At 66.5% G+C, this 221,936-nt stretch carries 219 protein-coding genes (2 of these 219 running past the window's edge); 99 read left to right on the top strand and 120 right to left on the bottom strand.

Annotated features, from left to right (window positions below):
• Nucleotides 1–415, bottom strand: the 5' end (the start) of a protein-coding gene (gene thyX / locus ACN0SE_RS03790) for an FAD-dependent thymidylate synthase (RefSeq protein WP_417523151.1). It extends 491 nt beyond the left edge of the window; 415 of the gene's 906 nt are visible here — the first part of the coding sequence; it begins with the start codon at nt 413–415; the stop codon falls past the left edge of the window.
• Between the two features lie 383 nt (nt 416–798).
• Between thyX and ACN0SE_RS03785 the strand changes: the two genes are divergently transcribed.
• The 5 genes from ACN0SE_RS03785 (at nt 799) to ACN0SE_RS03765 (ending at nt 5,665) form a co-directional block, all read left to right on the top strand.
• Nucleotides 799–1,644: a thymidylate synthase gene (locus tag ACN0SE_RS03785; protein WP_417523150.1), complete on the top strand. Its 846-nt coding sequence runs from the start codon at nt 799–801 to the stop codon at nt 1,642–1,644.
• Nucleotides 1,610–3,040 (top strand): hypothetical protein, encoded by a 1,431-nt coding sequence (locus ACN0SE_RS03780; protein ID WP_417523149.1) that lies wholly within the window; start codon nt 1,610–1,612, stop codon nt 3,038–3,040. The genes ACN0SE_RS03785 and ACN0SE_RS03780 overlap by 35 nt, the downstream gene beginning before the upstream one ends.
• 67 nt (nt 3,041–3,107) lie before the next feature.
• Nucleotides 3,108–3,536 carry a VOC family protein gene (locus tag ACN0SE_RS03775; protein ID WP_417523148.1) on the top strand — a complete coding sequence of 143 codons (429 nt, stop codon included), beginning with the start codon at nt 3,108–3,110 and terminating at the stop codon, nt 3,534–3,536.
• 10 nt (nt 3,537–3,546) lie between these two features.
• A complete protein-coding gene (locus ACN0SE_RS03770; RefSeq protein WP_417523147.1) occupies nt 3,547–4,248 on the top strand; it encodes a DUF1194 domain-containing protein in 702 nt (233 codons plus the stop codon).
• A gap of 37 nt (nt 4,249–4,285) precedes the next feature.
• A complete protein-coding gene (locus ACN0SE_RS03765) occupies nt 4,286–5,665 on the top strand; it encodes an MATE family efflux transporter (protein ID WP_417523146.1) in 1,380 nt (459 codons plus the stop codon).
• Between the two features lie 197 nt (nt 5,666–5,862).
• Here ACN0SE_RS03765 and ACN0SE_RS03760 read toward each other — a convergent pair whose 3' ends face one another.
• Nucleotides 5,863–6,267 (bottom strand): hypothetical protein, encoded by a 405-nt coding sequence (locus ACN0SE_RS03760; RefSeq protein ID WP_417523145.1) that lies wholly within the window; start codon nt 6,265–6,267, stop codon nt 5,863–5,865.
• Nucleotides 6,268–6,271: 4 nt separating this feature from the next.
• Nucleotides 6,272–7,474: a pyridoxal phosphate-dependent aminotransferase gene (locus ACN0SE_RS03755; protein ID WP_417523144.1), complete on the bottom strand. Its 1,203-nt coding sequence runs from the start codon at nt 7,472–7,474 to the stop codon at nt 6,272–6,274.
• Nucleotides 7,475–7,565: 91 nt separating this feature from the next.
• On the opposite strand from ACN0SE_RS03755, the gene ACN0SE_RS03750 reads away from it, so the two are divergent.
• The 3 genes from ACN0SE_RS03750 (at nt 7,566) to ACN0SE_RS03740 (ending at nt 8,841) form a co-directional block, all read left to right on the top strand.
• Nucleotides 7,566–7,964 (top strand): helix-turn-helix domain-containing protein, encoded by a 399-nt coding sequence (locus tag ACN0SE_RS03750; protein ID WP_417523143.1) that lies wholly within the window; start codon nt 7,566–7,568, stop codon nt 7,962–7,964.
• The gene (locus ACN0SE_RS03745) at nt 7,961–8,260 is read left to right on the top strand and encodes a succinate dehydrogenase assembly factor 2 (RefSeq protein ID WP_417523142.1); all 300 of its coding nucleotides are present in this window, start codon (nt 7,961–7,963) and stop codon (nt 8,258–8,260) included. The genes ACN0SE_RS03750 and ACN0SE_RS03745 overlap by 4 nt, the downstream gene beginning before the upstream one ends.
• 83 nt (nt 8,261–8,343) lie before the next feature.
• Nucleotides 8,344–8,841, top strand: coding sequence for a MarR family winged helix-turn-helix transcriptional regulator (locus ACN0SE_RS03740; protein ID WP_417523141.1), 498 nt, complete (start codon nt 8,344–8,346; stop codon nt 8,839–8,841).
• Nucleotides 8,842–8,857: 16 nt separating this feature from the next.
• Here the strand turns inward: ACN0SE_RS03740 and ACN0SE_RS03735 are convergent, their stop codons facing one another.
• Nucleotides 8,858–9,271 carry a c-type cytochrome gene (locus tag ACN0SE_RS03735; RefSeq protein WP_417523140.1) on the bottom strand — a complete coding sequence of 138 codons (414 nt, stop codon included), beginning with the start codon at nt 9,269–9,271 and terminating at the stop codon, nt 8,858–8,860.
• A gap of 122 nt (nt 9,272–9,393) precedes the next feature.
• Here ACN0SE_RS03735 and ACN0SE_RS03730 point away from each other — a divergent pair, with 122 nt between their 5' ends.
• The gene (locus tag ACN0SE_RS03730; RefSeq protein ID WP_417523139.1) at nt 9,394–9,828 is read left to right on the top strand and encodes a DMT family transporter; all 435 of its coding nucleotides are present in this window, start codon (nt 9,394–9,396) and stop codon (nt 9,826–9,828) included.
• Between the two features lie 20 nt (nt 9,829–9,848).
• On the opposite strand, the gene ACN0SE_RS03725 is transcribed toward ACN0SE_RS03730, so the two are convergent.
• The gene (locus ACN0SE_RS03725) at nt 9,849–10,688 is read right to left on the bottom strand and encodes a universal stress protein (protein ID WP_417523138.1); all 840 of its coding nucleotides are present in this window, start codon (nt 10,686–10,688) and stop codon (nt 9,849–9,851) included.
• A 194-nt stretch (nt 10,689–10,882) separates the two neighbouring features.
• Between ACN0SE_RS03725 and ccoN the strand changes: the two genes are divergently transcribed.
• The 4 genes from ccoN to ccoP are packed head-to-tail and all read left to right on the top strand — an operon-like array spanning nt 10,883 to nt 14,374.
• Nucleotides 10,883–12,496, top strand: a complete 1,614-nt coding sequence (gene ccoN, locus ACN0SE_RS03720) for a cytochrome-c oxidase, cbb3-type subunit I (protein WP_417523137.1) — start codon at nt 10,883–10,885, stop codon at nt 12,494–12,496.
• Between the two features lie 32 nt (nt 12,497–12,528).
• Entirely contained in the window at nt 12,529–13,299 is a 771-nt protein-coding gene (ccoO, locus tag ACN0SE_RS03715) for a cytochrome-c oxidase, cbb3-type subunit II (protein WP_417523255.1), read from the top strand.
• An 11-nt stretch (nt 13,300–13,310) separates the two neighbouring features.
• On the top strand, nt 13,311–13,502 hold the full coding sequence (locus tag ACN0SE_RS03710; RefSeq protein WP_417523136.1) for a cbb3-type cytochrome oxidase subunit 3: 192 nt from the start codon (nt 13,311–13,313) through the stop codon (nt 13,500–13,502).
• Nucleotides 13,499–14,374 carry a cytochrome-c oxidase, cbb3-type subunit III gene (ccoP, locus tag ACN0SE_RS03705; RefSeq protein WP_417523135.1) on the top strand — a complete coding sequence of 292 codons (876 nt, stop codon included), beginning with the start codon at nt 13,499–13,501 and terminating at the stop codon, nt 14,372–14,374. Before ACN0SE_RS03710 ends, ccoP begins: the two co-directional genes overlap by 4 nt.
• Nucleotides 14,375–14,809: 435 nt before the next feature.
• Here ccoP and ACN0SE_RS03700 read toward each other — a convergent pair whose 3' ends face one another.
• Entirely contained in the window at nt 14,810–15,265 is a 456-nt protein-coding gene (locus ACN0SE_RS03700) for a DsrE family protein (RefSeq protein WP_417523134.1), read from the bottom strand.
• 186 nt (nt 15,266–15,451) lie between these two features.
• Nucleotides 15,452–15,616 (bottom strand): hypothetical protein, encoded by a 165-nt coding sequence (locus tag ACN0SE_RS03695; protein WP_417523133.1) that lies wholly within the window; start codon nt 15,614–15,616, stop codon nt 15,452–15,454.
• Nucleotides 15,617–15,716: 100 nt separating this feature from the next.
• On the opposite strand from ACN0SE_RS03695, the gene ACN0SE_RS03690 reads away from it, so the two are divergent.
• The 6 genes from ACN0SE_RS03690 (at nt 15,717) to ACN0SE_RS03665 (ending at nt 22,193) form a co-directional block, all read left to right on the top strand.
• Nucleotides 15,717–16,610, top strand: coding sequence for a LysR family transcriptional regulator (locus ACN0SE_RS03690; RefSeq protein WP_417523132.1), 894 nt, complete (start codon nt 15,717–15,719; stop codon nt 16,608–16,610).
• Nucleotides 16,611–16,712: 102 nt separating this feature from the next.
• Nucleotides 16,713–18,260, top strand: a complete 1,548-nt coding sequence (ccoG, locus tag ACN0SE_RS03685) for a cytochrome c oxidase accessory protein CcoG (RefSeq protein ID WP_417523131.1) — start codon at nt 16,713–16,715, stop codon at nt 18,258–18,260.
• A gap of 1 nt (nt 18,261) precedes the next feature.
• Nucleotides 18,262–18,723, top strand: coding sequence for a FixH family protein (locus tag ACN0SE_RS03680; RefSeq protein ID WP_417523130.1), 462 nt, complete (start codon nt 18,262–18,264; stop codon nt 18,721–18,723).
• Nucleotides 18,724–18,726: 3 nt separating this feature from the next.
• Nucleotides 18,727–20,910: a heavy metal translocating P-type ATPase gene (locus ACN0SE_RS03675; protein WP_417523129.1), complete on the top strand. Its 2,184-nt coding sequence runs from the start codon at nt 18,727–18,729 to the stop codon at nt 20,908–20,910.
• Between the two features lie 3 nt (nt 20,911–20,913).
• Entirely contained in the window at nt 20,914–21,072 is a 159-nt protein-coding gene (ccoS, locus tag ACN0SE_RS03670) for a cbb3-type cytochrome oxidase assembly protein CcoS (RefSeq protein WP_417523128.1), read from the top strand.
• Between the two features lie 95 nt (nt 21,073–21,167).
• A complete protein-coding gene (locus ACN0SE_RS03665) occupies nt 21,168–22,193 on the top strand; it encodes a hypothetical protein (protein ID WP_417523127.1) in 1,026 nt (341 codons plus the stop codon).
• 325 nt (nt 22,194–22,518) lie between these two features.
• On the opposite strand, the gene ACN0SE_RS03660 is transcribed toward ACN0SE_RS03665, so the two are convergent.
• The 6 genes from ACN0SE_RS03660 to ACN0SE_RS03635 all read right to left on the bottom strand — a co-directional run bounded on the left by ACN0SE_RS03660 (nt 22,519) and on the right by ACN0SE_RS03635 (nt 28,436).
• The gene (locus ACN0SE_RS03660; RefSeq protein ID WP_417523126.1) at nt 22,519–23,847 is read right to left on the bottom strand and encodes an SPOR domain-containing protein; all 1,329 of its coding nucleotides are present in this window, start codon (nt 23,845–23,847) and stop codon (nt 22,519–22,521) included.
• A gap of 66 nt (nt 23,848–23,913) precedes the next feature.
• Nucleotides 23,914–24,546: a uracil phosphoribosyltransferase gene (gene upp / locus ACN0SE_RS03655; protein ID WP_417523125.1), complete on the bottom strand. Its 633-nt coding sequence runs from the start codon at nt 24,544–24,546 to the stop codon at nt 23,914–23,916.
• Nucleotides 24,543–25,529 carry an adenosine deaminase gene (locus ACN0SE_RS03650; protein WP_417523124.1) on the bottom strand — a complete coding sequence of 329 codons (987 nt, stop codon included), beginning with the start codon at nt 25,527–25,529 and terminating at the stop codon, nt 24,543–24,545. Before ACN0SE_RS03650 ends, upp begins: the two co-directional genes overlap by 4 nt.
• Entirely contained in the window at nt 25,526–26,734 is a 1,209-nt protein-coding gene (locus ACN0SE_RS03645) for a phosphopentomutase (RefSeq protein WP_417523123.1), read from the bottom strand. Before ACN0SE_RS03645 ends, ACN0SE_RS03650 begins: the two co-directional genes overlap by 4 nt.
• Entirely contained in the window at nt 26,734–28,038 is a 1,305-nt protein-coding gene (locus tag ACN0SE_RS03640; protein WP_417523122.1) for a thymidine phosphorylase, read from the bottom strand. Before ACN0SE_RS03640 ends, ACN0SE_RS03645 begins: the two co-directional genes overlap by 1 nt.
• Nucleotides 28,035–28,436 carry a cytidine deaminase gene (locus ACN0SE_RS03635; protein ID WP_417523121.1) on the bottom strand — a complete coding sequence of 134 codons (402 nt, stop codon included), beginning with the start codon at nt 28,434–28,436 and terminating at the stop codon, nt 28,035–28,037. The genes ACN0SE_RS03640 and ACN0SE_RS03635 overlap by 4 nt, the downstream gene beginning before the upstream one ends.
• Nucleotides 28,437–28,673: 237 nt before the next feature.
• Between ACN0SE_RS03635 and ACN0SE_RS03630 the strand changes: the two genes are divergently transcribed.
• A complete protein-coding gene (locus ACN0SE_RS03630; RefSeq protein ID WP_417523120.1) occupies nt 28,674–30,956 on the top strand; it encodes an NADP-dependent malic enzyme in 2,283 nt (760 codons plus the stop codon).
• Nucleotides 30,957–31,019: 63 nt separating this feature from the next.
• On the opposite strand, the gene ACN0SE_RS03625 is transcribed toward ACN0SE_RS03630, so the two are convergent.
• Nucleotides 31,020–31,181, bottom strand: coding sequence for a hypothetical protein (locus tag ACN0SE_RS03625; protein WP_417523119.1), 162 nt, complete (start codon nt 31,179–31,181; stop codon nt 31,020–31,022).
• Between the two features lie 200 nt (nt 31,182–31,381).
• Between ACN0SE_RS03625 and prpE the strand changes: the two genes are divergently transcribed.
• Both prpE and ACN0SE_RS03615 read left to right on the top strand, forming a co-directional pair.
• Complete coding sequence (gene prpE / locus ACN0SE_RS03620) at nt 31,382–33,271, top strand: propionate-CoA ligase PrpE (RefSeq protein ID WP_417523118.1); 1,890 nt, start codon at nt 31,382–31,384, stop codon at nt 33,269–33,271.
• Nucleotides 33,272–33,704: 433 nt separating this feature from the next.
• Complete coding sequence (locus ACN0SE_RS03615; protein ID WP_417523117.1) at nt 33,705–34,394, top strand: Crp/Fnr family transcriptional regulator; 690 nt, start codon at nt 33,705–33,707, stop codon at nt 34,392–34,394.
• Between the two features lie 417 nt (nt 34,395–34,811).
• On the opposite strand, the gene ACN0SE_RS03610 is transcribed toward ACN0SE_RS03615, so the two are convergent.
• Nucleotides 34,812–35,573: an NAD kinase gene (locus tag ACN0SE_RS03610; protein WP_417523116.1), complete on the bottom strand. Its 762-nt coding sequence runs from the start codon at nt 35,571–35,573 to the stop codon at nt 34,812–34,814.
• Nucleotides 35,574–35,739: 166 nt separating this feature from the next.
• On the opposite strand from ACN0SE_RS03610, the gene glyA reads away from it, so the two are divergent.
• Entirely contained in the window at nt 35,740–37,035 is a 1,296-nt protein-coding gene (glyA, locus tag ACN0SE_RS03605) for a serine hydroxymethyltransferase (RefSeq protein ID WP_417523115.1), read from the top strand.
• A 296-nt stretch (nt 37,036–37,331) separates the two neighbouring features.
• On the opposite strand, the gene ACN0SE_RS03600 is transcribed toward glyA, so the two are convergent.
• Nucleotides 37,332–37,715 carry a hypothetical protein gene (locus ACN0SE_RS03600; protein ID WP_417523114.1) on the bottom strand — a complete coding sequence of 128 codons (384 nt, stop codon included), beginning with the start codon at nt 37,713–37,715 and terminating at the stop codon, nt 37,332–37,334.
• A gap of 113 nt (nt 37,716–37,828) precedes the next feature.
• On the opposite strand from ACN0SE_RS03600, the gene ACN0SE_RS03595 reads away from it, so the two are divergent.
• Nucleotides 37,829–38,584, top strand: coding sequence for an alpha/beta fold hydrolase (locus ACN0SE_RS03595; RefSeq protein ID WP_417523113.1), 756 nt, complete (start codon nt 37,829–37,831; stop codon nt 38,582–38,584).
• Nucleotides 38,585–38,641: 57 nt separating this feature from the next.
• Here ACN0SE_RS03595 and ACN0SE_RS03590 read toward each other — a convergent pair whose 3' ends face one another.
• From ACN0SE_RS03590 to ACN0SE_RS03575, 4 genes are all read right to left on the bottom strand, one after another.
• A complete protein-coding gene (locus tag ACN0SE_RS03590; protein WP_417523112.1) occupies nt 38,642–39,598 on the bottom strand; it encodes a LysR family transcriptional regulator in 957 nt (318 codons plus the stop codon).
• 211 nt (nt 39,599–39,809) lie between these two features.
• Complete coding sequence (locus tag ACN0SE_RS03585; protein ID WP_417523111.1) at nt 39,810–40,127, bottom strand: hypothetical protein; 318 nt, start codon at nt 40,125–40,127, stop codon at nt 39,810–39,812.
• 108 nt (nt 40,128–40,235) lie between these two features.
• Nucleotides 40,236–40,997 (bottom strand): EcsC family protein, encoded by a 762-nt coding sequence (locus ACN0SE_RS03580; protein ID WP_417523110.1) that lies wholly within the window; start codon nt 40,995–40,997, stop codon nt 40,236–40,238.
• Between the two features lie 49 nt (nt 40,998–41,046).
• On the bottom strand, nt 41,047–41,553 hold the full coding sequence (locus ACN0SE_RS03575; RefSeq protein WP_417523109.1) for a GNAT family N-acetyltransferase: 507 nt from the start codon (nt 41,551–41,553) through the stop codon (nt 41,047–41,049).
• A gap of 80 nt (nt 41,554–41,633) precedes the next feature.
• Between ACN0SE_RS03575 and ACN0SE_RS03570 the strand changes: the two genes are divergently transcribed.
• Complete coding sequence (locus ACN0SE_RS03570; protein ID WP_417523108.1) at nt 41,634–42,239, top strand: flavin reductase family protein; 606 nt, start codon at nt 41,634–41,636, stop codon at nt 42,237–42,239.
• Nucleotides 42,240–42,282: 43 nt separating this feature from the next.
• Here ACN0SE_RS03570 and ACN0SE_RS03565 read toward each other — a convergent pair whose 3' ends face one another.
• Entirely contained in the window at nt 42,283–43,392 is a 1,110-nt protein-coding gene (locus tag ACN0SE_RS03565; protein WP_417523107.1) for an anhydro-N-acetylmuramic acid kinase, read from the bottom strand.
• 61 nt (nt 43,393–43,453) lie between these two features.
• Between ACN0SE_RS03565 and tyrS the strand changes: the two genes are divergently transcribed.
• On the top strand, nt 43,454–44,704 hold the full coding sequence (gene tyrS, locus ACN0SE_RS03560) for a tyrosine--tRNA ligase (RefSeq protein WP_417523106.1): 1,251 nt from the start codon (nt 43,454–43,456) through the stop codon (nt 44,702–44,704).
• A gap of 160 nt (nt 44,705–44,864) precedes the next feature.
• On the opposite strand, the gene ACN0SE_RS03555 is transcribed toward tyrS, so the two are convergent.
• Entirely contained in the window at nt 44,865–44,999 is a 135-nt protein-coding gene (locus ACN0SE_RS03555; RefSeq protein ID WP_417523105.1) for a hypothetical protein, read from the bottom strand.
• A gap of 46 nt (nt 45,000–45,045) precedes the next feature.
• On the opposite strand from ACN0SE_RS03555, the gene ACN0SE_RS03550 reads away from it, so the two are divergent.
• Nucleotides 45,046–45,882: a GNAT family N-acetyltransferase gene (locus ACN0SE_RS03550; RefSeq protein WP_417523104.1), complete on the top strand. Its 837-nt coding sequence runs from the start codon at nt 45,046–45,048 to the stop codon at nt 45,880–45,882.
• A gap of 31 nt (nt 45,883–45,913) precedes the next feature.
• Here ACN0SE_RS03550 and ACN0SE_RS03545 read toward each other — a convergent pair whose 3' ends face one another.
• Nucleotides 45,914–47,548, bottom strand: coding sequence for a SulP family inorganic anion transporter (locus tag ACN0SE_RS03545; RefSeq protein WP_417523103.1), 1,635 nt, complete (start codon nt 47,546–47,548; stop codon nt 45,914–45,916).
• Nucleotides 47,549–47,895: 347 nt separating this feature from the next.
• Between ACN0SE_RS03545 and ACN0SE_RS03540 the strand changes: the two genes are divergently transcribed.
• On the top strand, nt 47,896–48,783 hold the full coding sequence (locus tag ACN0SE_RS03540) for an S-methyl-5'-thioadenosine phosphorylase (protein WP_417523102.1): 888 nt from the start codon (nt 47,896–47,898) through the stop codon (nt 48,781–48,783).
• A 17-nt stretch (nt 48,784–48,800) separates the two neighbouring features.
• The gene (locus ACN0SE_RS03535) at nt 48,801–49,430 is read left to right on the top strand and encodes a LysE family translocator (protein ID WP_417523101.1); all 630 of its coding nucleotides are present in this window, start codon (nt 48,801–48,803) and stop codon (nt 49,428–49,430) included.
• A 2-nt stretch (nt 49,431–49,432) separates the two neighbouring features.
• Here ACN0SE_RS03535 and ACN0SE_RS03530 read toward each other — a convergent pair whose 3' ends face one another.
• Nucleotides 49,433–49,660, bottom strand: coding sequence for a hypothetical protein (locus ACN0SE_RS03530; RefSeq protein WP_417523100.1), 228 nt, complete (start codon nt 49,658–49,660; stop codon nt 49,433–49,435).
• Between the two features lie 57 nt (nt 49,661–49,717).
• On the opposite strand from ACN0SE_RS03530, the gene ACN0SE_RS03525 reads away from it, so the two are divergent.
• Nucleotides 49,718–49,861: a hypothetical protein gene (locus tag ACN0SE_RS03525; RefSeq protein ID WP_417523099.1), complete on the top strand. Its 144-nt coding sequence runs from the start codon at nt 49,718–49,720 to the stop codon at nt 49,859–49,861.
• Here the strand turns inward: ACN0SE_RS03525 and ACN0SE_RS03520 are convergent, their stop codons facing one another.
• Together ACN0SE_RS03520 and ACN0SE_RS03515 are read right to left on the bottom strand one after the other, a co-directional pair.
• On the bottom strand, nt 49,862–50,506 hold the full coding sequence (locus tag ACN0SE_RS03520; protein ID WP_417523098.1) for a sulfotransferase family 2 domain-containing protein: 645 nt from the start codon (nt 50,504–50,506) through the stop codon (nt 49,862–49,864).
• Nucleotides 50,507–50,515: 9 nt separating this feature from the next.
• On the bottom strand, nt 50,516–51,436 hold the full coding sequence (locus tag ACN0SE_RS03515; RefSeq protein WP_417523097.1) for a DMT family transporter: 921 nt from the start codon (nt 51,434–51,436) through the stop codon (nt 50,516–50,518).
• A 77-nt stretch (nt 51,437–51,513) separates the two neighbouring features.
• On the opposite strand from ACN0SE_RS03515, the gene ACN0SE_RS03510 reads away from it, so the two are divergent.
• From ACN0SE_RS03510 to ACN0SE_RS03500, 3 genes are all read left to right on the top strand, one after another.
• On the top strand, nt 51,514–53,145 hold the full coding sequence (locus ACN0SE_RS03510) for an AMP-binding protein (protein ID WP_417523096.1): 1,632 nt from the start codon (nt 51,514–51,516) through the stop codon (nt 53,143–53,145).
• Nucleotides 53,146–53,151: 6 nt separating this feature from the next.
• On the top strand, nt 53,152–54,414 hold the full coding sequence (locus tag ACN0SE_RS03505) for a 3-deoxy-D-manno-octulosonic acid transferase (RefSeq protein ID WP_417523095.1): 1,263 nt from the start codon (nt 53,152–53,154) through the stop codon (nt 54,412–54,414).
• 126 nt (nt 54,415–54,540) lie between these two features.
• Nucleotides 54,541–54,975 (top strand): DUF1178 family protein, encoded by a 435-nt coding sequence (locus ACN0SE_RS03500; RefSeq protein WP_417523094.1) that lies wholly within the window; start codon nt 54,541–54,543, stop codon nt 54,973–54,975.
• 411 nt (nt 54,976–55,386) lie between these two features.
• On the opposite strand, the gene groL is transcribed toward ACN0SE_RS03500, so the two are convergent.
• The 5 genes from groL to ACN0SE_RS03475 all read right to left on the bottom strand — a co-directional run bounded on the left by groL (nt 55,387) and on the right by ACN0SE_RS03475 (nt 59,786).
• Nucleotides 55,387–57,033 (bottom strand): chaperonin GroEL, encoded by a 1,647-nt coding sequence (gene groL / locus ACN0SE_RS03495; protein ID WP_417523093.1) that lies wholly within the window; start codon nt 57,031–57,033, stop codon nt 55,387–55,389.
• Between the two features lie 64 nt (nt 57,034–57,097).
• Complete coding sequence (gene groES / locus ACN0SE_RS03490) at nt 57,098–57,385, bottom strand: co-chaperone GroES (RefSeq protein WP_417523092.1); 288 nt, start codon at nt 57,383–57,385, stop codon at nt 57,098–57,100.
• A gap of 342 nt (nt 57,386–57,727) precedes the next feature.
• Nucleotides 57,728–58,531 carry a metal ABC transporter permease gene (locus ACN0SE_RS03485; RefSeq protein WP_417523091.1) on the bottom strand — a complete coding sequence of 268 codons (804 nt, stop codon included), beginning with the start codon at nt 58,529–58,531 and terminating at the stop codon, nt 57,728–57,730.
• On the bottom strand, nt 58,528–59,307 hold the full coding sequence (locus ACN0SE_RS03480; protein ID WP_417523090.1) for an ATP-binding cassette domain-containing protein: 780 nt from the start codon (nt 59,305–59,307) through the stop codon (nt 58,528–58,530). Before ACN0SE_RS03480 ends, ACN0SE_RS03485 begins: the two co-directional genes overlap by 4 nt.
• Nucleotides 59,304–59,786 (bottom strand): transcriptional repressor, encoded by a 483-nt coding sequence (locus ACN0SE_RS03475; RefSeq protein ID WP_417523089.1) that lies wholly within the window; start codon nt 59,784–59,786, stop codon nt 59,304–59,306. The genes ACN0SE_RS03480 and ACN0SE_RS03475 overlap by 4 nt, the downstream gene beginning before the upstream one ends.
• 82 nt (nt 59,787–59,868) lie before the next feature.
• Here ACN0SE_RS03475 and ACN0SE_RS03470 point away from each other — a divergent pair, with 82 nt between their 5' ends.
• Entirely contained in the window at nt 59,869–60,891 is a 1,023-nt protein-coding gene (locus ACN0SE_RS03470; protein ID WP_417523088.1) for a zinc ABC transporter substrate-binding protein, read from the top strand.
• Between the two features lie 67 nt (nt 60,892–60,958).
• Here ACN0SE_RS03470 and ACN0SE_RS03465 read toward each other — a convergent pair whose 3' ends face one another.
• From ACN0SE_RS03465 to ACN0SE_RS03430, 8 genes are all read right to left on the bottom strand, one after another.
• Complete coding sequence (locus ACN0SE_RS03465; RefSeq protein ID WP_417523087.1) at nt 60,959–61,744, bottom strand: inositol monophosphatase family protein; 786 nt, start codon at nt 61,742–61,744, stop codon at nt 60,959–60,961.
• 121 nt (nt 61,745–61,865) lie between these two features.
• Nucleotides 61,866–62,198, bottom strand: a complete 333-nt coding sequence (locus ACN0SE_RS03460; RefSeq protein WP_417523086.1) for a hypothetical protein — start codon at nt 62,196–62,198, stop codon at nt 61,866–61,868.
• A gap of 130 nt (nt 62,199–62,328) precedes the next feature.
• On the bottom strand, nt 62,329–62,511 hold the full coding sequence (locus ACN0SE_RS03455; protein WP_417523085.1) for a DNA gyrase inhibitor YacG: 183 nt from the start codon (nt 62,509–62,511) through the stop codon (nt 62,329–62,331).
• Entirely contained in the window at nt 62,508–63,527 is a 1,020-nt protein-coding gene (locus ACN0SE_RS03450; RefSeq protein ID WP_417523084.1) for a ribonuclease E/G, read from the bottom strand. The genes ACN0SE_RS03455 and ACN0SE_RS03450 overlap by 4 nt, the downstream gene beginning before the upstream one ends.
• On the bottom strand, nt 63,524–64,105 hold the full coding sequence (locus ACN0SE_RS03445; protein ID WP_417523083.1) for a Maf family protein: 582 nt from the start codon (nt 64,103–64,105) through the stop codon (nt 63,524–63,526). The genes ACN0SE_RS03450 and ACN0SE_RS03445 overlap by 4 nt, the downstream gene beginning before the upstream one ends.
• 11 nt (nt 64,106–64,116) lie before the next feature.
• Nucleotides 64,117–64,335: a translation initiation factor IF-1 gene (gene infA, locus ACN0SE_RS03440; protein ID WP_011455993.1), complete on the bottom strand. Its 219-nt coding sequence runs from the start codon at nt 64,333–64,335 to the stop codon at nt 64,117–64,119.
• Between the two features lie 71 nt (nt 64,336–64,406).
• Entirely contained in the window at nt 64,407–65,297 is an 891-nt protein-coding gene (locus ACN0SE_RS03435; RefSeq protein WP_417523254.1) for a carbon-nitrogen hydrolase family protein, read from the bottom strand.
• Nucleotides 65,298–65,372: 75 nt separating this feature from the next.
• Entirely contained in the window at nt 65,373–66,380 is a 1,008-nt protein-coding gene (locus ACN0SE_RS03430) for an endonuclease/exonuclease/phosphatase family protein (RefSeq protein ID WP_417523082.1), read from the bottom strand.
• A gap of 135 nt (nt 66,381–66,515) precedes the next feature.
• Between ACN0SE_RS03430 and ACN0SE_RS03425 the strand changes: the two genes are divergently transcribed.
• Nucleotides 66,516–66,755, top strand: a complete 240-nt coding sequence (locus tag ACN0SE_RS03425) for a YdcH family protein (RefSeq protein ID WP_417523081.1) — start codon at nt 66,516–66,518, stop codon at nt 66,753–66,755.
• Between the two features lie 173 nt (nt 66,756–66,928).
• Here ACN0SE_RS03425 and ACN0SE_RS03420 read toward each other — a convergent pair whose 3' ends face one another.
• The 4 genes from ACN0SE_RS03420 to ACN0SE_RS03405 all read right to left on the bottom strand — a co-directional run bounded on the left by ACN0SE_RS03420 (nt 66,929) and on the right by ACN0SE_RS03405 (nt 72,371).
• Nucleotides 66,929–68,356: a UdgX family uracil-DNA binding protein gene (locus tag ACN0SE_RS03420; RefSeq protein WP_417523080.1), complete on the bottom strand. Its 1,428-nt coding sequence runs from the start codon at nt 68,354–68,356 to the stop codon at nt 66,929–66,931.
• Nucleotides 68,356–69,588, bottom strand: coding sequence for a putative DNA modification/repair radical SAM protein (locus ACN0SE_RS03415; protein ID WP_417523079.1), 1,233 nt, complete (start codon nt 69,586–69,588; stop codon nt 68,356–68,358). The genes ACN0SE_RS03420 and ACN0SE_RS03415 overlap by 1 nt, the downstream gene beginning before the upstream one ends.
• A gap of 77 nt (nt 69,589–69,665) precedes the next feature.
• Nucleotides 69,666–71,072, bottom strand: a complete 1,407-nt coding sequence (locus ACN0SE_RS03410) for a helix-turn-helix domain-containing protein (RefSeq protein WP_417523078.1) — start codon at nt 71,070–71,072, stop codon at nt 69,666–69,668.
• An 81-nt stretch (nt 71,073–71,153) separates the two neighbouring features.
• Nucleotides 71,154–72,371, bottom strand: coding sequence for a multidrug effflux MFS transporter (locus tag ACN0SE_RS03405; RefSeq protein WP_417523077.1), 1,218 nt, complete (start codon nt 72,369–72,371; stop codon nt 71,154–71,156).
• 233 nt (nt 72,372–72,604) lie between these two features.
• Here ACN0SE_RS03405 and ACN0SE_RS03400 point away from each other — a divergent pair, with 233 nt between their 5' ends.
• The 6 genes from ACN0SE_RS03400 to ACN0SE_RS03375 all read left to right on the top strand — a co-directional run bounded on the left by ACN0SE_RS03400 (nt 72,605) and on the right by ACN0SE_RS03375 (nt 78,465).
• On the top strand, nt 72,605–74,137 hold the full coding sequence (locus tag ACN0SE_RS03400) for an acyl-CoA carboxylase subunit beta (RefSeq protein ID WP_417523076.1): 1,533 nt from the start codon (nt 72,605–72,607) through the stop codon (nt 74,135–74,137).
• Between the two features lie 64 nt (nt 74,138–74,201).
• Nucleotides 74,202–74,558, top strand: a complete 357-nt coding sequence (locus tag ACN0SE_RS03395) for a hypothetical protein (RefSeq protein ID WP_417523075.1) — start codon at nt 74,202–74,204, stop codon at nt 74,556–74,558.
• 116 nt (nt 74,559–74,674) lie between these two features.
• Entirely contained in the window at nt 74,675–75,046 is a 372-nt protein-coding gene (locus tag ACN0SE_RS03390) for a DUF6497 family protein (RefSeq protein WP_417523074.1), read from the top strand.
• A gap of 214 nt (nt 75,047–75,260) precedes the next feature.
• The gene (locus tag ACN0SE_RS03385; RefSeq protein WP_417523073.1) at nt 75,261–75,404 is read left to right on the top strand and encodes a hypothetical protein; all 144 of its coding nucleotides are present in this window, start codon (nt 75,261–75,263) and stop codon (nt 75,402–75,404) included.
• Between the two features lie 66 nt (nt 75,405–75,470).
• On the top strand, nt 75,471–75,833 hold the full coding sequence (locus ACN0SE_RS03380; protein ID WP_417523072.1) for a hypothetical protein: 363 nt from the start codon (nt 75,471–75,473) through the stop codon (nt 75,831–75,833).
• Between the two features lie 586 nt (nt 75,834–76,419).
• Nucleotides 76,420–78,465, top strand: a complete 2,046-nt coding sequence (locus tag ACN0SE_RS03375) for a biotin carboxylase N-terminal domain-containing protein (RefSeq protein ID WP_417523071.1) — start codon at nt 76,420–76,422, stop codon at nt 78,463–78,465.
• Nucleotides 78,466–78,528: 63 nt separating this feature from the next.
• On the opposite strand, the gene ACN0SE_RS03370 is transcribed toward ACN0SE_RS03375, so the two are convergent.
• Nucleotides 78,529–79,062: a DUF4174 domain-containing protein gene (locus tag ACN0SE_RS03370; RefSeq protein WP_417523253.1), complete on the bottom strand. Its 534-nt coding sequence runs from the start codon at nt 79,060–79,062 to the stop codon at nt 78,529–78,531.
• A gap of 138 nt (nt 79,063–79,200) precedes the next feature.
• Between ACN0SE_RS03370 and scpA the strand changes: the two genes are divergently transcribed.
• On the top strand, nt 79,201–81,330 hold the full coding sequence (gene scpA / locus ACN0SE_RS03365; RefSeq protein ID WP_417523070.1) for a methylmalonyl-CoA mutase: 2,130 nt from the start codon (nt 79,201–79,203) through the stop codon (nt 81,328–81,330).
• 130 nt (nt 81,331–81,460) lie between these two features.
• Here scpA and ACN0SE_RS03360 read toward each other — a convergent pair whose 3' ends face one another.
• Both ACN0SE_RS03360 and ACN0SE_RS03355 read right to left on the bottom strand, forming a co-directional pair.
• On the bottom strand, nt 81,461–82,129 hold the full coding sequence (locus tag ACN0SE_RS03360; protein WP_417523069.1) for a thermonuclease family protein: 669 nt from the start codon (nt 82,127–82,129) through the stop codon (nt 81,461–81,463).
• 73 nt (nt 82,130–82,202) lie between these two features.
• Nucleotides 82,203–83,246 carry an aldo/keto reductase gene (locus ACN0SE_RS03355; RefSeq protein WP_417523068.1) on the bottom strand — a complete coding sequence of 348 codons (1,044 nt, stop codon included), beginning with the start codon at nt 83,244–83,246 and terminating at the stop codon, nt 82,203–82,205.
• A 182-nt stretch (nt 83,247–83,428) separates the two neighbouring features.
• Here ACN0SE_RS03355 and ACN0SE_RS03350 point away from each other — a divergent pair, with 182 nt between their 5' ends.
• Complete coding sequence (locus tag ACN0SE_RS03350) at nt 83,429–84,052, top strand: ImuA family protein (RefSeq protein ID WP_417523067.1); 624 nt, start codon at nt 83,429–83,431, stop codon at nt 84,050–84,052.
• A gap of 67 nt (nt 84,053–84,119) precedes the next feature.
• The gene (locus ACN0SE_RS03345) at nt 84,120–85,271 is read left to right on the top strand and encodes a hypothetical protein (RefSeq protein WP_417523066.1); all 1,152 of its coding nucleotides are present in this window, start codon (nt 84,120–84,122) and stop codon (nt 85,269–85,271) included.
• Here the strand turns inward: ACN0SE_RS03345 and ACN0SE_RS03340 are convergent.
• Complete coding sequence (locus tag ACN0SE_RS03340; protein WP_417523065.1) at nt 85,268–85,546, bottom strand: ArsR/SmtB family transcription factor; 279 nt, start codon at nt 85,544–85,546, stop codon at nt 85,268–85,270. The two genes, ACN0SE_RS03345 and ACN0SE_RS03340, sit on opposite strands and share 4 nt — an antisense overlap.
• A 102-nt stretch (nt 85,547–85,648) precedes the next feature.
• The gene (locus tag ACN0SE_RS03335; RefSeq protein ID WP_417523064.1) at nt 85,649–86,881 is read right to left on the bottom strand and encodes a mandelate racemase/muconate lactonizing enzyme family protein; all 1,233 of its coding nucleotides are present in this window, start codon (nt 86,879–86,881) and stop codon (nt 85,649–85,651) included.
• A gap of 27 nt (nt 86,882–86,908) precedes the next feature.
• Here ACN0SE_RS03335 and ACN0SE_RS03330 point away from each other — a divergent pair, with 27 nt between their 5' ends.
• Complete coding sequence (locus tag ACN0SE_RS03330; protein WP_417523063.1) at nt 86,909–87,346, top strand: GNAT family N-acetyltransferase; 438 nt, start codon at nt 86,909–86,911, stop codon at nt 87,344–87,346.
• On the opposite strand, the gene ACN0SE_RS03325 is transcribed toward ACN0SE_RS03330, so the two are convergent.
• From ACN0SE_RS03325 to ACN0SE_RS03295, 7 genes are all read right to left on the bottom strand, one after another.
• Complete coding sequence (locus tag ACN0SE_RS03325) at nt 87,334–88,428, bottom strand: zinc-binding dehydrogenase (RefSeq protein WP_417523062.1); 1,095 nt, start codon at nt 88,426–88,428, stop codon at nt 87,334–87,336. The genes ACN0SE_RS03330 and ACN0SE_RS03325 overlap by 13 nt on opposite strands.
• 88 nt (nt 88,429–88,516) lie before the next feature.
• Complete coding sequence (locus ACN0SE_RS03320) at nt 88,517–89,239, bottom strand: alpha/beta fold hydrolase (protein WP_417523061.1); 723 nt, start codon at nt 89,237–89,239, stop codon at nt 88,517–88,519.
• Nucleotides 89,232–90,131: a 3-oxoadipate enol-lactonase gene (pcaD, locus tag ACN0SE_RS03315; protein WP_417523060.1), complete on the bottom strand. Its 900-nt coding sequence runs from the start codon at nt 90,129–90,131 to the stop codon at nt 89,232–89,234. Before pcaD ends, ACN0SE_RS03320 begins: the two co-directional genes overlap by 8 nt.
• Nucleotides 90,088–91,059, bottom strand: a complete 972-nt coding sequence (locus ACN0SE_RS03310; protein WP_417523059.1) for a threonine ammonia-lyase — start codon at nt 91,057–91,059, stop codon at nt 90,088–90,090. Before ACN0SE_RS03310 ends, pcaD begins: the two co-directional genes overlap by 44 nt.
• Nucleotides 91,056–91,880, bottom strand: a complete 825-nt coding sequence (locus tag ACN0SE_RS03305; protein WP_417523058.1) for an alpha/beta fold hydrolase — start codon at nt 91,878–91,880, stop codon at nt 91,056–91,058. The genes ACN0SE_RS03310 and ACN0SE_RS03305 overlap by 4 nt, the downstream gene beginning before the upstream one ends.
• A 1-nt stretch (nt 91,881) precedes the next feature.
• Complete coding sequence (locus ACN0SE_RS03300; RefSeq protein WP_417523057.1) at nt 91,882–92,568, bottom strand: haloacid dehalogenase type II; 687 nt, start codon at nt 92,566–92,568, stop codon at nt 91,882–91,884.
• Between the two features lie 83 nt (nt 92,569–92,651).
• Nucleotides 92,652–94,061, bottom strand: a complete 1,410-nt coding sequence (locus ACN0SE_RS03295) for a sensor histidine kinase (protein ID WP_417523056.1) — start codon at nt 94,059–94,061, stop codon at nt 92,652–92,654.
• A gap of 274 nt (nt 94,062–94,335) precedes the next feature.
• Between ACN0SE_RS03295 and ACN0SE_RS03290 the strand changes: the two genes are divergently transcribed.
• Nucleotides 94,336–94,770 (top strand): FKBP-type peptidyl-prolyl cis-trans isomerase, encoded by a 435-nt coding sequence (locus tag ACN0SE_RS03290; RefSeq protein ID WP_417523055.1) that lies wholly within the window; start codon nt 94,336–94,338, stop codon nt 94,768–94,770.
• A gap of 461 nt (nt 94,771–95,231) precedes the next feature.
• On the opposite strand, the gene ACN0SE_RS03285 is transcribed toward ACN0SE_RS03290, so the two are convergent.
• From ACN0SE_RS03285 to ACN0SE_RS03245, 9 genes are all read right to left on the bottom strand, one after another.
• Nucleotides 95,232–96,152 carry a spore coat U domain-containing protein gene (locus tag ACN0SE_RS03285; RefSeq protein ID WP_417523054.1) on the bottom strand — a complete coding sequence of 307 codons (921 nt, stop codon included), beginning with the start codon at nt 96,150–96,152 and terminating at the stop codon, nt 95,232–95,234.
• 82 nt (nt 96,153–96,234) lie between these two features.
• The gene (gene metG / locus ACN0SE_RS03280) at nt 96,235–97,953 is read right to left on the bottom strand and encodes a methionine--tRNA ligase (protein WP_417523053.1); all 1,719 of its coding nucleotides are present in this window, start codon (nt 97,951–97,953) and stop codon (nt 96,235–96,237) included.
• 742 nt (nt 97,954–98,695) lie between these two features.
• Entirely contained in the window at nt 98,696–99,928 is a 1,233-nt protein-coding gene (gene trpB / locus ACN0SE_RS03275) for a tryptophan synthase subunit beta (protein WP_417523052.1), read from the bottom strand.
• Nucleotides 99,929–100,357: 429 nt separating this feature from the next.
• Nucleotides 100,358–100,792 (bottom strand): F0F1 ATP synthase subunit epsilon, encoded by a 435-nt coding sequence (locus tag ACN0SE_RS03270; RefSeq protein ID WP_417523051.1) that lies wholly within the window; start codon nt 100,790–100,792, stop codon nt 100,358–100,360.
• Between the two features lie 72 nt (nt 100,793–100,864).
• A complete protein-coding gene (gene atpD / locus ACN0SE_RS03265) occupies nt 100,865–102,289 on the bottom strand; it encodes a F0F1 ATP synthase subunit beta (protein ID WP_417523050.1) in 1,425 nt (474 codons plus the stop codon).
• 18 nt (nt 102,290–102,307) lie between these two features.
• Nucleotides 102,308–103,192, bottom strand: a complete 885-nt coding sequence (locus ACN0SE_RS03260) for a F0F1 ATP synthase subunit gamma (protein WP_417523049.1) — start codon at nt 103,190–103,192, stop codon at nt 102,308–102,310.
• Nucleotides 103,193–103,204: 12 nt separating this feature from the next.
• Nucleotides 103,205–104,743: a F0F1 ATP synthase subunit alpha gene (gene atpA, locus ACN0SE_RS03255; RefSeq protein WP_417523048.1), complete on the bottom strand. Its 1,539-nt coding sequence runs from the start codon at nt 104,741–104,743 to the stop codon at nt 103,205–103,207.
• Entirely contained in the window at nt 104,744–105,310 is a 567-nt protein-coding gene (locus ACN0SE_RS03250; RefSeq protein ID WP_417523047.1) for a F0F1 ATP synthase subunit delta, read from the bottom strand.
• Between the two features lie 273 nt (nt 105,311–105,583).
• The gene (locus tag ACN0SE_RS03245) at nt 105,584–106,330 is read right to left on the bottom strand and encodes a methyltransferase domain-containing protein (protein WP_417523046.1); all 747 of its coding nucleotides are present in this window, start codon (nt 106,328–106,330) and stop codon (nt 105,584–105,586) included.
• Nucleotides 106,331–106,393: 63 nt separating this feature from the next.
• On the opposite strand from ACN0SE_RS03245, the gene gloB reads away from it, so the two are divergent.
• From gloB to ACN0SE_RS03230, 3 genes are all read left to right on the top strand, one after another.
• Nucleotides 106,394–107,164, top strand: coding sequence for a hydroxyacylglutathione hydrolase (gloB, locus tag ACN0SE_RS03240; protein WP_417523045.1), 771 nt, complete (start codon nt 106,394–106,396; stop codon nt 107,162–107,164).
• A gap of 175 nt (nt 107,165–107,339) precedes the next feature.
• Complete coding sequence (gene clpA, locus ACN0SE_RS03235) at nt 107,340–109,670, top strand: ATP-dependent Clp protease ATP-binding subunit ClpA (protein ID WP_417523044.1); 2,331 nt, start codon at nt 107,340–107,342, stop codon at nt 109,668–109,670.
• On the top strand, nt 109,667–110,614 hold the full coding sequence (locus tag ACN0SE_RS03230) for a M23 family metallopeptidase (protein WP_417523043.1): 948 nt from the start codon (nt 109,667–109,669) through the stop codon (nt 110,612–110,614). Before clpA ends, ACN0SE_RS03230 begins: the two co-directional genes overlap by 4 nt.
• On the opposite strand, the gene ACN0SE_RS03225 is transcribed toward ACN0SE_RS03230, so the two are convergent.
• From ACN0SE_RS03225 to lgt, 5 genes are all read right to left on the bottom strand, one after another.
• Entirely contained in the window at nt 110,611–111,408 is a 798-nt protein-coding gene (locus tag ACN0SE_RS03225; protein ID WP_417523042.1) for a Hint domain-containing protein, read from the bottom strand. The two genes, ACN0SE_RS03230 and ACN0SE_RS03225, sit on opposite strands and share 4 nt — an antisense overlap.
• A gap of 303 nt (nt 111,409–111,711) precedes the next feature.
• Complete coding sequence (locus tag ACN0SE_RS03220) at nt 111,712–111,855, bottom strand: hypothetical protein (RefSeq protein WP_417523041.1); 144 nt, start codon at nt 111,853–111,855, stop codon at nt 111,712–111,714.
• Nucleotides 111,856–112,104: 249 nt separating this feature from the next.
• Entirely contained in the window at nt 112,105–112,860 is a 756-nt protein-coding gene (gene pgeF, locus ACN0SE_RS03215; RefSeq protein WP_417523040.1) for a peptidoglycan editing factor PgeF, read from the bottom strand.
• Nucleotides 112,857–113,915, bottom strand: a complete 1,059-nt coding sequence (locus ACN0SE_RS03210; RefSeq protein WP_417523039.1) for a class I SAM-dependent methyltransferase — start codon at nt 113,913–113,915, stop codon at nt 112,857–112,859. Before ACN0SE_RS03210 ends, pgeF begins: the two co-directional genes overlap by 4 nt.
• Complete coding sequence (gene lgt / locus ACN0SE_RS03205) at nt 113,912–114,796, bottom strand: prolipoprotein diacylglyceryl transferase (RefSeq protein ID WP_417523038.1); 885 nt, start codon at nt 114,794–114,796, stop codon at nt 113,912–113,914. Before lgt ends, ACN0SE_RS03210 begins: the two co-directional genes overlap by 4 nt.
• A 93-nt stretch (nt 114,797–114,889) precedes the next feature.
• Here lgt and ACN0SE_RS03200 point away from each other — a divergent pair, with 93 nt between their 5' ends.
• On the top strand, nt 114,890–115,135 hold the full coding sequence (locus tag ACN0SE_RS03200; RefSeq protein WP_417523037.1) for an accessory factor UbiK family protein: 246 nt from the start codon (nt 114,890–114,892) through the stop codon (nt 115,133–115,135).
• Nucleotides 115,136–116,037: 902 nt separating this feature from the next.
• Nucleotides 116,038–117,690: a BCCT family transporter gene (locus ACN0SE_RS03195; RefSeq protein ID WP_417523036.1), complete on the top strand. Its 1,653-nt coding sequence runs from the start codon at nt 116,038–116,040 to the stop codon at nt 117,688–117,690.
• A 393-nt stretch (nt 117,691–118,083) separates the two neighbouring features.
• Here the strand turns inward: ACN0SE_RS03195 and ACN0SE_RS03190 are convergent, their stop codons facing one another.
• Nucleotides 118,084–119,232: a sensor histidine kinase gene (locus tag ACN0SE_RS03190; RefSeq protein ID WP_417523035.1), complete on the bottom strand. Its 1,149-nt coding sequence runs from the start codon at nt 119,230–119,232 to the stop codon at nt 118,084–118,086.
• Nucleotides 119,233–119,563: 331 nt separating this feature from the next.
• Between ACN0SE_RS03190 and ACN0SE_RS03185 the strand changes: the two genes are divergently transcribed.
• From ACN0SE_RS03185 to ACN0SE_RS03175, 3 genes are read left to right on the top strand one after another with little or no spacing between them, the layout of a single operon-like run.
• Nucleotides 119,564–120,064 (top strand): YbjN domain-containing protein, encoded by a 501-nt coding sequence (locus ACN0SE_RS03185; protein WP_417523034.1) that lies wholly within the window; start codon nt 119,564–119,566, stop codon nt 120,062–120,064.
• 34 nt (nt 120,065–120,098) lie between these two features.
• Nucleotides 120,099–120,914 carry a pyrroline-5-carboxylate reductase gene (gene proC, locus ACN0SE_RS03180; RefSeq protein WP_417523033.1) on the top strand — a complete coding sequence of 272 codons (816 nt, stop codon included), beginning with the start codon at nt 120,099–120,101 and terminating at the stop codon, nt 120,912–120,914.
• Nucleotides 120,907–121,245 (top strand): tRNA-binding protein, encoded by a 339-nt coding sequence (locus tag ACN0SE_RS03175; protein WP_417523032.1) that lies wholly within the window; start codon nt 120,907–120,909, stop codon nt 121,243–121,245. The genes proC and ACN0SE_RS03175 overlap by 8 nt, the downstream gene beginning before the upstream one ends.
• 145 nt (nt 121,246–121,390) lie before the next feature.
• On the opposite strand, the gene gltX is transcribed toward ACN0SE_RS03175, so the two are convergent.
• Both gltX and ACN0SE_RS03165 read right to left on the bottom strand, forming a co-directional pair.
• On the bottom strand, nt 121,391–122,716 hold the full coding sequence (gene gltX, locus ACN0SE_RS03170; protein ID WP_417523031.1) for a glutamate--tRNA ligase: 1,326 nt from the start codon (nt 122,714–122,716) through the stop codon (nt 121,391–121,393).
• Between the two features lie 300 nt (nt 122,717–123,016).
• The gene (locus tag ACN0SE_RS03165; protein ID WP_417523030.1) at nt 123,017–123,451 is read right to left on the bottom strand and encodes a DUF1801 domain-containing protein; all 435 of its coding nucleotides are present in this window, start codon (nt 123,449–123,451) and stop codon (nt 123,017–123,019) included.
• Nucleotides 123,452–123,571: 120 nt separating this feature from the next.
• Between ACN0SE_RS03165 and ACN0SE_RS03160 the strand changes: the two genes are divergently transcribed.
• A complete protein-coding gene (locus ACN0SE_RS03160; RefSeq protein ID WP_417523029.1) occupies nt 123,572–124,495 on the top strand; it encodes an MBL fold metallo-hydrolase in 924 nt (307 codons plus the stop codon).
• A 21-nt stretch (nt 124,496–124,516) separates the two neighbouring features.
• On the opposite strand, the gene ACN0SE_RS03155 is transcribed toward ACN0SE_RS03160, so the two are convergent.
• Nucleotides 124,517–125,068, bottom strand: a complete 552-nt coding sequence (locus ACN0SE_RS03155) for a 2OG-Fe(II) oxygenase (protein ID WP_417523028.1) — start codon at nt 125,066–125,068, stop codon at nt 124,517–124,519.
• A gap of 181 nt (nt 125,069–125,249) precedes the next feature.
• Here ACN0SE_RS03155 and ACN0SE_RS03150 point away from each other — a divergent pair, with 181 nt between their 5' ends.
• The 3 genes from ACN0SE_RS03150 to ACN0SE_RS03140 are packed head-to-tail and all read left to right on the top strand — an operon-like array spanning nt 125,250 to nt 127,271.
• The gene (locus tag ACN0SE_RS03150) at nt 125,250–126,200 is read left to right on the top strand and encodes a 1-phosphofructokinase family hexose kinase (protein ID WP_417523027.1); all 951 of its coding nucleotides are present in this window, start codon (nt 125,250–125,252) and stop codon (nt 126,198–126,200) included.
• Nucleotides 126,197–126,583 carry a metallopeptidase family protein gene (locus tag ACN0SE_RS03145; RefSeq protein WP_417523026.1) on the top strand — a complete coding sequence of 129 codons (387 nt, stop codon included), beginning with the start codon at nt 126,197–126,199 and terminating at the stop codon, nt 126,581–126,583. The genes ACN0SE_RS03150 and ACN0SE_RS03145 overlap by 4 nt, the downstream gene beginning before the upstream one ends.
• 31 nt (nt 126,584–126,614) lie before the next feature.
• On the top strand, nt 126,615–127,271 hold the full coding sequence (locus ACN0SE_RS03140) for an SGNH/GDSL hydrolase family protein (protein ID WP_417523025.1): 657 nt from the start codon (nt 126,615–126,617) through the stop codon (nt 127,269–127,271).
• Here ACN0SE_RS03140 and ACN0SE_RS03135 read toward each other — a convergent pair.
• The gene (locus ACN0SE_RS03135) at nt 127,268–128,710 is read right to left on the bottom strand and encodes a nitrilase-related carbon-nitrogen hydrolase (RefSeq protein WP_417523024.1); all 1,443 of its coding nucleotides are present in this window, start codon (nt 128,708–128,710) and stop codon (nt 127,268–127,270) included. The genes ACN0SE_RS03140 and ACN0SE_RS03135 overlap by 4 nt on opposite strands.
• A 326-nt stretch (nt 128,711–129,036) precedes the next feature.
• On the opposite strand from ACN0SE_RS03135, the gene ACN0SE_RS03130 reads away from it, so the two are divergent.
• Entirely contained in the window at nt 129,037–130,512 is a 1,476-nt protein-coding gene (locus ACN0SE_RS03130) for a 2-isopropylmalate synthase (protein ID WP_417523023.1), read from the top strand.
• Nucleotides 130,513–130,601: 89 nt separating this feature from the next.
• On the opposite strand, the gene ACN0SE_RS03125 is transcribed toward ACN0SE_RS03130, so the two are convergent.
• Nucleotides 130,602–132,128 (bottom strand): cryptochrome/photolyase family protein, encoded by a 1,527-nt coding sequence (locus ACN0SE_RS03125; RefSeq protein ID WP_417523022.1) that lies wholly within the window; start codon nt 132,126–132,128, stop codon nt 130,602–130,604.
• The gene (locus ACN0SE_RS03120; protein ID WP_417523021.1) at nt 132,125–132,805 is read right to left on the bottom strand and encodes an SDR family NAD(P)-dependent oxidoreductase; all 681 of its coding nucleotides are present in this window, start codon (nt 132,803–132,805) and stop codon (nt 132,125–132,127) included. Before ACN0SE_RS03120 ends, ACN0SE_RS03125 begins: the two co-directional genes overlap by 4 nt.
• 248 nt (nt 132,806–133,053) lie before the next feature.
• Here ACN0SE_RS03120 and ACN0SE_RS03115 point away from each other — a divergent pair, with 248 nt between their 5' ends.
• The gene (locus ACN0SE_RS03115) at nt 133,054–134,625 is read left to right on the top strand and encodes a 2-isopropylmalate synthase (protein WP_417523020.1); all 1,572 of its coding nucleotides are present in this window, start codon (nt 133,054–133,056) and stop codon (nt 134,623–134,625) included.
• Nucleotides 134,626–135,037: 412 nt separating this feature from the next.
• On the opposite strand, the gene ACN0SE_RS03110 is transcribed toward ACN0SE_RS03115, so the two are convergent.
• The 3 genes from ACN0SE_RS03110 to ACN0SE_RS03100 form a co-directional block, all read right to left on the bottom strand.
• On the bottom strand, nt 135,038–136,303 hold the full coding sequence (locus tag ACN0SE_RS03110; RefSeq protein ID WP_417523019.1) for an ABC transporter permease: 1,266 nt from the start codon (nt 136,301–136,303) through the stop codon (nt 135,038–135,040).
• Entirely contained in the window at nt 136,300–137,106 is an 807-nt protein-coding gene (locus tag ACN0SE_RS03105) for a taurine ABC transporter ATP-binding protein (protein ID WP_417523018.1), read from the bottom strand. Before ACN0SE_RS03105 ends, ACN0SE_RS03110 begins: the two co-directional genes overlap by 4 nt.
• 98 nt (nt 137,107–137,204) lie before the next feature.
• Nucleotides 137,205–138,209, bottom strand: a complete 1,005-nt coding sequence (locus ACN0SE_RS03100; protein ID WP_417523017.1) for an ABC transporter substrate-binding protein — start codon at nt 138,207–138,209, stop codon at nt 137,205–137,207.
• Nucleotides 138,210–138,590: 381 nt separating this feature from the next.
• Between ACN0SE_RS03100 and ACN0SE_RS03095 the strand changes: the two genes are divergently transcribed.
• Both ACN0SE_RS03095 and ACN0SE_RS03090 read left to right on the top strand, forming a co-directional pair.
• Nucleotides 138,591–139,985 (top strand): aspartate aminotransferase family protein, encoded by a 1,395-nt coding sequence (locus ACN0SE_RS03095; protein ID WP_417523016.1) that lies wholly within the window; start codon nt 138,591–138,593, stop codon nt 139,983–139,985.
• A gap of 138 nt (nt 139,986–140,123) precedes the next feature.
• A complete protein-coding gene (locus ACN0SE_RS03090) occupies nt 140,124–141,590 on the top strand; it encodes a PLP-dependent aminotransferase family protein (protein ID WP_417523015.1) in 1,467 nt (488 codons plus the stop codon).
• Between the two features lie 60 nt (nt 141,591–141,650).
• Here the strand turns inward: ACN0SE_RS03090 and ACN0SE_RS03085 are convergent, their stop codons facing one another.
• From ACN0SE_RS03085 to ACN0SE_RS03060, 6 genes are all read right to left on the bottom strand, one after another.
• A complete protein-coding gene (locus tag ACN0SE_RS03085) occupies nt 141,651–141,887 on the bottom strand; it encodes a hypothetical protein (protein WP_417523014.1) in 237 nt (78 codons plus the stop codon).
• Entirely contained in the window at nt 141,887–142,801 is a 915-nt protein-coding gene (gene fmt / locus ACN0SE_RS03080) for a methionyl-tRNA formyltransferase (protein ID WP_417523013.1), read from the bottom strand. Before fmt ends, ACN0SE_RS03085 begins: the two co-directional genes overlap by 1 nt.
• Entirely contained in the window at nt 142,798–143,289 is a 492-nt protein-coding gene (gene def / locus ACN0SE_RS03075; protein ID WP_417523012.1) for a peptide deformylase, read from the bottom strand. Before def (ACN0SE_RS03075) ends, fmt begins: the two co-directional genes overlap by 4 nt.
• 85 nt (nt 143,290–143,374) lie before the next feature.
• Entirely contained in the window at nt 143,375–143,896 is a 522-nt protein-coding gene (def, locus tag ACN0SE_RS03070; protein WP_417523011.1) for a peptide deformylase, read from the bottom strand.
• A gap of 40 nt (nt 143,897–143,936) precedes the next feature.
• Nucleotides 143,937–145,355 (bottom strand): FAD-binding oxidoreductase, encoded by a 1,419-nt coding sequence (locus ACN0SE_RS03065; protein WP_417523010.1) that lies wholly within the window; start codon nt 145,353–145,355, stop codon nt 143,937–143,939.
• 46 nt (nt 145,356–145,401) lie between these two features.
• A complete protein-coding gene (locus tag ACN0SE_RS03060; protein ID WP_417523009.1) occupies nt 145,402–146,232 on the bottom strand; it encodes an MBL fold metallo-hydrolase in 831 nt (276 codons plus the stop codon).
• A 162-nt stretch (nt 146,233–146,394) separates the two neighbouring features.
• Here ACN0SE_RS03060 and ACN0SE_RS03055 point away from each other — a divergent pair, with 162 nt between their 5' ends.
• Entirely contained in the window at nt 146,395–146,673 is a 279-nt protein-coding gene (locus ACN0SE_RS03055) for a DUF4242 domain-containing protein (RefSeq protein ID WP_417523008.1), read from the top strand.
• A gap of 18 nt (nt 146,674–146,691) precedes the next feature.
• Here the strand turns inward: ACN0SE_RS03055 and ACN0SE_RS03050 are convergent, their stop codons facing one another.
• The 9 genes from ACN0SE_RS03050 to coxB all read right to left on the bottom strand — a co-directional run bounded on the left by ACN0SE_RS03050 (nt 146,692) and on the right by coxB (nt 154,720).
• Complete coding sequence (locus ACN0SE_RS03050) at nt 146,692–147,279, bottom strand: GNAT family N-acetyltransferase (RefSeq protein WP_417523007.1); 588 nt, start codon at nt 147,277–147,279, stop codon at nt 146,692–146,694.
• Nucleotides 147,279–148,541, bottom strand: a complete 1,263-nt coding sequence (locus tag ACN0SE_RS03045; RefSeq protein WP_417523006.1) for a M16 family metallopeptidase — start codon at nt 148,539–148,541, stop codon at nt 147,279–147,281. Before ACN0SE_RS03045 ends, ACN0SE_RS03050 begins: the two co-directional genes overlap by 1 nt.
• Nucleotides 148,538–149,926 carry a threonine synthase gene (gene thrC, locus ACN0SE_RS03040; RefSeq protein ID WP_417523005.1) on the bottom strand — a complete coding sequence of 463 codons (1,389 nt, stop codon included), beginning with the start codon at nt 149,924–149,926 and terminating at the stop codon, nt 148,538–148,540. Before thrC ends, ACN0SE_RS03045 begins: the two co-directional genes overlap by 4 nt.
• A 3-nt stretch (nt 149,927–149,929) precedes the next feature.
• Nucleotides 149,930–150,607 (bottom strand): SURF1 family protein, encoded by a 678-nt coding sequence (locus ACN0SE_RS03035; protein ID WP_417523004.1) that lies wholly within the window; start codon nt 150,605–150,607, stop codon nt 149,930–149,932.
• A gap of 642 nt (nt 150,608–151,249) precedes the next feature.
• Nucleotides 151,250–152,056, bottom strand: coding sequence for a cytochrome c oxidase subunit 3 (locus ACN0SE_RS03030; protein ID WP_417523003.1), 807 nt, complete (start codon nt 152,054–152,056; stop codon nt 151,250–151,252).
• Nucleotides 152,057–152,083: 27 nt separating this feature from the next.
• The gene (locus ACN0SE_RS03025) at nt 152,084–152,659 is read right to left on the bottom strand and encodes a cytochrome c oxidase assembly protein (RefSeq protein ID WP_417523002.1); all 576 of its coding nucleotides are present in this window, start codon (nt 152,657–152,659) and stop codon (nt 152,084–152,086) included.
• Complete coding sequence (locus ACN0SE_RS03020) at nt 152,659–152,823, bottom strand: cytochrome C oxidase assembly protein (RefSeq protein WP_417523001.1); 165 nt, start codon at nt 152,821–152,823, stop codon at nt 152,659–152,661. The genes ACN0SE_RS03025 and ACN0SE_RS03020 overlap by 1 nt, the downstream gene beginning before the upstream one ends.
• A complete protein-coding gene (cyoE, locus tag ACN0SE_RS03015) occupies nt 152,820–153,773 on the bottom strand; it encodes a heme o synthase (protein ID WP_417523000.1) in 954 nt (317 codons plus the stop codon). Before cyoE ends, ACN0SE_RS03020 begins: the two co-directional genes overlap by 4 nt.
• Nucleotides 153,774–153,856: 83 nt before the next feature.
• Nucleotides 153,857–154,720, bottom strand: coding sequence for a cytochrome c oxidase subunit II (coxB, locus tag ACN0SE_RS03010; RefSeq protein WP_417522999.1), 864 nt, complete (start codon nt 154,718–154,720; stop codon nt 153,857–153,859).
• 196 nt (nt 154,721–154,916) lie between these two features.
• Between coxB and tldD the strand changes: the two genes are divergently transcribed.
• On the top strand, nt 154,917–156,338 hold the full coding sequence (tldD, locus tag ACN0SE_RS03005) for a metalloprotease TldD (protein WP_417522998.1): 1,422 nt from the start codon (nt 154,917–154,919) through the stop codon (nt 156,336–156,338).
• A gap of 152 nt (nt 156,339–156,490) precedes the next feature.
• The gene (gene dprA, locus ACN0SE_RS03000; RefSeq protein ID WP_417522997.1) at nt 156,491–157,636 is read left to right on the top strand and encodes a DNA-processing protein DprA; all 1,146 of its coding nucleotides are present in this window, start codon (nt 156,491–156,493) and stop codon (nt 157,634–157,636) included.
• A 61-nt stretch (nt 157,637–157,697) separates the two neighbouring features.
• Here dprA and ACN0SE_RS02995 read toward each other — a convergent pair whose 3' ends face one another.
• The gene (locus tag ACN0SE_RS02995) at nt 157,698–158,138 is read right to left on the bottom strand and encodes a hypothetical protein (RefSeq protein ID WP_417522996.1); all 441 of its coding nucleotides are present in this window, start codon (nt 158,136–158,138) and stop codon (nt 157,698–157,700) included.
• 147 nt (nt 158,139–158,285) lie between these two features.
• Between ACN0SE_RS02995 and topA the strand changes: the two genes are divergently transcribed.
• Together topA and ACN0SE_RS02985 are read left to right on the top strand one after the other, a co-directional pair.
• Nucleotides 158,286–161,006 carry a type I DNA topoisomerase gene (gene topA, locus ACN0SE_RS02990; protein ID WP_417522995.1) on the top strand — a complete coding sequence of 907 codons (2,721 nt, stop codon included), beginning with the start codon at nt 158,286–158,288 and terminating at the stop codon, nt 161,004–161,006.
• A gap of 360 nt (nt 161,007–161,366) precedes the next feature.
• Nucleotides 161,367–161,918 (top strand): L,D-transpeptidase, encoded by a 552-nt coding sequence (locus tag ACN0SE_RS02985; protein WP_417522994.1) that lies wholly within the window; start codon nt 161,367–161,369, stop codon nt 161,916–161,918.
• Between the two features lie 67 nt (nt 161,919–161,985).
• Here the strand turns inward: ACN0SE_RS02985 and ACN0SE_RS02980 are convergent, their stop codons facing one another.
• Together ACN0SE_RS02980 and ACN0SE_RS02975 are read right to left on the bottom strand one after the other, a co-directional pair.
• Complete coding sequence (locus ACN0SE_RS02980; RefSeq protein ID WP_417522993.1) at nt 161,986–162,414, bottom strand: SRPBCC family protein; 429 nt, start codon at nt 162,412–162,414, stop codon at nt 161,986–161,988.
• Nucleotides 162,407–162,712, bottom strand: a complete 306-nt coding sequence (locus ACN0SE_RS02975) for an ArsR/SmtB family transcription factor (RefSeq protein WP_417522992.1) — start codon at nt 162,710–162,712, stop codon at nt 162,407–162,409. Before ACN0SE_RS02975 ends, ACN0SE_RS02980 begins: the two co-directional genes overlap by 8 nt.
• Before the next feature lie 209 nt (nt 162,713–162,921).
• Between ACN0SE_RS02975 and ACN0SE_RS02970 the strand changes: the two genes are divergently transcribed.
• Genes ACN0SE_RS02970 through ACN0SE_RS02960 form a run of 3 tightly spaced genes read left to right on the top strand, consistent with a single transcriptional unit; the run spans nt 162,922 to nt 164,644 of the window.
• The gene (locus tag ACN0SE_RS02970; protein WP_417522991.1) at nt 162,922–163,626 is read left to right on the top strand and encodes a CoA transferase subunit A; all 705 of its coding nucleotides are present in this window, start codon (nt 162,922–162,924) and stop codon (nt 163,624–163,626) included.
• Nucleotides 163,626–164,006: a DUF1801 domain-containing protein gene (locus ACN0SE_RS02965; RefSeq protein ID WP_417522990.1), complete on the top strand. Its 381-nt coding sequence runs from the start codon at nt 163,626–163,628 to the stop codon at nt 164,004–164,006. Before ACN0SE_RS02970 ends, ACN0SE_RS02965 begins: the two co-directional genes overlap by 1 nt.
• A 14-nt stretch (nt 164,007–164,020) precedes the next feature.
• Nucleotides 164,021–164,644 carry a CoA transferase subunit B gene (locus ACN0SE_RS02960; RefSeq protein ID WP_417522989.1) on the top strand — a complete coding sequence of 208 codons (624 nt, stop codon included), beginning with the start codon at nt 164,021–164,023 and terminating at the stop codon, nt 164,642–164,644.
• 166 nt (nt 164,645–164,810) lie between these two features.
• Here ACN0SE_RS02960 and ACN0SE_RS02955 read toward each other — a convergent pair whose 3' ends face one another.
• Nucleotides 164,811–165,623, bottom strand: coding sequence for a lytic transglycosylase domain-containing protein (locus tag ACN0SE_RS02955; protein WP_417522988.1), 813 nt, complete (start codon nt 165,621–165,623; stop codon nt 164,811–164,813).
• A 363-nt stretch (nt 165,624–165,986) separates the two neighbouring features.
• Between ACN0SE_RS02955 and ACN0SE_RS02950 the strand changes: the two genes are divergently transcribed.
• The 16 genes from ACN0SE_RS02950 (at nt 165,987) to pdeM (ending at nt 182,316) form a co-directional block, all read left to right on the top strand.
• Nucleotides 165,987–166,166, top strand: coding sequence for a Flp family type IVb pilin (locus ACN0SE_RS02950; protein ID WP_048529728.1), 180 nt, complete (start codon nt 165,987–165,989; stop codon nt 166,164–166,166).
• Between the two features lie 89 nt (nt 166,167–166,255).
• A complete protein-coding gene (locus ACN0SE_RS02945) occupies nt 166,256–166,435 on the top strand; it encodes a Flp family type IVb pilin (RefSeq protein ID WP_048529728.1) in 180 nt (59 codons plus the stop codon).
• Between the two features lie 254 nt (nt 166,436–166,689).
• Nucleotides 166,690–166,869, top strand: a complete 180-nt coding sequence (locus ACN0SE_RS02940; protein ID WP_417522987.1) for a Flp family type IVb pilin — start codon at nt 166,690–166,692, stop codon at nt 166,867–166,869.
• A 312-nt stretch (nt 166,870–167,181) separates the two neighbouring features.
• Nucleotides 167,182–168,168 carry a Flp pilus assembly protein CpaB gene (gene cpaB, locus ACN0SE_RS02935; RefSeq protein WP_417522986.1) on the top strand — a complete coding sequence of 329 codons (987 nt, stop codon included), beginning with the start codon at nt 167,182–167,184 and terminating at the stop codon, nt 168,166–168,168.
• Nucleotides 168,169–168,391: 223 nt separating this feature from the next.
• Complete coding sequence (locus ACN0SE_RS02930; RefSeq protein WP_417522985.1) at nt 168,392–169,804, top strand: type II and III secretion system protein family protein; 1,413 nt, start codon at nt 168,392–168,394, stop codon at nt 169,802–169,804.
• Nucleotides 169,805–169,808: 4 nt separating this feature from the next.
• Nucleotides 169,809–170,504 carry an OmpA family protein gene (locus ACN0SE_RS02925; protein ID WP_417522984.1) on the top strand — a complete coding sequence of 232 codons (696 nt, stop codon included), beginning with the start codon at nt 169,809–169,811 and terminating at the stop codon, nt 170,502–170,504.
• 294 nt (nt 170,505–170,798) lie between these two features.
• Nucleotides 170,799–172,097 carry an AAA family ATPase gene (locus ACN0SE_RS02920; RefSeq protein WP_417522983.1) on the top strand — a complete coding sequence of 433 codons (1,299 nt, stop codon included), beginning with the start codon at nt 170,799–170,801 and terminating at the stop codon, nt 172,095–172,097.
• 11 nt (nt 172,098–172,108) lie between these two features.
• Nucleotides 172,109–173,551: a CpaF family protein gene (locus ACN0SE_RS02915; protein WP_417522982.1), complete on the top strand. Its 1,443-nt coding sequence runs from the start codon at nt 172,109–172,111 to the stop codon at nt 173,549–173,551.
• A gap of 5 nt (nt 173,552–173,556) precedes the next feature.
• Nucleotides 173,557–174,525, top strand: a complete 969-nt coding sequence (locus ACN0SE_RS02910) for a type II secretion system F family protein (protein ID WP_417522981.1) — start codon at nt 173,557–173,559, stop codon at nt 174,523–174,525.
• A gap of 9 nt (nt 174,526–174,534) precedes the next feature.
• Nucleotides 174,535–175,503: a type II secretion system F family protein gene (locus ACN0SE_RS02905; RefSeq protein ID WP_417522980.1), complete on the top strand. Its 969-nt coding sequence runs from the start codon at nt 174,535–174,537 to the stop codon at nt 175,501–175,503.
• Nucleotides 175,504–175,744: 241 nt separating this feature from the next.
• The gene (locus ACN0SE_RS02900; RefSeq protein WP_417523252.1) at nt 175,745–176,284 is read left to right on the top strand and encodes a tetratricopeptide repeat protein; all 540 of its coding nucleotides are present in this window, start codon (nt 175,745–175,747) and stop codon (nt 176,282–176,284) included.
• A 25-nt stretch (nt 176,285–176,309) separates the two neighbouring features.
• Nucleotides 176,310–177,170 (top strand): tetratricopeptide repeat protein, encoded by an 861-nt coding sequence (locus tag ACN0SE_RS02895; protein WP_417522979.1) that lies wholly within the window; start codon nt 176,310–176,312, stop codon nt 177,168–177,170.
• 3 nt (nt 177,171–177,173) lie between these two features.
• The gene (locus ACN0SE_RS02890) at nt 177,174–177,674 is read left to right on the top strand and encodes a prepilin peptidase (protein ID WP_417522978.1); all 501 of its coding nucleotides are present in this window, start codon (nt 177,174–177,176) and stop codon (nt 177,672–177,674) included.
• Nucleotides 177,675–177,745: 71 nt separating this feature from the next.
• Nucleotides 177,746–179,056, top strand: a complete 1,311-nt coding sequence (locus tag ACN0SE_RS02885) for an ATPase (RefSeq protein WP_417522977.1) — start codon at nt 177,746–177,748, stop codon at nt 179,054–179,056.
• Between the two features lie 124 nt (nt 179,057–179,180).
• The gene (locus tag ACN0SE_RS02880) at nt 179,181–181,589 is read left to right on the top strand and encodes a ligase-associated DNA damage response DEXH box helicase (RefSeq protein ID WP_417522976.1); all 2,409 of its coding nucleotides are present in this window, start codon (nt 179,181–179,183) and stop codon (nt 181,587–181,589) included.
• Between the two features lie 40 nt (nt 181,590–181,629).
• A complete protein-coding gene (gene pdeM, locus ACN0SE_RS02875) occupies nt 181,630–182,316 on the top strand; it encodes a ligase-associated DNA damage response endonuclease PdeM (protein ID WP_417522975.1) in 687 nt (228 codons plus the stop codon).
• Here pdeM and ACN0SE_RS02870 read toward each other — a convergent pair.
• On the bottom strand, nt 182,274–183,047 hold the full coding sequence (locus ACN0SE_RS02870; protein WP_417522974.1) for a LytTR family DNA-binding domain-containing protein: 774 nt from the start codon (nt 183,045–183,047) through the stop codon (nt 182,274–182,276). The genes pdeM and ACN0SE_RS02870 overlap by 43 nt on opposite strands.
• A gap of 212 nt (nt 183,048–183,259) precedes the next feature.
• Between ACN0SE_RS02870 and ACN0SE_RS02865 the strand changes: the two genes are divergently transcribed.
• Nucleotides 183,260–183,619: a PaaI family thioesterase gene (locus ACN0SE_RS02865; protein ID WP_417522973.1), complete on the top strand. Its 360-nt coding sequence runs from the start codon at nt 183,260–183,262 to the stop codon at nt 183,617–183,619.
• A 6-nt stretch (nt 183,620–183,625) separates the two neighbouring features.
• Here ACN0SE_RS02865 and folD read toward each other — a convergent pair whose 3' ends face one another.
• From folD to tilS, 5 genes are all read right to left on the bottom strand, one after another.
• The gene (gene folD / locus ACN0SE_RS02860) at nt 183,626–184,528 is read right to left on the bottom strand and encodes a bifunctional methylenetetrahydrofolate dehydrogenase/methenyltetrahydrofolate cyclohydrolase FolD (RefSeq protein WP_417522972.1); all 903 of its coding nucleotides are present in this window, start codon (nt 184,526–184,528) and stop codon (nt 183,626–183,628) included.
• Nucleotides 184,525–184,836 (bottom strand): chorismate mutase, encoded by a 312-nt coding sequence (locus ACN0SE_RS02855; RefSeq protein ID WP_417522971.1) that lies wholly within the window; start codon nt 184,834–184,836, stop codon nt 184,525–184,527. Before ACN0SE_RS02855 ends, folD begins: the two co-directional genes overlap by 4 nt.
• Before the next feature lie 93 nt (nt 184,837–184,929).
• Entirely contained in the window at nt 184,930–186,606 is a 1,677-nt protein-coding gene (locus tag ACN0SE_RS02850; RefSeq protein WP_417522970.1) for a formate--tetrahydrofolate ligase, read from the bottom strand.
• 465 nt (nt 186,607–187,071) lie between these two features.
• Nucleotides 187,072–188,985 carry an ATP-dependent zinc metalloprotease FtsH gene (gene ftsH, locus ACN0SE_RS02845; RefSeq protein WP_417522969.1) on the bottom strand — a complete coding sequence of 638 codons (1,914 nt, stop codon included), beginning with the start codon at nt 188,983–188,985 and terminating at the stop codon, nt 187,072–187,074.
• A 79-nt stretch (nt 188,986–189,064) separates the two neighbouring features.
• Nucleotides 189,065–190,333, bottom strand: coding sequence for a tRNA lysidine(34) synthetase TilS (gene tilS, locus ACN0SE_RS02840; RefSeq protein WP_417522968.1), 1,269 nt, complete (start codon nt 190,331–190,333; stop codon nt 189,065–189,067).
• A 493-nt stretch (nt 190,334–190,826) separates the two neighbouring features.
• Here tilS and ACN0SE_RS02835 point away from each other — a divergent pair, with 493 nt between their 5' ends.
• The 5 genes from ACN0SE_RS02835 (at nt 190,827) to ACN0SE_RS02815 (ending at nt 197,017) form a co-directional block, all read left to right on the top strand.
• Nucleotides 190,827–192,482 carry a tyrosinase family protein gene (locus ACN0SE_RS02835; RefSeq protein WP_417522967.1) on the top strand — a complete coding sequence of 552 codons (1,656 nt, stop codon included), beginning with the start codon at nt 190,827–190,829 and terminating at the stop codon, nt 192,480–192,482.
• A 451-nt stretch (nt 192,483–192,933) separates the two neighbouring features.
• The gene (locus tag ACN0SE_RS02830) at nt 192,934–193,755 is read left to right on the top strand and encodes an MBL fold metallo-hydrolase (RefSeq protein WP_417522966.1); all 822 of its coding nucleotides are present in this window, start codon (nt 192,934–192,936) and stop codon (nt 193,753–193,755) included.
• Nucleotides 193,756–193,866: 111 nt separating this feature from the next.
• A complete protein-coding gene (locus ACN0SE_RS02825; RefSeq protein WP_417522965.1) occupies nt 193,867–194,904 on the top strand; it encodes a GlxA family transcriptional regulator in 1,038 nt (345 codons plus the stop codon).
• A 288-nt stretch (nt 194,905–195,192) separates the two neighbouring features.
• Complete coding sequence (locus tag ACN0SE_RS02820; RefSeq protein WP_417522964.1) at nt 195,193–195,774, top strand: LysE family translocator; 582 nt, start codon at nt 195,193–195,195, stop codon at nt 195,772–195,774.
• A 175-nt stretch (nt 195,775–195,949) separates the two neighbouring features.
• Nucleotides 195,950–197,017 carry an MBL fold metallo-hydrolase gene (locus tag ACN0SE_RS02815; protein ID WP_417522963.1) on the top strand — a complete coding sequence of 356 codons (1,068 nt, stop codon included), beginning with the start codon at nt 195,950–195,952 and terminating at the stop codon, nt 197,015–197,017.
• 277 nt (nt 197,018–197,294) lie between these two features.
• Here ACN0SE_RS02815 and ACN0SE_RS02810 read toward each other — a convergent pair whose 3' ends face one another.
• The 10 genes from ACN0SE_RS02810 to ACN0SE_RS02765 form a co-directional block, all read right to left on the bottom strand.
• Nucleotides 197,295–198,119, bottom strand: a complete 825-nt coding sequence (locus ACN0SE_RS02810) for a tetratricopeptide repeat protein (protein ID WP_417522962.1) — start codon at nt 198,117–198,119, stop codon at nt 197,295–197,297.
• A gap of 86 nt (nt 198,120–198,205) precedes the next feature.
• A complete protein-coding gene (gene pal, locus ACN0SE_RS02805) occupies nt 198,206–198,745 on the bottom strand; it encodes a peptidoglycan-associated lipoprotein Pal (protein WP_417522961.1) in 540 nt (179 codons plus the stop codon).
• A gap of 83 nt (nt 198,746–198,828) precedes the next feature.
• On the bottom strand, nt 198,829–200,166 hold the full coding sequence (gene tolB / locus ACN0SE_RS02800; protein WP_417522960.1) for a Tol-Pal system beta propeller repeat protein TolB: 1,338 nt from the start codon (nt 200,164–200,166) through the stop codon (nt 198,829–198,831).
• A complete protein-coding gene (locus ACN0SE_RS02795; RefSeq protein ID WP_417522959.1) occupies nt 200,163–201,422 on the bottom strand; it encodes a hypothetical protein in 1,260 nt (419 codons plus the stop codon). The genes tolB and ACN0SE_RS02795 overlap by 4 nt, the downstream gene beginning before the upstream one ends.
• Before the next feature lie 10 nt (nt 201,423–201,432).
• Complete coding sequence (tolR, locus tag ACN0SE_RS02790) at nt 201,433–201,909, bottom strand: protein TolR (protein ID WP_417522958.1); 477 nt, start codon at nt 201,907–201,909, stop codon at nt 201,433–201,435.
• A gap of 3 nt (nt 201,910–201,912) precedes the next feature.
• The gene (tolQ, locus tag ACN0SE_RS02785) at nt 201,913–202,608 is read right to left on the bottom strand and encodes a protein TolQ (protein WP_417522957.1); all 696 of its coding nucleotides are present in this window, start codon (nt 202,606–202,608) and stop codon (nt 201,913–201,915) included.
• Nucleotides 202,609–202,793: 185 nt separating this feature from the next.
• Nucleotides 202,794–206,201 (bottom strand): efflux RND transporter permease subunit, encoded by a 3,408-nt coding sequence (locus ACN0SE_RS02780; protein WP_417522956.1) that lies wholly within the window; start codon nt 206,199–206,201, stop codon nt 202,794–202,796.
• Between the two features lie 238 nt (nt 206,202–206,439).
• Nucleotides 206,440–207,900, bottom strand: coding sequence for an efflux RND transporter periplasmic adaptor subunit (locus tag ACN0SE_RS02775; RefSeq protein WP_417522955.1), 1,461 nt, complete (start codon nt 207,898–207,900; stop codon nt 206,440–206,442).
• 92 nt (nt 207,901–207,992) lie between these two features.
• Nucleotides 207,993–208,535, bottom strand: coding sequence for a molybdenum cofactor biosynthesis protein B (gene moaB / locus ACN0SE_RS02770; RefSeq protein ID WP_417522954.1), 543 nt, complete (start codon nt 208,533–208,535; stop codon nt 207,993–207,995).
• A gap of 23 nt (nt 208,536–208,558) precedes the next feature.
• Nucleotides 208,559–209,335: a uracil-DNA glycosylase gene (locus ACN0SE_RS02765; RefSeq protein ID WP_417522953.1), complete on the bottom strand. Its 777-nt coding sequence runs from the start codon at nt 209,333–209,335 to the stop codon at nt 208,559–208,561.
• A gap of 155 nt (nt 209,336–209,490) precedes the next feature.
• Here ACN0SE_RS02765 and ACN0SE_RS02760 point away from each other — a divergent pair, with 155 nt between their 5' ends.
• From ACN0SE_RS02760 to plsY, 5 genes are all read left to right on the top strand, one after another.
• The gene (locus ACN0SE_RS02760; RefSeq protein ID WP_417522952.1) at nt 209,491–210,441 is read left to right on the top strand and encodes an aspartate carbamoyltransferase catalytic subunit; all 951 of its coding nucleotides are present in this window, start codon (nt 209,491–209,493) and stop codon (nt 210,439–210,441) included.
• Nucleotides 210,438–210,986 carry a hypothetical protein gene (locus tag ACN0SE_RS02755; RefSeq protein ID WP_417522951.1) on the top strand — a complete coding sequence of 183 codons (549 nt, stop codon included), beginning with the start codon at nt 210,438–210,440 and terminating at the stop codon, nt 210,984–210,986. The genes ACN0SE_RS02760 and ACN0SE_RS02755 overlap by 4 nt, the downstream gene beginning before the upstream one ends.
• Before the next feature lie 157 nt (nt 210,987–211,143).
• Complete coding sequence (locus tag ACN0SE_RS02750; protein WP_417522950.1) at nt 211,144–211,608, top strand: DUF4268 domain-containing protein; 465 nt, start codon at nt 211,144–211,146, stop codon at nt 211,606–211,608.
• Nucleotides 211,605–212,885 carry a dihydroorotase gene (gene pyrC, locus ACN0SE_RS02745; RefSeq protein ID WP_417522949.1) on the top strand — a complete coding sequence of 427 codons (1,281 nt, stop codon included), beginning with the start codon at nt 211,605–211,607 and terminating at the stop codon, nt 212,883–212,885. The genes ACN0SE_RS02750 and pyrC overlap by 4 nt, the downstream gene beginning before the upstream one ends.
• Nucleotides 212,885–213,493 (top strand): glycerol-3-phosphate 1-O-acyltransferase PlsY, encoded by a 609-nt coding sequence (gene plsY, locus ACN0SE_RS02740; RefSeq protein ID WP_417522948.1) that lies wholly within the window; start codon nt 212,885–212,887, stop codon nt 213,491–213,493. Before pyrC ends, plsY begins: the two co-directional genes overlap by 1 nt.
• Nucleotides 213,494–213,571: 78 nt before the next feature.
• On the opposite strand, the gene recR is transcribed toward plsY, so the two are convergent.
• The 5 genes from recR to ACN0SE_RS02715 form a co-directional block, all read right to left on the bottom strand.
• Entirely contained in the window at nt 213,572–214,165 is a 594-nt protein-coding gene (gene recR, locus ACN0SE_RS02735; protein ID WP_417522947.1) for a recombination mediator RecR, read from the bottom strand.
• The gene (locus tag ACN0SE_RS02730) at nt 214,162–215,208 is read right to left on the bottom strand and encodes a TraB/GumN family protein (protein ID WP_417522946.1); all 1,047 of its coding nucleotides are present in this window, start codon (nt 215,206–215,208) and stop codon (nt 214,162–214,164) included. Before ACN0SE_RS02730 ends, recR begins: the two co-directional genes overlap by 4 nt.
• A 4-nt stretch (nt 215,209–215,212) precedes the next feature.
• Complete coding sequence (locus ACN0SE_RS02725) at nt 215,213–215,557, bottom strand: YbaB/EbfC family nucleoid-associated protein (RefSeq protein WP_417522945.1); 345 nt, start codon at nt 215,555–215,557, stop codon at nt 215,213–215,215.
• A 180-nt stretch (nt 215,558–215,737) separates the two neighbouring features.
• A complete protein-coding gene (locus ACN0SE_RS02720; RefSeq protein WP_417522944.1) occupies nt 215,738–217,507 on the bottom strand; it encodes a DNA polymerase III subunit gamma/tau in 1,770 nt (589 codons plus the stop codon).
• A 294-nt stretch (nt 217,508–217,801) separates the two neighbouring features.
• Nucleotides 217,802–218,389 (bottom strand): GcrA family cell cycle regulator, encoded by a 588-nt coding sequence (locus ACN0SE_RS02715; RefSeq protein ID WP_417522943.1) that lies wholly within the window; start codon nt 218,387–218,389, stop codon nt 217,802–217,804.
• A 122-nt stretch (nt 218,390–218,511) separates the two neighbouring features.
• Here ACN0SE_RS02715 and ACN0SE_RS02710 point away from each other — a divergent pair, with 122 nt between their 5' ends.
• Nucleotides 218,512–219,333, top strand: coding sequence for an ABC transporter permease (locus ACN0SE_RS02710; protein ID WP_417522942.1), 822 nt, complete (start codon nt 218,512–218,514; stop codon nt 219,331–219,333).
• An 18-nt stretch (nt 219,334–219,351) separates the two neighbouring features.
• On the opposite strand, the gene ttcA is transcribed toward ACN0SE_RS02710, so the two are convergent.
• Entirely contained in the window at nt 219,352–220,236 is an 885-nt protein-coding gene (gene ttcA, locus ACN0SE_RS02705; protein ID WP_417522941.1) for a tRNA 2-thiocytidine(32) synthetase TtcA, read from the bottom strand.
• 208 nt (nt 220,237–220,444) lie between these two features.
• Between ttcA and ACN0SE_RS02700 the strand changes: the two genes are divergently transcribed.
• Nucleotides 220,445–221,936, top strand: the 5' portion of a protein-coding gene (locus tag ACN0SE_RS02700) for a putative bifunctional diguanylate cyclase/phosphodiesterase (RefSeq protein ID WP_417522940.1). The gene runs 71 nt beyond the window's last position; only the first 1,492 of its 1,563 coding nucleotides appear in the window; it begins with the start codon at nt 220,445–220,447; the stop codon falls past the right edge of the window.

Here is a 221,936-nt window from a genome sequence, read left to right as displayed (position 1 = left end):
CGTCGCGCTCGGGGATGTAGAACTCGCGGTCGAGGATCGAGTAGCGGGCGGAGTATTCATTGACGTTGGCGGTGCGGTGGCGGATCCACTGGCGGGCGACGAAAACCGGCAGTTTGACGTGCAGCTTGATCTCGCACATCTCGAAGGGGGTCGAGTGCCAGTGGCGCATCAGGTAGCGGATCAGCCCCTCGTCGTTCTGCACCGATTTGGTGCCCTTGCCATAGGACACCCGCGCGGCCTGACAGATGGCGGCATCGTCGCCCATGTAGTCGATCACCCGGATGAAGCCGTGGTCGAGCACCGGATAGGCGGTGTAGAGATGCGCCTCCATCCCGGCCGAGGTGGCACGCAGGGTGGGTGTCGTCTCGGCCCGCAGAGCTTCGATTTCGGCGGCCTGTTCGGGCGTGACGGACATGGGGCGAATCCTTTCTACAAGATGAATCAGGCCCCCACTATATCTGGTATGAGACCCAAGAAAAAAGCTGAGACTTGGTATGCCCGATTTGCCGCAGTCGCGGGAACTGTGGCCGCCAATGGGCGATAAGCGTTGACTTTCCTGTTCTGGAAAACCAGCGTGTGTCCAAAATAACGGGCAAAGACCGGGGCAGTTTCATGAATCGTTTTGTTGTGTCGCTCATCGTGGCGACGGCGCTGAGTGCGTGCACGGGCAGCACGGGAAAAGACAATCCTTTCCTGGAGGACCCCGAGGACGACACCTCCACGGGTGGCGGAACCACGGATGGGACCGACGGAACCGGCGGCGGTTCCCCCGGCAACGGTGCGTCCGCGGCGGGCAACGTGCCCGACGTTCTGGCGGATGACGTCGCCACCCTCTCGATCCCCGGCGGCAACACCATCACCGTGGCGATCCGCTCGCTTGACGGAACGCCGTCGCAAAACACCTTTACCCGAAATGCGGCGCTCGATACCGCCGGATACCTGGCCTATACCGCGCAGGAAGATGCGCTGGACCGGATGTTCGTGGCGCTTGCGGGCAGCAGTCTCGACGGCAGTGTCCATGCCGGCACCGTGGCCGATGGCGGCCAGTTCAATCGCTATTTCGGCGGCGGCTTCTACGAACGCGACGGCAGCTTCTCGCCGCCCGCGATCGGCACCGGCCCGGGTGAGGGCCAGGTGTCTTATGCCGGCAACTACGCCGCCGTGACCAATATCGGCGCCGTGGACGGCGATCACCTGATCACGGTTCCCCCGGGCCCGGGTGGCGGCGCGTCCCTGCCCGACCTGCCGCGGGAATCCCACAGGGTGTCCGGCACGATCTTCCTCAATGCCAATTTCGTCGACAATGCGGTGAATGGCGAGATCAGCGACCGTATCCTCATCAGCCCGGTGGGCGGCGCCCAGACCGCGCTCGAGGATGTCACGTTGATTGTCGCTCCGATCGACACCAACGGCGAATTCTACGGCGATGTCGAGATCAGCGATGATGCGACAGACAGCCCCGGCACCGGCATCGGGAACTATGGCGGCATCTTCGGTGGCTCAGGCGCGTCGAGCGTGGCCGGCCTTGTGCACCTCTCGGGCCACATCCCGAATGTCGACTCGGAAGTGGAACACGGCGTCTTTGTCCTGACCCAGTGCGGCCAGCCCAATGACAGCGCGATCTGCGATCTCGTCGCGCCCTGAGCCGGTGTTGCGCCGTCTTGCGATTGCCGGGCTGTGCCTGGGCCTGATCGGCCCGGCCTGGTCTGACACAACGCCAGCACCTGTCCCCTCGGCCGAGCTCAGCCTGGCCGAGGTTCGATCGTTGATCCTGCGCGCACTCGACGCCGGGCGCCCGGACATCGCCGGCGAACTGGCATTGTCCCTGCTGCGCGCCGACCCCGAGGATCCCTTTGCCCACATGGTGATGTCGACCGTGCTGATGCGCGCCGGCAACCACGTCGAGGCACGCCGCGCCGCCAAGCTGGCCTATCGCCACGCCGAAACCCCGCGCCAGAAGCACGAGGCCGCCCGCGTCGTGGCCGCCGCCGAGGCGCGCGACGAGCGGTTCGTTCTGGGCCAACTCTGGATGCGCCGCGCGCTGCAGGCCGCCCCGTCAGAGCCCACCCGCGACCGCACCAAGCGCGAATACCGCGCCCTGCGCAGCGCTGCCAAGCTCAAGTTCCAGCTGTCGGGTCAGATCGTGCCGTCGTCGAACGTCAACAACGGCGCCGCCGACCGGATCAACGTGGTCGAAGGCATCCCGGTGGTGGGCATCCTGCCCGCCACCTCTCAGGCGCTGTCGGGCACGATTGCCGAGGTCGGCGGCAGCTTCACCTATCGTCTGCACCGCGACGAGACCTCTGAAACCCGGCTGACCGGCATCGGCCAGGTCCGCCGCGTCGCGTTCAGCGACGAGGCCCGCAAGAAGGCCCCCCAAGCCGAGGAGGCCGATTACGGCTCGACATTTGCTGCCCTTGGCCTCGCCCATCACCGGTCGCTTGGCGGTGCTGGCGGGCTGGCCAGCGCACGGCTGAGCTTTGGACAGGTCTGGAACGGCGGCGAGCGCTCTTATGATCTGGCGAGCGGCGGGCTGTCGTATGGCTTCGACCTCGACCCGACCCTGCGGCTGACCGCCAGCCTCGACTACCAGCTCCGCCACAACGATGCTGCCGGGATTGCGGATGTCAGGACCACCGGCCTGCGCTTTTCCGCCATCCACCGGCTGGCCAACAACGACAGCCTCGCGCTGTCGCTCGGCAGCACCATGGCGGAGTCCGAAAACGGCCAGGCCCGCGCCGAGACCCGCTCGGCCAAGCTGTCCTATCACCGGGCCGAGCCGATCGGCCCGGTCTCGCTCTCGGCCTCGTTCGGGGTGTCAGAGACCACCTACCCCGATTACCGCTTGCTGTTCTGGGCCGTACCCGGCGGGCGCGAGGACAGCCGCCGCACCGCCGAGGTCACCTTCAGCTTCGACCAGCTCGACTATCTGGGGTTCAGCCCGACGCTCACCGTCACGTCGGAGCAGACCCACTCCAATGTCAGCCGCTTCGAGACCGAGGAACTCTCGGTCTCGCTCGGCCTGCGCTCGGTGTTCTGACCACGCGACCTCTGGACATCCGCGCCCCCGCGCCTAGGCTCCGCTGCAACAACCAAAGGAGACAGGCATGGCTTTGCGCTATCTGCACACCATGGTCCGGGTGAAGGACCTCGAGAAATCAATGGAGTTCTACAGGCTGCTCGGCCTGAAGGAGACCCGCCGCACCGACAATGACAAGGGCCGCTTCACCCTGGTCTTCATGGCGCCAGAGGGGCAGGAGGAGTGCCCGGTCGAGCTGACCTACAATTGGGACGGCGACGAGGGCCTGCCGTCTGACAGCCGCCACTTCGGCCATCTCGCCTATCGCACCGACGACATCTATGCGCTCTGCCAGAAGCTGATGGACGCCGGTGTCACCATCAACCGTCCGCCGCGCGATGGCCACATGGCCTTTGTCCGCTCGCCCGACAATATCTCGATCGAGCTGCTGCAGGAGGGCGACAACCTGCCGCCGCAAGAGCCCTGGGCCAGCATGGAAAACACCGGTCACTGGTAGGGCTTTGAAGATGCCCGGCGCCGCCCGCTTTCTGGCTGTCTGCCTGCTGGCCCTCTGGGCCGGCAGCGCTGCGGCCAATTGCCGGCTGGCGCTTGTGCTGGCGGTGGATGTCTCGGCTTCGGTCAACGCGGCCGAGCACCAGCTGCAGCGCCAGGGCCTCGCTGCCGCGCTGACCGACACGGCGGTGGCCGGCGCAATCCTCGACGGCACCGGGCCGGTGGCGCTGGCGATCTTCGAATGGAGCGGCCGGCAGCAGCAGCAGATCCTGCAGGACTGGGTGCTGCTGCAAAGCGCCGAGGACCTTGCCGCCGTGGCGCGCCGGGTCAGCACTCTGCCCCGGTCCTACAGCGAATTTCCCACCGCCATGGGCTATGCCCTGGGCTATGCTGCCGGCCTGCTGCAACGCGCACCCGCCTGCCTGCGGCAGGTGGTCGACGTCTCCGGCGACGGCATCACCAACGAAGGCTTCCGCCCGCAGCTGGCCTATCGTCACTTCCCCTTTGACGGGGTGACAGTCAACGGCCTGGTGGTCACCGGCGACGACAGCCGCGTGGTGCCCTATTACCAGCAGGAGGTGCTGCGCGGCCGCGGTGCCTTTCTCGAAGAGGCGCAAGGATTCGAGGGCTTTGAGGCGGCGATGACCCGCAAGCTCTTCCGCGAGACCCGTGAACTGGTTCTGGGCGCCGGCCCGCATCCCCAAGCCGCCCGATAGGGCTTGCCGGATCGGGCCAGAATGGTAGAGCGGTCTGATGCAGACCCCGATGACCCACAGCGAGCACATCCGTGCCATCACCCGCATCGGCCTGCCGCTGGTCGGCGGCCATCTGGCGCAATTCCTGATCGGGCTGACCGACACGGTGATGATGGGCTGGTACGGGGTCGAGGCGCTGGCGGCGCTGGTTCTGGGCTCGACGGTGTTCTTCGTCACCTTCCTTGTGGGCTCGGGCTTTGCCTTCGCGGTCATGCCACTGGTGGCCGCCGCCGCGGCCGAGGGCGACGAGATCGGGTTGCGCCGGATCACCCGCATGGGGCTCTGGCTCTCGGTGATCTACGGCGCGCTCTTCCTGCCGATGTTCTGGTTCTCCGCCCCGCTGCTTCAGGCACTGGGCCAGGACCCGGCGCTTGCCGCCGAGGCGCAGGTCTACCTGCGGATCACCGGCGCGGCTCTGATCCCGGCGCTGCTGGTGATGGTGATCAAGAGCTACCTCGCCGCGCTGGAACGCACCGCGGTGGTGTTCTGGATCACGGTGATCGCCGCCGTGGCCAATGCGCTGGCCAATTACATGCTGATCTTCGGCAACTGGGGCGCGCCGGAACTGGGCGTCGCCGGCGCCGCCTGCGCCTCGTTCTCGGTGCATGTGATCTCGCTCCTGGGGGTGGTGATCTACGCCCGGACCAGCCTGCCGCAGCATGCGCTCTTTGCCCGCCTCTGGCGGCCGGACTTCGACGTCATGGCCCGGGTGCTGCGCATGGGCGTGCCGATCGGGCTGACCAATTTCGCCGAAGTCGGGCTGTTTGCCGCCTCGTCGATCATGATGGGCTGGCTCGGCACCGTGGCGCTGGCGGCGCATGGCATCGTGCTGCAACTGGCCACCGCCGCCTTCATGGTGCATCTCGGCCTCTCCAACGCCGCCACCGTGCGCGCCGGCATCGCCCATGGCCAGAAGGACCCGCTGTCGCTCAGACGCGGCGCGCAGGCGGTGATCGCCCTCTCCGCGGTATTCGCCCTGGTCTCCTGCGCGGTCTTTCTGCTCTGGCCCGAACCGCTGATCTCGCTCTTCCTTTCGCCGGATGACCCCGACCGCGCCGCGATCCTTGCCATCGGCACCGGCCTCCTCGTCATGGCCGCGCTCTTTCAACTGGCCGACGGCATGCAGGTGCTGGGCCTCGGCCTTCTGCGCGGGGTGCAGGATACCACGGTGCCGATGATCATCGCCGCGATCAGCTACTGGGGCCTCGGCCTGACCACCGCCTATCTGCTGGGCTTCACCTGGGGCTTCGGCGGCACCGGCGTCTGGGCCGGCCTCGTCATCGGCCTTGCCGCCGCCGGCGTGATGATGATGTCCCGCTTCTGGCTCCGCAGCCCGCAGGCAACCACTGCCCAAACCGAGTTTTCCCCCAAGTCCTGATCCCCCGGCAAGTTCTTTTCACCCCACCCTCTGCTTCTTCTGTTTGAAAATACCCTCGGGGGTTTGGGGGCAGAGCCCCCATGTCAGGGGGTGTGGGGGCCCCGCCCCCACCAATACAGGGGGTTTGGGGGCAAAGCCCCCAAGGCCTGCGTGGCCCGAACGCAAACCACCCTGCGCGGCAAGGCCGCCCCTTTAAATCACTCGTCCTTCAGCAGACGATCCGCCTTTTTGCGCACCAGCACCGTGCGCAGGTCATGCATTGCCAGCAGCAGCGCATCCCCCACCAGATCGAGCTCTTCCGCCGAGGCCCGCGACTGCGCCCATTGCGCCGTCTGGTTCAGGTGATCCACCGTCCGCAGGATGTCGTCGACCTCCCGCGCCTCGAGCAGCAGGCGGCGCTCTGCCACCCAGCGGTCGATCTCGGCGCGGTCGGCGGGCGTCAGCGCCCGCCCGCCCTGCGGCTTGACCTCGCCGTTGCGGACATTGACCACGGCGATCTGCTCCATCTCGATCCGCCGGTGCCGGTTGCCGGTGTCGATGCGGAACACCAGCGCGCCATTGTCACGCACGCGAAAGTAATATTCGGGCAGAGCGCTGCTCATCGGCTCAGGCCACCCCGTCGCAGAACCGCTGGATCCGCCGGCAGGCCTCTTCCAGCTGCGCCTCGGAAGTCGCGTAGCTCACCCGGAAGTTCGGGCTCAGGCCGAAGGCCGCGCCAAAGACCACCGCGACGCCGGTCTCCTCCAGCAGCGCCGTGGCAAAGGCTTCGTCGTCCTTGATCAGCGCGCCGCCGGCGCTGGTCTTGCCGATCAGCCCGGCAATCGAGGGATAGACATAGAAGGCGCCCTCGGGGTTCGGGCAGGTCACGCCCTTGGCCTCGTTCAGCATCCGCACCACCAGGTCGCGACGGCCGGCAAAGAGCCGCACGTTGTCAGCGAGGAAGTCCTGCGGCCCGGTCAGCGCCTCGACCGCCGCCCATTGCGAGATGGTGCAGGGGTTCGAGGTGCTCTGCGACTGGATCTTGCGCATCGCCGCGATCAAGGCTTTCGGCCCCGCCGCATAGCCGATCCGCCAGCCGGTCATCGCATAGGCCTTGGAGACGCCGTTGCAGGTCAACGTGCGATCATAAAGCCCCGGCTCGACCTGCGCCGGGGTGCAGAACTCGAAATCGTCATAAGCCAGGTGTTCGTACATGTCGTCGGTCATCACATGCACATGCGGGTGGCGCATCAGCACATCGGTCAGCGCCTTGAGCGAGGCGTGGTCATAGCCCGCGCCCGTCGGGTTCGACGGCGAGTTGAAGATCAGCCACTTGGTTTTCGGCGTGATCGCCGCCTCGAGCTGCTCGGGCGTCAGGCGGAAACCGGTGTCGATCGAGGTTTCGGCCACCACCGGCGTGCCGCCGGCCAGGAGCACCATGTCGGGATAGCTCACCCAATAGGGCGCCGGGATCACCACTTCGTCGCCGGGGTTCAGCGTCGCCATCAGCGCATTGTAGAGGATCTGCTTGCCGCCAGAGGCGACGCTGACCTGGTCCGGCGTATAGCTCAGCCCGTTCTCGCGCGCGAATTTCTCGCAGATCGCGGCCTTCAGCTCGGGGATGCCGTCGGGCGCAGTGTATTTCGTCTTGCCCGCCTCGATGGCGGCGATGCCCGCCCGCTTGATGTGCTCGGGCGTGTCGAAATCCGGCTCGCCGGCGCCAAGGCCGATCACGTCGCGCCCGGCTGCGCGCAATTCGGCGGCCTTGGTGGTGACGGCAATGGTGGGCGAGGGTTTGACACGGGCGAGCGTGTCGGAAAGCAGGGACATCGGGTCGGGCCTGTGGTTTGTAAATCAATGACATCCGTCATAGATTGCGCGGGAAGGCCGTTCAAGCGCGAAGGGCCACGAGGAGCATGAGATGCAGGACGACACCACCGACTGGTATGGCCCGGAAGCGGCAACCTTCGGCGACCGGCTGGCCGCCGCCCGCGAACAGGCTGGAATGACGCAGACCGACCTGGCCAAGCGGCTGGGGGTCAAGCTGAGCACCCTGAAGAAATGGGAGGACGACCTGCTCGAGCCGCGCGCCAACCGGCTCTCGATCATGGCGGGCATTCTCAACGTCTCGCTGATGTGGCTGCTCAACGGCGAAGGCGAAGGCGTGTCGGAACCCGACGAGACCGACCTGATGACGCCGGACATCAACGAGGTGCTGATCGAGCTGCGCGAGATGAAGGCGACGATGAAGAACAATGCCGAAAAGCTCGGCCGGCTGGAAAAGAAGCTGCGGCTGCGCCTGTCCGAGGCCGGCACATGAGCGCCCCCGCGGCGGACGAGAGCCGCGAGGCCCGGGTCAAGCGGCTGCGGATGCGCTCGATGCGGCGCGGGATCAAGGAAATGGACCTGATCCTCGTGGCTTACGCCGATGCGCGTCTGGCCGACATGGACGAGGACACGCTGGCGCATTACGATGCGCTGCTGTCGGAAAACGACCAGGATCTCTACCAGTGGGTCTCGGGCCAGATGCCCCCGCCAGAGCCGCTGGCGGCGATGATCGCCGACATCCGCGCCGTGGCGCTCTCGGCCAGCGGTGGCGTCGGCCAGCGCGCCTGAGGCGACAATTCCCTCCGCCTTAACGCTTTTTTCGGGTTTGTCCGTCAGGTTGCCCCGAAAGAAGTCGTTTGGCGGAGACCGATATGAGCTTGCATTCCTCCCTGCCCGCAGCCGGAAACGCGGGCTTCATGGCGAACTACCTCGAGGCGCTGGCGCTGGTCGAGCGGCTGCACCGATTGCTGCTCGACGTGATCAAGGACGAATTCGAACGCGTCGGCGTGCTCGAGATCAACGCGGTGCAGGCGCTCTTGTTGTTCAACATCGGCGACAACGAGGTGACGGCGGGCGAGTTGAAGAGTCGCGGCTACTACCAGGGGTCGAACGTCAGCTACAATCTCAAGAAGCTGGTCGAGGCAGGCTACATGCACCACCAGCGCTGCGAGATCGACCGGAGATCGGTCCGCGTGCGGCTGACGCCCAAGGGCCGCGACATCCGCGATGTGGTGTCGCAACTCTTTGCCCGTCACGCCGAGGGGCTGCAGGCACGTGGCGTGCTTGGCCCCGAGGGGATCACCGAGATCACCTCGTCGCTGCGCCGGGTCGAGCGCTACTGGACCGACCAGATCCGCTACATCTACTGAGACCGGGGCCGGCGCCTCAGCGCTGAATGCCCTCGAGATACTGCATCAGCGCTACCAACCGGCGCGGTGTCGGTGTCAGGATGCCGTCACCCACGTCGAGCGGCACCAGATCACCCCGCAGCAGATCACCGAACTCCGGCATCCCCGGCCCGTCGAGGTCCGTGCGGGTATAGCCGTCGAGCGTTGACAGCACCTTCGCCCTTGGAAAGACCCCGCCATTGCGCGCGGCAATCCGCGTCAGGTCGGCCGGCGGCGGCGTCAGCCCGTCGGAGGCCGGCCCGTCGCCGCGGCCGGACGGGCCGTGGCAAAGCGCGCAGCTTTCGACAAAGAGCCGGCGGCCCTCTTCGGCCTGGGGCATTTCGTTCGGCTTGCAGGCCGCCAGCGCAACCAGCGCGGCAAGGCCCAGGGCAAGGGGTTGGGAGGGGGTCATGAGGGGATGTCCTGTGTTGATGAAGGCTTAGGCTGGCGGGGCCGGAAAACCCCGCGGCAAGGGGACTGGCGCCCCGGAAATTTCTGGCCATAGTGGGCGCGACCAGACCGAGGAGTTGGCCGATGCACGTCTATGCCCTGACCATGCTTGCCGCCGAGATCGGCATTCCGCTGCTGGCCGCGCTCAATGCGGCGCTCGGCACACGCATGGGCTCGCCCGCGGCGGCGGCGTCGATCCTGTTTTGCGTCGCCCTGACGGCGACGCTGGTGGTGCTGATGATCACCGGCCCCGCGGCGCTGGCGCGAGCCGCCGGCGCGCCGCGGCACCTGTTTCTGGCCGGGCTCTTCGTGGCCTTCTACGTGCTCACCGTCACCTGGATCGCGCCCAAGTTCGGCGTCGGCAACGCGGTGTTCTTTGTCCTGCTCGGCCAGTTGATCAGCGCCGCGGCGATCGATCATTTCGGTCTCTTCACCGCGCAGGTCTCGCCACTGACGATGACCCGGGCGCTTGGCATCGGCGTCATGGGCCTGGGCGTCTGGATCACGCAACAGGCCTAGCTCCGGCAGCGCCATGGTGCTCAATGCGCCATGAAGACCGGCAGCGGCGCTTCTTCCAGCATGTCGCGCGTCGCCCCGCCGAGGATCGCCTCGCGAAAGCGCGAATGGCCATAGGCCCCCATCACCAGCAGGTCGGCGGCCATGTCGGTGCAGGCCCGCGACAGCACGTCGGACACCCGCGGCATCGAGCGTGACAGAATGTCGATCTCGACCTTGACGCCGTGGCGCGAGAGGTATTGCGACAAGAGCCCGCCGGGATCGGAGCGGTTCGGCCCATGCACCGGCGGATCGATCACCACCACCGTGACCCGTTCGGCCGATTTCAGCAGCGGCAGCGCGGCGCGCACCGTGCGCAGTGCCTCGGGGCTTTCGTTCCATGCGATGGCCACCCGGCGCGGCGCGGCCTGGGCCGTCACCCCTTCGGGCAGGACCAGCACCGGCGCCTGCGCCCCGAAAAGCGCGCCTTCGATCACCGCTTCCTGGTCGATGCCGCGGTTCTTGCCATAGGGCTGTGGCAGGATCACCAGGTCGGAAAACCGCCCGTGTCCGGCGACGAAGCGACCTAGATCGCCGGCCTGCGCCATCGCGGCCTCGGTGTTCCACAGCAGATCGGTCTTGCCCAGCCAGGCCTGCGCCGCGCCTTCCAGCGCCTGCGCCTCGGCCGAGGCGCGGGTCAGCGCCTCCTGCAGGATCATCGCATTGGCGCCGGCGAAGTAATAACCGCTCTGGCTGCTGTCGATCCCGAGGCAGAGCACGTCGAGATGCGCCTCGTACTGACGGGCCAGCGCCGCCGCCTGGGGCAGCACCGAAAGGTCGAGCTCGGGGTCGGTCAACACGGTGAAGAGGGATTTGTAGGTCATGGCGTCTTCCTCCTGAAGTTGCCTCACCCTAGCCGGCCCGCTGCCCGACCCGCCTTGAGCCACGTCAAATCCGCAGCGCAAAAAGATTGACCCAGATCAAGGCAGCCTCGGCCGTGCAGGCGCAGAAACCCTCCCATCCGTATTCGCCTCCTGCGGTCAACGAATCGTGCGGAGGCCAGACGAAGGGACAAACAATGTCGAACTATATCAAGCTGGCCGCGCTTGGTGTGCTGGTGCTCTTTGCAGCGCTGGCGGCCAACTTCGCGCGGGACCTGGCCTATCAGGTGCACGCCGTGCTGATCATGCTGATCAGCGCCGGGCTGTTCCTCTGGGTGCTGCGCAACACCGACGAAGAGCAACCGCCCGCACTGCGCGAGACCGCCTACATGGACGGCGTCGTGCGCTACGGGGTGGTCGCCACCGCCTTCTGGGGCGTGGTGGGCTTTCTCGTGGGCACCTTCATCGCCTTTCAGCTGGCCTTTCCGGCGCTGAACTTCGACTGGTCCGAGGGCTATGCCAACTTTGGCCGACTGCGGCCGCTGCATACCTCGGCAGTGATCTTTGCCTTTGGCGGCAACGCGCTGATCGCCACCTCCTTCTACGTGGTCCAGCGCACCAGCGCGGCGCGGCTCTGGGGCGGCAATGCCGCCTGGTTCGTCTTCTGGGGCTATCAGCTGTTCATCGTGCTGGCCGCCACCGGCTATCTGCTGGGCTCGACCCAGTCCAAGGAATACGCCGAGCCCGAGTGGTACATCGATCTCTGGCTGACCGTGGTCTGGCTGGTCTACCTCGCGGTCTTTCTCGGCACGATCATCAAGCGCCGCGAGCCGCATATCTATGTGGCGAACTGGTTCTACCTCGCCTTCATCGTCACCGTGGCGATGCTGCACGTGGTCAACAACCTCTCGATCCCGGTGTCGATCTGGGGCTCGAAATCGGTGCAGGTCTTTTCCGGCGTGCAGGATGCCATGGTGCAATGGTGGTACGGCCACAACGCCGTGGGCTTCTTCCTGACCGCGGGATTCCTCGGCATGATGTACTACTTCATCCCGAAACAGGCCGAACGTCCGGTGTTCAGCTACAAGCTCAGCATCATCCACTTCTGGGCGCTGATCTTCCTCTATATCTGGGCCGGTCCGCACCACCTGCATTACACCGCCCTGCCCGACTGGGCCTCGACGCTGGGCATGGTTTTCTCGATCATCCTCTGGATGCCGTCCTGGGGTGGCATGATCAACGGGCTGATGACGCTGTCGGGCGCCTGGGACAAGCTGCGCACCGATCCGGTGATCCGCATGATGGTGATCTCGGTGGGCTTCTACGGCATGTCGACCTTTGAAGGGCCGATGATGTCGATCCGCGCGGTCAACTCGCTCAGCCATTACACCGACTGGACCATCGGCCACGTGCATTCCGGCGCGCTGGGCTGGAACGGCATGATCACCTTCGGCGCGCTCTACTTCCTGGTGCCGAAACTGTGGAACCGCGAGCGGCTCTATTCCCTGAGTCTGGTCAGCTGGCACTTCTGGCTCGCCACCATCGGCATCGTTCTCTACGCCGCCTCGATGTGGGTGACCGGCATCATGGAGGGCCTGATGTGGCGCGAGGTGGATGCCAACGGCTTCCTTGTGAACTCCTTCGCCGACACCGTGGCCGCCAAGCTGCCGATGTATGTGGTCCGGGGCCTCGGGGGCGTGCTGTTCCTCGGCGGTGCACTGATCATGTCTTACAACCTGTGGATGACTGTGACGCGCAGCCCGGCCGTCGAGGCCCCTGCCGCCACAGCCCATGCCACGCCGGCCGAATAAGGAGACCGGAGATGGCTACCGACAAAACCCCGATGCCCGCAACCGCTACAGGCGTGGGCGAGCGGCCCCGCCGCCGCTCGTTCCTCGACCGGCACAAGATCCTCGAAACCAATGCGACGCTGCTGCTGATCTTTTCCTTCCTCGTCGTGACCATCGGCGGGCTGGTGCAGATTGTGCCGCTGTTCTACCTCGACAACACCATTGAAAAGGTCGAGGGCATGCGCCCCTACACGCCCCTGGAGCTGGCGGGCCGCGACATCTACGTGCGCGAAGGCTGCTACGTCTGTCACAGCCAGATGATCCGGCCGATGCGCGACGAGGTCGAACGCTACGGCCACTACTCGCTGGCGGCCGAGTCGATGTATGACCACCCGTTCCAATGGGGCTCCAAGCGCACCGGGCCGGACCTCGCCCGCGTCGGCGGCCGCTATTCCGACGACTGGCACGTGGTGCACTTCCGCGACCCGCAGTCGGTGGTGCCGGAATCGGTGATGCCGAAATACGACCAGCTGGAACGGACGCTGATCGACGGGCGCTATGTCGATGACCTGATGGCGACCCATCGCCTGGTCGGCGTGCCCTACTCGGAAGAGATGATCGCGGCGGCCGAGGCGGATTTCCGCGCCCAGGCCGATCCCGACAGCGATTACGACGGTCTGCTCGAACGGTATGGCGAGGCCGTCAGCGTGCGCAACTTCGACGGCGCGCCCGGCGTGTCAGAGGCCGATGCGCTGATCGCCTATCTTCAGATGCTGGGCACGCTGGTCGATTTCTCGACCTTCACCCCCGATGCAAGCCGCTAAGGAGACTTGTCATGGAAAACTATTCTCTCCTGCGTGAACTGGCCGACAGCTGGGGCCTTCTCGTGCTCTTCACCTTCTTCATCGGCATGGTGGCCTGGGTCCTGCGGCCCGGCAGCCGCGCCACCCATCGCGACTGCGCCACCATCCCGCTGCGCCATGATGACCGCCCGGCCGCGGTCGACGACAAGGAGGCCCTGAGATGAGCCACATTCCCCCGAAACAAGAGGGCGATCCCGAAACCACCGGCCACAGCTGGGACGGCATCGAAGAGTTCAACAACCCGCTGCCGCGCTGGTGGCTCTGGGCCTTCTACGCCACCATCGTCTGGGGCATCGGCTATTCCATCGCCTATCCGGCCTGGCCGGGGATATCGAAGGCGACCGCCGGCGTGCTGGGCTATTCCACCCGCGCCGAGGTGGCCGAGGAGATCGCCGCCGTCGATCAGGCCAATGCCGCGATCAACGCCCGGCTCGAAAGCGTCGAGCTGACCGCCATCGCCGAGGACCCCGAGCTGCTGAACTATGCCGGCAATGCCGGGGCGGCGGTGTTCCGGACATGGTGCGCGCAGTGCCACGGCTCCGGTGCCGCCGGCGCCCAGGCCAGCGGCTATCCCAACCTGCTGGACGACGACTGGCTCTGGGGCGGTGACATTGCCGCGATCCACGAGACGGTGTCCTATGGCATCCGCACCGAGGATCATCCCGACACGCGCTTTTCGATGATGCCGGCCTTCGGGCGCGATGACCTGCTCGAACGCGAGCAGATCTCGCAGGTAACGAATTACGTCATGTCGCTGTCGGGCACGCCACGGGATGCCGACGAGGTGGCGGCGGGGGCCGAGGTCTTTGCCGAGAATTGCGCCGCCTGCCACGCCGAGGATGGCACCGGCGACCGGATGCAGGGCGCGCCCGATCTGACCGATGCGATCTGGCTCTACGGCGGCGATTACGAGCGGCTGGTCGAGGCGGTGCACGGCTCGCGCTACGGCGTGATGCCGGCCTGGCAGGGACGGCTGAGCGAGGCGCAGATCCGCGCGGTCTCGGCCTATGTGCACGGGCTGGGCGGCGGCGAGTAGCCCTGCGGAGGGCCGCTATCAAGCGGCCCTTTCACCGCGCCGAGCCGCGCCATCGCCGGGCCACGGTCCGGCGATCCTGCCGCGGGTCTGTGCGGTTTATTTCAGCCACTGGCGCGCTTTGAATGAACAGCGCGCTGGTGTTACCCAATCGCCGGGCCAAGGGGGTGGCCCGGCGATGGCGCGGCGGCCTGCGGCCTTGTTCCGCGCCCGATCACGTCAGACCCACTGCGGAAGACGCGCTATCGACGAGTCGCGGTGCGGCGATCCGACCTCAGGTCTGTTCAATTTATCCCCGCCACTGGCGCGCTCCAAACGAGCGGAGCGCTGGCGTCACCCAATCGCCGGGTCATAGGGGCGGGTCATGCCATAGGCATGCTTCCAGCATGGCGATGGCGCGGCGGCCTGCGGCCTTGATTCCGCGCCGGCAAGACGGACTTACGGCTTGATGTAGGTATACCCCATCTGCTGCAACCGCGAGAGCTCGGCCACGCCGGAGGGCACGATGTCCTCTTCCCAGACGTCATAGAGATCGTCGGAATAGCTGATCTTGCGCCCCTTCAGCGTGTTGTTGCAGACCTGAAAGCCCACGTTCTGCCCCTTGAGCGAGCCCACCACCGTCTGCAGCGTGCTGTCGTCCTTGGCCGCCATCAGCAGGCCCAGGCCATTGCCATGCAGCACCACCTTGACGTCGAGGTTCTCGGCCCCCACCGCGTTGATGTGGTTCTGGATGTTGCGCATTGCGCCCTTGTAGGCCTTGGACTCGGTCCCGCCATCGTAGTTGATGTGATAGACGACCTTCTGCTTGCCATAGCGCTCGGTGTCCTGGGCCGAGGCGGTGACGGCCAGAACGGCCAGCACCGCGGCGCTCACCAGTGCGATAATGTATTTCATCATGTCCTCCCTGAAAGGCTTCGTGTCTGCCGCGCCTTCCCGGCGCGCGGAGTCCCACTCTGGCCTCGACGGAAAAACGAATCAAGAAATTAAGCTATATGAATACGTGAAGACCCGCGCCGGGGGAGCATCCGGCGCGGGCCTCGGGCCGGCGGGTGGGCGCAGAGCGCCCGGCCAGCGGCAGGATCAGGCGTCCTCGCTGCCGGTCAGCCGGCGGCGGGTCTCGTAAGACCAGTGAAAGGGCGCGCGCTGGTGGATGTCGCGGCGCGGCGCCTCGTCGGCGTGAAAGCGGGTCTGGGGGTCGTCGAGATAGGTTGCGCGCTTGAAGACATCTGCAAAAATTCCGAACATGTCAGCCTCCTGGGGTCAATGGGGTGTGCAATGAATATGCGCTATTGACGGGGCCCGGGCGAGGCAGGAATAATTCAGACGTGTAAGCAAGGATTACATGATGGACTGGACCGCCCTGCCCCCTCTGGCGGCGCTGCGCGCCTTTGCCGCCTTTGCCGACACCGGCGCGGTGCAGAAGGCGGGCGATGCGCTCAACGTCAGCCACGCCGCGATCAGTCAGCAGATCCGCAATCTCGAGGCGCATCTCGGCCTCACCCTGCTCGACCGTTCCGGCCGCGCCATGGTGCTGACAACAGAGGGCCAGCGGCTGGCCGAGGCGCTGCTCGACGGGCTGGGCGGTGTGGTCCGGGTCTGTGACGAGCTGACGGGCCGCGATGCCGATCGGCCGCTGATGGTCTCGGTCACGCCCAGCTTTGCCGCCTCCTGGCTGATGCCGCGGCTGGCGGATTTCCGCGCCGCCAATCCGACGGTCAGCCTGATGATCGACCCCACTGCCGAGGTCAAGAAGATCGAGCCCGGAGGCATCGACGTCGCCCTGCGCTACGGCTCGGGCATCTGGCCGGGGCTCGAGGCGGAACTGCTGGTCAAATCGCCGATCGCCGTGGTCGCCGCCACCTCGCTGGTGGGCGACCGCGAGTTCGACGATCTCAACGACCTGCGCGCCTTTCACTGGTTGCAGGAGCTGGGCACCAATGAGGCCACCGAGTGGTTTGCCAGGCTCGGCGTCGGCCGCAACCGGGCCATGGGCATCTCGTCCCTGCCCGGCAACCTGATGATCGAGGCGGCGCGCCAGGGCCAGGGCATCGCCATCACCGCGCGGATCTTCATCGAAGAGGATGTCGCCGCCGGGCGCTTGCGCGTGCTTTTCGAGGATGTCCGCAAGAAGGGCTACTTCATCGTCACCCGCCCCGGCGTGCAGCGCCCGCCGCTGCGCCGCTTCGTCAGCTGGCTGCGCCAGCAGGGCAAGGCGCAGGCGCCGGGCCTGATCGGCTGAGCCCCGGGCGAAAGACCGGCGCCATTTGACTCAGGTCAAGGCCGCGGCGCAGCAAAGCCTCCAAGAAGGGCGCTGACACGAAGCCCCTATCGGAGATCCCCCTTGTCTGTCACCGAAGAGCAGAGCCTCTACAAATCGCGCGAACCGATCTTTCCCAAGCGCGTCTCGGGCCGGTTTCGCAATCTGAAATGGGCGATCATGATCGTCACCCTGGGCATCTATTACCTGGTGCCCTGGATCCGCTGGGACCGCGGCCCCAGCCTGCCCGACCAGGCGGTGCTGATCGACCTTGCGGGCCGGCGGTTCTATTTCTTCTGGATCGAGATCTGGCCGCATGAATTCTACTTCGTCGCCGGTCTGCTGATCATGGCGGGGCTGGGCCTTTTTCTCTTCACCTCGGCGCTGGGCCGGGTCTGGTGCGGTTATGCCTGTCCGCAAACCGTCTGGACCGACCTCTTCACTCTGGTCGAACGCAGGATCGAGGGCGACCGCAACGCCCAGCTGCGCCTGCACCGCCAGCCGATGAACCTGCGCAAGGCGCGGTTGCGGCTGACGAAATGGACGATCTGGCTGCTGATCGGCCTGGGCACCGGCGGCGCCTGGGTGTTCTATTTCGCCGATGCGCCGACGCTCCTGCGCGATCTGGTGACCGGCCAGGCGCATCCGGTGGCCTATACCACCATGGCGATCCTGACGCTGACCACCTTTGTCTTCGGCGGGTTCGCCCGCGAACAGATCTGCATCTACGCTTGCCCCTGGCCGCGCATTCAGGCGGCGATGATGGACGAGGACACGCTGACCGTCGGCTACCGGTCCTGGCGGGGCGAGCCGCGCGGCAAGGGCAAGCTGCGACGGCAGCCGAAGAAAAAGGCGCTGTCGCTCGAGATTGCTGCCGAAGAGGCCGCCACCGGCCGCGCCGCGCCGGCCTATCCCTCGACGCCGATGCCCTTTGCCCTGCCGCGCGCCGCGACGCCGGCCAAGGACCAGCCGCCGGGTGATTGCATCGACTGCATGGCCTGCGTCAACGTCTGCCCGATGGGCATCGACATCCGCAACGGGCAGCAGATGGAGTGCATCACCTGCGCGCTCTGCATCGATGCCTGCGACGAGGTGATGTCCAAAATCGGCAAGCCACGCGGGCTGATCGACTACATGGCGCTCACCGACGAAACCGCCGAGCGCGCCGGCACGCCGCCCAAGCCGGTCTGGAAACACGTCCTGCGCCCGCGCACCCTGCTCTACACGGCACTCTGGGCCGGGGTCGGCCTCGGGCTGCTCTTTGCGCTTTTCGTCAGGCCCGACATCGACATGACGGTGGCCCCGGTGCGCAACCCGACCTTTGTCACCCTGTCCGACGGCGCGATCCGCAACACCTACGAGGTGCGTCTGCGCAACAAGCACGGCAGTGCCCAGCCCTTCCTGCTGTCCGTCGTGGGCGACACGGCGCTGCGGCTCGAGGTCGAGGGCGCGACCGGCGCAAACGTCGTGGTGCCCGCCGACAGCACGCAACTGCACAAGGTCTACGTGATCGCGCCGGCGGCCTCTGGCCCGGCGACACGTGACCGCACCGACATCAGGCTCTGGGTCGAGGATACCGAGAGCGGCGAACGCAGCTTTGAAGACACCGTCTTCAACGGCAAGGAGCAATGACATGACCACCGCAGACCGCAAGCTTACCGGCTGGCACGTGCTGGCGATCTTCACCGGCGCCTTTGGCGTCATCATCGCCGTCAACCTGGCGCTGGCCTTCAACGCGGTCAGCACCTTTCCGGGGCTGGAGGTCAGGAACTCCTATGTTGCGAGCCAGAGCTTCGACGCCCGCCGCGACGCCCAGCAGGCGCTGGGCTGGCAGGTGCGGGCCGAGGCCGGCGGCGGCCAGGTGACCCTGTGGATCGAGGATGCAGGGGGCCGCCCGGTGCAGGTCACCGAACTGCACGCCGTTCTGGGCCGCGCCACGCATGTGAAGGACGATCTCGAGCCCGCCTTCACCTTCACCGGCCGCAACTATGTCGCCGCCGCGCAGATCGGGCCGGGCAACTGGAACGTGCGGATGACCGCGCGGGCGCTGGATGGCACGCCCTTTGCCCAGCGCGTCATCCTGCGGGTGGAGTAAGCAATGACCGCCGCCCTGCGCCCCGCGCTCTCGGCCTGCCCGGCCTGCGCCGCCGCCCCCGCCGCCCAAGCGCTGGCGGCGCGCGACCTGCCCGGAGAGCTCGCCCTGTCGCTGCCCTCGATCCATTGCGCCGGCTGCATCACCGCGGTCGAGGATCTGCTCTCCGCCCTGCCCGGCGTGCGCGCGGCCCGGGTGAACCTGACGCTGAAGCGGGTGAGTGTCGCCGCTGCGCCCGACGTCACCGCCGCCGACCTGATCGCCGCGCTGGCCCGTGCCGGATACGAGGCGCATGAGCTCGACGCCGGCCTCATCCGCGCCACTGCCACCGACAAGGCCGGGCGCGACCTGTTGATGCGGCTCGCCGTGGCGGGCTTTGCGATGATGAACGTCATGCTGCTGTCGGTCGCGGTCTGGTCCGGCGCCGAGGGCGCCACCCGCGACCTCTTTCACTGGATATCCGCCGCCATCACCCTGCCCACCATCGGCTTTGCCGCGCAGCCGTTCTTTCGCAGCGCCTGGGGCGCGCTCAGCGCCCGGCGGCTCAACATGGATGTGCCGATCTCGCTGGCCATTGCCCTGGCGCTGGTCACCTCGCTTTGGGAGACCTGGCTCTCGGGCCATCACGCCTATTTCGACGCCGCCATCGCGCTGACCTTCTTCCTGCTGGCCGGCCGCTATCTCGATCACCGCACCCGCGCCATCGCCCGCTCTGCCGCCGAGGAGTTGGCCGCGCTGGAAGTGCCTCGTGCCATCCGCCTGCGCGACGGCGTCGAGGAACAGGTGCCGCTCGGTGATCTGGCCATCGGCGAGGTGGTGCTGGTGCGCCCCGGCGGGCGGCTGCCGGTCGACGGGGTGATCCTGGGTGGCACGTCGGAGATCGACCGCTCGCTGCTCACCGGAGAGACCCTGCCGGTCTTTGCCACCGCCGGCATGCGGGTCAGCGCCGGCGAGGTGAACCTGACCGGACCGCTGCAGGTCGAGGTGACGGCGGTGGGCAAGGACAGCACCCTGCACCAGCTGGCCCAGCTGGTGGCCGTGGCTGAATCCGGCCGCTCGCGCTATACCTCGCTGGCCGACAGCGCCGCGAAACTCTATGCGCCGGGCGTGCATATCCTCTCGGCGCTGGCCTTTGTCGGCTGGTATTTCTGGTCAGGCGACCTGCGCATCGCGCTCAACATCGCCGCCGCGGTGCTGATCATCACCTGCCCCTGCGCCCTCGGCCTCGCCGTTCCCGCCGTGACCACCGCCGCCTCCGGGCGCTTGTTCAAACGCGGATTGCTGATCAAGCACGAGACCGCGCTGGAGCGGTTGGCGGGGGTCGACACGGTGGTGTTCGACAAGACCGGCACGCTCACCGAGGGCCAACCGGCGCTGACCGACCCCGAGAGCCACCCCGACGACGTTCTGCGCCTCGCGCTGGCGCTGGCCGAGGCCTCCTCGCATCCGCTGAGCCGCGCGCTGGCACAGGCCGCCCGTGACCGTGGCCTGCAGCCGGCGCGCATGACGCAGATCCGCGAGGTGCCGGGCTTTGGCACCGAGGGCGTGCACGAGGGACAGACGCTGCGGCTTGGCCGCGCGGGCTGGATCGGTGCGCAGGACGGGGGCGGCGAGACCGCCGCCTGGCTCACGCTCCCCGATGGCAGAACCCACCGCTTTGCCTTTGCCGATGCGCTGCGCCCCGGCGCCGAACAGGCCGTCGCCACCCTGCAGGCCGCCGGTCACCGGGTTATCCTGCTTTCCGGCGATGCCCCCGGCCCGGTCGCTGCCCTCGCCCGCCGCCTCGACATCACCGACTGGCAGGCCGAGGCCCGCCCCAAGGACAAGGCGGCGCGGATCGCGGCGCTGAAGGACAAGGGCGCGCAGGTGCTGATGGTGGGCGACGGGCTCAACGACACCGCGGCGCTGACCATGGCCGATGTCTCGGTCTCGCCGGCCAGCGCGCTTGATGCCGCGCGGGTGGCCAGTGACATCGTGCTGCTCGGCCGTGATCTCGCCCCGCTGCCCGAGGCGTTGACCACCGCCCGTGCCGCCACCCGCCGCATCCGCGAGAACTTTCGCATCGCCACGCTTTACAATATCCTCGCCGTGCCGCTGGCCATTGCCGGGCTGGCGACACCGCTGATTGCCGCGCTGGCGATGTCGACCTCGTCGATCACCGTCTCGCTCAACGCCCTGCGCCTGAGGTAAGCCATGACCGTGCTGATCTATCTCATTCCGATTGCCCTGCTGCTTGGCGGGCTGGGGCTTGCGGGTTTTGTCTTTACCGTCCGGAGCCGGCAATACGATGATCCCCAGGGCAACGCCCGGCGCATCCTCAGCGACCGCTGGGACGATCATCCGAAACCCTGAGGTCGCAAAGCCTCCGAACCGGTTGCGGCGCTCATGGACGCCGCCTTAGGGATCATGTTAGGGTCCGCGCCGATGAGGCGGAGCAGGCCCTGCAGATGACAGCGTTGAAGGAATTCCAGCGGTTGGAGGCCCAGGGCCTCTGGCGGGCCACCGAGGGCGCGCAGCGCCGGCATGTGGTGGTGTCGCTGGGCGAGGCAACGCTGGTTCTGAGCGACATGAATGATCAGGCGCTGGCGCATTGGTCGCTGGCCGCGATCGAGCGCGCCAACCCCGGCGAGCGCCCCGCCCGCTACTTCCCCGACGGCGATCCCGGCGAAGAGCTGGAGCTGGATGACGACGCCAGCGACATGATCGACGCCATCGAGCGGCTGCGGCGCGAGATTTCCCGCCGCCGACCGAAACAGGGCCGGTTGCGCTGGGGCCTCGGGGCTTCGGCGCTGGCGGCCTTTCTGGCGATTGCGGTCTTCTGGCTGCCCGATGCGCTGGTGGCGCATACCATGCGGGTGGTGCCAGACGTCAAACGCGATGCCATCGGCCGCGCCTTGCTCAGCGAGATTTCCCGCGTCGCCGGCCCGGCCTGCCGCGCCGAGACCGGCACCCCGCCGCTGCGCATGCTGGCGCGGCGGGTGCTGGGGCCGGAGCGCGGCGGCGATCTGGTGGTTCTGCGCGCTTCGTCGCGGGCCACGGCGCATCTGCCGGGCGGCTTCATCCTGCTCGACCGCCGCGTGCTGGAAGACACCGAAGACCCCGAGGCCGCCGCCGGTTACGTGCTGGTCGAAGAGCTGCGCGCCCGGCGCGACGACCCGCTCGAGGCGCTGCTGCGGCAATCCGGCGTGATGGCCACCGCGCGGCTGCTGACCACCGGGCAGCTGCCCGACGACGCGCTGGAACGCTTTGCGCTGGCACTGATGGCCGGCACGCCGGAACGCCTGCCCGACGAGGCGGTGATCGACGCCTTCCGCGAGGCACGGCTGCACACCGCGCCTTATGCCTATGCGATGGATTTCACCGGAGAAAAGACTCTGAGCCTGATCGAGGGCGATCCGCTGGCCGGTGCCGATGCCGACCCGGTGATGTCGGACAACGACTGGCTCCGGCTGCAGGCGATCTGCGGGGAATAGCCTCACTCGGCTGCACGCCGCAGCATCCCCGATGCATGTACAATTGCCCCGTCCATCGGCCCGACGCGAAACCGGCGCGGAATCGAGGCCGCAGGCCGCCGCGCCATCGCCATGCTGAAAGCATGCCTGTGGCATGACCCGCCCCCCGGACCGGCGATTGGGTGACGCAAGCGCGTCGCGCATTCAAAGCGCGCCAGTGGCCGGGATAAACCGCACAGACCTCAGGCAGGATCGCCGATCCACGGCCCGTCGACTGCGCGGCTCAGGGCCAGACGTGCAAAAGGCGGGCACATGGCCCGCCTTTCAAATTCAACCCAGATAACCCTCAGTCGCGCAGCTGCGCCGAGCGATAGCCGACCCGGTTGCGCACCACGTTCAGCGCCGAGGACAGCGCGTCCTGCCGAGCGAAAGGCCCGACCAGCACCGTGCGATAAGCCGCGCCGTTGCGGGCGAAATCCTTGACCCGCACCGACAGCCCCGCCGCCTGCAACCGCCCGATCGCCGCCTGCGCCTTGGCCATGGTCGAGAAGGTGCCGACCTGAATGTAGCGATGGCTGGCGGGCGCGGCCGCCACCTGCTTGCGCACCACCTTGGGCGTGCTCTTGCGCAGCTGCTGCGGCGCGGCCTTGGGCGCTTCGCCGCGCGAGCTGACGAAACCGGCGGCCTGCTGCTCCTTCATCGAGCGATAAGGATAGCGCAGATCGGGGAAATAATGGCTGACCTCCTCGCCGGTGTACTGATCGACCAACCGCTGCGGCACGGTGTTGGTCCAGGTCAGCAGCATCTTGCGCCGCCCGTCCAGCGTCTGATGCGCCCGGGTGGTGCTCAGCCGGCCATCGTCAAAAGCGCGTTCATAGCCGTGCGGCACCGGCACCTTGACCGAGGCGCCGCCGACGTAGGCCGCCTTGGGCGCGATGCGGGTCTGGTCGGTCACATGCAGGACGCCGCTGGTGCCGGTGAAGACCTTGACCGGCGGTTGCCCCACGCGCACCGCCTGACCGGTGCCACGCACCACGACGGTCGGGCCTTTTTTCAGCCCGTCAGGCGTGCGCAGCACGGTGTTGGGCGGCAGCTGACCGGCGCGGCGGACGATGACCTTGGGCGCCGGCGCGCTGTTGACCGCGGCAGCGGGGGCACGTCGCGCGATCTTGGCGCCTTTCGGAATGCGGATCAGCCTGGGCATCGGTGCGGCGGCAGGCTTGGGGGCCACGGCGACAGCGCGGCGCTGTGCCGGGGCAGCGGCGCGGCGCGGTGTCGGGGCAGCAGCCACCCGGGCCGGGGCCGGCGCGGGCCGCGCGGCGACAACCGGCCGCGGTGCGGGGCGTGTCGCGACGGTGGCGGGGGCCGGTGCGGGCTCTGCCACCGGCGCAGGCGCTTCGACGACCCTTGCGGGTGCGGCAGCGGGGGCAGAAACGGTCTGACCGCAGATCACCTGCCGGTCGCGGTCGACCCGCGGCACCCAGGTGACATTGCCGTCGATGCCGGCGCGGATGTACATGCAGCCGCGGCTGTCGACATATTGTCGCCCGGTGAACGAGGCCGGTGGCAGCTCGGCCGGGGTGGCGAGATCAGCGCTGATCTGCGCCGCCACCGGTGCCACATTTGCGGAAAAGCCAATTGCCACGGCCAACGCCGTACAGATACTCTTTTTCATCACCAGTCCCCACAGGTTTGGGGTCAGCATGGCAAAAGATTTCTGTTTAGTAAAGCGGTCTTGAGCCTATTTTGTGCCGAACATCCTGTCACCCGCATCACCTAGCCCCGGAATGATATATCCTTGGTCGTTCAGGCAACGGTCGAGCGAGGCCGTCACAATCGGCACATCAGGGTGTGCCTCTTTCATTCGAGCCACGCCCTCGGGGGCGGCGAGCAGGCAGAGGAAGCGGATATTGGTGGCGCCCGCCTGCTTGAGCAGGTCGATCGCCGCGGCCGAGGAATTGCCGGTCGCCAGCATCGGATCGACGGCAATCACCAGCCGGTCATCGAGGCCGTCAGGCACCTTGAAGTAATATTGCACCGGCTGCAGTGTCTCTTCATCGCGGTAAAGCCCGACAAAGCCGACCCGCGCCGAGGGCACCAGCTCGAGCACCCCGTCAAGCAGGCCATTGCCGGCACGCAGGATCGAGATCAGCGCCAGCTTCTTGCCGTCGAGCATCGGCGCGTCCATCACCTCCATCGGGGTTTCCACCTGCTGCGTTGTCATCGGCAGCTCGCGGGTGATCTCATAAGCCAGAAGCTGGCTGATCTCGCGCAGAAGGCGGCGGAACTCGGCGGTCGAGGTCGCCTTGTCGCGCATCAGGCTGAGCTTGTGCTGAACGAGAGGGTGGTCGACGATGGTCAGGTGATCGGTCATGCGGTTTCCAGTTTCTTCGCGATCCGTTTGCGGGTCGCGTCATCACAGAAGGCCGCCGCGAGGGCGGTCTGGTTGAGGGCCATGAAGTCGTCTTCGTTCCATTCGAAGACGCGCGCAAGCCCTTCGTATTCCTTGGTCATGTCGGTGTGAAAGAACGGCGGGTCATCGGTCGAGACGGTAACCTGAAGGCCCCTTTCGCGCAGCTTTTCAATCGGATGCGCGGCGAGCTTAGGGTAGACACCCAGCACCACGTTCGATCCGGGGCAGACCTCGAGCACCACGCCCGCCTCGGCCAGTTCCTCGCAGAGCGCCGGGTCCTCGATCACCCGCACGCCGTGGCCGATGCGCTCGACCTTGAGGTCGCGCACGGCGGCGCGCACCTCTTCGGGCCCGCGCCATTCGCCGGCATGGGTGGTCAGCCGCAGGCCGGCCTCGCGCGCCATGTCGAAGGCATAGGCGAAATCGCCCTGCTCGCCGGCGTTTTCGTCACCGCCCATGCCAAAGCCGCAGAGCCAGTCGTCGGCGGTCTCGGCGGCGCAGCGCGCCGAACGCTTGGCCTGCTCGGGCCCGAAGTGGCGCACGCAGGTGACGATGCCGCGCAGGGTGATGCCTATGTCGCGCTCGGCCTGATCGGCGGCCTCACGCATGGCATGCAGGTACTCGCGCCAGGCGCTCACATCGCCGCCGCCGCAGAAATCCGGGCTGAGGAAGGCCTCGGTATAGACCACCCCGTGCGAGGCGCTCTCTTCGAGCACGGCAAGCGTCAGGCGGCGATAGTCCTCCGGCGTCTGCAGCACCTGAGTTGCGGCCTCGTAGACCTTGAGAAAATGCAGGAAATCGCGAAAGGCGTAGTTGCCGCGCTCGTCGAAGACGCCGGCGATATCGACCGATTTCTGCTTGGCGAGATCGGCAATCAGCCGCGGCGGCGCGGCGCCTTCGATGTGGAGATGCAGCTCCACCTTGGGCAATGTTCGAAAGGTCACAGGAAACTCCGCAAGTCTGAGGGGTGGTCGACGCCGAGATGGCTGGCAACGCTGGCAGCTACGGCGGTGAAATCGACGATGCCGATCTCGCCTGTGCCCTGCCCGGCCACCAGCACCGGCACCCGTTCGCGGGTGTGGTCAGTGCCGGTCCAGGTCGGGTCGTTGCCATGGTCGGCGGTGAGGATCATCAGGTCACCGTCGCGCAGCCGCGCGAGGATCGGGCCCAGTGCGGCGTCGAACCATTCCAGCGCCCGGGCATAGCCCGAAACGTCGCGGCGGTGGCCGTAAAGGCTGTCGAACTCGACGAAATTGGCAAAGACCAGACCGCCGTCTGGGGCGTGGTCGACCTTGTGCGCCAGCGCCTCCATCAGTTCGGCATCGGTGCCCTTGGACACCGCATCGATGCCCTGCATCGAGAAGATATCGCCGATCTTGCCGATGGCATGCACCGGCAGGCCGGCCTCCTGCACCCAGTTGCTCAGCACCTTGCCCGGCGGCGTCAGCGCATAGTCGCGGCGGTTCTTGGTGCGCTGGAAGTTGCCCGGTTCGCCACCGAATGGCCGCGCGATCACCCGGCCGATGCGCATGGCATGCAGATGCGGCGCGAGGTCCTCGCAGAGCTTGAGCAGCCGGTCGAGGCCGAAATGCTCTTCATGCGCGGCGATCTGGAACACGCTGTCGACCGAGGTGTAGCAGATCGGCCAGCCGGTCTTTACATGCTGTTCGCCAAGGTCCTTGAGGATTTCCGTGCCCGAGGCGTGGCAATTGCCGAGGATGCCTTCGGTTCCGGCAAGATCGGCCGCCAACTGACTGATTTCTTTGGGGAAGGCCGGGATGGTCTTGGGAAAAACAGTCCAGTCCCAGGGCACCGGCAGCCCGGCCAGCTCCCAATGGCCAGAGGGCGTGTCCTTGCCGCGGGAATGCTCGGTCGCGGCCCCCCAAAGGCCCGTCGGGTCAGCCTCCAATCCCGGCACGTCGTCGCCAGAGGCCAGACGGCAGGCCGCGCCCAGCCCCAGCCCATCGAGATGCGGCAGATGCAGCGGGCCGGAGCGCCCCTCCTCGGCCTCGCCGGCGGCGCAGGCCTGGGCGATATGGGCCAGGGTGTTGGCGCCGGTGTCGGGGGTGTCGCCGTTGAAATACTCGTCGGCATCCGGCGCGCCGCCGATGCCGACCGAATCCATCACCACCAGAAATGCCCGCGCCATCAGCCGATCCTCTCATGTATCAGCGGCGTCTCCGGCGCCGTCTCGCCAAAGGTGATCGCCGCGCGCACCGCCCGTTCCGCCGCATCCGCCTGGCTCTCGCGCGCCGCATGCACCCGCGCCAGCGGCTGGCCCTTGCTCACCCGGTCGCCCAGCGAGACCACGTCGGACAGGCCCACCGCCGGGTCGACCTGATCGCTCTCGACCTGCCGGCCGCCGCCCAGATGCACCACCGCGAGGCCCAGCGCCTCGCCATCCATCGCGGTGATCACGCCATCCTGCGGCGCGGCAATCTCGCGGATCACCGGCGCCTCTGGCAGGAAGCGCTGCCAATCCTCGATGAAATGCACCGGGCCGCCCATCGCCGCGACCATGCGGCCAAAGACCTCGGCGGCCCGGCCAGAGGTGATCGCCTCGCGGATCGCCGCCTCGCCCGCCGTCGTGTCAGCGGCCAGCCCGCCAGAAGCCAGCAGCGCGCCGCCCAGCGCGCATGTGATCTCCAGCAGACGCCCACCGGCGGCACCGGTCAGCACCTGCATCGAGACGTCGACCTCGAGCGCATTGCCGAGCGCCGGCGCCAGAGGCTGCGACATGTCGGTGATCAGCGCCTGTGTCGGGCAGCCGGCGGCGTTGGCGGTGGACACCAGCGCTTCGGCCAGCGCCCGCGCATCCTCGTGGCGCTTCATGAAGGCGCCGGAGCCGAGCTTGACGTCAAGCACCAGCCCCTCGAGCCCCGCCGCCAGCTTCTTGGACAGGATCGAGGCACAGATCAGGTCGAGGCTCTCGACCGTGGCGGTCACGTCGCGCACCGCATAAAGCCGCTTGTCCGCCGGCGCGATTTCGGCGCTGGCCGAGACGATGGCGCAGCCCGCCTGCCGCACCACCTCGGCAAAGCGCGCCTCGTCGAGCGCGGTGGTCAACCCGGGGATCGCCTCCATCTTGTCGAGCGTGCCGCCGGTGTGGCCGAGGCCGCGCCCCGAGATCATCGGCACGAAGGCGCCGCAGGCCGCCAGCGCCGGCGCCAGCACCAGGCTGACGCAATCGCCCACCCCGCCGGTGGAATGCTTGTCGAGCACCGGGCCCGGCAAGTCCCAGTGCAGGATGTTGCCGCTGTCGCGCATCGCCCGGGTCAGCGCCACGCGGCCGGGCTCTTCCAGCCCCCGCAGGCAGACCGCCATGGCAAAGGCCCCGGCCTGGGCATCGGTTACCCCGCCATCGGCAAGGCCCTGCACGAACCAGGCCAGATCGTCGTCAGAGGGCTGTTCGCCCCGGCGCAGAGCGCCCAAGATCGCCCTGGCGTCGCTCATGATTTGGCGATGTCCATCTGTGCGGCGTCAAAGGCGCCCGGCAACAGCTCGGCGATGGTCAGCGACATTTCCTCGCCGCCGATGGTCGCCATGGTCACCACCACGTCCGGCCCGCGGGCAAATTCCGCCAGCTTCTGCCGGCAGCCACCGCAGGGGGTCACCGGCGTCGGGCTGTCGGCCACCACGTAGGCCGCCTCGAACCGGGTCTGGCCGGCGGCGACCATGGCGGCGATGGCGCCGGCCTCGGCGCAGGTGCCTTCCGGGTAAGCCACGTTTTCGACATTGCAGCCGGCAAAAAGCGTGCCGTCGGCCCCCTGCAGGGCCGCCCCCACCTTGAAGCCGGAATAGGGCGCATAGGCATTGTCGCGCACCGCGCGCGCGGTTTCGGCCAGATCCATCACAGACCCCCTCGTTAAAAGACTACCGGTCATGATCGGGCCGCGCGCCGCGCGATGCAAGCGTGACGTGGTGCGGCCCAAGGCGGAAAAATGACGAAAGCCGCGACAGCACGCCCCTGTTATCGCTAAGCTGATTTACAGGATTGACCGATAGCTGTTATCGGCGGGCCGGGGATTAACCTCCGCCACGAGATAGTTTAATGCTAAACTAAACCAAACACGCATGGGGACATCGAGATGACCGACAGCAAAGCCCAGGAGACGCTGCGCGAGGCGGCCCTTTTCTATCACGAGCACCCCAAGCCGGGCAAACTCGAGGTGCGCGCCACCAAGCCGCTCGCCAATGGCCGCGACCTGGCCCGCGCCTATTCGCCCGGCGTGGCCGAGGCCTGTCTCGAAATCAAGGCCGAGGCCAGCAATGCTGCGCGCTACACCGCACGGGGCAACCTGGTGGCGGTGGTGTCGAACGGCACCGCGGTGCTGGGGCTTGGCAACATCGGCGCGCTGGCCTCGAAACCAGTGATGGAGGGCAAGGCGGTGCTCTTCAAGAAGTTCGCCGGCATCGACTGCTTCGACATCGAGGTCAACGAGACCGATCCCGAGAAGCTGGCCGATATCGTCTGCGCGCTGGAGCCGACCTTCGGCGCCATCAACCTCGAGGACATCAAGGCGCCGGAATGCTTTGTCGTCGAAAAGCTCTGCCGCGAGCGGATGAACATCCCGGTCTTCCACGACGACCAGCACGGCACCGCCATCGTGGTGGGGGCCGCCGCGACCAACGCGCTGCGCGTCGCCGGCAAGACATTCGAGGACATCAAGATCGTCTCGACCGGTGGCGGCGCGGCGGGCATCGCCTGCCTCAACATGCTGCTGAAACTGGGGGTCAAGCGCGAGAACGTCTGGCTCTGCGACATCAAGGGCGTGGTCTACGAGGGCCGCACCGAAGAGATGACCGATCAGAAGGCGGAATACGCCCAGAAGACCGACAAGCGGACGCTCGACGAGGTGATCGAAGGCGCCGATATGTTCCTCGGCCTCTCCGGCCCCGGCGTGCTCACGCCCGAGATGGCCGCGAAAATGGCCAAGGCGCCGATCATCTTTGCGCTGGCCAACCCGACGCCGGAAATCATGCCGGATGCCGCCCGCGCGGTGCAGCCCGAGGCGATCATCGCCACCGGGCGCAGCGATTTCCCCAACCAGGTCAACAACGTCCTGTGTTTCCCCTTCATCTTCCGCGGGGCATTGGACGTCGGCGCGACCGAGATCAACGACGAGATGCAGATCGCCTGCATCGAGGGGATCGCGGCGCTGGCCCGGGCCACCACCAGCGCCGAGGCGGCCGCCGCCTATCAGGGCGAGGACCTGACATTCGGGGCCGACTACCTGATCCCCAAGCCGTTCGACCCGCGCCTGTCGGCCGTGGTGTCCAGCGCCGTGGCCAAGGCCGCGATGGAGACCGGCGTCGCCACCCGCCCGATCGAGGACATGCAGGCCTACAAGCACAAGCTCAACGCCAGCGTCTTCAAGTCTGCGCTGCTGATGCGGCCGATCTTCCATGCCGCCGCCACCGCCAGCCGCCGCATCGTCTTTGCCGAGGGCGAGGATGAAAGGGTGCTGCGTGCCGCCCAGGCGATCCTCGAAGAGACCACCGAAAAGCCGATCCTGATCGGCCGTCCCGAGGTGATCGAGACCCGTTGCGAGCGTCACGGGCTCAACATCCGCCCCGGCCGCGAGTTCGACATCGTGAACCCGGAAAACGACCCGCGGTATCGCGATTACTGGGGCACCTATCACCAGATCATGGCGCGGCGCGGCGTCACGCCAGATGTGGCCCGCGCGGTGATGCGCACCAATTCCACCGCCATCGGCGCGGTCATGGTGCATCGCGGCGAGGCCGACAGCCTGATCTGCGGCACCATCGGCGAGTTTCGCTGGCATCTGAACTATGTCACCCAGGTGCTGGGCAACGAGACCTATCGCCCGCATGGCGCGCTGTCGATGATGATCCTCGAGGACGGGCCGCTGTTCCTGGCCGACACCCATGTCTGGTCCCTGCCCTCGCCCAAGGAGCTGGCCGAGGTGGCAATCGGCGCTGCCCGTCACGCCCGCCGCTTCGGGGTCGAGCCGCGCATCGCCTTCTGCTCGCAATCGCAGTTCGGCAACCAGGCCGAGGGGTCCGGCAAGCGCCTGCGCGAGGCGATTGGCATTCTCGACGCGATGGACACCGATTTCCAGTACGAGGGCGAGATGAACGTCGACGCCGCCCTGGACCCGGAGCTGCGCGAGCGTCTGCTGCCCGGCGCGCGGCTGGATGGCGCGGCCAACGTGCTGATCTTCGGCCATGCCGATGCGGCCTCGGGCGTGCGCAACATCCTCAAGATGAAGGCCGGCGGGCTGGAAGTGGGCCCGATCCTGATGGGCATGGGCAACCGGGCGCATGTGGTCTCGCCCGGGATCACCGCGCGCGGGCTGTTGAACATGGCGGCCATCGCCGGCACGCCGGTGGCGCAATACGGTTGAGCGCTGCGCCACGCGTAAAACGCCGTGCCGCCCACGGGGGCGGCACGGACAAGCTTGCTGAAATTACTTCTTGGTTGTCTTGTCGCCAGCCTTCACCGGCTTTTGCTTCTTGTCGCCCATGGCAACACGACCTTCTCTCAATACAGGCCCGGCACCGCGCCGTGCCGTTTCCCCTCTATGCCAGCGAGTCGCCCGCGCCGCGCGGCTGGATTCGACATCCGGCATGTCGAAATTCTTCCAGACTTTGCAAACCCGTCAGGATCGGCGGAAATCCCCGCAAAGATAATGGAGTTTGCAAAAATTTGCAGGCTACGAGCGCCGCTTCTGCAAAGAAAGCGCGATAATCTGACGCTGATAGCGCCAAGCGTCTTGCCCGGAGGGCGGGCGCTCTCGTATCCCCGAAGCAATCGCCGGAGGAGGATACCATGGCATACAAGGATGTTTACGCGAGCTGGCAGGCCGATCCCGAAGCTTTCTGGATGCAGGCCGCCCAGGCCATCGACTGGGACACCCCGCCGAGCAAGGCGCTGTTCGACAAGGGTGGCGATCTTTACGAATGGTTTGCCGATGGCCGGGTCAACACCTGCTGGAACGCCGTCGACCGCCATGTCGCGGCCGGGCGCGGCGACCAGGTGGCGATCATCCATGACAGCCCGATCACCGACAGCCAGCAGAAGATTACCTTTTCCGAGCTGCAGGAGCGGGTCGCGCGGCTGGCCGGCGCGCTGCGCGCCAAGGGAATCGAAAAGGGCGACCGGGTGATCATCTACATGCCGATGGTGCCCGAAGCGCTGGAGGCGATGCTGGCCTGCGCCCGGCTTGGCGCGATCCACTCGGTGGTCTTTGGCGGCTTCGCGGCCAACGAGCTTGCGGTGCGGATCGACGATGCCACGCCAAAGGCGATCATCGCCGCCTCCTGCGGGCTCGAGCCCGGCCGGGTGGTGAAATACAAACCCCTGCTCGACGGTGCCATCGAACTGGCCCGCCACAAGCCCGACTTCTGCGTGATTCTGCAGCGCGAGCAAGAGGTTGCGCCGCTGACCGAAGGCCGCGACCACGACTGGCAGGCCTGCCAGGAGGGCGTCACCCCGGCGGACTGTGTGCCGGTCGAAGGCAATCACCCGGCTTATATCCTCTACACCTCCGGCACCACCGGCGCGCCCAAGGGCGTGGTGCGCCACACCGGCGGCCATCTGGTGGCGCTGAACTGGACGATGAAGAACATCTACAACGTCGATCCCGGCGATGTCTTCTGGGCGGCCTCGGATGTCGGCTGGGTCGTGGGCCACAGCTACATCTGCTACGGGCCGCTGATCCACGGCAACACCACCATCGTCTTCGAGGGCAAGCCGGTCGGCACGCCCGATGCCGGCACCTTCTGGCGGGTGATCCAGGACCACGGGGTCAAGAGCTTCTTCACCGCGCCGACAGCATTCCGGGCGGTCAAACGCGAGGATCCGCAGGGCGACCTGATCAAGGACTACGATCTGTCCTCGCTCAAGACCGTCTACCTTGCCGGCGAGCGCGCCGATCCCGACACCATCATCTGGGCGCAGGACAAGCTGGGCGTGCCGGTGATCGACCACTGGTGGCAGACCGAGACCGGCTTTGCCATTGCCGCCAACCCGATGGGGATCGAGCCGCTGCCGGTCAAGATCGGCTCGCCCTCGGTCGCCATGCCCGGCTATGACGTGCAGATCCTCGACGAGGGCGGCCGCGAGATGCCGCGCGGCGAGCTGGGCGCCATCGCCGTCAAGCTGCCGCTGCCGCCGGGCACCCTGCCGACGCTGTGGAACGCCGAGGATCGTTACCGCAAGAGCTATCTCACCACCTACCCCGGCTATTACGAGACCGGCGACGCCGGAATGATCGACGAGGACGGCTATCTCTACATCATGGCGCGCACCGATGACGTGATCAACGTCGCCGGTCACCGGCTCTCGACCGGCGGCATGGAAGAGGTTCTGGCCGGCCACCCCGACGTCGCCGAATGCGCGGTGATCGGCGTGACCGATCAGCTCAAGGGGCAGCTGCCGGTGGGCTTTCTCTGCCTGAACGCCGGCTGCAGCCGCACGCCCGAGGAGATCTGCGCCGAGGTGGTCAAGCTGGTGCGCGAAAAGATCGGGCCTGTGGCGGCCTTCAAGCTGGCGGTGGTGGTCGACCGGCTGCCCAAGACCCGCTCCGGCAAGATCCTGCGCGGCATCATGGTCAAGATCGCCGATGGCGCCGACTACAAGATGCCCGCCACGATCGACGATCCCGCTATCCTCGACGAGATCAAGGCGGCGCTGCAGACGCTGGGCTATGCGAAGTAGGCCCCTCGGCACAAATAGAAAGCCGCCCGGTAATCCGGGCGGCTTTGTGCAGTCCAACGACTTGTGAGCGCGCGAAGAGGTACCAGACCTGCGCCAAATGGGCGCCAGACCTCCTTGTGCGGGTGATCGGCGGAAGGACGGACGTCACTCACTCGTCCGTCCCCCGCGCGATCGGGCCCTCCCGGAAATGACGAGAGGGATAGGGGTGCGCGCCGCCAAGCTCAGGAAGGAAAAGGCTTTGGTAACTATGGTGAGACACCGACCCTGACGAACACCCGACGAAGATTCACTTTTTGCGCCGCAAAATCTGTGATTCAGATCACATCCATGCCAATATAGTGTTTCCCTGCGGGGATTTGTTAACGCAAAGTTCAGAAGTAGGAAGTGATGAAGTCCGGATCATTGAGGTTCGGACAGGTTTAACTCAGTTTATATGACGTTGAAATTTCGCGATATCGCCAGCAGGGAAAGCCTGATTCTCGGCGCGCTCACTCAAAAGGAGCGCGGCACGCTGCTCAGCATGTCCAAGCCCTGCCATTATCACAGCGGCAAGGTGATCTTTTCCAAGGACAGCCCCGGCGAGACCATGATGCTGATCGAGACCGGCCGGGTCGAGATCAGCCTGACCTCGGCGGCGGGCAACCGCTCGATCGTCGCGCATCTCGGCCCCGGTGATTCGGTGGGCGAGATGGCTGTGCTGCTGGGCAGTGACCGGACCGCGGATGCGGTGGCCACCAATGACGTGACCGGGCGGATGCTGCATCGCACGGTGCTGATGTCCTTTCTCACCCAGCATCCGCGCACCACGCTGGGCCTGATCGCCGATCTCTGCCGCAAGCTGCAGGCCACGACCGAGGCGCTGGCCGATCTGTCGACCGCCGATGGCGGCACGCGGCTGGCCAAGGTGCTGATCGGGCTGTTCGATCGCTGGGGGGTGGAAGAGCCCGGCGGCTATCGTCTGACGCCCTCGGTGTCGCAATCCGATCTGGGCGACATGGCCGGCCTGACCCGCGAGACGGTCAACCGCCAGATCCGCGCTTGGGAATCGGAAGGCATGCTGCGACGCGACGGGCGCGAGCTGATCCTGATCGCGCCGGATATGCTGGCGGAGCGGGCGCAGTAGCGCTTGCCTGTGCCTTAGTGTGCGTCGCGCGCCGGACCTGATCCGGGGCCTCAACTCGGTTTGTACAGGCAAGAGGTCCCGGATCACGTCCGGGACTGCGGTGCGCCATGCCAGCCCGGCCGGCAACACGCCACACTGCAAAAACTCCGAAGCGCGGAATCAAGGCCGCAGGCCGCCGCGCCATCGCCGACCCGCCCCCCGGGGCGGCGATTTGTTGGACCGGGGAGCGTCGCTCCGATCATCTTCGGAATTGTCAGGGATAAAGCGCTACAGAACGACTGGTAGATCGCCACCCCGCGGGTCGGCGATGGCGCGGCTAAGGCTCCTGTGGCTGAGGGGGAGGTCCCGGATCAAGTCCGGGACGTGAGCGCTTCTTATCAGGTGGCGCGCCAGAGGTCCGGGACGCGCGCCCCCCGGTCAGACGAACTGCTCGCGGATCAGCCGCTCTTCCAGCCCGTGGCCGGGATCGAACAGAATGCGGTGGGCAATCGCCGGCTCCGAGCGGATCTCGACCTTGATCACGTCCTGCACCGCGCGGGCATCAGCCTCGGCCATCACCGGGCGCTTGGCGGGATCGAGCACCTCGAAGACGACCTCGGCGGTCTTGGGCAGAAGCGCCCCGCGCCAGCGCCGGGGGCGGAAGGCCGCCATCGCCGTCAGCGCCAACACGTCAGAACCGATCGGCAGGATCGGGCCATGGGCAGAGAAATTGTAGGCCGTCGAGCCCGCCGGCGTCGCCAGGAGCGCCCCGTCGCAGACCAGCTCGGGCATCCGCACCTTGCCGTCGACGGAAATCCGCAGCCGCGCCGCCTGCGGGCCGGCGCGCAGAAGCGAGACCTCGTTGATCGCCAGAGCGTGGTGCAGCGTGCCGTCGAGACAGGTGGCCTGCATCGACAGCGGATTGATCACCTCTTCCTGCGCCGCGGTCAGCCGTTCGATCAGCCCCTGCTCGCCGTAGGCGTTCATCAGAAAGCCGACGGTGCCGCGGTTCATCCCGTAGACCGGCGCCGGGTTGGTCTCGGTCCGGTGCAGGGTCTGCAGCATGAAACCGTCGCCGCCCAGCGCCACGATCACGTCCGCCCCCTGCTCGGCATGATCGCCGTAGCGCGCGCTCAGCGCCGCCTTGGCCGATTGCGCAATCGGCGCGTTCGAGGCGCAAAAGGCGATTCTGAGCGTCATGTCGGGTTTCCTTGCCTGTCGCACCGTTTCCGAAAGAACCACAAGTTCCCCGACAAGGCCAGCGGTGCCGCACCTACGGGCCTTGGCGTCGCTTTCCCGGCTTTTCGTCGCCACCGCTTTGCATTAGGAAACGCGCCAAGACTTTGCTTGCCCAAGGAGCCAGCCCATGGATGCCACCGTCAAAGACCAGGGATTCTTTTCCCAACCCCTCGCCGAGCGCGACCCCGAGCTGTTCGGCGCGATCACCGGCGAGCTGGGTCGCCAGCGCAACGAGATCGAGCTGATCGCCAGCGAGAACATCGTCAGCCGCGCGGTGACGGAGGCCCAGGGTTCGGTGCTCACCAACAAATACGCCGAGGGCTACCCGGGCCGGCGCTACTACGGTGGCTGTGACTGGGTCGACGTCGCCGAGAACCTGGCCATCGAACGCGCGAAGCAGCTCTTTGGCTGCGAGTACGTCAACGTTCAGCCGAACTCCGGTTCGCAGGCCAACCAGGGTGTGTTCCAGGCGCTGATCCAGCCCGGCGACACCATCCTCGGCATGAGCCTCGACGCCGGTGGTCACCTGACCCATGGCGCCCGGCCCAACCAGTCGGGCAAATGGTTCAACGCGGTGCAATACGGCGTGCGCAAGCAGGACAACATGCTCGACTACGACCAGGTCGAAGCCCTGGCCAAGGAGCACCAGCCCAAGCTGATCATCGCTGGCGGCTCGGCCATTCCGCGCCAGATCGACTTCAAGCGGATGCGCGAGATCGCCGACATGGTGGGCGCGCTGCTGCATGTCGACATGGCGCATTTCGCCGGTCTGGTAGCTGCGGGCGAGCATCCCTCGCCCTTCCCGCATGCCCATGTGGCCACCACCACCACCCACAAGACCCTGCGCGGCCCGCGCGGCGGCATGATCCTGACCAATGACGAGGCGATCGCCAAGAAAGTCAACTCGGCGATCTTCCCCGGCATCCAGGGCGGCCCGCTGATGCATGTCATCGCCGGCAAGGCCGTGGCCTTTGGCGAGGCGCTGCGCCCCGAGTTCAAGACCTATGCCCAGCAGGTGATCAAGAACGCCCAGGCGCTGTCGGACCAGCTGATCAAGGGCGGTCTGGATACCGTGACCCATGGTACCGACACCCACGTCGTGCTGGTCGATCTGCGCCCGAAGGGTGTGAAGGGCAATGCCACCGAAAAGGCGCTGGGCCGCGCGCATATCACCTGCAACAAGAACGGCGTGCCGTTCGACCCGGAAAAGCCCACCGTGACCTCGGGCATCCGCCTGGGCTCGCCCGCCGGCACCACCCGCGGCTTCGGCGAGGCCGAGTTCCGCCAGATCGCCGACTGGATCATCGAGGTGGTCGACGGGCTGGCCGCCAATGGTGAAGAAGGCAACAGCGAGGTCGAGGCCAAGGTCAAGGCCGAGGTCGAGGCGCTCTGCCAACGCTTCCCGATCTACCCGGACCTCTGAGTTTCCGGGATTGATTGACGATAAGGCCCGGAGCGATCCGGGCCTTTCTGCTTTTGTGGACGCTTCCACGCCACGAAGACCCGCCAGCCCCAATCACAAGCCGCGCAATGCCGGCGCGCGCGGTGGCGATGCAACAGACGTTCGGCAGCGCTTTATCCTAGCCAAATCCGGACGAAATCAGAGCGAGTCGCCTAACCTCAGCCCAATCGCCGCCGTGTGGGAGCGCGTCATGCCGGAGGCATGCCTTTGGCATGACAATGCGCGGCGGCCTGCGGCCTTGAGTCCGCGCAGGGGGCTCAAACCAACCCCTGCCACCGCAGCACCGCGAGAAACACCCCGCCCACGATCAGCACCTTCAGGACAATCCCCCCAACCAGGTGCAACAGCGCCGTCTTGCGCCGCTCGTCCGGGTCGATCTGCTCGAGGTAGCGCTTCAGCCGCGCCTCCGCCTTGTCCAGCGCCGCCACGTCGATCTGCCGCGCCAGCCGCGGATGCGCGGCCAGCTGCCCGGCGTGCACGAACAAGCCCGCATCCCGCCGCGCCCAGCGCGGCAGCAGCCGGCCGGCGCGCTTCAGCTTCTGCTCCAGCGTCACGCCGCCGACCCGCAACTGCGTGCCGATCAGCTCTGCCAGCTCCGCCTTGCGGCGCTCTACGTCCTTTGCCTCGATCACAGGGGCCACCTCCGGCGCATTGCATAGGCCGACAGGGATCAAGGAGCAAGGTGGCGCTTCTTCTCTTTGCAAATACGCATTTCCCGGTTTCCCCCCGCGCCCCGGCGCGGTAATTCTGCGCCATGTTGAACCAGATCCACCACGGTACCCCCGGCGACACCCCGCTTGTCATCGTCCACGGCCTCTACGGCTCGGCCCGCAACTGGGGCGTGATCGCCAAGCGGCTCTCGGACGAACGTCCCGTCATCACCGTCGACCAGCGCAACCACGGCGACAGCCCCTGGCACGACAGCCATTCCTACGAGGACATGGCCGCCGACCTGGCCGAGGTGATCGCCGAAAACGGCGGGCGCGCCGACGTGGTGGGCCATTCGATGGGCGGCAAGGCGGCAATGGTGCTGGCGCTGGCGCATCCCGAAAAGGTGCGCAAACTGGTGGTCGCCGATATCGCGCCGGTGGGCTACAGCCACGACCAGACGCAATATATCGACGCCATGCAGGCGGTCGACCTCGACCGGATCGCCAAGCGCGCCGATGCCACCGAACAGCTCGCCCGACAGATCGACGACCCGGTGCTGCAGAGCTTCTTCACCCAGTCGCTCGACATCGCCGGCAAGCGCTGGAAGCTCAACCTCGAGGTGCTCAAGCGCGAGATGGACAAGGTCATCGGCTTCCCGCAGGTCTCAGGCCAGTTCGAGGGCCCTACGCTCTTTCTCTCCGGCGCGCTGTCCGACTACGTGCTGCCAGACCATCGCCCGGCGATCCGACAGTTCTTTCCCAAGGCGCGGTTTGCCAAGCTGGCCGAGGCCGGCCATTGGCTGCATGCCGAGAAGCCGCGCGAGTTCGAGGCCTCGGTCCGGGCTTTCCTGAACGCCTGAAGCCCGCCCTGCCCCTCCGGGCCGCAGTTTCGGCTTTCCGAAATCTGCAGCCCTGACTCACCCCTCCAGCAGCCGCAGCTCGTCCTTCAGCCAGGGCAGCTGCACCAGCGCCGGCGCGATCACCTGGTCGCTGATCAGCCGGCGCATGGTGGCCGCAATGTCGCGCGGCACCTGATCGGCCCAGTCGGGGCTGGCAAAGAGCGAGATGGTCCGGGCAAAGGGCGCAAAGGGCAGCGGATGCGCCACGAGGTCGCCGTGGATGCGCGCGGCCCGCATGTAGCCCAGCGGCGTCGTCAGCGCCCAGCCCATGCCGCGCGCCACCAGCGTCATCAGCGCCAGGTGTGAGCCGATCTCGAACCGCCCCGGACAGTCGAGCCCGAGCCGCGCCAGATGGGTCTCGATCTGCCGGCCGATCATCTGGTCGCGGTCGTAGCGCAGCAGCGGCAGCTGCGCCATTGCCGCCTCGGCCCCGCCGCTAAACCCTTGTGGTGTCAACAGAATGAAAGGATCGCGCACCAGCGGATATTCGGTGATCTCGTCCAGGACCTCACCGGTCGAGGCCGCCACCGCCACGTGCAGCCGCTTGTCGCGCAGCGCCTCGCTGATCTCGTGGCTGGGGGCCGAGACCAGCTTGAAGCGGCAGCGGCTCAGGCTTTCGCCCAGGATCGTGGCCAGCCGCGGCGTCAGATCGTTGTCGAAATCGTCGATCATTCCGAGGGTGAGCGTCGAGAGATGCGCGAGGTCCATCACCGTCAGCTCGCTCTGCGCCAGCCGCAACTGGCCGAGCATCACTTGCGTGCGGGCGAGAAAGGCGCGCCCGGCCGGGGTCAGCTGCATCGGCCGACGGGCGTGATCGACCAGCGCGGTGCCAAGCGCGGTTTCGAGGTTCTTCATCTGCTGGCTGACGGCCGGCTGGCTCAGCCCGGTGGCGCGCGACGCCTGGGCCACCGATCCGCTCTGCGCCAGCGCCTCGAACACTTCGAGCCCCCGCAATGTCACGCCCTTGGCCAGCATCGCTCCCCTTCCCCGGAGTTTTGCCTTTTGTGAATGTCTCACCGAGGGAATTCAAGCGCGCCCGCAGGGTTTCACAGTTAAAGGCACAGACCAACAACGCGAAAGCCCCACCCGCCGGCGGCGTGCAGGGCATCAATCGGATATGAAAAATTGAACGAGGCCCGGCCAGTGGTGCGCCAGCCGTAAGCGTGTCAGCCCGCGCGCGGTAGCCTCAGCGACCCTGGCAGCTGCGTTCCGCCTGGGTGCCGAAGGCCTTGTAGCGCAGCCAGAAGGCCTCATCGCTGGCCCGGTCGGACTGGCGGATTTCCTGCGCCTTGTGCGGATCCTTGAAGAATTTCGCCGCGACCCGCTGGTCACGCCATGTCAGCGAGGCATCCGCCACCGCCTGGATACAGCCGCAGAGGCTGGTATTCGCCGCCTTGCGCCCGGATGTCATGCAGGCCCGGCTGATCGGGCCGGCCGAGGCAAGGCTGGCAAGAACCGGCGTCAATGCGGCGGCCATGGCAAGGGAATAGATCACCTGTTTCATTCAACTGCCCTCTTGTGGAGCGGCGCGATTGTTGCTCGATGCGCCGCAATTGTTTCCAAGCAGTCTGCCGCATGTCTGGTTAAAATTCAATTCACGGCGATGTCAGGCTCAGCCTTTCTGGCCAGGCAAGGCAAGTCTCCGCCGAAGGTCATCGACCAGCGCCTCGCGCGGGACGCCTTCGTCGATCGCCAGCCGGCGCAGGCCGAAATGCACATGCGCCATCTCCTGATAATAGCTGGTATAGGCGAAATTCGTTGCAGCCCCGGCCACCGCGCCCACCACTGGCACCGCCTGCGCCGCCAGCTTCTGGCCCAGCACCGTGGCCAGCCGCGGCACCACGCGGGCGATGACGCCATGCACCGTCGCCCCGGTCAGCGTCACCCGGGCGGAAAGAAAGGCCATGTTGGTGCCGTCGTCATGTTCAAGCGGCCCGGCGGCGGCAAAGACCTGCAGGCACTCGGCGCGAATCTCGGGATCGTCGGGGTCGAAGCCATGTTCGGCGGCAATCCCCTGAATGGCGCGCAACAGCACCGTGGTGGTCACCGGCAGTTCGGCCAGCGCCGAGGGCAGCCCACCAAAGCCGCCTGCCGCGCCCATGGCGGTGGTGGCGGCGCGGTTGAGCCAGCCCGGCGCATCGCCCACCCGCGCGCGGCTCTGACCTGCGGCCTCGAGCGCGATGCTCAGCGCGCGTTCGGTGGCAGCCTCCAGCCGTTGCTTGACGCCGTCGGGCAGCCGTTCGAGCAGGTTCTCGGCCTGATTACCGACGAGGTTGAGAACCTGCAGACCGACACCCCCGGCCTTGCGATAGCGCAGCGCCAGGGCGTCGAGCCGCGTGGCGGCGGATTGCGAGATCAGATCTGTTCCGGTCATGACGGCCCCCGATGTTACCCTTCTTGACATCGGTCGCCTCGGCCGGATTTCAAGGCTGCGAAGCTGGCCCGTCGATCCAGCGGATGACCTCGCCGGTCACACCTTGCCAGGCGCCCTCGGTCAACTCGTGGCCCAGCACCCGGTCGGGGTTGGTGGGCGGCGGCATCTCGACACCTTCGAGTTTGTCAAAGCCGAAGCGGGCGTAATACGGCGCATCGCCCACCAGCATCACCCGGTGCCAGCCCAGATCGGCCGCCCGCGCCAGCGAATCGCGGATCAGCGCCGCCCCCAGCCCCTCGCCCTGCCGGGTCGGGTGCACGGCAATCGGCCCGAGCAGCAGCGCCGGATGCGTGCCCACATGCACCGGCCAATACCGGATGGCGCCACCGATGATGCCGCCCTCGTCCACCGCCACGGTCGACAGCTCGGCCACCGGCGGCACATCCTCGCGCAGGCGGTAGGAGCTGAGCGCGGTGCGGCCGGGCGCAAAACAGAGGTCATAGAGGGCCTCGACGGCCCAGAGGTCGCCCGGATTTTCTTTGCGCAAGTGGATCACAGGCGGGCGTCCTTGGCTCGTGATGGTGGAAAGCCGGTTAACATGGGGCTAGGTCAGGGGTAAAGCCAAAGGATTCCCGCATGTTCTATCGTCCCGAAGACGGCCACGGCCTGCCGCACAACCCCTTCAGCGCGATTGTCAGCCCGCGCCCGATCGGCTGGATCTCCAGCCGCGGGGGCGACGGGCAGGACAATCTGGCGCCCTATTCCTTCTTCAACGCGGTGGCTTACACGCCGCCCCAGGTGATGTTCTCCTCGACCTCGAGCAAGGAAGACCGCGGCGACACCAAGGACAGCGTCGCAAATATCCGCGAGACCGGGGTGTTCTGCGTCAATATCGTCGCCTCGGCGCAGCGCGACGGGATGAACATGAGTTCCGGCCCCTGGCCGCGCGAGGTGGACGAGTTCGACAAGGCCGGGATCGCCAGGGCCGAATGCGCAGAGATCGCCTGTTCGCGGGTGGCCGACAGCCCGGCGGCGCTGGAATGCCGGATGACGCAGATCATCCCGCTGGCAGGCAAGTCGAACTTCATGGTGCTGGGCGAGGTCGTGGGCGTGCATATCGACGACGCCTGCCTCGTCGACGGCCAGCTCGACGTGACACGTTATGCGCCGCTGGCCCGTCTGGGCTATCGCGACTACGCCGATGTGCGCGAGGTCTTTTCGCTGAAACGCCCGGGCGAATGAGCCGCTCCTTGGCCCTCGCGGGCCGCCTCGCGAGGACGGTCCGTCAGGACCGGAGAAGCGCCTCGGGGCGGGAAATTTCGCCGCCACCGACCAGCGCCCTTACCCCGGTGGTGCTGGGCGACGAGGTCGGCAACCCGCGCGCCACCCGCACCGCGAGATAGGCAAAGGCCTGCGCTTCCAGCATGTCACCGTCGAGGCCCACCGCCTCGACCGGCAGCACCGGACAATCGAGCGAGACCCCGAGCATCTGCATCATCACCGGGTTGTGGCGCCCGCCGCCGGTGACATAAAGCGCCTCCGGCGGGGCCGGGCAATGCTCCATCCCCCGCATCACCGCGCTGGCCGCCATGGCGCACATGGTGGCCGCGGCATCGGCATCCCCGAGCTCGCGCACCAGGTCGAGCATCAGCGAGAAATCGTTGCGGTCCAGCGACTTGGGCGGCATCTTCAGGAAATATCCCTCGTCGAGGAAAAGCTCCAGCGCACCGTCCACCACCTCGCCCTGCCGCGACAGCGCGCCGTCCTTGTCATAGGGCAGCCCACGGCGTTCCTGCATCAGGTCGTTGAGCGGCGCATTGGCGGGCCCGGTGTCAAAGGCCAGCAGCGCGCCCTCGGCCTCGGGGCCCGGTTTGCGCGGATCGACCCAGGTGATGTTGCCGACGCCGCCGAGGTTGAGAAAGGCGACAGGCCGTTCGGCGCCGATCCAGCGCGCGCAGGCAAAGTGGAAAAACGGCGCCAGCGGCGCGCCCTGCCCGCCCAGTCGCACGTCGGACGAGCGAAAATCCCAGACCACCGGCACGCCCAGCGCCTCGGCCAGCGCCGCGCCGTCGCCCAGCTGATGCGTGCCGCGCCCGCCGGGCTCATGCGCCAGGGTCTGGCCGTGGAAGCCGGCCAGCGCCACATTCTCGAACCCCGACATCGCCTCGACATGCGCCCGTTGCACCACCTCGAGCGCCGCATCCAGATCGGCGCCGGGCCAGAGCCCCAGAGCCTCGCGCAGCACCGCGCGCTCACCTTCGGAATAGGGCCTGTAGTGGCTGGCCCCGAAGCGCTCGATCACCTGCCCGTCGGTGCGGATCACCGCAGCGTCGACGCCGTCAAGCGACGTTCCCGACATCGCGCCCAGTGCATTGACCATGCCTGCCTGCAACATGCTCTTTTCCTCGTGGCCTGCGGCCTTTATAGCCTTGTTCCGACCATATCGGAGAGACCTCATGACCTACCATCCCAAATCGGACTTCATGCATGTCATGATGGAGCGCGGCTATCTGGCCGATTGCACCGATTATCAGGGGCTGGACGAGGCCTTGTCCAGCGGCGTGGTCACCGCCTACATCGGCTATGACGCCACGGCGAAATCGCTGCATGTGGGGCATCTCCTCAACATCATGATGCTGCGCTGGCTGCAGAAGACCGGTCACAAGCCGATCACCCTGATGGGCGGCGGCACCACCAAGGTGGGCGATCCGTCGTTCCGATCCGACGAGCGGCCGCTGCTTGGGCCCGAGCAGATCGACGCCAATATCGCCGGCATGCAGCAAGTCTTTGCAAAGTATCTCGACTATGGCGACGATGCGACCGGGGCGCTGATGCTGAACAATGCCGAATGGCTCGACGGGCTGAACTACCTCGAGTTCCTGCGCGACATCGGCCGGCATTTCTCGGTCAACCGGATGCTGAGCTTCGAGAGCGTCAAGTCGCGGCTCGACCGCGAGCAATCGCTGTCCTTCCTCGAGTTCAACTACATGATTTTGCAGGCCTATGACTTCCTCGAGCTGAACCGCCGCTACGACTGCGTGCTGCAGATGGGCGGGTCGGATCAATGGGGCAATATCGTCAACGGTATCGACCTGACGCGCCGGGTGCTCGACCACGAGATCTTTGGTCTGACCTCGCCGCTGCTGACCACCTCTGACGGTCGCAAGATGGGCAAATCGCAGGGCGGCGCGATGTGGCTCAACGCTGACATGCTCTCGCCTTACGAGTTCTGGCAGTTCTGGCGCAATTCCACCGATGCCGATGTCGGCCGGTTCCTCAAGCTCTACACCGAGATCGACGTCGCCGAATGCGACCGTCTGGGGGCGCTGGCGGGATCCGAGATCAACGAGGCCAAGATCGTGCTGGCAAATGCGGTGACCACGCTCTGCCATGGCGCCGAGGCGGCCGCCGCTGCCGAGGCGACGGCGCGCGAGGTCTTCGAGAAAGGCGGCGTGGGTGACGACCTGCCGACCCTGACGCTCACCTCCGACGAGGTGGCCGAAGGCATCTCGATCGTGCAGGTGATCGTGCGGGCCGGTCTGGCGAAATCCGGCAAGGAGGCCAAGCGGCTGATCGCCGAGAACGGGGCTCGGCTCGATGATGCGCCGCTGACCGACGCCGGGCTGATGCTCGACGCGGGCGCGCTGGCTTCGCCGATCAAGCTGTCGGCGGGCAAGAAGCGGCACGCGCTGGTGCAGCTGGGCTGAAGCGGAAGCGAGGGGCCAGCCCCTCGCGCTCGGCAGGTCTATCCGAGGGGCCAGCCCCTCGCGCTCAGCACAGTCATGCGAGGGGCCAGCCCCTCGCGCTCCCCGAGGTATTTCCGAACAAGAGAAGCCAGGGGCGCCGCGCTTTTGGAGGGCGCCGCGCCTAGAGCAACAACCACTCCGTCAGCCAGAGCAGCAGCCCGGCCGGCAGGGCCAGGCCGGCAGAGAACAGCGCGAGCCCGGCGAGGGCGAGGCGCGGCGGCGGGGCGTGGACGCCCATGACTAAGTGTTTTTTCATGTGGCCATTAATGACTGATTCACCTGAATCAGATGTTAATGGCCACATGACCTTTCACGCCTCTCACTTCGCAGCGGTGCAGAACGCGCCGTTTCAGCAGCATCCGGCCTATGGCGCCGCGCTCACGCATCTGGGCCGCCCGCCCCTGCGCATCGGTCTCGGCCTGTCGGGCGGCGAGGTGCAGGTGGTTCGGCGGCGCTTTGGCCCGCTGGGCACCGTCGCGCTGATCTCGCGCGCCGATGTCACCCGGCGCGATCTCGGGCGATTGCGCAGCGCCTGTGCCTGCCGGACCTTCCTGATCAACGCCGAGACACCGGGCGCGGCGCCGGGCCTGCAGCTCAGGACCGGGGCGCATGTGGCCGATCTGTCTCTGGAAGGGACGGCCAGCGCGCTTCGGGCACGGATGGCGCAGAAGTGGCGCAACCGGCTTAACCGCGCGGCTGACAGCGGGCTGAAGGTGGCGACGCTGGCACTGCCACCCGACCCCGGGCACTGGCTGTTGCGGATCGACCAGGCGCAGCAGGTGGTGAAGCGGTATCGCGGCTATCCGCCGCTCTTCACCGCCGCCTTTGCCGCCGCCAACCGCGGCCAGGCGCGGATCTTCGAGGCGCGGCGGCGGGGCGAGCCGGTGGCGGCCCTGCTGTTTCTCTGCCACGGCGCGGTCGCCACCTATCATATCGGCTGGTCGGGGCCCGAGGGCCGGGAAAGCTCGGCGCATCACCTGCTGCTCTGGCGGGCGATGCTGGGGCTGGCGTCGCGCGGGGTCACGCGGCTCGATCTGGGGATGGTGGATACCGTCACCGCGCCGGGGCTGGCGCGGTTCAAGCTGGGCTCCGGCGCGCAGTGCCGGGCCCTGGGCGGGACCTGGCTGGCGCGGGCATGACCCCCCGCGCGCCGCCAGGTCCCTGCCCCTGTCAGTGGCCGCCGAGGATGCCGGTGCGGACGTGGTAATCGACCGCCAGCTCGTAATCGGGGTCGTCGTCGCTGTCGACCATCAGGTGGCCGGCCTTGGTCAGCAGGCTGTGGCAATCGCGGCTCAGGTGACGGAGCTTGATTACCTTGCCGGCGGCCTCGTACTTGATGGCGATCGCCTCGATCGCCTGCAGCGCCGACTGGTCGACCACCCGGCTCTCGGCAAAGTCGACGATCACGGTGTCGGGGTCATTGGCGATGTCGAAGAGCTCGATGAAGCCGTCGGCGGAGCCGAAGAACAGCGGGCCCTGAATCTCGTAGACCTTGGCACCCTTGTCGGTGATCGACTCGCGGGTGCGGGCGTGGATGCGCCGGGCGTTGTTCCAGGAATAGGCCAGCGCCGAGACGATCACGCCCACGACCACGGCCACCGCGAGGTCTTCGTAGACGGTGACGGCGGTGACCAGCAGGATGACGAAGGCATCCATCTTCGGCACCTTGCGCAGGATGGTCAGCGAGTTCCAGGCGAAGGTGCCGATCACCACCATGAACATCACGCCGACCAGCGCCGCCAGCGGGATCACCTCGATGATTGGCGAGGCAAAGAGGATGAAGATCAGCAGGAAGACCGCCGCCGCGATGCCGGCGATGCGGGTGCGGCCGCCGGATTTGACGTTGATCATCGACTGGCCGATCATCGCACAGCCTCCCATGCCGCCGAAAAAGCCGGTGACGGTATTGGCCACGCCCTGGGCGATGCATTCCTGGCTGGCGCCGCCGCGCTTGCCGGTGATCTCGCCCACCAGGTTCAGCGTCAGCAGCGATTCGATCAACCCGATCGCGGCAAGGATCACCGCATAGGGCAGGATGATCTGGAAGGTTTCCCAGGTCAGCGGCACCATCGGGATGTGGAACTGCGGCAGCCCGCCCTGGATCGAGGCCATGTCGCCCACCCGCGGCACGTCGATGCCGAAGGCGATGACCAGCGCCGCCACAACGCCGATGCCGGCGAGCGGCGCCGGGATCACCTTGGTGATCTTGGGCGTCGCCCAGATGATGACCATGGTCAGCGCCACCAGCCCCAGCATTGTCGCCAGCGGCAGGCCGGTCAGCCATTCGCCGCCGCCCATGCCGTGGCCCGAGGCCTCGGCCGAGCCCGGCACCTTGAACTGGGTCAGCTGGGCGAGGAAAATCACGATCGCCAGCCCGTTGACGAAGCCCAGCATCACCGGGTGTGGCACCAGCCGGATGAACTTGCCCCATTGCATGGCGCCGGCGAATATCTGCAACAGCCCCATCAGGACGACGGTGGCAAAGAGGTATTCGACCCCGTGCTCGGCCACCAGCGCCACCATGACAACCGCCAGGGCGCCGGTCGCGCCCGAGATCATGCCGGGCCGGCCGCCGATCAGGGCGGTGATCAGACCGACGAGGAAGGCGGCGTAGAGGCCCACCAGCGGGTGGACACCGGCGACGAAGGCAAAGGCCACCGCCTCTGGGACAAGCGCCAGCGCCACGGTGAGGCCGGAGAGCAATTCGATCCGCAGCCGCCCCATGGTAAAGCCCTCGTCGGGCATCCAGCGGAGGTCGGGCATGGCAGAGCCCTTGGCGAATGAGGCCAGCAAGGCGCGTTTCATCTGGGGATCCTGATTTCGTGATTGGTTGCGCTAGCGCTATAAGGCGCTGGCGCGCGGAATGCTACCCCGCGGGGCACTGGGGATGGCGGCTCTGCAACGGGGGCAAGGCAAGTTCTCGTGCCACGGCCCGAAGTCAAGGCCGCAGGCCGCCGGGCCAGCGGCTGCCCGCCGGGCCGGGCTGCCGCTTTGGCTGGGCTGGACGCATCGCTCGGAAGTCTCTCTGACTCGGCTGAGATAAAGCGCGGCTGAACGTCCGACAGTGCGGCACCCCACGGGCAGCCGCTGGCCCGGCTTGCGCTCGATGCACCGCTGTCTAAGGTGGCGCCGACAACAGACGGAGCGTGCAGATGGCGGAGACGATGATCGGGGTGATCGGCGGATCGGGGATTTACGAGATCGCCGGGCTGAGCGGGGCCGAGTGGGTCTCGGTCGACACCCCCTGGGGCACCCCTTCGGACCAACTGCTGACCGGTACGCTGGACGGGGTGAAGATGGCTTTCCTGCCACGCCATGGCCGCGGCCATGTGCATGCCCCCGCGACCGTGCCCTACCGCGCCAATGTCGACGCGCTCAAGCGGATCGGCGTCACCGACGTGATCTCGGTCTCGGCCTGTGGCTCGTTCCGCGAAGACATGGCGCCTGGCGATTTCGTCATTGTCGACCAGTTCATCGACCGCACGATTGCGCGCGAGAAAAGCTTCTTCGGCACCGGGTGCGTCGCCCATGTGAGCGTGGCCCATCCCACCTGCCCGCGCCTGTCCGACGCCTGCGAGGTGGCGGCACGGGACGCTGGTATCAAGGTGCATCGCGGCGGCACCTACCTCGCGATGGAGGGCCCGCAGTTCTCGACCCTGGCGGAGTCGAAGATGTATCGCGAAAGCTGGGGCGCCGACGTGATCGGCATGACCAACATGCCAGAGGCCAAGCTCGCCCGCGAGGCCGAGCTCTGCTATGCGAGCGTCGCGATGATCACCGATTACGACAGCTGGCACCCCGATCATGGCGAGGTCGACGTGACGCAGATCATCGCCACGCTGATGGGCAACGCCGAGAAGGGGCGCGACCTGGTGGGCCGGCTGCCGGCGCTTCTGGGGGCCGAGCGGGCGCCCTGCCTGCATGGCTGCGACCGGGCGCTGGAACATGCCATCCTGACCGCGCCCGACAAACGCGATCCGGAGGTGATGGCGCGGCTCGACGCGGTGACGGGGCGGGTTCTGAACCGGGCGCCGGGCTGACATAGGGGACACACAGGATGAACTTCGACCTCTGGCTGACCTTCGTGGCGGCCTCGACCGCGCTCTTGCTGATCCCGGGCCCTACGGTGCTGCTGGTGCTGAGCTATGCACTGTCCAAGGGCCGCAGCGTCGCTGTGGCCTCGGCGGCGGGGGTGGCGACCGGGGATTTCATTGCCATGACGGCCTCGCTGGCGGGGCTCGGGGCGCTGGTGCTGGCCTCGGCCACGCTCTTTACCCTGCTGAAATGGCTGGGCGCCGCCTACCTCGTCTGGCTGGGGATCAAGCTGCTCCGCTCGGCGCCCTCCGACGGGCTGGCGGCCGAGCGTATCCGCGCCGATGTCACCCCGCGCGGGGTCTTTGGCCATGCGGCGGCGGTGACGGCGCTGAACCCGAAATCCATCGCCTTTTTCATCGCCTTCGTGCCGCAGTTCCTTGACCCCGCCGCGCCGCTGGTGCCGCAGTTCGCGGTGCTGATCGCCACCTTCGTGGGCCTCGCGGCGCTGAACGCGCTGGCATTCGCGCTGCTGGCCGACCGGCTGCGGCGGATGATCTCGCGCCCCGGAGTGATCACCTGGATCACCCGCGCCGGCGGCGGCGCACTGATCGCCATGGGGGTGATGACCGCCAGCCTGCGGCGCGCCGCCTGAGATCAGCGCTTGCCGGCGTTCTTCTTCATGAACTTGCGGATGAAATGCCGGATCTCTCGCGCCGCGGTGGTGTCGAGCTCGCGGCAGAGCGCGACAAAGTCATCGCGTTCCTGCTTGTCGAGCCGCAGGATCAGCTGCGCATCCTTGTTGGCGGTCCTGGTCTTTTCCGGCTTGTCGCTCACGTCACTGATCCGGCCCTTGAAAATCCTGGCGCCGAAGTGTATATACATTGCATAGGTGACGCCGCGCGATGCTATGTCGCCACAGGTCAAAAGGAAAGGGTTAATATGTTACCGACAAGTATCGCCAGAGCCCTCCTGGTGCGTGACCGGATGGACTGGAACCGCCCGCATGCCACCTGGCTGACCCGCAAATTCTATGCGCTGCGCTTTCCGAAAAAGCACGACGGCCACCCGAAGTGGCGGGGCTGATCAGAAGCTGTAGCCAAAGCGCGCGATATCCGCGGCGCAGACCCTGGCGATGATCGCGGCGCCCGCATCGTCGTAATACGCCCGATAATCTGCTGTCCGATCCGACCGGTTGGCATGCGGCATCTCGAGTTGAAAACCGAGATGCGCCTCGAGCGGTGCCTTGTCGGCCTCGAGATGTTCGAGCCGCAGGAAGAGCGCCTCGCGCTCCCGGCCCTGCGCGTCGGTTACATAGCGAGCGGCGGGGCTGTGCTGCAGGCTGGCCTGGACATGCTCGGCCCGTAGGAAATCGGCGAAGCTCAGGCTCTGCGCCAGCGTCACGGCGGGATGGTCAAAGCTCTGGGTCCGCAGCCAGTGGTAATAGCTCACCACCCGGTCCCAAGGGTTGCGCACAAGGGTGAAGATCAGGAAATCATTCAACTCTTCCGGCCCGACCACCCCGTCGATATCGGCCAGCATCGCGTGTTTCCAGAGCCGCCCGCGCGCGGTCAGCGCCTTGAGGCGCTTCCTGCGCCGCTGCGCCTTGGGGGTGTCACCGATCAGGATGTCATCGGCCTTGGCGCGGTCTTCCAGCGCCAGCGCCATGGCGGTGCCACCGGTCTTTGGGATGTGGACAAAAATGTAGCGCCGGCCGCGAGAGATGATCATCGCACCTTGCTACCCGTCCCGCAGCCGCCAGACAATCACCAGTCCGGCGGCGGCGATCAGCGCGATGCCCGCCACCTCGTTCCAGCCGACCCGGTGACCATAGAGCGCAAAGCCCGCCAGCGGCCCGAAGATGAAGACCGAATATTCGAAGACCGCCACATAGGACGCATCGCCCAGCGCATAGGCCCGGGTCAGAAGCCCCACCCCCAGCACCGAGAACACTGACTGGATCAGCAGGAGCCAGAGCGCCAGAGGCGACAGCGGCCAGACCCAGCCTCGGGCGACAAAGCCTGCCGCGCCCTCGGCCACCTCGGGCTGCAGCACCGCCAGCGCGGTCAGCCCGGTCACGCCGATCACGCCTTGGGCCAGGAACATCGCCAGCAGCATGGCCAGTATGTCCTCGCCGGCGCAGACCGTGCGGGTGGCAATCGCCCCCAGCGCATAGAACAGCCCGCCCAGCACCGGCAGGAAGGTGGCGATGCTCAGGCTGGTCGGATCGGGGCTCAGCACCACGAGGATGCCGGTAAAGCCCATGCTCACCGCCAGGATGCGCCAGGGCCCGATCGGCTGGCGCAGGGCCAACGCGGTGATCACCAGCACGAAAACCGGCGAAGTGAAGAGGCCCGAGAGCGCCTGGGCAATCGGCATCAGCGACAACGCGCCGAAGTAGAACATCATCGAGACCGCCAGCAGCGCCCCGCGCAGCGCCACGGCCCAAGGCCGCCGCGGCACCACCGTGCCAAAACCCAGCCGCGCCGCCAGCACCACCAGCGGCAGCGCCAGCACCAGCCGGGCGAGGTAGAATTGCCAGAGGCCGATCTCTTCGGCCAGCGTCGGCACGAAATTGTCGATCACGCCGATCACGGCCATGGCGCCTAACATCGAGGCCGCGGCGGCCAGCGGACGGGTTTGGGGAAGTGCACTGCTCATGGGGGGCAACGGGCCTGCTTGCGGGAGGTCTGTCTTGCCTTATAACGACATGAACTGGCGCAAAAGGGGAGATGACCATGGGCTGGCTGGCGGACGAGACCGGGTTGGACCGAAACCCCGCAAACTACGTGCCGCTGACGCCGCTTTCGATGCTGCAGCGCGCCCTGCGGATCTTTCCTGAACGCCTGGCCGTGGCCTATGGCAGTCACCGCAAGACCTATGCCGAGTACCACGCCCGCTGCACCCGGCTGGCCGCGGCGCTGGCCGGCGCCGGCATCAAGCCCGGCGACGTGGTGGCGACGGTCCTGCCTAACATCCCCGCCCAGGCCGAGGCGCATTTCGGCGTGCCGGCCTGCGGCGCGGTGCTCAACACCATCAACACCCGGCTCGAGCCCGAGACCATCGCCTATATCCTCGACCATGGCGGCGCGCGGCTGGTGCTGGTCGACAGCCAGGTGTTGCCGGTGGTGACCGAGGCGCTGGCGCTGATGAAAAGCGTGGCACCGGGGATCGTCGAGGTGCCCGACGCCGAGGCCGGTCACCCGGCCAGCGGCGATCACCTGGAATACGAGGACTTTCTCGCCACCGGCGATGACGGCTTTACCTGGATCCTGCCGCAGGACGAATGGGAGAGCATTGCGCTCAGCTACACCTCCGGCACCACCGGCCGGCCCAAGGGCGTGGTGACCCATCACCGCGGCGCCTATCTCAGCGCGATGGCGCAGCCGATCTCCTGGCGCATGGTGCTTTATCCGCGCTATCTGACCATCGTGCCCCTGTTTCACTGCAACGGCTGGTGCCACACCTGGATGATGCCGCTTCTGGGCGGGACGCTGGTCTGCTGCCGCGACATCACTGCGCGGGCGATATTCGACGCCATTGCCGACGAGGGCGTGACCCATTTCGGCGGCGCGCCGATCGTGCTCAACATGCTGGTCAATGCCCCCGAGGCCGAGCGGCGCCGCTTCGATCACCGGGTCGAGGTGTTTACCGCCGGCGCGCCCCCTGCCCCGGCAACCCTGGCCAAGATCGAGCCGATGGGCTTCAACATCACCCAGGTCTACGGGCTGACCGAAACCTATGGCCCCGGCACCGAATGCACCTGGCGCGACGAGGACTGGCAGGCGCTGACGCCCGAGGATCGCGCCGCGGTCAAGGCGCGGCAAGGCGTGGCGATGCCGATGATGGACGAGATCACCGTGCTCGACCCCGACAGCCTGAAGCAGGTGCCGATGGACGGCACCACCCAGGGCGAGATCATGTTCCGCGGCAATGCGGTGATGAAGGGCTATTACAAGAACCCCGAGGCCACCGCCCAGGCCTTCAAGGGCGGCTATTTCCACTCCGGCGACATCGCCATCCAGCATCCAGACAGCTACATCCAGATCGCCGACCGCGCCAAGGACATCATCATCTCTGGCGGCGAGAACATCTCGTCGGTCGAGGTCGAAGCGGCGCTGATGGACCATGATGCGGTGTCGCTGGCGGCGGTGGTGGCCCGGCCGGACGAAAAATGGGGCGAGGTGCCCTGCGCCTTTATCGAGCTGAAGGATGGCCACGAGGCCAGCGAGGACGAGCTCATTGCCTTTGTCCGGTCCCGACTTGCGGGTTTCAAGACGCCGAAAAAGGTCGTATTCCGTGAACTGCCGAAAACATCGACCGGCAAGATCCAGAAATTCGAACTGCGCACGATTGCCAAGGACCTTTGATCCTAAATGACTTTACCGGCCCTGCCGCTGTATCGCCTTGCCGTATCCGTCGCCTGGCCGCTTGTCGCGCTGGTGCTGCTGGCGCGGGTGATCTCGGGGCGCGAGCGGCTGCGCGACTGGGCGGAGCGCACCGGGCTGTCGCTGGGCCGGGCCGAGGGCGCGCATCTCTGGGTGCATGCGGCCTCGAACGGCGAGTTGACCTCGGCGCGGCCGGTGATCCTGGCGCTGCACGATCTTCGCCCCGACCTGAAGTTCCTGATCACCAGCAATTCGCTCACCGCCCGCGACCTGGCACAGGCTTGGGACCTGCCGGGCCTGACGGCGCGGCTGGCGCCCTTTGACACCCGGTGGTCGGCGGCCGCCCTCTGCCGGCGCTACGGCGTCATCGGTCACGTGCTGCTCGAGGCGGAGTTCTGGCCCAACCGGGTGACCACCCTCTCCGACCGCGGTCTGCCGGTGATGGCCATCGGCGCGCGGCTGTCGATGCGCACGGCGCAATCCTGGCGCAAGCTGGGCACCCTGCCCCGGCAGATGCTGGCGCGGCTGAGCTTCGTCTCGGCGCAGGACGATGGTTCGCGCCGCCGGTTGCGCGACTTCGGGCTGACGCCGGATCAGAACGCGCCGGTGCTCGACCTCAAGGCCTTCTACGTGCCGCCCGCCGGGCTGACCATCGACCCGAAGCTGCGGGCCGCCTTTGACCGCGAAGCCACCTGGCTGGCCGCCTCGACCCACGAGGGCGAGGACGAGATCGTCATCGCCGCCCATGCACGGCTCTTGCGCAGGCGCCCCGAGACCCAGCTGATCATCGCCCCCCGCCACCCCCGCCGCGGCGACGAGATCGCCGCCATGGTGCGCGACGCAGGCCTCGCGGTGACCCAACGCTCGAAACGCCAGGCGCCACAGCCCGGCGCGGTCTATGTCGCGGATACGCTTGGGGAAATGCCGCTCTGGTACCAGCTGGCCGGCACCACCTTCATCGGTGGCTCGCTGGTCGAAAAAGGCGGTCACACGCCGTTTGAACCGGCGGTGTTCGACAGCACCCTGCTGCACGGCCCCGACACCAGCAACTTTACCCGCATCTTCCGCATGCTCGACGTGGCCGGCGCCGCGATCCAGGTCGATACAGCCGAGGAGTTGTCCCGCGCGTTGCTTCAGGTGCGCGACCCCGACCGCCGCGACGCGATGCGCCGCAAGGCGCATGAGCAGCTCGACGAGCCCGCCGATCTGGCCGAGGTTCTGACCCGGATTCTTGCGCTTTTGCCGAGCTGAGAGCGGCGGTTTTACTGGAAATTTCAGCAAGAAACGCCTGCGGCAGGAATGTCACATCCGCGCGTGACGAGTTGAACTTGCCCGGCAAATGGCTATGTCTTTTTCAATCAAGGATCGGTCAAGACGATGATTCATTATGCGTTGAAATGCAGCGCGGACCACAGGTTCGAGAGCTGGTTCCAATCCGCCGCCGCCTTTGACAAGTTGCAGGCGGCCGGCATGGTGGCCTGCGCCGTCTGCGGCATCAGCGAGGTTGACCGTGACCTGATGGCACCGCGGGTGTCGCATGGCAGCGCGCGCAAGCCCGAGAGCGAGGAAAAGCCGCTCTCGACCCCGGCCTCGCCCGCCGAGCAGGCGCTGGCCGAACTGAAAAAGCACATCGAAAAGACCTCCGAGGACGTGGGCCGCAACTTTGCCCGCGAGGCCCGCGCCATTCATCTGGGCGAGGCCCCGAGCCGCGCGATCCGCGGCGAGGCCAAGCCGGAAGAGGCCCGACAGCTGGTCGAGGAAGGCGTGCCGATTGCCCCCCTGCCGTTCCGAGTGGGTCGGAAGTCGAACTGAGGCCTCTTTAAGGCCGCCCCCTCCTCAAGCGCGACAGGTGCGGAATCAAGGCCGCAGGCCGCCGCGCCATCGCCATGCTGGAAGCATGCCTATGGCATGACCCACCCCCTCGGCCCGGCGATTGGGTGACGTGCGCGCATCGCTTTTCCAAAGCGCGCCAATGGCTTGAAAAAATAGCACAGACCTCAGGTCGCATCGCCACGCCGCGGCCCGTCGATGGCGCGGCTTTCGCAGTGGGGCGGCTGACGCGAGATGCTGGTGCTGGCTGGGAGGCCCCGGATCAGGTCCGGGGCGCGGAGCACCAGGCAGGATCGTCACGCCGCAGCCGTCGTTGACGCGGTTCACCTCGTCCCCAAAAACAAAAAGGGGTCGCCCGAAGGCGACCCCGATCATCCGTCTGGATGGCGTGACTTACATCATGCCGCCCATGCCGCCCATGCCGCCCATGTCGGGCATGCCGCCACCGGCACCGGGCTTCTCGGGCTTGTCTGCCACCATCGCTTCGGTGGTGATCAGCAGACCGGCGATCGATGCTGCGTCCTGCAGGGCAGTGCGCACCACTTTCGCGGGGTCGATCACGCCGAATTTGAACATGTCGCCATATTCTTCGGTCTGGGCGTTGAAGCCGAACTTGACGTCGTCGCTTTCGCGGACCTTGCCAGCCACCACGGAACCGTCGACACCGGCGTTCTCTGCGATCTGGCGCAGCGGCGCTTCCAGCGCCTTGCGGACGATCGAGATACCGACGTTCTGGTCGTTGTTGTCGCCGGTCAGACCTTCGAGGGTCTTGGCCGCCTGCACCAGGGCCACACCGCCGCCGACGACGATGCCTTCCTGCACAGCTGCGCGGGTCGCGTTCAGGGCGTCGTCGACGCGGTCCTTGCGCTCTTTCACTTCGACCTCGGTCATGCCGCCAACGCGGATGACAGCCACACCGCCGGCCAGTTTGGCGACGCGTTCCTGCAGCTTCTCACGGTCGTAGTCCGAGGTGGTTTCCTCGATCTGGTTGCGGATCTGGGCGACGCGCGCTTCGATTTCCGCTTTCTCGCCAGCACCGTCGACGATGGTGGTCTCGTCCTTGGTGATCGAGATTTTCTTGGCGGTGCCGAGCATGTCCATGGTGACCGACTCGAGCTTCATGCCGAGGTCTTCCGAGATCACCTGGCCGCCGGTCAGGATCGCGATGTCCTGCAGCATGGCCTTGCGGCGATCGCCGAAGCCCGGTGCCTTGACGGCTGCGATTTTCAGGCCGCCGCGCAGCTTGTTGACCACGAGGGTCGCCAGCGCTTCGCCTTCCACGTCTTCCGCGATGATCAGCAGCGGCTTCTGCGACTGGATCACCTGCTCGAGCAGCGGAACCATCGGCTGCAGCGAGGAGAGTTTCTTCTCGTGCAGCAGCACCATGCAGTCTTCCAGCTCGGCAATCATCTTGTCCGAGTTGGTGACGAAGTAGGGGCTCAGGTAGCCGCGGTCGAACTGCATGCCTTCGACGACATCGGTCTCGGTCTCGAGGCCTTTGTTCTCTTCGACGGTGATCACGCCTTCGTTGCCGACTTTCTGCATCGCGTCAGCAATCTGCTGGCCGATTTCGGCTTCGCCGTTGGCCGAGATGGTGCCGACCTGTGCGACTTCGTGGCTGTCGGAGACTTCGCGGGCCGCCGCCTTGATCGCTGCGACGACTTTCGAGGTCGCGAGGTCGATGCCGCGCTTGAGGTCCATCGGGTTCATGCCCGCTGCGACCGACTTCATGCCTTCCTTGACGATGGCTTGCGCCAGCACGGTTGCGGTGGTGGTCCCGTCACCGGCTTCGTCGTTGGTGCGGGAAGCGACTTCCTTCACCATCTGTGCGCCCATGTTCTCGAACTTGTCTTCCAGTTCGATTTCCTTGGCAACCGACACACCGTCTTTGGTGATGCGCGGTGCGCCGAAGGATTTGTCGAGCACGACGTTACGGCCTTTCGGGCCGAGGGTCACCTTCACCGCATCGGCGAGGATGTTGACGCCCTTGAGCATCTTGTTGCGGGCATCGGTATCGAATTTGACGTCCTTGGCAGCCATTTGAGACTCTCCTTGACTTGAAATTTCGGTGGATCAGGTGGGTGGCGGGGCCACCCGGCAACTATCAGGCGATAACGCCCATGATGTCGCTTTCCTTCATGATCAGCAGCTCTTCGCCGTCCAGCGTGATCTCGGTGCCCGACCATTTGCCGAACAGGATCTTGTCGCCGGCCTTGACGTCCATGTCGAGGCGCTTGCCGCTGTCGTCGCGCGCGCCGGCGCCCACAGCCACAACTTCACCTTCCTGCGGCTTTTCCTTAGCGCTGTCAGGAATGATCAACCCGCCCTTGGTTTTCTCTTCGCTCTCGGTGCGACGCACCAGCACGCGGTCATGCAGCGGTGTAAATGCCATCTTTGCAGCTCCTTGGCTCAAAGTTCTGTTCCAGTCTGGCCCCTCTCGAGGAGCCGTTAGCACTCACCCTGTTTGAGTGCTAACGGCGCATAGCTAGGCAGTTTGCCGGCCTCTGTCAACAAGTGGGTTGGGAAAAATTATGCGCGTTTCCGGCGGCGGGACTTGCCGCGAAAGGGTTCCGCTCTAGGTGTGTTGCCCGGCTTCGGCTTGCAACCCCGGGAGGGCGAAAAACCCCGGCGTTGCGCCGGATTTCACGGGTGGAGGGGGGCTTTGCCCCCCGGCCAGAGGCCTCCCCCCAAGGGTATTTTAGAACAGAAGAAGCAGGGGGCCGGGGGAGCAGGGTCAGGCCCGGCGACCCCGGATCAGCGAGAAGGTGACGCTGGCGGCAAAGAGCAGCGCCGCGGCACAGACGATGGTCGGGCCGGTGGGCGAATCGAGCAGCAGCGCCAGTTGCACCCCGCCCAGCACCGCGCCCGCGCCCACCAGCGCGGCAATGGCGGCCATGGTCTCTGGCGTCGAGGACAGCGGGCGGGCAGCGGCCGAGGGGATGATCAGCATGGCGGCGATCAGCAGCACGCCCACCACCTTGATCGCCACGGCGACCACCAGCGCCAGCGCCAGGGTCAGCACCATCTGTTCGCGCCGGGGGTCGATGCCGGCGGCCCAGGCGAGCTCGTCGCTGAGCGTCGCGGTGAGCAGCGCCTGCCAGCGCCAGAGCATCAACCCGATCACCGAGGCCGCCCCGCCCCAGATCACCAGAAGGTCGGACCGGCCGACAGCGAGGATGTCGCCGAAGAGATAGGACATCAGGTCGATCCGCACGCCATCGAGCAGCGACACCGCCACCAGCCCGAAGGCCAGCGAGGAATGCGCCAGCACGCCCAGCATGGTGTCGACCGCAAATCCGCGGCCCGACAGCACCGAGACCGTCGTCGCCATCGCTAGCGCCACGATCAGCGCACCGAGCAGCGGCGAGGCCGAGAAGGCCAGCGCCAGCGCCACGCCGAGGATCGAGGCATGCGCTGTGGCATCGCCGAAATAGGCCATCCGCCGCCAGACCACGAAACAACCCAGCGGGGCCGCCGCCAAGGCCACGCCGAGGCCCGCCAGCACCGCGCGGACAATGAAATCGTCGAGCAGGGTCATTCCGCCGCCTCGTGCTTGTGTTTGTGGTCATGCGCGTGATCGGAACCGTGATCGTGATCGCAGCCGGCGTCGTGCTCGTGGTCGTGCTCATGCCGATAGAGCGCCAGCGCGCCGCCGGTACCGGAGCCAAAGAGCGCGCGGTATTCCGGGGCGGAGGCCACGATCTCGGGGTGGCCCTCGCAGCAGACATGGCCGTTGAGGCAGATCACCCGGTCGGAGGCGCTCATCACCACGTGCAGATCATGGCTGACCATCAGCACCGCGCAGCCCAGTTCGCCGCGCAGGTCCTCGATCCGGCGATAGAAGGCCGCGGCGCCGGGCTGGTCGAGCCCCTGGGTCGGTTCGTCGAGCAGCAGCAGATGCGGCTCGTGCAGGATCGCCCGGGCCAGCAACACGCGCTGCAACTGGCCACCGGACAGCGCCGCCATCTGGCGACCGGCGAGGTCGGGCACCCCTGCCCGCTCAAGCGCCGTGGCGCGGCGGGCGGGTGAGACGCGGGTCGGCAGCGACAGGAAACGGTCGACGGGCATCGGCAGGGTCGGGTCGATATGCAGCTTCTGCGGCACGTAGCCGACGCGCATGCCCCTGGGCCGGTCGATCCGCCCGGCGTAGGGTTTGACCGCACCGATCAGCGCCCGCAGCAGCGTCGACTTGCCAGAGCCGTTGGGGCCGACGACGGTGACGATCTCGCCCTTGGTGATGGCGAAATCCACGTTGCTCAGGGCCGGGAAGCTGCCGTGGCGAATGCTCACGCCCTGCATTGACATCAGGGTCATTCGGCGGCCGCCTCGCGGCAATTGGGGCAGAGCCCCTCGGCCTCGATCACCGCGCGTTCGACGGCAAAGCCGGCCTCTTCTGCCAGATCGCGCAAGAGCGTCATGGCCGGGCGCGCACGGGTCTCGGCCACCGCATCGCAGGCGCGGCAGATCAGGAAGGCCGGGGTGTGATCGGCACCGGGATGGACGCAGCCAACAAAGGCGTTGAGCCGCTCGATCTTGTGGGCAAAGCCGTTCTTCACCAGGAATTCCAGCGCCCGGTAGACCACCGGCGGTTGCGAGCCGAAGCCCTCGGCCCCCAGCACCTGCAAGAGGTCATAGGCGCCCATGGCGCGGTGTTCCGACAGCAGGATTTCCAGCGTGCGGCGGCGCACCGGGGTGAACTGCAGCCCCTTGGCCGCACAATGTTCGTCGGCGGCGGCCACGCCGCCGGTCATGCAGGTCTGATGGTCGTGCTGGTCAAAGCCGATCGGGTCCATGCGCCGCCCTTTCACGTTTTTCGACTTGATACGTAATAACCTGCCGGCTATCAAGCGCCAAACGTTATAAGGTAACATCTCCATGTTGAAATCTCTTTCGCTTCCCTTGGCGCTTGCCGCTGCCCCTGCCCTTGCCGAGGTGCCCAGCGTCGCGGTCGATATCGCGCCGCTGCACGGGCTGGTGGCCCGGGTGATGGACGGTGTCGGCACGCCCGAGCTGATCGTGCCCGCCGGCGCCTCGCCGCATGATTTCGCCCTGCGGCCCTCGCAGGCGCGGGCGCTGCAGAGCGCCGATCTGGTGGTCTGGGCCGGGCCGGCGCTGGCGCCCTGGCTGGACCGGACGCTGGACACGCTGTCCTCGGAGGCAGTGATTGATGTCAACGCCTACCCCGAGACCCGCCTGCTGAAGTGGCGCGAGAGTTTCGGAGATGGGCATGACCACGGGCATGCGGACGAAATGGCCCATGCGGACCATGACCATGGTGAGGACGACCACGCCGAGCATGACGGTCACGCCAATCACGACGACCACGCCGAAGAAGACGCGCATACCGGCCACGGCCACGCCGGACATGATCACGGCGACAGCGCGTATGATCCCCACAGCTGGCTCGACCCGGCCAACGCCAAGGCCTGGAGCCGGCTGATCGCCGAGACCCTGGCCGAGCGCGACCCGGAGAATGCCGAGCGCTACCGCGCCAATGCCTCCGAAGCCCTGGCCGAGATCGACGCCGCGAGCGCGGCGGCAGAGGCGCTGCTGGCGCCGGTGCGCGACCACAAGTTCCTCGTCTTCCACGACGCCTATCACTACTTCGAAGAGCATTTCGACCTGCATGCCGCAGGCGCTGTGTCTCTGGGCGATGCCGCGGCCCCCGGCCCGGCACGGGTGCGGGCGCTGCAGGCGCAGGTCGCGGCCGAGGGGATCACCTGCCTCTTTGCCGAACCGCAATTCGACAGCGGGCTGATCGACACCTTGGCCGAAGGCACAGGTGCGCGGATTGCCACGCTCGATCCGCTGGGCAGCGGGCTGGAGACAGGGCCAGGCTTCTACCCGGCACTGATCACCGGGATGGCCAAGGCGATGGCGGACTGCCTGAAAGGCTGACCCCAGAACGCAAAAGGCCCCGGCAGCACCGCCGGGGCCTTTGCAATTTTGTCGGACAGAGCCGGGGTCAGCCCCGGATCACCTTGGCGAACTGATTGAAAAGACGCTCGTTGGCGCAGATCACCGAGCGATCGTCAAACGGATCGGCGTCGGGTGTGATCGCCTCGGCCAAAGCGCCAGCCTCGCGGGCAATCAGCAGGCCGCCGGCAACATCCCAGGCCTGAATGTCGCGTTCCCAGTAGCCGTCAAAGCGACCGGCCGCCACATAAGCCAGATCGAGCGCCGCGGCGCCCCAGCGCCGCACACCGGCACAGACCGGCATCAGCCGGGCAAGGTCGGTCAGCGTCTCGGGCAGGCCACGACGGGTGCCGAAGGGCACGCCGGTGGCAAACAGCGCCTCGTTCATGCCGCGACGGTCAGACACCCGCACGCGGGTGTCGTTCATCCAGGCGCCGCCGCCCTTCTCGGCAAAGAACATCTCGTCCTTGGCGGGGTCGAAAACCACCGCCGAGACGATCTGGCCCTTGTGTTCCAGCGCGATCGACACCGCCCAATGCGGCAGACCGTGCAGAAAGTTCGAGGTGCCGTCGAGCGGATCCACGATCCAGCGGCGGGTTGGGTCCTGGCCTGCGGTCTCGCCACCCTCTTCACCGAGGAAGCCATAGGTGGGCCGCGCGCCCATCAGCTCTTCCTTGATGATCTTCTCGGCGGCAATGTCGGCCTTGGTCACGAAGTCGCCCGCTGCCTTGGACGAGCTCTGCAGGTTCTCGACCTCGCGGAAATCCTTGACCAGAGACCGGCCCGCCTTGCGGGCGGTCTTGAGCATGATGTTGAGATTGGCGCTGCCCTGCATATCGGCTCCTTCGGGGTCGTCGCCCGGGGGATGGGCGCGAAAAGCATCAGGCCGCGCATATACGCGGCCCGGCAGGACTTGCCAAGGCCGGATCGGCCCCGGCGGACGGGACGTGGCGGGATTACTTGTAGATCACGCCCTTGTAGCCCTCTGGCGCATAGACCCTGGGGGCGTGGGATTTCGCCAGATGGCGCCGCTTGACCACGTGCCGCGGCTTGCCGGGCGCGTTGTAGAAGCTGGCGGTGGTGTTGGGCTTGCCGCAGCAGATCTCGCCATTGGCCAGCACCGGCTGCAGACCGGCGGGGCAGGTATTGGCGACGCCGGGATAGGGAAAGACCAGGTTCTGGCCCGCCCGGGTGGTGCCGTCACCGGTATAGATGTCGCTTGCGGCCAGCGCAGGTGCTGCGCCCAGCGCCAGCAGACCGGCAATAAAGGTGGCTTTGGCAAATTTCATGGTATCCCCCGTGTCAGGATGCAATCTCTGGGTCGGAACTTGACCCAAGGCTACTTCCTTGCCGGCACAAGTCAACGAAAGCCTGCGCAAACTCCTGATCTTTTGCGGGTTTTTACCGCGGCACGCGGGGTCAGTGGGTCCGGCGCGGCGGCCCGTCCACCGGGGGCTGGCTGTCGCTGAATTCGTCCTCTTCCTCGAGCGGCACGGCATAGGCGCCGCTCAGCCACTTGCCCAGGTCGAGATCAGCGCAGCGTTTCGAGCAGAACGGCCGGTACTTGTCATCGGTGGGTTTTGCACAGATCGGACAGCTCATGGTACCTCCGGCAAGGGCGTGCGCACCCGCGCGCGGTGCAGCTCGTAGTGGCCGAGGTTGGTCCAGCCGACCATGGTGGTCTCGACCTGGCAGGTCTTGAGCGCGCGGCGCAACTCGGTCTCGGCCGGGCGCCGGTCCTTCTTGGCCATCGGCGCCAGATCGACGACAATCTGCCCGCCAAGACCGCGCAGCCGCAGCTGCCGCGGCAAATCGCGCAGCGCCGCCATGTTGGCCTTGAGCCCCGCCGCGGGCGAGGTATCGCCGCCGGTGTTCACATCGACCGCCACCAGCGCGCGGGTCGGTTCGATATACATATGACCGGCGCCTTTCAGCGGCACCAGCGGGCTCTGCAGCTCTTCGATCAGGTCGAGAACGCCCATCTCTTCGAAGGCACCTTCCTGGGTTTCGACCTGCGCCGGCTCGACCCATTCGCGCCAGGCCAGCACATGCGGCCCGTCACCTTCGGTCAGCTTTTCCGGCTCGCCGGTGGCATCGGCCAGCACCTGCCGCGCCAGCGACAGCATTGCGAGAATGTCCTCGGCAATGTCCTCGGGGTCGGCCTCAGCGCAGGACGAGCGCAGGATCAGCCCCATGTCCCGTTCCGGCATCGCCTCGTGCGCGATCTCGAGCAGCGCGTCGCGCAGGTCCTCGTCACGAATCTGCCGCGAGATGTTCAGCCCGGGCGCGCCCGGCGTGACGATGGCATGGCGGCTCTTTAACAGAAGCTTCTGCGTCACCGGCACCGCCTTGCCGGGCTCGGCACTGCCGGTGACCTGCACCAGCAGCGGCTCGCCGGGCTTCAGCCCCTTGACCTGGCGCAGGAAGACCGGGCCGTCGGGGGTGGTGAGGAACATGCCCCCCTGCCCCTTCATCGGCCGGTCGGCCTTGGCGCGATAGATCGCGCCGACGCGCACGCCCTCGCCATCGATCAGCAGGTCTTCGAGCCTGCCATCGACCAGCAACGCCGCCGCCTCGCGGCCGGCATAGTGGTCAAGAACGATCTGGCGACCCTTCATGCGGCCTCCTCCTGGTAAAGCGGATAGCCCGCGGCCTGCAACAGACCTGCGGTTTCTGCGAGGGGCAGCCCCATGATTGCCGGATAGGAGCCCTGGATCCACGGAATGAAGGCCCCGGCCATGCCCTGGATGCCATAGCCGCCGGCCTTGCCCTGCCAATCGCCCGATTGCAGATAGGCGTTGAGCTCGAGATCGCTCAACCGCTTCATCTTGACGGCGCTGACAACGTCGCGCTGCCACAGGCCCTTGGCGGTCTTCACCGCCACGGCGGTGATCACCTGATGGCGCCGCCCGCCGAGCTTGGTCAGAAACTCCGCCGCCTCGCCGATATCCGCGGGCTTGCCCAGGATACGCCGGCCCAGCGCCACGGTGGTGTCGGCGCAGAGCACGACCTCGCCCTCGCCCACCTCCAGCGCCTCGGCCTTGGCCCGCGCGATGCGAATGCAATAGGCCCGCGGCTGCTCGCCCTTCAGGGGTGTCTCGTCAATGTCCGGCGCTCGGATCTCGTCCGGCCGAACGCCCAAAAGCCCCAGCAGCTCGCGCCGTCTGGGGCTCCCCGATCCCAGGATGAACCTCACTGGAACCCCGGTTACTTGAAGCGGTAGTTGATCCGACCCTTGGTCAGATCGTAAGGTGTCATTTCCACCTGAACCTTGTCGCCAGCCAGAACGCGGATGCGGTTCTTGCGCATCTTGCCTGCCGTGTGCGCGATGATCTCATGGCCGTTTTCCAGCTCGACCCGAAACGTCGCATTCGGCAGGAGTTCCTTCACGACACCGGGAAATTCGAGCATCTCTTCCTTGGCCATGGTCTCTCCTTTGTTACACTCCCGGGCACAAAGGCCGGGCGCGCTTTAAATGATCGCTTGCGGCACGTTTTTCAAGAGGTATGTGCACGAAGATCACGCAATATGACTGACGCAGTGTCGCGGGGCTGTTCAGCCCAGTGGGCGCGGTTGGCCACCACCCCCTCGCGGCGCACCCGGGCCACGGCCCCATGCGGCACCTCGGCATAGGTCCAGCCCGGCGCGTTCAGCTTGCCCTCGGCCAGCACGCCGGTCGGCGGAAAGCCCAGGTCCGGCGGGCCAAAGACACCGCCCGCCCCGGTGTTGGTGTCCACCGCCTCGGACCAGGGTGCCGCGCCAACGGTGCTCGACATCACCGCCACGCATTGCGCCTCGAGCGCCCGCGCCATCGCGCCGATCCGCACCCGCCAATAGCCCGCCAGCGCCTCGGTGCAGGAGGGCACCAGCAGGATGTCCGCCTCTGACAGCGCCCGCCCCAGCAGGGGAAATTCGCTGTCATAACAGATCAATATGCCGATCCGCCCCAGGTCCGTCTCGATCAGACACAGCGGATCGCCGCCCACCACGCCCCAGGGATCGCGCTCGAAGCGGGTCATGATCTGCTTGTCCTGGTGCACCATGTTGCCCGAGGGGGCAAAGAGCCGCGCCCGGTTCACCGGCCGCACCCCGCCGGCAAAGACCGGCGCCGAGGCGGCGCAGATATGCACCCCTTGCTCTGCCGCCAAGCGCGCATGCAATGCATCCGCCTCGCCCAACCGCTCCGACACCGCATGCAAGGACCGCTCGAGGTCCCCCGCCACCTCCAGCCCCGCCAGCGTCGCCAGTTCCATCGCGCCATATTCCGGAAACAGCAGCAGCTCGGCCCCCTGCCCCGCGGCCTCTTCCACCCATGAGGCGATCTTGTCCTCATAGGCCGCCCAGCTCTCCAACACCGCCATCGGATAGGCCGCCGTTGCAATCTTCACCATCGTCCACTCTTCCTCTTGCCCAAAATACCCTCGGGGGAGTCGCCAAAGGCGACGGGGGCAGCGCCCCCAAATTCAGATCTCCACATCCAGCGTCACCGGAAAATGGTCGGACCCCACCACAAGGGCCTCGCGCAATTCCGGCGTTCGCCAGCAGGCCGGATCGTTGAACGGATGCCAGATCCGCCATTCCGGCCGCTTGGCGCAGAGGTCCGGCGAGACAAAGATGTAGTCCAGCAGCGCCTGAAGGTAGCGATCCTGCGGCGCGATGTAAAACCGCGCCGAGGTCGGCTGCGCCCCTAGCCGCCGCTGCAGGGCGATGCTGGCGTTGGGGTCATAGAGCCTTGGCCCGTCGCGCCCCTCACCGCGCACGATCTCGACCGAGGAGCGCCCGAAGAGCTCCTCGTATTCGTCGAGCCCCGGCCCGTCGTTGAGATCACCCAGCACCATCAGGCTCTCGCCCGCCTTCAGATGTTCCGCCACCCGCAGCCGCAGCCAGATCGCCTGGGCCAGCTGCTTGCGGCGGTTGGCGATCGACAGCCGCATGATCTGGTCGCGGGTTACCGCGCCATGCGGCGCCTTGGATTTCAGATGCGCACCGATCATCCGGAACCGCGTGCCGCTTCGGGTCTCCATCGCCAGTTCCAGCGGCGGCTTGGAAAACTGCACCCGGTCGCGATGGGCGTCGAAATCGAGGTCGATCTCGAAGATGCCGTCGAAGCGCGGCGCCAGGGCGCTTTCGCCGGGGTCGTGCCGCGCGCTCAGCACGTCCGGGTCATAGAGCAGCGCGATCTCCTGCTGGGTGGTGTTGGTAAACCCGATCACCGCCTTGCGCGCCCGCAGCCCGAAGGTCGCGGCAAAGGTCTCGAGCGCGCGCGCCCCGTCGCGGCCGCGATGGCTGTCGGGCGCCTCGATCACCATGACCGCATCGGCGTCCATGGCGGTGAAGACCACGCCCAGCGCCTCGGCCTGGTCGCGCCGCGTGACCCCGTGACGGGCCGAGGGCGCGTCGTCCGCCAGCAACTGCCCGGCATCATCGAAGAGCGCGTCGAACCATTCCACGTTGTAGGTCGCAATCCGCATTCCGCGCCTCCGGCTGCCCCGGCGCATAATGGCAGCCTCGCGCGCCGCCGCAACCCGCGCCGGTTTGATCCCGATCAAGGCGGCGCGCGGCCGGCCCGCTACGGTGGCGAGACCTACACTGCAAAGGAGCCCCTCATGAGCCACACCCCGCACGAGCTGACCGAGGATTTCCTGGAATACGCCGCCCGGATCCACGACCTCAAAACCAGCGACAGTCACTTTGCCCGGCTGGCCGAGAGCTATCACGCCATCAATCGCGCGGTGCACCGCGCCGAAACCAACGTCGAACCGGTGACCGAGAGCCTCGAGACCGAGATGCGTCGCCAGCGGGCCGCGCTCAAGGACCAGATTTACGACATTCTCTGCGCGCCATAGGCCCCTGCGACCGGATGCACGGTTGAAAATTCCGCGCCGCAGCGCATATCCGAACGAAATCATCAGGATATCGGGAGGATTCGATGCTTCTACGGGCCATCGACCGTTTTTTCAGCCACGAAGCATCAGGCGGCATCCTCTTGATCGAGACCGCCGAGCCGGCCTGAGCCACCTCAGGCCGCCACCAGCCGCGCCACCTCGGCCAGGTCGGCGCGGAACGCGGCCTCTTCGTCGGCCCGCTGCTGCGGGTCGCGCAGGCGCAGCAGATAGCTGGGGTGCACGGTGACAAAGACCGCCTGCTCCCCCGCCATTTCCAGCTTGCCGCGTCGCTTCAGCAGCCCGGTGCCATTGCCGGTCAGCCCGCGCAGCGCGCTGGCGCCCAGCGCCACCGTCAGCTTGGGGCGCACCCGCTCACGCTCGAGATCGAGCCACCAGCGGCAGTGGTCGATCTCGTGATTGTTGGGCGCCTGGTGCAGGCGGCGCTTGCCCTGCGGGCGGAATTTGAAGTGCTTGACGGCGTTGGTCACATAGACCTCGTCGCGCGCGATCCCGACCTCCTGCAGCACCCGGTCGAACACCTGCCCTGCCGGCCCGACAAAAGGCCGGCCTTCGAGGTCCTCGCGGTCGCCGGGCTGCTCGCCCACGAACATCAGCTGCGCATCGAGCGGCCCCTCACCCGGCACAGCCTGGGTCGCATTTTCCCACAGCGGGCAGCGGCGGCAGCCGGCCAGCGCCTCGGCCATCTTGCCCTCGCCCGGCATCTCGGCGCGGGTCTCGGCAAAGCGCGCGGTGATCCGCTCGGCGCGCAGCGGCGGCAGGCTGGGGGCTGCGGCCTGCATCTCGGCCGCCCGTGCCCGCGCGCCGGCAATCATCCCGGGGATATGCGCGGCCTCGGGCATGTTCTTCCAGTATTTCTTTGGCATCTCCGCCTGCATCGCCTTCAGCTTCACCCGCGCCGGATTGAAGATATTGCGAAAATACGTGCCCCAAAGCTCTTCGGTGGCATCCTCGGGCAGCGGCGGCTTGGCCTGACCGGGGGCAAAGCTCAGCTTGCCGGCCTCGAACTGCGCGGTGAGATCGGGCGTCACGATGGTCCAGTCCATGTCGCCGAAGCGCTTGGCAAAGAATGGCGCCGTGGGCTCCATGATGTAATGCGAGGGCTCGAACCAGGCGGCAAAGCGGCGGCGGGCGTCGCCGGACGCGCCGATGTCGCGGAAGCGCACGAAGGCGGTCATCTTGTGCTTGTCGCGGCCGACCTCCTTGGCCAGCGCGTTGAGCTTGGCGACACGGGCATCGCCGCGATCCTCGAACAGCCGCGGCTGCGCCTGCAGCGCCCAGAGCATGGCATAGGCGCGGGCAAAACGCTCGGGATCGCGGTGCCAGAGCGCCAGACGCACGGTCTGCAGAAAGCTCTTCGGCACGGTGAACCGCGCGCCCTCTGGCGCCGGCGGCACCGGTGCCTCCTCGCCAAAGAGATCGGCACCGCTCTGGCCGCGCTGCCAGACGATCTCTTCCGGCGGCATGTCAGCGGCCAGCGCGCCGCGCGCGGCCTCGCGCCAGGCATCGAAAGTGCCGACCTCGGGCAGGGTCACTCGCTGCATCAGAACAGCGCGAGCTGTTCCGGCGGCGGCGCAAAGCGCGCGCGCAGGTCGGCGGCATCAAGGTCCTTGGCCCGCCAGCCCGGCAGGGTGATGAAGCTGCGCGCCGATTTCAGGTTGGCGCCCATCCTCTGCAGATCCTCCCAGCGGACCGAGCGATGCCGGCGCGAGGCAAGGATGCGCCCCACCGTCTTGGTGCCAAAGCCCGGGACCCGTAGCAGCACCTCCTTGCTCGCGCGGTTGACGTCGACCGGGAAAAGTTCGCGATGCTCCAGCGCCCAGGCGAGCTTGGGGTCGATCGCCAGATCGAGGTTGCCATCCGCCCGCGCCGAGGTGATCTCGGCGGCGTCGAAGCCGTAGAACCGCATCAGCCAATCCGCCTGATAGAGCCGATGTTCGCGCATCAACGGCGGCTGGATCAGCGGCAGCGTGGCCGAGGCGTCAGGGATCGGCGAGAAGGCCGAGTAATAGACCCGGCCCAGCCGATAGCTGGAATAAAGCCGCGTCGAGGTCTTGAGGATAGTGGCGTCACTCGCCCCGTCAGCGCCGACGATCATCTGCGTCGACTGTCCGGCGGGGGCAAACTTCGTCGCCCTTCTGCCGCGGTAGGTCTTTTCCCGACCGGCCTCACGCAGCACCCGCACATCGGCCATCGCCTTGCGGATCTGGTCGGGGTTCTTCTCGGGGGCGTAATCCTTGACCGCCGCATCGGTCGGCAGTTCGACATTGATCGACAACCGGTCGGCATGGCGCCCGGCCTCTTCGATCAGATGCGGCGCGGCGTCGGGAATGGTTTTCAGGTGAATGTAGCCGCGAAAGCCGTGCTCTTCGCGCAGCGTCTTCACGATGCGCACCATGTCGGCCATGGTGTCATCCGGCGAGCGGATGATGCCCGACGACAGGAACAGCCCTTCAATGTAATTGCGGCGATAGAACTCCAGCGTCAGCTCGATCACCTCTTCCGGGCTGAACCTCGCCCGCTCGACATTCGATGACACCCGGTTGATGCAATAGGCGCAATCATAGATGCAGAAGTTGGTCATCAGGATCTTGAGCAGGCTGATGCACCGTCCGTCCGGCGCGTAGGCGTGGCAGATGCCCGACCCAGTGGTCGAGCCGATGCCGATGCCGTCGCGCGAATCCCGCTTCTCCCCGCCGCTCGAGGCGCAGGAGGCGTCGTACTTGGCCGCGTCAGAGAGAATCGCGAGCTTTTCTTGCAAGGTTCTTTTGGGCATGATGTTCACAATATGTTCTCAAGACGTGAACCGCAACATGCCCGTGGCTCACATCCCTGTCATCCGCCCCTCGCGGGTCATTCGATCTCGTAGGGCAGCACATCGCGGCTGTCGGGCTGGATGTGCAGCTTCTGCTCGAGCGGCGGGATGGCGCGCTGGTGGCAATGGGTTCGCTCACAGATACGGCAGGAGATGCCGATCGGTTCAAAAATCGCATCCTGCGTAACGTCGAGCCCATCGGCGTAGACCAGCTGCCCGGCATGCTCGACCTCGCAGCCCAGCGACATGGCATAGCGCCGGACCGGCGCGCCGTAGCGCCCGCCGCTTTTCGAGATGTCCCGCGCGATGGAGATATAGCGCACCCCGTCCGGCGTCTCGGCCAGCTGCCGCAGGAAGCGGCCCGGCGTTTCAAAGGCGCGGTGCACGTTCCACAGCGGACAGGCGCCGCCGAAACGGGCGAATTGCAGACGGGTGGCCGAGTGGCGCTTGGTGATCGTCCCGGCCTGATCGACGCGGACAAAGAAGAACGGCACACCCTTGGCCCCCGGCCGCTGCAGGGTCGAGAGCCGGTGCGCCACCTGCTCGATCGAGGCGCCAAAGCGGGTGGCAAGCCGTTCGAGGTCATGGCGCGTCTCGCGCGCGGCGGCAAGGAAGGGGCCGTAGGGCATCAGCGCCGCCCCGGCGAAGTAGTTGGCCAGCCCGATATGGGCGATGGCGCGGGCGGTGTCGGACTGGAACCGCGCCAGATCGAGCGTCGCCTGCAGCAGCTTGTCCTGCTGCAACAGCGCCATCTGCAACAGCAGCTGGAAATTGCGCGTCTCCGGCGCGGCACGGTCCGACAGGGTGACGGTGCCGGTGGTGCGATCGTATTGCCGCAGCGTGTCGGTGGCGGCGATCCGCAGGGTGATCCCCTGCCCGTTCAGCCAGGCTTCGGCGGCGGCGGGCACGTCGCCGCGCCGCGCGGTGGCGGCGAAATTCTCGGCGGCGCGGTCGACCGCGTCGATGTAGTTGTCGCAGTAATGGAAGAAGTCGCGCACCTCTTCCCAGGGTGACAGCTGCAGCCCGCCGCCTTCGTGCCCCAGCGCCGCATCGAGCGAGGCGAGCCGCTCGTGGGTCTGCCGATAGGCGCGGTGCAGCTCGAGAAAGGCGCGCGCCAGCGCCGGCGCGTTGGACGCGGTGAGCCGCAGGTCGGCCAGGGGCGGCGCCCCGGCCTCGTCCTGGTTGAACACCGGATCGGCCAGCGCCTCGCGCATGTCCGACACCAGCCGCTCGGCGTCGCCCGAGCTCAACTCGGTCACGTCAAAGCCGAACTCCTGCGCCAGCGCCAGCACCACGGTGGTGCTGACCGGCCGGTTGTTGTTTTCCATCTGGTTGAGATAGGGCAGCGAGACGCCGAGCTTGCCGGCGAAATCCTTCTGGGTCAGCCCCAGCCGAGTGCGCGTTTCGCGCAGCTTGGCGCCGGCATAAAGTTTCTGGGTGGCCATGGAGGTGCCTTTGCGGGTTTGCTTCGGGCGCAGGCTAGCTTTGCAAATCCTTCGGGGCAAGATGCGCCGAGGCGCACCGCCTCAGGCCAGGCCCAGCTTCCGCTCGCGCCGGATCACCAGGGTGATCGCGGTGATGCCCAGCAGGCCGGTCGCCACCATCAGCCAGAGCAGCGGCCAGGCGCCCCGCCCCGGCTGCAGCAGGATACCCGCCAGCGCCGAGAGCCCCGCCCCGCCACCGATCATGATCGCCCCGCCAAGGCCGCTGGCAGTGCCGGCGAGATGCGGCCTGACCGAGAGCGTTCCGGCGGTGGCGTTGGGGATGGTCATGCCGTTGCCGAGGCCCACGAAGGTCATGAAGCCGAAAAAGCTCAACGCCGAGCCGTAGCCCGCGGCAAAGACCAGCATCGACAGCACGACGCCCAGAGTGTTGATCCAGCAGCCCCAGAGCACCATACGGTTGACCCCGACCTTGGCCGAATACCGACCAGACAGGCCGTTGCCGATGAAATAACCCACCGCTGGTGCGCCGAACATCAGGCCCAGCACCGCCGGATCGAGGTTGAAGACCTCTGTCCCCACGAAAGGCGCGCCGCCGAGATAGGCAAAGAACGCGCCCGAGGAGAAGCCCGCCGCCAGCGCATAGCCCCAGAACCGCGGCGCGCGCAGCAGCTCGGGGTAGTCCTGGAACTGCCGCAGCAGGGTCTGGCCAGAGCGCATCTTGGTCTCGCCCAGGTCCCGCCAGGCCAGCCAGAACGTCGCCACGCCGGCCACGAACAACAGCCAGAATGACGCCTTCCAGCCCCAGATCTCGTCCAGCACACCGCCGACCATCGGGCCGATCATCGGCACCACCGCCATGCCCATGGTGACATAGCCGATCATCGAGGCCGCCTGGTCCTGCGGCACGATATCGCGCACCACGGCGCGGCTCAGCACCATGGCCACCACCACCGAGGCCTGCGCCATGCGGCAGATCAGGAAGATCGTGACATTGGGCGCCAGAATGCAGCCCAGCGTCGCCACCAGGTAGATCATCAGCCCGCCCAGGATCACCGGCCGCCGGCCCATGTAGTCCGACATCGGCCCCACCACGAGCTGCAGACAGGCGTTGACCCCGAGGTAGATCGCAACAGACAGCTGCATCAGCCGGTAGTCGGTCTCGAAATAGGCGGTCATCCCCGGCAGCGAGGGCAGAAAGATGTTCATCGCCAGCGCCGCCAGACCGGCGAGCAGGATCAACGTCAGGACATGCGGCGGGGTGCTCCGGTCAAGAAATCTGACCGCGGGAATATCTGGCATGTCAGACACCTACGCCCGGCGCGTCACCATGTCCATTATCCCGCCCCCGCAAACAGGCCCGGAACAGCGCACAATGACCTGTGCATTTTTGCGAAGGTGACCCGACAGGAACGCGGAATTGAGTTTGCAAATATTCCGATTCCTTTGCAAGCTTATTTGCAAATATTCCACCTTTACCTTGCCTCGTCGCTGCATCGCAGTATGGTCTCGCGGAAACAGTCAAGGGGCCGATGATGACCGCAATCCTTCAGGAACTCGAAGACCGCCGCCACGATGCCCGCATGGGAGGCGGACAAAAGCGCATCGACGCACAGCACGCCAAGGGCAAGCTGACCGCGCGCGAGCGGATCGAGCTCTTGCTCGATGAAGACAGTTTCGAGGAATACGACACCTTCGTCACCCACCGCTGCACCGATTTCGGCATGGAAGACAACCGCCCCGCCGGCGACGGCGTGGTCACTGGCTGGGGCACGATCAACGGCCGCATGGTCTATGTCTTCAGCCAGGATTTCACCGTGCTTGGCGGCTCGGTCAGCGCCACCCATGCGCAGAAAATCTGCAAGATCATGGACATGGCGATCCGCAACGGCGCGCCGGTGATCGGGTTGAACGACTCCGGCGGTGCCCGCATCCAGGAAGGTGTCGACGCGCTGGCCGGCTATGCCGAGATCTTCCAGCGCAACATCATGGCCTCTGGCGTGGTGCCGCAGATCAGTGTGATCATGGGCCCCTGCGCCGGTGGCGCGGTCTATTCCCCGGCGATGACCGATTTCATCTTCATGGTGAAGGACAGCTCGTACATGTTCGTCACCGGCCCCGACGTGGTGAAGACCGTGACCAACGAACAGGTCACCGCCGAGGAACTGGGCGGCGCTTCGACCCACACCAGGAAGAGCTCGGTCGCCGACGGCGCCTTCGAGAATGATGTCGAGGCCCTGGCCGAGGTCCGCCGCCTGGTCGACTTCCTGCCGCTCAACAACCGCGAGAAGCCGCCCGTCCGGCCGTTCTTCGACGATGTGAACCGGCTCGAGGACAGCCTCGACACGCTGATCCCGGAAAACGCCAACACGCCCTACGACATGAAGGAGCTGATCCTGAAGGTCGCGGACGAAGGTGATTTCTACGAGATCCAGGAAGATTTCGCCAAAAACATCATCACCGGCTTCATCCGCCTCGAAGGCCAGACCGTGGGCGTCGTCGCCAACCAGCCGATGGTGCTGGCCGGTTGTCTCGACATCGACAGCTCGCGCAAGGCGGCGCGATTCGTCCGGTTCTGCGATGCTTTCGAGATCCCGATCCTGACCTTCGTCGACGTGCCCGGCTTCCTGCCCGGCACCACGCAGGAATACGGCGGTGTCATCAAGCACGGCGCCAAGCTGCTGTTTGCCTATGGCGAGGCGACGGTGCCCAAGGTCACGGTGATCACCCGCAAGGCCTATGGCGGCGCCTATGACGTGATGGCCTCCAAGCACCTGCGCGGCGACATGAACTATGCCTGGCCCACCGCCGAGATCGCGGTGATGGGGGCGAAGGGCGCGACCGAGATCCTCTATCGCTCGGAGCTGGGCGACAAGGAGAAGATCGCGGCGCGCACGGCCGAGTACGAAGATCGCTTCGCCAATCCCTTCGTTGCGGCCGAGCGGGGCTTCATCGACGAGGTGATCATGCCGCATTCGACCCGCAAGCGGGTCAGCCGCGCCTTCGCCGCACTGCGCAACAAGAAGCTCAGCAACCCGTGGAAGAAGCACGACAATATCCCGCTGTGATCGCCCCGGCGGCGCGGCAGATTTCATCCGAAGAGGGCCTGCAAGGGTCCGAGGAGGCGCTCTCTTGAGCACGACCTGGCATATCCGGCGCGACGCGACGGGGCTCACCCTGTCGCGGCGGCCCGAGGCGCGGTTCGACGTCTCCGCCAGCGCGGCGTTCCCGCCGCTGCGGATGCTACCGCTGGCGCAGATGATCCGTCAGGACATGTGGCGCCGCTTGCAGCGCCTGCGCGGCTTTGCGCCGGTGGTGCGGATCGAAAGGGCCGCCGAGGGTCTGAGCGTCACCGCCGGTGGCACCGTTGCCGGCCCCTGCCCCAGGTCGCGGACCGAGGCGCTGATCGGCGAAATGCTGCACGATCCCGACCTGCGCGCCCGCTGGCAGCGATGCGCCCGGTTGACCAAGGGGAAAGTTCTGATATGACCTTGTATCACATCGAGTTTACTGCGGCGCGAGGGGGAACCACACGCCGCGCAGCCCCGCCGGGAGGAGCCCGGCAACGGGGGCGGGGCTGCCACTTGATTTTACCAGCGATTGCAATGCTCTGGGCCAGCGCGGCGCCCGCCGCCGCGACCGATCCGGCCTGGCTCGAGGTGCCCTCGGGCCTTCAGGTCAGCCTGCAGGAATACCGTGACGAGACCGAAACACCGCTGGCGATCTTCCGGGCGCGATTCGTTGCGCCGGCGCTGGCGCATGCCGCGCTGGACATGGAAGCGGTGTTCGCCGACATGGAACACCTCTGCAATACCGTTGCCCTGCCCGAGCTTGGCATTCGCGGCCTTCCTGCCGAACGCATTGTCATCTCGATAAGTTCCGAGCCGCTCGATTTCGGCACAATCGCACCCGACGTGGCACAGTTCTTCGAGAGCTATACCATCGAGGAAGCCACCTGCATCTGGGAGCTGTTCTGATGCGGACACTATATCTTGCGGCGGTTTCGCCGATGTCGCCGCAGAATGCGGCTTTCGCGCCACATGCCTTCGACCACGTGGAAAAGCCATATATTTCCGGGCAGTTATCGACTAAAGTTAAGGCGGGTTACACCCAAGTGACCTTACCTTTGTATCGGTATGGTCCGTCGCTGCATGCGCGGATCCATGCCGTTGTGACTGACAGGAGAACTATATGTCCAAGAGCCTCAAGCTCATCGCAGCCCTTGGCCTCTTCACAGCTGTCGCGGCATGTTCGCAGCAGCAGGAAGAGGAATATATCGTTGTTGATCCGGAGCCGATTTCGGTCGAGCCCGTCTACACCGGCAAGTACAAGTAAGACACGACCGGGACAGGCCCCCGGGCCTGTCCTGCCACTGCCCGCCTCCTTCCGGGAGGGCGCGGCATGATCAAGCATCGCGGTTTCCCCGGCCGCCTTCCCGGCACCGATTTCCAGTTCACCGTCCGCCGCCCCAACCCCAAGGGGGCCACGCCGATCATCCGGCGCGAGCGCTATCGTGACCGCCGCGCGCCCGACCGGCGCGCCGACCTGTGGTTCATCGCGGCGCTCTGGCAGCATTTCGGCACCGAGCCCTTCGAGCGTGGCAATCTCGACGCCGGCCGGCTCAGCTGGCTGTTCGGCCGCGAGGTGCTGCCTTATGACGATCCCTTCAACCCCGAGGATTACGAGGCCCGGCTGATCCTCGACGAGGCCGCCGCCCGGCAGGCCTTTCCCGAGGCCTTCGAAGAGAACGGCCCCTGGGGATGAGCATCTTTCTGCGCATTCCCGCCGCAAACACGCGGAGCCTTGCCGATCGCCCCGGCGGCCTCTGTCTGCCCTTGGCAGCGGATCGCCGCCGCCGCACAGTCAACGGCATAACCGTGTGGTCGGGCTGCCAATCGTTCCCGATCGATCACCGTTACCCTTTGACCTGCGGGCGGCGCTGCGTGTCCCCTTCGCATCCGCCCGCGTCTTTTTCCCCGGCCCGCATGCCAGCGCTCCCGCATCCCCGCACGGCCTGTCCCCCTTCGGCATCACTGCGCCGGAATTCGCGCTCCCCCAGGGTTACGCGCGACCGGAACCACGTTACCCTCTGCTGCCACAAGCTTCTGGCAAAAGGGGCAGGACATGAGAGCAGTCAGACAGATCAGCGTGCGTATGGTAGTGATGTTGGCTTTGGCCGCACTGTCGGCATGCAGCCCGGCCGAGGTCACCTCGCGCTCGGGTCATTCGATGGTCGGGCCCTTGCACCGGTAACGCCGTCTCCTCTCTCAACAACCTTGAAACGGTCTCCGGCGCCTGAGGCGCCGCGGGGCCGTTCTGTCGTGTTCAGCCAGACCAAGAAGGACCACCCATGTTCGACAAGATCCTGATCGCCAACCGTGGCGAGATTGCCTGCCGTGTCATCAAATCGGCCCGCAAGATGGGCATCAAGACGGTGGCCGTCTATTCCGACGCCGACAAGCACGCGCTGCATGTCAAGATGGCGGACGAGGCCGTTCACATAGGCCCGCCGCAGGCCAACCAGTCCTATATCGTGATCGACAAGATCATGGAGGCGATCAAGCAGACGGGCGCTCAGGCGGTGCATCCGGGCTATGGCTTCCTGTCCGAGAATCCCAAGTTCGCCCAGGCGCTCGAAGCCGCCGGCGTGGCCTTCATCGGGCCGCCGGTCGGCGCGATCGAGGCAATGGGCGACAAGATCACCTCCAAGAAGCTGGCGCAGGAGGCCAATGTCTCGACCGTGCCGGGCTACATGGGGCTGATCGAGGATGCCGAGGAGGCGGTGAAGATCTCCGGCGAGATCGGCTACCCGGTGATGATCAAGGCCAGCGCGGGCGGCGGCGGCAAGGGCATGCGTATTGCCTGGAACGACGCCGAGGCGCGCGAGGGCTTCCAGTCGTCCAAGAACGAGGCGGCCAGCAGCTTTGGCGATGACCGTATCTTCATCGAGAAATTCGTCACCCAGCCGCGCCACATCGAGATCCAGGTCCTGGCCGACCAGCACGGCAATGCAGTCTATCTGGGCGAGCGGGAATGCTCGATCCAGCGCCGCAACCAGAAGGTCATCGAAGAGGCCCCCTCGCCCTTCCTCGACGAGGCCACCCGCCGCGCCATGGGCGAACAGGCGGTGGCGCTCGCCAAGGCGGTGGACTACGCCAGCGCCGGCACCGTGGAATTCATCGTCGACGGCGACAAGAACTTCTTCTTCCTCGAGATGAACACCCGTCTGCAGGTGGAACATCCGGTGACCGAGCTGATCACCGGTGTCGACCTTGTCGAGCAGATGATCCGCGTCGCCGCCGGCGAGAAGCTGTCGATCACCCAGGACGACGTCAAACTCACCGGCTGGGCGGTGGAAAGCCGGCTCTATGCCGAGGACCCCTACCGCAACTTCCTGCCCTCGATCGGCCGTCTGACCCGCTACCGCCCGCCGGTAGAGGTGGCCGCCGGCCCGCTACTGGAGAACGACAAATGGCAGGGGGATGCGCCGGCAGGTGACACCGCTGTGCGCAATGACACCGGCGTCTTCGAGGGCGGCGAGATCAGCATGTACTACGACCCGATGATCGCCAAGCTCTGCACCTGGGCGCCGACCCGGGGCGCGGCGATCGAAGCGATGCGCGTCGCGCTCGACAGTTTCGAGGTCGAGGGCATCGGTCACAACATCCCGTTCCTGTCGGCGGTGATGGACCATCCCAAGTTCGTCTCGGGCGAGATGACCACCGCCTTCATCGCAGAGGAATACCCCGAAGGCTTTGACGGTGTGACTCTGGACGACACGGCGCTGCGCGAGATCGCGGCCTGCACCGCGGCGATGAACCGCGTGGCCGAGATCCGCCGCACCCGCGTTTCGGGGCGGCTGGATAACCACGAGCGCCGGGTCGACAACAAGGCGACGGTGACGCTGCAGGGGGTGACCTATCACCTCGAGATCGACGCCGATCCGTCGGGCGCCACCGTGCGCTTCGAGGATGGCGCCAGCCTGCGGGTCGACGGCGCCTGGACCCCGGGGCAGACGCTGGCCAAGATGACGGTCGACGGCGCGCCGCTGGTGCTCAAGGTCGACAAGATCACCCATGGCTTCCGCATCCGCTCGCGCGGGGCCGATCTCAAGGTGCATGTCCGCTCGCGCCGCCAGGCAGAGCTGGCGTCCCTGATGCCCGAGAAACTGCCGCCGGACACCTCGAAGATGCTGCTCTGCCCGATGCCCGGCCTGATCGTGAAGGTCGATGTCGAGGTCGGTCAGGAGGTCCAGGAGGGCCAGGCGCTCTGCACCGTGGAGGCGATGAAGATGGAGAACATCCTGCGCGCCGAACGCACCGGCGTGGTGTCCAAGATCAACGCCGGCGCCGGCGACAGCCTTGCGGTGGACGACGTGATCATGGAATTCGAATGATCGCCCCATGGCGGCGCAGGAGGCCATAGGCGGGGCGCCCGGCGGCGCGGCGCGGCGGCAGTGTCAGCCGCTGTTGCGCCGGTCGCGGATTTCCTGCTGGCGCAGCGGCAGCTTGTCGATCGAGCGGGTGATCTCGCGCACCGACCAGGGGAAGGGCTTGCGCAGGTACACCGAGCCGTCCTTGCCGATCAGCACCAGCATGAAGCCGCGCGGCCGCAGCTTTTCGCGCAAGGGGGTCAGCACGGAGGCATCGGTATCGGTGAGCACCACGACGTCACGCTCGGCCAGCTCCTCGAGCCGCTCCTGCAGCAGGTCCATCTGCTGCTGGAACCGCGGATCGGCGGGGCTGTCGGCAAAGACCACCACCGGACGCTTGAGCCAGAGGTATTCCTCGAGCTCGTGCAGCCCGGCCGGCTGGATCACCGGCTCGGCTTCGATGGCCTCGGTCGCGGCGGCCGCCTCTTCGGTCCCTTGCGGGACTTCCTCGGCCGCCACGGGCGCGGCCTCCGGGGCCGGCGAGCCCTGGGCCACGGCCAGTTCCTGCGCCGCGACACCGGTCGCGGCAGCGGCAAAGATCATCGTCAGAACGCGGTACATCTGGGCCATGTGTCCTCCTCGTACCCAGCATATAGGCATTTGCCACCCGATTACGACTGAGAATGGCGTGAGCCCGCGCCATTGCAACCGATTTCGCAGGCGCGCGAGCCGCCCTGCCGCAGAGGAAAGGATCACCTGATGAGCCCGACAAAGGACGACTGGAAGGCGCTGGCGGAAAAGGAGCTGCGCGGCCGACCGCTCGAGGATCTGACGTGGAAGACGCTGGAAGGCATCGAGGTGCAGCCGCTCTACACCGAGGAAGACACCGCCGAATTGCCGCACATGGGGTCCCTGCCCGGCTTTGCGCCCTTTACCCGCGGGCCCAAGGCCACGATGTATGCCGGCCGGCCCTGGACGATCCGCCAGTACGCCGGGTTCTCGACCGCCGAGGAATCCAACGCCTTCTACCGCCGCAACCTGGCCGCCGGACAGCAGGGCGTCTCCGTCGCCTTCGACCTGGCCACCCACCGCGGTTATGACAGCGATCATCCTCGGGTGGTGGGCGATGTCGGCAAGGCGGGTGTCGCCATCGACAGCGTTGAAGACATGAAGATCCTGTTCGACGGCATCCCGCTGGACAAGGTCTCGGTCTCGATGACGATGAACGGCGCGGTGATCCCGATCCTCGCTTCCTTTATCGTGACCGGCGAGGAACAGGGCCACGACCGCTCGGTGCTGTCTGGCACGATCCAGAACGACATCCTCAAGGAGTTCATGGTCCGCAACACCTATATCTATCCGCCGGAACCCTCGATGCGGATCATCTCGGACATCATCGAATACACCTCGAACGAGATGCCAAAATTCAACTCGATCTCGATCTCCGGCTACCACATGCAGGAGGCCGGGGCGAACCTGGTGCAGGAGCTGGCCTATACCCTGGCCGACGGCCGCGAATACGTGCGCGCCGCGATCGAGGCCGGCATGGATGTCGACAAGTTTGCCGGCCGACTGTCTTTCTTCTTTGCCATTGGCATGAACTTCTTCATGGAAGCCGCCAAGCTGCGCGCCGCGCGCCTGCTCTGGCACCGCATCATGACCGAGTTCGGCGCCAAGAACGACCGCTCCAAGATGCTGCGCACCCATTGTCAGACCTCGGGCGTGTCTCTGCAGGAGCAGGACCCCTACAACAACGTCATCCGCACCGCATACGAGGCGATGTCGGCGGTGCTGGGCGGCACGCAGTCGCTGCACACCAACGCGCTGGACGAGGCGATCGCCCTGCCGACGGACTTCTCGGCCCGGATCGCCCGCAACACCCAGCTGATCCTGCAGGAAGAGACCGGCGTGACCAATGTGGTCGATCCGCTGGCGGGGTCGTACTATGTCGAAAGCCTGACGGCGGAACTGGCCGAGAAGGCTTGGGCGCTGATCGAGGAGGTCGAGGAGATGGGCGGCATGACCAAGGCCGTGGCCTCGGGCATGCCCAAGCTGCGCATCGAGGAAAGCGCCGCCACCCGCCAGGCGATGATCGACAAGGGCGACGAGGTGATCGTCGGCGTCAACAAGTACCGCAAGGACCGCGAAGACCCGATCGACATCCTCGATGTCGACAACGTCAAGGTGCGCGACAGCCAGATTGCCCGGCTCGAACGCATTCGCGGCGAACGTGATCAGGCCGCCTGTGATGCGGCACTGGCGGAACTGAGCCGCCGCGCCAGCGAGGGCGGCAACCTTCTGGAAGCGGCGGTCGAAGCCGCCCGGGCCCGAGCCAGCGTGGGAGAGATCAGCATGGCAATGGAAAAAGTATTCGGACGGCACCGCGCCGAGGTGAAGACCCTGGCCGGCGTCTATGGCGCGGCCTACGAGGGCGACGAAGGCTTTGCCGCGATCCAGAAATCGGTCGAGGATTTCGCCGCAGAGGAAGGCCGCCGGCCACGGATGCTGGTGGTCAAGATGGGCCAGGACGGGCATGACCGCGGCGCCAAGGTGATTGCCACCGCATTCGCCGACATCGGCTTCGACGTCGACGTCGGCCCGCTGTTCCAGACCCCGGAAGAGGCGGCGCAGGACGCGGTCGACAACGATGTGCACGTGGTGGGCATCTCGTCACAGGCGGCCGGCCACAAGACCCTGGCGCCGCAGCTGATCGAGGCGCTCAAGGCCAATGACGCCGGCGACATCATCGTGATCTGCGGCGGGGTCATCCCGCAGCAGGACTACGAATTCCTGAAAAAGGCCGGGGTGAAGGCGATCTTCGGGCCGGGGACCAACATTCCCACGGCGGCTCAGGACATCCTGCGGCTGATCCGCGAAGCCCGCGGCTGAGGCGCCCGGGGGCGGGCCGGGCTTGGGGGCTCTGCCCCCCGGCCTGTGGCCGCCCCCCGAGGGTATTTTCGGCAAGAGGAAGGGGGGAGGCGGGGCGAAGAAAGCCCCGTCGGGCTTGAGGAGCCGTGGCTCAGCGTCTGGCCTTGCGCCAGCCGGCGCGGCGGGCCTCTGCCTCCGAGCAGAACCAGCGCTCGCCATTTTCCGGCGAGATCCGGGTTCTGTTGTACCATTCCTGGCCCGGCAGGTGGTAGATCCTGGTGCCTTTGGAGGAAATATTGCCCTTGATCCGGCATTCCGCCTGGGCCGGCACCACCGGGTCGGTCCCGCGACGGAAGCGTTCGGGCTGCACCACCACCGAAGTCCAGAGCCCCCGCCCCGCCGCCAGCGCCCGGGCCTGCAGGGTCTCGTAGCGGTCGGAATACTTGCTGTAGGCAAAGGCCAGGCCGGCCTCGACCAGCACCGCGCCGACATCGGCCTCGCGCAGGTAGCAGGTGGCCACCACCCGGCCATAGCGGTCGCGGTCCTCGGGCCGGCAGCTCAGACGCTCGCCATTGAGCCAGAAGGCCACCTCCTGCGCCACGTCCCGGCCACAGGGCCAGTCGCCGCGGGTGGGGTGGCGGCAGGTCTGGTCGCGCTCGACCGCATCGATGCCGAAGAGCCTGACGCGGGTGTCGCCGACGTCCAGCGTGTCACCGTCGATCACCCGGGCCACGCCGGTGATCTCGCCGGGCGCGGCCTGTGCCGGGGTCAGGAACAGGGCGCTCAGGCAGAGCGCAAAAGGTAAACAAAGTCTTAACATGCCGGGAATGTGCGGCGGAAACCCCGCCCGCACAAGCCGGTTTGTTAAGAAAGGTTAACCCTCGTGGACGCCCTCAGTAGGGCATCGGCTTGGCGCGGTGCAGCGCGTCGATCTCTTCCAGCAGTTCGTCAGAGAGCGTGACCTCGGCCGCATCCAGCGCATGGTTCAGCTGCTCCAGGGTCGTCGCGCCGAGGATCGAGGAGGCCACGAAAGGCCGCTGCACCGTCCAGGCCAGCGCCATGTGCACCGGGTCCACCCCGTGCTTGCGCGCCAGCGCCACGTAATCCTCGGCGGTGGCAAGCGTCCGGTCGCTGTGCCGCGCGCCCATGTCGGGATTGATCGACATGCGCGAGCCTTCCGGCACCCGGCCGCCGCTGTACTTGCCGGTCAGGTAGCCGCAGGCCAGCGGCGAAAACGGCAGGAGCCCCACGTCTTCGTTGCAGCACATCTCGGCCACATCGGTGTCGGCCAGCCGACACATCAGCGAATATTCGTTCTGCAGAGAGGCGACGCGCGGCCCGCCCACCCGCTTGGCGGCTTCGATCCACTGGGTGGTGCCCCAGGCGCTCTCGTTCGAAACGCCGAAGGCGCGGATGGTGCCGCGCTCGACCTCCTGCTGCAGCGCGCCGAGACACTCCTCCATGTTTGCAATCACCTCGGCCCGGTTCTGACCGGAGGGATCGAAGGTCCAGTTCTTGCGGAACATGTAGGACCCGCGGTTGGGCCAGTGAAACTGGTAGAGATCGATCACGTCGGTCCGGAGCCGCTTGAGCGAGCCTTCGATGCTGCGCGCAATGGTCTTGGCGGTGATCGGCCCGCCGTCGGGCGACTGGTCGGAACCGTTGCCCAGGTGCTTGGTGGCCAGAACCACCTCGTTGCGCCGGCCGCTGGCCGCGATCCAGTCGCCGATGATCGCCTCGGTGCCGCCCACGGTTTCGCGCGACTTCGGGTTCACCGGGTACATCTCGGCGGTGTCGATGAAATTCACCCCGCGCTCCAGCGCGCGGTCGATCTGGGCATGGGCCTCTTCGGGCGACGTCTGGGTGCCGAAGGTCATCGTGCCGAGGCAGAGTTCGGACACCTCGAGGCCGCTCTGGCCCAGCTTGGTCATCTTCATGGTTCAGGTCCCCTTGTCAGTTGCGGCGGAACCTAACGCGCGAAGCAGAAAGTTAAACCCCGGAAGCGACGGCTTTTCATTGCCCCTCCCCCCTGCTTCTTCTCTTGCAAAAATACGCCATCCCCCGGTCTGCCCTGCGCGGCACCTCTTGAGAACAGAGCACGAACATCTACACTGTCCGCATGAGTCGTCACCACACCCTCCTCACGCGCGCGCCGCAGGCCGCGCGCCCCGCCCTGTCGGTGACGGGCGAGCTGTCGCTGACGCAGATGCGGGTGCACGAGTTCTGCGGCCTGGCGCGGCGCACCCTGGCGGCCTGGGTGGCAGGCGCGGTGCAGGCGGCGGGGCCCGGCCCGGTGATCTGGGTGGCGCCGGCCTGGGAGAAGGATGCGCTCTTTGCCCCCGGCCTCGCCAGGCTCTGCGCGCCCGAGCGTTTCGTCTTCGTGCACCCCACCCGCCCCGAGGACATCCTCTGGACCCTGGAAGAGGTGTTGCGCTCCGGCGCGGCGCCGCTGGTGGTCGGCGATCTGCCGGGCCTGCCGGGGCTGACCCAGGTGCGGCGGCTGCACCTCGCGGCCGAGACCGGGGCCGAGGTGCTGGGCGGCCGGCCGCTGGGGCTCCTGCTGACACCGGGGCGCGAGGGCGGTGCCCCCGGCGTCGAGAGCCGCTGGCGGCTCGATCCCGCGCATGCGCCGGAGGTACCGGGCTGGCGGCTCACCCGGCTCAGGGCGCGCACCGCGCCGCGGCGCGACTGGCAGGTGCGGCTGGGCCAGGCCGGGCCGGAGCTGGCGCCCCTGCCCGCCTGATTGCCCTGTGAGCGCCGCAATTCCTCCGCAATCGGCTGGTTAACCAGAGGGTCAGAAGGAGACCCACATGGAACAGCAGGCGCGCGCGCTCGCGGACGAGATCATCTGGCTGCACCCGGTGTCGGGCACGCCTGCCGACAGCGTCGGCTGGGTCCGCGCCCAACCTGCGGCCAACGCCGAGGCCGCACCGCGGCTCTCGGCCGAGATCGACCTCAGCGCCCTGCCCGAAACGATCTGGCGCGGCTACGGCCCGCGCCGCGGCTGGCTGCGCCTGTCGCTCGATGCAAGGGGCGAGCCGCTGGTGTTCTACAGCGCCGCCGCCCGGGGCCCGATGCAGTCGCCGGCGCCGCTCTGGCGGCTGACGCCCTCGCCGCTGGCCGCCGAGGTGATCACCGCGGTCCAGGCCTATGACCTGACCAAGCCCGCCTCGCAGCCCATCGACCTGCCGACGGCGCTCGAACTGCTGGGACGTATCTGCGGCGTGCTGGCCGAGTCCGCCGCGGTGCTCGACCGGCTGGAGGCCGAGAGCAGGCCCAGCGCGCCGGAGCCTGCCGGCAGCAACGGCATCTGGGGCCGCATGCTGCGCAGCCGCCCCGCGCCCACCCCGGCGCCGCGCGCGATTGCCAACCCCGGCATCTTCATCACCGGCCGCAGGGACATCGCCACCGCGCAATCGGTGCTCGACCGGCTGTTCGAATCGCTTGAACGGCTGCAGGGTGATCTGCCGCCCGAGGCGATGCCGCTGATCGCCGCGGCGCTGTCGCATGTCGATCTGCCGTTCTTCCTGACCGAACCGGCTCCGGATATTCCCGCCGCCCCCGGCGCGCCAGAGCCGCTGCGCATCTACCAGCGCAACGTGCCGGCCGACCGGTCCGCCCGCGCCGCCGAGGGCACGCCGGGCAGCACCTGGGCCGAGGACTGGCAGGGCACCCTGACCCGCCGCGCCTGCAGCCTGATGCAGAGCGCGCCGGAAACCCTTCCCGCCGCCGCGCGCGCCCATTGGGCGGCGCACCTCGAACGGCAGAAGGCCCCCGCCCCGGTGGCCATCGGCGACATCCGCCGCACCGGCAACGGCCCGATCGCGGTGCTTCTGCGCCTGCCGAGCCTGCCGCAGGCGGGCTGGGACTGGGGCGCCGATGCATTGGAAATCTGCCTGCCGCTGGCCGCATTGGCCGAGGGCGATTTCAGCCCGGCCTTCGGCCTCTGGCGCGAAGACTAGCTGCAGTAATATTCGTAGAGCAGGCCGATCATCCGCTGGGTCCGCTCGTCCGCCAGCGAGTAATAGACCGTCTTGCCCTCGCGCCGGGTGACCACCAGCCCCTCGTCGCGCAGCCGCGCCAGCATCTGGCTGACCGCCGCCTGGCGCATGCCCAGCGACTCTTCCAGCGCACCGACCGACATTTCCCCCTGGCCGAGATGGCAGAGGATCATCAGCCGTCCTTCATGCGCCAGGGTCTTGAGATACCCTGCGGCGGCCTTGGCGCTGTCGGCCATGTCTGTCGGGGTCGGGTCTAGCAAAGGGTCACTCTTGCGATCGTGCAGTGGCAAAACAATATGGGCGGTTTCAGGCTATCACGCCAATTGACCTTGCGGCAATCAGCTTTGCCGCGGCGGCGCGCCGCCGGCAAAGACATTGCCCGCCACATAGTCGCAGGGCGCCTCCTGCATCTCCAGGTGCAGCCCGTCGCCCTCGTAGGGATGCGCCCGCGCCAGCGCCTCGTCGACCTCGATGCCGAGGCCGGGGGTCGTGGGTGGCGTGACAAAGCCCCCCTCCACCGTCAGCGCACCGCCGATCAGGTCGTTGTGGAAAGGCGTCTCGATGGTCTCGATCATCAGCAGGTTGGGGATCGTCGCGGCAAGATGGATGTTGGCCGCCCATTCCACCGGCCCGGCATAGAGATGCGGCGCCACCTGGGCGTTGAAATGCTCGGCCAGTGCGGCGATCTTGCGCGTCTCCCAGAGCCCGCCGGAGCGGCCCAGCGCCGGCTGCAGGATCGCGGCCCCGCCGGTCTGCAGGACCGTGCCGAACTCGGCCCGGGTGGTCAGCCGTTCGCCGGTGGCCAGCGGGATGCGCACCGCCTCGGCCACCTTGCGGAACTCCAGCAGGTTGTCCGGCGGGATCGGCTCTTCGTACCACAGCGGCTGGTAGGCCTCGATTGCCTGCCCCAGCCGGATCGCGCCGCCGGTGCTGAACTGGCCATGGGTGCCGAACAGCAGGTCGGCGCGGTCGCCCACCGCCTCTCGGATCGCCTCGCAGAAGCTCATCGACATCGAGATGTCGCTCAGCGCCGGCTGATGCCCGCCGCGCATGGTGTAGGGCCCGGCCGGGTCGAACTTGACCGCCGTGTAGCCCCGCGCCACCAGATCGAGCGCGCTTTCCGCCGCCATCTCGGGCGAGACCCAGAAGTCCGGTAGAGGGTGCCTGTCCAGCGGATAGAGGTAGGAATAGGCCCGCAGCCGTTCGTTCATCATCCCGCCCAGCAGCGCCCAGACCGGCCGCTCCCGCGCCTTGCCGAGGATGTCCCAGCAGGCGATCTCGAGGCCCGAGAAGGCCCCCATCACCGTCAGGTCGGGCCGCTGGGTGAAGCCCGAGGAATAGGCCCGGCGGAACATCCGCTCGACATTCTCGGGGCTGTCGCCGGCCATGTGCCGCTCGAAGACATCGCGGATCACCGATTCCATTGCCTTGGGTCCGACCGAGGCGGCGTAGCATTCGCCCCAGCCGGTGATCCCGCAGGCGGTCGTCACCTTGACGAGAATCCAGTAGCGCCCGCCCCAGCCCGGCGCCGGCGGGGCGGTGACAATCACGTCGAGATCGGCGAGTTTCATGGCAGGCTCTCAATTGGGGGAAGGTTGATGCAGCTTCGTGTTCTTGGCGCGCAAGATATCGCGCTCTTGCGGAATGTCACCCCGGGGCTGTTCGATCATCCGATCCGCCCCGATCAGGCGCTGGCCTTTCTGCAGGACCCCGGCCACGTTATCGTGGCGGCGATCGCTGGCGGTGACATCCTGAGTTTCGCCTCCGGCACCGTGCTTCTGCACCCCGACAAGCCCCCCGCCTTCTTCGTCAACGAAGTGGGCACCCGAGAGAGCCATCGCCGACAGGGGCTGGCGCGGATGGTGACCCGGACGCTGATTGCCCATGTGCGCGGCATCGGCTGCCGGGGCGTCTGGCTCGGCACCGAGCCCGACAATGCGCCGGCACTGGCGCTCTACCGGAAGCTCAGGGGCGAGGAGCAGGTGTTTGTCGGGTTCGCGTGGGATGGCGCTTTCGACCTCGATCAGGGGTCTTGATTGAACAGGATGACGTTGCGCCGCGCCGCGCCGGACTTGGTGTCGGCGATGGCCTCGTTGATCTGGTCGAGCCGCCAGCGGCCCGAAACCAGTTCGTCGAGCTTGAGCCGTCCCTGCCGATAGAGATCGGCCATCCAGGGAATATCGCGGCTGATCACCACGTCGCCCATCTTGGACCCGACCATCGACGAGCCCATGAAGGCATTCACCACCGGTTCGTATTGCGCCATGGCGCCGGTGTGCGGCATGCCGACCATGATCATCCGCCCGCCCCAGCCGAGATAGCGCTGCGCATCGTCATAGGCCCGGATCGCCCCGACGGTCACCGCCACCACGTCGGCGCCGCGTCCGTCCAAAGCCTTCATCGCGTCCTTCCAGGGCGCCTCCGAGGTGGCCAGAACGCCATGGGTGGCGCCGAAGTCGCACGCCATTGCGAGCTTTTGCTCGCTCATGTCGACGGCCACGATCCGCCGCGCCCCGGCAATGCGCGCGCCCTGAATGGCATTGAGCCCGACACCGCCGGCGCCGATCACCACCACGTCCTCGCCGGCGCGCAGACGCCCGGCGTTGATCACCGCGCCGACACCGGTGATGACGCCGCAGGCCAGCAGTGCCGCGCTCTCGGCCGGGAGGTCATCGGGCAGCCGCACCACCTGCGAGGCGCTGACCACCACCCGCTCGGCAAAGGCGCCACAGTTCATCGCCGCCGTCAGCGCCGTGCCCTCGGAATCGGTGAGTTTGGGCGGCTCGATAGTCGGCGTCTCGCAGATCGTCGGCTTGCCGGAGCCGCAGCTCGGACAGGTGCCGCAGGGCTTGATCAGGGTGACGACGACGAAGTCGCCCTCGGCCAGCCCGGTGACACCGGCGCCGAGCTTCGACACCCGGCCCGCCGCCTCGTGGCCATAGACCGCCGGCAGCGCCCCGCCCCAGCCGCCCTCGGCAAAGGAGATGTCGGAATGGCAGATCGCCACGGCGTCGAGCGTGACCTCGATCTCGCCGGCCTCGGGGGCGCGCAGGGTGACCTCTTCGATCGCCAGCGGCGCCCCGAAGGCCCGCAGCACGGCGGCTTTGATTTGCGGCATGTCCCACCTCCTTGGTTGCCCTCACCCAAGCAAACCGGGGCGGCGGTGGAAAGCCGGAAATTCCGTCTCGCCCCGCCGTGACGTCAGGTCATTGCCGCGCCAGCCGGTCGATCAGGGCGGCCAGTTCCGCCGGCATCGACAGGAAAGGCGAATGGCCGCTGGCGAGCTCGTGCACATCGGCGCGGGGCCAGCCGGCCGTCATCGCCGCCTGATGCTCCGGCGGAATGGTCCGGTCGTCCCGGCAGAGGATGTAGCTGCGCGGCAGGGATTGCGAGACTTTGCTCAGGTTTACGACTTCCGCTTGCGGCGCGATCGGTTGCGGAGAGAGTCGCGGGATCGCAAAGGCGCGCTGCGCCTCGGTGCAATCGTGGTAGAAGCACTCCTCCGCCACCTCCGCCGGGGCGCTGTAGCACAGCCCGTCGTCGCTCTTGGTCAGCCTGCCGTGCAGCGGCCGGCGCGGCGCATCGCGCATCAGGTCAAGCATGCTGCGGCCGGGCTCTGGCACATAGGCGCAGAGATAGACCAGCCGCGCGATCCGCTCCGGCGCGCGCTCGGCGGCAGCGGTGATGGCATAGCCGGCGGCGGAATGGCCGAGCAGCAGGGTGTTGCGCCCGAGGGCGGCGCAGATCGCCTCGGCATAGCGTGCCAGCGTCACCTCGGCAGGCGGCGTCGGATCGTCGCCCGCCCCCGGCAAATCGATGGCGCGGGCGCTATGCCCCAAAGCCTGCAACTTACCGATCAGCGGCTCGAAACACCAGGCGCCGTGGCCAGAGCCGTGGATCAACAGGATGTCCGACACCGGCTCAGACATGGCCGATGTCGCGCAGGAACTCGCTCAGCAGCGCGGCAAAGGCCTCGGGCTGTTCCACCGGCGCCATGTGACCGGCGCGGCGCATCAACTCGAAGCGCGCGCCGGGGATCAGGTCGATGGTCTCGCGCACCAGGTCCGGCGGGGTCGAGCCATCCTCGCTGGCGGCAATGCCCAGACAGGGCAGCCGCAGTCCCGAGGTCGGCGTGTAGAAATCGGTGCCCGAGATCGCGGCGCAGCAGCCGGCGTAGCCCTCGGCGGGCTGGCGAGCGACCATGTTGCGGGCCATCCGCGCCTCGGGACCATCGCGAAAGCCTTTGGTGAACCAACGCGGCATCAGCCCGTCCAGAAGCGCCCCCGGCCCGCCGGATTTCACCATCTCGATCCGCTCCTGCCAGAGCGCGGGCGTGCCGATCTTGGCGGCGGTGCAGGACAGCACGATGGCGCGCAGAAGGTCGAGCCGCTTGACCGCCAGCCCCTGCGCCACCAGCCCGCCGATCGACAGGCCGACGAACACCGCGTCGCGCAGCTCCAGCGCGTCGAGCAGCGCCTCGGCATCGCGCACCAGCGCGCCCATGGCATAGGGCCCGGCCGGACAATCCGAGAGACCGTGGCCGCGGCTGTCATAGCGGATCAGCCGCAGGCCCGGCGGCAGATGCGGCAGCACGCCGTCCCAGATCCGCAGGTCGCAGCCCAGGGCATGGGCAAAGACCACCGGCGGCCCGTCGCGCGGGCCGTCGTCGGCGACATGCAGTCCAATGCCGTTGGCGTCAATCAGGCGGCGCGTGGGGGTCTCCTTGGTCTGGCGTTTGTGGTTCGCGGCGGAGGTTGGCCCCCGCCGCGCGTGGCGTTCAGGCGTGGGCCAGAGCCTTGGCGAAAACCCCGGCGTCGACATTGCCGCCGGAGATCGTGGCGATTACCGTGTCGCCTTCCAACTCCGCACCGTGGAACAGTGCCGCCGCCAGGGCCACCGCACCGCCCGGCTCGGCGACCAGCTTCAGATGGGAGAAGGCCAGCGCCATGGCGCGCAGCACCTCGTCGTCGCTGACCACGAGGCCGGGACCGCAGAGCCGCTGCATGATCGGAAAGGTGATCTCGCCCGGGCTGGGGGTGAGGATGGCATCGCAGAGCCCGCCGGCCTCGGTGGCATTGCGCTCGCGCCGGCCCGAGACCAGCGAGCGGGCCGCATCGTCATAACCCTCGGGCTCGACCGAGCGGGCGCGCATTCCGGGCGCGTGAGCCTCGAGCGCCAAAGCGATGCCAGAGGTCAGCCCGCCGCCGCCGCAGCAGGCCAGCACATCACCCTCGGTCACGCCCAGTTCTGCCGCCTGCTGGGCGATCTCGAGCCCGCAGGTCCCCTGCCCGGCGATCACCTGCGGCTCGTCGAAGGGGCGCACCAGCGTCAGGCCGCGTTCCTCCGCGATGCCGGCGCCCAGCTCCTCGCGGTCGACACCGGCGGCGCGGTCGTACAGCACTACCTCGGCGCCATAGGCCCGCGTGTTGGCAATCTTCATCTCGGGGGCATCGGCGGGCATGATGATTACCGCCGGCACGCCGAAGCGCTGCGCCGCCAGCGCCACGCCCTGGGCGTGGTTGCCCGAGGAAAATGCGATGACGCCGCGCGCCCGTGCCTCCGGCTCCAGCGCCGAGAGCGCCGACATGCCGCCCCGGAACTTGAAGCTGCCGGTGAGCTGCAGACATTCGGGCTTCACCAGCACCCGGCGGCCGGCGATCTCGTCCAGCAGCGGCGCGTTCAGCAGCGGCGTGCGGCGAACCACGCCGGAAATCCGCCCGTAGGCTGCCTCGATCATCTCGATATTCATTGCATGTCCTTCAGCCAGGCGCCCAGCGCCGCCAGCGCCTCGGGCTCGTCGAGAAAGGGGACGTGGCCCCGGTCGGGCACCACCGCCACATGGGCGTCGGGGCGGCGGGCCTGCATCTCGGCCAGGGTCTCGGTCGAGAGCAGGTCGGAATTGGCGCCACGGATGATCGCCATGGGCTTGCCCGCCAGCGCGTCGAACATCGGCCAGAGATCGGGCACCGGCTGGGCGCCGGCGGCGATCACCGCGTCGCGCAGCCGTGGGTCATAGGTCAGCGCCAGACCGTCCTCGGTCTGGTCAAAGAACTTCTCGACCTCGGCGCGCCAGCGGCTGTCGGGCACATTGGCAAAGCCCTTCATCACCGCCGGCCGCGCCGCCGCAGCCTCGTCATAAGTCTTCCAGCGCGGCGGCAGGCCGAGATAGCCCATGATCACCTCGAGCCCTTCTGGCGCGATGACCGGACCGATATCGTTGAATGCCACGCCGATCAGCTTGTCAGGCACGCCCATCGCCAGCGCCATGGCTACCAGCCCGCCGCGCGAGGTGCCCAGCACCGCGGCACGCTCCAGCCCGAGATGCGCCATCAGCTCGACCACGTCCAGCGCCTCGCGCGGGACGTTGTAGGTCAGCGGATCCTCGGCGAACTCGGACTTGCCGCGACCGCGATAGTCGAGGCGGATCACCCGGCAGCCTGCGAGATGCGGCAGCATGTAGTCGAAGTCGCGGCTGTCACGGGTCAGGCCCGAGAGGCAGAGCAGCGCCAGCCCCTCGCCCTGGTCGTCATAGTACAGCGACAGCCCGTCGGACGTTTTGAAATAAGGCACCTCAGGCTCCTGCCAGCTCGGGAATGCGGGTCAGATCGCTCAGCACCTCGCCGGGGCGGCCCGGCAGGCGGTCCATCGGCTCGCCGGCGCGGTTGACCCAGACGGTGCGGAAACCATAAGCGGCCGCCCCCGCTGCATCCCAGCCGTTCGACGAGACAAAGAGCACCTGTTCGGGCGTGCAGTCAAACCGCGCGCCGACCATGTCGTAGACCTGTTTCGCCGGCTTGAAGATGCCGACGCTTTCGACCGAGAGCACATCGTCGAGCAGCTCTTCCAGCCCGGCACTGCCCACCGCGCCATTCAGCATGTCGGGCGAGCCGTTCGACAGGATCGCGGTGTTCAGCCCGGCGGATTTCAGCGCCGCCAGCATCTGCGGCACTTCAGGGTAGGCCTGAAGCTCCCAGTAGAGCGCCAGCAGCCGTTCGCGCAGCTCGGCGTCGCCCTCCAGCCCCTGCTTTTCCAGGGCCCAGTCGAGCCCGTTCTGCGTGACCTGCCAGAAATCGCAGTGATCGCCGGTGATGGCGCGGAGCCAAGTGTATTGCAGCTGCTTGGCCCGCCAGTCGGCGGCCAGCGCCGGCCATTTGTCCGCCCAATGGCCCTGGCCCGGTTCTTCGGCGGCCAGCCGTGCGGCGGCGGCCACGTCGAAGAGCGTGCCATAGGCGTCAAAGATGCAGGTGGTGATGGTCATGAGAGCGCCTTTGATGAGGGTGATTTGCCGCCATCATGCCGATGGACGCGGCAATTGCCACCCCCTTGCCCGCAGGCCGGAGCCTAGCTGGCCAGGCTGAAATGCTCTGGCGGCACCCGGATCGACCAGTTCACGCCCTCGGTACCGATATTGTATTCGCTGCGCGCCGCCAGCATCGAGGGCGCCAGCGAGGTCAGCACCGTGCTGCCAAAGCCCTTGGTGCCGCGCGTTGGCGGGCCGGTGACATCGACTCCGGTTTCCGCCCAGGACAGGTGCAGGTCCTTGCCATCGCTCTTTTCCAGCGACCAGCGGATGCCGACCCGGCCGGAGCCATCGCGCAGGGCACCGTGCTTGACCGAATTGGTCGCCAGTTCGTGCAGCGCCATGCCGATGGTCTGGACACATTGCGGCTGCAGCTGGATATCGGGGCCTAGGCGCTCGATCCGGCCGTCCGAGAGATCGACGAAGGGTTCGAGATGGCGATCGATCAGCTGGCTCAGCGACACCGTGGTCCAGGCGCTCTGCACCAGCAGGTCGGTCGACTGCGACAGCGACCGCAACCGCGCCTCGAAGGCGGCGTTGAACTCCTCGAGCGAGGTCGCCCGCCGCGCGGTCTGGCGCTGGATGGCCATGACGATGCTCAGCATGTTCTTGGCGCGGTGGATCACCTCCTTGGCGATCAGGTCGCGGGCCTTCTCGGCACGGCGGATCTCGGTCACGTCACGGTGGATGTTCGAAATCGCCACCACCTCGCCCTCGGGGCTGCGGATCGGGGCGCAGGCGACCCAGACGTCGCGCACGGTGCCGTCCTTGGCCACCCGCGGCGCCTCGAACCGTTGCAGGCGGCCGGCGATGATCTCGTCGCGGTATTCGGTCACCCGTTTGGGCCAGCCCTCGGGGTAGAGCAGTTCCAGCGACTGTCCGATCGCCTCGTCGGCGGTATAGCCATAGAGCCGTTGCGCGGCGGGGTTCCAGGTGGTGATGCGACCGTCGAGATCGTAGCTGAGGATCGCGTCGTTCGAGGTGGCGATCAGCGCCGTCATGGCGCTGGCCTTGATGAAGGCGGCCTCGACCTCGCGCCGCTCGGTCTTGCGGCTGGTGATGTTGCGGTGCTGGACGATCAGAAAGGCAGCCTCGTCGCGCATCATCCGGTTGGCGGTCAGCTCGAACCAGCGTTTCACGGTCGGGCTGTCGCAGGGATATTCGCAGCGGAACGGCTGGCCGGTGGCCAGCACCCGCTCGAGCGCATCCGAGATCAGCGCCGCCTCGGCCGACGAGCTGCCAGCGGCGCCGCGACAGATGCCGAAGTAGTCGGTGCCGAGGTAACAGGTCTCGGCATCGCCGCCGTTTTCGATGCAGAACCGGCGCCAGGCCTCGTTGACGGCGACGATCCGGCCCCGGGCGTCAAGGAGCACGACCTCGTCGTGCATCGCCTCGAGAAAGGTTTCGGCATCCAGCCCGGCCAATGCCTCGGCGTCGTAATTCAGTGCCACAAACCGATCTCCGTTCCAATGCCAGCCTCCTCCGCTTGCCGGCACGGCGGCCTTGGTGACTCGGGGAATTGCTCAATTACTATACCAAAGCGATTAAATGCGCCATGTTCGCGTATTGCAAGCGCGGGAACCGGCCGATTGCGGCGGTTGGTGCGCTTTGGCAGGCGCGATTTGCCATTCGGGGCGCTTGTCGTTACCATGGCGCGCCATGAACCCGGAGCACCCGTCAGAGCGGCGGCCTCCCCTTCCCATTCCCCCACATCTCGGAGCTTTCATGACCCAGGTCAAATCGGGCGACACCGTTGCCATTCACTATACCGGAACTCTTGCCGACGGTGCCACCTTCGACAGCTCGCAAGGCCGCGACCCGCTGGAATTCACCGTCGGCTCCGGCCAGATCATCCCGGGCCTCGACAAGGCGCTGCCGGGCATGGCGGTGGGCGAGAAAAAGGTCGTCGACGTGCCCGCGGACGAAGCCTATGGCCAGGCCGATCCCAATGCCCGCCAGGCGGTGCCGCGCGCCGACATCCCGGCTGACATCCCGCTCGACCTCGGCACCCAGCTGCAGGTGCAGACGCCCACGGGCCAGGCCATGCCGGTGACCGTGGTCGAAGTGACCGACGAGCAGGTGACGCTGGACGCCAACCACCCGCTGGCCGGCAAGGACCTGACCTTTGCCATCGAGCTGGTCGAGATCAAGGCGGCCTGAGGTCTTTCAGGCTGACGTTTGAGCGCCCTCGCAGGTCACTGCGGGGGCGTTTTTCGTTCGGGGGCATGGCTTGGCTGTCAAGCGCAAGACGCGGCATCACCGGGCCACGGCGCGGCGAAGCAACGGTCGGTCTGTACGATTTATCCGCGTCACTGGCGCGCTTTGAATGAACGGTTCGCTGAGGTCTGACCAATCGCCGGGCCAAGGGGGTGGCCCGGCGATGGCGCGGCGGCCTGCGGCCTTGTTCCGCGCCAGAGAGCGTCAGACACACCGCGAAAGGCGTGTCATCGCCGGGCCGCGGTGCGGCGATGCAACCTGAGGTCTGTTCGATTTATCCCAGCCACTGGCGCGCTTTGAATGAGCAATGCGCTGACGTCTAACCAATCGCCGTGCCGGGGGGCGGCCCGGCGATGGCGCGGCGGCCTGCGGCCTTGTTCCGCGCCCGAGAGCGGCAGCCCATCTCAGTAATGCACCGTCACCACGACGTTGTCGCTGTAGGCGCCAACCTGCGCCTGCTGACCCTGGTGCACCCGGCCGTAGACCATGAAGCGCTGGCCGTAACCGGTGCCGGTGGCGCGGGCCTGGTCGTTGGTCGCCTCGCCCCAGATCAGGCTGCGGCCGGGGTCGCGGTAGAGCCCGTAGGCCAGCGTCCCGGTCAGCCCGCGCATCCGGCGCTGCGCCGGGTGGCTGACGCCGGGGCCGTCGCCCAGCCCCATGGCAACCGAATAGCCGGTGCCAGAGGTGCAGCGGATGTCGACCGCGGCGCTGGCATCGGCGGGGCCGCTGGCCAGGCTGGTGATCTGGCCGAAGTCCAGCGATCCGACGTCGAGCTCGCAGCTCGCCACCGTCTGTGCCCGAACGGTGAACTCGGCCACCGGGGTGCTCTGACCGAAAAGCTCACAGCTCACCACGCCGTGGCTCATCTCCACATGCGCCTGACCGGCAAAACGGGAACTGTAGAGCCCGGTGTCGAACTCGGTGCCATTGGCCAGAAGCTCGGCGTAGATCGGGATCGTGACCTCGCCCACCGAGCCCACAACGGGGATGAACACATGCACCTGATTGAGCGTGCCATGCAGCGTGCCGTGGCCGCCCTGGCGCAGCTGATAGGCCAGCGACTGGCCGGTCGGGCCGGTCAGGAAGCGCTGCGTATTGCCGGGCCCCGCCCCGCCGGTGCCGGCGCCAAAGCGCGCGCAGACGCCCACCGGCTCGGCCAGCGGGCTCGAGCAGGAGACGGTCAGCGTCCCCGAGGTGCGGTTGACCTCGCCCGAGCGCAGGCTGACCGCGCCGAAATCGATGTCGCTCACCGTGGCCTGACAGGTCGCGGCCCGCACCGGGGCGGCGATCATCAGGCCCAGCGCCATGGCCAGTGTTATGAGCAAATTCCTGTGGATAAAAACTCCGGCAGGCCTCCGATTTTTTTGGTTTAATTTCAGAATATTATACGTCAGTCTCGCACGCACATCAATCGCGGGTGCCGGCGAACTTTTCCTGCCACTCCGCCCGTTCCTCGTCGGCGATCTTGCGGAAGGTGACATCCGGCACGGTAAAGGCGTGACCGGCGCCAAGGCTTTCCAGCGCAGCCGTCACATCTTCGGGCCAGGCGGTGTCGTCGCTCTGCATCGCCTGCATCAGCTGCTCGGACGCATCGGGGATGAAGGGGCTGGAGATCACCGCGTAGAAGCGGATCAGGTTCAACGCCAGCCGGATCTGTGCCGCCGCCTGATCGGGGTCCGTCTTGAAGGTCGACCAGGGCGCGGCTTCCTGCAGGTATTCGTTGCCGGTCACCCAGATGGCGCGCAGCTCCTGCGCCGCCTTGCGCACCTCGATGGCCTCCATGTGGCCCTCGTAGGCGTGCAGCCGCGCTGTCAGATCGGCGATCACCGCCTGTTCCTGCGGCCCCCAGGTGCCGCCCGCCGGCACCTCTTCGCCGAATTTCGAGCGGCAGAACTTGGTCACCCGGCTGACAAAGTTGCCCAGCACGTCGGCCAGGTCCTTGTTGACCGAGGCCTGGAAGTTCTCCCAGGTGAATTCGCTGTCGGAGCTCTCGGGCGCATGGCTCAGCAGCCACCAGCGCCAGTAGTCCGAGGGCAGGATCGCCAGCGCCTGATCCATGAAGACGCCCCTGCCCTGCGAGGTCGAGAACTGGCCGCCGTCGTAGTTGAGGTAGTTGAACGACTTGATGTAATCGACCAGCTTCCACGGCTCGCCAGAGCCCAGGATCGTCGCCGGGAAGCTGAGGGTGTGGAAAGGCACGTTGTCCTTGCCCATGAACTGAGTGTAGCGCACGTCGTCTGCGCCCTTGTCAGTGCGCCACCAGCGCTCCCACTCGGCCTCGGGCTTGCCATTGGCCTCGGCCCATTCGGCGCTGCAGGCGATGTATTCGATCGGCGCGTCGAACCAGACGTAGAAGACCTTGCCCTCCATGCCGGGCCAGTCCTGATCGCCCTTCTTCACCGGGATACCCCAGTCGAGGTCGCGGGTGATGCCGCGGTCCTGCAGACCGTCACCGTCGTTCAGCCATTTCTTGGCGATCGAGGTGGTGAGGATCGGCCAGTCGCCCTTGCTGTCGATCCAGTCGTTCAGCTTGTCGCGCATGTCGGACTGGCGCAGGTAGAGGTGCTTGGTCTCGCGCACCTCGAGATCCGTCGAGCCGGAAATGGCGCTGCGCGGTTCGATCAGGTCGGTGGGGTCGAGCTGCTTGGTGCAATTCTCGCACTGGTCGCCCCGGGCCCGGTCATAGCCGCAGTTCGGGCAGGTGCCCTCGATGTAGCGATCGGGCAGGAAGCGGCCGTCGGCGTGGGAATAGACCTGCTTCTCGCTGACTTCCTTGATCAGCCCGGCCTCGGCCAGCCGGCCGGCGAAATGCTGGGTCAGCGCGTGGTTCTGCGGGCTCGACGAACGGCCGAAGTGATCGAAGCTGAGGCGGAAACCGCGGGCGATCTCGGCCTGAACGGCGTGCATCTCGGCGCAGTATTCGGCGACCGGCTTGCCGGCCTTGGCGGCCGCCAGTTCCGCCGGGGTGCCGTGTTCGTCGGTGGCGCAGAGAAACATCACCTCCTGCCCCCGCGCCCGCTGGTAGCGCGCAAAGAGATCGGCCGGCAGCTGCGACCCGATCAGGTTGCCGAGGTGCTTGATCCCGTTGATATAGGGAATGGCAGAGGTGATGAGGTGGCGTGTCATTGGCGTCCCCGCAAGTCGTTTGGCCCCCTTTACCCCAGCCCGCGCGCGGGAGCCAGAGCCTCGACCACACTGATGCGATGGTTCGGGACCAGAGCGGGGTCTTGAAGCCCCACCACCCGCTCAAGCCGTGCCATCGCCGGGCCGCGGAACGGCGAACCAAGGCAAGTTCTGCGCGATTTATCTCCGTCACTGGCGCGCTGGGATTGAGCGGCACGCGCACGTCGACCAATCGCCGTGCCGGGGGGGCGGGTCATGCCACAGGCATGCTTTCAGCATGGCGATGGCGCGGCGGCCTGCGGCCTTGTTCCGCGCCCTGCAGCGTCGGTCCAACCGGACAAGCCGTGCCATCGTCGGGCCGCGGTGCGGCGAACCAACTGCCGTTCTGTTCGATTTATCCGCGTCACTGGCGCGCTGGGAATGAGCGGCGCGCTGACGTCGACCAATCGCCGTGCCGGGGGACGGCCCGGCGATGGCGCGGCGGCCTGCGGCCTTGATTCCGCGCCTGAGCCTCATCAGACCGACCGGACAAAACCGTGCCATCGCGGGGCGGCGGTGCGGTGTTCCAACATCAGTTCCGCGCATTATCCCCCGTCACTGGCGCGCTAAGAATGAGCGGCGCGCGCACGTCACCCAGTCGCCGTGCCGGGGAGCGGGTCACGCCACAGGCATGCTTTCAGCATGGCGGTGGCGCGGCGGCCTGCGGCATTGATTCCGCGCCAGGGACAGGCTCGGGCGCAACGCCTCAGTCCGCCTCATCCATGTCGAAGCCCAAGTGTTTGGCCACGGCGAAGATGTCCTTGTCGCCCCGACCGCACATATTCATGATGATCACGTGGTCCTTGGGCAGTTCCGGCGCGATCTTCATGACATGCGCCAGCGCGTGACAGGGTTCGAGCGCCGGGATGATGCCCTCGGCCTCGCAGCAGAGCTGGAAGGCCTCGAGCGCCTCCTTGTCGGTGATCGCCACGTATTCGGCCCGCTTGGTGTCATGCAGCCAGGAATGCTCCGGGCCGATGCCGGGATAATCCAGCCCGGCCGAGATCGAGTAACCTTCGAGGATCTGCCCGTCATCATCCTGCAGCAGGTAGGTGCGGTTGCCGTGCAGCACGCCGGGGCGTCCGCCGGTGAGCGAGGCGCAATGCTCCATCTTCTGGTTCACGCCCTTGCCGCCGGCTTCGACGCCGATGATGCGCACGTCCTTGTCGTCGAGGAAGGGGTAGAACAGGCCCATGGCGTTCGAGCCACCGCCGATGGCGGCGATGATCGTGTCGGGCAGACGGCCCTCGGCCTCCATGATCTGCTCTTTCGCTTCCTTGCCGATGATCGATTGGAAGTCGCGCACCATCGCCGGATAGGGGTGCGGGCCGGCGACGGTGCCGATGCAGTAGAAGGTGTCGCGCACGTTGGTCACCCAGTCGCGCAGCGCGTCGTTCATCGCGTCCTTGAGCGTGCCGCGACCGGAGGTCACCGGCACCACCTCGGCGCCCAGCAGGCGCATGCGGAAGACGTTGGGCTTCTGCCGCTCGACGTCATGCGCGCCCATGTAGACCACGCATTTCAGACCGAACTTGGCGCAGACGGTGGCGGTGGCGACGCCGTGCTGGCCGGCGCCGGTCTCGGCGATGATCCGGGTCTTGCCCATGCGCCGCGCCAGCAGGATCTGGCCCAGCACGTTGTTGATCTTGTGCGCGCCGGTGTGGTTCAGCTCGTCACGTTTGAGATAGACCTTGGCGCCGCCCAGACGCTCGGTCAGGCCTTCGGCGAAATAGAGCGGGCTGGGCCGTCCGACGTAATGTTTCCAGAGATAATCCATCTCGTCCCAGAAGCTCTGGTCGGTCTTGGCCTTTTCGTATTCCTCTTCCAGCGACAGGATCAGCGGCATCAGCGTTTCCGAGACGAACCGGCCGCCGTAATTGCCGAAACGGCCCTTCTCGTCGGGGCCGGTCATGAAGGAATTGAAAAGGTCGTTGGACATGTTGCACCTGTGTCGGTTTCGCCGCCCTGAATACCGCCGCGGGCCGGGGAAGGAAAGCCCGGCTGCGCATGACATCTGTCCGGGCTTCTGGGGATTGCGGTTCTATTGGAGCTCGTGGCTTGGCGGCGTCAACCGGGAGGCCCCGGCGCGGAGGCCGGGGCGCGTGACCCTCTTGAGAACCGGTGGACGCTATTGACCGCCCCGGGCTTGACCCGAGGCCTCACCCTCTGCCCTGCCCCGCCAGACAATCCCGCAAGCCCGGCCGACGTCAGCGCCCACCTGCCCCGGACCTGATCCGGGGCCTCGCCGCCTGCCCTACCCAGCCAAGCAAAATGGTAACGCTGGGCGACGTCGTGACCCTCCTTCCCCCCAAAGCAAAACGGCGCGCCCCGGGGGGCGCTCCGTTTCGAATTGAGTGGCCGGAAGGGCTCAGAGGTTCGGCTGTTGCGAGGACAGGCCGATCTCGCCGCCCATGGCGACCATGTCCGCCACCAGCTTCACCGCCTCGTCGACGGCATTGGTGTCGGGCTCTTTCGCGTCCCTGGCCGAAGTGTGCACGGCCCGGGCCTCGGCGACCATCTCGTCGAAAAGCTCCTGGGTCATGTCGGCGCGCGGGATGGCGCGTTCGGCCAGAACCGTCACGCCGTCGGCCTTGATCTGGGCAAAGCCGCCGGTGACGACATATTCCGCCGTCTCGGCACCTTCGATCCGCAGAACGCCGGGGCGCAGGGTGGTGATGGTGGGCGCGTGATCGGCCATCGCCGTCATGTCACCATCCGCACCGGGGATCTGGACCGCGGTCACCTTTTGCGAAGCAAGGCTCCGCTCGGGGCTGACCAGGTCGAATTGAAGTTCGTCTGCCATGTTCTTCTCCTTGGGAGAGGTCGCCCCTCTGCGGGCCCTTGCGGGCCCTCATCGGGACGACCGGCCGTTTCCTCAGGCCGCGTCGGCAGCCATCTTCTCGGCTTTGGCTTTCACCTCGTCGATGCCGCCAACCATGTAGAAGGCGCCCTCGGGCAGGTGATCGTATTCGCCGGCGACAACCGCCTTGAACGAGGAGATCGTGTCCTCGAGCGGCACCTGCACACCGTCGGAGCCGGTGAAGACCTTCGCCACGTCGAACGGCTGGGACAGGAAACGCTGGATTTTCCGGGCACGGGCCACGGTCAGCTTGTCCTCTTCCGACAGTTCGTCCATGCCGAGGATGGCGATGATGTCCTGCAGCGACTTGTAGCGCTGGAGGATGTTCTGCACATCCATCGCCACCTTGTAGTGCTCTTCACCCACGATTGCCGGGTCCATCAGGCGCGACGAGCTGTCGAGCGGGTCAACGGCCGGGTAGATGCCCAGCTCGGAGATGGCACGCGACAGAACGGTGGTTGCGTCGAGGTGAGCAAAGGTTGTGGCCGGGGCCGGGTCGGTCAGGTCGTCCGCGGGAACGTAAACGGCCTGGATCGAGGTGATCGAGCCCTGCTTGGTCGAGGTGATCCGTTCCTGCATCGCACCCATGTCGGTGGCCAGCGTCGGCTGGTAGCCCACGGCGGAGGGGATACGGCCGAGAAGTGCGGACACCTCGGAACCGGCCTGCGTGAAGCGGAAGATGTTGTCGACGAAGAACAGAACGTCGGTACCGGACTGGTCGCGGAACTGCTCGGCCAGGGTCAGGCCGGTCAGGGCAACACGGGCACGCGCGCCCGGAGGCTCGTTCATCTGGCCGTAGACCAGAGCCACCTGGGACTCTTCGAGGTTGTCGGGCTTGATAACGTTGGATTCGATCATCTCGTGGTAGAGGTCGTTGCCCTCACGGGTCCGCTCACCAACACCCGCGAACACGGAGTAGCCCGAGTGCACCTTGGCGATGTTGTTGATCAGTTCCATGATGAGAACGGTCTTGCCCACGCCGGCGCCGCCGAACAGGCCGATCTTGCCGCCCTTGGCGTAGGGCGCCAGCAGGTCGACGACCTTGATGCCGGTGACGAGGATTTCCGACTCGGTCGACTGCTCGGAGAACTCCGGCGCCGGCTGGTGGATCGAGCGGGTCTCGGTGGCCGCGACGGGGCCGCCTTCGTCCACGGGCTCGCCCACGACGTTCAGGATGCGGCCGAGGGTGGCGTTGCCGACCGGCACCGAGATCGGGCCGCCGGTGTCGAGCACTTCCTGACCCCGGACGAGACCTTCGGTCGCGTCCATCGCGATGGTGCGGACGGTGTTTTCGCCGAGGTGCTGTGCAACTTCCAGAACCAGACGGTTGCCGTTGTTGTCGGTGGTCAGCGCGTTCAGGATCGCCGGCAGCTCATCGTCGAACTGTACGTCGACAACGGCGCCGATGACCTGAGTCACTTTGCCTTGTGCGTTTGCCATTTACTAGGTCTCCGGTTCTTAGAGCGCTTCCGCGCCCGAGATAATTTCGATCAGTTCATTGGTGATGACGGCCTGACGCGAGCGGTTGTACTCGATGGTCAGCTTGTCGATCATGTCGCCGGCGTTGCGCGTCGCGTTGTCCATGGCGGACATGCGTGCGCCCTGTTCCGACGCGGCGTTTTCCAGCAGACCGGCAAAGATCTGTGTGGCCACGCCACGCGGCAGCAGATCGGCCAGAATGGCCTCTTCGCTGGGCTCGTAATCGTAGAGCGTATTGGTGCCCGTCTCTTCACCGTCCTCGTCAGCTTCGAAGCTGGCGGGGATGATCTGTTGCGCCGTGGGGATCTGCGTCACCACGTTCTGGAACTTCGAGTAGAACAGCGTCGCCACGTCGAACTCGCCCGCGTCGAAGCGGCCCAGCACGTCCTTGGCGATCTCCTGCGCGTTGGCATAGCCCACGCGCTTGACCTCGCTCAGGTCGACGTGACCGACGAGATGCTTGCTGTACTCGCGTTTCAGCACGTCACGGCCCTTCTTGCCGACGGTCAGGATTTTGACCGTCTTGCCCTTGGCGAGCAGCTCTTGCGCATGGTTGCGCGCGAGCTTGGCAATGTTGCCGTTGAAGCCACCGCAGAGGCCGCGCTCGGCAGTCATGACGACGAGCAGATGCACGTCGTCACTGCCGGTGCCCGACAGAAGCCTGGGCGCGCTGTCGCTCTCGCCCACCGATTGCGCCAGCCCTGCCATCACGGCATTGAACCGCTCCGTGTAAGGCCGCGCCATTTCGGCAGCTTCCTGTGCCCGCCGCAGTTTTGCGGCGGCCACCATCTGCATGGCCTTGGTGATCTTGCGGGTCGACTTGACCGACTCGATCCTGTTTTTCAGGTCCTTGAGATTTGGCATAGCCTTATCTCCTTATGCGAAGTCGGCGGCGAATTCGTCCAGTGCGGCGCGGATCTTGTCCTCGGCTTCACCTTTGATCTTCGGGTCTTCTTCGGTGATGTAATCGAGAAGATCGGCATGCTTGGAGCGCAGGTGCTGCAGCAGGCCCTTCTCGAAACGGCCCACTTCGGACACCTTGATCTTGTCGAGGTAGCCCTTGGTGCCGGCGAAGATGACGCAGACGATTTCCGCGTTGGTCAGCGGCGAATACTGCGGCTGTTTCATCAGCTCGGTCAGGCGCGCACCACGGTTCAGCAGCTGCTGGGTGGCGGCGTCGAGGTCGGAGCCGAACTGCGCAAAGGCCGCCATTTCGCGGTACTGAGCGAGTTCCAGTTTCACCGGACCGGCGACCGACTTCATCGCGTTGGTCTGAGCGGACGAACCCACCCGCGACACCGACAGACCGGTGTTCACGGCGGGGCGGATGCCCTGATAGAACAGCTCGGTTTCGAGGAAGATCTGGCCGTCGGTGATCGAGATCACGTTGGTCGGGATGAAGGCCGACACGTCACCACCCTGGGTTTCGATGATCGGCAGAGCCGTCAGCGAGCCCGAGCCGTTGTCTTCGTTCAGCTTGGCCGAACGCTCGAGCAGGCGGGAGTGGAGGTAGAAAACGTCGCCCGGGTAAGCTTCGCGGCCCGGCGGACGGCGCAGCAGCAGGGACATCTGGCGGTAGGACACGGCCTGTTTGGACAGGTCATCGTACACGATCAGGGCGTGCTTGCCGTTGTCGCGGAAGTACTCGGCCATGGCGGTCGCGGCATAGGGGGCCAGGAACTGCATCGGCGCCGGGTCGGACGCGGTGGCGGCGACGACGATCGAATAATCGATGGCGCCGGTCTCTTCGAGACGCTTCACCAGCTGCGCCACGGTCGAACGCTTCTGGCCGATGGCGACGTAGACGCAGTAGAGCTTCTTGCTCTCGTCTTCGCCGGCTTCGTCGTTGTAGGACTTCTGGTTCAGGATGGTGTCAAGCGCCACGGCGGTCTTGCCGGTCTGACGGTCACCGATGATCAGCTCGCGCTGGCCGCGGCCGATCGGGATCATCGAGTCGATCGCCTTGAGGCCGGTCGCCATCGGTTCGTGCACCGATTTACGCGGGATGATGCCCGGTGCCTTGACGTCGGCGATGCGACGCTCGGAGGCGTTGATCGGGCCCTTGCCGTCCAGCGGGTTGCCGAGACCGTCGACCACGCGGCCGAGCAGTTCGGGGCCGGCAGGCACGTCCACGATCGAGTTGGTGCGCTTGACGGTGTCGCCTTCCTTGATGTCCCGGTCGGAGCCGAAGATCACGACACCGACGTTGTCGGTTTCAAGGTTCAGCGCCATGCCCATGATGCCACCGGGGAATTCGACCATCTCACCGGCCTGGACGCTGTCGAGGCCATAGACCCGCGCGATACCGTCACCGACGCTGAGCACGCGGCCCACTTCGGCGACTTCGGCTTCTTGCCCGAAGTTCTTGATCTGCTCCTTTAGGATCGCAGAAATCTCGGCTGCTTGGATACCCATTTATCCGACCTCTTTCATTGCATTCTGGAGGGAATTGAGCTTCGAGCGGATCGAGGTATCGATCATCTTCGAGCCCACCTTGACAACAAGACCGCCGATGAGGCTCTCATCGACGGCCGTTTTCACTTTGACATCCTTGCCCACGGACTTCTTCAGCGACGCGGCCAGCGCATCGGCCTGGGCCGGGGTCAGCGCCGTGGCACTGGTCACTTCGGCGGTCACTTCGCCCTTGTGGGCGGCAATCTTGCTGCGCAGCTGGGCAATCAGCTGCGGCAGGACGAACAGGCGCCGCTTGGCCGCCATCAGACCCATGGTCTTGACGAGCACCGGGCGGAGCTTCATCGACTTGCCGACGGCAGTGATGGCGTTTTCCTGGTCAGCACGGGAATACAGCGGGTTGCTGATCAGATCGCGCAGGTCCTCGCTGCTGTCCAGAGCGGCGGACAGATCGTCGAGGCTGGTTTCAAGTTCGGCGAGCTTGCCGTTCTCGTTGGCAATCTCGAACACGGCCGTCGCATAGCGATCGGCAATACCCGAGGAAATCGAAGCTGGTTCGGACACGTCCACCCTTCCGACTATCTGGCCCCGGTTTGCCGCAGGCTGCGACGTCCGGGGGCGTTTCCCGGCCCCGAACAATGCTCAGGGCGCTAAATCACGCCGGATGTAGCAGAGCCTTCCCCACCCCGCAACATACTTGAGGTTTTTTAAGGCGGGTGGATAAACGTGCAATTTCAAAAACTTGTCGCATGTGCGACCGAATGCGCACCTGCAAGCGCTTCAAAAACCTTTCATTTTCGTGAACTCCGACGATTCCCGACCCTTGAAATCCGCTGTTAGCGCCTAAACAGGCTTGGCCTCTTTTGCCGGTTTCGGGCTGAGCACGTCAAGCGGGCTGGGCACGTGCACCCGCAGCCCCGGGTCGTGCGGCGCCTGCACCCGTTTGCTGGCCTCGACCATCAGAACGCCGGCCGGAAGCGGCAGGCCGAAGCGCTGGCCAGAGCTTTCCCAGAGCCGCCCGGTCTTCATCCAGAACCGCCGCGGCGAGGGCGGCTGGTAGAGCGCGGTGGCGTGTTTCTCGGGCATGAAGCCATGGGTGCGCAGCTGGGTCTCGAGCTGGCTCTGGGTATAGGGCCGTCCAAACCCGAAAGGCGTGGCATCGCTGCGCGACCAGAGCCCGGCACGGTTCGGCACCACGAAAAGCACCTTGCCCCCCGGCCCCAGCACCCGGTGGCATTCCTCGAGCAGCGCCGAGGGCCGTTCCGAGGTTTCCAGCCCGTGCATCACCACCAGCTTGTCGATCCGCCCGGTCTCGACCGGCCAGAGGGTCTCTTCGGTCAGGACCGAGACATTGGGCATGCCGGCAGGCCAGCGCATCACGCCCTGGGGCCCGGGCATCAGCGCCATCACCCGGCGCGCCTCGGCGAGGTAGGGCCGCAGGAGCGGCACCGCAAAGCCGAAGCCCGCCACGGTCTGTCCCTTGGCCTCTGGCCAGAGCCGCAGCATGCGGTTGGTGACCGCCCGCTGCGCCGCCCGGCCAAGCGCGCTGCGGTAATAGAAATTCCTGAGGTCCTGTACGTCCAGGTGCATTGCGGTCCGCGTCGGCTTGGGTCAGAGTTGAGGGCCACTCTAGCAACGGAGCCGCGAATTGCCATGCCCCTTGAGCTCGTGACCATTCCCTGTCTGACAGACAATTACGCCTATCTCGTGCATGACGATCAAAGCGGCGAAACGGCGGTCTTCGACGTGCCGGAGGCCGGGCCGATCCTCGACGCCCTCTCCTCTCGCGGCTGGACCCTGAGCCATGTCTTCCTGACCCACCACCATGCCGATCACGTGCAGGGCACCGCCGAGTTGCTGGCCGGCGCCCCGGCACAGGTGATCGGCGCCAAGGCCGACGCGCACCGCCTGCCGCCGCTCGATGTCGAGGTGGCCGAGGGCGACGAGGTGGACTTTGGCGGCGAGAGCGTGCATGTGATGGAGGTGCCGGGCCATACCATCGGCCATGTTGCCTATCACCTGCCTGGGTCGGCAATCCTGGTCACCATGGACAGCCTGATGCACCTGGGCTGCGGGCGTCTGTTCGAAGGCACGCCGGCGCAGATGCTGGACAGCCTGCAGAAGATGGCCGCCCTGCCCCCGGAAACCACCGTCTGTTCGGGCCATGAGTATGCCCAGACCAACGTGCGCTTCGCCCTGACCATTGAACCGGAGAATTCCCGGCTTATCTCTCGGAGAGACGAAATTGCGGCGGCGCGCGCAGCGGGGCGCGCCACCGTCCCCACAACCCTTGCACTCGAGCTGGACACCAACCCGTTCCTGCGCTGCCACCTGCCGGCAGTGCAGTCATCGGTTGGGCTGGCAGACGGCGACCCCCTGGCCGTCTTCACCGAGGTTCGGAAACGCCGTGACAGCTTCTCCTAGCCTTCGCTGCGTTGCCGCATATCACGGCGCTGTGCACACAGTGTTTGGAAATGTGAGCGGGTACGCAAAGAAAAAACTTGAAGCGGCCCCGGGATCGACCAAACTTTAACCTTATGAGGCCACGGTTGGTTTGGCCCTTCCCGCCGCCGACCCAGATCAGAAGGAGCACGGACCAGTGCCTTCATTCTCGAATACGCTTGAACAGGCGATCCACGCGGCCCTGGCCCTGGCCAACAGCCGCTCCCATGAATTCGCAACGCTGGAGCATCTGCTGCTGGCGTTGATCGACGAGCCCGATGCGGCGCGGGTGATGAAAGCCTGCTCGGTCGACACCGAAGAGCTGCGCACCAAGCTGGTAGAATATGTCGACACCGACCTGTCGAACCTCGTGACCGATATCGAAGGGTCCGAGGCGGTGCCGACCGCTGCCTTCCAGCGGGTGATCCAGCGCGCGGCGATCCACGTGCAATCGTCCGGCCGCACCGAGGTGACCGGCGCCAACGTGCTGGTCGCGATCTTTGCCGAACGCGAGTCGAATGCCGCCTATTTCCTGCAGGAGCAGGACATGACGCGCTACGACGCGGTGAACTTCATCGCCCATGGTGTCGCCAAGGACCCCGCCTATGGCGAGGCCCGCCCGGTGACCGGCGCCCAGGACATGGACGATGAACAGCAAAGCACCGACAGCACGCCGGAGGCCGACCAGAAGGAAAGCGCCCTCGGCAAATACTGCGTCGACCTGAACGAAAAGGCGCGTCTTGGCGATGTCGATCCGCTGATCGGCCGCGAAAGCGAGGTCGAGCGCTGCATTCAGGTTCTCTGCCGCCGGCGCAAGAACAACCCGCTCTTGGTGGGTGACCCCGGTGTCGGCAAGACCGCCATCGCCGAAGGCCTCGCGCGCAAGATCGAGTCCGGCGAGACCCCCGAGGTCCTGTCGAACACCACGATCTATTCGCTCGACATGGGCGCGCTCTTGGCCGGTACCCGCTATCGCGGTGACTTCGAGGAACGGCTCAAGGCCGTTGTCAACGAGCTCGAGGAACATCCCGACGCGGTGCTCTTCATCGACGAGATTCATACGGTGATCGGTGCCGGTGCCACCTCCGGCGGCGCGATGGATGCGTCGAACCTGCTGAAACCTGCCCTGCAGGGCGGCAAGCTGCGCACCATGGGCTCGACCACCTACAAGGAATTCCGCCAGCACTTCGAGAAGGACCGCGCGCTGGCGCGGCGCTTCCAGAAGATCGACGTGGTGGAGCCCTCGGTTGAGGATTCGGTCAAGATCCTCAAGGGTCTGAAGCCCTATTTCGAGGATCACCACCACATCAAGTACACCGCTGACGCGATCAAGACCGCGGTCGAGCTTTCGGCGCGCTACATCACCGACCGGAAACTGCCCGACAAGGCGATCGACGTGATCGACGAGGCCGGCGCGGCGCAACATCTGGTGGTTGAAAGCCGCCGGCGCAAGACCATCGGCACCAAGGAGATCGAGGATGTCGTGGCCAAGATCGCCCGCATCCCGCCGAAGAACGTCTCCAAGGACGATGCCGAGGTGCTCAAGGACCTCGAGGCCAGCCTGAAACGCGTGGTCTTTGGCCAGGACGATGCCATCGTGGCGCTGTCCTCGGCGATCAAGCTGGCCCGTGCCGGGTTGCGCGAGCCCGAAAAGCCCATCGGCAACTACCTGTTCGCCGGGCCCACGGGTGTCGGCAAGACCGAGGTGGCCAAGCAGCTGGCGGATACGCTCGGGGTCGAGCTTCTGCGCTTCGACATGTCGGAATACATGGAGAAACACGCGGTGTCGCGGCTGATCGGCGCGCCTCCGGGTTATGTCGGCTTTGACCAGGGCGGCCAGCTCACCGACGGCGTCGACCAGCATCCGCACTGCGTGCTGCTGCTCGACGAGATGGAAAAGGCGCATCCGGATGTCTACAACATCCTGCTGCAGGTGATGGACCACGGGACCCTGACCGACCACAACGGCCGGACGGTGGATTTCCGCAACGTGATCCTGATCATGACCTCGAACGCCGGCGCCCAGGAACAGGCGAAGGCCGCCATCGGCTTTGGCCGCGACCGCCGCGAGGGCGAGGATACAGCCGCCATCGAGCGCACCTTCACGCCCGAGTTCCGCAACCGGCTCGATGCTGTCATCAGCTTCAAGCCGCTGCCGAAATCGGTGATCGCGCAGGTGGTCGAGAAGTTCGTGCTGCAACTCGAAGCGCAGCTGATGGACCGCAATGTCACCATCGAGCTGACCAAACCGGCGGCCGAATGGCTGGGCGACAAGGGCTATGACGACAAGATGGGCGCACGCCCCCTCGCCCGCGTCATCCAGGAGCACATCAAGAAGCCGCTCGCCGAGGAGCTTCTGTTCGGCAAGCTGGCCAAGGGCGGCGTGGTCAAGGTGACCGTCAAGGACGGCAAGATCGATCTCGAGATGAGCGGCCCTGACAATCCGCGCCTGACCGGGAAAAAGCCGCCGCTCCTGACGGCGGAATGATCGGCAGGCTCTGCGCCTGTCTTCTGGGCTCGGCCACCTTCGCGGCGGCCGAGCCCTTGTCTTTGGCCTTCCCGGTGGACTGCACCCTGGGCGAGACCTGCTACATCCAGCAATATGTCGACCATGACCCCGGCCCCGGCGCGCGGGATTTCACCTGTCAGGGTCTCAGCTACGATGGCCACAAGGGCACCGACTTCGGCCTGCCCAGTCACGAAGCCATGGCTGCTGGTGTCACTGTCAGGGCCGCCGCGCCCGGCGAGGTTCGCGGCATGCGCGATGGGGTGGCGGATCGGGTCTATGCCGGTCAGGATCTCGGCGGGCAGGACTGTGGCAATGGCGTTGCGATCACCCATGCGGATGGCTGGGAGACGCAGTATTGCCACATGAAACAGGGCTCTATCGCGGTGACCCCGGGCCAGCAGGTCGCGGCCGGCACGCCTTTGGGACAGATCGGGCTGAGTGGCCGCACGCAGTTTCCGCATCTTCACCTGACCCTGCGCCACGAGGGCGTGGTGGTCGATCCCTTTGCACCCGAGGGCGCCGAGAGCTGCGGCAGTGAGCAGACCCTGTGGGAGACACCGATCGCCTATCGCCCCGGCGGCATCCTCTCGCTGGGCTTTGCCACCCGGGTGCCCAGCCTTGACGCGGTGGCCGAAGGCTCGGCCGATGACCTGCCGCCGCGCCGCGATACGGCGCTGGTGGGCTATGGCTACGGCTTCGGCGCGCGCGCCGGTGATATCCTGCGGATCGTGATCGACGGGCCCGAGGGCCAGGTCATCGCCCACGACGCCCGGATCGAGAAGGCGCAGACGACGCTATTTCGCGCCGCCGGTCGAAAGGCGCAGGCCAGGGGCTGGCCTGCGGGCGCGTATCGCTTGAGCGTCACGCTGCTGCGCGGCGCCGAGGTGATCGACAGCCGCGGCACCGCGATTACCCTGCCCTAGCCAAAGCGCAGACCCTCGAGCATTTCCAGCTCGACCCGCGGAAAGCCCAGCGGGCCGAAATCGCGCGGGTGCATCATGAAGGGAAAGAGCGACATGTAGAGACGCTGGGCATTCTCGCCCATCCGGCCGACGGCGCCGTTGCCGGGATGGTAGCTCTCGACCTCCAACCCGCCGGCCTGCACCGCCGCATGGCGCGGCAGCATCAGGTGAAACACCTTGACCGCGCTCGGCGGCGTCACCTTGAAGACGCTGACCCCGTCGATGAAATCCTGCACCGGCGTCAGAACATGGCCTTCGCCGCTGGCGGCGCGGAACTGCGGCGGGTTGTGCAACAGGGCCGCCCCCGGCCCCAGCACCACGTCGCTGACCGGCCGACTGCGGCCAAAGGCCTCGGCGGTCACCCGGATCAAGCCGTCGAGCATGCTGCCGGGCTGGGCCTGGTCGGGCATGATCGCCGCCGAGCCGATCCAGAGCACGCGCTGCGGCCCGTCGGTGGTGTTGACCAGATCGCCGGGCAGCAGGTCCTCGATCGCCACCGGCCCGTCCGGGGTGGCCAGCACCGTGCCGCGGGCAAAGCCCGAGACGGCGCGCTCGAAGACCTCGGTCTGTGGCACCACGAAGGTCTGCTGGTCGACGGAATAATCGGCGTTGAGCGTGGCCACTTCCATGCGGCGCATCATCTGCGCGCCGGGGCGGGGCCGTTCGCCGGCGCGGGCAAAGCGCTCGACAGCCGACATTGGCAGGCTGGTGCCGTCGGGCTTGCGCCGCTGGTGCGGCAAAAGGGGACTCGTCATGATATGCTCCCAAGAGTTTGGGTCACATCCGCGTCGGCCCCCACCGACAACGACAGATTGACAGTTAACGTCGCATCTTGTCCGGATAATGAAGCAGATTTCCGGTGATCCGTCAAAAAACCGCGCCGATTGCAGGGCGCGGATGGATCAATCGTCACAGGGTCGGCGGGATTGTCGATCAGATGAAAACCGGGGTGCCTTAATTCGTCACAGCGTCGAATCGGGCGGTCTCTGGCGGGTCTGGCAGACAAAAGCCGCGCCCCGGGCGGGAACGCGGCTTTTCATCGGTGGGCCGTCGGTCGATCAGGCGCTCTTGCGCATCTCGACCTGGGCCTCGGCCTTGCGGCGTGCGATCATCGCGGCGCGGCGTTGGCCACGGGCGAAGGGCATGTCAATCTTGGTCGCTTGCGCACGCTCAACGGCGGATTGGATAAACCGGGTTTTCATGTCGCTGTCCTCAATCTGGTCTGCGGCAGGGTGCGCCGCGATACCCAATCAATATGCAGGGAGTTTCCGGCAGGCTTGGGGCAATTGGCTAAAATTTGCGATAAATCTGCGCCGGAGTTCCGGTGAAAAAAGGCGTTTATAAAAGCGCAATTTTCGTCAAATTTTCAGACAGTTGCGCCAGATCACCCCCGTCGCCGCCCCTGAACTGTGGCACCCAGAAGGCAGACCCCTGCCCCGGTTGCGCCGCAATCAGAGCCGGATCGCCGAAATCAGCCGGCCATAATCGGCCTCGCCGGCATGAACCGAGCGTCTGTAGGAATAGAACCGCTCGGCATCGGCATAGGTGCAATGGCGAATCCACTCGGCCGCGCCCACCCCGGCCCGACGCAGCCGGTAGAGCCCGAAACCCGGCAGGTCGAAGAGATAGCGGTCGCCCTTGCCCTGGGCAAAGAAGCGGCTGCTGTCGTGATCCTCGGCGAGGAAATCCTCGACGAATTCCGGCCCGACCTCATAGGCGTTCTGCGAAATCGCCGGGCCGATCACCGCATGCACGTTCTCGCGCGCGGCCCCCAGCCCCTCCATCGCATCGAGCGTCGCCTCGAGCACTCCGTCGAGCGCGCCGCGCCAGCCAGCATGGGCGGCGCCGATCACGCCGGCACGGGCATCGGCGAAGAGCACCGGCTGACAATCGGCGCTCAGCACGCCCAGGGCCAGCCCCAGCGTGGCGGTCACCAACGCATCGGCGCGCGGCGGCGTGTCGAAGGGCTCGGTCACCGGCACGGCCGTGGCCGAATGCACCTGATGCACGGTGACCAGCCGGTCGGGCGCCACATCGAGGCTGCCGGCCACGCGGCTGCGGTTGATCGCCACGATCTCGGATTGATCGGACGAGCCCTGGCCGCAGTTGAGCCCGTGAAACACCCCGGAAGAGGCCCCGCCCCGCCGGGTGAAGAACCCGTGCTTCAGCGGCGCCAGCAGATCGGAGGTGAGGATTTCCAGAGTCATGTTTCCAGTCCGGCTATGGGTGGGGCGCCGTGCGGCATCAGCCCCAGCACTTTGAAGAGCGTCCCCATTTCCTCGGGGTGCGTCAACCGCCGATGTGCCGCCACATGGGTCTCGAGCGCCGCGCCCTGCAGACCGGCGGCAAGTTGCTGCGCCCGCGGGGTGATGCCCAGCCGTTCGAGAAAGACGCCTTGGGTGGTCAGGCGGCTGTGGGCGCAGGGGGCGGCGGTGGCGATGGCCTCGAAATCCACGTGGGTGGTGAGGTCGGCCGCGCCCGGGTGGGCCAGCGGATCGACGCGTTGATGGCGGTGCAGCGCCTGCAGCGTGTCGCCCAGCGAGCGCCAGTCGCCATAGTCGATGATCAGCGCCGCGCCGCCGTGATCGGCAATGCGCTGGCCGATCGCCTCGGCGATCGGCGGCAGGCTCGGGGCGATCTCGACGATATCGCCGTCGCGGGTGTCGCCCAGCCGGTGCGCCAGCGCCGCCACGGCGGTGGGCTCTGTGCGGCCAAGCGTCAGGGCGCCGTCGCGGGCACCGACCCGGCGTTCGCACCAGCCGTCGCCCTGACGTTCGAACTGGCGGACCGGAAGGGCATCGAAAAACTCGTTCGCCACCAGCCAGAGCGGCGCCTGCGGCAGGTCGGTGACGTGATCGACCCAGGTGACGTCGAAGCCCGCCAGCGTCTCTTCCTGACGGGTGCGCAGCAGCGGCGAGGCCTCGACCAGCACCACCTCTGCCGCCTCGACAAAGCCCGGCACCTTGCGTCCGACGCGCAGGATATCTGCCATCAGCGTGCCCCGCCCCGGCCCCAGCTCGGCCAGGGTGAACCCCGGCTGGCCCTGGTCCATCCAGGCCCGCGCCAGCGCAAGACCGACAAGCTCGCCGAACATCTGGCTGATCTCGGGCGCGGTGGTGAAATCGCCCGCCGATCCCAGCGGATCGCGGGCGGTATAGACGCCATGCTCCGGGTGCAGCAGGCAGGTGGCCATGTAATCGGCCAGCGACATCGGCCCCTCGGCGGCGATGCGTTCCATCAGGAGGCTCGCCAGCGGCGTCATGCCGGGCGGTTCCTGACCACCAGCCAGAGCCCGATCACGATCATCGGCAGCGACAGGATCTGCCCCATGGTCAGCCCCCAGCCGCCGATCTGCCAGGCCAGGCCCAGCGGGTTGCCGGGCGAGACGAATTGCGCATCGGGCTGGCGAAAGAACTCGACCAAGAAGCGCGCCGCGCCGTAGCCGGCAAAGAACAGCGCCGCGATCCGCCCCGGCGTTTTCAACCAGCCGCGCGCCAGCGCCAGCCAGAGCAGCAGCGCGCCGAGCAGCAGGCCTTCGAGACCGGCTTCATACAGCTGGCTCGGGTGGCGCCCGCAAAGCGCGCCCACCGGCTGGCCGCAATCCTGCGCCGCCTCACCCGGGAAGGCCACCGCCCAAGGCAGATCGGTCGGCCGCCCCCAAAGCTCGGCGTTGACGAAATTGGCCAGCCGGCCGAACAGCAGCCCCGGCCAGGCGCCCAGCGCCATGACATCGGCCAGGGGCAGACGCTCGACCTTGTTGCGCGCGCTCCAGATCCAGGCCGCGAGCACCACGCCCAGCAGACCGCCGTGAAAGGCCATGCCGCCCTGCCAGATCATCAGGATCTCGCCCGGGTTGGCCAGGTAATAGCCCGGCTGATAGAACAGCACGAAGCCCAGCCGCCCGCCGAGGATGATGCCGAGGATGATCCAGGTCATCAGGTCCTCGAGCTGTGCCGGCGTCATCGGCGGGTTGTCACCGCGCCAGAGCGTCGGACGTTTCAGCAGCCGCACGGCCAGCATCCAGCCGGCGAGGATGCCGGCGATATAGGCCAGCGCATACCAGCGCAGCGCGAAGCTCATGCCGAAGAGGTCGATCGAGAAGATCTCGGGGCTGAGCGGGGGGAATGGGATCACGGATGACATGTGCGCTCCTTTGCCTTTCGCTTTTGCCGAGGTCAACCTTGTCGCCCCGCCCCTGCAGGGCCATATAGGTTGGAAATGTAACGGAGAGACCCCATGCAGACCCGGAACAAGGTATTCGACGACCTGTCGCAGTTGATGACAAACGCGATGGGCGTGGCCCAGGGCGCCAAGACCGAGGCGGAAACCGCGATGAAATCGATGATGGACCGCTGGCTGGCGGATCGCGATTTCGTGACCCGAGAAGAGTTCGACGCGGTGCGCGGGATGGCCCAGAAGGCCCGCGAAGAGAACGAGATGCTGAAAGCGCGCCTCGATGCGCTGGAGCGCAAGGACGGCTGAGGTTTCTGTCGTGTGAGATTCGGAGAGGCCGGGGGTGACCCGGCCTTTTTTCTTGCGGGCTGGGATCGGTGGAAGCGCCATGCGCGCTAACAGCGACGAAGTCGCCATGCGGCTAGTGCGAGAGCCACGAGACCAGGTTACGCCCGTCTGCATTTCCTGTTCCCCGAGAGCAAAGCTCCAAGCGCGTTAACAGCGGCCATAGGCCGCCGCGCATCATGCCGGAGGCATGCCTTCGGCATGACGGGCCGCCTCCACGGCGCGGCGATTTGGCTGACACAGGCGCGTCGATCCGATCTTCCTCGGACTTGGCTGAGATAAAGCGCTGCCGAACCACCCGCGGATCGCCGCACCGCGGCCCGTCGCTGCTCAGCTCGTGTGAGAGCCAAGGGACCAGATTGCGCCCGTCTGCATGTCCTCTTTCCCGTGAGCAAAGCCCCAAGCGCGTTAACAGCGGCCACAGGCCGCCGCGCATCGCCGGGCCGCCCCCCGGCACGGCGATTTGGTGGCCGTGAGCGCATCGCTCCAATCTTGTCCGGATTTGGCTGGGATAAAGCACTGCCGAACCACCCTGGGATCGCCGCACCGCGGCCCGTCGCTGCCCGGCTCGTGCGCCAAACACTCCGAGCGCCCCCCAGGACGTGCGCGAAAAACTGGCACCATCCGTTTGCATTCCGCCCGGCCGTTCAGGTAACACCGCGCCGCGGCGGGTGGCCTCGCGTCCCTCCTAGGGCCCCGCATACCATGGCGCTTCGTTGGCCTGGCTTGCGGTCACGGCCAGGACACACCCGGCCGCCTCTGCCTGCGCCGTTTGGACATGGCGCCCCGGTGCCCTAGACTCACAGGCACGCACGGCTAGCGCCGCAAACAGATAACAGACCCAGAAAGGGCAAGGACATCCCACCATGACAGATGCAAATGCAGACCAGGGCATTCCCCCGCCGGAGGGTGCGGCGAATGTCATCGACACCGACTACGAGATCGGACAGGACAATATCGAGACCAGCGTCGGCCCGATTGGCCTCGATATCCACAACCCGGTCTTCCTGATCTCGGGTCTCTCCATCGTGGCCTTCGTGGCCTATGCGCTGCTGGCCCCCGGCCAGGCCGAAGAATTCTTCGGCTGGCTGCGCCCGGCGCTCACTTCGAACTTCGACTGGTTCTTCCTCTGGTCGGCCAATATCTTCGTGCTCTTCTGCCTGTTCCTGATCGTCTCGCCCTGGGGCTCGGTCCGGCTGGGCGGGCGTGATGCGACGCCGGATTATGGCTATGCCGGCTGGTTCGCCATGCTCTTTGCCGCCGGCATGGGCATCGGGCTGATGTTCTTCGGCGTGCTGGAACCGGTCTATTACTTCGGCACCCCATGGGGCGACGAGCCACTGGGCGTGGTGCGCCCCTTCACCGAGGACGGCGCCCTGATCGAGGAGAACGTCGCCGAGGCGCGCCGCATGGCGCTGGCCGCGACCTCCTATCACTGGGCGCTGCACCCCTGGGCGATCTACGCCGTGGTAGCGCTGGCTCTGGCGCTCTTCACCTACAACAAGGGCCTGCCGCTGACGATCCGCTCGGCTTTCTACCCGATCTTCGGCGAGAGGGTCTGGGGCTGGACCGGCCATGTCATCGACATCCTGGCGGTCTTTGCCACGCTCTTCGGCCTGGCAACTTCGCTGGGCTTCGGGGCACAGCAGGCCAATGCCGGGCTGGAGTACGTCTACGGCGTGCCGATGAGCGTGACGGTGCAGGTGGTGCTGATCGTGGCGATCACCGCGGTGGCGCTGATCTCGGTGCTGCGCGGGCTCGATGGCGGCGTCAAGCTGCTGTCCGAGATCAACATGGTCATCGCCCTGCTGCTGCTGCTCTTCGTGCTGGTGGCCGCCGGTGCCGGCACGATCCTGACCGAGTTCGGCCGCGGCATCGTCGCCTACTTCCAGGAGGTCATCCCGCTGTCGAACCCGCATGGCCGTGAAGACACCGGCTATATGCAGGGCTGGACCGCCTTCTACTGGGCCTGGTGGATTTCCTGGTCACCCTTCGTCGGCATGTTCATCGCCCGGGTCAGCCGCGGCCGCACGGTGCGCGAGTTCCTGATCTGCGTGCTGATCATCCCCTCCTTCGTCTGCCTGTTGTGGATGGCGGTCTTTGGCGGTGCGGCGATCGAACAGCTCATCGCCGATCCCGCCGGTAGCGCCGTCAAGGCGCAGGTGATCGACAGCTACAACCCGCCGCTGTCGCTCTTCGCGATGCTCGAAGGGCTGCCCTTTGCCGCGATCACCTCGACTATCGGCATCGTGCTGGTGATCGTGTTCTTCGTCACCTCGTCGGACAGCGGTTCGCTGGTGATCGACACGATCACCGCCGGCGGCAAGGTCGACGCGCCGCTGCCGCAACGGGTGTTCTGGTGCACCTTCGAAGGGCTGGTGGCGATTGCGCTGCTGATCGGTGGCGGGCTGGCCTCGCTGCAGGCGATGGTGATCTCGACCGGCTTGCCGTTCACGGTGATCCTGCTGGCGATCTGCGTGGCGATTGTCAAAGGCCTGATGTCCGAACCGCGGAAGTAAGGTTAAGACCCCGGAAACGCCCCTGCAGGCAACTGCGGGGCGTTTTTCATGGACCGCGCCATCGCCGGGCCAGGGGGCGGGTCATGCCATAGGCATGCTTCCAGCATGGCGATGGCGCGGCGGCCTGTTGTAGTGCATCAGTTGACGTCAGCACCTCACGGACCGTCCACCAGAAATATGCGAAACCCGCGCCATCGTCGGGCCGCGGCACGGCGAAACACCCTCCGGTCTGTGCACTTTATCTCTACCACTGGCGCGCTTTGGATGAACGGCGCGCTCACGGCAACCCAATCGCCGGGCCAGGGGGCGGGTCATGCCATAGGCATGCTTGCAGCATGGCGATGGCGCGGCGGCCTGCGGCCTTGTTCCGCGCCTGAAGTGCATCACCCCACCCTACCGCAGCAACTCCGCCATAGGGATCGCGATCTCATGCTCCGGGCCCTCGGGCAGCCAGTCGCTCTTCAAGGTCCCGCGCAGCTGTCCGGTCACCGTCATCGCGATCAGCTTGCTGCCAAACCCCTGCCGCTGCGGCGGCCCCTCGACCGCCGGCCCGCCGGTTTCCTTCCAGTTCAATCGGAAGGTCCCCTCGTCGTCGCTCCAGACAATCGTCAGCCGCCCCTCGGACTCCGACAGAGCCCCGTATTTCGCCGCATTGGTCGCCAGCTCATGTACCACCAGCGCCAGCTGCGTGGCGCAGGAGGCGCCGATCGTCACGTTCGGCCCGTCCAGCGTCATATGCGTCCGGCCAGAAACCACATGCGGCTCGATCAGCGTCGCCAGCAGGGTCGAGACCACGGCATCGCCGCTGCTCACCGCCTCGCCGGTGATCGCCGGACGGATGATGTCATGCGCCTGCGACAGCGCCGCCAGCCGGCCCTGCAGCGCGGCGGTCATCTCTTCCTTGGTCTCCGACATCCGGGCCGTCATGGTGATCATGCCGCCGGTGATGGTGAAGAGGTTCTTGACCCGGTGATGCAGCTCCTCGGCCAGCAGCTGGCGCAGCTGCACCTCGCTGCGCAGGCGGATCTCGGCCTCGAGCAGCTCCGACAACCCGGTCAGAATGCGCAGCTCGCGATCGGACCACTCGCGCGGTTGGTTGTCGATGGCGCAGAACGACCCCAGCGTCTCGCCGTCCGGCGCATGCACCGGCACCCCGGCATAGGCGAGCACGTCGAGATCCTCGATCGCCATGTTCTCGCGCAGCAACTCGTGCTCGCGCGCGTCCGTCACCGTCAGCGGCCGGTCGAGGCTCACCACATACTGGCAGAAGGAATGTGACAGCGGCGTCTGCTGCGCCTGTGCCACGTCGCCCTTCAGGCCGACCTGCGCCTTGAAGAACTGTCGCTGCCCGTCGACCAGCGACAACAGCCCCACCGGCACGCCCAGCGCCTCGGTGGCGATCCGCACCGTCCGGTCAAAGAGCGCCTCGGTGGCACTGTCCATCAGCTCGGTCCGGGCCAGCGCCGCCAGACGATTGGGGTCCACCAGCCTGGCGCGATGCGCCTCGGTCTCTTCCGACGGAAAGTCTCTGTCAGCCCGCATGCGTTCGGCGGCTCCTTCAATGATGATCACGCCGGGATGGCACCGCCCCGGGGCTCGGGCCAAGGTAGCTGCTCCAAACCGCTTGCGCATCCATAAGTTGGCGCAAAATGCCTCAAACAGCCGAAATCCGCGACCTGTGCATGGTTTTAGTATCTTTCGTCATTCCATCCACAACTTATTGCGGAGGTCACGGAATTATCGCTTTACTTGGCCAAGCCCTCACGTCACCATATCAGGTAGGGGCAGCGGGTACGCCCACCTCCCCTAGAGCAGGCACCTAGCGCTTGGGGCGCTGCCACCCCCTCGCGCTACCAAAACAAAGAGGTGGCGCATGGCACTTTCCGAGCAGTACCTGGAGGACGATCTCCACCCGATCGACATCGTCGAGCATATCGCCGACCACAACGACTGGGACTTCGACCGCATCCACGACGACCAGATCGCCATGGCCGTCGAGGGCCAGTGGCGCACCTATTCGATCACCCTGGCCTGGTCGGCCTATGACGAGACGCTGCGGCTGATCTGCAGCTTCGAGATGGGGCCGCCCGAAGACAAGACCCCGCAGCTCTGCGAGGCGATCAACGCGATCAACGATCAATGCTGGGCCGGCGCCTTCACCTGGTGGGGCGAAAACCAGTTGATGGTCTATCGCTACGGCCTGGTCCTGGCCGGTGGACAGGTGGCCAGCCCCGAGCAGATCGACACGATGATCAATGCCGCGGTGATGAGCGCCGAGCGCTACTACCCGGCGCTGCAGCTGGTGGTCTGGGGCGATCGCACCCCGAAAGAGGCGCTGCAAGTCGCCATTGCAGAGGCCTACGGCCGCGCGTAACACTCGCCCCCGAATGCAAGGACAGGAGGGGGCAATGGGCTCACAGGAACTGGCGGACCGCGGCCTCGTGCTGCTGGGCTGCGGCAAGATGGGATCGGCCATGCTGCAAGGCTGGCTCAAGGACGGTCTGCCCGCCGCATCGGTGCATGTGATCGACCCCCATCCCTCCGACTGGCTGCAGGCCCAGGGCGTGAACATCAACGCCGCCCTGCCCGCCTCGCCCGCCATCGTGCTGATCGCGGTCAAGCCGCAGATGATGGGCGAAGCCCTGCCGGCGATTCGTTCCATGGCCGGCGGCCAGACGCTCTTTGTCTCGGTTGCCGCTGGCGTCACCCTGGCCAATTTCGAAGCGGTGCTGGGCGCCGACCAGCCTATCATCCGCGCCATGCCCAACACCCCGGCCGCCGTCGGCCGCGGCATCACCGCGCTGATCGGCAATGCCCATGTCACCGAAGCCCACATGACGCTGGCCGAGGGCCTCTTGCAGGCCGTGGGCCAGACCGTGCGGCTCGACGACGAGGCGCAGATGGATGCGGTCACCGGCGTCTCGGGCTCCGGCCCGGCCTATGTCTTCCACCTGATCGAAACCCTGGCCGCTGCCGGCGAGGCCCAGGGCCTGCCCGCCGATCTGGCGCTGAAACTGGCGCGCGCCACCGTCGGCGGCGCCGGCGTACTGGCCGAGGAAGCCGCCGAGAGCCCGTCGCAACTGCGCAGGAACGTGACCTCGCCCAACGGCACCACCCAGGCCGCGCTCGAGGTGCTGATGGATGAAGAAACCGGCTTCCCGCCGCTCTTGAAACGGGCCGTCAAGGCCGCGACAGATCGTTCCAAGGAACTCAGCAATGGCTGAGATCGGCTTCGACGATTTCCTCAAGGTCGACATCCGCGTCGGCACCGTGGTGCGCGCCGAGCCTTTCCCCGAGGCGCGCAAACCGGCGCTCAAGCTCTGGATCGATTTCGGCCCCGAGATCGGCGAGAAGAAGACCTCCGCCCAGATCACCGACCACTACACCCCCGAGAGCCTGGTGGGCCGCCAGGTCCTCGCCGTGGTCAACTTCCCCCCGCGCCAGATCGGCCCGGTAAAGTCGGAGGTGCTGACCCTCGGCCTCTCCGACCCCTCCGGCGGCATCGTCCTGATCGCCCCCGACCAACAGGTCCCCAACGGCGCCCGGATGCACTGAGCCCAGCGTTTCCCCCGAAACGCCCTCGGTGACAACGCGCCAACCACCCCGGTCTTTCCTCTTGCTCCAAATACCCTCGGGGGAGTCGCCCATGGCGACGGGGGCAGCGCCCCCCATCCCTGCTCAGACGTAAAGACGCAACAGATCAGCTGCGTGCCTTGACCACCTGCAACAGCGGCATCACGTCGGACATGTCCGGTCCGCGTTCCATGCCGGTCAGCGCCTTGCGCAGCGGCATGAAAAGCCCCCGCCCCTTGCGCCCGGTGGCCGCCTTGACGGCGCCGGTCCAGGTGCCCCAGGTCTCGCTGTCAAACGGACCTTCCGGCAGCAGCGCCATGGCCTGCTCAACGAAGTCGGCGTCTTCCTCGGCGATTACCGGCTCGGCACCGTCGCGGAACATCTCCCACCAGCCCTTGAGCTCGGCGCGGGTGGTGATGTTCTCGCGGGTCACGGTCCAGAAGCGCTCGCGCTGGTCTTCGGGCACGCCCAGCGCCGCGATGTCGTCGGCGACCTCGGCAAAGCTCAGGGTCTGCAGGTAGCGGCCGGTCAGCGGGAAAAGGTCCTGCTCATCGAACTTGGTCGGCGCCGAGCCGAATTTCGACAGGTCGAAGCCCTCGATCAGTTCCGCCATGTCGGTGCGCAACTCGACCGGGTCGGAAGAGCCCAGCCGCGCCATCAGGCTCAGCAGCGCCATCGGCTCCACGCCCTGCGCCCGCAGGTCACGCAGGCTCAGGGTGCCAAGACGTTTCGACAGCGCCTCGCCCTGCGGCCCGGTGAGCAGCGAATGGTGGGCAAACTCCGGCGCGGTGCCGCCCAGCGCCTCGATGATCTGGATCTGCGTCGCGGTATTGGTCACGTGGTCCGAGCCGCGCACCACGTGGGTCACGCCCATCTCTGTGTCGTCGACCACCGAGGCCAGGGTGTAGAGCATCTGCCCGTCCTGACGGATCAGCACCGGGTCCGACACCGAGGCCGCGTCGATCGAGATCGGCCCGAGGATGCCGTCGGTCCATTCGATCCGCTGCTGGTCGAGCTTGAAACGCCAGACGCCCTGGCCACGCTCGGCCCGCAGTTTGGCCTTGTCCTCGTCGGACAGCGCCAGCGCGGCGCGGTCATAGACCGGCGGCTTGCCCATGTTGAGCTGTTTCTTGCGCTTGAGGTCGAGCTCGGTCGGGGTCTCGAAGGCCTCGTAGAAGCGGCCGTTGGCGCGCAGCGTCTCGGCGGCGGCCTCGTAGCGGTCGAGCCGCTCGGACTGGCGCTCGACCCGGTCCCATGTCAGGCCCAGCCATTCCAGATCCTGCTTGATGGCGTCGACATATTCCTGCTTCGAGCGCTCGGGATCGGTGTCGTCGATGCGCAGGATGAAGGTGCCGCCAGCCTTGCGCGCGATCAGCCAGTTGAACAGCGCGGTGCGCAGGTTGCCGATGTGGATATAGCCGGTGGGCGACGGGGCAAAACGGGTGGTGGTCATGGAGGTCTCCTGTTGGCCCGAGCCTATCCCATGAGCGGCCGCTCTTGTCCAGCACCCCGCCATGTGTGCGGCACCGCCCCGGACCCCGATCCGGGGACTCGCCGGTCGACCAGGAGGCCCCGGATCGGGGTCCGGGGCGCGACGGCCCTGTGTCGGGGCGGGGTCGGCACTCGGCGACAGGAAATGACCAGGCCTAGCAGGATCGGGGCCATCGGCCAGGGGGCAGAGGTCGGGAGGGAGGGGCCAGCCCCTCGCGCTCCCCGAGGGTATTTTCGGCAAGAGGAAGGGGACGGGCCGCTCTCAGGTCGGCTGCACCGGCCAATGGGTTGCAAGGTCGCGCAGGCCGGCGCGGATCAGTTCGGCCAGTACGTCCAGATCGATATCTGCGAGCTTGTTGACATAGAGGCAGGAGACGCCGGTGCTGTGCTTGCCGAGCCGGGCGAGGATGTCTCCGAAATCGGCGTAGCCCGGCATGATGTAGATCGAGAGCCTTGCCTTGCGCGGCGAGAAGCCGGTGGCCAGGGCATCGCCTTCGCGGCCCGTTGCATAGCGATAGTGATACTGCCCGTAGCCCACCATCGACGGCCCCCACATCCGCGGCTGGAACCCCGTGACCTCGCGGAAGAGTTGGTCGAGCGCTTGCGCCTCTTCGCGCCGCCGATCCGGCGACACGGCAGCGAGGAATTCGGCCACCGGCTGGTCGGTGATCCGGGTCTTGTTGTCTGATGAAGCCATGGCGCCCTCCTCTGGCCATCCTGCCCCGGACAGGCGCTGTCCCGCTCTCACGAAACTGTGAGCGACGGGATCGCCGTGGACACACGTATAAGGGTCGGGAACCAATGCAGGGAGACACCCATGTCCTACAGACTTTCACGTCGCGGCCTTCTGGCCTCTGCCGCCGCCGCGCCGCTGGCCGGTCTTGCCGCCCGCCCCGCCTTGGCGCAGGCCGCGCAGCAGGGCATCAACACCACCGATTTCCGCCGGGTCAAACTCGGCGACTTCGAGGTGACCACGTTGCTGGCCGGCACCCGGACGGTGCCCGATCCGCAGACCATCTTCGGCCTCAATGTCAGCGAGGAGGACTTTGCCGAGGCCTCCGAGCAGGCGCATATCCCCACCGACAAGGCGCAGTTCTTCTTCACGCCGACGCTGGTCAACACCGGCGCGGAACTGGTGCTGTTTGACACCGGGTTGAACGCCGCCGGCATCACCGCAGCGCTCGAGGCCGCGGGCCATGCGCCCGGCGATATCGACGTGGTGGTGCTGACCCACATGCACGGCGACCATATCGGCGGGTTGGCCGATGACAGCGGTGCGGCGACCTTTGCCAATGCGCGCTATGTCACCGGATCGACCGAGTTCGACAATTGGGCGCAGGCCGGCAATGACGGCTTCGAGGCCAAGGTCCGGCCGCTGGCCGAGCAGATGGAGATGATCGCTGGCGGCGACAGCGTCACCTCGGGGATCGAGGCGGTCGAGGCCTTTGGCCATACCCCCGGCCACATGGCCTTTCGTCTGGAAAGCGGCGGTCAGAACCTGCTGATCGGCGCCGATTTCGCCAACCACTACGTCTGGTCACTGGCCCATCCCGACTGGGAGGTGAAGTTCGACATGGACAAATCCGCCGCCGCCGCCACCCGCCGCGAGTTGCTGGGAATGATGGCGGCCGAGAAGATGCCCTTCATCGGCTACCACATGCCCTTTCCGGCGATCGGCTATGTCGATGAACACGATGGCGGCTTCCACTACACACCAATGAGCTATCAGCTCATGATGTGAGCCTGAACGGTATGGGTCGGCTTAGCGAAAGGCCGGCCCATGCGCCCAGATCGTCAGCGACTGCCGCGCGCCGCGGGTGACCGGCGTGACCCGGTGCAGCAGGAAGGACGGAAAGATCACCGCCGCGCCATGCGCGCGGTTGGCCACCACCACATTGGCCGAGGGCATGACCTCGAGCGAACCGCCGTCGTAATCGTCGCGTTCCGCCAGCTGCACCACCATGGTCAGCTTGCGCCGCGCCGCCAGTGGCCCGTCGCCGATATCGGCGTGCCAGTCGAAATGGCCCTCACGCTCGGCGCCGTAGCGCGCCACCTGGGCGCTTTCCGAGAAATCCTGCAGATCGAAGCCAAAGACATCGCGGTTTGCCACCCGCACCAGGTCGATGATCCGGTCCATCACCCAATCGGCGCCGGACACATCGTCGAGCCAGACCAGATCGGCGCGGCGCAGGTTGTGGTCGCGGGTCTGCCGCACCAGCCGCGCATCGCGCGCTTCGCCAGAGGCGGCAAGCCGGGTGATTTCGTTGCATTCGGCAGGCGAAAAGGCGCCCGCCATCTGATGGACTGCGATCATGAGCTCTTCCAGAACGGAAACAAGCGCCGGGCTTGCGGCAAAACTTTCCGCCCTGCGCCACGGTTTGCGACCCCGACGGCGGAAAACGACAGGAATTTGCCTCACGCGGACTGGAAACCGCCGCCAGAGAGTGAGACTGTGAGCGCTAACTGCGGTTTCCGCGATCAACCTGGACCTTGCGATGCAAACCAATATCCTGACCATAACCCTCAACCCGGCGGTCGATTTCGCCACCTCGGCGCCGCGCGTCTATCCCGAGCACAAGCTGCGCTGCACCGATCCCAGCATCGACCCCGGCGGCGGCGGCATCAACGTCGCCCGCGCGGTGCAGATGCTGGGCGGCCATGCCACGGCGCTGATCGCGATCGGCGGTGCCACCGGCGCGCAGCTCTTGCAACTGCTGGCGCTCGAAGGTGTGCCGACGGTGGCCTTTCAGGGCCCGGGCGAGACCCGCACCAGCTTCTCGGTCACCGACCAGTCCGACAACCAGCAGTACCGCTTTGTGCTGCCGGGCGATCCCTGGGGCGAGGAAGACGTGGCGCGGGGCCTGCGCAGCATCGACCAGGCGGCGGCCGACAACACCCTTGTGGTGCTTTCGGGCTCGCAGCCGCCGGGCGTGGCCAAGGAGTTCCCTTCGATCCTCGCCGCCCACATCAAGGGCCGCGGCGCGCAGATCATCGTCGACACCTCCGGTCCCGCGCTGTTTCAGCTGGCGCGCGAGCCGCATGAGACGATCTTTGCCCTGCGCATGGACGGCCCCGAGGCCGAGGAACTGGCCGACCGCCCCCTGCCCACCCGCGAGGACAGCGCCGAATTTGCTCGAACCCTGGTCGAACGTGGCGTGGCGAGGAACGTCATCGTGGCGCGCGGGGCCGATGGCTCGGTGTTGTCGAATGCCGAAGGGTCGTGGCATGCGGTCGGGCCGAAGATCGAGGTCGTCAGCAAGGTCGGCGCCGGTGACAGCTTTGTCGGCGCCTTTGCCCTGGCACTGGCGCGGGGCGAGCCGGTGGGCGAATGCCTCAAGGTCGGCGTGGTCGCCGCCGGCGCCGCCTGCATGACTCTGGGCACGCGGCTCTGCGAAAAGGCCACGGTAGAGGCGCTCCTGCCCGGTGCGCAGCTGACCCGCCTGTGACCCCCGACATCCGGACCTTCGAGCGGCTCGCGGCAGAGGCGATCGACGCCCTGCCCGAGCCCTTTGCCACCGCCTCGCAGACCGTGGTGGTGCAGGTCGCCGATCTGCCGACGGACGAGATGCTCGATGCGCTCGGCATCGACGATCCGCTCGAGTTGACCGGGCTCTACGAGGGGATTCCGCTGACCGAGAAGTCGAGCTTCGACCAGCCGATGACGCCGGATGTGATCTGGCTGTTCCGCGAGCCGATCCTCGTGGAATGGCGCGACCGGGGCGATGTCAAGCTGTCCGATCTGGTGCGCCACGTATTGGTTCACGAACTTGCGCACCATTTCGGCTGGTCCGACGACGACATCGCCTTAATTGACAGATGGTGGGAGTGAGCGGCACTTCCCTGGCGGAAGGGTCGACGAAATGCGCGTACTGGCTGTGATGATCGCTCTGCTGTTGCCGGTAATGGCACAGGGGCAGGACCGGATGATGGTGATCGGCGATTCGATCCTCGCCTGGAACCGGTTGGGCGGCAATTCCATTCCCCAGATCCTCGACCGCATGGCGCAATACGAGGTGTCGAGCCGCGCCGTGCCGGGGGCGGCGTTTTCGCATTCCGGCAACCTGCGCAACATGCTTCAGCGTGAGATCCGCGGTCAGCTGCCGGCCGGGCAATGGGACGTGATCCTGCTGAATGGCGGGGCGAACGATCTGGCGCGGGAATGCGGCTGCAACCGCTGTGCCGCCACGCTCGACCGGATGATCAGCGCCGATGGCGCGCGGGGCGAGGTGCCGGCGTTTCTCGATGTCTTGCGGGCGCGGGCCAGCCGGGTGGTCTGGATGGATTACTACCCCGGGTCGGTGCGCGGCGGGCCCTTTGCTGCCTGCACCGACGAGTTGGCGGAATATCAGCTGCGGCTGGAGCGGGCGGCGCAGCGACGCCCTTGGGTGACGTTCGTGGACGCCGGCGACGTCTATGACCCGCGCGACATGTCGCTCTATGCGCGGGATCTTGTGCACCCGACGCCCAAGGGCGGCGCGCGGATCGCCGGGCTGATCGCCCGCGCGCTGGCCCGCTAGGCGCCGCGCCAGCCGCTGGCGAGGGGGTAGCGGGTCTGCCAGAGGCTCTTCGGGCTGATGACAGGCCCCGGCGGCCAGCGGCGGCGGGCGGCTTCGCCTTTTACGATGCGCTCGGCCAGTTCGGCGGCCTTGGCCGGGTCATGGCCCGCAGCCTGGCAGTCGGCGAGACTGCCGTCGAGGTCGATCAGCAGGGAGAGGATGGCGTCACGCTCGGTGTCCGGCGTCTGCAGCATGTCCTCTGAAACGACCTCCCCCGCCAGTCCCTGCATCCAGTCCTGGTAGGTGTTGTTGCGCCAGCGCAGGAGCTCGACCACCCGGCTGTCCGAGATATCCTTGAGCGGCGCATAGTCGCCAGAGCGCCCATCCGCGCCCAGCGCCGCCTCGGTACGGGTGCCATTGAAAAGGAGCAGATCGCCGTCTCCCTCGGGCAGGGCTTCCCCAGCATCGCCCTGCCCGGTCTTTGAAGAAACACTCAGACGCGCGGCAAAGGTCTCCATATCGTCGCAAACCGGGAAACAGCACAGGCTCCCAGCCCCCAGCGCATCCGCCGCAAGACAGGCCACCAATGCCGCCGCCGGTGTCTCGGACAGTTCCACCGCCGCCACCCCTGCCCCGCTGCGCCGCATGAAATCGTGCAAAGCCAAAGCCAGACAGCGGTATTCCTGCGCCAGTTCTTCCGGATGCCGCACCACCTCGCCGGGCAGGATCTCCCAACCATCGGCGCCGCGCAGCAGGTCCACATGCGCCAGCCCTTCCTCGAACAGCGACCGCTGAAACGCCAGCGCCCCGCGCAGGTTCAACCCGAAGCTGCCGCCATCGCAGACCGCCTCGCCCTGACCGCCAACCGCATTGAGATAGATCACCGGCAGCCCGGTCTCGATCCCCCGCGCCACCATATGCGCCAGCCGCGCGTCGCCGTGACCGCGCCGATAGGCCGCCATGTCCGGCACCAGCAGCAACTCGGCGCCGGTTTCGACCAGGGTCTCGGCTACCTCGGCGCTGCGGGCGTCTTCGCCCAGCGGGCTGCCGATGCGCAGCGGACCGACGGAATAGGGCCCGCCCAAAGGCCCGGAATCAAACAACGATCCGCGCGGCGGGGCGTGTTGCAGCTGCGTCGCCGCGATCTCGCCCCGCTTGCAGATCAAGTAGCCATTGCAGAGCGCATTGCCGACCTCCCAGGGCGCGCCAATCGCCAGAGCCGGCCCCTCGGCGCAGTCGCGCGCCAGGGCCTTTGCCGCCTCCAATGCGGCGCGCAGGAACGCAGGCTTGCGCAACAGCCCCTCGGCCTCGCCGGTCAGGAAGCGCTCGGGAAAGGCGATGAGATCGGCCCCGGCGTCCCGCGCCTCGGCCCAGGCCGACCGCGCCACGGCGGCATTGCCGGCGATATCGCCAGCGCATGGGTTCAGCTGTGCCAGCGTGATGCGAAATCTCTCGGTCAAAGCCTGCCCCCTCCTGCGCGTCTTCGCCAAACCTCTAGCAGATCACCCCGCGAGGGAAAGCACCCCGCCGCTCCAAACCCAGGTCAGCCCACTCGACCGCATCGTCGCGCCCGCCCACAGCGCGACATTCGTCTCGGCGGGCAGCGCCCACTGACACCGCCCCGCCCGGCACTGCGGCGGCAGGAACCCGCCGCAGCACCGCCTGCAGCATGACGCCAAGTGAAGAAACCCGTCAGATCAAGCGCCTGAGGTCAAAAGGCATTGTCTGCGCTGGCCGGCTCCATTACCTTTCCCGCAAAGCACACTCCGGGGGCATATTGGGGCAAATGAAGCAGACCATCCGCATCGCAGGCGTGACACTGGCACTTTTGGCGGCCTTGCCGGCCCTGTCCCAGAATGGCGAAGTGCTCACCAAGCAATATGACGATGGTGGCGTCTACGAGGGCACCTTTCAGGACGGGTTGCAGCATGGCGAGGGCAGCTACCGGCTGCCCAACGGCTATGAATACCGCGGCCAATGGGTCGAGGGCGAGATCAAGGGCAAGGGCGTGGCGCGCTTTCCCAACGGCTCGATCTATGAAGGCGAATTCGCCAAGGGCAAGCCGCACGGCATCGGCAAGATCACATTTACCGACGGCGGCACCTACGAGGGCAGCTGGGCCGATGGCGAGATCACCGGCCAGGGCGTCGCGATCTACGCCAATGGCGTGCGCTACGAAGGCAGCTTCCGCAACGCCATGCACCACGGCCGCGGCATCATGACCAGCCCCGGCGGCTACGTCTATGACGGCGACTGGGTGAACGGCGTCAAGGAAGGCAATGCCACGATCTCCTACCCCGACGGCTCGACCTACGAGGGCCGGGTGTCGGACGGGCTGCGCGATGGCCAGGGCAAGCTGGTGATGGTCGACGGGCTGATCTACGAAGGGCTCTGGCGCAGCGGGCAGATTTCCGGCACCGGCAAACTGATGCAGCCCAACGGCGACGTCTACGAAGGCGAGCTGGTCGATGGCCGCCGCGAAGGCCAGGGCCGGGTGACCTATGCCAACGGCGACGTCTACGACGGCCAGTTCCGCGACGACCAGCGCAATGGCAAGGGCGTCTTCACCGGCGAGGACGGCTACCGCTACGAGGGCGACTGGGAAAACGGCAAGATCCAGGGCGTGGGCACCGTGACCTACCCCGACGGCTCGATCTACGTCGGCGAATTCCGCAACGACTTGGCGCATGGTGTGGGCAACATCACCTATCCCGACGGCTCCACCTACGAGGGCGACTGGGTCGACGGAGTGATCGAAGGCGAAGGCAAGGCCACCTACCCCAACGGTCTGGTCTACGAAGGCGGTTTCTCCAACGCCCGCAACCACGGCTTCGGCGTGATGACCTATGCCGACGGCTACCGCTACGAAGGCGAATGGGAACGCGGCCGCCGCCACGGCAAGGGCACCGCCACCTACCCCGACGGCACGGTCTACATCGGCCAGTTCGCCGACGGGCAGCGCCACGGCGAGGGCGAGATCTCGATGCCCGACGGCTTCAAGTACATTGGCGAGTGGAAGAATGGCGAGATCTCCGGCCAGGGGGTCGCGACCTATGCCAATGGCGACGTCTACGAAGGCACCTTCGTCGCCGGCAAACGCCAGGGCGAAGGCACCATGCGCTATGCCGCCGGCCAGGAAACCAGCGGCGACTGGAAGAACGGGGCTCTGGTGCGGGCCGACGAGCCCGAGGCCCCGGCCGAAGACCCCGAAGCGCCCGCCGAGGAAAGCGACGCCGGCACCGAAGAGGCCCCGGCCGAGTAACGTAGGGTGGGTTTGCAACCCACCGTGCCCGGAAAGGCGAATGCGCCCCCGGTCAATATCCAACGGTGGCGGTGGGTTGCAAACCCACCCTACACGACTTCGCCTGCGCTCATCCGCTCGAGGAACGCCTCCGCCTCGCGCAATATCTGCGCCCGCTTGTCGTCGTCCATCCGGTCCCAGGTGCGGTACATGTTGCCCATACGCGCCACCCCTTCCAGCCGCTCGCGCTGCCGGTCGAGGAAGTGCCAGTAGAGCAGGTTGAACGGACAGGCCCCCTCGCCCACCTTGGTCTTCACGTCATAGGCGCAGCCGGCGCAATAGTCCGACATCCGGTCGATATAGGCCCCTGACGAGACATAGGGCTTGGACGCGAACAGCCCGCCATCGGCGAACTGGCTCATGCCGACGGTGTTGGGTGCCTCGACCCATTCATAGGCATCGGCATAAACGGCGAGGTACCATTCATGCACCACCGCCGGGTCCACCCCGGCCAGCAAGGCGAAATTGCCGGTCACCATCAGCCGCTGGATATGATGCGCATAGGCCTCTTCGCGGGTCTGCTCGACCGTCTTGGCCAGACAGGCCATCTTCGTCTCGCCGCCCCAATAAAACCAGGGCAGCTTGCGCTGCTGGTTGAGCTTGTTCTGCCGCGGATACTCCGGCCCTTCGAGGAAATAGACCCCGCGCACAAACTCGCGCCAGCCGATGATCTGGCGGATGAAGCCCTCGACCGCGTTGAGTGGCGCCTCGCCTGCCTCATAGGCCGCCTGCGCCGCGTCACAGACCTCGCGCACGTCGAGCAGACCGATGTTGATGTAGGGCGAGAGCACCGCGTGATAGAGAAAGCGCTCGCCGGTCATCATCGCGTCCTGATAATCACCGAACTTCGGCAGCGCGCCCTTGATGAAATGCGCCAGCGCGCGCCGCGCCTGACCCCGGGTGGTGGCAAAGGCGAACGGGCGCAGGTCACCGAAATTCTCGCCAAAGCGCGCCTCGACCAAGGTCAGCACCTCCTCGACCGTCTCGTCGGGGGTGAACTGCATCGGGCCGCCGAAATCGATCTCGTCGGGGGCGGGCTTGCGGTTCTCCTTGTCGTAGTTCCAGTCGCCACCAGCAGGATCGTCACCCTCCATCAGGTAGCCGGTCCTGCGCCGCATCTCGCGGTAGAAATACTCCATCCGCAAGGACTTGCGCCCCTCGGCCCAGGTTTCGAACATCTCGTGCGAGGCGAGGAACCGGTCGTCTGGCAGTTGGCGCAGCGGGATCGGTGCGGCGCTCAGGGCCTCGATCAACCGCCATTCTCCGGGTTCGGTGGCCAGCACCTCCGAAGCGCCGGTTTCCTCGGCCCGGCGCAGCAGTTCGCCGACAATCGAGCCCGAGTTCTCGGTATCGTCGAGCTGGCTGTAGCGCACGTCCCAGCCGTCATCGCGGAGCGCCTCGGCGAACTTGCGCATCGCCGCCAGCACCAGCGCGATCTTCTTGGGGTGATGCGGCACATAGTCGGTCTCGCCCGCAACCTCGGCCATGACCACCACGTCGCTGGCCTTGTCAGCCGCCTTGAGCGCGGCGATCTCGGGCGAGAGCTGGTCGCCGAGGATCAGGACCAGCCGGCTCACCACGGCACCGCCTTGCCGGCCCAGTCGAAAAAGCCGCCGGTCTGGTCGGGCGTCAGCCCGTCGATCACCGAGAGCAGGTTCTCCGCCGACTGCGCCGGCGTCACGGTCGCATGCCGATCCTGATAGTTGCGGGTGAACTCGGTGGACACGGTGCCGGGATGCAGCGCGACGCAGATCGCCTGGGCATGGCTGCGCGCCAGTTCGATGGCAAAGCCATGCACCAGCTGGTTCGCCCCGGCCTTGGCGACGCGGTAGGAATACCAGCCGCCCAGCCGGTTGTCGCCGATCGAGCCGACCCGCGCCGAGAGCACCGCCAGCACCGCGCGCTGCCGCCTTGGCAGCAGCTTCGGCGCCTGTTGCAAAACCAGCGCCGGCCCGATGGTGTTGAGTGCGAATTGCGCCGCCATCGCCGCGGGCGTCACATCGCGGATGGTCTTTTCCGGCCGCGCGCCGTCGATCTCCAGCGCGCCGGTGGCCACGAGGATCAGGTCGAACTCACCCTCCAGCGCTCCGAGGTGCCGCGCCACCGAGCCCGCATCGGTCACGTCGAGCCCCTCGCCCGAGCGCGACAGCCCGGTGACCGCCCAGCCGCGCGCCTCCAGCGCCGCGCAGACCGCGCCGCCGATGCCGCCAGAGGCGCCGATCACCAGCGCGCGTTTTCCGTCATTCCGTTCCATTCCGGCCAAAATAGCGCATCCTTGCGACAAATCCCGGCAAAAGGCACTTTTCATTCGGGGACACCCGCGTATAGTCGCCCCCATGTTGACCAATGGCCATATCCCGACCCTGTCCCGCGCCCCCGGCGCGGCGCTGGCGCTTGGCCTGCTTCTCCTAATCCGCCTCTGAGCGTGCCGTCAGGCGCGACCGCTCAGAGGAGGCTTGTTCGCGCCCGAACCCCGGAGAAGATTTTTCAAGAGACATCATCATGACCCACACAGACAAGAACCGCGTGTTGATCTTTGACACGACCCTTCGCGATGGCGAGCAGAGCCCCGGCGCGACCATGACCCATTCGGAAAAGCTCGAGATTGCCGAGCTGCTCGACGACATGGGCGTCGACATCATCGAAGCGGGCTTTCCGATTGCCTCGGAGGGTGATTTCCGCGCGGTGTCCGAGATTGCGCAACGCTCGAAGAACGCGGTGATCTGCGGGTTGGCGCGGGCGCAATTGCCGGACATCGACCGCTGTTACGAGGCGGTGAAGAACTCGGACCGGCCGCGCATTCACACCTTCATCGGCACCTCGCCGCTGCACCGCGCCATTCCGAACCTGACAATGGATGAGATGGCCGAGCGGATCGAGCAGACCGTGACCCATGCCCGCAACCTCTGTGACAACGTGCAATGGTCGCCGATGGATGCAACGCGGACCGAGTGGGATTACCTCTGCCGGGTGATCGAGATCGCCATCAAGAGCGGCGCCACCACGATCAACATCCCCGACACCGTGGGCTATACCGCCCCGCGCGAGAGCTCCGACCTGATCCGTCGGCTGATCGAGACGGTGCCGGGCGCCGACGAGGTGGTCTTTGCCACGCATTGCCACAATGACCTCGGCATGGCGACGGCGAACAGCCTCGCGGCAGTCGAAGCGGGCGCGCGGCAGATCGAATGCACGATCAACGGCCTTGGCGAACGCGCCGGCAACACCGCGCTGGAAGAGGTGGTCATGGCGATGAAGGTGCGCCACGACATCATGCCGTTTTCCACCGGCATCGACACCCGCAAGATCATGCATATCTCGCGCCGCGTCGCCACGGTCTCGGGCTTCAACGTGCAGTTCAACAAGGCCATCGTCGGCAAGAACGCCTTTGCGCATGAAAGCGGCATCCACCAGGACGGCATGCTGAAAAACGCCGAGACCTTCGAGATCATGCGCCCCGAGGACGTGGGCCTTTCCGGCACCTCGCTGCCGCTCGGCAAGCACTCGGGCCGCGCGGCGCTGCGCGCCAAGCTCAAGGAATTGGGCGTCGAGGTCGGTGACAACCAGCTCAAGGACATCTTCGTGCGCTTCAAGGAGCTGGCCGACCGCAAGAAGGAGGTCTTCGACGACGACATCCTCGCGCTGGTCTCGGCCACCACCGAAGGCGACGCCGACCAGTTGCAGCTGGTGAACCTCAAGGTGATCTGCGGCACCGGCGGCCCGGCGGAAGCGGCACTTGAGATGGAGATCGGCGGCAGCGAACACTCCGCCACCTGCCAGGGTGACGGGCCGGTCGATGCGGCCTTCAAGGCCGTGCGCGAGCTCCACCCCAACGAGGCACGGCTGCAGCTCTATCAGGTGCATGCGGTGACCGAAGGCACGGATGCCCAGGCCACGGTCTCGGTGCGGCTGGAAGAGGACGGGATGATCGCCACCGGGCAATCGGCGGATACCGATACGGTGGTGGCCTCGGTCAAAGCCTACATCCTGGCGCTCAACCGGCTGCTGGTGCGCCGCGAGAAGCTCGGGCCCGGGGCGGATGCGCGGGAGATCAGCTACAAGGAGCTTGGCTGAAGACCGGACGGGTGACGGGGTGAACCGGCCTGACTGGGCGGGCTTGGGCTCCTTGGCCTGAGGACAGGACTGGGGGGCCAGCCCCCCAGACCCCCCGAGGGTATTTTTAAACAGAAGAAGCAGGGGGGTGGGGCTTTTGAGCCCTGGCGGGGTTCAGGGTGTAGCCCTTCGAGATATTCGGGGGCGAGGGCGGGCGTATCGCGCACGACGCCGTACCGGACTTAATCCGGGACCTCGCCACAGTTGCGTCTCCAGGTCACGGCAGCGCGGCGTTGTTTGTCACGTGCAGCCTAGCGGAACGGGGTGTCCCCGCGCAGCGCCGTCCCGGGCTTGACCCGGGACCTCATGGTTTGTCGCCGAGGCCTCGGATCAGGTCCGGGGCAGCGGCGAGGCGAAGCGTCCTGCCGTCAGCTCACGACCGGCCTTTCCACGGCACCAGCACGCGCTCGGCCTTGCGCATCAGCATGTCGATGCCGAAACCGATCACGCCGATCAGGATGATGCCCATCAGCACGATGTCGGTCAGCTGGAACTTGGAGGCGACCATGATCATCATCCCGGCGCCCTTTTCGGCCGCGACCAGTTCGGCGGCCACCACCGTGCCCCAGCAGACCCCCATCGCCACCCGCGCGCCGGTGAAGATTTCCGGCAGCGAGTTGGGCACGATCACATGCCGCATGATCTGCGCCTTGGAGGCGCCCAGCGAATAGGCGGCGTGGACCTTGGTGATGTTCACCCCAGACACCCCCGAGCGCGCGGCGATCGCCATGATCCAGAGCGCCGCCAGGAACAGCAGGATGATCTTGCCGGTCTCGCCGATGCCGGCCCAGATGATCACCAGCGGGATCAGCGCCAGTGGCGGCACCGGGCGCATGAACTCGACGATCGGGTCGAACCAGCCGCGGAACCAGGCCGAGAGCCCCATGGCATAGCCCAGCGGGATGCCCACCAGCGCGCCGGCGACAAAGCCCACCACGACGCGGAACAGCGAATAGCCCAGATGCTCCCAGAGCGTGCTGCCGCGGTAGCCCTCGCTGGCGATCCCGCCCAGCCGCGCCACCACCGCTTCGGGCGGCGGCAGCCAGATCGGCTCCATCTGCCAGCCCTTGGAAGGCTCGAAGTTGAGTGTGCCCTTCTGGCTCATGCCGACCCGGCCAAAGCCTGTCTCGACCTCGCCCCCGGGGGCGATCTCCATGCCGTCGACCGCCACCACGCGGTGGCCCTCGTCGCGGCCTTTCTCGTCATTGGCGTCGACCCGCATCAAGCCGGAGCGCCAGGCGCCGATGGTATAGGCGTCGTTCTTGGCCCAGCCCTCGCCGGGCTCGACCTCGGGCACCTGCGCGTCTTCGCCCACCGGATGCACCAGCACGGTGATCGTGGCGTCGTCGCGGCTGCCGTCGTCGGCCTCGGCGGTATAGGTCATCGTCGCCACGCCCTCGAAGGGGCCCGGCGCATGCAGGAAGCCCGGCAGCAGCGACGATCCGGTGAAGGCGCCCCAGATCAGGAAGATCGTCAGCACCGAGATCACGCTGGCGATGCGGTTCGAGGTCACGGCGCTCTCGTCCCCGAAGGTCACCGTCTTGCGCGCGGCATAGCCCTTGGCGGTCTGGTCGACGATCAGCCGCACCAGAAAGAAGGAGCCCACGAAAATCGCGATGTAGATCAGCAGGATGGTCATGATGCGTCCTCGGTGCGGCCCATGATTTCCTCTTCCATGTCCCAGATCATGCCAAGGATCTCCTCGCGCCTCTCGGCGAATTCAGGGTGTTTCTTGACCTCGCGCAGGTCATGACCGACGCCGAGATCGGCAAAGGGCAGCCGGTACTCACGGTGAATGCGGCCGGGGCGCGGCGCCATGACCAGCAGACGTTCGCCCAGCAGCAGCGCCTCCTCGACCGAGTGGGTGATCAGGATGATGGTCTTGCCGGTCTCCTTCCAGAGCTTGAGCACCAGCGACTGCATCTTCTCGCGGGTCAGCGCATCAAGCGCGCCCAGCGGTTCGTCCATCAGGATCACGTCGGGGTCATTGGCGAGACACCGCGCCAGCGCCACCCGCTGCTGCATGCCGCCGGACAGCTCGTAGATCGCCTTTTCCTTGAAGTCCCTGAGACCGACGATATCAAGCAGGTGATCGACCTCGGCGCCGTAGTCCTTTTCGCCCTGCCCCTTCATCCGCGGCCCGAAGCTGACATTCTCGCGCACCGACATCCATTCAAACAGCGCGCCCTGCTGGAACACCATGCCGCGTTCGGCATCGGGGCCAGTGACCGCATGGCCGTTCAGCTCGATCCGCCCCGAGGTCGGCGCCAGAAAGCCCGCCACGATGTTGAGAAGTGTGGTCTTGCCGCAGCCCGAAGGCCCCAGCACCGACATCAGCTCGCCCTCGGCAAGGTCGAGCGACACGTCCTGAAGTGCCTGCACGTGACTGCCGTTCGGCAAGTCGAACCGCATCGACAGATTTTCTATCCTGAGTCCCGACATGGCCTGCCCTGTTGCCCCTGTTGGTGGGGCCGCCCCTCTGCCTGGAACGGCAGGGGACGGCCCGGTGTCAAAGCCTGAAAGCCTTCAGGCCTTGCGCATTACATGCCGTTGGCAGAGGACAGCGGCCCGGTGTTGACCGCGTCTTCGTAGCTGTCGAGCGCGGCATCGATCGAGCCGGCCTCGACAAAGACATCGGCCACGCCCTTCATGAACTCCTGCGCGCCGCCGCCGAGCCATTTCTCGCCCAGCTGTTCGTCGACCGGCGGGAAGATGAAGGTCGAGATCGTCGACTTGGTCGCCTCTTCGTCCATGCCGGCGTCCTTGGCGATCACAGGCAGCATCTTTTCGTGGTTGGTCTCATCCGCCCACATGGCATTGGCATCCGCCGTCACCTTGAGGAATTTCGCCACGGTGTCCGAGTTCTCGGCCACCCACGACGCAGGGCCGGAGGTCACGTCGAAGACCAGGATGCCCAGCTCTTCCTTCTCGGCGCCGGTCAGCAGCGAATTGCCGTGCTCGAGCATCCGGCGGAGCGATCCGCCCCAGCCGCAGGCCATGTCGACCGAGCCCTGTGCCAGCGCAGCCGCGCCATCCGGCGGCGCCATGTCGACCACGTCGAGCGAGCCGACGTCGACGCCGAAGTGGCCCATCTGCTTGAGGAAGCCGTAGTGGGCGGCGGTGCCCAGCGGCACGGCAACCTTCTTGCCGGCCAGTTCGCCGGCGCTTGCCTTGTCGATCTCGAGCTCTTCGCGCACCACGCAGTTGTCATTCTCGGAATAGCTCACCGCCACGTCGAGGATCTGCAGGTCCTGCCCCGCCGAGGTCGCCACCACGAAGGGCGGCACGCCCTGGCTGACCGACAGCTGCACGTCGCCCGAGGCCATCGCCGCCGACATCGCCGTGCCGGTGTCGAAGCTGACCCAGTTGACCGGCATGCCCAGCGCCTCGTCATACATGCCTTCGACCTTGGCGTATTGGAACGGCATCGGCCATTCGAGGAAGTAGCCCACCGTGATGCCGCCGCTGTGGCTGGCGGCAAAGCCCGCCTGCGCCGAGGCCAGCAGTGCCGCGGCCGCAACCGTCCCCATAACCCGTCGTGTCATTTTCATATGTTCAGCTCCCGTGTTGGTCCCGCCCGTTTCGGGCTTGTGTTCGCCGGTTGTCCGGCCACGCCGCGGGTTGACCCGGGCGTTGTATCAATCCGAGCGGAAAACCCCGCGCCGATCAACGAAAAACTTTGCGCGCCGAAAGAACCGCGTCATCACCGAATGACCGGCTTGGCGGTATTTTCTTGCCAATTCAGCGCCTTGCCCGTGGGGCACCTGCATCTGGTGCCAAAGGCGTTATCTCTGGACTTAAAGTCTGACCCAATGTGGACCTATCCTTGACCGCCATTCGCCGCTTTTTTTGACAGAGACGACAGCCCGCCCTCAGCGGGCCTGTTGCCGCGTAGTTTCCGAACCCCCAAAACTGAAGGTGACGCCATGGATGGCACTCTGAGCGCAAATGATATCAGCCGTGTTGTCGAGGCCGACAAGGCGCATATCTGGCACCATCTGACCCAGCACAAACCCTTCGAGACCTCCGATCCGCGGGTCATCATCGAGGGCAAGGGCATGCACGTCTGGGACCAGCACGGCACCCGCCTGCTCGACGCGGTGTCGGGCGGTGTCTGGACGGTGAACGTCGGCTACGGCCGCGAACGCATCGCCAACGCCGTGCGCGACCAGCTCTTGAAGCTGAACTATTTCGCCGGTTCCGCCGGCTCGGTACCGGGATCGCAGTTCGCCGAGGCGCTGCTCGACAAGATGCCGGGCATGAGCCGGGTTTATTACTGCAACTCCGGGTCCGAGGCCAACGAGAAGGCCTTCAAGATGATCCGCCAGATCGCGCACAAGCGCTACGGCGGCAAGAAGCACAAGATCCTCTACCGCGACCGCGATTACCACGGCACCACGATCTCCTGCCTCTCGGCCGGCGGTCAGGACGAGCGCGGCGCGCAATACGGGCCCTACACCCCGGGCTTTGTCCGGGTGCCGCATTGCCTCGAATACCGCCGCCACCAGCAAGAGGGCGCGCCCGAGGAGAACTACGGCGAATGGGCCGCCGAGCAGATCGAAAAGATCATCCTGGCCGAGGGTCCGGACACCGTCGGCGGCCTCTGCCTCGAGCCGGTGACCGCCGGCGGCGGCGTCATCACCCCGCCCGAGGGCTACTGGCAGAAGGTCCAGGAGATCTGCGACAAGTACGACATCCTGCTGCACATCGACGAGGTGGTCTGTGGTCTGGGCCGCACCGGCGAATGGTTCGGCTATCAGCACTACGGCATCCAGCCCGACATGGTGACCATGGCCAAGGGCGTGGCCTCTGGCTATGCCGCGATTGCCTGTCTGGTGACCACCGAGGCGGTGTTCGACCAGTTCAAGTCCGACGCTTCGGACCCGATGGATTACTTCCGCGACATCTCGACCTTCGGCGGCTGCACCGCCGGCCCGGCGGCAGCGCTGGAGAACATGGCGATCATCGAGGAAGAGGGCCTGCTGGCCAACACCCGCGCCATGGGCGAGCACATGTTCGCGGCGCTGTCGGAGCTGGCCGAGCGGCACCCGGTGATCGGCCAGGTGCGCGGCAAGGGTCTGTTCCTCGGGGCCGAGCTGGTCACCGACCGCGAGACCCGCGACCCGATGCCCGAAGCGCGCGTCGGCGCGGTGGTGGCTGATTGCGCCCGTCAGGGCGTGATCATCGGGGCCACCAACCGCTCGGTGCCGGGCTACAACAACACGCTCTGCTTCAGCCCCGCGCTGATCGCCAGCAAGGACAACATCGACGAGATCGTCAGCGCCGTCGATGGCGCGCTGGGGCGGGTCTTCTCCGCCTGACGCGGAACGCACAGGTGACGGCAAAGGGGGCTTCGGCCCCCTTTGCTGCATCTGGAGCAGTGTAAAGCGACTTTGGCCCGGCAGTCGCGCCGATAAGTCCAGATTGCACCCGCCATAAAGCCAGCGTACGCTCGCGCCATGGCCGTTCCCGTCGAAGCCTTCTTCCTTGATCCCCATGCCCAGGGCACGCTGCAGGTGCGCATCCAGCAGATGATCGCCCAGAGCATCCTGTCGGGCCGCATCCGGCATGGCGAAAAGCTGCCCTCGACCCGCAAGCTGGCGCATCACCTCGGCGTCAGCCGGATCACCGTGACGCTGGCCTATACCGAGCTGGTGGCCAATGACTATCTCGCGGCGCGCGGCCGGTCGGGTTATTTCGTCTCGGACAACGCCCCTGCCCCGCCGCCGGTCTTTGCCGATGCCGCGCCGGCGGGCAACCGGGTGGATTGGTCACGGGCGCTTGGGCAGCGGTTTGCCCAGACCTCCGAGGTGACCAAGCCGCTGGACTGGAACCGCTACAAGTACCCCTTTGTCTACGGCCAGGCCGATGCGAGCCTCTTCGATCACGCCAACTGGCGGCTCTGTGCCTTGCGCGCGCTCGGCGGGGCGGATTTCCATGCGCTGACCTCGGATTACTACGATCAGGACGACCCCGAGCTCATTGCCTTCATCGCGCGCCACACCCTGCCCCGCCGCGGCATCCAGGCCCGGCCGCAGGAGATCCTCGTCACCCTCGGGGCGCAGAACGCGCTCTGGCTGGCGGTGCAGGTGCTGCTGACGCGGAGCCGCGTCGCGGCCTTCGAGAACCCCGGCTACCCGGCGCTGCGCGACATGCTGCTGCAGGCCCGCTGCCGGTTGGCGCCGGTGGAAATCGACGCCGACGGGCTCCCGCCCGATGCGCTGCCGGACGCTGCCGACGTGATCTTTGTCACGCCCAGCCACCAGGCGCCGACCTCGGCCACCATGCCGATCGCCCGCCGGCGCGCCCTGCTCGACAAGGCCCGGGCGCTGGATGCGCTGATCGTCGAGGATGACTACGAGTTCGAGATGGCCTATCCGGCGGCGCCGCAACCGGCGCTGAAATCGCTCGACCGCGAGGGCCGGGTGATCTACGTCGGCTCCTTCTCGAAATCGCTGTTTCCGGGCCTGCGGCTCGGTTACCTGGTGGGCGACGAGGCCTTCATCCGCGAGGTCCGCAGCCTCCGCGCCAGCGTGCTGCGCCATCCGCCGGGCCATGTGCAGCGCACCACCGCGCATTTCCTGGCGTTGGGGCACTACGATGCGCTGATGCGCCGCCAGGCCCGCGCGCTGCACGACCGGCGCGAGACGATGGAGGCGGCGATCAAATCCGAAGGGCTGGAAATTGCCGGTCTGCCGGGCGTTGGCGGCTCGTCCTTCTGGATGCGCGCGCCCGAGGGGATGGACACGATCCGGCTGTTCGAACGGTTGCAGGCGCTCTCGGTGCTGATCGAGCCGGGGCACAACTTCTTTGCCGGCGAAGACGTGCCGCGCAACTACTACCGCTTGGGCTATTCCTCGATCCCGAAGTCGAAGATCGCCGAGGGCATGGCGATCCTCGCGCAGGCGCTGCGCGACGAAACCTGAGCTTACCCTCGGGTAAGGTATTGATTTTACGTTAAACTTTATGAATGCGGCGGTAAGGGTCTAGCGCCACCAATGGGTCGGCACGATGATCAGCGCGCCGATCGACGAGACGATGGCGTTGAGACCGGGAGAGGCAAACCCCAGCCCGAACATGATCCGCACGAAGTAGAACAGAAAGGCGCCGCCGACGCAGATGATGATGCTCTGCAGGTAGCCGTTGTGGGTAAAGCCCGACTTTTCGGATACATAGCCCACGATGCCGGCAATCACCACGGTGCCGATCAGAACCGGAAACATCAGCTTTCCCCCAGGATAAGCCCGCGCGGCAGTGACATGCCGCGCAGAAAGGTCTCGGCATCCTGCGCCGCCTTGCCCGCCCGTTGCAAGCTCAAGAGCCGCACGGCGCCGTCACCGCAGGCGACGGTGATCCGGTCGTCGAGCAGCGTGCCGGGGGTGCCCTGTCCCGCGGCCAGTTCCGACATCAAGAGCTTGATGCGGGTGCCTTCAGCTGTGGTCCAGGCGCCGGGAAAGGGCGAAAGGCCGCGGATCTGCCGGTCGATCTCTTCCGCCGGGCGGGTCCAGTCGATGGCGGCCTCGGCCTTGTCGATCTTGCTGGCATAGGTCACGCCCTCGTCGGGCTGCGGCTCTGGCGTGAGGTCTCCGAGCCGGTCCAGCGCCTCAACAATCAGCCGCGCGCCCATGGCGCTCAGCCGGTCATGCAGGATGGCGGTGGTGTCCCGGGCCGTGATCTCCGTTGCCTCGCGCAGCAGCACCGGGCCGGTGTCGAGACCGGCCTCCATCTGCATGATGCAGACGCCGGTTTCGGCGTCACCGGCCATGATTGCCCGGTGGATCGGTGCCGCCCCGCGCCAGCGCGGCAGGAGCGAGGCGTGGATGTTGAGGCAGCCGTGTTTCGGCGCATCGAGCACCGCTTGCGGCAGGATCAGCCCGTAGGCCACCACAACCGCCACATCGGCGTTCAGGGCGGCAAACTCGGCCTGCGCCTCGGCACCTTTCAGCGACACCGGGTGGCGCACCACGAGGCCCAGCGCCTCGGCGCGGGCATGGACCGGCGTCGGACGGTCCTTCTTGCCGCGACCGGCGGGGCGCGGCGGCTGGCAATAGACGGCGGCGATCTCGTAACCTGCGTCGACCAGCGCGTCGAGCACCGGAACCGAGAAATCCGGCGTGCCCATGAAGATCACTCTCATGACAGTTTCCTCGCGCGGCGCAGCAGCATGTCGCGTTTGACCTTGCTCAGCCGGTCGAAATACATCCGGCCGTTCAGGTGATCGATCTGGTGTTGCACCGAGGTGGCCCAGAGGCTGACGAAGTCGCGCTCTTCGATCTCGCCATGTTCGTTCTGGAAGCGGACGGTCACCGCGCGCGGGCGTTTGACCTTGGCCGAGACGCCGGGCAGGTTCGGGCTGGCCTCTTCGTGTTCGCGCAGCTGCACCGAGGCGTGCAGCACCTCGGGGTTGGCCATGCGCACGACGCGGCCGCGCTCTTCCGAGGCATCGACCACGGCAAGGCGCACCATCTCGCCCAGCTGCGGGGCGGCGAGGCCGACGCCGGGCATCGCCTCCATCACCTCGATCATCTGTTCCCAGAGGATACGGTGGGCATCGGTGAGCTCGGTCACCGGCTGGGCGGGGGTACGCAGGCGCTTGTCGGGCCAGGGGATCACTGTGCGGGTCATGGCGGTGGGGTAAGCCAGCGCGCGGATTGCCGCAAGGGGGATGGTGGGGGTGTTGTGCCGGGCCGCGACCCGGCCCTTGCGCCGGTCAGGCGGTGCGCGACATCTCGCGCTTCATCTTGATCATCTTGCGGGTGATGATCTGGCGCTTGAGCGGCTTGAGGTAGTCGATGAAGAGCTTGCCGTCCAGGTGGTCGATCTCGTGCTGCACGCAGGTCGCCCAGAGCCCGTCCATGTCCTGCTCCTGCAGGTTGCCGTCGCGGTCGAGCCAGCGCACGCGCACCTCGGCCGGGCGGGTGACCTCGGCGAACTGCTCGGGGATCGACAGGCAGCCTTCCTCGTAGGTGTTGAGGTCGTCGGAGCTGTCGATGATCTCGGGATTGAACATCACCACCGGTTTCGGCGGCTGGGTGTCGTCCTTTTCGCAATCCATCACGATCAGCCGGTCGAGCACGCCGATCTGCGGCGCGGCGAGGCCGATGCCGGGAGCGGCATACATGGTTTCCAGCATGTCGTCGGCCAGCGCGCGCAGATCGTCCGAAAGATCGGCGACAGGCGTGCAGAGCTTCTTGAGCCGCGGGTCGGGGTGGATGAGAATGGGCCGTTTCATGCGGGTGATCTAAGCGAGCTTTGGCAAAAGCGCAACGGGGCTAGCGGCGAAGAACCGCGCCCGGGTTCATGATGCCGTTGGGATCGAGCGCGGCCTTGATCGCGCGCATGGCAGAGAGCTTGACCGGATCGCCGTAGCGCTCGAGATCGCTCACCTTGAGCCGGCCGATGCCATGCTCGGCACTGAAAGAGCCGCCCATTTCGACGCAGAGCCCGTGCACCGCGTTCTGGATGGCATCGCGCGCACCGGCGTAGTCGGACTTGCTGCGGCCGGGGGCCGGGAAGACGTTATAATGCAGGTTGCCGTCGCCCAGATGCCCGAAGCAGTTGATGCGGATGTCGGGGAAGTCGGCCAGCGCCGCGGGGGCGCGTTCGATGAAGTCGGGCACCTGCCCCAACGGCAGGGCGATGTCATGCGAGGAGATCGCGCCTATCATCCGGTTGGCGGTGGGAATTTCCTCGCGCACCGCCCAGAGACCGGCGCGCTGCGCCTCGCTCTGGGCGATCACCCCGTCGCTGGCCAGACCCTCTTCCAGCGCCCCGGCAAAGATCGCCTCGAGCGCTGTCATCGGGTCTTGACCGGCGCTCATCCCCAGTTCGATCAGCACCGACCAGGCGGGGCGCTCGGCAAAGGGCTGGCGGACCTGCGGCAGCTTCTCGGCAAGGAAGTCGAGCCCGGTGCGGCCGATCAGTTCGAAGGCCGAGACCGTCTCGCCGGCGATGTCGCGGGCAATGGCCAGCAGCCTGAGCGCGGCGGCGGGGCTCTCGACCACCAGCATTGCGGTGCCGGTGGCGGCGGGCCGCGGCGAGAGCCTGAGACTGGCGGCGGTGATCACGCCGAGGCTGCCCTCGGCGCCCATCAGCAGGTGCTTGAGGTCATAGCCGGTGTTGTCCTTGTAGAGCCGCCCGAGGCCGTTCCAGATGCGCCCGTCGGGCAGCACCGCCTCGAGCCCGAGGCAGAGCGCGCGGGCATTGCCATAACGCAGCACGTTGACGCCGCCGGCATTGGTCGACAGGCAGCCGCCAATCCGGGCGCTGCCTTCGGAGGCCAGCGACAGCGGGAACAGACGGTCGGCCTCGGCCGCGGCGGTCTGGATGTCGGCGAGGATGGCACCGGCTTCGGCCACCAGCACGTTCTCCTCGGCATGGACCGCGCGGATGGCCGTCATCCGCTCGAGCGAGAGGATCAGCGCCGGCGGGCCTTCGGGCTGCACCTGCCCGCCCACCAGCCCGGTGCCGCCGCCGTAGGGCAGCACGCCGACGCGGGCGACGTTGCAGGCGGCGAGGATGCGCGACACGTCGCCCGCCGTGCGCGGCAGGGCGACAAAGCCCGCCTGCCCCTGCCAATGGCCGCGCGGCTCCTCGAGGTGGCGCGGCTCGGCGGGACGCAGGGTGCCCTCTGGCAGGTCTTGCGCAAGGCGCGCGGCAAAATCGGCATCCGCCGGGATCAGATCGGTCATCGAAGGTCTCCTTGGCCCCGGTCTTACGACACTCTTGCGGCGACTGCTATTCGTCGTCGCGCAGCCAGGCCGGGCGCAGGATCACCACGGTCGGACGCGAAGGCAAGGTGGCGAGGCTGACCTCGATCTCGGAGGTGCCGGGGCGGAGGATCTCGAAGTCGTCGGCCATGCCCGAGGCGAAGTATTCGACGCCGTAATCGGAAAACCAGTGCATCGGGATGACGATCGAGGATTTCAGCCGCTTGAGGATGCGGATCATCGTGCCGAGATCGACGGTCATGCCGCCATCGACCGGCGCCATCACCACATCGAGCCGTCCCAGCGCGGCATATTGCCGATCATCCGGCTCGTGGTGCAGGTGGCCGAGATGACCGATGCAGAGGCCCTCGACCTCGAAGACGAAGATCGAATTGCCCTTGGGCTCGATCCCCGCCGCGCCGGAGCGGATGTCGGTCGAGACATTGCGCACCACCATTTCGCCAAGGTCGAGGTAGTGCTCGATGCCGGCACCGAAGGGCTCGCCCCAGCCGCGCAGGGCATGGGGGATCGCGGGATCGGGGGCGTGGGTGAAATGCGAGCTGTGGGCGTGGTTCATCGTCACCACGTCGGGGATCATGCGGGTGGTGCCGATGAAGCCGGTGAAATCGGTGACGGCATTGAGCCCGCCGGCGGTGCGGATCAGAAAGGCCGCATGCTGGATGTAGCGGATGCGCACGGTGTAATCGGGCAGTGGCGCCTGCCAGGAGGCCTTGTGCACATAGCTGATGCCGGGCGCGGCATCGGCGATGGCAATGCAATGCGAGGGGCGACGCTCCTGCGCGGTGGCGGCGGTGGATAGGATAACCAGTGCCGCAAACGCGGCGAACACCCTGAACATGGGACACCTCCTGAGGCTGTGGCCCATCCTAGCCCCGGCGTGGCCGCGAAACGAAGTCAAAAATCGGGTGGCGCCCCCGGCGCTGTCCGGAAATGGCGGTAGGCGTCGCCCCCTGCCTCACTTATGTTCGACCATCGGCCCATTTTCACATGAGGTAGACAGATGAAGAAGTTCATTATCGAACGCGAGATCCCCGGTATCGGCGGCATGAGCGGCGACGAGCTCTGCGGCGCGTCGCAGACGTCGAACGCCGCGCTGGCCAAGCTGGCGCCGCGGGTGCAATGGCAGCATTCCTATGTCGCCAATGACAAGTCCTTCTGCGTCTATCTGGCCGAGGATGAAAAGGCGGTGAAGGACCATGCCGAGCTGAGCGGCTTTCCCGCCAACACCATCACCGAGGTGCGGACGGTGATCGATCCGACCACGGGAAATCCCGCCTGAAACCGGGCCGCGCCGGGCCTAGAGCCCGGCGTCGGACTTGCCGCGCCGGTCGATGCGCAGCGCGGCATAAAGCACGTGGGTGCGCCAGCGGCCGTTGATCTGCAGGTAGCTCTGCGCCACGCCTTCGTATTTGAAGCCGGCGCTTTCCAGCAGGCCGCGAGAGGCCTGGTTCTCCGGCAGGCAGGCGGCCTCGATCCGGCTCAGGTCCATCTTGGTGAAGGCATGGTGCACCAGCGCGAGGATCGCCTCGCGCATGTAGCCGTGGCGGGCATAAGGCGCGCCGATCCAGTACCCCAGCGTGCCGGCCTGCGCCGGGCCGCGGCGGATATTGTCGAGGGTGATCGCGCCCAAGAGCGCCTGATCTTCGCGCCGCACCAGAAACAGCGGCATGGCGGTGCCGTTGGTGATGGCGCGCTGCGACCAGTAGACCCGGTTGGTAAAGCTCTTGCGGCTCAGGTGATCCGACGACCAGGTCGGCTCCCACCGTGTCAGGAAATCACGCGAGCTGTCGCGCAGCGACGACCAGTCACGGAAATCCGAATGCAGCGGTGCGCGCAGGGTAAGACGCGTGGTCTCGAGCCGTATCCTGCGACGGACCAGAAGCATCAGGCGGCGCGCCGCGCGTTCAGCCCCGCGAGATCCGGGGCGGCCTCGACCGGACCGTAAAGCGCCATGGCGACCGGCGCCGAGGCGGCCAGATGGCCGCCGAATTCGCGCACCCCGGCCACGGTGACGGCATCGATCCGGCCGATGGTCTCGGCCAGCGAGGGCACGCGGCCCCAGATCTGCACCATGCGGGCCAGCCGCTCGGCGCGGCTCGACGGGCTTTCCAGCCCCATCAGCAGACCGGCCTTCATCTGCGCCCTGGCGCGGGCGACCTCGGCCTCGGTCATGTCGTCGGCGGCGCGCTTCATCTCGTCGATGGTCAGTCCCACGAGATCCGAGATCTGCTCGGCCGAGGTGCCGGCGTAGATCGTCATCATCCCGGTGTCGGCATAGGCGCCGGCCTGGGCAAAGATCGTGTAGCAGAGACCGCGGTTCTCGCGGATCTCCTGAAACAGCCGCGAGGACATGCCGCCGCCAAGCGCCACGGAATGGACCTGGGCGGTGTAGATGCCTTCGTCGCGGTAGCCGGGGCTTTCCAGCGCCAGGGCGAAATGCGCCTGCTCCAGCGACTTGACGGTGCGGCTCTCGCCGCCGCCGAAGCGCGCCGGGCTGTCGGCCTCGGCCTTGCGCGAGGGCAGATGGCCGAACAGCTCTTCGGCCTGACGCACCAGCGCCGCGTGATCGACCGCACCGGCGGCCGAGAGGATCATCTGGTCGGGCCCGTAGTGCTCGGTGACAAACCGCGCGAGGTCTTCGCGGGAGAAGGATTGCACCCGCTCGGGCGGGCCGAGGATGGTGCGTCCCAGCGCCTGACCGGGATAGGAGGCCTCTTGCAGCCAGTCGAAGATCACGTCGTCGGGGGTGTCGTTGGCCTGACCGATTTCCTGCAGGATGACGCCACGCTCGACCTCGATCTCCTTGGGGTCGAACACCGGGTTAAGCAGGATGTCGGCCACCACGTCCACCGCCAGCGGCACATCGGCCTTGAGCACGCGGGCGTAATAGGCAGTCACCTCACGCGAGGTATAGGCGTTGATGTAGCCGCCCACGTCCTCGATCGCCTCGGCGATCTGCAAGGCGCTGCGCCGGTTGGTGCCCTTGAAGGCCATATGCTCGAGGAAATGCGCGATGCCGTTCTGGTCTTCGCGCTCGGCGCGACCGCCGGCCCCGACCCAGATGCCGACCGAGGCCGATTCCAGCCCCGGCATGTGTTCCGTGACCACGCGGAGCCCGTTGGCGAGCGTATGCAATTCTACCGTCAAGAGGCGATCTTCTCCCGGATGTGGGTTTCGAGGGCGTCGAGGTCGTTCGGCACTCGGGTCACCCGTTCCGGACGCTCATACAGATCCGCCATGCGTTGGGGAAGCCCCGGCCGCACACCTGACGCTTTTTCAACCGCGTCGGGGAATTTCGCCGGATGGGCGGTGGCCAGCGTGATCATCGGGGTGGCGGGATCGCGTTGCTCCTCGGCCACCTTCACGCCGACGGCGGAATGCGGGCAGAGCAGTTCGCCCATGCTCGCGCGCGCCTGCTGAATGGTGGCCAGGGTCTCGTCTTCGCTGGCACGGCCGCTGTCGAAATGCTCGCGCAGACGCTCGAGCGCGCCCTGGCTGACGGTGAACCCGCCCTGCCCCAGTTCCTCCATCAACAGGCCGATGGCATTGCCGTCGCGGTCATAGGCGTCGAACAGCGCCCGCTCGAAGTTCGAGCTGACCTCGATGTCCATCGAGGGCGAGATCGAGGCATGGACCGAATCCTTGGCATAGGCGCCGGTCGAGAGGCAGCGGTGCAGGATGTCGTTCTGGTTGGTGGCGATCACCAGCCGGTCGATCGGCAGGCCCATGCGCTTGGCGATATAGCCGGCGAAGACATCGCCGAAGTTGCCGGTGGGCACGGTGAACGACACCTTGCGATGCGGCGCGCCGAGCGAGACGGCGGAGGAGAAGTAGTAGACCACCTGCGCCAGCACCCGCGCCCAGTTGATCGAGTTGACCCCCGCAAGGCGGACCTCGTCGCGGAAGTCGAAATGGTTGAACATGTCCTTGAGCCGGGCCTGACAATCGTCGAAATTGCCGTTCACCGCGAGCGCATGGACATTGGCCTCTGACGGCGTGGTCATCTGCCGGCGCTGCACCTCGGACACCCGGCCATGCGGGAAGAGGATGAAGACATCGACGGCATCGAGCCCGCGGAACGCCTCGATCGCGGCCGAGCCGGTGTCGCCCGAGGTGGCGCCGACGATGGTCACCCGCTCGCCGCGGCGCTTGAGCGCATCCTCGAACAGCTGGCCGATCAGCTGCATCGCGAAGTCCTTGAAGGCCAGGGTCGGCCCGTGGAACAGCTCGAGCAGGAAGTGGTTGGGGGCCAGCTGTACCAGCGGCGCCCGGGCGCCATGGCCGAAACCGGCATAGGCGCGCGCGATGATGTCGCCGAAGCTCTCGTCGGTGAAGCTGTCGCCGACGAAGGGGCGCATCACCCGAAAGGCGGTTTCCTCGTAGCTGAGGCCCGCCAGCGCGGCGATGTCTTCCTGGCTCATCTGCGGGATGGTGGCCGGGACATAGAGGCCGCCGTCACGGGCGAGACCGCTGAGCATCGCCTCTTCGAAGGAAAGTTCCGGGGCGCGGCCCCGTGTCGAGATGTATTTCATCGCTCAAGCGTCCTTGGTCTGGCGTGCGCGGAAGATGTAGAACCCGGTCATCCCCAGCCAGATCGCGGCGAGGGAGAACCAGGTGATGGCGTAATTCAGGTGATCGTTCGGAATCGCCGAACTGTCGACCGGCAGCGGGGTGAGGCCGGGGGCCGGCGGGTCTTCGCTGCGGACGATGACCAGCAGCGGCTCGGTCTTGAGCGCCCTGGCCATGTCGGCGACGTCGCGGGCGAACCAGATGTTGCCGGTCACGTCGTTATCCGGGGTCGAGGAGGTGCGGTCGTCGGGCCAGTGGATGTTGCCGGTGATCTCGGTCGCGCCGATGCGCCGTTGGGCGTCGCGGGCCTCGGTCGGGATGAAGCCGCGGTCGACCAGGATATGCCGGCCGTCGTCGGTCACGAAGGGCGCGATGACGCGGTAGCCGGCGCCGGATTGCTTGCGGGACACCAGAACGAAGAGCTCGTCCAAGCCGAACTGGCCGGTGAGGGACACCGGGGCATAGGTGTCGCTGGCGATATCGGGCACCTCGGGCAGCGGGATCGGGTCGGCGGCGATGCGGCTGTCGATGGCGGCGAGGATGTCCTGCTTCCAGGCCAGCCGCTGCACCTGCCAGAGCCCGAGCGCGACCAGAACGGCCGCGCCGGCCAGACCGATGATCAAGGCAAAGAGGATGCGCCGCATGTGGCCTCGTTGAATGAAGGGGCGCGCCCGGAGGCTCCGCACGCGCGCGCCCCGTGTTTTCCATGGTTCCGGCGGGTTATGCAACCGCAAAGCAGGGTGGGGTTCGTGGAAGGGGGAGGCGCGCATCGGCAGGTCGAGATGTGGGTGCCGAGCCGCGGATCGTCGGGCCGCGGTGCGGCGAACCTGCGGTAGGTCGGCAGCGCTTTATCTCAGCCAAGTCCGGAAAGATCAGAGCGATGCGCCTGTGTTAGCCAAATCGCCGTGCCGGGGGGCGGCCCGTCATGCCGAAGGCATGCCTCTGGCATGACGCGCGGCGGCCTTTGGCCGCTGTTAACGCGCTGGTGACAAAAGCCGGACGGTGGTGCCGAGCCGTGCATCGTCGGGCCGCGGTGCGGCGATCCGGAGGTTGTTCGGAAGTGCTTTATCTCCGCCAGGTCCGAGGAAGATCGGATCGGCGCGCTTGTGGCAGACAAATCGCCGTGCCGGAGAGGCGGCCCGTCATGCCGAAGGCATGCCTCTGGCATGATGCGCGGCGGCTTGCAGCCGCTGTTAACGCGCTGGGGGAAGAGACCTACCGGAGCCCCCCAAACAGAAAACGCCCACCAAGTGGCGGGCGTTTCCGAACTCAACCAGTCAGAGGCCTCAGCCGCCCCAGATGTAGACCGCGGCGAAGAGGAAGAGCCAGACCACGTCGACGAAGTGCCAGTACCAGGCCGCCGCCTCGAAGCCGATGTGCTTCTCGGGGGTGAAGTGACCCCGCATCAGCCGCAGCAGGCAGACGAAGAGGAAGATCGTCCCGATGATCACGTGCGCGCCGTGGAAACCGGTCGCCATGAAGAAGTTGGCGCCGTAGATGTTGCCGGAGAAGCCGAAAGCCGCGTGGCTGTACTCGTAAGCCTGGAAGATCGTGAAGATCACACCCAGAACGATGGCGATGATCAGGCCCCACTTGGTGTCTTCGCGGTTGTTCTCGTGCACCAGGGCGTGGTGCGCCCAGGTGGCGGCAGCGCCCGAGCAGAGCAGGATCAGCGTGTTGATCAGCGGCAGGTGGAAAGGATCGAAGGTCTCGATGCCCGCCGGCGGCCAGACGCCCTCGACCGCGGGGCTGTAGCCGTTCGGATCCATCGGGTAGAGCGCGTGCTTGAAGAAGCTCCAGAACCAGGCGGCAAAGAACATCACTTCCGACATGATGAACAGGATGAAGCCGTATTTCAGGCCGATCCGTACCACCGGTGTGTGATCGCCGACGCGGCTCTCGGCCACGACCTCGGACCACCAGCCGAACATGACGTAGAGCACGCCGACAAAGCCGATCAGGAACATCCAGGGACCGTTGTCGTGGAACCAGAGCACCGCGCCGAACAGCATGATGAACCCGGAAACCGACCCAAGCAACGGCCAGATCGAGGGGCTCAGAATGTGATAATCGTGGTTTTTAACATGGGCCATTGTCGTGTCTTCCCTCGTGCAAAAGGCTCAGTTCGTGTGGGTATCTGCCGGCGCCGCCTCTGCCTGGGCGGTCTCCGGCATGTCGATCTCGTAGAAGGTATAGGACAGCGTGATATGCTTTGTGTACTTCGCATCGCGGTCTTCGACAATCTCGGGATCGACGTAGAAGGTCACCGGCATTTCCACCCGCTCGCCCGGCATCAGCACCTGTTCGGTGAAGCAGAAGCAGTCGATCTTGGTGAAGAACGCGCCGGCGTCATAGGGCGCGACGTTGTAGCTGGCCTGCCCGGCAATCGGACGGTCGGTCGGGTTGTAGGCCTCGTAGAAGGCGAGGCCGGTCTCGCCGATGCGGATCGTCATCTCGGACTGCAGCGCGCGGAATTCCCAGGCCATGTTGCGGTCGAGCGAGGCATCGAAGCGGACCTTGATGGTCTTGTCGAGGATCACGTCGCTGCCCGCGGTGGCGGTCTGGGTGACACCGCCAAAGCCGGTCACCCGGCAGAACCAGTCGTAGAACGGCACCGAGGCCCAGGCCAGCGCGCCCATCACCACGACGACCGAGACGGTCTGCAGAACGGTTTTGGTCGGACCCGAAAGCGCCATCACTGCGTCTCCACGGATGTGGCCGAGTCGCGGAAGCCCTGGCTGGTGACCTTGACGTAGGTCAGGCCGAAGATGATCGCGATCAGCGCCGCCAGCACCAGGCCGACACCGAGGTTTCGGCCCTTGCGGCGCTGGTGCAGTTCATGTTCGGGTTGAAAGCTCACAGCAGACCTCCGAGCGACAGGGCAAAGCCCGCGCGGTCGAGCCCGGCCTCGACGAGGATCGCGCCGAAATGGGCAAAGAGATAGACCAGCGACAGCTTGAAGAAGCTCCGCTCGACGGCGAAATTGTCGGCCTCGGCATCGTCTTCATTGCGGCGCCAGATGCGGATCGCCCCCTTGATGAAGAGCGCGTTGAGCACCAGTGCCACCACCAGGTAGAACGCGCCCCCTGCCCCGGTAAAGGCGATGGCCACGGCCAGCGCCGCCAGCAGCAGGGTATAGGCCAGAATGTGCACGCGGGTCGCCTTGCGGCCGTGGGTCACGGTCAGCATCGGCACGCCGGCATTGTCGTAATCGCCGCGCATGAAGAGCGCCAGCGCCCAGAAGTGCGGCGGCGTCCACATGAAGGTCAGGCAGAACATCAGCACCGACTCGACCGAGATGCCACCGGTCGCGGCGGCCCAGCCGATCATCGGGGGGAAGGCGCCGGCGGCACCACCGATGACGATGTTCTGCGGCGTCCAGCGCTTGAGCCACATGGTGTAGATCACCACGTAGAAGAAGATCGTGAAGGCCAGCAGACCGGCGGCGACCCAGTTAGTCGCAAGCCCGAGTAGCACCACGGCAAAGCCCGAAAGCGCCAGGCCGATGGCCAGCGCCTCTTCGGGCGTGACCTTGCCGGCGGGGATCGGCCGGCGGGCGGTGCGCTTCATCACCGCGTCGATATCGGCGTCCCACCACATGTTGAGCGCGCCGGAGGCGCCGCCGCCCACCGCGATGAAGAGCACGGCGCAGAAGCCGACAAAGGGATGCACCGCCACCGGCGCGGCCAGCAGGCCGACAAAGGCGGTGAACACCACCAGCGTCATGACGCGCGGCTTCAGCAGGGCGAAATAATCGCCGAACTGGGCTTCGCTGTCGCGGCTGGCGCTATGGAGGCTGGCGTCGGTCATATCGGTCTCCGGTGTGGTGGGCAGCAGCTGCCCACCCTACGGGGCGGGGTGTAGGGTGGGCAGTGACTGCCCACCTTGGGGCATTACTTGGCCAGGGCCACGTCGTAGGGCTGCGGCAGGCCGGCGTATTCCTCGACCGCACCGGCGAGCCAGGCTTCATAGGCCTCTTCGCTCACCACCTTGACGGTGATCGGCATGTAGGCGTGGTCCTTGCCGCAAAGCTCGGAGCACTGGCCGAAGTAGACGCCTTCACGGTCGGCATTGAACCAGAGTTCGGCGATCCGGCCGGGCACGCCGTCCTGTTTCACGCCGAAGGCCGGGATGGTCCAGGAGTGGATCACGTCGGCACCGGTGACCTGCATCACCACGGTCTTGCCCACGGGCACGACAACGGCGGTGTCGGTGGCCAGCAGGTAGAGATCGTCGCTGTAGCCGGCATCGGCCAGACCGTCGCGGCCCAGCATGAAGCTGTCGAAGGCAACGACGCCCGGCTCGACACCTTCGATGCCGGCGTCGACATATTCATAGCCCCAGTACCACTGGTAGCCGGTCGCCTTGATGACAATGTCACCTTCCGGGATTTCCTGCTGCTTGAACAGCACCGGCAGCGAGAAGGCGCCGATCAGCACCAGGATGGCGATCGGGCCGATGGTCCATGCCACCTCGATCGGGGTGTTGTGGGTAAAGGTCCTGGGGGTCGGGTTTGCCTTGCGGTTGAAGCGGGCAAAGCAATAGACCATCAGGCCGGCGACGAAGATGCAGATGATGGTGATGATCACCAGCAGCATGCCGTCGAGCCATTGCAGATCGCGCGCCAGCTCGGTGGCTGCCGGCTGAAAGCCGACCCCGTTCGGCACCGGCTTGCCGATGACCTCGAGGTCCTGCGCCATGACAGGCGCCGCGGCGAGCGAGGCCGCAAGGCCGGTGAGCAGAGATTTAAGTTGCATCATATACACCCTGGTCGGTTCATGCTGTTCGTCTTCGGGGGGCGGACGCGAAAAATTCGCGCATACGAATCCGTTGCCGCGCCGCCCATTGTAACGCAGGCGTTTAAAATCATATTCTGTGAACGAGATAAAGCGCCACGCCCGCGTCAAAGGGCCGCTTTTTTTGATTTGGATCAAACTTCCCGAGGCACATCCCATGGCAGAGACCGCGTTTCGCCCGTTTCAGACATCGCTCGACAAGGATCGGGCGCTGGCGCTCGTGCAGGAGGCCACGGCCGGGGCCGACGACGGCGAGCTGTTTCTCGAACGGCGCCGGTCCGAGGTGCTGCATTTCGACGATGGCCGCGTGAAAACAGCCAGTTACGATGCGTCGGAGGGGTTTGGCCTGCGCGCCGTGCGCGGCGAGGTGGCGGGCTATGCCCATGCCACCGAGATCAGCGAGCCGGCCCTGAAACGCGCGGTCGAGACCGCCCGTCTGGCGGTGGGCGACGGTGGCGGCGTCATGGCGCCCGGCCCCAAGCCCACCAATCGCAGGCTTTATACCGATGCCGATCCGATCACCGGGGCGGAATTTCCGGTCAAGATCGAGACCCTGCGCGAGATCGACGCCTTCTCGCGCGATCTCGATGCCCGGGTGGTGCAGGTCTCGGCCACCATCATGGCCTCGTTCCAGGAGGTCGAGATCCTGCGGCCCGATGGTCTGCATGTCACCGATGTGCGGCCGATGACCCGGGTCAATGTCTCGGTGATCGTCGAACAGAACGGCCGGCGCGAAAGCGGCGTGGCCGGTGGCGGCGGGCGCGTGGGCCTTGACGGTCTGCTCGATCCCGCCGACTGGCAGGCCAAGGCGCGCGAGGCGCTGCGCATTGCGCTGGTCAACCTCGAGGCCGAGCCGGCGCCGGCCGGCGTGATGGACATCGTGCTTGGCCCCGGCTGGCCCGGCATCCTGCTGCACGAGGCGATCGGCCACGGGCTGGAGGGCGATTTCAACCGCAAGGGCTCGTCCGCCTTTGCCGGACTGATGGGCAAGCAGGTGGCGGCGAAGGGCGTGACCGTGCTGGATGACGGCACCCTGCCGGACCGGCGCGGCTCGCTCTCGGTCGATGACGAGGGCACGCCCTCGGGGCGCAACGTGCTGATCGAGGACGGCATCCTGACCGGCTTCATGCAGGACCGTCAGAACGCCCGGTTGATGGGCGTCGATCCCACCGGCAACGGCCGCCGCGAGAGCTTTCAGCACATCCCGATGCCGCGGATGACCAATACCTACATGCTGGGCGGCGATGCCGAGCCGTCGGATATCGTGGCGGGGCTCGAGGATGGCATCTGGGCGGTGGGCTTCGGCGGCGGTCAGGTCGACATCACCAACGGCAAGTTCGTGTTTTCCTGCACCGAGGCCTACCGGGTCAGGAACGGCAAGGTCGGGGCCCCGGTCAAGGGCGCGACGCTGATCGGCGATGGCCCCTCGGCGTTGATGCGCATCCAGGCGTTGGGCAATGACATGGCGCTTGATCCCGGCATGGGCAATTGCGGCAAGGCCGGTCAATGGGTGCCGGTGGGCGTGGGTCAGCCGACGGTGCGGATCGGCGGTCTGACCGTGGGCGGCGCCGCGGCCTGAGGCTTCGGGGCCTGCCGGGACACCGGCGGGCCCCTCGAAACCGACAAGTTTCCACAAACATCGAAATCTTTCATTCCACTCAAACTGTTGCAGTTTACCGCCTGTTAACCAGCCACATTGTAGACATGATTCTGCAAGCAGGCGGGACCGGAATGACCGACACAGTTTATTCTTCCTCTCACCCCCTACTCCCACCCACCTCGGAAGATGACCGGTTGGGCTGGCTCCGCCTCTTGCGCTCTCATCGGGTCGGTGTCTCGACCTTCTATCGGCTGATGGCGGAACATGGCAGTTCCAGCGCCGCCCTGTCAGCCCTGCCAGAGGTCGCACGCTCCGCCGGGATCGAGAAATATTCCCCCTGTTCAATGTCGGAGGCCGAAGGCGAATACCGCCGCGGCTGCGCCTTTGGCGCGCGGCTGATCTGCCGGGGCGAGGCGGAATATCCGCCGGGCCTGGCCGAGCTTGGCGATGCGCCGCCGCTGTTCTGGGCGCGCGGCCGGATCGAGCTTCTGCACAAGCCGCTGATTGCCCTGGTCGGGGCGCGCAATGCCTCGTCGCTGGGCACCCGCATGGCGCGGGCGCTGGCGGGCGAGCTGGGCGAGGCCGGTTTTGTCGTGGTCTCGGGGCTGGCGCGGGGGGTCGATACCGCCGCGCATCTCGCCGCGCTCGAGACCGGGACCATCGCGGTCTTTGGCGGCGGGATCGACGTGATCTATCCGTCGGAAAACACCAAGCTGGCCGAGGATATCCAGGCGCGCGGGCTGACCCTGTCGGAACAGCGGCCGGGGCTGGCACCGCAGGCCCGGCATTTCCCGCAGCGCAACCGGATCATCTCGGGCCTGTCGCGAGGGGTGGTCGTGGTTGAAGCGGCGGCGAAATCCGGCAGTCTTATCACTGCGCGGAATGCGCTCGACCAGGGGCGCGAGGTTCTGGCGGTGCCGGGCCATCCCTTCGACGCCCGGGCCAGCGGCTGCAACATGCTGATCCGCGACGGCGCGCGGCTGGTGCGCAACGCCGCCGATGTGATCGAGGCGCTGGGGCCGATTGCCTCGGCTCCCGAGGTGCAGCCGGAGCTGCCGCTGCTGCCCGAGGCGCCCCCGGAGCGGCGCGATCTGCGCGAGACCGCGGCCCTGCACAACGAGATCCTGTCGCGGCTGGGGCCCTCGCCCCTTGCGGAAGACCAGTTGATCCGCGACCTGCGCGGCGCCTCGCCTTCGGTGGCGGCGGAATTGACGGACCTGGAGTTGTCGGGCCGGATCACACGGCATCCGGGAGGATTGATTTCGCTGGCGTCGTGAGGGGCATCTGGCGCCGGGCGGAAGGTGGGCAGAACCGCCCACCCTGCGACGCGGGGCAGACTCAGAAACAATAGTCCGAGATGACGGCGCGGTATTCCTCGCAGAGCGGGTCCCAGGCGAACCAGACGTCAGTGGCACCGATGGCGTGATGCACGGCGACCCAGGTCTCGCCGCTCTTGCGGTAAAGCGCCTGAATGGCGGTGCCGTCCATCGTCTCGGGGTCGAGCGTGCCGCGCTGGTAGCCGGGCGTTGCGGTCAGATCGATCGCGGCTCCTCCGGGGCGCTGCGCGGTCACGGCGGCAAAGCCCAGGTCGCCGGCCACCCGCATTTCGGCGACCACAAATTCCACCGGCGCGCCGAGTTCCCATTCCGCGTGCGGGCGCAGCGCATCCATCAGCGCCGTGCGCAGGGCGCTGCCGCGCGGCGGCTCCTGCCAGTCCTGGGCGGCGGCGGGCCCGGCGTAGAGCGCCAGAACGGCGAGGCAGGTCACAAGGCGCGTCATGGATCCTCCGGCGATCCTCCGGTTGCAGCCCTCACGGTAGTGACACGCAGGGATTTTACAACGCCGATTTGCCTGCATTGACTTTCCAACCCTCCCGCCCCCATGTTCCGCCGCCAGAGCAGGCGGTTTGAGTCGAAAGGAAATTTCATGCCAGTTGTTGTTGTCGAATCTCCGGCCAAGGCCAAGACAATCAACAAGTATCTCGGCTCGGACTACACCGTTCTGGCGTCTTATGGCCACGTGCGTGACCTTCCCGCCAAGAACGGTTCGGTCGATCCCGAGCAGGATTTCGAGATGAAATGGGAGATCGGCGCCGACAGCCGCAAGCACGTCAAGGCCATCGCCGACGCGCTCAAGGATGACAATGCGCTGATCCTCGCCACCGACCCCGACCGCGAGGGTGAGGCGATTTCCTGGCACCTCGAAGAGGCCCTGCGCAAGCGTCGGGCGATCAAGAAGGACACGCCGGTCAGCCGCGTTGTGTTCAACGCGATCACCAAGAGCGCCGTCACCGAGGCGATGAAGAACCCCCGGCAGGTCGATGCGCCGCTGGTCGAGGCCTACCTCGCCCGCCGGGCGCTGGATTACCTCGTCGGTTTCAACCTCAGCCCGGTTCTGTGGCGCAAGCTGCCCGGCGCGCGCAGCGCCGGTCGGGTGCAATCGGTCTGCCTGCGGCTGATCGTCGAGCGCGAGATGGAGATCGAGGCCTTCAAGCCGCGGGAATACTGGTCGGTCAAGGCGCTGCTCACCACCCCGCGCGGCCAGGAATACGAGGCCCGGCTGACCCTGCACGCCGGCAAGAAGCTCGACAAATACGACCTTGCGAACGAGACCGCCGCCGAGCTGGCGGTGCAGGCCGTGACCTCTCGCGAGCTCTTCGTGGACTCGGTCGAGGCCAAGCCCGCCACCCGCAACCCCTCGCCGCCCTTCATGACATCGACCCTGCAGCAGGAGGCCAGCCGCAAGTTCGGCATGGGCGCACGGCAGGCGATGAACGCGGCGCAGCGGCTCTACGAAGCCGGCCATATCACCTACATGCGGACCGACGGCATCGACATGGCGCCCGAGGCGGTCGAGGCCACCCGCGCGGCGATCAAGGATCGCTACGGCGCTGAATTCGTGCCCGGCAAGGCGCGGATCTACAAGAACAAGGCCAAGAACGCCCAGGAAGCGCACGAATGTATCCGTCCGACGGATATGACCAAGGACGCCATGGCGCTTAAACTGCGCGAAAGCGACCAGGCCAGGCTCTATGACCTGATCTGGAAGCGCACCATGGCCTGCCAGATGGAAAGCGCCCGGCTGGAACGCACGGTGGTCGAGATCGCCAGCCGCGACGGTCAGGTCGGCCTGCGCGCCAATGGCCAACGCATTGCCTTCGAAGGCTTTCTCAAGGTCTACGAAGAAGGACGCGACGACGTCGCCGAGAGTGATGACGACCGCATCCTGCCGCAGATCATGGAAGGCGAGCCTGCGAAATTCGCCAGATCCGGGCTGGAAAGCGATTATTCCAAGGCCGGCGACAGCGCCCCCGAGGTGATCGAAACCCAAGGCATTCGCCGCAATGGCAAGGCGCTTCTGTCTGAAAACACCGCCGTTCTGGCGCTACAGCACCACACCCAGCCGCCGCCGCGCTATACCGAGGCGACGCTGGTCAAGAAGATGGAAGAGCTCGGCATCGGCCGGCCCTCGACCTATGCCAGCATCGTCACCACGATCCAGGAACGCGGCTATGTCGCCAAGGAAAAGAACCGGCTGATCCCCGAGGACAAGGGCCGGATCGTCACCATCTTCCTGCTGAATTTCTTCCGCAAATACGTGGGCTACGAGTTCACCGCCAACCTCGAGGAAGACCTCGACAAGGTGTCGGCGGGCGAAGGCGACTACAAGGAGGTGCTCAAGCGCTTCTGGCAGGATTTCTCGGCGGCGATTGCCGAAACCTCCGATCTGCGGATCTCCGAGGTGCTCGACGTGCTCGACGAGGCACTGTCTGACCAGCTCTACCCGCCGCGCGAGGATGGCACCGATCCGCGGATCTGCCCGAAATGTGGCGCCGGCAAGCTGCACCTCAAGACATCGCAGACCGGCGGTTTCGTCGGCTGCGGAAATTACCCCGAATGCACCTACACCCGGCCGATCGCCGGCGAAGGCGCCGATGGCGAGGAAAAGCTGCTGGGCGAGGATGCCGGCGACGAGATCTGGCTCAAGGCCGGCCGCTTCGGCCCCTATGTGCAGCGCGGTGAACCCACGCCCGAGAACAAGAAACCGCCGCGCGCCTCGCTGCCCAAGGCCAAGGGGCAATATGTCCCCGGTTGGGGCCCCGAGGACCTGACGCTGGACAAGGCGGTGACCCTGCTCAGCCTGCCGCGAGAGATCGGCGAACATTCCGAAGGCGGCATGATCAAGTCGAACTTCGGCCGTTTCGGCCCCTACATCATGCACCAGAAGCCTGACGAGGAGAAACCGGTCTACGTCAACCTCAAGGACCCGATCGAGGTCTTCGAGATCGGCATGAACCACGCCGTCGAACTGCTCGACCACAAGCGCGCCAACCCCGGCCGCGGTCGCGGACGCACCGCCGTCAAGCCGCTCAAGGAGCTGGGCGATCACCCCGACGGCGGCGCGGTCAACGTGATGGAGGGGCGCTACGGGCCTTACGTCAAATGGGAAAAGGTGAACGCCACCCTGCCCAAGGACACCGAGCCGGCGGATGTGACCATGGAGATGGCGCTGAAGCTGATCGAGGAGAAGGCCGGCAAGAGCAAGAAGAAGGCCCCGGCCAAGAAGGCAGCCGCCAAGAAACCGGCCGCGAAAAAGGCCACGGCCAAGAAAGCCGCGCCGAAAAAGGCCGCCGCCAAGGACGAGTGACCCCGCGTCCCGGCCCCCGCGCCGGGCCCTCACCGTCTGTATAAGGCGCCCAAGAAGGGTCACCGCCCTCCCCCTCAGCCACAGTGCCGTCCCGGCCCCCCGCGCCGGGACCTCACCGCCTGACCAAATCACTCAGGCGGGATCACCGCCCTATCCCCAGCAATACCGCCGTCCCGGCCCCCGAGCCGGGACCTCACCGCCAGCCCAAGGCCTTCCCGGTTGGACACTGCCCTGCCCCCGCCACGGCCCCCCTGTGACCTTTCCGCACTCACATTCACGCTCGCGAATACGTGAGTGGAAACCCGGCCCACTTTCGGTCTTTGTCCCGCTTGCACGGAACGACAATCGAAAGGTCCTGACATGCACAAGACATATACCCGCCGCCACCTGCTCGCCGCCTCCGGCGCCGCGCTGCTGCTGCCCGCCGTGGCCCGTGCCGCCGAACCGGTGCGGCACAATATCTCCGCCTTCACCCATCAGGACTGGCGCGATCATTTCAGCGATCTGGGCAAGGGCGCCATCGTCTGCGACACCAACTCCCGCGCGCTGCATTACTGGTCCGCCGACGGCAGTGATTACCGCGTCTACCCGACCTCCGTGCCCAAGACCGACGAGCTGACGAAACGCGGCTACACCAGGATTGTGCGCAAGAAGGTCGGCCCCTCCTGGACCCCGACCGCCAGCCAGATGGAGCGGTTCCCCGACTGGAAACCGGTCGCCGGCGGCGCGCCCGACAACCCGCTGGGCACCCATGCGCTGTATCTAGACTGGCCCGCCTACCTGATCCACGGCACCCATGACACCCGCAAGATCGGCCGCCGGTCGTCCGACGGCTGCATCGGGCTCTACAACGAAAAGATCGCGGAACTGTTCGAGATCACCCCGATCGGCACCCAGGTCCGCCTGATCTGACGATTCCTCTGACGCAAAAGGGCGACCCCGCAAGGGATCGCCCATCTCAATTAACTGCCGCTTGCGCCTAGGCCGCGACCTTGGCCGCCTCCAGCGACGCCAGGATCGCCGCCCAACCCCTCTCGTGATTGTCGCGGCTCTCCTCGCTGGCAAAGCGCACATGGGTCAGGGTCAGCCTTGTGCCGGCGCCCTCGGGCACGAAGTCCAGCGTCACCTCGCTGCCGTCTTCGGAATAGGGGCTCTCCCAGGTAAAGACGATGCGCTCATGCGGGCGGATCTCGCGGTAGGTGCCGGCATGCGGCAGCTCCTGGTCGCCGGCCTTCATTAGGATCTCGAAGCGCCCGCCCTCCTTGGGGTCGGTGCTGACATGCCCCACCGAGACGTTCTCGCCCGGCAGCATGAAGCGTTTCAGCATCTCCGGATCGAGCCAGGCCTTGAACAGCGCCTCCTGCGGCGCGGCGATGGTGCGGTGAACTTGCAGTCTGAGGTCAGTCATCGTGGTCTCCTTTGGTCATGAGATGATCCAGGGCCTCGAGCCGCAGATCCCAGATCGAGCGCAATTCGCCGAACCAGCGGTCGACCTGCGCCAGCGGCGCCATGTCAACGTCGATCAGGTGGTCGCGCCATTCGGTGCGTCGCTGCACCAGCCCGGCCCGCTCCAGCACCTTGATGTGCTTGGACACGGCATTGAGGCTGAGGTCGAAACGGGCGTGGATCTCGGTCACCTTCAGCGGCCCGTGCTGCGTCAGCAGCGTCAGGATGGCGCGCCGCGTCGGATCGCTTGCCGCCTTCAAGACGTTTGAGAGGTCCGGTCCCGTTTCTCGTTTAGCCATAAGGTGGAATAACACGCCTTGCGGCAATCAGTCAACCCTTTGGGTGAATGACTGACCGGCCCCTCACCGCCTTGCTAACGCTAACGCCCCGCTGCACTGCGGCAATCCAATTGACTTCGGGTCCGCCCTCGCCCACAAATGCCGCAATCACAGAGAATGGGGGATTTTTCATGAAGAAAGTCTATGGATCGGCGTCAGAGGCGCTCGACGGGCTGCTCTTTGACGGCATGCTGATCGCCGCCGGCGGCTTCGGCCTCTGCGGCATTCCCGAACTGCTGATCGACGCGCTGGTCGAGAGCGGCGTCAAGGATCTCACCGTGGCTTCGAACAATGCCGGCGTCGACGGATTCGGCCTGGGCAAGCTGCTCGAGACCAAGCAGATCAAGAAGATGATGTCGTCCTACGTCGGCGAAAACGCTGAATTCATGCGCCAGTATCTGTCGGGCGAGCTCGAGCTCGAGTTCAACCCGCAGGGCACCCTGGCCGAGCGCATGCGCGCCGGCGGCTGCGGTATCCCTGGCTTCTACACCAAGACCGGTGTCGGCACCCAGATCGCCGAGGGCAAAGAGGTCAAGCAGTTCCGCGGCGAGGATTACATCCTCGAGGAAGGCATCTTCGCCGACCTGTCGATCGTCAAGGCCTGGAAGGCCGACGACACCGGCAACCTGGTGTTCCGCAAGACCGCGCGCAACTTCAACCCGCCGGCGGCAATGTGCGGCAAGGTCTGCATCGTCGAGGTCGAGGAAATCGTCGAACGCGGTTCGATCGACCCCGATCACATCCACCTGCCGGGCATCTACGTGCACCGGATCATCCAAGGTGAGCACGAAAAGCGCATCGAACAGCGCACCGTGCGCAAGCGCGAAGAGGCCTGATGGCCGTCACGGGCACCTTCGACGAGATCGTCGCGCTGGAGCCGCAGCACGAAAAGCTGCTGCGCGCGATCCGGTCGCTGGTGCACGCGATCCATCCCGACGCCTGCGAGGTCTGCCGTCCCGGCGACCGCGCGGCGAGCTGGGGATGGGGCCCGAAGAAGATGAGCGAGGCCTATGTCTACGCGCTGCCCTATACGCACCATGTCAACCTGGGCTTCTACCGGGGGGCCAGCCTGGCCGATCCGGCGGGGCTCCTGACCGGTACTGGCAAGGCAATGCGGCACATTCGCCTCACTGACAGCAAGCAACTGGAAAACCCGGCGCTGCGCGCGCTGATGGCGCAGGCCCGCGACGAGCGGCGCGCGGCGCTGAACACTTAGAGGAGACGAGGCTTATGCCCTGGGACCGCAATCAAATGGCCGCACGCGCGGCGGAAGAGCTCGAAGACGGCATGTATGTCAACCTCGGCATCGGCATCCCGACGCTGGTGGCGAACTACGTGGGCGACAAGGACATCACCCTGCAGTCCGAAAACGGCATGCTGGGCATGGGTCCCTTCCCCGTCGAGGGCGAGGAAGACCCCGACCTGATCAACGCCGGCAAGCAGACGATCACCGAACTGGCGCGGACCTCCTACTTCGACAGCGCCACCTCCTTCGGCATGATCCGCGGCGGCAAGATCGCGGCAGCGATCCTCGGCGCCATGGAAGTGGCGGAAAACGGTGACCTCGCCAACTGGATGATCCCCGGCAAGCTGGTCAAGGGCATGGGCGGCGCCATGGACCTCGTGGCCGGCGTCGGCCGCGTGATCGTGGTGATGGATCACACCAACAAGCACGGTGACAGCAAGCTCCTGAAGGAATGCACCCTGCCGCTGACCGGCAAGGGCGTGGTCGACCGCATCATCACCAACCTCGGCGTGCTGGACGTGGTCGAGGGCGGCCTCAAGATCGTCGAATGCGCCGATGGCGTCACCGAAGACGAGCTGCGCGCCGCCACCGAGGCCACCATCGTCTAAGACCCGACCGGGGCGGCCCAGCGCTGCCCCGCTTCGCTCTTCCTCTTGCTTCAAATACCCTCGGGGGAGGCCACAGGCCGGGGGCAGAGCCCCCACCCGGCCCCGCAGGGGCTCAAACCTGTCGCCCCCTCGGGGGCGCCCGTGTGACAGCCCCCTCGCGCGGGCTTCAGTTCATGGTGACAAAGACACAGCCGTCGGAAATGAACATCGGCGGCGTCTTGCAGAGCCCCTGCGCCACCTTCCAGGCCGCCAGCACCTTGGGCACATAGTCCCGCGTCTCGGCATAGGGCGGCACGCCGTCATGCTTGCCGATCGAGTTCTCGCCGGCGTTGTAGCCTGCCAGCACCAGGATCGGATCGCCTTCGAACTTGCGGATCAGGAAGTCGAGGAAGCGCACGCCGCCCTTGATGTTCTCGGCCGCGACGCCGGTGTCATCGACGCCGAAGCGCGCGGCAGTGGCCGGCATCAGCTGCATCAGCCCCTGCGCCCCCGCCGAAGACACCGCATCGACCCGCCCGCCGCTTTCGACCGACATCACCGCCAGCGCCAGCGCCGGCGAGACCTGGGTGCCCACCGTGGCCTTGAGGATCTCGACCCCCTGCACCGCGGCGATCTTCTGCAGGTCCTTCAGTCGCGGCGCACGCACCCCCTGCCCCGCCGGCGCCTTGTCGAGCGCCGCCAGCGCCTCTTCCAGCCGTCCGGGATTGCGGGCCTCGTATTTCGCCGAGACCGTCGTCCAGAACCAGCCATGGGTCGGCGCGCCGCTGTCGCCGCTGTCTCCGGTCGCCGGTGCCACCTTGGCCGGGGCCAGCTTGCGCGGTGCGGGCGCGGTGATCTGCACGAGAATGCGTTTCTTGGTGCCGGGCTTGGGCGGCTTGACGCGGCGCGCCTCGAAATCGGGAAAGGCCGGCGGATCGGCGGCGGCTGGCACGGCCGCGGCCACAAGCGCGCAGAGCGCAAGGGTTGCGAAATGTCTCATCGGGATACCTGCTCTACCTCGTTGGGAGGTCTTATTGTCGCGAATTTCGCAAATAACCCCGGTCAAAGCCAGTTTTGTCGGCGCGAAAAAGGGCAGACGCGCCATATTTGCCATCCGGAAATCGGCCGCCCCTGCCCCGAAAGATTTTCCTCAAGTTTTATTTCCAAGAAATTTCAGCGGCTTGACGAAAAAATCACAATCCTTACCCGGGTGGCTGCAAAACGCGCCATTGCTGCCCAACTGCCGCCCCATTCCGCTGGCTTATTAGCGTCATACCAAGTCGGACAGACCTGAGGTGAGAGGCAGTTCTGAGACCCCCGACAAGGTTAGAGAAACGCAAATCGACCTACGGAGACCAAACCAATGATCAAGTTCATCAAAAACTTCCGCAAAGACGAAGACGGCGCTGTCACTGTTGACTGGGTTGTCCTGACCGCAGCCATCGTCGGGCTCGCCATCGCAGCCTACGGCGCGATCGAAACCAACGCCACCACGCTGTTCAACGCCACTGCCGGCGCAATCGGCGGCCAGAACGACTTCTGATCCGCATGATCGTCTGACCTGAGGGGCGCTTGCCGCGGCAAGGCCCTCCCCCAACATCCCCGGCCCGAGGGCCAACCTGGAGAGACCCCATGATCAAGTTCATCAAAAACTTCCGCAAAGACGAAGACGGCGCCGTTACTGTTGACTGGGTCGTTCTGACCGCAGCCATCGTCGGCCTGGCCATCGCAGCCTACGGCGCGATCGAAACCAACGCCACCACGCTGTTCAACGCCACTGCCGGCGCAATCGGCGGCCAGAACGACTTCTGATCGGTCTTATGACTGACTGGCGACAGGTACCCAGAATTCGCGCTTGGGTACCTGTCAGACCAACCTCGCCGTCCGGCACACGCCGCCCTCGGGGCGGTTGCCTGCTTCCGGACGCGTAGCTGCCAGATATCGACACGACCAAGACAGCATGACCCGGCGCATCCCCGAAAGCCCGGATCCGCATGATCCCGACGCGATCAGTCCGACGATCCCGACGGTGTCCCTGGGGGTATCATTTGTTAGGAGAGACGGCTATGAAGAGGCTTCTCAAACAGTTTTACATATCTGACGACGGTGCTGTGACCGTTGACTGGGTCGTTTTGACCGCCGCGATCGTCGGGCTTGCCTCGGTGGCCTATGTCACGATCGAGAGCAACACCAACACATTGTCCTCCGCGATCGGCGGAGCGATCGGTGGCCAGAACGATTTCTAGAGCCTGACAGGCTCACCGCAACAGGCGAGACGGCCGGCCCGAAGCAAGGGCCGGCTCTCGCACGTGGCCAGCTGCCACGCGACACCCCCGGCCCAGGCAGGCCTCGGCCGACCCGATGGCGGGGCGCGCTGGCCCGAGGCGTGGCCGACCCCGGCCGCCAGAAGGCCCGGTAAACCCTCCCCCAGACCGCCCCAGACCGCCAAGGTGACAGGGCCGAGGCCCCCGCGCCCCGTGAGGGCCCGCTTGGGGGCATAGTTTTACCACATTCATCCGGCAGGATAGTCGGAGCAGTTTCAAAGAAAGGGCAGGACAATGCGAGTGGTATTCGGAATGGTGCTGATTCTCGGCATCGCGCTGGCCGGCTTCGCGGTTTACCTGGCCAACGGCTATGTGAATTCCTATCGCGTGGCTCTGGCCAAGGCCAAGAACTCGGAAGGAATCGCGACGGTCGACGTCTATGTCGCGACCAAGCGAATGAATTACGGCGACAAGCTGGAAAAGGACGCCGTGCGCGTCGTCAAGTTCCCGCGCGCCTCGGTGCCGGAAGGCACCTTTCTTCAGGCCGGCGGCGCCGCGCCTTATCACAAGCCGTGGGACGAGCTCGACGAAGCCACCCAGGACAAGCTGCGGGAAAACCCGCAACCGGGCGTGCACCCGCGCCGCGACGGCATGAAGATCACCGAGATCCGCGATCTCTTTCCCGAGAACGGCGAAGAGCGCTATGTCCTTCGCGCCATCGAGAAAGGCGAGGCCATCCTCGCCACCAAGGTGACCGAGCCCGGCCAGGACGCCGGCATCACCTCGCGGCTTGATCGTGGCCAGCGGGCCTTTGCGATCAAGGTCGACGTGGCCTCGGGTGTCTCGGGTTTCCTGCGCCCCGGTGACCGCGTGGATGTCTACTGGACCGGTCGTGTCGCCTCTTATGGCGAGGAAGGCGGGCGCAATTCGACCGATGTAACCAAGCTGATCGAGACCGGCGTCAAGCTGATCGCTGTCGACCAGTCGGCCTATGGCGACAAGACCGCCAACACGATTGCCCGCACGGTGACCGTCTCGGCCAAGCCGCAGCAGGTCGCGGCCCTGGCTCAGGCGCAATCGACCGGTCGACTGTCCCTAGCGCTTGTCGGTTCCGGCGACACCAGCGTGGTGGGTCCGGTCGAGGTCGACCAGATGAGCCTTCTGGGGCTCGAGGCCCCGGTCGCCGAGAAGATCGTCGAAGTGGAGAAGGCACAGGTCTGCACCATCCGCACCCGCAAGGGCGCCGAGATGGTCGAGATCGCCATTCCCTGCACCAACTGACACCCGCTAGATCCGGTATGTCAAAAAGCCCAAAACGCCGCATCCTGTGATGCGGCGTTTTGATTTTTCTCTACCTGTTGCGAGATACCCACATAAAAACCGGGTCGGAAGCCATTGATTCTTGCAAAAAATCCAATGTTCCCGCAAGGTACGCTCAAATGCAGGCATCAAGACCTGCGATTTGAGGCGTGATCGGAAAGGCAGGTCACAGATGACAGTGAAGATGTTACTCGGAGCCGCCCTTGTGGGTGCCGCTCTGGCAAGTGGACCATTTGCGCCCAGCGCACAGGCCGAGACCCTGCGCGTCGTACGCCAGGGCACCTCGTCCAAGCTCTCGGTGCCGATCAACCGGGCGGTCGTGGTCGAAAGCGATGTGCCCTTTGCCGAGCTCTCCATCGCCAACCCCGCCATCGCAGACATTTCCTCGCTCTCGGATCGCACCATCTACGTGCTGGGCAAGGGCACCGGCACCACGACGCTAACCCTGCTCGATGCCTCGGGCCGGCTCATTACCAATGTCGACGTGCATGTCACCTTCGACCTGACCGAATTCAAGGAACGCCTGCGCCAGATCATGCCGGGCGAAAAGATCGAGGTGCGCAGCGCCGATGACGGGATCGTCCTGTCCGGTGTCGCCTCTTCGACTCAGAAGATGATGCGGGCGCTGGACCTGGCCGAGCGCTATGCCCCCGACCGCGTGTCCAACCTGATGAGCGTCGGTGGCGTCCAGCAGGTCATGCTCAAGGTCCGCTTTGCCGAGATGTCGCGCAACGTGTCGAAATCGCTGGCCTCGTCGCTGGCACTGGGCGGCAATGTCGCCAACAACAATGTCGGCGTGCGCTTCGGCGCGGGCCAGGCGGCGCGGAACTCGGCGCTTCAGGGCATCCTGAACGGCGTGATCCCCGGGTCGACCCAGAACGAGATGTCCTCTTCCATCGGTTTCAACCTCGGCGCGGTCGAAGTGGCCCTGCTGCTGGAAGCGCTGGAGAGCAAGGGCATGGTCCGCATGCTGGCCGAGCCCAACCTGACCGCCCTGTCGGGCCAGGAGGCGACCTTCCTTGCCGGTGGCGAATATCCGGTGCCGGTCTCGGCCGAAGCCGACCTGATCCGCATCGAGTTCAAGCCCTTCGGCATCGAGCTCAGCTTTACCCCGCGGGTTGTCGACAACGACATCATCAACCTCGAGCTCAAGACCGCGGTCTCGGCGATCGACCCGACCAACGGCTTTGTCAGCAACGATTTCCAGATCGACGCCTTCACCCGCCGCGAAGCGACCACCACGGTCGAGATGCGCGACGGCGAGAGCTTTGCCATCGCCGGCCTGCTGAAGGACGACTTCCGCGATCTCAACGGCCAGGTGCCCTGGCTGGGCGACGTGCCGGTGCTGGGCGCGCTCTTCCGTTCGGCTGAATACAGCCGCGAACAATCGGAACTGGTGATCATCGTGACGCCGCACCTGGTGACCCCCACCCGTGGCGAAGCGCTGGCCCTGCCCACCGACAAGGTGCGGCCGCCGTCCGAAAAAGACCTCTTCCTGTATGGCCGGGTGGCCAGCGACACGGCATACAAAAAAGGACCCGTTGCCGAGGTTGCGAAGCAGGACTTCTCCGGGTCCTATGGCTATGTGATGGATTGATCGGATGCAGCAGCCGCGCTTGACATATCTTGTGGCTTCGGTCGCCGCCCTGGGCATCCTTGCCGGATGCTCCCCGCACAAGGGTCCGGTTCAAAGCTCTTTCTACCGAGAATCCGGCGCGCTGATCGATACCGGCAATTTCGGCACCGCCACGATGAACAACCAGGCCTATCAGACCGGCGAGAAGCAGTGGGTCTACAACATGGCCCAGCGGTTCGCCGACGAGGTGCTGACCACGGTCAACTTTGCCTTCAACTCGGCCGCCCTGGACGCCGGTGCGCGTGACACGCTGCGCGAACAGGCCGCCTGGATCCGCCGCTTCCCCGAAGTGCGCTTCCGGGTCTATGGCCATACCGACAAGGTCGGCTCGAATGGCTACAACCGGCAGCTCGGCCAGCGCCGCGCCGATGCGGTGGTGAATTTCCTGGTGTCGCAAGGCATCTCGCGCTCGCGCCTCGAAGCGGTGGTGAGCTTTGGCGAGACCCAGCCGCTGATCGTGACCGAGGGCCGCGAGCGCCGCAACCGCCGCACGGTGACCGAGGTCACGGGCTTCGTGGCGGGCCATCCGATGCTGCTCGACGGCAATTACGCCGCCGTCGTCTACCGCGAGTACCTGACCTCCGGCGAACCCGGCTCGACCTTCTCGACCGGCGTGTCGACCGGCACCCAGGCGGATACCGGAGACAGCTCTGCCAACTAGACTACCTCGTAAAATGGCAGACAAAAGGAGGCGGAAGTTCCGCCTCCTTTTTGTTTTTGGACCGGATAAACAATCCGACGTGATCCCGACCGATTGGCCCGAATTCGCGAAATAACGATCTTTTGGCCGCAATCTCGCCCGAATTTTCCAGCACCTTCGACCCAGTGAAATGTGCCACGCGGGACCATCAACCCGCGGGACGGCCCCAGATCCTCGCCGCGGCACCGGGCACATGGTGCGCTCGCGGACGGCAAGGACAGAGGGCGTGTAGAGCTTGGTAAAGGATATGAGGCCATGACTGACGAAACAGCGCTTGAGATGGACATTCCCCCCATCGTCGCCTGCACTATCAGCCGGAATGTGCAGGAATTCGAGCTCCTGATCGAAGACATGGAAAACGCCCTTGGCGAACAATGGGGCGACCTCGGCTTCGAAGAGGCGATCCCCTTCTTCGCCCAGGAAGACGCCTCTTCGCTGGAATTCATCGCCATTGCGCTGGATGCCGAGGACGAGGCCGACCTGCCGGTGCTGGCCGAGATCATCACCGCCGCCAAGGCGCGCGACATCAAGGTGATCCTGATCACCGAGGATGTCTCGCCTGCCGCACTGCATCACCTGATGCGCAAGGGCGCCGATGAGTTTGTCCCCTACCCGCTGCCCGAGACCGAGCTGCAGTTTGCCATCGACCGGATCCGAGCCGCCGCCCCTGCCCCGCAGGAACAGGCCGCCGCGGTGGCCCTGGCCGAGATCGAGGACGAGGCCGAAGCGCCCGCCGCCCCCGAGCAGAAGAAGGTCAAGCTGAAGAAAGGCGAATCGCGCAACGGCGTGCTGATCGCCGTGCACGGCCTTGTCGGCGGTGTCGGGTCCACGACCTTTGCCACCAACCTCGCCTGGGAACTGGCCACCATCTCCAAGCAGGATGCGCCCAAGGTCTGCCTGATCGACCTCGACCTGCAGTTCGGCTCGGTTGCGACCTACCTCGACCTGCCGCGCCGCGAATCGGTCTACGAGCTGCTGTCGGACATCGAGAACATGGACGAGGACAGCTTCAGCCAGGCGCTGATGGACTATGAAGACAAGATGCAGGTTCTGACCGCGCCGGCCGACATGCTGCCGCTCGACCTGCTGCCGCCGCAGGACGTGGAAAAGCTGCTCTCGACCGCCTGCGCGCATTTCGACTATGTCATCGTCGACATGCCCAAGACGCTGGTGCAATGGTCCGAGACAGTGCTCAACATGGCGCATGTCTACTTCTCGATCCTCGAGATCGACATGCGCTCGGCGCAGAACGCCCTGCGGCTGAAGCGGGCGCTGCAATCGGAGGATCTTCCCTTCGAGAAGCTGCGGTTCCTGCTCAACCGCGCGCCGAAATTCACCGACCTGACCGGCAAGAGCCGGGTCAAGCGCATGGCCGAGAGCCTGGGCATCTCGATCGACGTTCAATTCCCCGACGGCGGCAAACCCGTGGTGCAGGCCTGTGACCACGGCTTGCCGCTGGCCACCGCCGCCGCCAAGAACCCGCTGCGCCGTGAAATCGCCAAGCTTGCCAAATCGCTGCACGAAATCGGTGCAGACGCGGCAGAAGCAGCCTGAGGACAGAGCAGATGTTTTCCAAATACCGCAAAGCCGACGCCCCCAAGCCCGCCGCCAAGGCCGACAATGTCGCCAAGCTGCCCACCCGGGATGATGCGCCCGCCAAGCCGGTCTCGATGCGCCGCCCGGTGGTCAAGACCATGGCCGCGCGCCCGGTGGCGACCGACAAGGAACAGAAGCGCAAGGAACGCATGGGCGAGCTCAAGCTCGAACTGCACCGCGCCCTGCTCGACAACCTCAACCTCGGCGCGCTGGAACACGCCACCGAGGCCGACCTGAAGGCCGAGATCGGCGACATCGGGCAGGAACTGCTGAACGAAAAGGGCGTGGTGCTGAACCGCGAGGATCGCGCGACGCTGATCCAGGAGCTCTACAACGAGGTCAAGGGCCTCGGCCCGCTCGAGCCGCTGCTGCAGGACGACACGGTCAACGATATTCTGGTGAACGGCCCGCAACAGGTCTTTGTCGAGCGCAACGGCAAGCTCACCCTGTCGGACGTGACCTTCAAGGATGAAAAGCACCTGCTGCGGATCATCGACAAGATCGTTTCCGCCGTCGGCCGCCGCGTCGACGAGAGCAACCCTTACGTCGACGCCCGTCTTGCCGACGGCTCGCGCTTCAACGCCATGGTGCCGCCGATTGCGGTCGACGGCTCGCTCGTCTCGATCCGGAAGTTCAAGAAAGAGAAGCTGGCGATCGACGACCTGGTCAAGTTCGGCGCCTTCACCGAGGAGATGGCCGCCTATCTTCAGGCCGCCGTCGCCTGCCGGCTGAACGTCATCGTCTCGGGCGGGACCGGTTCCGGTAAAACCACCACGCTCAACGCCCTGTCCTCCTTCATCGACGACAGCGAACGGATCCTGACGATCGAGGACACCGCGGAACTCCAGCTGCAGCAGACCCACGTCGGCCGGATGGAAAGCCGCCCCGCCAATGTCGAAGGCAAGGGCGCTGTCAGCCAGCGCGACTGTCTGCGCAACGCCCTGCGGATGCGTCCCGACCGCATCATCGTCGGCGAGACGCGCGGCGAGGAAGTCATCGACATGCTGCAGGCGATGAACACCGGCCACGACGGCTCGATGACCACGATCCACGCCAACTCGGCCCGCGACGGTGTCAGCCGTCTGGAGAACATGGTCGCCATGGCCGGCATCGAGATGCCGATCAAGGCAGTGCGCTCGCAGATCGCCTCGGCCGTCAACCTGATCGTCCAGGCTTCGCGCCTGCAGGACGGCTCGCGCCGCATGGTCTCGATCACCGAGGTGACCGGCATGGAAGGCGAGGTGATCTCGATGCAGGAGGTCTTCCGCTACCAGCGCGTCGGTCTCACGCCCGACAACAAGATCATCGGCCATTTCACCGCCACCGGCGTCCGCAGCCACTATTCCGAGCGCTTCAAGCTCTGGGGCTACGACCTGCCGCCCGCCATCTTTGAACCCTTCGCCGCGGAATAGATCTCATGGAACTCTCAGCAGAACCGATTATCTACGGATTGATCTTCGTCGGCGTCCTCGCGCTGGTCGAAGGGGTCTATCTGACCGTCTTCGGCAAATCGATCAGCCTCAACAGCCGGGTCAACCGCCGGCTCGAGATGATGGACAAGGGCGTGCGCCGCGACGAGGTGCTGGAAAAGCTCCGCAAGGAGATGACCCAGCACGTCAAGTCGCGCAAGATCCCGCTCTATTCCCTGCTCGCCACCAAGGCGCAGAAGGCCGCGATTGCCTTCACCCCCGGTCAGCTGATCCTGATCATGGTGGTGGTCTGTTTCCTGGCCTTTGTCGGCCTGACGCTGGGCACCGAGACGGGGCTGGCCGTGCGCGCCGCCGCCGCTGTCGCCATGGGCGTCGGCGGGGTCTACACCTGGATCAACCACAAGGCCGGCAAGCGAATGTCGATGCTCGAAGAGCAGCTGCCCGACGCCATCGAACTGATCGTGCGCAGCCTGCGCGTCGGCCACCCCTTCTCTTCCGCGCTGACCATCGTGTCGAAAGAGGTCAAGGACCCTCTGGCATCGGAACTGGGCATCATCGCCGACGAGGCCGCCTATGGCCGCGACGTGGGCGAGGCGCTGCGCGAGATGTCGGACCGGCTCGACATGCAGGATCTGCGCTTTCTCGCGGTCGCGGTGACCATCCAGCAGCAATCGGGCGGCAACCTCGCCGAGGTTCTGGCCGGTCTCTCCAAGGTGATCCGGGCGCGCTTCCGTCTGTTCCGCAGGGTCAAGGCGATCACCGCCGAGGCCAAATGGTCTGGCAAGTTCCTCTCGGGCTTTCCGATCATGTGCCTGATCTTCATCCAGCTCACCGACCCGCATTACTATGACGAAGTGATCGATCATCCCTTCTTCATCCCGGCCTGTTTCGTGGTCTTCGGCTTCCTCGCGGCGAACCTTGTCGTCATGCGGATGCTCGTGAACATCAAAGTGTGAGGAACCATCATGTTTGAACCCGGTGGAGTGTTCTACGAGATGCTGGGGCCGATGGCCCCGGTCATCATCGTCGGTGGTCTTGGCGCGGTGCTCCTGCTCCTGGCGGTGTCCATGCTGTTCCGGCAGCGGCCCGACCCGATGGACAAGCTGGTGGCGCAGACCCGCCAGCAGAAGACGATGAAGAGCGAGACCCTGCGCTCTGGCGGCACGACGAACAAGAAGCTGGAGAAATACGGCAGCTTCCTCGAGCCGCAGGACCAGGAAAGCTATTCCGAGATCCAGAAGAAACTGATGCAGGCCGGCTATCGCGGCCGCGACGCGGTGCGGATGTTCCATGCCGCGCAGGTGATCCTCGGCGTGCTGGCACTTGGCCTGGGCCTTGCCTATTTCTACCTGATCCTCGGCCCCGAGAATGCCACCACCCAGCAGATGGTGATGTATATCCTGGGCCCCGGTGCCGCCGGGTATTTCCTGCCGAAATACTGGGTCAACCGCCGCGCCGGCAAACGCCACGAAGAGATCGAGGACGGCTTTCCCGACGCGCTCGACATGATGCTGGTCTGCGTCGAGGCCGGTCAGTCGCTCGACCAGTCGATCCTGCGGGTCTCCAAGGAAATCCAGTCGTCCTATCAAGAGCTTGCCTATGAGTTTCAGGTCGTCAGCCACGAGATCAAGGCCGGCAAGGACAAGGCCACCGTGCTCAACGACATGGGTGACCGCTGCGGCGTTCAGGACATCTCGTCCTTCGTCACGGTGCTGATCCAGGCCCAGGTCTTCGGTACCTCGATCGCCGAGGCGCTCCGGGTCTATGCCGGCGAGATGCGCGACAAGCGGGTGATGCGGGCCGAGGAAAAGGCCAACCAGCTGCCCACCAAGATGACGCTGGTGACCATGGGCCTGACCGTGCCGCCGCTTCTGATCATCCTCGTCGGCCCTTCGGCCATGGGCATCATGAAGCTGGGCTCGCTGGCCGGCTGAGGGTGCGGTGGGTTGCAAACCCACCCTACGGGCGCCGGGGGTTTCCTTCGGCGCCATCGGCAAAATCGCAACGTGGCCACGGTTTCTGCGCCTCAGGGCAACAAACCTGTCCCCACCGGCGCGGCCCCTGGGTTAGGCTTCATGCCAAGCCGGGCCGCCCCCAGGGTGAGACACCGGCACGAACCGAGGCAGTCAACAACAAGCAGGAAAGACGGTGGCCCTTTCCAGAACAGCCGGCCTTCTGGCCGTGATCCTCCTGACAACCGCCTGCTCGCAGGGCGGTTTTTCGCGTGACAGCGACTCTCCCTACGCGCCGCAGGTCAATCGCCGCGCCGATGCGGTCGACCAGCTTCTCGTGGGGCACAGGTTGCTGGCCGCCAAGGAATACGAACTGGCGCTCACCGCCTTCAACCGCGCCGCGCTGGAGCGGGGCATCGGCGATGCCGAGGTGCTCTCGGCGCTGGGCACCGCCAACCTGGCGCTGGGGCGGCTTGGCCAGTCCGAGACCCTGCTGCGCCGCGCGGTGAAGAAGGAAGAGAGCTGGCCCGAGGTCTGGAACAACCTGGGCGTCGTTCTGATGGAGCGTGGCAAGCATGCCGAGGCCGCCCAGGTCTTTCGCAAGGCCTATGCGCTGGACAACGGACAGGACGATGCGATCCGGGACAACCTGCGGTTAGCCCTCGCAAAACTGGACAATATCCAGTACGGTATCGAGCAAGAACAAGACTATAAATTGGTGCGGCGGGGCAGCTCAGATTACCTGATCCGAACCGCACTTTAGAGGCAAGAGCAGAAAAGGACGCAAAATGCGCCACCCCACATTTGTGTTCGCCGGTCTGGTCGCCGTGCTGGCGCTGGCCGCCTGTGAGAAAGAGATCGACAAGGATGCCGTCGATCGCAAGCTGCAAGACATCAACGTGATCGACGAAAGCAACCTCAACGAGGTGATGCTGACGAATTCCGATCCGAACGAGGCGGTGAGCTATTTCCAGCGCGCCGTCGCCGGTCAGCCCGACCGTCTCGACCTGCAGCGCGGCCTGGCCGAGTCGCTGATCCGCGCCAAGCGCCCGACCGAGGCGGTCTCGGTCTGGAAGAAGATCCTCAAGCACGAAGACAGCACCCCCGACGACAAGGTGCAGCTGGCCGACGCGCTGATCCGCGACAACCAGTGGAAGGCCGCCGAAGAGGTGCTCGACAGCGTGCCGCCGACGCATGAGACATTCAAGCGCTACCGGCTCGAGGCGATGATCGCCGACAGCAACAAGGAATGGAAACGCGCCGACAGCTTCTACGAGACCGCCGTCGGCCTGACCACGACGCCCTCGGGCGTGATGAACAACTGGGGCTATTCCAAGCTCAGCCGTGGCGATTACCCCGGTGCCGAGCGGCTGTTTGTCCAGGCGATCCGCCAGGACACCTCGCTCTTTACCGCCAAGAACAACCTGGTTCTGGCCCGCGGCGCGCAGGGCAACTACACCCTGCCCGTGGTGCCGATGAGCCAGCAGGAGCGCGCCGAGCTGCTTTACACGCTGGGCCTGTCGGCGGTGAAACGCGGCGATGTCGAGACCGGCAAGGGCCTGTTCCGCGACGCCATCGAAACCCACCCGCAATACTTCGAGGCGGCGGTCCGCTCGTTGGGTGCGCTGGAAAACAACACGGCGAACTGAGCGATGAACCTGCATGTCACCGCCTGGTCAGCCCTCTGGTTTCTGCCCTTCGCGGTGCCTGTGTGCATCTATGTCTGCTGGTCGGACATGCGGATGATGAAGATCCCCAACAAGGCCGTTCTGGCGCTGACCGCGGTGTTCCTGGTGGTGGGGCTGATCGCCCTGCCCCTGGCGGAGTATCCCTGGCGGCTGGTGCAGCTGGTCATCGTGCTGCTACTGGGCATCGTGATGAATGCCACCGGTCTGGTGGGTGCCGGCGACGCCAAGTTCGCCGCCGCCGCCGCGCCCTTCATCCACCCCGGCGATTTCGTTTTCCTGATGATGCTGCTGGCGGCGACCCTGCTGGGCGCCTTTGCCGCGCATCGTCTGGCCAAATACACCCCGCTGCGCCGCATGGCGCCGGCCTGGGAAAGCTGGGACACCGGCAGCGATTTTCCCATGGGCCTGGCGCTTGGCGGCACGCTCACGCTCTATCTCGCGCTTGGCGCGGTGTTCGGGAGCTGAGGGATGGCACGCTTCACCATTTATGAACCCCTCGCCGCCACCATGGCCCCAATGTGAGAGAGGATCCCGCGATGAACATGGCCGTCGGAAACGTCACCGCCCCGCCCGCGCCCAAGCGGATCGAGGAGATGGCCCTGCCCGTCGTGATGATGCGGGACATCCTGCTCAAGACGATGTTCCGCTCGAACCTCGACGTGGTGACCGAGATCGCCCGCAATGTCTGCCTGCCGATCCCGGTCACGCAGGAGCTGGTCGACATGGCGCGCACGCAGAAGCTGCTGCAGGCCACCGGCACGCTGAACGCCAATTCCGGCAACGAGATGGGCTACGAGCTGACCGATGCCGGCAAGGCGCGGGCGCTCGATGCGCTGGCGCAGTCGGAATATTATGGCGCCATGCCGGTGCCGCTGGCGGTCTACCAGGAGCAGGTCAAGCGCCAGTCGATCCGCAACATCCAGATCACCCGCGATCAGCTGACCGCCGCCATGGGCGAGCTGATCCTGCCCGACACGCTGATGGACCAGCTGGGCCCGGCGGTCTCGGCCGGTCGCTCGATCCTGATGTACGGCCCGCCGGGCAACGGCAAATCCTCGATCTCCAACGGTATCCGCAAGGCGATGGGCGACAAGATCTATGTCCCGCGCGCGATCGAATATGCCGGCCAGGTGATCACAGTCTACGACCCGATCGTGCATTCCGCCGCCGAGGAGCAGGAAGACGACCCGAACCAGCTGCGCCGCGCGTCCAACCGCTATGACACCCGCTACGTGCGTTGCGAGCGCCCCACCGTGGTGACCGGCGGCGAGCTCTCGCTGAAGATGCTCGACCTGGTCTACAACCCGACAGCGCGGACCTACCAGGCGCCGCTGCAGCTCAAGTCCTCGGGCGGCATCTTCATCGTCGACGACCTTGGCCGCCAGGAAGAGCCGCCGCAGTCGCTGGTCAACCGCTGGATCGTGCCGCTCGAGGAGAGCCGCGACATCCTTGCCCTGCAATCGGGCGAGAAGTTCGAGGTGCCGTTCGACACGCTGGTGGTGTTCTCGACCAACTTCCACCCGAACGAGATCTTCGACCAGGCGGCGTTGCGGCGGATCTTCTTCAAGATCAAGATCGACGGGCCGGGACAGAAGGATTTCCTGAAGATCTTTGCGCTGGTGGCGAAGAAGAAGAAGCTGCCGCTGGACGAGGCCAGCCTGATCCACCTGCTGCAGAAGAAATATCCCACCATCGACAACGTCTATGCCAACTATCAGCCGGTGTTCCTGATCGACCAGATCCTGTCGATCTGTGCCTTCGAGGGGGTCTCGCCCCGGATGACGCCGGAATATGTCGACCGCGCCTGGGCCAACATGTTCGTCAAGGACGAGAAGATCGTGAAGTGAGACCGGCGGCGGATTTGGGGGCTCTGCCCCCGTCCGCCAGGGCGGACTCCCCCGAGGGTATTTTCGAACAGAAGAAGACCTGGATCGGGTTTTGATATCCGGCCGGGCGCACTAGGTTTGGGGAATGAGCGCCCTGCCCCCCGTCATCACCGATTGGTTTTCCGCCCGCGGCTGGCAGGTGCACCCGCACCAGCAGGCGATGGTGGACCGGCGGGCCGAGCCTGCGGTGCTGCTGATCGCGCCCACCGGGGGCGGCAAGACCATGGCGGGGTTTCTGCCCACGCTCTCCGAGCTGGCCGAGGGCGGGCACACGGGTCTGCATACGCTCTACGTCTCGCCGCTCAAGGCGCTGGCGGCGGATATCAAGCGCAACCTGACCGGGCCCGTGGCGGAGATGGGCCTGCCGATCCGCATCGAGGACCGCACCGGCGACACGTCTTATACCCAGAAGCGGCGACAGCGCGCCGATCCGCCACATATCCTGATGACCACGCCGGAAAGCCTGGCGCTGATGTGCTCCTACGAGGATGCCCCGCGGATATTCAGGGGCTTGCAGCGGGTGATCGTCGACGAGATCCATGCCCTGACCGAAAGCAAACGCGGCGACCAGCTGATGCTGGCGCTGGCGCGGTTGCAAGTGCTCTGCCCGGGGCTGCGGCGGGTCGGGCTGTCCGCGACGGTGGAGGACCCTGAGGCGATTGCCCGGCTGCTGGCGCGGCACCCGGATCCTTGCGCCATCGTCGAGGCCGATCCGGGGCCAGACCCCGACATCGCCATGCTCGAGCTGCCGGATGCACCGCCCTGGGCCGGCGGTGGCGCGACCTATGCCATTCCGCAGGTGATGGCGGCGGTCAAGGCGCACCGCACCACGCTGATCTTTCACAACACCCGCGCCCAGGCCGAGATCTTCTTTCACAATCTGTGGCTGGCCAATGACGACAGCCTGCCGATCGGCATCCACCACGGCAGCCTTGACCGGGTGCAGCGCGAGCGGGTCGAGGCGGCGATGGTCAGGGGCGAGCTGCGGGCGATTGTCTGCACCGGCTCTCTCGATCTGGGGATCGACTGGGGCGATGTCGACCTGGTGATCCAGGTCGGTGCGCCGAAGAACGTCAAGCGGCTGATCCAGCGCATCGGCCGGGCCAACCACCGCTACAATGCGCCGTCGAAGGCGCGGCTTGTGCCGGCCAACCGCTTCGAGGTGGTCGAATGCCATGCGGCGCTGCAGGCCGCCCGCGCCCATGCTCTGGATGGCGATCCCCGCGGCCCCGGGCCGCTCGACGTGCTCTGCCAGCACATCCTGATCGCCGCCTGTTCGGCGCCGTTCGACGCAGCCGCGCTGTATGCCGAAATGAAGACCGCCGGGCCTTATGCCGGGCTGACGCGGGCGCAATTCGACGATTGCCTCGAATTCTGCGCCACCGGCGGTTATGCGCTGCGCGCCTATGACCAGTGGCAGCGGCTCAAGCAGCGCGACGACGGGCTCTGGCAGCTGCGCGATCCGCGGTCTGCGCGGATCATAAGGATGAACATCGGCACCATTCAGGACACCGATCTCTTGAAGGTTCGGTTCAAGGGCCGGGGCGGCAAGCCGCTGGGCGAGATCGAGGAGGGCTTTGCCGCGACGCTGACGCCGGGCGATACCTTTCTGATCGGCGGCCAGATCGTGCGCTATGACGGGCTGCGCGAGACGGTGGTCGAGGTGACCCGCGACGCGGCGAAGAAGCCCAAGATCGCCACCTTCGGCGGCACCAAGTTCGCCACCTCGACCCAGCTCAGCCAGCGCATCCTCGACATGCTGCAGGCGCGCGACTGGCCCTATCTGCCAGACCACACCCGCGACTGGCTGCACCTGCACCGCCGCGTCAGCCAGTTGCCCGAGGTCGGGCGGCTGCTGATCGAGAGCTTTCCGCATGACGGGCGCGAACACGCCTGCATCTACGGGTTTGCCGGGCGCAATGCGCAGCAGACCCTGGGGCTCTTGGTGACCAAGCGGATGGAGGAGCTGCGGCTCGATCCGCTGGGCTTTGTCGCCACGGATTACGCGACGCTGATCTGGGGGCTGAAGCCGCTGACCGACCCGGCGCCGCTGTTTGACATCGAGGCGCTGGAGGCCGGGCTGGACGGTTGGCTGGCGGGCAATGCGGTGATGAAGCGGACCTTTCGCGCCAGCGCCACCATCGCCATGCTGATCAACCGCAACATGCCCGGCGGCAAGAAGAGCGGGCGGCAGGCGACGTTTTCCAGCGACATCCTCTATGACACGCTGCTGAAGTACGACCCCGATCACCTGTTGATGCGGATCACCCGGGCCGAGGCAATGCGGGGCCTGGTGGATTTCGCCCGCATCCGCGAAATGGCCGAACGGGTGCAGGGACGGATCGACCTGCACCGCCTCGACCGGGTGACGCCGCTGGCGGCGCCGATGCTGCTCGAGGTGGGCAAGGTGCCGGTGATGGGCGCCGGGCGCGAGCGGCTGTTGGAGCAGGAGGCCGAGGCGCTGATGGCCGAGGCCGGGCTCGACACGCTCTGACCGCTTGCGCTCGGGCGCGGCTTGCGGCAATGAACAGAGCATGAACACCTACGCTTTCTCCTTTGCCGGCGCGGCGCTGGTGGCGCGGCCCTCCGGCGCGCTGCACTGGCCCGAGGCCGGGCTGCTCTGCGTCTCTGACCTGCATCTCGGCAAATCGGCGCGGCAGGCGCGGCGCAATGGCGCGCAGCTGCCGCCGTATGACGTCGAGGACACGCTTTCGCGGCTCGAGGCCGAGGTGGAGGCGACCGGGGCCACGACGGTGATCTGCCTTGGCGACAGTTTCGACGATCTGCAGGCCTTCGAGGCGCTGCCCGAGGCGGCGCTGGACTGGATCACCCGGCTACAGGCCGGGCGGCGCTGGATCTGGATCGAGGGCAACCATGATCCGGGGCCGGTGGCGCTGGCTGGCGATCATCTGGCGCAGTTCCGGCTTGAGGGCCTGACCTTCCGGCATATCGCCAGCGACGACGCGCCGGGCGAGGTCTCGGGGCATTATCACCCCAAGCTGCGGCTGCGCGCGGCGTCTCGGGCCTGTTTCCTGGTGGATGCGACGCGACTGATCCTGCCGGCCTTCGGCACCTATACCGGGGGGTTGCGCTGCGACGATCCGGCGCTCGACCGGCTGATGGCGCCGAATGCGCTGGCGATCCTGACCGGCGCGCGGGCGCTGGCGGTGCCGATGCGTCAGAACAGGTCCGGCCGGGCCTCTTCCAGGCGCGGGCGATAGGTCCGGCTGACCGGCAGCTCGTCGCCATTGACCAGCTGCACCATCAGCTTGCCGCTGCGGCGCTGCACAGCGTCCACTGCCTCGAGCGGGACCCAATGCGAACGGTGGACGTGACAGCCCGGCACCGGGTCCATTTCCTCGACCGCATCGGCAAAACGCATGCGGATCTGCTCGACCCCGCGATCTGTCGCCACTTCGGTCAGGTGATCATTGGCCGAGAGCCGGTAGACCTTGGCCTCGGACCAAGCCAGCCGGTTGAAGAGCCGCGGCTGCGGTTCGGTCTCTTCGGCCTCTTCTTCGGTCACCGGCGCATCGCTCAGGTAGGGGCGCAGCAGGTGGATCACCGAATAGACCGTCAGCGTCGGCACGAAGGTGTTGATCATGATCGACCAGAGCTTCGGGTCGAGCCCGGCGCCCAGAAGCGCCATCACCCCGGACCAGAGATAGACCAGCGGCGCAAAGGTCAGCGTCATCAGGACCGAGGCCACCAGCGCCGCGCGCCAAGGCACCAGCGGTTTGACGATACGATAGGAAATCTCGTCGAAAACCGCGCCGCAGACGATCGAAATGCCGATCAGCACCGACCAGAAGACGACCCGCATGCCGAATTCGAGTTGGCCATAGGTTCCAAAGGGTTGCGCGGTCACGGCCACGGCCGACAGGCCAAAGAAAACCGCCAGCGCAATGCGCGAGTCGCGCAGGCCTTGTACCCGTTGGATTATCGCCGCCATTACAGTCTGATCACCGTGATTATCGGAATGGTCAGGGTCTTCTTTCAACATCGTTGAATAATGCGTGGTCCGACTGTTTACAAATTACTTGCTGGTCCGGCATCCTCGGGCTCTCTCCGGGATGCGCAATAACGATGGGCTAAGGTATAACGATGGATTTGTCCCGCCAAAAGTTGGCTGACCTAAGGGAAAGTTTTGCCCGCCAGAGCCTGATGACGACCTTCGGCGCCAAGCTGTCCGCGATCGCCCCGGGGCGGGTCGAGATCACTGCGCCGATCGGTCCGGGGGTACTGCAGCAGCACGGCTTCGGCCATGCCGGGCTGACCTTTGCGCTGGGGGATACCGCCGCTGGCTATGCCGCGCTATCGCTGATGGCCGAGGGGGCCGAGGTGCTGACGGCGGAGATCAAGATCAACCTGCTGGCCCCGGCGCGCGGCCAGAGCCTGCGGGCGGTGGGCGAGGTGCTCAAGCCCGGCCGCAGGCTGGTGGTGGTGCGCGCCACGGTGCTGGCGCTGGACGGCGACCGCGAGACCGAGATCGCCGCCCTGCAGGGCACCATGGTGCCTGTGTAGCGCCGCTCAGGCGGTCAGACCCTCCGGCGCGGCGATGCCGTTGGCACGGCAGCAGGCGGTCAGCGTGTTGGCCAGCAGGCAGGCGATGGTCATCGGACCGACGCCGCCCGGTACCGGGGTAATCGCACCCGCCACCTCGGCACAGCTGTCGTAATGGCAATCGCCGACCAGCCGGGTCTTTCCTTCGCCCTTCTCGGGCGCATCGATGCGGTTGATGCCGACGTCGATCACCGTCGCGCCGGGCTTGATCCAGTCGCCGGTGACCATTTCGGGCCGGCCGACGGCGGCGACGACGATATCGGCCCGCCGGGTGACCTCCTGGATGTCCCTGGTGCGGCTGTGCGCGATGGTCACGGTGCAGCTGTCGCCCAGCAGCAACTGCGCCATCGGCTTGCCGACGATATTGGAGCGGCCCACCACCACGGCGTTGAGCCCCGAGAGCGAGCCGTGATGGTCCCGCAGCATCATCAGGCAGCCCAGCGGCGTGCAGGGCACCATGCTCTCCTGCCCCGTGCCCAGCAGCCCGACGTTGGAGATGTGGAAGCCGTCGACATCCTTGGCCGGGTCGATGGCATTGATCACCAGATCCTCGTCCAGATGATCGGGCAGCGGCAGCTGCACCAAGATGCCATGCACCGCCGGGTCGGTGTTGAGCTGTTCGACCAGCGCCAGAAGCTCTTCCTGAGAGATCGAGGCATCGCGCTTGTGCTCCCAGGAGTTCATGCCGACCTCGACGGTCTGCTTGCCTTTGGAGCGGACGTAGACCTGGCTCGCCGGGTCCTCGCCCACCAGCACCACCGCAAGGCCGGGGGTGATGCCGTGATCGGCCTTCAGCCGCGCCACATGCCCGGCCACCTCGCCCCTGATCCTGGCGGCAAAGCCCTTGCCGTCGATTACCTGCGCCGTCATCCGTCTGCTCCTTCGGTGCCCATCACCTGTTCTTCGCGGGCGATCATCGCGTCGATCAACAGTGCCCACATCGCCTCGGCGAGATCGCCGTCGAACCCCTTGGCCTCGGCCTCGCCCCGCACCTTGGCCAGCACATCCGCCACTCTGGATGGCGCGCGGGCGGCAATCCCCACCTGGGCCTTCAGCGCCGGCGCGCGGTCGATGTAGCGCACCCGCTCGGTATGGAGCGCGATGAGCTCGCGGTCGATCTCGTCGATCGTCGCGCGCAGCTCTGCCATTGTGTCGATCTTGTCGGGGGTCCTGCGCATGCCTGTCCTTCTCCGGTTGTGAAATATCCCCGCCGGAGGCAGGCGACGACCGGGCCGAGGTGGGCGCAAGGCCCGCCCCGGCCCGCCCCCCTTTTAGAACAATCCTTCGATCTGGCCACCCTCGTTCAGACGGATATTTTCCGAGGCCGGTTTCGACGGCAGGCCCGGCATGGTCATGATCTCGCCGCAGATTACCACGACGAACCCTGCCCCCGCCGCAAGCCGCACTTCGCGCACCGGAACCGAGTGGCCGGTGGGCGCGCCGCGCAGGTTCGGGTCGGTCGAGAAGCTGTATTGCGTCTTGGCCATGCAGACCGGCAGATCGCCGTAGCCCGCATCTTCCCACTCGCGCAGCTGGTTGCGGATCTTGGCGTCGGCCAGCACCTCGTCGGCGCGGTAGATCGACTTGGCGATGGTCTCAATCTTCTCGAACAGCGGCATTTCGTCGCGATAGAGCGGCGCAAATTGCGACATACCGGCATCGGCGATCTGCGCCACCCGGGTGGCCAGCGCCTCGGTGCCTTCAGACCCCTTGGCCCAGTGCTGGCAGAGGATCGCCTCGGAGCCCTGGCTGACCACGTAGTCCTTGACCGCCTGCACCTCGGCCTCGGTGTCGGTGACGAAATGGTTGATCGCCACCACCACCGGCACGCCGAAGCTCTTCACGTTCTGGATGTGGCGGCCGAGGTTGGGGCAGCCCTTCTTGATCGCCGCCACGTTTTCCTGGCCCAGATCGGCCTTGGCCACACCGCCGTTCATCTTCATCGCCCGGCAGGTCGCCACCAGCACCACGCAATCGGGCGCGAGGCCGGCCTTGCGGCACTTGATGTTCATGAACTTCTCGGCGCCCAGATCGGCGCCAAAGCCCGCTTCGGTCACCACGTAATCCGCCACCTTGAGCGCGGTCGAGGTCGCCATGACCGAGTTGCAGCCATGGGCGATGTTGGCAAAGGGGCCGCCGTGGACAAAGGCCGGGTTGTTTTCCAGCGTCTGCACCAGGTTGGGCTGCATCGCGTCCTTCAAGAGCACGGTCATCGCGCCGTCGGCCTTGATGTCGCGGCAGGTGATCGGCTGACGGTCGCGGGTATAGGCCACGATGATATCGCCCAGCCGCCGCTCGAGGTCCTGCAGCGAGGTGGCAAGGCAGAGGATCGCCATCACTTCGGAGGCCACGGTGATGTCGAACCCGGTCTGGCGCGGAAAGCCGTTGGCGACGCCGCCGAGCGAGGTCACCACATCGCGCAGCGCCCGGTCGTTCATGTCCATCACCCGGCGCCAGACCACCCGGCGCGGGTCGATTTCCAGCTCGTTGCCCCAGTAGATGTGGTTGTCAATCATCGCTGACAGCAGGTTGTGGGCGGTGGTGATGGCGTGGAAATCGCCGGTGAAATGCAGGTTCATGTCCTCCATCGGCACCACCTGGGCATAGCCGCCACCGGCCGCCCCGCCCTTCATCCCGAAGTTCGGCCCGAGCGAGGCCTCGCGTATGCAGATCGCCGCCTTCTTGCCGATCCGGTTGAGCCCGTCGCCGAGGCCCACGGTGGTCGTCGTCTTGCCCTCGCCGGCCGGGGTCGGGTTGATCGCAGTGACGAGGATCAGCTTGCCGGTCTTGTTGCCCTGAACGCTGTCGATGAACTCCTGGCTGACCTTGGCCTTGTCATGGCCGAAGGGCAGCAGGTGCTCCGAGCCGATGCCGAGCCTGGCACCGATCTCCTGGATCGGCTTCTTGTTGGCCTCGCGGGCGATTTCGATGTCGGATTTGTAGGACATGGACGCACTCCAGATGGGTTTGGCCCTGCATAGCGCGACATAGCGCCGCTGCCCGAGGTGAATCCGACATTTTGGCTGCGGGTTGCGGCGGGGGCGTGTGGGCTAGCGGCGAATAGGCGTAGCACCGGACGCCCAGCGCTCGCCGTCCCGGACCTGATCCGGGACCTCCCAGCCAACGCCAGCGCGCCCTGCGAGGCTCGCACCGAACCCAACCCCCCGCCCCATGCCGTCCCGGACTTGATCCGGGACCTCCCGGCCAACACCCGCACTCCCGCCAAATATCGCGCCACACCCAACCCCAAGCCCCGACGTCGCGGACCTCTCGGCCAGCCACTGGCCCGGACGCAAACCATGAGGCCCCGGATCAAGTCCGGGGCGCGACGGCGCACACACCCCTCAACGCAAAGAAAAACCCCCGAGGCCAACAGCCCCGGGGGTTCCCCATTCCTCATACCATCCGCCAGATCAGGCCGAAGGCTCGGGCTCCATGTCGCCCGAGGGCTTGGCCTTGGGCTTGGTCTTCGGGATCGCGGTGACCGAAGGCGCGTTGCCCTGGTCCGGCGTATCGTCCTCGTCCTCGCTGGCCTGCGGCGGCTCGCCCTTCATGACCCGCCGGATCTCTTCGCCAGTCAGCGTCTCGTATTCCAGCAGACCCTGCGCCAGCCGCTCCCATTCGTCCTTCTTCTCGATCAGGATCTCGTAGGCGCGGTCATAGGCGTTCTGGATGAAGCGCTTCACCTCGTCCTCGATCAGCTCCTTGGTATGGGCCGACACCGAGAGACCGGCGGTATTGCCGCTGTAGCCCTCATGCGCCTCGGAATAGTCGATGTTGCCGACCTTGTCGGACATCCCCCAGCGCAGCACCATGGCACGTGCCAGGGCAGACGCCTGCTGGATGTCGCCGGCCGGGCCGTTGGAGACGTTGTCGGGGCCGTACTTGATGATCTCGGCCGCCTTGCCCGCCATGGTCATGGCCAGCTTTTCCTCGCACTCGCTGCGGTGCCAGTTCAGCCGGTCGATTTCGGGCAGGCTCACCACCATGCCCAGCGCGCCACCGCGCGGGATGATCGTCGCCTTGTAGACCGGATCGCACTGCGGCAGCGACAGGCCGACGACGGCGTGACCGGCCTCGTGATAGGCGGTCTTTTCCTTCTGGTCGTCGGTCAGCACCATCGAGCGGCGCTCGGCGCCCATCATCACCTTGTCCTTGGCGTTCTCGAAGTCTTCCATCGTCACGAAACGCCGGCCGACACGGGCTGCCATCAGTGCCGCCTCGTTCACCAGGTTGGCGAGGTCCGCACCGGAGAATCCGGGGGTGCCGCGGGCAATGATCCGCATGTCGGCATCCGGGCCCAGCGGGATCTTGCGGGCGTGCACGTTGAGGATCTTCTCGCGGCCCTTGATGTCGGGGTTGGGCACGGTGACCTGACGGTCGAAGCGGCCGGGGCGCAGCAGCGCCGGGTCCAGCACGTCCTTGCGGTTGGTCGCGGCGATGATGATCACGCCTTCGTTGGCCTCGAAACCGTCCATCTCGACCAGCAGCTGGTTGAGGGTCTGTTCGCGCTCGTCGTTGCCGCCGCCGTAGCCGGCGCCACGATGGCGACCGACGGCGTCGATCTCGTCGATGAAGACGATGCAGGGCGCGTTCTTCTTGGCCTGTTCGAACATGTCGCGCACGCGGCTGGCACCGACACCCACGAACATCTCGACGAAGTCGGAGCCCGAGATGGTAAAGAACGGCACGCCCGCCTCACCCGCAATCGCACGCGCCAGCAGCGTCTTGCCGGTGCCCGGAGGGCCCACCAGCAGCGCGCCTTTCGGGATCTTGCCGCCGAGGCGCGAGAATTTCTGCGGGTTGCGCAGGAACTCGACGATCTCTTCCAGCTCTTCCTTGGCCTCGTCGATGCCTGCCACGTCGTCAAAGGTCACGCGGCCATGCTTTTCAGTCAGCATCTTGGCCTTGGACTTGCCAAAGCCCATCGCGCCGCCTTTGCCGCCGCCCTGCATCCGGTTCATGAAATAGATCCAGACACCGATCAGCAGCAGGAAGGGCAAGAGGCTCAGGATGAAGCTCTGGAACCCGGATTGTTCCTGGGATTCGGCATTCACCGCAACGCCATTGTCGATCAGCAGGCGGGTGACCTCGGCATCCTCGGGCTTGATGGTGACGTAATCGCGCCCATCCTTGCCGCGGAAGCGGATCGATTCCCCGTCGATCACGGCCGAAGAGACCTTGTCCTCTTCCACCAGCTGAACGAAGTCGGAATAGGGTGTGCTCTGGCTTTGCAGCGTGGTGCCACCGCCGGAAAAGAGATTGAAGAGCGTCAGGATCAGTACAAACAGCACGACCCAGAAGGCGATGTTACGCAGGTTGCCCAAGAAAGTTCTCCCGAAGGTTGGGTTTGGCCCGCTCTATAGCGCGCCCTTGTGGTGAAAAATAGGGGTTTGTGCGTCACATTCAATGTGTCGCGAGGAATGCGGCAAAGCCCCGGCGCCCCGCCACCGGCCGGATGTCGTGGTCCGGCCCGAAACCCGCCGGTGCAAAAGCCACCAGCCGGGCACCGTCAAACACCGCCGGCTGGGCGATCAGGCTCTGGTAGGGCAGGCCCTCGGGCCGCTCCGGCAGCTGCGCCGCCCCCTTCGGCCCCAGCGCCCTGACCGCCAGCCCGGTGATCCCGTCGCCACACAGCCGCAGCCGTCCGTCCCAGACTGCGCCCGCCGTCACGCGGGCCTCGGCCACCGCCGCATGCTCCCGAAAAATCCGGATCTCCGCCCGCTCGGCCCGCATCAGGCAGCCGTGCAGGCTGGCCTTGCCGCCGGACAGCACCTGCTCCGCCGCCGCCTCCAGCGCGCGCGCCCGCGGACGATAAGCCTGGCCAGAGACATATTGCAGCCCCGCCGCCAGCAGCCGCAGCCGGGTCTCCTCCTCGAGCCCGCCCAGCATATCCCGGTCAAACAGCAGATCGCCCCAGACCTCCCGCACGCCCCGTTCTGCCGCCGCGACAGCCCTTGCCCGCAAGGCCTGTTGCGCCCGCCCCATCCGCTGCGCGGTCTGCGCCAGCGCCGGCGCATCCAGCCCCAGCGGCGCCAACAGCGCCAGCGCCTGCCGCATCTTCACCCGGTCAAACCGTTGATCAAAATTCGACGGGTCCTCGACCCAACTGCCCTTGAGCACCCGCAAATAGTGCCGCAGTTCCTCCCGCCGCACCTCGAGCAACGGCCGCACCACCCAGAAGCCGCCACCGGCGCCCTCGCCTGGCACGAACCGCCTCGCCGCCATCCCCGCCAGCCCGTCGACCCCCGAGCCGCGCGCCAGCCGCATCAGCACGGTCTCGGCCTGGTCCTCCAGGGTATGCGCCATCAGCACATGGCCCAGCTCGCCGCGCCACGCATCAATGAGCCGCAGCCGCGCCGCCCTCGCCGCCTCCTGCAGGTTGCCGCCCCCGTCCCAGCCCTGCCACGTCAGAATGTCATGATCATGCCCCAGCGCCGCGCATTCCTGCGCCACCATCCGGGCCTCACCCCCGCTTTCGGGCCGCAGCCCATGGTCCACCGTCACCACCCGCAGCTGCACCCCGAAGCGATGCGTCCAGTTGTGCGCCAGGGTGAGCAGCGCCATGCTGTCGCCACCGCCGGACACCGCCAGCCCGATCTCCTCGGGAAACTCCGGCCCCAACAGGCGACCCATCATCCCGGCAAAATGGCTTTCAAGATCGACAGACGTCATCCCGGCGCCGCCTCCTTCATTCCTCTTGCCGAAAATACCCTCGGGGGAGTCGCCCATGGCGACGGGGGCAGCGCCCCCTTGCCCAGCCGTGAATTGCACTCTTGGCGTACTGTTCGTCAACTGTGACGCGCTTGCAAGGCACCGCTTGATCAAATGGCATGCAATCGCACTCGAAAGCCTGCCTGCTGCTAGGCGTGCAACACGTAGCCCATCCCGCCCCTCCAAGGCAGCGCAGCGTAAAGCTCGTGAGTTTTGAGCCTGAATCCGCTACAAAGCACCATTGTAGGTGGTGCAGGCAAAAAACGGCGCAATCAGCCGATGAATTCAGATGCCCGGAAAGCTGGGCATCGCCGGATCGCCAACCTGACGGATTACTGGCGAACACCGAAGGATAGTTACGGTTTCACGCGCCTATACCGATCTGTTTCTAAACGTTTTTTTACCGCCCCATGCACAGGGCTTCCTCTCGTTCACATTTGAAGAAGGACCAACAATGACCAGACATCAGGCACAAAGCATTTCACGCCGCACACTTCTGCAATCCGGGGCCGCGTCCGCGGCGGCGTTGACGTTTGCGCCGACCGTGCTGCGGGCTCAGGGCGCCCGCGTCCGCAAGAACATGACGAGCCAAGGCGGTCTTGTCGATCTGCAGACCTACGGCGAAGGCGTGACCGAGATGCTGAAGCTGCCTTTGAGCGACGGGCGCAACTGGTATCGCCAGGGCTTCGTTCATTTCATCGACTGCCCTCATGGAAACTGGTGGTTCACCAGCTGGCACCGCGGATATCTTGGCCATTTCGAAGAGATCATTCGCGAGTTGACCGGCAAGGAAGACTTCATGCTGCCCTATTGGGATTGGACAGAGCCTGCCCACTCTGTGCCCGCGTCGATGTTCGGCAGTGACAATCCGCTCGACCCGGTCAATTTCAGGTCGCCCGCGGCCAGTTTCATCGCCACCAAGGAGGAGTTCCAGAAAACGGTGCGCCCGGTGATGGAAGACTTCTGGAACCATATGACGCCGGCGCAGAAAGCCGAGCAGGACAAGCGATCCAATACCGACTTCGATGTCATGTGGGCCCAGAAGCACCTCGACAACGCCACCTATGCCTTCCAGGAACGGAAGTTCGCGCGTTTTCTGACCGAAGCGAACCCGAAGCTGGACGCGCGCACGCGAAAGATGGTCGCGCTTGACGGGATTCTCGGCAACCTCGCGCCGACGGAATTTGCCGGTCCGTTCAAGGGCAAGGATGATCCGTTCTTCGAGAATTCGGTGACCGACAGTCACCAGATCACAGGCAAATTCAGCGGTTTGTCGGCGACCCATAACCTGGTTCACAACAGTACCGGCGGCTTCGAGGATGAAAAAGAAAACTACGTTGAACCCTCCGGCAACATGACAAACAATCTGTCGCCGTTGGATCCGATCTTTTTCCTGCATCATTGCAACATAGACCGGTTGTGGGACGTCTGGACTCGCAAACAACAAGCCCTCGGATTGCCGATTGCCCCGACGGGGGACCTGCTCGAGCCCTACAAGAAAGAGCCATACCTGTTCTTCTTCGACCGCGCCGGTGACCGCGTCAGCGGCACGCCCACATCATGGGACTACTTCGAGACAGGCGCCTTCGAGTACAGCTATCAGCCAGGCTCTGGTGAGCAAGCCGTCCCCCCGACGACCAGGCTTGCGAAAAGCGAGAATGTCGCCGGCGCCATGGCGGTGGCATCCGCCGGTCGCCTTGCCCCAGCCGTGGACGCGGTCGTCTCAGGCGCATTGGCGCGGTCCATCGCGCAACCCAAGGACAGCACGGTCCACCTGGCAACCGTTACCTTCGTGCCACCTGCCGACAGCCGTGGGAAGGTTTTCGATCTTTATATCTCGCCCAAGGGACAGCCGCCGGTCCTTGGCCTGAACAGCCCCGAATTTGCCGGCAGCTTTGCGTTCTTTGGACACGGGCACAACACGGAGACCGGGTTTACCGTGCCGATCGATGCGGTGCTGGATCGCATGGCAGAAGACGGACTTCTGACCGAAGGCGCGGAACTGTCGTTCTCGCTGGTCGTTGCAGGACGTGACACCGCCGAGGCAGTCAGCCTGGAGGACAATGGTGTGCTGCAGTCGGTGAGCGTTCACGTCATTTCCGAGGGGTAAGTGATCGCGTTCGCCAGTCTCTGCGACGGGAGGTGCGACGCCATCAGTCGCGTTGAGGCGATCCGAGTACGGCCCGTCCGGCAGGCTGAGACAGCTTGCCGGGCGGGCTGGCTTGGTGGCAAAATGCAGCATGGCAGCGGTCACGCGAGGCCCGCCTGACCCCCTCTGCTGGAACTTCGGTTTCGGCCGCCAAGCCCAGGGCGACAGCAGATTTGCGTTGGAAATCATGGACAGAGTGGACTTGCGGGCCTACGCTGGGCACGCAGGACGGCTCTTTTGCGTCGTGACGGATCGAGAGTGTCCGGAAGAGCGCGCCGCCCCTTGCCTATTCTGCCAACATCAACGGAACCTGCGATCGTCCATCTGCCTGCCACACCATTGAACCCTTGTGGAGTGAGAAAAATTGACCCCACCAGCAGGCGTGTTCAGATCGCGCATCGGCAAATATCAGGTGACCGCGCTTTACGACGGCGCGATCCAGGTTCCGAATGACGTCTTTCTCGGAGAGGATCGCCGGAAGATCGAGGATGCCCTTCAGAACGGCGGCATGGGGCTGGGGCCTGACCTGGTGCCGATCCCGGTTCTGGCCTTCTGCCTGCAGTCGGAGGATGCGACGATCCTGATCGACGCCGGGCTCGGCGCGGTTGACGCGTTTGGCCCCGGAACCGGGCATGTGGCTAACGCGCTTGCCGTAGCGGGAATCCAGCCATCAGACGTTTCGCTTGTGGTGGTGACCCACGCGCATCCCGACCACATCGGCGGACTGCTGACAGGCAAAGAGCCGAGCTTTCCCAATGCCCGCGTGGTGATGGCCGAAGCCGAGCACGGGTTCTGGTCTGACGCCGGGATCACGGCGCAAGCGCCGGAGGAAATGCGCGGGTTCTTTCACCTCGCGCAGGGGATGTTCGGCGCTTACAGAGATTGTCTGGACCTGGTGTCGCCTGACACCGAAATTCACAGCGGCATCCGACTTGAGGCTGCGCCGGGGCACACCCCGGGTCATTCGATTCTGCATATCGATGGCGGGGACCAGCAATTCGCTATGATGGCCGACATCGTGCACAACGCGGTTCTGCAGACATGCCATCCGGAGATCGGATTTGCCTTTGACGTCGATCCGGGACAGGCGGCTGCGACACGATCCGGCCTGCTGGATCGCTGCGCTGCGGACAATGTGCTGATTGCAGCTTCACATGTGCCCTTTCCCGGGCTTGGGCGGTTCCTGCGGGACGGCGCCGGGTATCGGTATCTGCCGGCGACGCTGGCCGGATGAGCGATCTTTGCCCTGCAGCTCGGTGGTGCTGTCCCGGCCCGCGACACCGGCGAATGACATGACGGGGCGTGCGGCACACGGAATACTTGCGACTGGTAGGGGCAGACTACGATGACACGACGTATCATGATCCTCGTCTATCCGGGCTGCATGGCGCTTGATATCGTCGGCCCCTCGGACACGTTTTTGATGGCCAATACTGTCGTCCGCGAACATTCCGGCCAGTCGGCCGAAGCCGCCTATGACGTTTCGCTGGTTGCGCCGACGCTCGGAAGCCTCAAGACCGCCGGTTCCATCATCACGATAAACGTCGATCGCAGGTGCGAAGACGTCACCGATGCCGAGCTGGACGACACCGATCTGGTGCTTGTCAGCGGCGGCGTCTCGGCAATCGATATCCGCACCGATCCGGGGATGCTGGACTTCATCAACCGCGCCTACGGCCGCGCCAACCGGATCGGTTCGATCTGCACGGGGGCCTTTCTGCTGGCCGAGGCGGGCATTATCGGCGGCCGCAAGGCAGCAACCCATTGGCGCAAGGCCAAGGTGCTGCAGGAGGCCTATCCGGATGTCGAGGTCGAGCCGGCCAGCATTGTCTGCAAGGATGGCAACGTCTGGACCTCCGGCGGCATCACGTCCGGCATCGATCTGGCGCTGTCGATCGTCGAAGAAGACCTCGGGCCGGAAATTGCCCGCTCGGTCGCCCGCCTGATGGTGACGCACATGGCGCGGCGCGGCGGTCAGAACCAGTATGAGGATATCGATCTCGACGCCCCGACGCGCGTCGGAGCGGCGGATGTGGTGATGCAGGAAATACTCATCTACATCCGCGTCCACCCGACCAGGGACCTCAGGCTCGAGACGCTGGCCGAGCAGTTCAACCTGACGGAAAAGACACTTGCCCGGCACTTCAAGTCGTTCTCGGGACGGACGATCGGGAAGTATGTCGAAGAGGTCCGCCTTGTCCATGCGCAGGCGCGGCTGGAAAACTCGGGCGAATCCTTGAGCGAAATCGCCCGCAGTTCGGGGTTTCCGTCGAACGAGGCGTTGCGCAGGGCCTTTTCCAAACGCTTCTCGATTACGCCGGCAGAGTTCCGTGCGCGGTTTCGGACCGCCGCAGAGCAGGTGCAGCGGCCCGCCGCCGAATGAGCAGGCGCATGTTCGCCAGTGCCCTGACCGCTCATGTGCGCCGCCTGTTCCGGGCCCTGTCCTGCCGCCGTTCAAGCCGCGCGAAAAACCGGGACCACGCCGGCGGTTTGCCACGTCAGACGATCCCACAGGCAGCAAACCAGAGCATTGAAGCAGTCTGGCTCGTGCCACTTTGTCCGAATTTGCGTGTCTTCTGTCCTGTGTCCGACATCGCGGAATCCGTAGTCTTGTTTGATCAACAAGACAGGAACCTTTGCAATGTCTTACTCAGATTTAGCTACATATTTCATGACCTTGGTGGCAATTTCCCTCGCGCCCGGCCCGGTTTTCCTGATGTTGCTGGTGCGGTCGGCCAGCAACGACGTCTCGGGCGCGATCGGCTTTGCCATCGGTTACGCGATCGGCGGGATCGCGATCATTTCGGTGGTCTGCTTCGGGCTCGGCACGTGGCTCACGGCGGTTCCCGAGGTTCTCGAATACAGCAAGTACGTCATGATGGCTTACATGACCTGGCTGGCCTACGGCATCTGGAACGGCGACTTCGACCTGAACAAATCCTGCGACGCGCCGCGCCGCCCGATCCTTTCCTCGATCTTCGCCGGGGTGTTCACCTGCTTCATCTCGCCCTACATGTTGGTTTTGTTCCCGCTGGTGCTGCCCGAGATGATGGACATCACCCTGATCCGGATGCCCGAATTCCTGATCATTGCGGTCACGACCTTCCTTTCCCTGTTCGGAAGCGCGTCCCTGATCGTGGGCTTTGCCGCCCCGCTGCGCCGCCTGGCCAAATCGCCGCTCTCGATGCGCATCATGAACCGTTCGCTGGCGACGATCCTGGTCTCGGTCGGCGGCTGGATGGCCCTGACCTGACCCGCGGGCACCCAGTTACGATGCATGCAGATGACCAATGTCAGCGAGCTTCGGCTCGCTGACTTCCCGCGACGGGCCACCCTCTGGCGAAGGTGAGGTTGCGGCCCGGATCACCAACCTTGTTAGCCCGTCACGCGCCCCCGAGACTCGGCCGTGACACAATCAGGAGAGCGCCATGCCGAAATTCATGAGCAAGAGAACCCGCATAGCAGTGGCGACAGCGCTTTTGATCGGGGGGGCGCCGCAGGCCTTTGCGGCCAACTGTCTTGAGGTCACCCTAACCGGCACACAGGGCGGACCGGCCGTATTCAACGGGCTGGCCGGGGCCGGTACCCTGGTGCGATATGGCCCCGAGGAGAATGGCTGCTCCGACATCCTGCTGCAATTCGATGCCGGCCGTGGCACGCTGCAGCGCCTGTCGCAGATCGATGTGACGGTCCTTCAAATCCAGACGATCTTTTTGACGCATGTCCATTCCGACCACGTCGATGGTCTGGCCGATCTGATGCAGTTGCGCTGGCACCTGGGGTCGCAGATGCCAAAGGTCGATCTGGTGTGCAGCCAGGACGCGCCCTCGCCCACCGGACATGCGATGAGCTGCACGGAACTGGCCGAACATATCGGCGATCCCTACCTCCGGTCCGGCGAAATCGCCCAGCGATTGGCCGAGAACCCTGATCGGCGGCCCGGCGGCCCGGCGGACCTTCTGAACATCGAGGCGTTCACCCCCGGCAACGAGCCCGCCGAAGTCTGGCGTCACGACGACGTGGTCGTCAGCGCCATCGCGTCACGCCATGTCCCGGGGCACGTCTCCTACAGGGTCGATACGCCGGCCGGGAGCGTCGTGATTGCCGGCGACGCCTCCAACGATACGCCTCAGCCGCCGCGCGACAGCTCCGTGTCGGCAAATGTCGAGACCCTGACGCAAGGCGCCGACATCCTGGTCCACAGCGTGATCCATCGCATCATGGGTCCGGACGGCGCCAGCGGATTTCCACCCTCGGTCTACCACCGCCAAAGCACCGCCGAAGACCTCGGCGCGATGGCAGAACGGGCCGGCGTCGCCAGCCTGATCTACACGCATCTCATCCCACCTTTGGGCGCTGCGGCGATGGGGCCTTACCCCGTGCAGCCCGGCGGGCTGAGCGCGGCCGATTACGAAGCCTCCGCGCGCGAGGGCGGATATTCCGGCAACGTGATCGTCGGAACCGATCTGGCGACGCTCAGGATCCCCGCGGAATAACGCTTCGCGGATCAAGCGAAGGGTCTCTTGAGCGCGGGCACTTTCGGGAAACAATCAAGCTCCCGTTCAGGCGCACAGCTGAAATCCATGGTTCAACCTGAACTTCACCACGGGAAGGTCCGATTGATCGCCGAAAACTCGCAAGGCAAATGCGCTACGGGTGCCTGGCCCCTTCGATGCGCTTGATATTGCGCAAGTCTCAGGGCACAGCACCACCCGAATTCAGGCCCGATCAAAGGCCGGGAAGTGCCCCCATCCCCGGGCAACAGCGTCCCGCTCAGGAACAGCCGAGCCGCGCCTGCTCTGCCTTGGCGTCCGCCAGCTGGGGCGCCATGGGGAAACGCGGTTCGATCTCGGCCAGCATCTGGCAGGCCGCATCGGTCTGTCCCAGCGTGCCCAGCGCGCGACCCAGGCTCAGAAGCGCCGGGGCCGCGGTGGCTTCGGCGTCGCGGGCCAGGGAATAGGCGTCAAGATAGGCGCGCGCGGCTTCCTTGGTGTTGCCCAGCTTTTCCAGCGCGGTGCCGCGCCCCAGGAGCGCCTTCGGCCCCAGAGGACCGCCGGGATAGGTCTCGTTGAAGTTGGTGAAAAGCTCGGCCGCACGCTCGTAGTCGCCGGCGGCCAGCGCCTCTTCGGCGCGGCGGAAGTCCTGCTCCTCGCTCATCGCCAGCGCCGGGCCTTCGCCTTCCGGCGGCGCCACGGGAACGGGGGCTGCCGGCGAGGTCACTTCCTCGCCGCCAAGGGTCGAGGTCTCGCCCAGCGCGCTCAGGTCGCCGCCTTCCAGCTCGACCAGCCGGAACTCCAGATCGCCGATCCGGTTGGTGCCGTCGGTGACGATGCGGTCGATGCGGTGCTCGAGTTCCTCGGTCTTGCCGGTGAGCCGCGACAGCTCCGCCTCGATCACCTGCACCCGGTCGAGAAGCGTCCCGGACCCGGCCGAGACATCGCTGCCGCCGGTGGTCGACAGCTCGCGCCGCAGCCGCTGCACCTCGATGTTGAGGAGCGTCAGGTCCTGGCGGATGTCCGCCAGGGTCTCTGCCCCCTGCTGCGCCGCCGCCGTCAGCGGCAGCCCCAGCACCAGTCCGAAGATCACAAGAATTCGCATTGCCGTCTCCCGCCCTTCCGGGGCCTCTAGTCCGCTCCGCCGTCCGCGACAGCCGGTGCAGGCGCGGGGCCTGCACCGGCCCCGGCTCAGCTCAGCGCGCTGCCGGCGATCACGGTGACCGCGCGGCGGTTCTTGGCGTAACAGGATTCGTCCGAGCAGATCTTGATCGGGCGTTCCTTGCCATAGGTGACAAAGCGCAGCCGGCTCGCCGGCACACCCTTGGACACCAGATATTCCCGCACCGCGTTGGCCCGACGGCCGCCCAGCGCGAGGTTGTATTCACGGGTGCCCTGCTCGTCCGCATGGCCTTCGATCACCGCCTGGTAATCGGCGTTGACCAGCAGCCATTCCGCCTGTGCGTCGAGCGTCGCCCGCGCCTCGGCGGTCAGGGTCGACTGGTCGACGAGAAACAGCACGCGGTCGCCGATCGCCTGCTGGAAATAAGCCGGGCTGCTGGGATCGCCCGCGCCGCCGGGCGTATAGCTTGCACCGCCGCCGCCAGCGCCGGCACCGGCCCCCGCACTGCCGTCGAGGCGCGGGTCATCCTGGCCGAAGCGGCCGGCATTGGTACAGGCCGAAAGGGCCAGAGCGCCCACGAGAAGCGCGATCTTGCTGTAATGTGTCATGGTTCCTGTCCTGCTCCGTGGCATTTCGCCATTGTTGTCCGCGAGCCTAGCACAGGCTGGCTCGCCTTTACATCCTTGTTGTCCTACTGCAGCGGGCCCCAGCTCGGGTCAGAGGCCGCGTCGGGCGTGCGCACCCGCTGCAGGCTGCGCCCGGAGACATCCACCGAATAGAGGCTGGCCTGGCCGGCGGCACCTTGGGTTTCGCGGGTGAACATGATCACCCGGCCGTTCGGTGCCCAGGTCGGGCCTTCGTCGAGGAAGGAGGCGGTGAGCAACCGTTCCTCCGAGCCATCGGTGCGCATCACGCCGATGTGGAACCGGCCCTTGTGCTGCTTGGTAAAGGCGATCAGATCGCCGCGCGGCGACCAGACCGGCGTGCCGTAGCGCCCGGGACCGAACGAGATCCGCTCGGCCTCGCCGCCATTGGCCGACATGATATAAAGCTGCTGGCTGCCCGAACGGTCGCTCTCGAACACGATGCGGCTGCCGTCGGGGCTGTACGACGGCGCAGTCTCGATCGCCGGGGTATTGGTCAGACGGGTGGTGCCGCCGGTGGCCAGATCCATGGTGAAGATGTCGGTGTTCGAGCCTTCCGAGATCGAAAACACCGCCGTGCGCCCGTTCGGCGCAAAGCGCGGTGCAAAGGACATCACCCCGGTCTGGGTCTCGAGAATGCGGCTCTGGGTGTTGCCGACGTCAAGCACGTGGATACGCGGAAAGCCGGTGGCATAGGAGGTATAGAGCACCCGGTCGCCGGTCGGCGAGAACCGCGGCGCCAGCACGATCGACGAGCTGTCGGTCAGGTACTGCACGTTGGCGCCGTCGTAATCCATGATTGCCAGCCGCTTCTTGCGTTCGTTCTTCGGGCCGGTCTCGCTGACATAGACGACGCGGCTGTCGAAATAGCCCGATTCACCGGTGATCCGGGAATAGACCGCATCCGCCACCTTGTGCGCCATACGCCGCCAGCCCTCGGTGGTGCCCTGAAACTGCAGCCCCTTGCCCAGCTCCTGGCCGGAAAAGACGTCGTAGACCCGGAATTTCACGGTCAGCTGGCCGCCCTCGCCGCCGGTGACCGCGCCCATGATCAGCGCCTGCACGTTGATCGCCTTCCAGTCGTTGTACTGTACCGGCGCGGCAAAGCTGGTGGGCCGCGAGATGAAGGCATCCTGCGGCGTCTGGATGAACAGCCCGGTGCCGTTGAGGTCATCGGCCACCACCTGCGCCAGCTTGGCGCCCCATTCGGCGGCGGCGGGGTTCTCGGGAATGAAATCCGGGACCGCAAAGGGCAAGGGTTCGACGACACCCTCGGTGATCTCGATCCTGAGCGGCGCGGCAGAGGCCGGCAGCGCCAGCACCAGCAGGGCCAGGGCGGCGGTCAGGGCAGAGAGCACCTGGGTCACTCGGTGTGTCACACTCATCTTGTTACCTTCTCGGGATTAAAGGTCATCTCGATTTGCCGCCATTGGTCGAATTTGTCGACCGGCAGTTCGTAGCCGTCCTTCTGACAGCGGATAATCGCGCGTCTGGCCGATTGAAAGGCCACTTCTGTTGCACGGGCGTCACCCCCGGTGCTGCCGGCAAGACGGATCGAGCTCGGGATCACCCGGCCGGATTGCTCCATTTCCATGGTCACCACCACGGTCACCCGGGCGGCGGCAGAGCCGACATCGACCACCCAGCAGTCCTGCACCGCGAGGCGCAAGTTCTCGCGCTCGCCCGCGGTCAGCGGCGGGCCGCTGGGCGCGGCGGGGGTGGCGGGCGCCGGATCGCTGGCGCCGCCCAGCGCTTCGGCCAGGGCATCGGCCACGGCGCCGGCGGTGTCGTCGGGGGCGGGCGTCGGCTTGGGCTTGGCCGGGGTTTCAGTTTTGGCCGGCGTTTCCGGTTTCGCCGGGGTCTCCGGCGTCTCGCGCGGCGCTTCGGCCACGGCGGGCGGTACCGGAGGACGCCCGCGCGGGCGCACCGAGCGTTCCGGGGCGCCAGAGGGGGCCTCGTCGGCCTCGGTGACGATCTCGCTGGTGGCCTCCTGCTCGGCGGTGGCCTCCTGCTCTTCGCGCGGGTCGGGCGTCGGCGCTTCTTCCTCGGCCACCACAGCATCCTGCGTCGTGTCCTCGATCACCACCTCGGGTTCCGGCGGGGCCACGGGTTCGGGCGCCACGCGCGGCGCCGGCCGCGGCTGCGGCCGGGGCGAGACCTCTGGCAGCACCACGGCCACGTCTTCGTTGGCGGGCGGCGCCGGGTCCGGCGGCGGGATGTCGTCGGCCTCGGTCACCACCGGGGCCGGCGGTTCCGGCACCTGCGGCAGCGCCTCCGGCGCGGGTTGCTCGGGTTCCTCGATTGGCTCCGGCGGCGGCGTGGGGGCCGGCGGTTCCTCGACCGGGGCCGGCGGCGGGCTGTCCTCTTCGGCGGGCGGCGCGGGCTCTTCCGGCGCCTGCGGAACCTCTGGCGCCTCTTCCGGCACCGGTTCGCTCACCTGCGGCGCCTGGCCCACGAGGGCGGCGTATTCCTCTTCGCTGATGGTGGTCACGCTGGTCACGTCAAACGGCAGCGGCTCCACCTCGAACAGCGGACCGATCAGAAGCCAGCCGATCAACCCCAGATGCGCCGCACCCGACACATAGAAGCCGAAATGGAGCCTGCGGCGGCCGTCTTCGTGGATATCGCGATCTTCGCTCACCGGCGCTGGCCTAGCCTTCGTCGCGGCCGTCGAGCCGCGGCCCGCCGGTGTCCGTCACCAGACCGATGTTCGAGAAGCCGCCGGCATTGAGCGCGCCCATGACGCGCATCACCTCGGCATAGGGCACGGCGCCATCGGCGCGCAGGAAGATGCGGTCGCTGGAGCGTTCGGCGGCGATGGCGCGCAGCTTGCCCACCAGCTCGCCCGCCGGGGTCTCGGTGGTCTGGATCATCACCGCGCCTTCGGCAGTCAGCGTCACGGTCAGCGGCTCTTCGCTGTCGGCCGAGAGCGCCGAGGCGGCGGTCTTGGGCAGTTCCACCGGCACGCCGACGGTCAAGAGCGGCGCCGAGACCATGAAGATGATCAGCAGCACCAGCATCACGTCCACGAAGGGCGTGACGTTGATCTCCGCCATCGGCTTGGCCCCGCCCCTGCGGCGCCTGCGGCCCGATCCGCCACCGCCCGGTTTGACGATATGTGCGCCCATGGCCTAGCTGTCCAGCTGACGGCTGAGGATGGTGGCGAACTCGTCGGCAAAGCTCTCGTAGCCCGACAGGATCCGGTCCGCATCCGCGCTCAGCTTGTTGTAGAAGATCACCGCCGGGATCGCAGCCAGCAGGCCCAGGCCCGTGGCCAGCAGCGCCTCGGCGATGCCGGGTGCCACGACGGCGAGCGAGGTGTTCTGCTGCTCGGCGATCTCGACAAAGGCGTTCATGATGCCCCAGACCGTGCCGAAGAGCCCGACGAAGGGCGCGGTGGAGCCCACCGTGGCCAGCACCGACAGGCCGTTCTGCAGCTCGTCCGAGACCTGGGCGATGGCCACGTTCATCGACCGGTCGATCCGCGCCTGTGCGCCGGGGATCAGCCCGCCATCCTCGCGGTGCGAGCGGCGCCATTCCAGCATGCCGGCGGCAAAGACCCGCTGCGCGCGGCCCTTGGGTTCCGGTCCCATCTGCTCGAACAGCTCGTCCAGCGGCTCGCCCGACCAGAAGGCCCGGTCGAAGCGGCGCGCCTCGCGCTTGGCACGGCGATAGGCGACCAGATTGTGAACGATGATTGCCCAGGACCAGATGCTTGCTGCAATCAGCGCGATCATCACCAGTTTGACGGTCAGTGTGGCACGGGCGAAAAGGCCCCACATGGAGAAATCGATCTCCTGTGCGAGCGCAAGGGTCTCTGTTTCCATCAGCCTGCTCTTTGTTGTGGCCGGTTCTGTTGCGGCCTGATTGCCGGGGAGCGTAGCGGAAGAAAAGGGGGAAAGCCAACACGAAGGCGTCAACTGACCGGGTTTGTCACGCGAATTTGCCAACCTGTGGCGGATAATTGCCAAGGCCGTGTAACAACCCTCAAGCGGGCGTGATCACCCCCCGCCTAGGCCGTCCTCTGCCGCCTCCGGGCGAGGCCCAGCGACAGCGCGGCGATGACGAAAATGGCGATCACCAGCACCGCCGCGCCGGCGATGTAGAGCGCAAATCCGGTGGCCAGCCCCGGCTCGGCGGCCAGTGACGCCGGCAGAAGCGCCGTTAGGGCCGACGGCAGGCTGCCGGTCACCGCCACCGCGCCCAGCGTCGCCGCCAGCCAGCCCAGCATCACCACCGTCGCCACCAGCATCAGCGCCCGCACCCGCGGCGCACGGAAGCGCCAGCCGCGGCGCAGGGTGGCATACATCCGCCCCATGTCCTGCTGGATGGCAATCAGCGCCGGCACCACCAGCAGCACCAGCACCATGCCGAAGCCAAGGCCATAGACCAGCGTGATCACCGTGGGCTTGAGGAACTGCGCCTGCGACGAGCGCTCGAAGAGCAAGGGCGCAAGACCCAGCACCGTGGTCGCCGTGGTCAGGAACACCGGCCGCAAGCGGTCCGCCGCCCCTTCGATGATTGAGGGGATCAAGCCCCGCTCCTTGGCGTATTCGTCGATGGTCGAGACCAGAACAATGGAATCGTTGATGATGATTCCGGTCATTCCCAGCATCCCCACCACCGTGAACATGCTAAGCGGCACCTCCCAGTAGTGATGACCGAAGATCGTGCCGACCAGACCGAAGGGAATGATCGACATCACCACCAGCGGCCGGGTCCAGCTGGCAAAGACCCAGGACAGCACGAGGTAAATGCCCAGCAGCACGAGGATCAGCCCGTTGCGCGCGTCGGAGAGAAACTCGTTCTCCTGCTCGGACAGGCCGGCGAGGCGGTAGTCCACCTGCCGCTCTTCGGCGATCTTCGGCAGGATCTCGTCCTGCAGCACCTCCTGGATTTCCTGCGCGCGGGCCGGGTCATCCTCGGAGATGTCGCCCGTCACCGAGATCAGCCTGATGCCGTTCTCGCGCCGCACGGTGGAAAACCCGGTGCGCCGCTCGACGCTGACGATATCGGCCAGCGGCACGTAAGACCCCGAAGCCGCGCGCAGCTGGGTGCGTTCGAGGAAATCCGCGGTCAGCTCGCCCTCGGGCAGTTCGACGCGGATCGCGGCGCTGCGCGGGCCGTCGGGATAGGTCGCCGCCTCGATCCCGCCCAGCCGGTGGCGTAGCACCGTGCCCAGACCGTCGATGGTAAAGCCCAACGCCTGCCCCTGTGGCGTGAGTTCAAGGATCAGCTCTTCCTTGTCGTAGGCCAGGTTGTCCTCGACCGCCGAGACCTCGGGGAAGCGCGCCAACGTCGCCTTGAGGTCCTCTGACGCGCCCTTGAGCACCTCTGACGAGGCGCCATAGAACTGCACGTCAAGCGCATCGCCGCCGGGGCCGGAGCGCCAGCCGCGGAAGCTCACGGTTTCCAGCATCGGGTGGCGGCCCACCGCGTCCTGCAGCGCGGCGACGAACTGAAAGCTCGAATAGGGGCGCAGGTCGGGGTCGATCAGCTCGATCGAGATGGCGCCCAGCTGGTAGCTTTCCTTGGTGTCGGTGCCGGCAAGGCCGCGCCCGGCGTTGCCGCCGATCTCGGCGATCGCATAGTCGATCGGGTTGCGGCCGTGTTCGGCCTCGTATTCCGCGCCCAGCCGCTCGGCCGCGGCCTGCATTTCGCGCATCATTTCCAGCGTGTCTTCGCGGGTGGCGCCGGGGGCCATGGCGAAGTTGCCGGTGACCGAGCTCTGCTCGGGCGCGTTGAAGAAGCGCCATTGCACATCGCCCCGGATGAAGAGCGCCACCTGGCTGGCCAAGAGCACCACCGCGCCCGCCAGCACTGCGTAGCGCGCCCAGACCACGACGGCCATGATCCGGCGGAAGATCACGTCGCGCACCCAGCGGAAGCCGCGATTGACCACCCGCGAGGGCCAGTCGTACCAATGGTCCTTCGACTGGTGCACCAGCGCATGGGCCATGTGGTTGGGCAGGATCAGGAAGCATTCCACGAGCGAGGCCAGCAGCACCACGATCACGGTAAAGGGGATGTCCGAGATCAGGTCGCCGAAACGCCCCGATATGGCGGTGAGCCCGAAGAAGGCGATCACCGTGGTCAGCGTCGAGGCAAAGACCGGCAGCGCCATGCGGCGGGCGGCGTTTTCGGCGGCTTCGACCGGGCTTTCGCGCAGCCGGCGGTGGCGGAAATCGGCATGTTCGCCCACCACGATGGCATCGTCGACCACGATGCCGAGGGTGATGATCAGCGCAAAGAGCGAGATCATGTTGAGCGTCAGCCCGGCCACGAACATCAGCGCGATGGTCGCCGCCATCGCCACCGGAATGCCCGCCGCCACCCAGAAGGCGATGCGGGCGTTGAGGAACAGGAACAAGAGCGCCAGCACCAGCGCCAGCCCCATCGCGCCATTGTCGAGCAGCAGGTCGAGCCGGCCGGTGATCGCCTCGGCGCGGGTGCGGATCAGGTCGATCTGGGTGCCCTGCGGCAGTGTCGCCTCGAGCCGCTCGGCCACTTCTTCGACGGTGCGCTGGATCTCGATGGCGTCGCCTTGATTGGAGCGGTCGACGCGCACGGAAATCGCCGGGTTCTCGCCCACGAAATAGCTGCGGTCGCGGTCGATGCCCTCGACCCTGACGCTGGCAACATCGCCGATGGTCAGCTTGGAGCCGTCGGAGTTGGAGCGGAGCGCAATCGCCTCGATCTCGCCGGCCGAGCGCTTCTCGACCCCGGTGCGGACGCGGGTGTTGGCGCTGGTGACATCACCCGCCGGATCGGCGTCGACCTCGGCGGCGATGGCATTGGCGATCTGCAGCATGGTGATGTCATGCTGGATCAGCGCCACCGAGGGCACTTCGACGATGGTCCGCGGCGCGGCGAGGCCGCGGATCGTGGTGCGGGTGACGCCTTCGGCAAAGAGCCTGACCACCAGCTCGTCGGCAAAGCGCGCCAGCTGGTCGACGCCCACCGGCCCGGTGATCACCACGTCGGTCACCCGGTCCCGCCAGCCGCCGCGGCGCACCTCGGGATCGTCGGCCTCTTCCGGCAGGTTAGAGATCGCGTCGACCGCCGCCTGCACGTCATCGCCGGCGCGGGCCATGTCCCAGCCCGGCTCGAACTCGAGGTCGATGCTGGCGCGGCCCTCGCGGGAGGTGGACGAGGCGCTCTCGACACCTTCGACGGCCAGTAGCGCGGGTTCGAGGATCTGGACGATGGCGGCGTCGACATCCTCGGCGCCGGCCCCGTCCCAGCCGACCGAGACCGAGACCTCGTCGACGATCACGTCGGGGAAGAACTGCGCCCGCATGTTGGGCGCGGCCATGAGGCCGGCGGCGACCAGCAGGACGAGCAGCAGGTTGGCGAGGGTGCGGTGGCGGGTGAAGTAGCTGAGCAGCCCGCCGGGACCGGGAGGAAGATCGCGGGTCATGAGGGCCTCCTGTGGGGAGCAAGAAAGAGCCTGGAACCTTGCGCGGAATCAAGGCCGCAGGCCGCCGCGCGATCGCCGACCCGCCCCCCGGGGCGGCGATTTGTTTGTCGTGGGCGCGCCGCTCCGGTCTCTTGCGGACTTGGCTGGGATAAAGTGCTGCAGAACATTGGTCGGATCGCCACCCCGCGGGTCGGCGATCGCACGGCTTGCGCCAGGACCACAGGTATCATCATCGCGCTTACCCCCCCATCCGCTCCTCGATCCGCCGCACCACCTGCGCCGGCACCTTCTCCTGTTCGAGCTGCGTCAGGATCCGCGCCTTGGCCTCGTCCGGCATCCGCGCATTGCCCTCGACAAAGGCGCGGATCTTCGCCCGTCGCTCGGCGCTCAGCTCCAGCATCTCGGGTTCCTCGGGCGCCGCCTCGGCGCCACCGGGCCGCAACGCCCGCACCTTGATCCCGGCGCCCAGCAGCGGCGTGCGTTCCGCCACGACCTCGCGCCCGGCAAGCCCCTGCGCCCGCACCAGCACGTCGTCGCCCTGCCGGCGCAGCAGCGTCACATCCATCACCTCGAGCCGCTCTTCGGCATCCAGCACCAGCACCGTGTTGTCGGCATCGAGCGCCGAGGACGGCAGCCGCACCACCCGCTCCAGCGGCGGTTCCTCGATCTCCACCGTGACGAAATCGCCGGGCTTGAGCCCGCGGGCCTCGTCGAGCCGGGCAAAGAGCAGCCGACCGGTCTGGCCCTCGCCCACCGCCGCGCTGTCGCGCACCAGCACGCCGGTGCTCACCAGCCCGGTGCCCAGCACGTCCAGCGTCACCGTCACCGGCGCCTTGGCCAGGGCGCCATCCCCGTCCAGCAGCCGCGCGTATTGCGCCGTCGACACCCGGAACGACACCTCGAGCGCCTGCGGATCGACCAGCCGCGCAAGTTGTTCGTTGTTCGACACCAGCCGGCCCATGGTGGCGTTCACATCCGCCAGCGTCCCGGTGAACCGCGCGGTGATGCGGGTGTCATCCAGCCGCCGCTGCGCCTCGGCCAGAGCAATCTCGGCCCGTTGCAGCGCTGTGGCAGCCTGGCTGACCCGGCTCTCGGCCTGGGCCACGGCCTGCCGGCGGGTCAGCACCGCCTGCCGCGCCGACGACGCCGCCAGTTCAGCGGTCTCGACATTGGCGGCAGAGCCCACGCCCCGGCTCAGCAGATCGCGCTGGCGGTCATAGGCCTTTTCGCGCAGGGCTGCCTGTTCCTCGGCCGATTGCAGCTCGTCACGCGCCAGAAGCAGCGCCGCCTCGGCCTCGGCGCCCTCGGCGCGGGCATCGAGAATGTCCGACTGCACCCGGTTCAGCGCCAGTTCGGCATCGCCGGGATCGATCTGCACCAGCAGCGCGCCCTCGGACACATGGCCGCCTTCCTCGAAGCTCTCTGACAGGTCGACGATCTTGCCGGCGACAGCGGCGCGCACCTCGAGTTCGCGGCGGCTGCGTACCTCGCCAAAGGCGGTGAGCACCGGCGTCACGGTCTGCGGCTCGGCCCTGACCACGTTCACGGCAAAGACCCGCTCGCGCGCCTGCGGCACCCTGCGATCCTGGCTGATCCGTGCCTCGACGGCCTCGCGCACCAAAGCGCCGGCATAGACCAGCAGCCCCAGCGTCAGAGACAGGAGAAACAGGCCGGTCAGGCTCTGGCGTAGGAACCGCATGCACGACATCCCTTGGTCGTTGAACACAAATCCCCGGCGCCCCTTGGCCAGGCGCCAGACGCGCCGGTTCTGCAATGATACGAACTTATCGGCTATTTCCGTCGCTGATGCTCGGTCAATCGCGGAAAAATCTCGACAAAGTTACAAGGGCGGTGCCGGTAATCGAGCTGAAAGCCCAGAATTTCATCCCAAGCGTCCTTGCAGGCCCCCGGAGAGCCGGGCAACGCGAACATGTAAGTGCCATTGGCCACCCCGCCGGTGGCGCGGCTCTGAACGGCAGAGGTGCCGATCTTGGCCATCGAGACATGGGTGAAGACCGTGCCGAAAGCCTCGATCTCCTTTTCATAGACGTCGCGATGCGCCTCGACCGTCACGTCGCGCCCGGTCAGACCGGTGCCGCCGGTGGTGATCACCACGTCGATCTGCGGGTCTTCGCTCCATTCGCGAAGTTGCGCGGCGATCTCGGCCCGCTCGTCGGCGAGGATCCGGCGATCCGCCAGCAGGTGCCCGGCGGCCTCGATCCGGCCGGCCAGGACATCGCCAGAGCGGTCCTCGGCCAGCGAGCGGCTGTCGCTCACCGTCAGGACGGCGATGCGCACGGGGATGAAGTCACGGCTTTCGTCGATGCGGCTCATGGGTCCTCTTGCAATGCTGGGGGTCAGGGCTGGCCGAGGCGCGCCCTGAGGCTCAGAAGATCGGCCCAGGCCTCGCGCTTGAGATGCGGCTGGCGCAGCAGGTAGGCCGGGTGAAACATCGGCAGGGCGGGTTTGCCATAGGCCTCGGCCCAGGTGCCGCGCAGCCGGGTGATGCCGCGTTTGCCGAGGCCCGCGTCGCAGGAGATATTGCCCATCAGCACCAGCACCTCGGGCTTTGCCAGCGCCACGTGCCGCGCCACGAAGGGCCGCATCATGGCAATCTCGGCCGGCAGCGGATCGCGATTCTGCGGCGGCCGCCAGGGCAGCACGTTGGTGATATAGACACTCTCGCCGCGGTCGAGCCCGATGGCCGCCAGCATCCGGTCGAGGAACTGCCCGGCCTGGCCGACGAAGGGCTTGCCCTGCCGGTCCTCCTCGCGGCCCGGGGCCTCGCCGATGATCATCACCCGGGCGCCCGGCGTGCCATCGGCAAAGACCAGATTGCGCGCCCCGCGCTTGAGATCGCAGTGCTCGAACGCCGCCAGCGCCGCCTTGAGCCCGGGCAGATCCTGCGCCGCCGTCGCCATCTGCTGCGCCTCGTCCACCGGATCGGCCTTGGCAGGCTCCACCGGCGCGCCGGGCCGCGCCTGTGCCGGGGCCTTGGTCTGCTCCTTGGCCGCTGCCGCAGCGGCGGCCAGCGCATAGCGGTCGACAGGCGTCTCGCTCAGGGTGTCCACCACCCCGGCCTCGATCTGCCAGACCAGCGCCGCGCGCAGGCTCATGTGTTCGGTGTATTCCATCGCCGCGATCCTACTCCGCCCGGGCCCCGAAAGGAAACGCCCCCTGCTTCTTCTCTTTGACAAATACGCATTTCCGGCGCCAGCCCCCGGGCGCCCCCATTGAACGCATCCGCCCCCGCCCATATAAGCGGTCCCAACCCGAACCGGAGCAGGTCATGACCTTTACCCAGCGCCACCTTCTCGGCATCGAGCCGCTTGCGCCCTCAGAGATCACCACCCTGCTCGATCTGGCCGATGATTACGTGCGGCTCAACCGTGGCAAGCGCCACGGCGACGCGCTGGCCGGGCGCACCCAGATCAACATGTTCTTCGAGAATTCCACCCGCACCCAGGCCTCTTTCGAACTGGCCGGCCAAAGGCTTGGCGCGGATGTGATGAACATGGCGATGCAGGCCAGCTCGATCAAGAAAGGCGAAACGCTGATCGACACCGCGCTGACGCTGAACGCCATGCACCCCGATCTGCTGGTGGTGCGCCACCCGCATTCCGGCGCAGTCGATCTCCTGGCGCAGAAGGTCAATTGCGCGGTGCTGAACGCCGGCGACGGGCGGCACGAACATCCGACCCAGGCGCTGCTTGATGCGCTGACCATCCGCCGCGCCAAGGGCCGGCTGCACCGTCTCAATATCGCGATCTGCGGCGACATCGCCCATTCCCGCGTGGCGCGGTCGAACATCCTGCTTCTGGGCAAGATGGAGAACCGCGTTCGCCTCGTCGGCCCGCCGACGCTTTTGCCCGCCGGCATCGATGCCTTCGGCGTCGAGGTCTATGACGACATGCGCGAAGGCCTCAGGGACGTCGACGTGGTGATGATGCTGCGGCTTCAGAAGGAACGGATGGACGGCGGCTTCATCCCGTCGGAACGCGAATATTACCACCGCTACGGGCTCGACGCCGAAAAGCTGAGCCACGCCAAGCCCGACGCCATCGTCATGCACCCCGGCCCGATGAACCGCGGGGTCGAGATCGATGGCGAGATTGCCGATGACATCAACCGCTCGGTCATCCAGGAACAGGTCGAAATGGGCGTGGCCGTGCGCATGGCGGCGATGGACCTGCTGGTCCGCAACCGGACGGCCACCACCGCAGAAGGGATCATGGCATGAGCGACATTCTCGAAATACCCTCGGACGAACACGGGCTGGTGCGGATCTTCACCGTCGATCTGTCGCTCGACGAGGCGCAGCTGCTGCTCGACGATGACGCCCGCGCGCTGCAGAAGATGACCGGCGCCACCGCGCTCGACCCCGATCACATCGACCTGTTCGACATGAACGATCTGTCCGGCATGCCGCTGGCCGACTACCTGGCCGAGGGTCATGGCATCTCGGACGAGGAACTGGCGCCGATCCGCGCCCAGCTCGAACGGGTCAAGGGGCGGGTGATGGTGATGCGCTCGGCCGCCTTCGAGCGGATCGGCCAGCAGTTGCGCGTCACCCATCCGCTGCGCTGGATCGCCACCTTCGGCGAGGCGCGCGATCCGGTGCCGCTGGAAAAACCCCGCGCCGAGAGCGCCCTGCCGCCGGAACCCGTCGAGGCCCCCGCCCCGCCGCCGCCGGACCCCAAGGCCAAACCGATGAAGCCCGGGTTGATCATCGGCGTGGTGGTCGCCGTGGCGGTGCTGGGCGTGGTGCTCTGGGCGCTGGCATGACCGGCGATCTGACAGCACCCTGGCAGAATGCAGGCAAGCAAGGGACGGTCGATGCAGGAACCCAATGACCCCAGGATGTCCGGCCGCGTGGCCACGGTGGCGCTTCTGGTGATATTCGCCCTCGTGGCGGTAATGGTGTGGATCGCGGGATAGAATGATGTCTGACACAGATAGCCAACGTCTTGCCTATTGGCACGCGTTAGGGACGTTGATTTCGTCGACTTCAGGCTCGATCAAGCCGGCTCCGCCCACCGAGAACACTTGGATTTCCCATGATATTGGCTTCACTGAAGCTTCGCTGAACGTGGCGCTCGTTCCCAGCACCGGCGTGGTACGGGTCGAGATTTTCATGGACGGCGACCGGCCGCACGACCTTTTTGATGCACTCAGGCAACGTCGCTCGGAAATTGAAGATGAAGTCGGGCGTGACATGGTCTGGGAAGAGAAAGCCAACGTAAGACGCCGCAAGATTTATGTAATGAACGATGGATTCGACCTGCGAGCACGTTCAACCTGGGATCGGCAGCATAGTTGGATCAGGGACATGGTGGTTCGCTTCTACGAGGTCTTTGTTCCCCTGCTTCGCAACCTCCCGGACAGCATAACGGGGCGCAGAATATGACCACACTTCTCCTCGAAAACGCCCGGCTGATCGACCCCGAAGCCGGCACTGTCTCTCCCGGCTGGCTCCACATCCGCGATGGCCGGATCGCCGCCATCGGCACCGATGAGGCGCCGCAAGGGGCCGATGAGGTGCTGGACTGCCGCGGCAAATGCCTGGCGCCCGGCATCGTCGACATCGGCGTCAAGGTCTGCGAACCGGGCGAGCGCCACAAGGAGAGCTATGCCTCTGCCGGTCGCGCCGCCGCCGCGGGCGGCGTCACCACCATGGTCACCCGCCCCGACACCACGCCGGTGATCGACAGCCCCGAGGGGCTCGAGTTCGTCGCCCGCAGGGCGCAGGCCGATGCGCCGGTGCATGTGCACCACATGGCAGCGCTCACCAAGGGTCGCGATGGCCGCGAGATGGCCGAGATCGGCTTTCTGCTCGACGCCGGTGCCGTGGCCTTTACCGATTGCGACCGGGTCACCCGCAACACCAAGGTTCTGAGCCGCGCACTCACCTATGCCCGGTCGCTGGGCGCGCTGGTGATGCTGCACCCGCAGGAGCCGGTGCTGTCCGACGGGGCCGTCGCCACATCCGGCAAGTTCGCCTCGCTGCGCGGCCTGCCGGCGGTCTCGGCCATGGCCGAGCGCATGGGCCTCGACCGCGATATCGCGCTGGTCGAGATGACCGGCGTGCGGGCGCATTTCGACCAGATCACCACCGCGCGCGCCCTGCCCGCGCTGGCGCGGGCCAAGGCCAACGGGCTCGACGTCACCGCCGGGGTCTCGATCCATCACCTGACGCTGAACGAGATGGACGTGGCCGACTATCGCACCTTCTTCAAGGTCAAGCCGCCGCTGCGCGCCGAAGACGACCGTCAGGCGGTGATCGAGGCGCTGCGCAACGGGGTGATCGACATGATCTCCTCGATGCACACGCCGCAGGACGAGGAAAGCAAACGCCTGCCTTTCGAAGAGGCCGCCTCGGGCGCCGTGGCGCTGGAGACGCTGCTGCCGGCCGCGCTCAGGCTCTATCATTCCGAGGACCTCAGCCTGCCGCAGCTCTTTCGCGCGCTCAGCCTCGCCCCGGCCCGCCGGCTCGGGCTCGACGCCGGACGGCTGGCCACAGGCGCGCCGGCCGACCTGGTGCTCTTCGACCCGGATGCGCCCTTCGTGCTCGACCGCTTCAAGCTGCAGTCGAAGTCCAAGAACACCCCCTTTGACGGCGCCCGGATGCAGGGGCGCGTGCTGGCGACCTTCGTCGCCGGCCGCCGCGTTTTCGGAGAAAGCTGATGCCCGTCATCGAGACCGCCTTTGCCGGCCTGATCCTCTGGGCGCTGATCGGCTACCTGCTGGGCTCGATCCCCTTCGGCTTGGTGATCGCCCGTCTGCTGGGGCTGGGCGACCTGCGCCAGATCGGCTCCGGCAATATCGGCGCCACCAATGTGCTGCGCACCGGCAACAAGCCGGCGGCACTGGCGACGCTGATCCTCGATTCGTTCAAGGGCGCCATTGCGGTGCTGGTGGCCCGCTGGCTGGCGGCGGAAGACGCGGCGCAGCTGGCCGGGTTGATGGCCTTTCTCGGCCATTGCTTCCCCGTCTGGCTGGGGTTCAAGGGCGGCAAGGGCGTGGCGACCTTCCTCGGATTGCTGCTCGGCCTGGCCTTCCCGCTGGGGCTCGCCGCCTGCGCCACCTGGGTGGCCGGCGCGGCGCTGACCCGGATATCCTCGGCCTCGGCCCTGCTCGCCGCCGCGCTGTCGCCCCTCTGGGCCTATCTGCTGGGCTATCCCTCGATGGTCGTGCTCTGCGCGCTGCTGGCGGTGATCGTCTGGGGGCGGCACCATGCGAATATCCGGCGGATAGCGCGCGGCGAGGAGCCTCGGATCGGCAAGAAGGGCTGAACCCGGGACCATGAGGCGTGAGCCATGAGGCCCCGGATCGGGGTCCGGGGCGCGATGTGCGTGAGGCGTAGGTGCAGCCTAGAGCGATTTCCGCGCGTTCAGAGCCGCGGTGATCGTCCCGTCATCGAGGTAATCCAGCTCGCCACCGATCGGCACGCCCTGGGCCAACGAGGTCAGGGCCACCCGGCCTTCCAGCTGGTCGGCGATGTAATGCGCGGTGGTCTGGCCGTCGATGGTGGCATTGAGGGCGAGGATCACCTCGGTGACCGCTTCCGCCGAAATGCGGTCGACGAGGCGGGGGATCGACAGGTCCTCGGGGCCGACGCCGTCGAGCGCCGAGAGCGTGCCACCCAGCACGTGGTAGCGGCCCTTGAAGACGCCGGAGCGTTCCAGCGCCCAGAGATCGGCCACGTCCTCAACCACGCAGATCATGCCGTTGGCGCGTTTCTCGCTGTCGCAGATGTCGCAGATGTCGCCAGTGCCGATATTGCCGCAGTTCAGGCATTCCCGGGCCGAGGCCGCCACGTCGCTCATCAGGTCGGCCAGGGGCGTCATCAGCAAGCCGCGCTTGCGGATCAGGTGCAGCACCGCGCGCCGCGCCGAGCGCGGCCCGAGGCCCGGCAGCTTGGCCATCAGTTCGATCAGGGCGTCGATGTCGCGGGTGGCGCTCATGTCGGGGCCTCGCCGGGCAGGGGAATGCGGGTGACACTGAAGCCCTGGGCGCGCAGCCGCGCGATCATTCCGGCCTTGCCCGGCAGGTGAAAGGCGCCGACGGCGAGGAACACGCCGCCCTCGGCCAGCGCCGGGCGGGCGACGTCGATGAAGGCCTGGTTGCGGGCGTCGAGCAGGTGGCGGTTGACCCGGTCGACGGTGGCGCCGTCGTCGCCCAGCCGCGAAGAGAGCGCCGCGCGGTCCCAGGCCAGCATCAGGCCGATCTCGCCCGAGAGGTAGAGCGCGCGCTGGGTGGCGATCTCCTCGGGGGTCGTCTCGGGATCGAGATAGGCGCCGTAGACATTGAGGAAATGCACCGCGAATGCGGCATTGCCGGGGCTGTCGAGGTGGTGGCGGATGCGCTCTGGCGGCTCCAGCGGCAGCACCTCGGCACCGCCGATCAGGCCGAGCATCTGGATGCGGCCGTCCTGCACCGGCAGGACACCGGCGGAGAAATCATTGCAGGGATCGGCCAGCAGCAGCTCGGCCAGCGCGCCGGGGGTCAGCCGCTCGGGCGCGCCACGGCCCCAGCCCAACCCCTTGGTGCGCAGGCGAATCCACTCGAGCACATCGGGGTGCACCCCCGCTGGCACTGTCTCGGCCGGGCTGGCGCGGTACCAGTCTGCGCTGTCGAACTGGGCGTCAAAGGCGGCGCGGGAGGGCAGGATCGGGTCGATCTCGAGCGCCAGCAGACGGGCGTCGGCGATGCGCTGTTCGACGAGGCCCGGCAGTGCCAGGATCGCGGGATCGGCGGAATGCATCGTGCCCCAGAGATGCGAGACCGCGCCGGAGGGCGCCACCACCCGCCAGAAGCGGCCGGTGGCATGGGGGATCTCTGCCGCCTCGGCGCGCAGGGCCTCGAGGCTGGCAGGCGCAAAGGCGTCCTCGTGCAGCGCCGGCGCCACGTCGCAGAGCGCGCGGCTGGCCCAGTCCTGCGCCTGAGCGGCCCCCCCGCCAAGGAGCTGCGCTGCCGCCAGGGCCACGATGACGCCCGCGCCCTGCATCCGCCTAGAACGGCAGCTTCATGTCTTTGGGCAGGCCCATTTCCTCGGTCAGGCGGGACATCTCCTGCTCGGCCTTCTGGGTGGCGCGCTGCTGGGCGTCCTTGATCGCGGCGAGGATCAGGTCCTCGACCACTTCCTTGTCGTCGCCGTTGAAGATCGACGGGTCGATGTCGAGCCCCTTGAGCTCGCCCTTGGCCGAGGCGGTGGCCTTGACCAGGCCGGCGCCGCTTTCGCCGGTGACGGTCATGTTGTGAAGATTGTCCTGCAGCTCGGCCATCCGGGTCTGCATCTGCTGGGCTTTCTTCATCATCCCGGCCATGTCGCCGAGATTTCCAAGTCCTTTGAACATCGGGTGCTCCTCATGTGTTGCTTGAGGGTTAGATACGGGGGGCGAGGTCTGGCGACAAGGGGCGTGGGCCAGTGCGTGCTGCCGGGGCGGGATTTGGGGGGCCCTGCCCCCCGGCCTGCGGCCTCCCCCCGAGGGTATTTTCGGCAAGAGGAAGATCAGGGTGGGGCGGTTTGGTCTGCGTCAGTCTTCTTCGAAGGGGTCCCATTCGTCCTCGACCTCCTGCAGGGCGTCGGTCCGGGCCTGGGCGGCGGCCTCTTGTGCGGTGTGAATCGCGGTGATGCGGGCCTTTGGGAAGGTGGCGAGGGCGGCCTGCACCAGCGGGTGTTCGGTGGCTTGTGCCTCGAGCGCAAGGCGGTCGGCGTCGCGGGTCTCGACGATGGTGGGGGTCTCGGCGCCGTTGACCAGGGTCACCGCCCAGCGGTTGCCGGTCCAGCGTTGCAGCGCGGTGCCGAGGCGCTGGGCCAGATCCGGGGCGGCGTTTTCCGCCGGGGTGAATTCGATCCGGCCGGGCTGGTAGGCGGCGAGGCGGACGCCGGCCTCGACCTCGACCAGCAGCTTGACGTCGCGGTTGGAGCGGATCAACTCGATCACATGCTCGAAGCTGGGGTAGCGCGCCAAGGCCTGGTCGGCGGCCAGGGCCACGACGGCGTTGCCACCGGAGGCCGAGGGGCCCGAGGGGCCGCTGTGGGTGGCACGGGGCAGGCCTTGTGCGGTATGGGCCTGGGTCTGGGCAGTGCGCGCGGTATGCACCCCGCCGCCGCCGGAGGGGGGCGGTGGCACCGGGGCGTCGCCGAGCTTGCGCACCAGTTCCTCGGGGCTGGGCAGATCGGCCACATGGGTCAGGCGGATCAGCGCCATTTCGGCGGCCATCATCGCGTTGGGGGCGAGCGCCACCTCTTCGATCGCCTTGAGCAGCATCTGCCACATGCGGCTGAGCGCGCGCATCGGCAGGTCGGCGGCCATCTGCTGGCCGCGGGCGCGTTCGTCCGGCGCGATGGTCGGGTCTTCGGCGGCATCCGGCGTGATCTTGACCACCGAGATCCAGTGGGTGACCTCGGCGAGATCGCGCAGCACCGCCATCGGATCGGCACCATCGGCATATTGCGCCGAGAGCTCGGTCAGCGCGCCGGCGGCATCGCCGCGCATCACCAGATCGAAGAGGTCCATCACCCGTCCGCGGTCGGCCAGGCCCAGCATGGCGCGGACCTGCTCTGCGGTGGTCTCTCCTGCCCCGTGGCTGATCGCCTGGTCGAGCAGCGAGGTGGCATCGCGGGCCGAGCCTTCGGCGGCGCGGGTGATCAGCGCCAAGGCATCCTCGGCGATCTCGGCACCCTCTGAGGTGGCGATGCGGCGCAGCAGGCCGATCATGTCCTCGGGCTCGATCCGGCGCAGGTCGAAGCGCTGGCAGCGCGAGAGCACTGTGACCGGGACCTTGCGGATCTCGGTGGTGGCGAAGATGAATTTCACATGAGCCGGCGGCTCTTCCAGCGTCTTCAAGAGCGCGTTGAAGGCCGATTTCGACAGCATGTGCACTTCGTCGATGATGTAGACCTTGTAGCGCGCGGCCGAGGGGGCGTAGGCCACCGAGTCGATCACCGTGGTGCGGATGTCGTCGACGCCGGTGTTCGAGGCTGCGTCCATTTCCAGCACGTCGACATGGCGGCCTTCGGAGATTGCCACGCAATGTTCGCAAGCGCCGCAGGGTTCGGTCGTGGGCTGGCCTTGCCCGTCGGGGCCGATGCAGTTCATCCCCTTGGCGATAATCCGCGCCGTCGTGGTTTTGCCGGTGCCGCGGATGCCGGTCATCATGAAGGCCTGGGCGATGCGGCCGGTTTCAAAGGCGTTCTTGAGAGTGCGCACCATCGCGCCCTGGCCGACCAGGTCGGCAAAGGTCTCGGGGCGGTACTTGCGGGCCAGGACCTGATAGGCGGGCTGCTGCGGATCGCTCATGGTCGCGGTTCTTCCTGTCCTGTGCGGAGGTCGATGCTCAGGCTATTGCCTCGGGGCGCCGAGGTCCAGCGGATGTGGCTGCAGGTGTGGCGTTTGCTGGCGCTGCCCCGGACGTTGATCCGGGGGCTCCTGGTGAAAGGCGAAACGCCGGGGGGCGTGGCGCCTGCTGGCTGGTGTGGAGGTCCCGGAGCGGGGTCCGGGACGCGGTGCGCCTTTGTCCGGCGAAGCGGCGTGAGGCGGGGAGGTCCCGGAGCGGGGTCCGGGACGGCGATGGGCCTGCTGCGACGGGAGCGATTAACGCCGGCGGTCGCGGCGCGAGGACATCGGCTGGAAGGCCACGCCGACATGCGCTTCGCAATAGGGTTTGCCCTGCTGCACCGGCAGGCCGCAGAACCAGAAGTGATCGGTGGCGGGATCGCCCACCGGCCATTTGCAGGTCCGCTCGGTCAATTCCATCAGCGTCAGCTTCTTGGCCTTCTTCTCGATCTCGTTGACCCGGGCCAGGGCCTCGGGGCTGATCTCGTTGGCCGAGGGCTGCGGCGGCAGCGGCTGGCCGGCCGGGATGATCTGACGGCGCGCCGGGTTGGCGGGCTTGGTCACGGCGGGCTCTTCCTCGGCGGCGGCGACCGGCTCGGGCTTGGGCTTGGCGTCGGCCTTGGGGGCGGGCTTGGGCTTGGCTTCCGGCTTCGCCGCCTTGGCAGGCTCGGGCTTGGCCGCGGGGCCTGCGCCGGCACCGGCGCGGTTGGACAGGCCCAGGCGGTGCACCTTGCCGATCACCGCATTGCGTGTCACGCCACCCAGTTCCTTGGCGATCTGGCTTGCGGATTGCCCCTCGCCCCACATTTTCTTGAGCAATTCGACACGTTCATCGGTCCAGGCCATGGATCATCCTTACGAGAAAAAGCGGCCTCGACAGCGGGCCGCTCTGGGAATTTCTGTGTTGTCCCTATTTTAATCACTGGTGGCTGAGTTACAAGGCCGCGAATCGCAAGCAGGAGGCCGCCATGAGCATGACATCGCAGACCGGGACGACCGCGGAAATGGGCATGCGCCGCTTTGGACGCGTCAACTGGCTGGGACTGGCGACCCTGTGCCAGCGCGAGGTGCAGCGCTTTCTCGCGGTCTGGACCCAGACGCTGCTGGCGCCACTGGTGACGGCGGGGCTGTTCCTGATGATCTTTTCCATTGCCATCGGGCCGCGTCGGGGTGACGTGATGGGCGTGCCTTTCACCCATTTCATCGCGCCGGGCATCCTGATGATGACCGTGATCCAGAACGCATTCGCCAATACCTCGTCGTCGATCGTGATCTCCAAGGTGCAGGGCAATATCGTCGACACGCTGATGCCGCCGCTGTCACCGCTCGAGCTGGTGCTGGGCTATCTGGCCGGTGGCGTGGCGCGTGGGCTGGTGGTGGCGGTGGTGATCGCTGCCGGGCTCTGGCTGGTGCTGGGGCTGGGGGTGGCGCATCCGCTGCTGGCGCTCTGCTTCGTGGTGCTGGGCGCGGCATTTCTGTCGGGCTTGGGCATCATCTCGGGGATCGTGGCGCAGAAGTTCGACCAGATGGCGGCGATCACCAACTTCATCGTGACGCCGCTGGCCTTTCTCTCGGGCACCTTCTACTCGGTCGAGGCTTTGCCGCCGGTGCTGCATGCAATCACCCGGTTCAACCCGATGTTCTATCTGATCGACGGCGTGCGCTACGGCATGATCGGCGTGTCAGACAGCGCGCCCGCGCTGGGGCTGGCGATCTCGGTGGTCTCGGTCGCGGCGGTTTCGGCCGTGGCCTGGAACATGCTGCGCAAGGGCACCCGGCTCAAGGCCTGAGCCTTCCGCCCCCGGCCGTCAGTCGCGGCCGGCCGGTGTCAGGTCGGGCACGTCGTCCTGTTTGGCGCCAGCGCCCTCGTTCAGCGCAAGGCCGGCGAAATCCCAGAGCTTTGGGTCGAGCAGATGCGACGGCCGCGCGTTCATCAGCGCCCGGAACATCACCTGCCGTCGACCGGGGCTGTTCTTTTCCCAGCCGTCGAGGATCTGCTTGACCTGCTGGCGTTGCAGCCCGTCCTGGCTGCCGCAGAGATCGCAGGGGATGATCGGATAGTTCATCGCCTTGGCAAAGCGCTCGCAGTCCTTCTCGGCCACATGCGCCAAGGGACGATAGACAAATAGATCGCCCTCTTCGTTCACCAGCTTCGGCGGCATGGTGGCCAGCCGCCCGCCGTGGAACAGGTTCATGAAGAAGGTCTCGAGGATGTCGTCGCGGTGGTGGCCCAGCACCACGGCGCTGCAGCCCTCTTCACGCGCGATGCGGTAGAGATTGCCGCGGCGCAGGCGTGAACAGAGCGCGCAATAGGTGCGGCCAGCCGGCACCTTGTCGACGACGATGGAATAGGTGTCCTGATACTCGATCCGGTGCGGCACGCCCATCCGTTCGAGGAACTCCGGCAGCACCGTCGCCGGAAAGCCGGGCTGGCCCTGGTCGAGGTTGCAAGCGAGGATGTCCACCGGCAGCAGCCCGCGCCATTTCAGCTCGGTCAGCGCCGCCAGCAGCGTGTAGCTGTCCTTGCCGCCCGAAAGGCAGACCAGCCAGCGCGCGTTGCGGCCCTGCACCATGCCGTATTGGTCCACCGCCTCGCGGACCGAGCGCACGATGCGTTTGCGCAGCTTGCGAAACTCGGCGGTCTGAGGCGCGCCGTGGAAGAGCGGGTGAATCTCGTCGGGTTCCTGGGTCATGCCCGAGCGCATAGGGCAAAGCCCCGGCGGTGAAAAGAGCCCAGCGTCTGTCGGACCGATTCGGGCGGTCCGGCACCGACGGGCCAGACCGAAATTCGCAACAATTCGAAGTAACTTATGGTAATGTTCCTGCCCGGTGTTAACGCATGGGTGACCGGGCGCAGCTAGATCTGTGGGCCAGAAACGACAATCGCCGAACGGAGTGCCCATGTCGCTCACCAAGCCGGGAATGGCGCGCGCCACGCTGCGCGTGTTGAACGAAGTCACCGAGAGCCCGCTTTTGCCGGCGATGTTTCCGGCGATGGCCATGGGCGGCTTCTGGATCGGCGGCGAGCCGGTGCTGGCGCTTCTTGCGATCGGCGTGCCGCTTCTGTGGCTGGCGGTGCTGATCTCGCGCGCCAAGGTGCGGCCGGCGCGGGTCGATCCGGTCACCGGCTTGCAGCTGAAAGAGGGCTTTTCCGAAAGGGTCGAGACCCTGCTGAGCGATTGCGCCAGCTCCGGGCGCACCACGATCTGCTTCATGATCGAGGTCGACGATGGCGCCGAGCTGACAGAGCGTTTCGGCGGCGATGCCTGCGACCGGGTGGCCGATACGTTGGCGGCGCGGCTACGGTCGGCGATGCGCGGCACCGATTGCTTTGTCAGGCTCAGCGACTGGCGGATCGGCGTCGTGCTCTCGCCCCTGCGGCGCACCGATATCGAGACCGCTGTGCAGATGGCCGCGCGGCTGCAGGCCGAGCTGGAAGAACCCATTCGCATCGACCGCGCGCCGGTCTATATCTCGGCCTGCATCGGCTTCTGCCTGGCGGCCCGCGCCCCCGACAAGAGCGGCGCCGGGCTGATAGACGCCACGGTTGCCGCGCTCGACGAGGCGCGGCGCCACGGCCCCGGTGCAATCCGCGCCTTCTCGCCGGACCTGCAGCGTAACCGCAAACAGCGCGTCGCCCTGATCGACGAGGCCGCCCGCGCGCTGGACGACGGCCAGATCTGCGCCTGGTACCAGCCGCAGATCTGCACCGAAACCGGCCGAATCTCGGGGCTGGAGGCGCTGGCCCGCTGGCGTCACCCGGTGCGCGGCCTGATCCCGCCCGCCGATTTCCTGCCAGCGCTCGAGGCCGCGGGGCTGATGGAACGGCTGGGCGAGGTGATCCTGTTTCACGCCCTCTCGACCCTGCGCGATCTCGACCGCGAGGGGCTGAAGATCCCGCAGGTCGGCATCAACTTCACCGAGACCGAGCTGCGCAATCCCAAGCTCGTCGAGCGGCTGCGCTGGGAGATCGACCGGTTCAACCTCGCCCCCGAACGGCTGACGGTGGAGATCCTCGAGCATGTGGTGGCCGGCACGCCCGACGACATCGTTTCGCGCAATATCGCCGATCTGGCCGCCTTGGGCTGTGCCATCGACCTCGACGATTTCGGCACCGGTCATGCCTCGATCACCAGCCTGCGGCGATTCGCCATCGACCGGCTCAAGATCGACCGCTCCTTCGTCGTCAAATGCGACACCGACCCCGAGCAGCAGCGCATGGTGACGATGATCCTCACCATGGCCGAGAAGCTGGGCCTCGACACCTTGGCCGAGGGGGTCGAGACCCTGGGCGAGAATGCGCTGCTGGCGCAGATGGGCTGCGGCCATGTGCAGGGCTTCGGCATCGCCGTGCCGATGCCGGCCGAGAACCTCGCCGACTGGATCACCGATC

Source organism: Marinovum sp. (assembly GCF_048263515.1).
Lineage (GTDB): Bacteria > Pseudomonadota > Alphaproteobacteria > Rhodobacterales > Rhodobacteraceae > Marinovum.
The sequence above is the reverse complement of the archived record's forward strand: the minus strand, read 5'-3'. Positions and strand labels throughout refer to the sequence as shown.

Bases quoted from the DNA above. Each gene is read 5' to 3' on its own strand.
- ACN0SE_RS03105 (WP_417523018.1), bottom strand. From the start codon at position 137,106: ATGTCGGGACTCAGGATAGAAAATCTGTCGATGCGGTTCGACTTGCCG.
- ACN0SE_RS02715 (WP_417522943.1), bottom strand. From the start codon at position 218,389: ATGGCCTGGACCGATGAACGTGTCGAATTGCTCAAGAAAATGTGGGGC.
- ACN0SE_RS02750 (WP_417522950.1), top strand. From the start codon at position 211,144: ATGTCTGACACAGATAGCCAACGTCTTGCCTATTGGCACGCGTTAGGG.
- ACN0SE_RS03535 (WP_417523101.1), top strand. From the start codon at position 48,801: ATGAACTTCGACCTCTGGCTGACCTTCGTGGCGGCCTCGACCGCGCTC.
- ACN0SE_RS03590 (WP_417523112.1), bottom strand. From the start codon at position 39,598: ATGCTGGCCAAGGGCGTGACATTGCGGGGGCTCGAAGTGTTCGAGGCG.
- ACN0SE_RS03425 (WP_417523081.1), top strand. From the start codon at position 66,516: ATGAGCCACACCCCGCACGAGCTGACCGAGGATTTCCTGGAATACGCC.
- ACN0SE_RS02780 (WP_417522956.1), bottom strand. From the start codon at position 206,201: ATGACCCGCGATCTTCCTCCCGGTCCCGGCGGGCTGCTCAGCTACTTC.
- ACN0SE_RS03050 (WP_417523007.1), bottom strand. From the start codon at position 147,279: ATGCTTCTGGTCCGTCGCAGGATACGGCTCGAGACCACGCGTCTTACC.
- ACN0SE_RS03545 (WP_417523103.1), bottom strand. From the start codon at position 47,548: ATGAAACGCGCCTTGCTGGCCTCATTCGCCAAGGGCTCTGCCATGCCC.
- ACN0SE_RS03035 (WP_417523004.1), bottom strand. From the start codon at position 150,607: ATGCGGCGCATCCTCTTTGCCTTGATCATCGGTCTGGCCGGCGCGGCC.
- ACN0SE_RS03700 (WP_417523134.1), bottom strand. From the start codon at position 15,265: ATGAAATACATTATCGCACTGGTGAGCGCCGCGGTGCTGGCCGTTCTG.
- ACN0SE_RS02825 (WP_417522965.1), top strand. From the start codon at position 193,867: ATGACACGACGTATCATGATCCTCGTCTATCCGGGCTGCATGGCGCTT.
- ACN0SE_RS03695 (WP_417523133.1), bottom strand. From the start codon at position 15,616: ATGTTCGGAATTTTTGCAGATGTCTTCAAGCGCGCAACCTATCTCGAC.
- dprA (WP_417522997.1), top strand. From the start codon at position 156,491: ATGACCGACACAGTTTATTCTTCCTCTCACCCCCTACTCCCACCCACC.
- tolQ (WP_417522957.1), bottom strand. From the start codon at position 202,608: ATGGAAACAGAGACCCTTGCGCTCGCACAGGAGATCGATTTCTCCATG.
- ACN0SE_RS03355 (WP_417523068.1), bottom strand. From the start codon at position 83,246: ATGAAGATGACCAAGCTGGGCCAGAGCGGCCTCGAGGTGTCCGAACTC.
- ACN0SE_RS03185 (WP_417523034.1), top strand. From the start codon at position 119,564: ATGGCACTTTCCGAGCAGTACCTGGAGGACGATCTCCACCCGATCGAC.
- ACN0SE_RS02870 (WP_417522974.1), bottom strand. From the start codon at position 183,047: ATGGCGGCGATAATCCAACGGGTACAAGGCCTGCGCGACTCGCGCATT.
- ACN0SE_RS03065 (WP_417523010.1), bottom strand. From the start codon at position 145,355: ATGACCGATCTGATCCCGGCGGATGCCGATTTTGCCGCGCGCCTTGCG.
- ACN0SE_RS02950 (WP_048529728.1), top strand. From the start codon at position 165,987: ATGATCAAGTTCATCAAAAACTTCCGCAAAGACGAAGACGGCGCTGTC.
- atpA (WP_417523048.1), bottom strand. From the start codon at position 104,743: ATGGGTATCCAAGCAGCCGAGATTTCTGCGATCCTAAAGGAGCAGATC.
- ACN0SE_RS02910 (WP_417522981.1), top strand. From the start codon at position 173,557: ATGGAACTCTCAGCAGAACCGATTATCTACGGATTGATCTTCGTCGGC.
- ACN0SE_RS03025 (WP_417523002.1), bottom strand. From the start codon at position 152,659: ATGGCGCTTTCGGGTCCGACCAAAACCGTTCTGCAGACCGTCTCGGTC.
- ACN0SE_RS03735 (WP_417523140.1), bottom strand. From the start codon at position 9,271: ATGACCCCCTCCCAACCCCTTGCCCTGGGCCTTGCCGCGCTGGTTGCG.
- ACN0SE_RS03310 (WP_417523059.1), bottom strand. From the start codon at position 91,059: ATGAATATCGAGATGATCGAGGCAGCCTACGGGCGGATTTCCGGCGTG.
- ACN0SE_RS03750 (WP_417523143.1), top strand. From the start codon at position 7,566: ATGCAGGACGACACCACCGACTGGTATGGCCCGGAAGCGGCAACCTTC.
- ACN0SE_RS03625 (WP_417523119.1), bottom strand. From the start codon at position 31,181: ATGCCGGATGTCGAATCCAGCCGCGCGGCGCGGGCGACTCGCTGGCAT.
- ACN0SE_RS03780 (WP_417523149.1), top strand. From the start codon at position 1,610: ATGACAGCGCGATCTGCGATCTCGTCGCGCCCTGAGCCGGTGTTGCGC.
- ccoO (WP_417523255.1), top strand. From the start codon at position 12,529: ATGCCCGCAACCGCTACAGGCGTGGGCGAGCGGCCCCGCCGCCGCTCG.
- ACN0SE_RS03515 (WP_417523097.1), bottom strand. From the start codon at position 51,436: ATGAGCAGTGCACTTCCCCAAACCCGTCCGCTGGCCGCCGCGGCCTCG.
- infA (WP_011455993.1), bottom strand. From the start codon at position 64,335: ATGGCCAAGGAAGAGATGCTCGAATTTCCCGGTGTCGTGAAGGAACTC.
- ACN0SE_RS02925 (WP_417522984.1), top strand. From the start codon at position 169,809: ATGCAGCAGCCGCGCTTGACATATCTTGTGGCTTCGGTCGCCGCCCTG.
- proC (WP_417523033.1), top strand. From the start codon at position 120,099: ATGGGCTCACAGGAACTGGCGGACCGCGGCCTCGTGCTGCTGGGCTGC.
- ACN0SE_RS03470 (WP_417523088.1), top strand. From the start codon at position 59,869: ATGTTGAAATCTCTTTCGCTTCCCTTGGCGCTTGCCGCTGCCCCTGCC.
- pcaD (WP_417523060.1), bottom strand. From the start codon at position 90,131: ATGTCGACGCCGGGGTTTTCGCCAAGGCTCTGGCCCACGCCTGAACGC.
- ACN0SE_RS02965 (WP_417522990.1), top strand. From the start codon at position 163,626: ATGGCCGTCACGGGCACCTTCGACGAGATCGTCGCGCTGGAGCCGCAG.
- ACN0SE_RS03375 (WP_417523071.1), top strand. From the start codon at position 76,420: ATGTTCGACAAGATCCTGATCGCCAACCGTGGCGAGATTGCCTGCCGT.
- ACN0SE_RS03405 (WP_417523077.1), bottom strand. From the start codon at position 72,371: ATGCCAGATATTCCCGCGGTCAGATTTCTTGACCGGAGCACCCCGCCG.
- ACN0SE_RS03225 (WP_417523042.1), bottom strand. From the start codon at position 111,408: ATGACGAGTCCCCTTTTGCCGCACCAGCGGCGCAAGCCCGACGGCACC.
- ACN0SE_RS02920 (WP_417522983.1), top strand. From the start codon at position 170,799: ATGACTGACGAAACAGCGCTTGAGATGGACATTCCCCCCATCGTCGCC.
- ACN0SE_RS02755 (WP_417522951.1), top strand. From the start codon at position 210,438: ATGAGCGACATTCTCGAAATACCCTCGGACGAACACGGGCTGGTGCGG.
- ACN0SE_RS02890 (WP_417522978.1), top strand. From the start codon at position 177,174: ATGAACCTGCATGTCACCGCCTGGTCAGCCCTCTGGTTTCTGCCCTTC.
- moaB (WP_417522954.1), bottom strand. From the start codon at position 208,535: ATGAGCCGCATCGACGAAAGCCGTGACTTCATCCCCGTGCGCATCGCC.
- ACN0SE_RS03325 (WP_417523062.1), bottom strand. From the start codon at position 88,428: ATGCCGCAAATCAAAGCCGCCGTGCTGCGGGCCTTCGGGGCGCCGCTG.
- cpaB (WP_417522986.1), top strand. From the start codon at position 167,182: ATGCGAGTGGTATTCGGAATGGTGCTGATTCTCGGCATCGCGCTGGCC.
- ACN0SE_RS02985 (WP_417522994.1), top strand. From the start codon at position 161,367: ATGCACAAGACATATACCCGCCGCCACCTGCTCGCCGCCTCCGGCGCC.
- tolB (WP_417522960.1), bottom strand. From the start codon at position 200,166: ATGAGTGTGACACACCGAGTGACCCAGGTGCTCTCTGCCCTGACCGCC.
- ACN0SE_RS02885 (WP_417522977.1), top strand. From the start codon at position 177,746: ATGAACATGGCCGTCGGAAACGTCACCGCCCCGCCCGCGCCCAAGCGG.
- ACN0SE_RS02710 (WP_417522942.1), top strand. From the start codon at position 218,512: ATGAGCATGACATCGCAGACCGGGACGACCGCGGAAATGGGCATGCGC.
- ACN0SE_RS02850 (WP_417522970.1), bottom strand. From the start codon at position 186,606: ATGTCCTACAAATCCGACATCGAAATCGCCCGCGAGGCCAACAAGAAG.
- fmt (WP_417523013.1), bottom strand. From the start codon at position 142,801: ATGAGAGTGATCTTCATGGGCACGCCGGATTTCTCGGTTCCGGTGCTC.
- ACN0SE_RS03095 (WP_417523016.1), top strand. From the start codon at position 138,591: ATGGATGGCACTCTGAGCGCAAATGATATCAGCCGTGTTGTCGAGGCC.
- ACN0SE_RS03480 (WP_417523090.1), bottom strand. From the start codon at position 59,307: ATGACCCTGATGTCAATGCAGGGCGTGAGCATTCGCCACGGCAGCTTC.
- ACN0SE_RS03380 (WP_417523072.1), top strand. From the start codon at position 75,471: ATGATCAAGCATCGCGGTTTCCCCGGCCGCCTTCCCGGCACCGATTTC.
- ACN0SE_RS03400 (WP_417523076.1), top strand. From the start codon at position 72,605: ATGACCGCAATCCTTCAGGAACTCGAAGACCGCCGCCACGATGCCCGC.
- ACN0SE_RS03030 (WP_417523003.1), bottom strand. From the start codon at position 152,056: ATGGCCCATGTTAAAAACCACGATTATCACATTCTGAGCCCCTCGATC.
- upp (WP_417523125.1), bottom strand. From the start codon at position 24,546: ATGACCGATCACCTGACCATCGTCGACCACCCTCTCGTTCAGCACAAG.
- ACN0SE_RS03140 (WP_417523025.1), top strand. From the start codon at position 126,615: ATGCGCGTACTGGCTGTGATGATCGCTCTGCTGTTGCCGGTAATGGCA.
- ACN0SE_RS03120 (WP_417523021.1), bottom strand. From the start codon at position 132,805: ATGGAACGGAATGACGGAAAACGCGCGCTGGTGATCGGCGCCTCTGGC.
- ACN0SE_RS03230 (WP_417523043.1), top strand. From the start codon at position 109,667: ATGATCGGCAGGCTCTGCGCCTGTCTTCTGGGCTCGGCCACCTTCGCG.
- ACN0SE_RS02765 (WP_417522953.1), bottom strand. From the start codon at position 209,335: ATGGAATACACCGAACACATGAGCCTGCGCGCGGCGCTGGTCTGGCAG.
- ACN0SE_RS03420 (WP_417523080.1), bottom strand. From the start codon at position 68,356: ATGCAGCGAGTGACCCTGCCCGAGGTCGGCACTTTCGATGCCTGGCGC.
- def (WP_417523011.1), bottom strand. From the start codon at position 143,896: ATGAAACGGCCCATTCTCATCCACCCCGACCCGCGGCTCAAGAAGCTC.
- ACN0SE_RS03465 (WP_417523087.1), bottom strand. From the start codon at position 61,744: ATGCAGGGCAGCGCCAATCTCAACATCATGCTCAAGACCGCCCGCAAG.
- plsY (WP_417522948.1), top strand. From the start codon at position 212,885: ATGCCCGTCATCGAGACCGCCTTTGCCGGCCTGATCCTCTGGGCGCTG.
- ACN0SE_RS03730 (WP_417523139.1), top strand. From the start codon at position 9,394: ATGCACGTCTATGCCCTGACCATGCTTGCCGCCGAGATCGGCATTCCG.
- ACN0SE_RS03550 (WP_417523104.1), top strand. From the start codon at position 45,046: ATGACCTTTCACGCCTCTCACTTCGCAGCGGTGCAGAACGCGCCGTTT.
- pyrC (WP_417522949.1), top strand. From the start codon at position 211,605: ATGACCACACTTCTCCTCGAAAACGCCCGGCTGATCGACCCCGAAGCC.
- ACN0SE_RS03210 (WP_417523039.1), bottom strand. From the start codon at position 113,915: ATGACGCCGCTGGCGAGCCTCCTGATGGAACGCATCGCCGCCGAGGGG.
- ACN0SE_RS03610 (WP_417523116.1), bottom strand. From the start codon at position 35,573: ATGACGCTCAGAATCGCCTTTTGCGCCTCGAACGCGCCGATTGCGCAA.
- ACN0SE_RS03540 (WP_417523102.1), top strand. From the start codon at position 47,896: ATGGCGGAGACGATGATCGGGGTGATCGGCGGATCGGGGATTTACGAG.
- ACN0SE_RS03270 (WP_417523051.1), bottom strand. From the start codon at position 100,792: ATGGCAGACGAACTTCAATTCGACCTGGTCAGCCCCGAGCGGAGCCTT.
- def (WP_417523012.1), bottom strand. From the start codon at position 143,289: ATGACCCGCACAGTGATCCCCTGGCCCGACAAGCGCCTGCGTACCCCC.
- ACN0SE_RS03585 (WP_417523111.1), bottom strand. From the start codon at position 40,127: ATGAAACAGGTGATCTATTCCCTTGCCATGGCCGCCGCATTGACGCCG.
- ACN0SE_RS03615 (WP_417523117.1), top strand. From the start codon at position 33,705: ATGACGTTGAAATTTCGCGATATCGCCAGCAGGGAAAGCCTGATTCTC.
- metG (WP_417523053.1), bottom strand. From the start codon at position 97,953: ATGACACGCCACCTCATCACCTCTGCCATTCCCTATATCAACGGGATC.
- ACN0SE_RS02760 (WP_417522952.1), top strand. From the start codon at position 209,491: ATGACCTTTACCCAGCGCCACCTTCTCGGCATCGAGCCGCTTGCGCCC.
- ACN0SE_RS02940 (WP_417522987.1), top strand. From the start codon at position 166,690: ATGAAGAGGCTTCTCAAACAGTTTTACATATCTGACGACGGTGCTGTG.
- ACN0SE_RS02730 (WP_417522946.1), bottom strand. From the start codon at position 215,208: ATGCAGGGCGCGGGCGTCATCGTGGCCCTGGCGGCAGCGCAGCTCCTT.
- ACN0SE_RS03525 (WP_417523099.1), top strand. From the start codon at position 49,718: ATGTTACCGACAAGTATCGCCAGAGCCCTCCTGGTGCGTGACCGGATG.
- ACN0SE_RS03155 (WP_417523028.1), bottom strand. From the start codon at position 125,068: ATGATCGCAGTCCATCAGATGGCGGGCGCCTTTTCGCCTGCCGAATGC.
- ACN0SE_RS02815 (WP_417522963.1), top strand. From the start codon at position 195,950: ATGCCGAAATTCATGAGCAAGAGAACCCGCATAGCAGTGGCGACAGCG.
- ACN0SE_RS03385 (WP_417523073.1), top strand. From the start codon at position 75,261: ATGTCCAAGAGCCTCAAGCTCATCGCAGCCCTTGGCCTCTTCACAGCT.
- ACN0SE_RS03320 (WP_417523061.1), bottom strand. From the start codon at position 89,239: ATGTCTGAGCCGGTGTCGGACATCCTGTTGATCCACGGCTCTGGCCAC.
- ACN0SE_RS03635 (WP_417523121.1), bottom strand. From the start codon at position 28,436: ATGGATCTGGCCGAAACCGCGCGCGCGGTGCGCGACAATGCCTATGCG.
- ACN0SE_RS03335 (WP_417523064.1), bottom strand. From the start codon at position 86,881: ATGAAACTCGCCGATCTCGACGTGATTGTCACCGCCCCGCCGGCGCCG.
- ACN0SE_RS03115 (WP_417523020.1), top strand. From the start codon at position 133,054: ATGACCCACACAGACAAGAACCGCGTGTTGATCTTTGACACGACCCTT.
- ACN0SE_RS03710 (WP_417523136.1), top strand. From the start codon at position 13,311: ATGGAAAACTATTCTCTCCTGCGTGAACTGGCCGACAGCTGGGGCCTT.
- ACN0SE_RS03675 (WP_417523129.1), top strand. From the start codon at position 18,727: ATGACCGCCGCCCTGCGCCCCGCGCTCTCGGCCTGCCCGGCCTGCGCC.
- ACN0SE_RS03630 (WP_417523120.1), top strand. From the start codon at position 28,674: ATGACCGACAGCAAAGCCCAGGAGACGCTGCGCGAGGCGGCCCTTTTC.
- ACN0SE_RS02960 (WP_417522989.1), top strand. From the start codon at position 164,021: ATGCCCTGGGACCGCAATCAAATGGCCGCACGCGCGGCGGAAGAGCTC.
- ACN0SE_RS03475 (WP_417523089.1), bottom strand. From the start codon at position 59,786: ATGGACCCGATCGGCTTTGACCAGCACGACCATCAGACCTGCATGACC.
- ACN0SE_RS02810 (WP_417522962.1), bottom strand. From the start codon at position 198,119: ATGCGAATTCTTGTGATCTTCGGACTGGTGCTGGGGCTGCCGCTGACG.
- ACN0SE_RS02945 (WP_048529728.1), top strand. From the start codon at position 166,256: ATGATCAAGTTCATCAAAAACTTCCGCAAAGACGAAGACGGCGCCGTT.
- ACN0SE_RS03195 (WP_417523036.1), top strand. From the start codon at position 116,038: ATGACAGATGCAAATGCAGACCAGGGCATTCCCCCGCCGGAGGGTGCG.
- ACN0SE_RS03460 (WP_417523086.1), bottom strand. From the start codon at position 62,198: ATGAAATTTGCCAAAGCCACCTTTATTGCCGGTCTGCTGGCGCTGGGC.
- ACN0SE_RS02905 (WP_417522980.1), top strand. From the start codon at position 174,535: ATGTTTGAACCCGGTGGAGTGTTCTACGAGATGCTGGGGCCGATGGCC.
- tolR (WP_417522958.1), bottom strand. From the start codon at position 201,909: ATGGGCGCACATATCGTCAAACCGGGCGGTGGCGGATCGGGCCGCAGG.
- prpE (WP_417523118.1), top strand. From the start codon at position 31,382: ATGGCATACAAGGATGTTTACGCGAGCTGGCAGGCCGATCCCGAAGCT.
- ACN0SE_RS03130 (WP_417523023.1), top strand. From the start codon at position 129,037: ATGAAGCAGACCATCCGCATCGCAGGCGTGACACTGGCACTTTTGGCG.
- ACN0SE_RS02820 (WP_417522964.1), top strand. From the start codon at position 195,193: ATGACCTTGGTGGCAATTTCCCTCGCGCCCGGCCCGGTTTTCCTGATG.
- ACN0SE_RS03260 (WP_417523049.1), bottom strand. From the start codon at position 103,192: ATGCCAAATCTCAAGGACCTGAAAAACAGGATCGAGTCGGTCAAGTCG.
- ACN0SE_RS03165 (WP_417523030.1), bottom strand. From the start codon at position 123,451: ATGGCTTCATCAGACAACAAGACCCGGATCACCGACCAGCCGGTGGCC.
- ACN0SE_RS03680 (WP_417523130.1), top strand. From the start codon at position 18,262: ATGACCACCGCAGACCGCAAGCTTACCGGCTGGCACGTGCTGGCGATC.
- ACN0SE_RS03645 (WP_417523123.1), bottom strand. From the start codon at position 26,734: ATGGCGCGGGCATTTCTGGTGGTGATGGATTCGGTCGGCATCGGCGGC.
- ACN0SE_RS03090 (WP_417523015.1), top strand. From the start codon at position 140,124: ATGGCCGTTCCCGTCGAAGCCTTCTTCCTTGATCCCCATGCCCAGGGC.
- ACN0SE_RS03595 (WP_417523113.1), top strand. From the start codon at position 37,829: ATGTTGAACCAGATCCACCACGGTACCCCCGGCGACACCCCGCTTGTC.
- ACN0SE_RS03060 (WP_417523009.1), bottom strand. From the start codon at position 146,232: ATGTTCAGGGTGTTCGCCGCGTTTGCGGCACTGGTTATCCTATCCACC.
- ACN0SE_RS03690 (WP_417523132.1), top strand. From the start codon at position 15,717: ATGGACTGGACCGCCCTGCCCCCTCTGGCGGCGCTGCGCGCCTTTGCC.
- ACN0SE_RS03330 (WP_417523063.1), top strand. From the start codon at position 86,909: ATGCAGCTTCGTGTTCTTGGCGCGCAAGATATCGCGCTCTTGCGGAAT.
- ACN0SE_RS02995 (WP_417522996.1), bottom strand. From the start codon at position 158,138: ATGACGCGCCTTGTGACCTGCCTCGCCGTTCTGGCGCTCTACGCCGGG.
- ACN0SE_RS03555 (WP_417523105.1), bottom strand. From the start codon at position 44,999: ATGAAAAAACACTTAGTCATGGGCGTCCACGCCCCGCCGCCGCGCCTC.
- ACN0SE_RS03175 (WP_417523032.1), top strand. From the start codon at position 120,907: ATGGCTGAGATCGGCTTCGACGATTTCCTCAAGGTCGACATCCGCGTC.
- ACN0SE_RS02720 (WP_417522944.1), bottom strand. From the start codon at position 217,507: ATGAGCGATCCGCAGCAGCCCGCCTATCAGGTCCTGGCCCGCAAGTAC.
- ACN0SE_RS02725 (WP_417522945.1), bottom strand. From the start codon at position 215,557: ATGTTCAAAGGACTTGGAAATCTCGGCGACATGGCCGGGATGATGAAG.
- ACN0SE_RS03740 (WP_417523141.1), top strand. From the start codon at position 8,344: ATGAGCTTGCATTCCTCCCTGCCCGCAGCCGGAAACGCGGGCTTCATG.
- lgt (WP_417523038.1), bottom strand. From the start codon at position 114,796: ATGTCATCCGTGATCCCATTCCCCCCGCTCAGCCCCGAGATCTTCTCG.
- ACN0SE_RS03450 (WP_417523084.1), bottom strand. From the start codon at position 63,527: ATGAAGGGTCGCCAGATCGTTCTTGACCACTATGCCGGCCGCGAGGCG.
- ACN0SE_RS03390 (WP_417523074.1), top strand. From the start codon at position 74,675: ATGCTCTGGGCCAGCGCGGCGCCCGCCGCCGCGACCGATCCGGCCTGG.
- coxB (WP_417522999.1), bottom strand. From the start codon at position 154,720: ATGCAACTTAAATCTCTGCTCACCGGCCTTGCGGCCTCGCTCGCCGCG.
- ACN0SE_RS03370 (WP_417523253.1), bottom strand. From the start codon at position 79,062: ATGTACCGCGTTCTGACGATGATCTTTGCCGCTGCCGCGACCGGTGTC.
- ACN0SE_RS03245 (WP_417523046.1), bottom strand. From the start codon at position 106,330: ATGCACCTGGACGTACAGGACCTCAGGAATTTCTATTACCGCAGCGCG.
- ACN0SE_RS03160 (WP_417523029.1), top strand. From the start codon at position 123,572: ATGTCCTACAGACTTTCACGTCGCGGCCTTCTGGCCTCTGCCGCCGCC.
- ACN0SE_RS03660 (WP_417523126.1), bottom strand. From the start codon at position 23,847: ATGAAAAAGAGTATCTGTACGGCGTTGGCCGTGGCAATTGGCTTTTCC.
- ACN0SE_RS03770 (WP_417523147.1), top strand. From the start codon at position 3,547: ATGCCCGGCGCCGCCCGCTTTCTGGCTGTCTGCCTGCTGGCCCTCTGG.
- atpD (WP_417523050.1), bottom strand. From the start codon at position 102,289: ATGGCAAACGCACAAGGCAAAGTGACTCAGGTCATCGGCGCCGTTGTC.
- ACN0SE_RS03055 (WP_417523008.1), top strand. From the start codon at position 146,395: ATGAAGAAGTTCATTATCGAACGCGAGATCCCCGGTATCGGCGGCATG.
- gltX (WP_417523031.1), bottom strand. From the start codon at position 122,716: ATGACCACCACCCGTTTTGCCCCGTCGCCCACCGGCTATATCCACATC.
- folD (WP_417522972.1), bottom strand. From the start codon at position 184,528: ATGACGGCGCAGGTAATCGACGGCAAGGGCTTTGCCGCCAGGATCAGG.
- ACN0SE_RS03665 (WP_417523127.1), top strand. From the start codon at position 21,168: ATGACAGCGTTGAAGGAATTCCAGCGGTTGGAGGCCCAGGGCCTCTGG.
- ACN0SE_RS03455 (WP_417523085.1), bottom strand. From the start codon at position 62,511: ATGAGCTGTCCGATCTGTGCAAAACCCACCGATGACAAGTACCGGCCG.
- ccoN (WP_417523137.1), top strand. From the start codon at position 10,883: ATGTCGAACTATATCAAGCTGGCCGCGCTTGGTGTGCTGGTGCTCTTT.
- ACN0SE_RS03100 (WP_417523017.1), bottom strand. From the start codon at position 138,209: ATGACACGACGGGTTATGGGGACGGTTGCGGCCGCGGCACTGCTGGCC.
- ACN0SE_RS03340 (WP_417523065.1), bottom strand. From the start codon at position 85,546: ATGGCCGACAGCGCCAAGGCCGCCGCAGGGTATCTCAAGACCCTGGCG.
- scpA (WP_417523070.1), top strand. From the start codon at position 79,201: ATGAGCCCGACAAAGGACGACTGGAAGGCGCTGGCGGAAAAGGAGCTG.
- groES (WP_417523092.1), bottom strand. From the start codon at position 57,385: ATGGCATTTACACCGCTGCATGACCGCGTGCTGGTGCGTCGCACCGAG.
- pdeM (WP_417522975.1), top strand. From the start codon at position 181,630: ATGAACACCTACGCTTTCTCCTTTGCCGGCGCGGCGCTGGTGGCGCGG.
- ACN0SE_RS03345 (WP_417523066.1), top strand. From the start codon at position 84,120: ATGGAACAGCAGGCGCGCGCGCTCGCGGACGAGATCATCTGGCTGCAC.
- ACN0SE_RS02915 (WP_417522982.1), top strand. From the start codon at position 172,109: ATGTTTTCCAAATACCGCAAAGCCGACGCCCCCAAGCCCGCCGCCAAG.
- trpB (WP_417523052.1), bottom strand. From the start codon at position 99,928: ATGTCCAACGACCTTTTCAATTCCTTCATGACCGGCCCCGACGAGAAG.
- ACN0SE_RS03725 (WP_417523138.1), bottom strand. From the start codon at position 10,688: ATGACCTACAAATCCCTCTTCACCGTGTTGACCGACCCCGAGCTCGAC.
- ACN0SE_RS03500 (WP_417523094.1), top strand. From the start codon at position 54,541: ATGATTCATTATGCGTTGAAATGCAGCGCGGACCACAGGTTCGAGAGC.
- ACN0SE_RS03640 (WP_417523122.1), bottom strand. From the start codon at position 28,038: ATGAGCGACGCCAGGGCGATCTTGGGCGCTCTGCGCCGGGGCGAACAG.
- ACN0SE_RS02855 (WP_417522971.1), bottom strand. From the start codon at position 184,836: ATGCGCAGGACCCCCGACAAGATCGACACAATGGCAGAGCTGCGCGCG.
- tilS (WP_417522968.1), bottom strand. From the start codon at position 190,333: ATGACGTCTGTCGATCTTGAAAGCCATTTTGCCGGGATGATGGGTCGC.
- ACN0SE_RS03755 (WP_417523144.1), bottom strand. From the start codon at position 7,474: ATGTCCCTGCTTTCCGACACGCTCGCCCGTGTCAAACCCTCGCCCACC.
- ACN0SE_RS03530 (WP_417523100.1), bottom strand. From the start codon at position 49,660: ATGTATATACACTTCGGCGCCAGGATTTTCAAGGGCCGGATCAGTGAC.
- ACN0SE_RS02880 (WP_417522976.1), top strand. From the start codon at position 179,181: ATGAGCGCCCTGCCCCCCGTCATCACCGATTGGTTTTCCGCCCGCGGC.
- ACN0SE_RS03485 (WP_417523091.1), bottom strand. From the start codon at position 58,531: ATGACCCTGCTCGACGATTTCATTGTCCGCGCGGTGCTGGCGGGCCTC.
- ccoS (WP_417523128.1), top strand. From the start codon at position 20,914: ATGACCGTGCTGATCTATCTCATTCCGATTGCCCTGCTGCTTGGCGGG.
- ACN0SE_RS02865 (WP_417522973.1), top strand. From the start codon at position 183,260: ATGACGACCTTCGGCGCCAAGCTGTCCGCGATCGCCCCGGGGCGGGTC.
- gloB (WP_417523045.1), top strand. From the start codon at position 106,394: ATGCCCCTTGAGCTCGTGACCATTCCCTGTCTGACAGACAATTACGCC.
- ACN0SE_RS02775 (WP_417522955.1), bottom strand. From the start codon at position 207,900: ATGCGGTTCCTACGCCAGAGCCTGACCGGCCTGTTTCTCCTGTCTCTG.
- ACN0SE_RS03360 (WP_417523069.1), bottom strand. From the start codon at position 82,129: ATGTTAAGACTTTGTTTACCTTTTGCGCTCTGCCTGAGCGCCCTGTTC.
- ccoP (WP_417523135.1), top strand. From the start codon at position 13,499: ATGAGCCACATTCCCCCGAAACAAGAGGGCGATCCCGAAACCACCGGC.
- glyA (WP_417523115.1), top strand. From the start codon at position 35,740: ATGGATGCCACCGTCAAAGACCAGGGATTCTTTTCCCAACCCCTCGCC.
- ACN0SE_RS03220 (WP_417523041.1), bottom strand. From the start codon at position 111,855: ATGAAAACCCGGTTTATCCAATCCGCCGTTGAGCGTGCGCAAGCGACC.
- ACN0SE_RS03765 (WP_417523146.1), top strand. From the start codon at position 4,286: ATGCAGACCCCGATGACCCACAGCGAGCACATCCGTGCCATCACCCGC.
- recR (WP_417522947.1), bottom strand. From the start codon at position 214,165: ATGAGCGCCACCCGCGACATCGACGCCCTGATCGAACTGATGGCCAAG.
- ACN0SE_RS03745 (WP_417523142.1), top strand. From the start codon at position 7,961: ATGAGCGCCCCCGCGGCGGACGAGAGCCGCGAGGCCCGGGTCAAGCGG.
- ACN0SE_RS02930 (WP_417522985.1), top strand. From the start codon at position 168,392: ATGTTACTCGGAGCCGCCCTTGTGGGTGCCGCTCTGGCAAGTGGACCA.
- ACN0SE_RS03150 (WP_417523027.1), top strand. From the start codon at position 125,250: ATGCAAACCAATATCCTGACCATAACCCTCAACCCGGCGGTCGATTTC.
- tyrS (WP_417523106.1), top strand. From the start codon at position 43,454: ATGACCTACCATCCCAAATCGGACTTCATGCATGTCATGATGGAGCGC.
- ACN0SE_RS03760 (WP_417523145.1), bottom strand. From the start codon at position 6,267: ATGAGCAGCGCTCTGCCCGAATATTACTTTCGCGTGCGTGACAATGGC.
- ACN0SE_RS03775 (WP_417523148.1), top strand. From the start codon at position 3,108: ATGGCTTTGCGCTATCTGCACACCATGGTCCGGGTGAAGGACCTCGAG.
- topA (WP_417522995.1), top strand. From the start codon at position 158,286: ATGCCAGTTGTTGTTGTCGAATCTCCGGCCAAGGCCAAGACAATCAAC.
- pgeF (WP_417523040.1), bottom strand. From the start codon at position 112,860: ATGACTCTGGAAATCCTCACCTCCGATCTGCTGGCGCCGCTGAAGCAC.
- ACN0SE_RS03580 (WP_417523110.1), bottom strand. From the start codon at position 40,997: ATGACCGGAACAGATCTGATCTCGCAATCCGCCGCCACGCGGCTCGAC.
- ACN0SE_RS03300 (WP_417523057.1), bottom strand. From the start codon at position 92,568: ATGACCATCACCACCTGCATCTTTGACGCCTATGGCACGCTCTTCGAC.
- ACN0SE_RS03510 (WP_417523096.1), top strand. From the start codon at position 51,514: ATGGGCTGGCTGGCGGACGAGACCGGGTTGGACCGAAACCCCGCAAAC.
- ACN0SE_RS03570 (WP_417523108.1), top strand. From the start codon at position 41,634: ATGTTCTATCGTCCCGAAGACGGCCACGGCCTGCCGCACAACCCCTTC.
- tldD (WP_417522998.1), top strand. From the start codon at position 154,917: ATGGCAGAGACCGCGTTTCGCCCGTTTCAGACATCGCTCGACAAGGAT.
- cyoE (WP_417523000.1), bottom strand. From the start codon at position 153,773: ATGACCGACGCCAGCCTCCATAGCGCCAGCCGCGACAGCGAAGCCCAG.
- ACN0SE_RS03350 (WP_417523067.1), top strand. From the start codon at position 83,429: ATGAGTCGTCACCACACCCTCCTCACGCGCGCGCCGCAGGCCGCGCGC.
- ACN0SE_RS02895 (WP_417522979.1), top strand. From the start codon at position 176,310: ATGCGCCACCCCACATTTGTGTTCGCCGGTCTGGTCGCCGTGCTGGCG.
- ACN0SE_RS03290 (WP_417523055.1), top strand. From the start codon at position 94,336: ATGACCCAGGTCAAATCGGGCGACACCGTTGCCATTCACTATACCGGA.
- thrC (WP_417523005.1), bottom strand. From the start codon at position 149,926: ATGAAATACATCTCGACACGGGGCCGCGCCCCGGAACTTTCCTTCGAA.
- ACN0SE_RS03200 (WP_417523037.1), top strand. From the start codon at position 114,890: ATGCAGACCCGGAACAAGGTATTCGACGACCTGTCGCAGTTGATGACA.
- ACN0SE_RS02970 (WP_417522991.1), top strand. From the start codon at position 162,922: ATGAAGAAAGTCTATGGATCGGCGTCAGAGGCGCTCGACGGGCTGCTC.
- ACN0SE_RS03085 (WP_417523014.1), bottom strand. From the start codon at position 141,887: ATGTTTCCGGTTCTGATCGGCACCGTGGTGATTGCCGGCATCGTGGGC.
- ACN0SE_RS03110 (WP_417523019.1), bottom strand. From the start codon at position 136,303: ATGACCATCCTGCTGATCTACATCGCGATTTTCGTGGGCTCCTTCTTT.
- ACN0SE_RS02980 (WP_417522993.1), bottom strand. From the start codon at position 162,414: ATGACTGACCTCAGACTGCAAGTTCACCGCACCATCGCCGCGCCGCAG.
- groL (WP_417523093.1), bottom strand. From the start codon at position 57,033: ATGGCTGCCAAGGACGTCAAATTCGATACCGATGCCCGCAACAAGATG.
- ACN0SE_RS03410 (WP_417523078.1), bottom strand. From the start codon at position 71,072: ATGGCCACCCAGAAACTTTATGCCGGCGCCAAGCTGCGCGAAACGCGC.
- ACN0SE_RS03430 (WP_417523082.1), bottom strand. From the start codon at position 66,380: ATGCGGATTGCGACCTACAACGTGGAATGGTTCGACGCGCTCTTCGAT.
- ACN0SE_RS03565 (WP_417523107.1), bottom strand. From the start codon at position 43,392: ATGTTGCAGGCAGGCATGGTCAATGCACTGGGCGCGATGTCGGGAACG.
- pal (WP_417522961.1), bottom strand. From the start codon at position 198,745: ATGACACATTACAGCAAGATCGCGCTTCTCGTGGGCGCTCTGGCCCTT.
- ACN0SE_RS03505 (WP_417523095.1), top strand. From the start codon at position 53,152: ATGACTTTACCGGCCCTGCCGCTGTATCGCCTTGCCGTATCCGTCGCC.
- ACN0SE_RS03190 (WP_417523035.1), bottom strand. From the start codon at position 119,232: ATGCGGGCTGACAGAGACTTTCCGTCGGAAGAGACCGAGGCGCATCGC.
- ttcA (WP_417522941.1), bottom strand. From the start codon at position 220,236: ATGACCCAGGAACCCGACGAGATTCACCCGCTCTTCCACGGCGCGCCT.
- ACN0SE_RS02835 (WP_417522967.1), top strand. From the start codon at position 190,827: ATGACCAGACATCAGGCACAAAGCATTTCACGCCGCACACTTCTGCAA.
- ACN0SE_RS03415 (WP_417523079.1), bottom strand. From the start codon at position 69,588: ATGCCCAAAAGAACCTTGCAAGAAAAGCTCGCGATTCTCTCTGACGCG.
- ACN0SE_RS02955 (WP_417522988.1), bottom strand. From the start codon at position 165,623: ATGAGACATTTCGCAACCCTTGCGCTCTGCGCGCTTGTGGCCGCGGCC.
- ACN0SE_RS03520 (WP_417523098.1), bottom strand. From the start codon at position 50,506: ATGATCATCTCTCGCGGCCGGCGCTACATTTTTGTCCACATCCCAAAG.